This window comes from Roseiconus lacunae (genome assembly GCF_008312935.1).
GTDB classification, from domain to species: domain Bacteria; phylum Planctomycetota; class Planctomycetia; order Pirellulales; family Pirellulaceae; genus Stieleria; species Stieleria lacunae.
In genome coordinates this window covers 230,687-417,172 of sequence record NZ_VSZO01000007.1, presented here as the reverse complement: position 1 = coordinate 417,172, position 186,486 = coordinate 230,687, and the positions used below count along the sequence as shown (strand labels likewise).

Genomic DNA, 186,486 nt, shown 5'->3' with positions numbered 1-186,486 from the left:
CCCTCCCCGGCCGTTTGCTCGTCCGACCCTCCCGCAAGCGGGAAGGTGTTATCCAGATGTTTAAACCCAAAGACTCGTGTTTGCCTGCTTAGCAGGGGGGGGCACGGAGTCTCCCCGAGAAACGTCTCCGAATCTGAAGTTGACGTTTTGCTACACTGACGAAACATTGGCTCGCGACGTTGTCCTCGGAAGTTCCCGTTATGGGGGGCTTCAAATCATTTAACGTGGAAGGGGCGGTCGATCTGTGAGTCGGTTAAGTATGGGGCTGTTCAGAAACAAGGCATGTGAATTTCTTTGATGTTGCGACAACGTCGGCTCGTGCCTGAATTAATGGATGATCCGGGGCTTGACGTCGATCGTCATCACACGGCACTAGCGGGATTGCGAAGGATCAATTATTTCAGTCGCAGCGTTTCGGTCCTTTGGTCAGCAATATGTGCCGAGCGAACTCGGTTAAACAATCGTCCCCTACGGATCTTGGACGTTGCTTGCGGCGGAGGCGACACTGTCTTTTCGATCGCTCGCCGGGCAAAGCAGAGTGGTGTTGAGTTAACGATTGACGGTTGCGACATCAGCGAACAAGCATTGCGTTATGCCCACCAAAACCCTGCAAACGTGAACCCGCGGCAGCACAAGTTCATTCAAGCGGACGTGATTGCGGACGACGTTCCAGAGGGATACGACATTGTGATGAGTTCGCTATTCCTCCATCATCTTACCGAACAAGATGCGGTCATTTTGTTAAAGAACATGGCATCCAAGTGCGAGCACTGCGTCCTCGTCGACGATCTGAGACGTACATTGAGCGGGTATATGCTCGCTTGGGCTGGCTGCCGTCTACTTTCCCGCTCAAAGATCGTTCATTTTGATGGACCGCAATCGGTCCGCGCTGCGTTCACACCATCGGAAGTCTTGCGTTTAACTGAGCAAGCATGCATGCGGCCGATCGAACTAAAAAGACATTGGCCACAGCGTTTCCTTTTGCGTTGGGGAAAGACATGATCCATGATGTTCAGGCTAAACTCGATGGACTAGAGCGACATTGGGAATGTGTCGTCATCGGCGGAGGGCCAGCGGGAGCAATTGCGGCGATCTGTTCGGCCAAGGCTGGACTGAAAACGTTGCTGATCGAACGACACGCACTCGGCAAACACAAAGTTTGCGGGGCATGCTTGAACCATCGCGCATTGCGCGTTTTGACGTCACTCGGTCTACATGACGCCGTGCGTCGTCTTGAGGGGCAGTCCACGCATTCGTTTTGGCTGAAAGGTTTTGGGGGTGAATTGGAGCGACGTGTTCCAGAAGGTTTGGCCGTTTCACGTAGCCGGCTTGATCGATTGCTAGTTACTGCGGCAATCGAAGCAGGGGCGTCGGTGATCGATCGTGTGACGGCGACAGTTGAAGCACCAGCGAGCAGCGCGGCCGATGCGCAGCCAAACGGAACGCGTGGCGTTCGACTGAATTCGGTCAGGCAACAAAACGAAATTTGTATTCAGGCGAAAGCCATCGTTGTTGCGGACGGTTTGGGACATCCAAGTCTAAAGTCGACTGAGTTCGAAGAACGCATCGCAGAAAGTTCGCACGTTGGAATTGGCGCGGTTGTCATCGAAGGACGTGATTCGATGCCTTGGGTTCGCCCGCACACCATTCACATGGCGGCAGCGTCTGGGGGATACGCGGGGCTTGTATTGGTCGAGGGTGGCGATGTGAACTTGGCCGCCGCTGTCGATCCAACGTTTCTGCGTGCATGCGGATCACCCGAAAAGGCCTTTTCGGCGTTATTGGGTGAAGCGGGGTTTCCAAGCCTTCCGGCGTCAACAATGTCGCTTGGTGATAGGCGGCAATGGCGTGGAACGCCGTCACTTAGCAGGTCGATCAATCGGGTGGCAAGCGAACGTGTTTTTGTCGTCGGGGATGCTTCTGGTTATGTCGAACCATTCACCGGGGAGGGGATGGCATGGGCAATGCACGGCGGGGCCCTCGTCACACGATCGGTCAAAATTGCTGTCAGCGGGGACCTTGAGACTGCAGAAGCAGATTGGGCACAAGATTGGCGTCGTCAGATTTACCAAAGTCAGCGGACGTGCCGGCGTCTAGCTTGGTTGCTTCGCCACCCTACGGTCGCGAAATTTGGCGTTTCGATTGCGGCAAGATTTCCCAAGCTAACCGGGCGATTAATCGACCAATTCGATGTCGAGTTATCGGCGTAGCATCATCGAGTTTGCGACGTTGGCTCATAAATTGCCAGACGCTGTTTGAGGGGACTTTGATTTTGCCGATGTCATTCCTTGGATAGGCCCAGAGCGACATCGAGTCAAGACAGAATGGCGCGGTCGACTTCAAACGCGACGTACAAGTTCAAGCGTGACGTACAGAGCTAACATGCGACGTACAGAGCTAACATGTGCGTGGCTTACATTGGAAAGCAAGATGGGTTTTAAGATTGAAGGGTTGGGGACGGCGACGCCGAAGTATGGGGTCGCACAAGAGGACGCCGCTGCGATTGCGGAGACATTGACAGGAGACACCGAGTCCCGATCTCGAGTGATCAGCGGATTGTATCGACGGTCCGGAGTTCGTTTTCGGCATAGCGTTGCCGTCGAGTCCGGCAGACCTGGGAGAGATAACGTAAAGCAAAACGGTGAAAGCGAATCTCTTACGCGAGCCGACGCGTCGATACCGGCAGCAGAATCCGAAGAAGGGTTGGCGGTCGCAACCATGGATTCCATACAAACGGGATTGCTGCGGCATGTCGAACACCAACAGTCTGTCACTCAATCGTTCTATCCGCCTGCGAGTGGACCTGACGATCGCGGACCTTCGACCGCGACTCGGCTAAATGCTTATGAAAAGCATGCCGGTCCGTTGGCGATCGTGGCCGCACGACGGGCAATCGAGTCCGCCGGTTGGCAAGCCAATGAGGTGACTCACTTGATCACCGTATCTTGCACCGGATTCGCGGCCCCGGGAATTGACCTCGCCCTTATCACTGGCTGCGGACTAAACCTTGGTGTCCAACGAACTCACATCGGCTTCATGGGATGCCATGGCGCGATCAATGGTTTGCGCGTTGCGAAAGCGTTTGCGGAAGCCGATCCAAATGCACGGCTTTTAATTTGCGCGGTCGAATTATGTTCGTTGCATCAGCAGTACGGTTGGGATCCTGAACACATCGTTTCGAACGCGTTGTTTGCCGACGGCGCCGCGGCAGTCGTAGGGCAACGGACGTCAAACGCGTCAAGCGTATCGGAAAACCGCAGCGAGCGCGCACCGAGCGTAACGGCAACCGGCTCTACGCTGCTTGCCGAAACGGACGACCTGATGGGATGGCGAATCGGCGACCATGGCTTTGAAATGTCGTTGTCGGCGCAGGTCCCGGCTGTGATCGAACGGTCGCTTCGTGAATGGATGACACAGTGGTTGGCCGAACACGATTTGACGATCGATCGGGTTCGAAACTGGGCGATTCATCCGGGAGGCCCAAAGATCTTGCGATCATGCGCAAACGCGTTATCGCTTGAAGAATCCCAGTGGGCCGCGTCGACATCGGTACTGGCTGATTTTGGCAATATGTCTTCACCAACAGTCCTCTTTGTCCTCGAGCGTCTGCTAGACAGCGATCTGTCATTAGGTGGTGATGGTTCTTTTCCATGCGTGATGTTGGCATTCGGTCCTGGCCTTTCGATCGAAGCGGTCCTACTTCGTTAAAGGTGCGGTCCAATCAACACTTCGGGGCGCATGCAGGATCCGCATCGTAGAAAGGTTGAGCAGAGCGAGCAACAATCGAGTAAATTGCAACGATCGGTTGCTTCCGGATTGGTCCGACCCCGCTGCTTAGTCGATTTGAGATGAACTTGCATCGCCGCTGCGTCAGTCTGCTTATTCACATTTGGCTCTTCGTCATCATGCCCGCTTCGATCAATGCCCAGAATGCACAATCCGATCCCTCTCAACACGCGACCTGGGCGATCGCATTGCATGGTGGAGCGGGGTCGCTACCGAAGGATTTACCCGCCGAAGTCGTTGCTCGATATCGTGACGGGTTGCGAGCAGCACTCGATCGCGGGATTGCGATTCTGAAAAGCGGCGGCACATCGTTGGACGCAGTCAACGCAACCGTCAACGCGCTCGAAGACAACCCACTCTTCAATGCCGGTCGCGGTGCAGTGTTTAACTCGGCGGGCTATCACGAGCTGGATGCGTCGATTATGGACGGGGCAACACTGGAAGGTGGAGGGGTCGCAGGCGTCAAGCAAATCAAAAACCCAATCAATGCGGCGCGTTTGGTGATGGAAGATCGATATCACGTGCTGATGGCGGGGGATGATGCCGACACGTTTGCGGCCGACCGAGGCTGCGCGACCGTCGATCAGCCTTACTTTTATACCGAGCGTCGATGGAAACAACTCATTAAAACAATGTCATCGATGGACTTGGAACCACCGACTTCGCCGGCCTACGAGGTGCCTTCGGATCAAAATCTGAATGATTCGGGTGAAGCTGACACCGGAGAAACGGTTGGCTGTGTGGCGTTGGACAGCCACGGAAACTTGGCCGCCGCGACGTCAACTGGCGGTCGGACGGCAAAACGCTACGGCCGAGTAGGCGACTCACCGATTTTGGGGGCCGGAACTTACGCGAATAATAAGACGGCGGCGGTCAGCGGAACGGGGATCGGAGAAGAATTTATTCGCCACTCGATCGCCGCACGCGTCGGGATGCGAATGGAGTTAGCCGGCGAATCCGTCGAGGCTGCTTGTCGCAACTGCCTCGAGGAAGTGTTACGTCCCGGGGATGGTGGACTGATTGCGGTTGATCGCACTGGAAAAATATTTCTTGGCACGAATACACCGGCGATGTCGCGTGCTTGGGCACACAGCGACGGTCGATTGGAAATTGCGATCTGGGAATCGCCTTTGGACACGGCTTCGGGGACAGGCAACGAGGCAAATTCACGCTAGTTTCCGTTCGGATTTCATTTTGGATTGGCCGTGTCGTGCGCGTCATGACTCGGCCGTAACAAACGACCAATGTCCGATCGAATGATCAATCGCGCGTCAGATTTTTGCGGGAGCAAAGCATTCGCCCCGAGAGGGGGCCAAAGTCAATGTCCGCGCCGTGTGGCGATGAGCAGGTAGGGAAGGGGAAATAGGCGAGTCAAAAAATGGGCGTCGTATTCAGAACAAACGAGATCATCGAATTTAGGCGATACCCCAGATGGTTTTAGAGGGCTGTGGGACGGGTGACGCAACATCCCGCCTCGCGTAAACTGGCAGTTTGTGGAAGAATAAATTGCGACAAGCGTTTTTGTTGAAAGTCCGAACGATTGCAATAAGGCCCGTCCAATGACATGGGGCCTGCTGTGTGGTCTGCAACGCTGTCTGGTCTCCAGCGTTTAACGGTTCCCAAAGCCGCGTGGACGCCAACGTCGAATGAATTGAAGAGATGAATAGCAGATGATGACGCCGCGTTACTTGGTTTCGTTTGACACACGGCACGCCGTTCATCGATTCACCGACGTCTTGATCATTGGAGGCGGGTTGGCCGGGCTTCGTGCGGCGAACGCGGTCCAACCACACCAACGTGTGCTCGTCGTTACCAAAGACGTCTTGCGTGAATCGAACAGCACGTACGCACAAGGCGGAATCGCCAGCGTGCTCGACCCCGAAGATCGTTTCGAAAATCATATCCGTGATACTTTGGTCGCCGGCGCGAACATGTGCGACGTCGACGTGGTCAACATGGTCGTTCGCGAGGGACCGCGGCGAATCGAAGAATTGGTCAAGTGGGGCACCCAATTTGACTCCGAGCACGGAGAGTTGGAGCTCGGACGCGAAGGGGGCCACTCTCACGAGCGAATCGTTCACGCTCAAGGCGACGCGACGGGGGCGGAGATTATGCGGGCGGTGATCCAGCGGACTCGTTCGCTCGATCGCGTTCGCATTATCGAAAATGCATTCACGTTGGACCTCTTGACCCACGACGGTCGTTGCCGAGGCGCAATCATCACGCAGAACGGCCATGAGCCGATGATGGTTTGGGCCAAAGAAACCATCCTTTGCACCGGCGGTGCCGGACAGGTGTTCCGTGAGTCGACCAACCCGCCCGTTGCCACTGGCGATGGCCAAGCGATGGCATATCGAGCCGGTGCACAGCTCGCCGACATGGAATTCATGCAGTTCCATCCCACCGTGCTTTACATCGCAGGCTCATCACGATCACTGATCAGCGAAGCAGTTCGTGGTGAAGGTGCGCGTTTGGTCGACGCGAAAGGCCGCCGCTTCATGCCAGAGTATGACGAGCGGGCGGAGTTGGCGCCTCGGGATATCGTCAGCCAATCGATTGTCGCCCAGATGCAAAAGACCGAGCATCCTTGTGTTTATTTGGACCTCTCGCACCTCAACCGAGACCATGTGTTAGGTCGGTTCCCTGGAATCGCACGGGCGTGTTCAAAATTCGGACTTGATATCGCAAGCGATCGAATCCCCGTTCGTCCCGGTGCGCACTATATGGTCGGCGGTGTCACGGTTGATCGACAAGGCCGCACCAGCCTGCCCGGACTGTGGGCTGCCGGGGAAGCAACCAGCACGGGACTTCATGGCGGCAATCGTTTGGCGAGCAATAGTTTGTTGGAAGGCCTTGTTTATGGTGCCGCTGCCGGCGAGGCTGCTTCGCGATCGGCTAGCGAAGGTGGCCAAGAGATGCGGGCAATCCCAATTCGGCAATCCGTCTCTTCATCGCTCGAATCCTTCGATATCGACGATGTCCGCGTCTCTCTGAAAAGCTTGATGGGACGTTTGGTTGGTGTACAGCGTGACGGCGACGGACTTCAAAAAGCAGCCGATGCGATTCGGTCATACTCTGCCTATGTGATGAATCACCAGTTCGATGGCATCGCAGGGTGGGAGTTGCAAAATTTATTGACTTGTGCCGCGATGATGGTCAACTCAGCCTTGGTTCGCACCGAATCACGCGGGGTCCATTTCCGAAGTGACTATCCCGAGCGTGACGACGATTATTGGCGAAGGCGTCTGACGACTCAAATCAATGTCGACGGTGGCTACCCACAAAAGGGCGAAATGCTGCCCGCCGAGCCGGCTTCGGTTCGGTGAGCACACAAGTGCTCCAACTAACGTGATTGCCTTGATTTGACTCATCACCCGACTGGCATCAGGCCCGGTCGTCTTAGCTACAAGCCAGGGTCGTCGCGGCTTGCACTACGCGGGAACGCTTTCTGGAATTAAATGCGCTCTCAGACCGGATGCTTTTTCACAGCCCACTTGCTCCATCACCTGTTGCAACTGTTTCTTCAACATCTCAAAAGTGTGATGCCCGCCGTGCTTTCCGAGCGCACAAACACCGAGCATCGGTGTCCGCCCCATGAAGGCGAAGTCGGCTCCACAAGCCAAACAGGCTGCGATGTCAGCGCCGGAATACATTCCGCCGTCGATCATCACTTTCAGTTTGTCACCAAACTCTGGCACTAATCGATGCATTGGAACAACAGTCGATTGACCTCGGTCCAGTTGCCGGCCGCCATGATTGGAAACGATCATACCATCGAGTCCATGTTTGACGGCGATCTCCGCGTCTTCGGGATTGACGATTCCTTTGACGACTAAGTTGCCTTTCCATTTTTCACGAATCGGGGCAATTTTTGATTCGGTCAAGCGTCCCGAAAACGTTTTGTTCATGAACAGTCCCAGGTGCTTCATGTTCAAGCCTTTGGGGATATAAGGCTTCATCGTTTGAAACTCGGGCTTACCCGCCATCAGCTGGCCCCACGCCCAAGTCGGGCTGAGAAACATTTGCAGAATATTGCGTGGGGTCATTCGTGGGGGAATCGATAGGCCGTTGCGAATTTCTTTCGGACGATAGGCGAACGTCGGAGTGTCGGCCAGGATGACCAAAGTTCGGCAACCGGCATCCCAGGCGCGTTCGAGTAACTTGTCACGCAACTCTTCTTCTGCGGGGTGATAAAGCTGAAACCAGAACCGTCCGTCAGTAATCTTAGCAATCGTCTCGATGCTGGCGGTACTGACCGTCGAAAGCGTGAAAGGGAGATTGTGGTCGACCGCGGCTTGGGCCAAGTACTCGCAGGCTTTTGGCCACATCAGCCCCTGTAATCCGACAGGCGCGACACCGAACGGGGCATCGTAAGTTTCGCCAAATAATTCAGTCGTTTGGTCGGCGCCGGCAAAGTCACGGAGGTACCACGGTTTCAGTTGAATCTGGCGAATATCAGAATTGTTCCTCGCCAGATTGACCTCGCTGAAACAGCCCGCCGCCAAATAGTCGTACGCAAACGCAGGCATCCGCGATTTCGCTTTCGCGCGAAGATATTCGACGGATGGAAATTCAGAATTGAAATGGGATTCCATGAGGGCAATCAAGCGTAATTCGGCGGGTCGAGAAGCGATCGCCCCAATCATAAACCAAGAAGTCTGACGTCACCATTCGGTGTAGCAATGGTGAAAGGTGTGTTCTCCGATTCGGGTTGGTAACCGAAGACCAATTGAAATTTCATTTCCAAAGAGAAAGTTTCGCGTGTTTCTTCAGTCCCCCGCCGCGGGGTGAGCTATTCATTTCTCTCGCGAGGCCGAGAAGGAACGCGCCGAGCGTTTGGGAATTTTATGGGGACGACGGAAAAACAATCGAAGGCGATGATGGGATCGTTGATCCCCGGAGATTGATGATCAATCGATGCGTTGGAAAGGTCAGCTAGTCAGTTGGAAGGACGATCGTGGGTTCGGATTTATCGCGACAGAACGCAGTGATCGGCAGGTCTTTGTCCATATCAAAGCCTTTGCTAATCGGGGGCGACGTCCTCAAGGAAACGAGCGTGTCAGCTTCGAAGTCGTGACGGATGATCAAAATCGATTGCAGGCTCGCTCAGTGGCATTCTTGGACGAATCAGCGGCGCCGATGCAATTTGCCAAAGTTAATCCGTTGCCGATGTGTCTGGCGTGCTGGTTCATGTGTTCGTTGGCGGCAGTTACGTGTCTCGGCCGATTGCCGAACTATGTATTCGCGCATTACTTGATTTCCAGCGTGATCACATTTTTCGTGTATGCGTGGGATAAGTCAGCGGCGGTTGCGAAACGTTGGCGAACGGCAGAAAACAGCCTTCACCTATGCGATCTTCTCGGAGGTTGGCCCGGCGGAATACTTGCTCAGCAGCTTTACCGGCACAAAACGTCCAAGCGAAGTTTCCAAGTGGTGTTTTGGATCACGGTCGCAGCCAACTGCGGCGCGGTTGCTCTGCTATTACACCCTAACCGGAGGCAACTCCTCGAAGTCGCCTTGGAATCAGTCAGACAGTAGAGCATTGTTCCATTTGATCGCACGGGGGCAAGGTTTTAGAGGACCGGCTATAACGTCAGTGATGCCAGGAAAGCGTGGCGAACGCCAATCGGCAAATCCCGCGATAGAACCGGAACAAAGTGCTGGGCTGGTGATCTATCGCAGGTCGTCACGGAAGAGTAGCGAATGGGCGGGGCGATCGGTTCGCGTGGACGGCAACCAGACCGATTTACTCACGTGACCGCTTCGAATCTCACGCAATGTCAGGGCTCAGCTTTTCAGTCACCCAAATCCGTATTAACAACGGCTATCGCGAAACCAAAGGCTCGTCGAACTGGCAAGACGTTCGAGGCGATAGGATCGCAGACGCCGGCCGGCGCTAAAGGTCAGAGGGTGAATCCATTTTCGTACCGAATCACCGATGAGCATGGCTGCGCTTGTAAACCGGCATGGTTAGACCACGAAGAAACCCGCATAAAGTGGCTTTCACACGGGTTTTTACGTAGTAGCGGCAGAGGACTCGAACCCCCGACACGCGGAATATGATTCAATGAAAATCCGTGTGAAACGTGAGATTTTTCGATAGTCATCGTTTTCGGGAGCGCATTGGGAGCGCTGAATTTACCGGTTGGTTATTCGCTTGGAGGTGCATTTGGATCCGTCTTGCTCCCCGTCTACGTTGCAACGCGTGCGTAACCACGCTGCCCAAAGTGACTGTTCTCGTTGATATCGACAGTGGGTGGACCCCCTGGGAAGGACCCAACGCTCGCCCGTTCGGCGATATTTGCCGGATGCCTGTGTCAGTTGGGGGATATTACGGTAGGATGAGAGTTATCGCCGGGTCAGTTGTGCTTAACTATTGTCGTTCTGCTACGGAAAGTCCAATTCAGCGCCCGGACTCAACGGTTTGTGAGCCGAAATAGCCGAAGGTCTGAAGTCATTCCTTGTCGTTTCCAGCACCCTACGGAAATCAATCATGACACAATCCAAAAAACGTGTTCTGTTGACGTTCATTCTGTCCCTAGCTTGGATCGGCTGGGCCATTTGGGCCAATGCCCCACACTACTATGACGCACGGGCGATGGAGAAAGAGATTGCTGCCGTCCTTGGCCAAGCAAATGTGAATCTGCAACCGGCACAGGCCGGCTTTCCCTTCGCGTACATGCGATACGACTATTCCAATGCCGAACAGCTTACGATCTACGACACATCACTCTCGGCGATACTTCCAAACGTTCTATTTGCGATTGCGGGCGTTTTTGGCGTTTCACTTTTGGTGATGCGTATACGCCGCGTGTCGATCGGCGGCGTCGTGGCGTTTTGCTGCCTCATGGCTCCTGCGGCATTTATGTACATGCGACTCAATGGATTGCATCCTGATGTCATCAGTTATCTCTATCTGGTACCGTTGATCATGCTCATGTTGTCTATCGCGATGGATACGATCCAGGAGCGAAAGGGGCAGAACAATGGGTTGGACGCGGAGGCCTCGAAAGCGTCTTTTGCGAATGGTTGATCTTTCGCTCGGCCCCGGTCAAGCCTGACGTTCGTCTTATTAAATCTTTTGCAACAATTGAGACAGACCTATGACCCGATTCATGTTTTTGACGATACTGATCTTCCTTAATTCCGGTTGCTTGCGAGCGCAGCCGTCCGAACGCGACGGAATGGATCAGATCACTAAACAGCTCAGAGGAATATTAGAGCGACTTGATTCAATCGAAGCTCGCCTCGAACTTATCGAAGACAGTCTAGGCCTAGGAGACCCAAATGCTGCCGGCATTTTGATCCTTCGTGACGTCGATGCAGCCTCCGTTGTCCCATTTCTAAGCGAAATCCGAGCTTCGATCGGAGAACTCAAACTCACCTTCGCTGTCGACTCAACGAAAAACGCAATCGTCTTTCGGAACGCAATATCTTCAATTCCAGCAACATCTGCGAAGATCCAACGCTGGATACGGAATGCGGAGCCAGGAAAATTGAGAAAGCGGTAAACTACGACGAACCACGCGGTGGAAACGGAGCCGCGGAGTCGCGTTTTTTTAAGTGGATGATCGTTCGCCGCGGCCCGGTGATCGCCAGCGTTCCACCAATAAGTCATGACTGGATCGTACGACCGTCCGTGTCCTCGCTGCGGTGAGCGGTTCAGTGCGTCTACGGACCGCGGCATTTGCCCATCTTGTGGCCTGTTCAGTCGCGTTGACCGAAACGGAGTCGGAATTGGTGTGTTACGCACTTACCATGAAGTGTCACTGAACGACTGGCCCTACGAATCGGTTACCGAACCGTTTGCGTTGGTGCTGCAGGCGTTCGCTGATGGTGGCGGTCCGCTATTTCTTGCCGATAGATACGACGACTACCCTGTCGTCAACTTGGTCCACAGTCAGCTGAACACGCATTTCAGTGAGTTGCGAACAAACGTTGACGTACATGTGCCTGATACGACCTATCGGGATGACGTGACCGAACCCAATGACATGCCGGTCTTTCCGCTTGAATACTCCAATGCTGAACGTGTGTCTGTTCTAACATGGTATGATGGACAGGCACGATGCGACCTTGTTCGTTGTCTTACATCGGATGGTGGTTCGATTGATGCGATACTTGATGGTGACGTATTTTGGTATTGAAGATGGTGGAACCATGCCGTGCACCGAAGGACGGCTTGCGCGGTTTCACAAATCGAAAATCAATCGTCCGTCCTCGGTGACGGCGGTCGTTCGTCAGACTAACGCAAGAATTTACCTCAATGGCAACAAAAGTATTCATTAGCTGGTCCGGTGAACTCAGTCGGCAATTGGCAGAGGCCGTCAGGGAATGGCTGCCTGGCGCACTACAGTTCGTAAAGCCATATTTCACACCCGAAGACATTGAGAAGGGAGCTCGTTGGGGTTCTGACATTGTCAATGAACTTGAGTCTTCAGACATTGGGATCGTTTGCCTCACACATGCGAACACTGATAGCCCATGGATACTTTTCGAGGCGGGAGCACTATCGAAGAGCCTTGAGAAGTCTCGGGTATGTGGCGTACTCTTTGGTCTCGACACTACGGACCTGAAGGGACCGCTAACGATCTTTCAACACACGCGATTCCAGCGTTCGGACTTTAAGAAGCTCGTCAAAACGATCAATGCGGCCGGTGGCGATGCCAAACTTGACGATAACGTCTTCGATAGCGTTTTTGATATGTGGTGGCCACGTCTGGAAGAGAAGGTCAATCATATTCTTAACTCAGTGAACCCAGATGGCGAAGCCTCAAATCGATCCGAACGGGACATGCTCGAAGAGATCCTAGAACTTTCGCGTTTGAATACGCGAAATAGAAAATCTGAAAGAGAGCTACCCTTCGAAATCATTGTTGAACTAATCGAAGGAGTTGAAATGATGATCATGAAGGGCGGGGTCAGAAGTGTCCACGCGATGCGTTTTATTGAACGCCCACTGATGATGTTGGCGGACTATAGCGGGCACCCTGAAATGCACGAGATGATTTTCCGGCTTCGTAAACGCATGGAAATGGAGCGGAAGCCGGCCAAGGATGACGAATAGCGGCTGACGAACAATCGCGTGCACCCGAGTACGCGAGTCGGGCGGTTTTGAAGTTGGGAATCTTTCTCGCGTACCGGGTGACGCGTGACGTTATTTTGACAAAGGATACTACCTTCCGTGTCGTGGATTGAACGCATCGTAGAGTCACTCGCGCCGCTTAGCATCGAACAGCACGATGCTAAAGTGATGATTGCGGAATGGTTCTACACAGGCAACGCGTACGACCTGGAACAACCGATCGAACACTGCCAGTTATGCGGCCACCCCGACATTCGATACCAGTTCGAGATTGAGAACGAACACACATCGAACGATCTTCTCGTCGGTTCGGAATGCATTAAGAGATTCAGAATTTCGGCGATTGATGAATCCGGTTCGCGCCTCAGCGAACGTGCCTCACGCGAAAAGGTTGACCGAGACCGAAGCAAGCTGATTCAAGACGCAAAGCAACGTCGCGTTGTAAATGCGCTGGTCGCTCTCTCAATAGCAGACGAGGAGTTCGAGATTGAATCGTTTATCAAATACTATCGCGAACGTGGTGCTTTCACACCCAACCAATTAAAAACGATGATTTGGAGACTGAAGCAGCACTGCATTGACTTCCGGCCCTCAGACTTCAAAATGATTCTCAAACGTCAGCGAGAGCAAGACCAGCTCCGCCGAATGGAGGGCTGGCAGGTCGCGCAACTTTGGCCCTGCATGTCGGCGTCGCAACGTTCGTCCTATGCACGCCGTTACGGCGACCCAACGACGTAGGCAAAATAACCATCCGATGCAACCGAGCGGCGAAGTCGGGCGTTTTGAAGTGGATGATCAACCGGCGCGACTTGGTTATCGCGGGCATTTCACCATCTAGCCATCGACTACGTCCCCCGAGTAAGTGAGCCTACATGAATCCCTACAAGGCACCGTCTGAGACCGAATCGGCGTCGGTCGCGATACCGGAAGGCACCGGCAAAGCGGGTGGCGTCGGCGAAACGATATTCATGATCGGGTTCGTTTGCCTGTTCATCATCGCTATCTCTGGGCTGACTTGGATCTTGGCTCCAACCGCATGACATAGGTATGCCGTGGCCAAGCAAAGCGACTCGTTTCGTTTTCGCACCGGCAGCAGATTATCATCCCAGCTACACCAACGTCCCAACGCTCGTCTGCGTGTTCCATGACGGAAGGAGAGCGCTGTTAGGCAGACTTTCCTTCTTGGGCGTTGGCGATGATTTTTGCGAGAAGCTGGTGGCAATCTTGCATCGTTAGTTTGGCGATGTGATCGGGGCGGCCGGGGAGTTGGGTCGCTTTGAAAAGAAGTTTGGCGAGCGTGTCGATTTTCTTCGCGGCTCGTTCGATGCTGTAATTTGACAATAAACCGAGAACGTCTTGGCACGCGCACCCGCCTCGTCTGAATGCTTCGGGGATCGTCTTTTGCAGATCCCCAGCCATTGTGGTTCGCGGTTGTCGGCTTGGCCTTCGACGACGTTTCATGGGAAGCTACATCTAGAACAGCAGCCACCATTCGTTTTGCTTCCCAGTCGATCAACAAAGAACAAGAACCCCGCTCGTCAGTATGTCTCTAGGTCACTTGCGAAGCGGCTTTCAGCGTTCGCAATGACTCGTCCGGCCGGCGATCCGCTCTTTACAATGCCGCATGAAACGACCGTTGCAAAAATGATCCGGAAAGATCTCGCCGCAGCCCGGGATATGTGGCTTGATCAAGTGACTGGAAAAAAAGAGAACAACGTGAACGCTCCGACTTTTTGGCTGTAGCCAACCCTGAAGGCGAGCAATTCGACTTCCACGCACTTCGACACACTTGTGGCGCTTGGCTCGCACAAGCAGGCGAGAATCCAAAGACGATTAAAACGATCATGCGGCATAGTTCGATCACGCTGACAATGGACACTTACGGCCACCTGTTTCCTGCAGCCGAATCGGACGCGATTGCCAGGCTTTCCGACCGTCATTTCAATGCAGTAGATATGCAGTAACTTCAGCGCCCAACGGCGACCTTTGGCGATCCACAGTGCTTCGCCAACACCGCAACGGCCAATCGAAAATGCATGAAAAAACCCGCGTGAAATGGCTTTCACACGGGTTTTTGCGTAGTAGCGGCAGAGGGACTCGAACCCCCGACACGCGGATTATGATTCCGCTGCTCTAACCAGCTGAGCTATGCCGCCGAGACCGCGTTTTGCGGTGTTTTCTTATGGGCGATGGTTTTACACTCCAACCGTTTTTACAACAAGCCCTCTCCGAAAGTCTGCTCGGTGGGGCATTGCCATGGAGTATTGCCTATCCGTGTTCGTCCAGAAGATTCGTTACTTCGGCTATGGTGGCTTGTCGTCTTTAACAAACGTTGTGGCGTTTGATGGTTCCACAATTTGCAACGCGCGAAACTAACAATTCAATTGATCAGCCGGTCGCGTCGGCCACTGTTGCCGAGTACGAGCGACGTGCAAAGTTCCTGGTGATTGCCGTCGGTTCCCAGACGCGAGTCGCAGTGGAGTCAGTCAAAATCGCCGAAATCGCTGTCGAAGTCGCTGCCCCAGTCGCCGCTACTGCGGCCGCCTTCGAGACCTCCGAGCATGAAAATGGCCCCGACCAGCCCCAAGCCGGCGACCAAAGCTATGCCCACGAATATCTGGTTCTCTTGGATGAAAGTTTCCACGAAGATATCTCCTAAATTGATGGCCACGAGTCATCCTAAACCTAGGTCACTGATTCGCACTCGGTGGTTCGACCATCGCGCGGAATTCTTCTTCGCTCAACACTTCGACGCCGAGCTGATTGGCTTTGTCAAGCTTGCTACCGGCCTTTTCGCCGGCGACCAAAAAGTCCGTGTTTTTGCTTACGCTGCCGCTCGCTCGGCCACCCAGCGACGCGATAAGTTTTTTAATCTCGTCCCGCTTAAAATGAGCCAGCGTTCCGGTGACGACGACCGTTTTTCCTTCTAGTAATAGCGCCGACTCGTCAATTTCGGGGACCTCGTCTTCCAATTTGACACCGGCTTCGCCAAGTTCTCGCATCGTCTGCGATCCATAGTCGCTGTGTAGGAACTCATGCAAACTTGCGGCGATCCGATCACCGATTTCATGGATGCCAGCCAAGTCCTCGGTTGACGCTTCGTTGAGTTTGTCCAACGTCGGATACTTGGCGGTGATCAACGTCGCAACGCGTGGCCCGATATGGCGAATCGAAACGGACGAAAGGACCCGAGCCAGCCCTCGCTGCCTGCTTTCCTCGATTCCTCTGATCAAGTTGTCCGCATTGCGTTTCCCAAAGTTGACCTCGATCAATTTCCCATCTTTGCCCTTCCGCTGCTTTTGCCAATCAAGCTCGGCGAGCTGATCTGAAGTCAATCGGTACAGATCGGCAAAGGTCGCCACTAAACGGTGACTAAGTAGGAGATCGACGACTTCTTCCCCGAGTCCATCGATATCCATTCCCGGACGACTGCCGAAGTAAACGAGTCGTTGTTTGATCTGCGCCGGGCATCGTGGATTAGGGCAACGTATATATACCCCGCCCTCGTCTCGGACGAGCTTCGTTTCACACTGTGGGCAACGTTCGGGGAAACGAAATGGTGTCAGTTCCTTGGTTCGTTCGTGTTTCTCGACGCGGACAACTTTGGGGATTATTTTTCCAGCCTTTTCGACGACGACGACATCACCGATGCGAACGTCCAATCGTTCGATCTCGTCAGCGTTGTGAAGCGACGCGCGCGAGACGGTTGTGTCGGCGATATCGACGGGTTTGAGGTGGGCGACCGGAGTGATCGTGCCGGTCTTTCCGACTTGGACCGTGATGTTTTCCAGAGTTGTTGTCGCTTCATATCGCTCGAATTTGTACGCGATCAGCCAACGAGGACTCTTGCTACGCATTCCAAGGCGTTCACGCTGCCGAAAGTCATCGACTTTGAAAACAATCCCATCGATTTCGAAGGGGAGGTCGGGCATCGCTTCTTCGAGTTTCGCGACAGCTTCGATCGCGTCCTGCCACGAATTGAAAGGGCGAACGTTGGGTGTCATCGGGATCCCATATGATGCGACTTCACGCAAGAACTCCATGTGAGTCGTCGCCTTGAGGCCTTCGACTTGTCCGACCCCATGACAAAAGAATCTTAGCTGTCGCTCGGCCGCGATCGCCGGATCAAGCAAACGGATCGTCCCAGCGGTCACGTTTCGAGTGTTCTTGTACGGTTCGCCACCCGCGGCAACTTGCCGTTTGTTGAGTTCCGAAAGGTCCTCGTTGGTCATGTAAACCTCGCCCCGAACCTCCAAGATTTGGGGGGCGCTCTCGGCGGTTGTCTTCAGTGGCAGATCACGGATGGTTCGGACGTTATGCGTGATATCATCGCCGACCGTTCCGTTACCCCGGGTTAGTCCGAGCGTTAAAACCCCATCTTGGTAACGCACCGATGCCGCGACGCCATCGATCTTATATTCCATCACCCACTTGATCGGTTCACCCTCGAGCAGCTTCTCGGTTCGTTCAAAGTAGGCTCGGAGTTCATCGAGCGAGTATGTGTTGTCGATCGACAGCATCGGGACCGCATGTTCGACTTGACGAAGATGTTCGACCGGGGCGTCACCGATTCGGCGCGTCGGAGAGTCTTCGGTAAGAAGCTGCGGATGCAGGTCTTCAAGATCACGGAGTTCTCGGAGCAGTTGATCGTACTGCAAGTCAGAGATCGTTGGCTTGGCTTCCACATAATACGCATGATCATGCCGTCGTATTTCATCACGAAGTTGCTCGACGCGTGTCGCCGGATCGGTCATCGAAGATCACACCGGAGGTGAGAGAAGACGTGAATGGAGAAAGCCGAAACTGGAGAGCGTCTATGATACGCGATCGTACCAATTCGGGGACCGGTCGATCCTAGTCGCCAGATACTCGGCGGGCGACCGCTGCTGCGTCAAGATCCGAATTCAAGATTAGCCGATTGGCCTTCCGCAGCCGAGCGGAGCCGAAAGGGAAAAGTGATCGTGACGAAACACGAAGGCTCGTCGACGAAGTCGATCTGTCGCGAATTGCCAGCTCGCTTGCTAGGTTGCATTGCCGACGCTAATTTCATCGAGAAAGCGAAGCGTCGCACGCACCTTTGTCGCCACACTTCGCCGTGGGTCTGATTGAGAGCCCCACGCCCTGTTTTACCGCTTAACCCGGCATCGAATATTCATGGCCGAACTTAAACTCGCGATCCGCCTGGACTGCCTAAAACTACCACTAAAAAAATCTCTCGACGTGGCCGCTCGGATGGGCGTTCGTGCCGTGGAGCTAAACGGCCGCGGCGAGGTACATCCGGAAAATCTGACCGAAACGGGACTGCGGCATTTAAAGAAGCTTCTCGATGAACGCAACTTACGGGTCGCTAGTTTACGTTTTCAAACACGCCGTGGGTACGACAATCTTCACGAGCTTCAGCGGAGAGTCGAGGCGACCAAGTCGGCGATGCAGTTGGCCTACAAGTTAGGGGCTGGATCGGTTGTCAACCACATCGGTTACGTCCCTGATGATCAAGCTGATCCTCGTTTTGAGACGTTGGAATCGGTTCTCCAAGACCTTGGCCGCTACGGCGCAAAAGTCGGAGCGTTCTTAGCGGCAGAAACGGGCGCGGAGTCTGGCGAGACGTTGGCATCAATCCTCGACAAAGACGATGAGGGATTCGTCGCGGTTGCTTATAACCCAGGACAGCTGGTCGTCAATCGACATGATGCGGTGGAGGCGCTTCGAGTATTGCGAGGTCGAATCCAAGTTGTCTGTGCGACCGACGGAGTTCTTGATTTGGCGGCGGGACGTGGCATTCGTGTGCCAATCGGGGAAGGCACCGTGGACTACCCCCAAGTTCTGGCGACGCTTGACGACGCAGGCTTCACCGGACCACTCGTCGTCGGGCGTGAGGATTCAAGTTTTGAAGAGATTCAACAGGGTGTTTCGTATCTCCAGAACCTGGTCTTGTTTTAGAGGGCTGTGGGTGTGGTGAGGGTGGCGGTGTTTGGTGGTTGATCGTTGGAACCGCACGCTATCGCAAGGCGGCTGATTGGGATGGAGTAGAGACCGGATCGCGGCGCCATCGATCTTACAGCCGCGGAGTGTTACATCGCAGAGAGGTGTCCAATGAAGCAACCATCGCCGACAGCCAATCGGCTACATTCTGTAGGACCGTCGATTGCTAACGGGCAACCGGCCGTTGTTGACGCTGGTATTTCTTTGCGTTTTCGGCTTGGCCGGTGACTTCGTACAGAAATTGGCTGGGGATTGTCGGGCGTGGCTTGCCCCATTTTCGCCGAGTCAATGCGAGCGACATCGTTAGTTTTTCTTGGGCGCGAGTGATCCCAACGTAGCAGAGGCGTCGTTCTTCGGCGATATCCTCGTCGCGTCCCGATTTGACGCTTCGCGAATGGGGCAATAAGCCTTCTTCCAAGCCAACCATATAAACGACAGGGAACTCCAGGCCTTTCGCGGCGTGCAGCGTCAACAACCAAACGGCGTTTTGCATCGCCAGCTTGTCTTTTTCATTTCCCATCTCGCGACCAGAAAGCGCGATGTCGGCCAAGAAGCCGGTCAAGTCGGCGTTTTCACGGTTGTCTTCGAAAGCGGACAACGCGTTGGTGACTTCGCCAAGCGATGCCATGCGGTTTTGTCGGTCTTCGGGTTCGTCGTATAAACGGTTGATTTCGTCACTATAGGACGTTTGTGTCAGCAGTGTTTCCATCGCCGCCGAGAGCGATTCGCTTTTCGCGCGTGTGTTCACATCGTGGTGAATCGACTGAAGCTGCGCGACACCCCGCTGGGCGGCCGGTGAAAGTTCGGCAACGACGTCGGGCTTTTGCATGATTTGCCAAATCGGAACTCCCGCAGCGACGGCGTGCTCCATCAACGTCTTGACCGCCTTTGGGCTCAACCCACGCGCCGGCGTGTTGATGACTCGCAACAACGAGACTTCGTCGTCAGGCTGATCGATCCATTTCAAGTACGCCACCATGTCGCGTACTTCACGACGATCGAAGAACGATTGGCTTCCCAACATGACGTATGGAACGTCTGCCTTCCGGAGTTCGGTTTCGAACAACCGTGGTTGTTCGTTAGTGCGAAACAAGATCGCGATGTCACGTGGCTGAACGTGCTCATTTTCAATGAGGTGCTTGATTTCGCCCACGACGGACTGGGATTCCTTAATCTCGTCTTTGTGCTGAGCGATTCGTGGCCGGATGCCGTCCGGACGGGAAGGACGCAGGACTTTGTCGTGCCGATACTTGTTGAACTGGATCAAGCGATTCGCCATTTCAAGGATCGACCCGCAACTTCGGTAGTTCGCTTCCAAACAAACAACCTTGGCGTCAGGCCAATCGTTCTTGAAATTCAGGATGTGCGTGACATCGGCGCCCCGCCACGCATAGATGGATTGATCATCATCACCGACGACACAAAGGTTTCGATGTTTGCCGGCCAAATGTTTGGTGATCCGATACTGACTGCCGTTCGTATCTTGGTATTCATCGACCAAGACGTGATCAAATCGACCGGCCTCTTCGTCACGGATCGCCGGATGTTCGTCGAACAGAATCTCGGTTTGCAGGAGCAGGTCATCAAAGTCCATCGCGCCACGACTTTTCAAACCCTCTTGGTAGCGACGGTAGCCCGCCGCGGCGAGGTGTTCTTTGTCATTGGAGGCCTCCAACGGCGCCCGCTCGGGCATGATCGACGCATTTTTCCAATTGCTGATGATGTTCAGTAAGTCACCGGGTTTGAGTGCCGTGCCGGGCAAACGCAATTCTCGCAAAATGGAGCGCGCAAGTGACTCTTGATCGCTGCGGTCATAGATGGAAAACTTGGCGGGATAACCGAGTGCTTTGGCGTGCCGCCTTAAAACTCGGACGCAGTGGGCGTGGAAGGTACTGATCGTTGGCTCAGGCCGTTTCTCACCCTTCTTTTTTCTGCGTTTGGAATACCCCAGCAGCTCACCGATCCGCTCCTTCATTTCGCCGGCGGCCTTGTTGGTGAACGTTACCGCAAGGATACGATCGGGAGAGGTTCCGTTGCGGATCAAATTGGCGATCCGGAACGTGACCACACGGGTCTTACCGGTCCCCGCGCCGGCGAGCACCAAGAGTGGTCCAGAGAGCGTGTTGACCGCGTCTGATTGCGCGGGGTTCAATCCGTGAGCCAACGAGATTCCTGCACGAACGAGAGATTGAAGCCGCCGGTCGGCCAACCCAATGAACGCCGATCCGCAGGCTCAATGCTACTGCATCTGACCGAATCGGCAAGCGACGATTGACTTTCAGGCCCCTACGTAGCGAAAGCTGGCAAGACTTGCGGTGTGGTGCGATTGGGTGATGAGTCGGGGTTGACCGAGAGGCAACCGAAACGCTCGGCGCGTTCCGCTACGGTGACTTTGAGGCGTTAGCGCTGCGAGTCGCGGTCGATCACCGGATCGGCTGAACCGGTCGAGAGCAGCACGAGCGAACCCTGTTGTGGTTTTCCTGAATTGAGGAACGTGCGATTGAATGGAATGTAGTAGCACGCATACATCCCGGTGGATGTGTTCAGGACATAGATGACCGACGACGCCACGGGATTGTTGTTGCTGCTAGGCGCATCGACCAATCCGGTCGCCATCATGTAGCCGGTGCCTTTTCCACTGCCGAGAACGTCTTGGACATTCACGGTGAACAACCCAAGGAATTTCCCCAGTCGCGGATAAACAACCGAACATTGTAGAAGCCCGGAATTGTGATCGAGCACGAAGAGGCCTTCGGCGTCACTGCTGATCAAGCCGGTCGCCATCGAAAACTTTTCGCTCGTGACCGCTGCGGTCGCGTTAAGTGCCGGAAGATTCCACTTGGACGAATCTGCCGAGTTGACAGGTGGCTGCGATGCGTGATGGTCGTGCAGTGCTTGGCTCTGTCCGGCAAAGTATGCGGCCGCGAAACTTGACAACAACGTTGTGGTGGCGAAAAAGGCAATCCATTTTCTGCCCTTTCCGATTCCGTCTGTCGGGGCAGCGGGGTGATCTTGAGGAGGCGTTTGAAGTGGCGATTCGTTGGGATTGAACGTCATGAACGAAGCTCCAGGCGAGCGGTTTGAAGGTTGCTGACGAGCCGGACAAGCGGTTGACGGGGAATTGTAGCGCAGGCGGAGGAACTTTACGATTGCAACCCGCTGAGAATTTTTCCCCTCGAAGCGTTTATTGTCCCCCTTCGCACCACCGAGGTCAACAAAACCGCCATGGCTCTGAATGAACCCCTAAACCGAAAGCTCCGAATGGCACTGGTTGGCGGAGGACAAGGCTCGTTCATCGGCCGCGTCCATTCCATTGCCGCTTGCTTGGACAATCGTGCGACCTTGGTCGCCGGAGCACTCAGTAGCAACCCCGAACGCGCAAAGGCTTCCGCACCGGACTACGGGATCGCTGAAGACCGTGCCTACACCAGCTATCAAGAAATGCTGGAAGCGGAATTGAAACTTCCCGAGGGCGAGCGAATCGATTTCGTCAGCATCGCGACGCCAAACCACGTTCACTTTGAAGTCGCCGATGCGGCAATCAAAGCCGGCTTTAACGTGGTTTGTGACAAGCCGATGACGTTCGATCTTGCCCAGGCAGAACAGCTGCTCGAAACCGTTCAAGCCAACGACGCGGTGTTCGCGCTCTCGCACAACTACACCGGCTATCCGCTCGTTCGCCAAGCACGCGAGATGATCGCTAGCGGTGAATTAGGCGAAATCAATGCCGTCCGCGCCCAGTACATTCAAGGTTGGTTGCGGACGTCGTTGGAAGAAGAAGACCAAAAACAGGCGGCTTGGCGTACCGACCCGAGTAAAAGCGGTGCGGCGGGTGCCTTTGGTGACATCGCGACGCACGCTTACAACCTCGGTCGCTACATGACGGGACTCTTGCCCGATCAAGTGAGCTGCAGCTTGAAAACATTCGTCGAAGGTCGAAAGCTGGATGACTACGGGACCGCCGTGATCCGTTATGAGAACGGCGCCTTGGGAACGGTCACCGCATCCCAGATCAGCCACGGCCGTGAAAACGATTTGGAAATTGAAATCGATGGAACCAAAGGGTCGCTGCGTTGGCGGCAAGAGAATCCCAACGAGATGATCTATCGACAAAACGGCAAGGCGCATCAAATCTTGACTCGCGATCCAAATGCACCCTTCATGAATTCAATGGGGGCCGCCGCTTGCCGCCTGCCGTCGGGGCACCCAGAAGCATTCTTCGAAGCGTTTGCCAACGTGTACGCTTCGGCATTTGACGCGATGGCCGAACGCGCCGCCGGCAAGTCGGTCGAGAAGAAGGACACTGTTTACACGAACTGCTATGATGGCGTCGAAGGGATGTATTTTATCCAGCAGTGTGTCGCCAGCAGCGGTGAAAACGCCGCGTGGGTTCCATTGAAGCACGAAGCCGCACGGCGATAACCAGTCGGTGTACTCGCTCGCCGACGTGACTTTGCAACGCGTTTCGGCGACGGGGATTCACAAGTTGCCTCTCTTGCTCGCCTACTGTCGTACGGCGACTGACGAAAGCAGATGAATCAATTCATTTCTTCGGTCGCGGTGATCATGCCCGCGGCGGGTAGCGGACAACGATTTGGATCGGACCAAAATAAGTTGTTCACGTTGCTCGACGGAAAGCCGATCTGGGAACAAACCGCGACGGTCCTGCGCAGTCACCGAGCGGTCAAGCGGATCGTGATGCCGATATCCGATCGCGACCGGGACTACTTTGTGTCTGTCGGGGCGGCGGCCGTTGCGTCGTTAGGAATTGAACTGGTTTCGGGAGGTGCCCAGCGAACCGAAAGTGTCGGTGCGGGTCTTAATCTGGTAATCGATGATCCGGCGATCGAATTGGTCGCCGTACACGACGCCGCGCGGCCGCTCGTCAAGCCCGGTGAACTCGATCGTGTGTTCGAACGGGCGTCGCAAACCGGCGCTGCAATCCTGGCTAGCCCCGTGACTGCGACCGTCAAGCAAACACTTGACGAGGGGCAATCGTGTCGCACCATCGATCGCAGCACGCTGTGGTTGGCCCAGACACCCCAGGTGTTTCGGCCTTCCATTTTGCGTCAAGCTTATCAGCGACATCGGGGCAGACCCGCGACCGACGATGCCGAATTGGTCTCCCGGACGGGGACAGAGGTCGCACTGGTCGAGTGCTCCGCCGAAAATATTAAAATCACACACCGGGGCGATTTGGCAATTGCCGAAGCCTTGGTGAACAGCCGAAAGCAGAACAGTAAGACAACGAACCACGATGAGTGAACAAGACCTAATTTCCGAGTTGAAGTGGCGCGGGTTGATCCATCAATCAACCGACGAGGCCGGTCTCGATAAACTGCTCCAATCGGGGCCACAGACGGTTTACATTGGGTTCGATCCCACCGCGACATCACTGCATGTCGGTTCCCTGATGCAGTTAATGATGCTGCGCCGTTTTCAGAATGCCGGGCACCGACCGATCGCGCTCGTTGGTGGGGCGACTGGCATGATTGGTGATCCCAGCGGTAAAAGCGAAGAACGCAACTTGCTAACGGCGGATCAGCTGGACGCTAACGTAGCCGGCATCGAAAACCAGATGCGAAAGTATTTGTCCTTCGAAGGCGATCAGGCAGCGTTGTTGCTCAATAACTTCGATTGGATGAAGGAGTACAGCTACCTCGAATTTTTGCGTGATATCGGCAAAAACTTTCCCGTCGGTGCGATGATGGGAAAGGAATCGGTGCGTGCGCGATTGGGCAGCGAGGCAGGGTTGAGCTACACCGAATTTAGCTACATGCTGCTACAGGCCTATGACTTCGTGTACCTATGCAAGAATCATGACTGTCGGATTCAGGCAGGTGGCAGCGATCAATGGGGCAATGTGACCGCCGGAATCGATTTGGCGCGGCGAATGTTGTCAAAACAGGTTTTTGGTCTGACCGCGCCCCTGTTGACGACGTCCGACGGTCGCAAAATGGGCAAAACCGAGAAGGGAACGGTTTGGTTGGATCCAGAAAAGACCAGCCCCTACGAGTTTTTCCAATACTGGGTCAATGTGGACGATAGCGATGTGATGCGATGCATTGCCTACCTGACTGAAATTGACCAAGACGAGTACAACCGCCTGGCCGAAGCGACGAAATCTGATCCGGCCGCTCGCACGGCTCAAAAGCGACTCGCCGAATGGCTCGTGAATTTCGTTCATGGTGAAGACGGCATTCGGTCCGCCCAGGCTGCCAGCAAGGTGCTCTTCGGCGGTGAAATCGAAGCATTGGATGATCACCAACTCGGACAGATTTTCGCCGACGTTCCCAATAAGCAACTCAATCGCGACATGCTGTCCGGCGAAGGATTGTGGATCGTCGAAGCACTGCAATTGGCCGGGTTAGCAACCAGCAGTAGCGATGCCCGCCGAGGCATTAAAGAGGGGGGCGTTTACCTCAATAACCGGCGTACAACCGACATGAACCTCAAATTGACCGAGTCAGACTTGGCGAGTGAGTCGGTGATGATCTTACGGCGCGGTAAAAAGAAGTACGCTTTGTTAAAATTTGCTTGAGCGGTCGTTATCTCCGCCCCCCGTGTGATGACGATCGAAACCTTTTCATTTGGCGTTGGTTTCATCTTCTATGAACGCACAAAAACAACTCTTCGGCGGATTTTTGGTCGCACTCCTGGTCGTTTGTACCACGCCTGCGGTTGCGCAGCGAGGCGGAGATGACGACGGCGGACGTGGCGGTTTTCGCGGCGGACCTCCCGGAGGCTTTCGCGGAGGCCCTCCCGGTGGTGGATTCCCGGGTGGAGGCCCTCCCGGCGGTGGGTTTCGTGGAGGTTCACCCGGTGGCGACCGCGGCGGCGCTCCCGGCGGCGACCGAGGCGGTCGGGGGGGAGACCGAGGCGGACGAGGTGGCGATCGTGGCGGTTTTGATCCGAGCAGCTTTTTGAGCCGGCTGGATCGCAACGGTAACGGCACCATCGATCCGGATGAACAGCAGGGGCCGGCACAGTTTCTGATTCAACGATTGCAATCCGCCGACCCAAGCATCAAGCCGGGGCAACCGATTTCGATCAAGCGAGTCACCGACGCATTCCAAAAAATGCGTGAAGGCGGCGGGCGCGACTCTTCACGAGGCTCTTCGGGGTCTGACGATGATGGTTTGACGCCTGATTTGCTTGTCCCTGGCTTCGGAGCCGAAGTCGAAGAAGAAGCTCTTCCGACACTACTCGGTTTCGGCGCCGCGGCTGAGATGATGTCCGTTGCGGTGACCGACAAGGACCGCGAAGAAGCTCGGAACACGATTCGCCGCTACGACCGAAACCGCAACGGTGTGTTGGACAAGAACGAGATTACCAGTCGTTTCTCCGGCAATCCTCTCGATTTCGATCGCAATAAGGACGGCCGTTTGACTGAAAATGAATTGGCCGTTCGGTACGCTCGACGTCGAGAAACGACCGAAGATTCTCGGCGTGATGACCGTGACCGTCGTCGTGATCGCGACCGCGATTCGGGCGATTCAGAGTTAGTTGACGTGTATGGCGGGCGGAAATCGTACCGTGTGATGTCCGATGAAGACTTGCCCAAGGATCTTCCAGGCTACTTTGCCGAGAAAGATAAGAATCGAGATGGCCAAATCGAAATGGCTGAGTTCGCCGAGAAGTGGGACGACGATACGGTTGCCGATTTCTTTCGATCGGATCTCAACCGTGATGGGTTCATCACGATCCCGGAGGCGTATCAAGCGGTCGAAGAAAATGCGTCCGCCACGACGATGGCGTCAACGAGTGGTAGTTCAGATTCGTCATCAAATACATCCGCAGCTGCCGCACCGGCTGGGAAAGCAGATGACAAGATGATCGGTTACGCCGAGCGGATCATCGGTCGTTACGACAAGAATAACGACAAACAACTCGTCAAAAGCGAGTACGAAAAGATGTTGATGAGTCCGGTGGATGCCGACGCCAACAAAGACGGCATCATCACCGTAAACGAATACGCGTTGTGGATGCAATCACGACGGAGTCGCTGAGCCCCGTTGTCAGCGAGCCACATCATCGGCTGAGCGATCGCGGTTGGGCCGCTGTCGTGGTAACCGCACGCTATTGCGTAGCGGCTGATAAGTACGACTGCGCGATCACGTGGCGGTAGAAGAGTGCAATCGAGATTGAATCCGTGCTGTACGTTGGAGGCGACCCTCACACAAAGCTACATCGCTTATGGCTGCTCCACTTAAGTCCTGACCAGGTTCACGACTCACAGTCGCAAGGGTCGCCACCGACGTACAGCGTTAGATTTGTTGTCTAATTTGGATTCGTTATCAGATGTTAGTTGGTTCGTTTTCTGAAGGCCGTTCCCGGAGAAGGAGTCCGAGAAACCGCGAAACAGAGGAAAACACCAACCAGAAGCTCAACGCCCGCGATTGCTCACGGTGAAATCCGACCTTCATTCGAATCTGGTCGAACTCGCGTTGGTCGCCTGCGTTTGGCGACGGGAGCAGAAGCTTAACGTGACTGACACAGTTTGCAAAGGCACTCTGCCCTGGTTCTTTGGTGAACGTTCGGATTGATTGCTCCTCAATCTTTAGCCAATCGGAGTGACGGGAAATCGAATCCTCCTGTAAGCCCGATTAAGTCGTCTGCTTTCTCCTTGGCGTGAGCATGAATCTTGGCCATAATGCTGGCTTCCCGCCTGAATCCAGGCTTACGAACGAGAGGCTGGCGTTGCTCGAAACGAGTCGAGTGAACGTTCCGGTCGGGGAAAGTGAACTCAGTATGGCGTGACTTGGCAATCTCAGATTTGCCCCAACCCGTCAACGTTGGGACGAGTCTGGTTCCTTCTGGATGCACGAAAATTGAGTCTTCACTAACCCTCTCGGCCCCCCAGGTGAGAGAACCGTTGGGGACCGTAAGCTACCTTGCCCACTTGCCTAGCATCGGAGCGCTCCGCGATCGTGAAACATCTTCTCTTATCCCCGTTGCGACTGGTGGTCGGCTGGGGAATCTCGCCTCGGATACTGGGAATCCTCGCGATTGCCATGCTTGTCCTGCTTCGGTTGACGATTGGATTTCATTTTTTCACCGAAGGCCGCGATAAAGTCCGCCAAGGCGATTGGGACGCGGCACCGTTTTTCGCCAATGCCAAAGGCCCTTATGAAGAACACTTCCACCAAATGGTGTGGGACCGTCACGGCGAGTTCCGTTTGAACCCCGAGAATCACGAATGGTGGTTGGGTGAGTATGCCGACCGCGCGGCCGACTACTATCAGTTCACCGACAAAGAAAAGAAGGCCACCGACGATGCGTTGAAAACGTTGCTCAAGAACCTGGAATTGATCCTGGAGAGCAACGCCGACGAGATCCGTGAGTATAAACTTGGCCTCGCTCAGGTCGAAAAGCTGCGTCAAGACCCTGCCCGTCAGGGGGTCGAAAGTCTTGCCGACCAAGTCCAAACAGTCCGGCGGGAGAACGACGCCAAGATTAAACCAGTCCTGGCGGAAATCGACCAATTGTGGAGTGCTTACGAAGGCACCGTTAATTCTCTCGCCGCCCCGAATCAACGACAACAGTCGCCACCGATTCAAATCACCCGGCCCCGATTGGAACGCGTCGACACGTCACTGCTCAATCGAGTGGTGCCCTACTTTGATTTGGCGATCGGATGGTGTTTGCTTTTGGGGTTGTTTACACCCGTTGCCGCGTTAGCCGCCGCAGGTTTTCTCGGTTCAGTATTCCTGAGCCAATTGCCACCCGCGACGGGGCCCAGCAGCACGATGTATCAGTTGGTCGAGTGCATGGCCTGCTTGGTATTAGCCGCGACCGGGGCCGGACGATTCGCCGGCTTGGATTACTTCTTGCACCTGATCGTTCGAAAGTCGCTGGCGAAAGATCCGGTCGAAAAGAAGTAAGCTGAAAGTACAAAACCGGATAAACTCAAAGGACGCAGCTAGATCAGCCGTCCTTGTCGCGTTCCCACTCAATCAACAATACAAAACACCCGTTTCGAGGATATCAAGATGGTCGACAAGCTTTCTGCGGACGAGCGTACCGTCGGAGAAGAGAATTACTACAACGCCGTTTCAAGCTACTACGATGTTAACCGACGCGATTTTTTGCGCGGCATCGTTGGTGCCGGTGTGGTCAGTGGTGCGGGACTAGGAGCCGCTTATTTCGGTTACGGCGAAGTCAAGGATCCTGTCCGCGTTGCCGTCATCGGAACCGGTGACGAGGGCAACGTCTTGATCGGCGGTTGTAATCCAAACTACGTCGACGTCCGTGCGATCTGTGACATTCGACCCTTTAGTCAACACCGTGCTTTTCACGGTGACTGTAGTAGCGCATCGGCGTTGGTCCGCCGTCCCGGTTTGATCCGCGTTGCAGGATACAAAGACGAATCGGAGGCGCGGAAGCATGTCAAGGTTTACGATGGTCTCACGACCGGTGGCATCATGGAATGTTTGGATGATCCAGACATCGAAGCTGTCATTATCGCGTTGCCGCTTTGGTTGCATGCCCCCGTGGCCGCACTCGCGATGGAGCGTGGCTTGCATGTGTTGACTGAAAAGCTGATGGCCCACAATGTCGCCCAGTGCAAAGTGATGAGCCGGATGGCGGCTGAACTGAAGGACAAAAAGGGCAACCCCATTCACTTGGCCACCGGTCACCAACGGCACTACAACGTCAAGTACGAAAACGCCGTGAACTTGATCCGTTGGGGACTGCTCGGACAATTGCACCACATCCGCGCACAGTGGCACCGTGGAAACTTGCCGGGCCGGGATAGTTGGTCGATGCCAATTCCCGGTGGCGAAAAGGACGAAAACGGCAAGCTCTTTGATCGCATCGCCAAGGACTTGGACCATCGGCGCCGGGCACTCGAAAACGCGACCTCTGCGGCGGACATCGAACGTCTTCAAGCCGAAGTCGCTCAGTGGGAAGCTTGGGATGCCGACAAAATGCTGAACGATCAGCTATCGAAGTTTGGCTACAACGACTTCAGCGTCAAATTTCCCGGCGGCAAAGAAGAGATGTTCTCGGCAGCCGAAGAACTTCACCGCTGGCGTTTATTCCAACGAACCGGTGCAGGTTTGATGGCTGAACTCGGCAGTCACCAACTTGACGCAGTCAGTATTTTCCTGTCGTCACTGCGTGAAGACGGAAAGAAAGTTCATCCATTGTCGGTTCATGCCGTCGGCGGACGCCACATCATGCCGCGTGACCGTGAAGTCGGCGACCATATTTACTGCACGTTCGAGTTCCCCGGACCAGAGTATCCCGAAACGTTTGACGTCGGTTACCACGATCGCGTTGAAGGCTATCCCAATGGTGCCGTCCCCGGTTACGAACAAGACCCGAACAAGAAGGTCGTCGTAACTTACAGCACGATCAACGGGAACGGTTTCGGCGGTTGGGGCGAAGTCGTGATGGGGAGCAAGGGTACCTTGGTCTTGGATAAAGAACAGGACGTCTTGCTGTACCGCAATAGCGACACCAGCAGCAAGGTTGGTGTAAAGAAGGACGCCGCCGGATCCTACGCTCTGGACACCAGCGCCAGCGGTGACTTTGCCGCTCCGGTTGCCCAGGCAGCCGCGACCGGTCCGGTCAGCCGTGGCTACCGCGAGGAAATCGAGCACTGGGCATTCTGCATTCGCAACCCCGACCCAGAGAACAAGCCACGTTGTTATCCAGAAGTCGCAATGGGCGATGCGGTGATCGCACTCGGTGCCAACCAAGCACTCAAGAACGCGGCTGCCGGAAAAGGCGGCTACTTGCAGTTCAAAGAAGAATGGTTCGACGTGAACAGTGACGAAACCCCTGATGGAAGCGACATCGCTCGCGAACAGGAGGCCATGCTCAAGGACGTGTCCTAGGGCCGGGCGACAGTATTAGCCGGCTGGCGTTAGCCCCGGTTTTTGGGATGATCCGCGTGGCGGGAGCCATGGTTCAGCGGACTTCACCGGAATAACGCCAAGCGGCTAGTGGCTCACCATATCAACTTATCAAAGCGAAAGGGCATCGGCCTTCGCTTCCAAACATGCCGTGACGCGATCACGAGCGGCAATCATTTACCTCAACGTGAACCCGCGAAGCATGGCGACGTGGCACGCTTGAATTCATTTATCTTTCTCCGCCTCGGTACCTTTGGGCGAACGCTTTGATGACCTCCGTCCATCGGCTTTCAAGCCTAACTGTCGTTGACTTTGTCGGTGCAGACACCGTCAAAATCCTGAACAATCTGACGACCAACGACGTCCGATCGTTAGAAAATGGGTGTGGCTGTGAAACATTTGTCACCGATGTTAAGGGCAAACTGGTTGCTTTTGTCGACGCGTTTAGGACGGCCGATGGCTTTCGCCTGATCGGAGCCCCCGGGCAAGCCGATGCGGTCGGCAGCCATGCCGATCGCTACACCATTCGTGAAGACTCGGTCCCCGTGGATCGATCGGTGGACTTGACCGCGTTTGTGTTTGCTCCTGATGTCAGTTCCCCTTTACAAAGCGAAACCGATTGGGGGCAGTGCAATGCCGTGCGATACGAAGTCGATTGGTTGGGCGAGGGTAGCTTTGTCGTCTTAAGTGAAACTCCGGGCGCGGTCGAACAGGTCATACAAACAGTGGGCGAATCGATCGGTGATGATTCCTCATTTCATCACAGCCGTACACTGGCGAACTTCCCATGGTTTGGGATCGATTTAAGCGAAAAGAACCTGCCACAAGAAGCGAACCGAAACGAACAAACGATTTGCTTCACCAAGGGATGTTATCTTGGACAAGAGACGGTCGCGCGACTGGACGCGTTGGGGCAAGTCCAAAAACAGTTAGTGCAGTGGCAGGTTAGCGGAATCGTCCCCGAACCAGGGGCAGAAATGTCTGCCAATGGCAAGACGGTCGGAAGGTTAACCAGTGTCGCCCCACAATCGCAAAACTCAGCCATTGCGATTGGCGTCGCCCGGCGATCCCACTTTGAAGCCGGTTCGGAAGCGACCGGCGAAGGCTTCACCGCGACAGTCCTTGCGTGATCAGGCTCCGGAAAAAGCGGACACGGTAATGGCTGTGGTCAGTGCCCTTGCCCCCGTGCAGTGCAATATTCAGTAAACTGTCCGCATGAGCGCCCCGACTGAATCACTGCAACTGTTGTCTCCCGAGCTACTTGCCAAGCTCGAGCGTTTGGAATTGGTTTCGCGTAAAGTCTTCCGAGGACGGATGAAGGGCGAAAGGCGAAGCAAGCGGAAGGGGCAAAGCGTCGAGTTCGCCGACTTTCGGAACTATGTCCCCGGTGACGATCTCCGGCTGATCGACTGGAACCTTTACGCTCGTCTCGATCAATTATTCCTCAAGCTCTATCAAGAGGAGGAAGACCTTCATGTCTATGGATTGATCGATTGCAGCGAGTCGATGAACTTTGGAACTCCGACGAAGCTACATGTCGCCAAGCAGATGGCCGCGGCGCTCGGATACATCGGCCTCTGTCGAGCTGACCGAGTCAGCATTCAAGCGTTGGGCGGACAGGGGCGTCGTGCTCCGGTGCTTCGTGGACGAACAGGTTTATGGCAGATGTTGCAGTACCTTGAGTCACTTCAAAGTGGTGACAATGTTTCGCTGCTTGAAGGTGTCAAGGATTTTTCGATTCGTAATACGGGCACCGGTGTGGTCGTTCTCTTGACCGACTTAATGGATAAATCCGGATTCGAACAGGCACTCCGGCTATTGATCGGTCGGCGTATGGATGTCTACATCATGCATGTCCTGTCGCCAGAAGAGGTCGATCCACCGATTCGTGGTGACCGTCGATTGATCGATATCGAAGACGGCGATCAAACTGAAATCACCGTCAATGCCTATGTGCTCGACCGCTATAAACAAACGTTGCAGTCGTTTTTAACATCGGTCAAGACGTTTTGTTCCCGTCGAGGCATCGCGTACATACCGGTATTGACCGATCAGCCTGTCGATGACGTGATGACAAAGTATCTCCGACAGCGAGGCGTCGTTCGATGAGTTGGATCTCGACGTTGGCCCCATGGCAGTGGGCGATCTTTGCCGTAGTCCCGATCGGGATCATCCTGCTTTACTTCTTGAAGTTGCGTCGAGAACCGATCGAGATCCCAAGTACTTACTTGTGGTCGCGGACGGTGGAAGATCTGCACGTCAACAGCCTGTTTCAGCGGATCCGCAACAACCTTTTGTTGTTACTGCAACTGCTCGCGGTTTTGCTCGCGGCACTCGCCTTACTGCGGCCCGGGCAGCAAGGCGAAACCTCCGGTCTGGGGAGAAAGGTGTTTCTGCTTGACGCATCGGCGAGCATGATGACCGAAGACGTTGAGCAAGAGAATCGATTCGCAATGGCAAAGCTGATGATTCGTGATCAGATCGACCAGATGGAAGATCAGGACACCGCGATGTTGATTACGTTCAGCGACCGTGCCGAAGTCTTGCAATCGTTCACGAGTGATCGTGGCCGATTGCGGGCGGCACTCGATCGTGCACAGGTCACCAATCGTCCCACCGACATCATCGGCGCACTTGAAGCGGCAGATGGGTTGGCCAACCCGCGGCGAAGCAGCGAAGCCGGAGACGTCAATGACATTCAAGTCGCCGACCCGCTGCCGGCCGATTTACTGATTTTTAGCGATGGCGGGTTCCGCGACGTGGCGGATTTCAACGTCGGTAATCTCGTCCCGACCTATCTCAAGATCGGCAGTGATTCCCCTCGCAACGTTGGAATCACCGCATTTAGTGCCGACCGAAATGTCGAGCGACCTGGTGACGCTCAAGCCTTTGCGACGGTGGTGAATTTTGGCAAGGACGCGGAGACGTTTAACGTCTCGCTGTACGTCGATGGTCAGTGGAGAGACGCGGAGGCGGTGACTTTGGAGCCTGATGAAGAAGGCTCGTTGACGTTCGCACTTTCCGACCAAGGCGAAGCGGCAACGCTCGAAGCACGTCTTGAATCGGATGACGGAGATCAAGGATTCAGCGACGATTTTAGCATCGATAACTTTGCTTACGCAGGGCTTCGTCCGCTTCGTACGGTGTCGGTCTTGGTGATCACGCAGGGGAATCGTCCGCTCGAACTTGGCCTGACCACCGAAAGTGCGGCAAAGATTTGTGTCGCTGACTTTCAGCCGCCAAGCTATATGGAATCGCCGGAATACACCGCGCGAGCGACCGCCGGTTTGGATGATTTGATTATCTACGATCGCTGCCAACCCAAGACGTTGCCGCTGACAAATACCTTCTTCGTCGCCGCCCTTCCAAATGCCGATTGGTCTTGGGCGAGCGAACCAGGGCAGACGATCTTGGTCGATATCGATCGAACGCACCCGATGATGCAATACCTAGAACTGTTCTCGCTGCTGATTTTCGAAGGGCGTAGCGTAACCGGCCCGGTTGGTACTCGGGAATTGGTCGGAGCCGACAATGGGACCGTGCTGGCACTCGCCCCTCGAGATGGTTATCAAGATCTGGTGCTCGGCTTCGCGATCGTGACCAATTCCGACGATGGGATACCGCAAACCAATACGAATTGGTTTGCCGAACGCTCCTGGCCGGTATTTCTGCTCAACGTTCTTCGGCACCTTGCCGGTGCCGCCGACGCGACCAATGCAGCCTCGTTTCTTCCAGGTGATACGGTTCGGCTGCGTGTGGAAAGTCAAATCGGTGAAGTTCAGATTGCACGCGGCAGTGGGACGGCGGAAACCATTCCCACCGGTCAATCGGGAACCGTCGAGTTTGTCGACTCGGAAATGCCTGGCAACTATCGCGTCATGGCGGATGAAAAGTTAGTCGACCTATTCGCAATCAATTTATTTAGTCGGATGGAAAGCCAGATCAATCCGCGCAGCGAGTTCGAAATCGGATACGAGAAGATCGAAACGTCCGGTACCATGGAAACGCGTTATGAGTTTTGGCGTTGGCTGCTTCTGCTTTTGTTGGTCGTCTTGGCACTCGAGTGGTGGTTATATAACAAGCGGATCGCTTGACACGTTTTCGGCTGACAGGTTGATTGATCATCAAATCTGCAACGCGTTTCAATATTTGTAGAAATCACTTGGACTTGAAACCATCATTTACCCTTTCATCGCTACGGACTTGGAGCCTGATTGGTCTGCTATTTCTGCAGGCAGATTTGCCTGCGATCGAACGTGAAACTGATCGACTGAACGAGGACGTCGTCAACTCACTGGTAAAAGCAGGGAGGCTTGATGACGCGATCTGGTTTTGTGAACGGGTTGGAAAGCAATCCCCCGTGGCATCCGTTTCGCATGCTCGCTGGATCGGAAAACTTGCGATCGTTCGTTCAGAAAAAGAGGCCGCGTCACTCTATGAGGGGCGCAGCTCTGAACTGGCGGAGCGTTTAAAACAAAGTCTCGAGAATGCTACTGCGTCGATCGATGAATTTCTTAAGGCGAATCCTGATTTTAAAGCGGCAGAGTTTCTAACCGCGGACAAAATTACAGCGTCCTATCGGATCCTCCGCGTGGCGATGATCGTCGCCTCTGTCTCATCACAGTCTGAAACGAATACGGCTACGTTACTTCGCCAGGTTAGCCAATTACAGCGTGCCTGCGTGACACTTGAGAAATTGGCGAATGACAATTGGGCGATCGCAAACGATGCCACGAGACAAGAGGCACGGGGAATTTCCGCCGACCAATGGGAGCGACTGGGGCGAGAGTTATCAATTCGACAAGTTGCGCTCGCCATCTTACAGACAGAACTATTTCCGCCTGGCACACCAGACTATGCGAGTGCGGCGGCAAATGCCGTCACTGCCGCAGTGTCTGCCTTGGAAAGGTTGCCTGACGATGCACCAATCAAGGTCACGGCTCGAAAACTGCATGTCGATGCGTTGCTCCGTAGTGGCGACATTGAAGGGGCTCGCCGCAATTTCTTGCAACTCAAAGATCTTTCCGACGATCAAGCGTCCCCCGCGTTGCTGGCCTTGGATGCGAAAATCAAATTGGCAGGCAACGAGGTCAGTCAAGCAAAGCGGCTGATTGAATCGTTTTACTCTCGGCAATCCAATGTCACGTCATCGGAAATGGACTTTGTGAAATTGGACATGCTTCTCGAAGAAGATTCGTCGGGGCAATCCGCCGGTCATTGGTTGCGTCACATCGAAGAACGGGGCGGAGCCTTCGCACGACGTCGAGCAGAAACGATCATCGTCCGGCGTCTGAAAGGTCTTGATTCGGAACGCCCCACGGACTCTACCGAGCAGACGAAGTCAGCGTCGATCCTTGCCGCCCAAGGTGAGGATTGGCTACGCAAAGGTGACTTTGATAAAGCGGCACAGCTGTTACGGAACGCCGCGGAAGTGGCCAACGGGGCAGAAGCTATTCAGTTAGCTGCGAAGAGTGCAGCGGCGGCAATTAAGGACGGCGATTCTCGTCATGCTGCCGAAACGTTACGCGCAATCGCACTGGACAACTCTGAAGGATCAGGGGCTTTCGATCTTGCTGCTCAGGCGGCACTCTTGCTTTCCAAGCCTGTCTCAAACGTTGATGACGCGGTTCGAGTGTCTGAACTTGAAACGCTCTTGCAAGAGATTTCACAAACGTGGCCCGGTGCCGATCAAACTCCTGCAATCGCAAGCTGGCTTTGCAACATCTACAAGCAGTCAGGTCGCGATCGTGACGCAGCGGAATTTGCACTCCAGTGGTTCACGCTTCGTAAAGATGCGACGTCAAGCAATCTGGTGGAGTCGATGTGGTTTGAATTGGTAAAGGGGCTCCCAAACGATCAATCAAAGTCGGCATTGAAATCACTCAGTCAGGCGACCTGTGAAATCGCAGCGGAGAATCCGCAGCTAGTATCGACGGTGCTACCGCTTGCGGCACTTCTCTTCGACAATCCCGAACAACTAAACGTTGAAACCACGGATCACAGTGACTCAACGGATCCGTTGGTTGATGCGATCTGGAATCTTCGTACCCTTGGGCAAGGCCATCTAGAATTCACGGATGTAACCGAGTCGCGACTTCAGCGGGCCCGATGGCGTTTGGAGCGAGATCTATCAACTGGTTCGACGTTCGTTCGAGCAATTGCCAAACAGTTGCAGCGATGGCCCAACGCGACCCCATGGCAACGAGCGAAAGTAGAATTTTGGCTTTCCGAAGATCAAGCTTCAATCAATTCGATCGCAAAGATCGTTATGACAACGGGGGTGAATTCCGTGGCCGTCGAAGAGGCGATGCGGCTGTTGTCTCAGTCAGAAAACCCATTCGCCAAAAAAACAGCGGCCCAGCTCGCCGAACGCGTCGCTACCTCGTTACCCTTACGAAGCGAGCGATGGTATGAAGCAAAAATTAATGCGATCAAGTGGATTTACGAATCGGGTGATGTCCAGGAAGCGGGCAAGCGTGCCTCGTTTTTAATGCTAGTCCATCCGCCCGATGACGAACGGGTGGGAGAGCAAGTGCAACGGTACCGAGAACCGCAGTGAATCAGCAATGAATCGATCGACTGGTCTCGATCGTTTGAAACTGCTGGTTTGATGGTTCGTATTTGGCTAGATCGAGTGCGGAGGGTACACCGTCAAAACGCCTCGATCTGTTCGAGTGACGAGACGTCCGTCAGCTACATAATGGATCCTAAAACCAGACGTTCCGGTATCTCTGACCACATGATTTTGCTCAATTCGATAGAGCTCTTTCTGATTATGGAAATCGCGAATTTGAATCCAGCCATTGTCCCGAAGCGCGAGTAGCTTCCCTGAGGGAGAAAAGGAAAAATCAAAGCAGGAGGACGTTGGACGTGGGATGCCGTTTGAAAAGCGAAACTGTAGTTCCCTAAACCGGCTGTCTTCGCGGCCATCACTCAGCGACCACACGCGAAACCTCCAGTCGCCGTAGTGTTCAGTCAATCCGATCCATTCGCCGGAAGGGTGGAATTGAAGTTTGCTGACACAGGGGAAGTCGCCACGAATGATTGTGTTCGTTCCATCATCCAAGTTGTAGATCTCGATCTCGCCTTTCTGACGGCAGATTGCTACCAGCTTTCCAGATGGCGCGAGCGCGCCGACGTGCTGAATGTGATGATCTGTCACGCGTTCTTGTTCGCTTGCATCAATTTCAAGCAAGGTCTGACCAGTCAATAGCTCATCGACTGCGATGATCGGCCCCGACGTTCCTGACCGCGATGACAAAAGTCGCCCGGCTTGAAGGTCGAATTCGAAATGCGGGAAAACGCCTCCTTTTCCAAAGTTGTCGATCTTTTGGCTTTCGATATCCAACACTGAGACACGATCATCGGCTTGGAAGACAATTCGGTGGTCATGCCAACGCAGGCAGGAAACGTCGGATACGTCAAGAGAGACTAGCTTAGTCTCACTACCTGACTCAGGATCCAGAACGACGATCTCGCAAGACGCTGGATCTGCCTGCGTAGATCTACATGCGGCGAGTTCATTTCGTTCGCTCTGAAGATCAAAACTCATGAACCCCGTATAGTGTGCGGCGAAAAAAGTCTGCAGTGCAATTGGGCCAGGATTTTCGGCGTGTAAGTGCCGAAAACCTTCGCGAAGCTTCTTGAAATGCTTGCTCTCCAGATCGCTTGCCGCCTTTTCCTCGGAGGGATGTTTCTTTGTCGTCTTTCTCCCGTCGCGTCCAAGTTTTCCGGAGACTGTTGTCAATGACTTTCCATCAAGAGACCAATCCCAAAACGAATTCTTTTCGATGTTGGTCAGACGCCCGGATGCCGGAATCGGGAATGTTGACATTTAGCAATCCAATGAATGATCGTCTAAAGTTTTGTCGCGACGAAGAAACCACGGTCGGCAATTGTATCTTTGTAGGGATCGCACCGAAAACCAAACTCTTCGAAAATCGCAGTGTACTCAGCCGGACTGTAACAACGGCCTTGAGTGATGTTGACTAACAAGACCGAGTACTCGGCGACCGGCAAAGGCCCATCTTTGGCATCGTTTAGAAACGCTTCGTGCACGATGACTTTTCCGCCCGATCGTAGTGTCTCTGCCGACTTCTGGATCAACGCTCGTATCGCCGGAAAGTCCCAGTCGTGTAATACGTTCGAAAGCAAAATGCAATCCGTGGTCGGCCATGCGTCTTTAAACATGTCCCCGCTAACGATTTTGATTCGATCTCCCATCCCGTGCCGAACTATTTCTGCGTGGGCGATCTTATCGACGGGCGTTTGTTCGAAGATCGTTGCCGAAAGTTGATTGTTCTTGGCGAGCAACGTCGAGGTATAGATTCCAGATCCGGCGCCGATATCCAAAACTGTCGTGACATCTGACAGCCAAGGCTGTACCGCCGAAGCAAGCGTTTGGCCCATTGCGACGCCACGACAATTCATCAACGCCGTGAAGCCTTTTGCGAACGATTCATCTAGCATCGATTCATGCCAATCGTTGGAATCATCTTTAGCCTGCCAGTTCGCCGGACGATCACGGGATAGAACTTGGTAGCACCCCTGGGCGATCGGGGATTCGACAATCGGTTCGTAATAAGGGCCTAGATAGTAGGGTGACGAATCGACCAAATGTTCTTCAGCAAGCTCCGTCAACCGGTGTTGATCAGCTTCGGTTGTGACCCAGCCTCCGGCACGGCAGAGTGTAAGCAAGACATCCAAAGGACGTTCGGCCAACCCAAATTCAGAACCAATTTGCTTCGTCGAGACGACTTGTTGGGCATCGATCCACGAAAACAGATTCAATTTGAGGATCGCAACTGCCATCAAATCGGCTGCGTATTGCCGATCGCGATACCGGAGTAATAGGGCGGGGTCAGTTGCGGGGTTTTTTCCAAGATCGAAGTTTGTCATTTGCTACCGACGGTGTTTGGGTGGGCCGTAACAAACAGTGTTCCCTTTGCGGCAGTACAATGCAAGGAGTCCCTGCGGAGAACGCCTTTGACCGACTCGACCTTAGGAATTGACAATCGACATTGTCTACAAACTCTCAGACATCAATTGGTCATCTGCCCCGAACGGTTTACTCTGGACGATCCACGAGGCCTTTATCAACATCTGGATTGGTGATAAGCCGCATGGCGTTAGCCACGGTTTGGTTGCGATAACCGGGGCTAGGCAGTTGAACACGAGTGATTCGGCTTAAGTCATTGCAAAGTCGGGCTCTCAGGCCCGGAGAGGGCACCCTCTCCGGGCGTTTGTTCGTCCGACCCTTCCCCCAAGCGGGAATGTGTTATCCAGATACTTAAATCCAAAGACTCGCGTTTATCTGTTTAACGCCCGTCTGCTGATGACTTGGTCGAGCATGCTCCAATGAAGTTAGGCACTTGTGACATCTTTGAAACTTGGTTTCTAAATCGGCGAGCGATTTACAAGCTTGGCTTCAACATGTTTCCGTTGTCATCTACCGGATAGACTGCGTTGTGATTTTCAAGCTGGTCGGCCATCTCAGTAATCATTTTCGCTAGCACCTCGGGGTGTGATTCGGACAGATCGTTTTGCTCAAACGGATCGTCCGCCAGATTGAAAAGCTGGTAGTGACTTTCACTTTGAACTCGCTTCTCTTTGGCGAATTTCTCCGGTAGTGCATGATAGATTGCTTTCCAATCACCATCACGCCACACCGTGAAATAGTTACTGCGATGCACACCATGTGGATAGTGCATCAAAAACTGCTCCGGACGCGACGAGTCTTGTTTGCCAGTTAGCAGGGTCGATAAATCAAACCCATCGATGGTATGCCCTTCCGGCACCGAAACAGCGGTCAGCTTTGCCAACGTTGGGAATAGGTCGGTCACGTTAGCAACTTGCGTTTGAATTTTGCCCGAAGGGATGGGGAGTTGTTTTTGGAACGCATTCGCGTCATCGTTTTTCGCCCACGACGCGATGAACGGAACCCGCATTCCACCTTCGTAATGTGCTCCCTTTTTTCCACGCAACGGTGCCGCGCAGGCTACTTCGTGTTGATGTCCGAGCGGTGCGTCAGTACCGTTATCTCCCAGAAAGACGACGAGAGTATTTTCGGCGATTCCCAATGCCTCGAAGTGGTCGAGCATGTCACCAAGAGACTTGTCCATGCCTTCGATCAACGTAGCAAATGCTTGGGCTTGTTTGGATTTACCCGAATTCTGATAGTGCTCCAAGAATCGGGGGTCCGTTTCGAAGGGAGCGTGAACTGCGTAGTGTGAGAAATACAGATAGAACGGCTCGCCCTTACCGACCGTCTCACTCACGCGCTTTTTAGCTTCGATCGTCAACGCTTCGGTTAAGAACGTTTCTGTGCCGTGATACTGTTCCAAGTGTGGAACTGCGTGATGTGAGCGTTTGGTTAGGGCACCATAGTTTTTTTCACCGTAATAGCTGCCCGGTGCACCAAACGCGGCACCGGCCACATTGATGTCGAACCCTAGACGGCTCGGATCTTCGCCGACGTGACCGCTGGGGGCAAAGTGTCCTTTGCCAACGTGAATCGTTGTGTAGCCTTTACTTCGCAGTAACCCCGGCAGCGTGACGTCGTCTTCTTTGAGTCCCTTCCAATTCCAATTCGGCGGGCCATTTTCGCCGGCGTTATCGACTCGTGGGTTGATCCAGTTTGTCGTCCTATGCCTCGCCGCATTTTGCCCCGTCATGATGCTCGATCGAGTCGGTGAGCAGACGCTCATCGCATAGAATTGACTGAACCGAATCCCCGTTTTGGCCAAACGCTCCATCGATGGCGTCCGATAGAAATCATTTAACGGATAACGTTTGGGATTTCCCGACTCGTCGACTTGCATTGGAACGGAGGTGTCCATCATCCCCATGTCGTCGACCAGGAACACCATAATATTGGGCTGTGTCTCCGCCGCCGACGTCGTCAGTTGCGCGTGCATCATCCAAGCAAGTAACAGGACGAAAGCCGTTGTGGTGGTGCTAGACTGCATGGTAATTCCGAAAGAGTATTGGAGATCAGTTGCTTATCGTTTTTATCAAATCGCTTGTGCGAATGCTCCGTCAAGAACGGGACTTCGCGGGCGGGGCGTCAACCGACGCGCGTATGCTCGGGCAATGCTACTTGAACTTGGGCGATAACGTCGCGCTAATTCAATGATCGTCAACAAAAGCGGGGTGGTTGGCGTATACCGTATTCCGCCGGTTTTGCGTTGATCAACCGACACGGGTGTTTTTTTCAATAGCTGACGCTCAGATCAGCCGACGGGACGTTTCCAAACATCAAATGCAGACGCGGCACTAGCGCCCCGTCAACGTTTGAAATTCGGATGAACCGAGTGGCGTTAGCCAGGGTCTCGGTGTAGTAACCGGGGCGAACGCCCGTTGGCTGATGAGCCGAAATCGTATTTTGAGATGGAACGAAGCACTGGCCACCGGATGACGCCTATCGCATCCATTCAAACGCTTAGATCGTTAGTCTAGCGAAGCACCACGTGGCTGTGTCTGCGTGGCGGGCTCAAATTCCTTGACGACCTTTCGTGCGAGTCGCGAAGCCAGCGGACCCGGGGGCGTTTGACGAGTATCTTGCTTTCGGTAAGTCGCTGGCAATCCCCTCAAACACAATGATCACTGAGTCCCCCGGCTGCACGCTTTCTTGACACTGTCCTGCCTAACCTATACACTGGGGTGCACAATAGCGAGATTGGTTTTCGCCGTTGTTGATGCACGCTCGCGGTCAACCGTTCGCCCGCACGCTCACCGAAATCTCTTGGCAGTGTTTGATGTTGTTTCACCTGAATTGCCGATGGTTTAACGCCGTGATCCTGGCTTCGACCTACGTTTGGTTTGTCTGCCAGCCACACGCGATGGCACAACGCGTGACGTACGAACGGGAACCGATCGACTACCTGAATGCAAAGGTCAATGATCGGGTTGCACAGCTTGAATCACGTTTGCAAAGCGGTGACGTCAAGCTGGATTACGATCCGCAGTACGGCTATCTGAAATCACTGCTGAAAGAGCTCGAGGTGCCGCTGTCCTCACAATCGTTGGTGTTTTCAAAGACCAGCTTGCAGCTTTCGAGAATCTCGCCACGCCGACCGCGGGCTCTGTACTTCAACGACGATGTCTACGTAGGGTACTGCCAACGGGGGGACGTGATCGAGATCGCCGCTACAGACGCGAAGCAGGGGGCGACGTTTTACACGCTTGAACAAGACGCGGAGAAAAGACCACGTTTTGTACGCGATAAAGGTGGCTGCCTCTCTTGTCACGCGTCGAGTCGAACTCAGGGGATCCCCGGCTACTTGGTTCGAAGTGTTTTTCCTGATGCGGCAGGTCGCCCAAAGCTTGGCAGTGGGACATTCACGACCGATCACACCAGCCCTTTCAAAGAACGCTGGGGAGGTTGGTACGTCACGGGATCCCATGGTGAAATGCGTCACATGGGAAACACGATTTGCAAAGGAGACGAAACGACATTTGATCGCGACGCAGGTGCTGGTGTGCTCGATCTGTCGGATCACTTCCGGACCGATGTTTATCTGACACCGCACAGTGACATCGTGGCGCTGATGGTATTGGAGCATCAGACTCAGATGCACAATGCGATCGCGGCGGCAAACTACGAAACTCGTCTAGCACTCCATCAATCGTTTCAAATGAACGAATTGCTCGAGCGTCCGGAAGGGTTTGTCAGTGATAGCGCGAAGCGACGCATCGATGCGGTCACGGATGACTTGCTTTACTACTTGCTGTTCTGCGAGGAATTTCGATTGACTGATCCGGTGTCGGGCCCCACGAGTTTTTCGACAGAATTTCAATCGCGAGGCAAACGAGATTCTCAGGGGCGAACGCTTCGCGAACTGGATCTGAGCACTCGATTGTTAAAGTATCCGTGTAGCTACCTCATTCACTCGGATGCATTCGCTGGAATACCAGACGTGGCCCGGCACCAAGTTTTGACGAAATTAGCCGCGATCTTGAATGGAAGAAACCGTTCCGACGAATACGATCATCTGTCGAGTCATCTTCGACGAGAAATTGCCGAGATTCTGCGTGATACTCTTCCCGAATATGTTGACCGGGAGCGTGCCATGCTAAGTGACGATGTTACTCGTCGAAACTGAATCGTTGTTCCCAGAGAACGTAGACTGCTCCGTTCAAAACAGAGAATCACGGTGAATCGACTCCGAAGCCGATTGCTTGACATCGTCCGGCGGCGGTGTGGGCAGCGATAGGCGAAACATGTCCGCCGCGAATGCATTCGGGCTATGGATGGGGGAGCTACTAAAAAGGCGCGTCGGAATTATCGTCCGCCGAAGGAAGCTGGTAGACAATGTTGTTCTCGTTAACCCGGATATAGCCTTCCGTCTTCAATCGCCGGAGCAGTCGAGCAGTGTCGCTGACGCTTAACGTTCGGATGGTCGAGCGAACCCAGTTTGAGAGCGTCGCGATTGTCCTCGGTCTGGATTTGACACTACATTGAAGCCGTTCAACTAAAGCTTGCACCAACGCCTCATCGTCAATGTCTTCGGCCAACGGCGTTGGCTTGCCGATGTGTTTTAGGTCTACAACGCGTCGGACGTCTATCTTACGCTCTGCCAAGTGTTCGATCAGAGGATCGAAACCACCGTCTTTTGAAACGATGAAGAATCGCGCGTTGGGATGTGCAACCGAAAGTTCGCCGATGTAGAACGCGATGTGAAAGTCAAGTGCGTCTTTGCTACTGCCGGAAATCTTAACGTAGCGGCCGGCGTGTCCCATCCCTTGCAATGCGAACGCCAGCTCGAACGGTATTTTTGTCTGTTTGGCGCCGACAAAAACCAGAACCAATAGTGGTACTTCTTTCAGTCCGTCGAGACTTGTGGGAGTGACGTTCTCGAAATCGATCAGAACGATGTGTTTCGAAGTCATGACCGGGACGTTGACGGCCAACGATATGCACGGATGGATCAGAAGCGGTGATCTCACTTCGCGAGATCTCTCGACCAAAACCTAGGAGGTCGATCCTGCGTTTTTTTCTAATCGAAACTTTATTGATCGAGGATTGTGAAGATTAATCGAGCAAACATCCGGTTGTAGCGATCCTAGGTCCTTTAAAGAGATGACTTGAGGTTCCATCAACTTGTTGAAACTTGGATTAGCCGATCGGCGTTAACCACAGTTTCGCTGCAAAAACGGATGCTAGCGTCCGTTGAATCAAGCCTTGTTGTTATGTTTTCAAACGAAGCAAAGGACGTGCATCATGCGACGATGTCATGGACTACGTTTCCATGGACATCGGTCAGGCGAAAATCGCGTCCGGCGTAACGATACGTTAAACGTTCGTGATCGAATCCCAGCAAGTGCAAAACTGTCGCTTGCAGATCGTGCACGTGAACGCGATTTTCGATGGCCTGAAAACCGAATTCGTCGGTCGCACCGTGAACATGGCCTCCTTTGACTCCACCTCCGGCCAACCACATTGTAAATCCGTAGTGGTTATGATCTCGACCGCTGTTCGTCCCGGCATTCGCACCGGGTTTCGGTAATTCAACCGTTGGTGTGCGACCGAATTCGCCTCCCCAGATCACAAGGGTTTCGTCGAGCATCGAACGCTGCTTTAAATCTTTCAGTAACGCGCCGATCGCCTGTGAGCATTCGCCGGCCAGACGCCGGTGATTTTCCTCGATCTTGTCATGGCTATCCCAAGGTTGCCCCGCGCCGTGCCAAAGCTGGATATAACGCACTCCTCTTTCGACGAGTCTGCGAGCGATGAGAATTTGCCGGGCTTGTACAGAATCACCATACATTTCTCGCACATGTTTGGGTTCTTTGCTGATGTCGAATGCGTCGGTCGCTTCCATTTGCATTCGGTAGGCAAGTTCAAAGCTCTGGACTCGCGACTCAAGTTCCGCGTCATGCTGCCGCTGTTCTTGATGCTGTTCATTCATCTGCTGCAGCAAATCCAACTGACGCCGTTGTTGGTTTCGATCGAGCCCAGCCGCATTGCGAATGTTAGAAATCAAACGTTCAATGTCTTTGTGCTTACTGTTGATGTAGGTCCCTTGGTATGCCCCTGGTAAGAAACCGGCTTGCCAATTTTCGGCGCCTTTGATCGGATAACCATTGGGGCACATCGCGATAAAGCCCGGCAGGTTCTGGTTCTCGCTGCCTAGTCCATAGGTGACCCAGGATCCGACCGAAGGTCGTACGAATTGAGCATGGCCACAATTCATTAACATCAGCGAAGGTTCATGGTTAGGAACGTCCGCGTGCATCGAACGAATCACACAGACGTCATCAATGCTTTCGCCCACATGCGAGAATAGCTCGCTGACTTCGATGCCACTCTCACCGTAACGTTTGAATTGAAACGGTGATCGGTATGCCGCGCCTGTTTCGCGTTCTGTCCTTAGGTTAAGCGGGATCGACTTGCCGTGGAACTTTTCCAGGGCGGGTTTGGGGTCAAAGGTGTCGACTTGCGACGGTCCGCCGTTGAGAAAAAGGTGGATGACCGCCTTCGCTTTGCCCGGAAACTGTGGTTGTTTCGGGGCCATCGGGTTCAGGCCGCTCGACGCATATAGATTGCTCGACGTGTCATCCGACATGACGCCAGCGAGGCCGAGTGATCCGAGGCCGATTCCACTGCGTTTTAGAAATTCGCGACGAGTCGCCGGCGGCGAATTGAGATGTGCGAGTTGATTCAGCATGGTTCAGATCAAATTTGTGATAGTCAATATCGTTCGGTGAGTGGACCGAGAGCTGGCGCCCGCGGTCGGTCGATCAAATGTTCTAATCGACGAATGCGAATTCATTGGATAGCAACAAAACCTGTGCAAGCTGTTCCCAGGTATTGAGGGGCGTTGACGCCGGTTCTTGATGATCGTCAGCGACGGTGGGAGTTGATGTGACAAAGTCCGCCGCACGTTTCAGTTCGTTGTCGTTCGGATCACGAGCAAGTGCGTGACGGTACATTCGTCGAATTCGTTCGGTGGTTTCATCGCCGCTATTCTCTAAAATTGACTCGGCAGAGCGTTTCGCCAGAGCCTTGGCTTGACCGATCACGAACTGAGAATTCATCAAGTACAACGATTGTTGTGGGACCGTGGTCTTCGTTCGTTGGGCCCGACTTGCGTCCGGGCTTGGCACGTCAAAGTTGGCGAGTAATCCGGGGAGATCTTCGCGGTCGATGTAGGCATAGAGGCCACGTCGGGTTGCGTCTTCGTGGATCATTACCGAGCGTCCGCCAATGCGATCATCTAAGCGGCCCGCGGCAACTAACAGTCGATCTCGAAGCGCTTCGAATTCTAGTCGCTTACGCGGCATGTGCCAAAGGAGTCGATTCTCAGGATCGACCGTTGCCGCGTGCTCACGTAGGTCACTCGATTGTTGCCACGTTTCCGTCAGCATGATGCGTCGCTGCATCTGCTTTATCGACCATCCGCCATTCATAAAGTCCGCGGCTAAATAGTCGAGGAGTTGAGGGTGTGTCGGCGGATCACCTCGGGTCCCAAAGTCACTCGAAGTTCGAACGAGACCGTCGCCAAAGTGGTGTTGCCAGAGTCGGTTGACGATGACCCTAGCGGTCAAGGGATTATCGGGATTGGCGATCGCGTGCGCCAGTTCCAGACGTCCGCTGCCGTCGTTGAATGGCTTCCCCCCATCGACATCTTCTAGTACTTGAAGAAATCTCCGAGGCACACGGTCACCGCGATTTCCAGGTACTCCACGTCGAAAGATCACCGGTTCGATTGCCTTCGCTTTATCGACCATCACCATGCCACGCGACGGAGCGCCGGGATGAGTGACTTCGACTCCGTTAACCTGGTTTTTTAATTGGTTGTATCGGTTGCGTTCACTTTGATCCAAATGACTGATCATTTGATCGCGATTCAGTGTGGTCGGCGTGGTCGCCGACCAGAGGATTTGGCGAAGCGCTTCGTCTCCCGGTTCCTCAAGTTGCTGAAGATTTTCGTCGGCCTTCTTCGCGTCTTTCCACTGCTGGTAGACAGCTTCAAACTGATCACCGATCGATTGGGCCGCTTCGACCAATGTTTGGGGTTGAGAGGAACTTAGCTGACCGAGCAAACGCTTCAGCGCAGGCGATTGTTTCGCATCTGCGTCGACTTGAGAAAGTGATTGCAATTGCTCTGCAAATTGGTCAGCAGGAATCGCGGCCATCGCGCGAAGCAGATCCCAAACCGGTCCCGAGGATTCGTTGGGGGTTGTCAGAAACTTTTGCCATCGACGAACAGCCGCGCGTCGTAGTGGACCACGTTTGCCTTGGTACTTTTGCTTTGCGTTTTTTCCCTGGGTAGCTTCTTCGGCAAAGTACACCAAGTAGTCAGCGATACGACTGCGTAGCTCATCCTCGGTCGCGACACGTCGTTCCTCGACCCAGACATCGACTTCCTTTTGTTTTTCCGCTTGGGCTTTCAAAAACTCCTCGTACTGGGGCGTCGACTTTGGCTCTCCGAGAAGAGGCAGTTCTCCTGGCTCTTCGGAACTATTGAAGACACCGTAGAGCGAATAGTAGTCGGCCGTTGGAATCGGATCGTATTTGTGGTCATGACATCGGGCGCAAGACACACTGAGTCCGAGGAAGCCTCTTGTGACCACGTCGATTTGGTCATCGATGATGTCATGACGCCGGTTCATAAAACGCCTTCCAACGGTCAGAAAGCCCATCGCCGCGAGTGATTGACGATCATCGCCCTCGAGATTCAATCGATCCGCTGCGATTTGCTCAATGATGAATTGGTCGTACGGTTTGTCGCTATTAAAGGCGTCAATGACGTAGTCACGGAACGTAAACGCGAACGGATAACGCGTCTCCTGATTACCGGCAAGGTAGCCTTTCGTGTCACCATAGCGAGCGATGTCAAGCCAATGCCGAGCCCACCGCTCACCGTAATGCGGATTATCCAACAGTCGATCAACAAGCTTTTCGAACGCATCGGCGGCGTCATCATTTACAAATGCTTGGATTTCTTCGTAGGTCGGTGGTAATCCGATCAATGTAAAATAAGCACGGCGAATTAAGGTTTCGCGGTCCGCCTTAGGGTTTGGCGATAGGTCAGCATTGCGGAGACGGTCTCGCACAAAACGATCGATCGGTGTTAATCCTTCCGCTCCCTCGAATTCCGGTAGCTGAGGCATTGAGATCGGTTGAAACGCCCAATGCGATTCGCGTTGGGCGATGATCTGGTCGGCGAACGACATCGTCTCGGTTTCGTCCGCATCGCTTGCCTCTTCGTCCGGCCAATGGGCTCCTTCACGGACCCATTTCCGAAACAACTCGATTTCATCTTCGGCGAGTTTATAGTCTGGCGGCATTTGCAGACTGTTGTCTTGGTAACCAATCGCTTTGACCAGTCGACTGGCATCGGCATTGCCGGAGTTGATCAACGCCCCCGAGCCTCCGCCGCGTTGAAAGTGAACCTTACGGTCAAGACGCAACTCGCCTGACTGATCGTCGGGCCCATGACAATCGACACAATGTTCGACAAGAAGTGGGCGAATTTTTGATTCGAAGAAAGCTTCTTTTCGGTCTTCGGCAGCGTTTGCTTCCGTTGCCAATGTCTCGACGGATAGCAGCAGCGAAAAAATGCCTACCGCCAAAAATGCCGAGTGATAGGTTCGTCGTCGAATGGGGACGCGGTCGGTGTGCATAGTGAAGCTTAGAGGTTCCGGTGGAGAAAACACGGTCGCCGTATCTCCTTCAGAATCGTTTGAGGTGGGAGCAGTGCTGGTGAAGTTTCACCACCCACTAAGGCAGTCAAGCCATAGCAGGTGCCACTCCAATGAGTGGGCAGCATCGCTGTGGGGGGGCACGACGGCAAATCATTTCTTGACGCGACCACACCCGCAAGGGCAGCAGCCGGTGATCAGGAAATAAAGCCCGGAGCGCTCATCGGGCCAAATTTGCTTCCGGGCGCAGTCGTTGCTTTTCCCAGAAAGACAATCGTGTCTAACCTCATTCTATCTCAATCGGCAAACTCGCGGAAGGAAACCTTTTCAGGGACCCGGCAAAGTACGTTTCGCGGCTTGGAATGAGGATTCGCTGGTTGGTCGTGAGCCGCGGATTAAGGTGTCATCACCGGCGCAAATGACCGTCGACTGATGGGGTGATTCCAAGCGATTGGTCACGTGCTCCAATCGGAGAACTAGACAGACTTTAGCCATCTGTGGGTGGCAAAAATTCTCGGAAGGATTCCCAGTTCGCATCGCGCACGGCCATGCATTGGACGTCGTGCGTCTTTGAGCTGGCGCGCAGCCGTTCGTGCATCGACTGGATATCGGCAACTTCGGCAATATAAAAAACCAGCTCCTTTACGTTCGGTGCGGTCAACGTCAACACGTGAATTCCGGTCGCTTGTTCGAGAACCGTTTCGATAATTTCGTCTTCAAGCGGAGCGATCGCTTGGTTTTCGTCGGCGTTAGGAACTCCCCCTTGTGGTGGTCGATTAAAAGGGATTGCAAATCCAAGCTTGATTCCAAGTTCCGGCGTTCCTGCCAGTTGTTCGGCCGATCGATTAAGTCGAACGAACAAGTTTCCGTCTTCAAGTTTGATTTGACCGAGCATCCACTCGTGGCTATTCGGGTCAAGATCGTTTGCGTTTAACGGCATGACGTTTGGTCTTGAGCGATAGGTTGGTATGTAAAATCAATCATCAACGTTTTCCGGAACTAGATCGAACCGCGTTTGAGCTGGTTTGCGTTGGTGATCGCACTATTGGTACTGATCAAAATCTCCTAAATCCAAACTGTCATGCAACTCAGTTTGCAGGGCGACGAGCTTCGTAAACAATTCTCGCACTGTCGCGGCATGTTCGGATTGTTTGGCAAGGTCTCGCATTTCCAAAGGATCCGACTGAATGTCATACAATCGGATGACTTTTGCGGTCGGATAGACAATTAGTTTGTGCTGACCGGTACGAATGCTGCGCTGACGATCAAGGTACGCCCCATAGATCGATTCGTAGGGACTTTCACCACCGTCAAGAAGCGGTAGAAGACTATTGAATTGAACGTGTGACGGCTTATTGATGTTCGCGAGTTCCAGTGATGTCGGCATGATGTCTTGCAAGTACACCGGTTCGGAAATTTGCTCGCCGGCGGCAACGTCAGGGCCGATCACGATCAATGGAACACGAACGCTGTGATCGTACAGGTTCTGCTTGCCCATCAACCCGTGCTGACCGCACGCCAATCCGTGGTCGGCAGAGAAGAAGATCCAGGTATTGTCTTGTTTTCCCGTCTGCTCGAGAGAATCCAGGATGCGGCCGATCATTGCGTCCATATGCGTAATGATCGCGTAGTATTCTTGGCGATGTGTTTTCACGGACAGTGGCGTGCGTGGAAACGGGGCAAGTTTTTCGTCTCGCAATTTTCGTCCGGCAGCCATCTCTTCGGCATAAGGATATAGCGGTTGAAAATTCTCCGGCAGTTTTACGTTTTCGATGGGGTACTTCGCGACGTATTCAGCGGGCGATTGTCGCGGATCGTGAGGGGCGTTGAATGCAAGGTACATGAAGAACGGTTGATCGATCTGGCTTGCTTCGTTCATAAACGCCTCGGAGTGATTGGCCACGACTTCACTCCAGTGCGTGCCGCCTTGCCAGAATCCACCGAACTGCGGATCGCTGGGCGACCAAGGATCAACTGTTTCTCCGGTCGACTCATCGATCAACGGGCGGTTGTAGCCCTTGGGGGTTTGCTTTGGCATTCCGCCCCGAACATCCCTGACCACATCGAATGACTTTTCCGCGTTTGCTCGACAGTGCCATTTGCCAGTCATGTACGTCCGATAGCCAGCCTTCTTCATATGTTCGCCCCACCATCGCCCGGCTTGGCGTTCTTGCTCGGCATCTTGGTAGCAAGCCTCTGCTTCCCAGAGAAATCGCCCGGAATTCAACATCATCCGGCTGGCAACGCAGACGGCGCCACTCCAGGACCCCATGTTGTAAGCATGTGAAAAGACGGTACCGCGTTTGGCAAGTCGATCGAGATTGGGGGTTTCGATTTCTTGGTTACCGAGTGCCGCGATGGTGTCAAAACACTGGTCATCGGCAAAAATGAAGACGATATTGGGACGCTCTTGAGCGTGGATCGGACGCGCGGCCACGGCCGTGAGAAAGACTAGTAGGATCGCAGTCAGGGACTTTACAAACACGGGCACTAGGCTGCTGTGCCGGGGAAGAACTGTCATGGTCATCGAGGTGTCGCGGGAAGCTTTTGTCGGGAAGAGACCAAAGGTGGGAAAACGAGTTATCGCAGTTTATCAGATCACGATGATCAATACGATGAACGGCGCCTAAGTACAAAAAAAGGGACCCGAAGGTCCCTGAGCCACGTTGCGGAAAGCCATCACTGGTTTTCGCTACGGATATTGTTGCGTTTGGAGAATTAAGCAGTTGAACACGAAAGATTCGGCTTAAGTCATTTCACTCTCCCACTGGGAGAGTCGGGCCTTCAGGCCCGGAGAGGGCACCCTCCCCGGCCGTTTGCTCGTCCGACCCTCCCGCAAGCGGGAAGGTGTTATCCAGATGTTTAAACCCAAAGACTCGTGTTTGCCTGCTTAGGGCTCCGTCTAGACCCAACGTTCGGATTCGGGGCATCAGCCGACGGTGGGCTGCCCCGGTTATTGCACCGAAACCGTGGAGAACGCCATGCGGCTAGCCGTACATCTCGGAGGTTGACGAAGTTCTAGATCGAACGCGAAAACTGTGGTGTGTAGCGTATCTTCCATCCGGTATTAATCACGGTTGGATCGTTTTCGGATGGTTCCGAGTTGTCGGGACCGTTCAATTCAGAAGGCTCGGACGAATCGCGTTGATCGCTTGGCTTTGGCGCAGGCAAAACAGATTCGAAGGACTTCAATCGCGTTTCGGGCTCGCCACTGTACGTTTCGGCGGGGCGAAGTGAGAGCTGCGATTCGGATTCTGGTTGTTCGATGGCATTAGAATCTTGATCGGAGGGAGACTCGGTCGACTCTTCGTTCGTTTCGATGGCCGGTTTCAGGGTGCTGTAACCGCTAAGGATGGCGGGACTGTAGGCATCGTAATACGTCAAAGGTACTCGCTGCATGACTTGACGAGGCACCGTGATTGTTTCGGTGTAGGGCTCCATCACTTCACGAGTCACGGGTTTACGGACCGTTTGCGTCACCGCTTCGTATTCGGTGTAGCGAACCGTGTAAGGGACTTTCTTGGTCACATAACTCGTACGAGTTTCCTGCACCGGAACTTTGCGAACGCGTTCTTCTGTCACCCATTCTTGGGTGGTGACAGGAACTTTTCGTGTGTGCGTTTCGGTGACCGGACGCTGGACGATGTACGGCACTTTACGGACGACGGTTGTTGGCACCATCCGAGTCGTTTCAACTGGAATTTTCTTGGTGATCAATTCCGACTCATAACGAGTGCGTTGGACGGGAACGTTTTGAGTGACGACTTCAGTCTGTGTCCGCTGAACTTGCACGGGTACTTGCACCTGTTCGGTCACAGGCATGTACGACGTCCGAGCGACTTGTTGCTGAATGTAGTTTGGTCGGTAGACGTATTGGGTCTGTGATGTTGGTGGCTGGTAGTACGGTGCGACGACGTTCCCACCGCGGACGCGGGCAAACAGACCCAACGGACCTGGGGTCGCGTAAAGTGCTCGCTGATACTGCATTGCGTAGCCAACGCCACCGGGGGTGACAGTTGTTTGGGGGACGTAGCCACCGGCATCGATCGTTTGGTTTTCCATCGTGGTCTGCGGACGCAGCGTCGTGTATTGCTGGGTCTGCATCTGAGTTTCCACGACGGGACGCTGAACGGTGTATTGCTGCTGGACGTATGCCGTTTCTGTTACCGGTCGCTGCACGGTGTACTGCTGTTGGTAGTACGACGTCTCAGTCACGGGACGGAACGTCGTAACCTGTTCCTCTCGCTCCGCCGTTTCGGAGACGTACTTTGTCTCTTGATAAGTTTCGTCCCGGTACGAAGTTTTCGTAACCGGCTTCCATACGGTGTAACGCTCTTCGCGGAAGCTGGTCTCGACGGTGTTGACCGGCACGGTGACCTCGCGTGTCTCGGTACGTTCGCGAACGACGGGACGGTACGACGTGACTTCCTCTTCAACCATCTCCGTACGAACCACGGGACGCATCCGAGTCACCGTTTGTGGCTCGTAAATCGTGGTCGGCCGCATGCGATACGTTTGCGGAAAGCAATAATCCTGCGCCACGACGGGATTGAGAAGCGAACCGAGGGTGGCTTCAAATCCTAACGTGGTAGCGAAGGCAAGGAGGGTAATAGTTTTCATGCGAGGCATCGTCAGAATACCGTCGTGTTGCATTGGTCATGGAGTGCGTAAGAGATCCCGAATCGTTTTCTGACACGGTCACCTCTAAAGGGTACGCAGGACGTTAGCGAAAAGCGAAAAAAACGCCGAAAAAAGCGGCGTTTTAGACGTGTCCTGCCGCGCCAGCTTTACCAATTTGCCTGACCCTTTGCCCAGTTTCTCGACGAGTTCAGAAAGGATACAGGACAGTTTGCCGATTGTGCGGGTTGTAGCGATTTCTCGATTCGTCCTTTGCCTGCGACGGCAACGGCCCAACATTCTTCCACAAAATTCGTTCTACCGCGTCACACCTCCGGCTCGTCACCGGACGCCGAATCGAACGACTGTTCGATCTGCTCGTAGTTCTGTTGCATCGCGTCGAGCTGCTCCTTGAGCCTTTGAAGGTCGCGACCGTTATCGAGCGACTCCGAAAGAATCGGACGCAACCATTCCTGCATCAGATGAAACTGACCTTTGATTAGATCCGCCAAGACACGCGGTACCTTGTGCTGTACCAACACACGTTGCTCTGGTGGTTCGACTGTCGCTTGATGGCTGCTAATCTTTTCTAGCTGCTCGCCGGTAATCCGCAATGTCTGAGCGACTTGATCAGCTGACGCGTTGAGACTTTGTCGGAGTAGATCGAGTCTTGAGTCCATCCGCTCTTCGGCACCATTGCCCGACGCTGCGATCGCTTTCGAGATGACTTGACGAATCGATTCGAGTCCGTCGCGCATCGAAGCCAGCTGACGCATCAACTGTCCGGCTTGGTCTTCACTATCGAGTCCTTGCATACGAACACTTTCGACGAACGCATACTTGATGCTATCCCAACGTTCTTTCTCGTCGGGTTTTAGAATGCCCAGCAGTTCTTTGAACTTCAGTACGTTGGCCTCATTGTCCGTCGTCAATGTCTGGGCGTCTTGTTCATACGTCGCAACGATCAACGTTTGCAATTCCTGGTCGTTCATCACCGCGGCGACCTTCTCCGCGATCCGGTTCATGTTTCGGTAGCTACCTTGAAGCTTGAAAGGCGGCTCGGTGCGATAGGCGTCGGCTTGAGCCGCACTACGAATGTATGCACGGTTGACTCGCAAAACCACATCACGGACGCGCAACAGTTTACGCATCACTTCGTACATGTCGCGGACTTGGTCAGTCGACAAGTTGCTTTCAAGCTCGATGCCTTCCAGGCTATCACGCTCGGCGGCACGGACAATCGCGCGGGCGTCTTCCGGTGGTGCCGTCGACAATGGCGCCAATGTCGAATTGCTGGTCAGGCAATTTTCCAGATAGCTCATTTCGAACGCGTCCGCCGAATCGCCGATGATCTCGCCCAAGTTGTACACGTCGGCTCGGTTGGACAGCATATCGGGGACTTGGAAGCGTTCGCCACTTTCGGTGTAGGGATTGCCAGCCATGACGACCGAGACTCGTCGACCACGCAAATCATAAGTACGGGTTCGACCTTGACTGACGCCTTCGATCTTTCGTGTCGCGTCACAAAGCGAAATGAATTTTTGCAAGAACTCGGGGTGAGTGTGCTGGATGTCATCGACATAAAGCATCACGTTGTCACCCATCTCAAGTGCCAAGTTCAATCGTTCGACTTCTTCTTTTGCCGCAGCATTAGGGGCCTCCGCGGGATCAAGCGAGGTGACTTGGTGGCCGATCGCGGGACCATTGATTTTCATGAACACCAACCCCAGTCGGTTGGCGACGTATTCCATTAGGGTCGTCTTTCCGTAACCGGGCGGCGAAATCAGCAGCAACAAGCCCATCCTGTCGGTGCGTTTGTTCTCGCCCGCCGATCCCATTTGTTTGGCAAGGTTGTCACCGATCAAAGGGAGGTACACTTCGTCGAGCAGCCGATTGCGAACAAAGCTCGTCAAGACACGCGGTTTAAATTCGTCGAGTCGCATGTCTTCTCGAGCGGCATCGACCAGTTCACTCTTCGTGCGATTGAGCTGTCGGTATCGCGGGACAACATCGCCACGGTACTGGCGAACCCGCCGCAACATCTCGTGATAATGGACGATCAATGAACCGCCGGCCAAGTTGTCGTGGCTGCCGACCAATCCTTTCAGCGAGACCGATACTGGTGCTTCTGTAGGCCGAACCGATTCCAAATCAGCCTGCAAAATTAGCCACGCAAGCTCGTTGCGATAAAGTCTTGCGGGATCAATATGGTTGTCGCCTTCGTGCCCTGAAAGAAAAGCGTCTGCCCAATTGCGTGACAACACGAAAGATCGAATCGGATCCGATCGATTACTTTCCAAGGCGGTCACGAGCAGCTTATCGCGATCGACTTTGGGGACGGAGTCGCAGAACTGGTGATAAAGCTCTACCGCACGACCACTTACCGCCGGAACATTGGGGTCATCGATCAGTTGATCAAAAAGATAATTTGCGATCGATTGATCGGTGACATCGCGACTGAAAAGCGTTCCCCAAATTGCATGGTCCTGTTCGGCGAGTTCCGCTAATTTGGCTCGGAATTGTTCGGCCGGTTGGGCATGGGGGTAGGCTTTGGCTAGATTCGCGAAACCGACGATCCAACGTACCAGTCCGGTCCGAACTTCCGGATCGAGCAAACGGTTAAACCACAGCAATGAAGCCGATCGCACATCGGGTGAGTGCGCGAGCAGGCCGATTTCCTGATCAAGTTCAACGAGTGCTTTCAGGATGAGGGCCGCATCATGGTCGTGAACGCCCTTTGCGTAGCCCTCGTCAAAGCGACCGCCGATCTTCGATTGGATCCACGACGCATCAAGATTTTCGCTTGCCGGAAAGGCTTCGCCCTTTGCCGCGACTGAATCAAATAGCTCGACCGCTAAGTACTCTGAACGATACACCGACCGGTTTTCGCTGATCAGCTCTTGATTCCAGAGGTCACGAGCCGCTTCCAACTCGGGCGCGTCGAGCGGCTGAAAGTACTGGGTGCCTGTTAGATGCAAACACATCGCGTCGTTGCGCAACACCGTCGTCAAATCGAGCGGTTGCGTGTTGACGGCGAATCGTTGATTGCCCAATCGGATGATGTCGCCGCCGTCTTCGTACAGATCCTGGCGGTCTTTCAGTTGACGAACCGAGTCTTCGCGGATCGTTTTCAGCCGACTTTGCAGGTCTTCGACTCGGACGGCATCATCCAGTTCTTGTAGCTGCCCGATGATGTCGCGTATCTTTTCGACCATTAAGTCGCCGGCAAAGTACGCGGCGATATCGTCGGACGACTCCATCGATCGGACGCGGTTGTCGACGCCCTTCAAAATCCGGTCGGCGGCCGATGCCAGCGATTCGGCTCTTCGGTTTCTTTTTTCAACGAGTTGGACTTTGCGAGATTCAAACGCCGTATAGACCTCTTCGCGGCGGACGGCAAGTTGCTCGATAAAGTCGTCAAACTCGGCGAATTTTCCTTCCAGTTCTTCTAGCTGGACCATTACCTTGGTCAAGTATTCGTCGCAGCGTTCGGGGCTATCGCAAACGTCTAAGTAACCGGAGGTCGTCTGCTCTAGGAGCTTCAATTGCGACGCGAATTCGGCCCGCCCTTCGACACCGACAAGTTCTTTCGTTTTGGCCTTAAGTGCACTGCGAACTCGATTAACTGAAGCGAATACGTCGCCGATCGAATCGATAATTTCGGTACGTTTCGTTGCGTCGTCGATACGAAGATTGCTGACCGTTTCTGTCAGCAGTTCCAGTTGGCTTGCCGCCGCGTCGATCTCTTCATTGAGTTCTTTCGATTCGGTGACCGTTTGAACTTCTTCGACACGATCCTTCGCATGAGAGATTCGCTCGATATAGGGCTGAAGTGCACCGGGGGTCAGCAGAAAATCGACACAGCGGCGACTTAATCGCTCGCTCCATTCTGCCGTGGTCTGTTCCAAGGTTTCGACGAGCGATTCGTCGACGTACCGCAGCTCTTTGAGCCCTAACGCATGTCCGCGCTGAGAACGCAATTCCGCGAGCGCTTCGACGAAATGATCGATCGAATCGAATCGACTTCGTTCGATCTTTTTGATCAAGTCGGCGACGTCCGACTGGACGGTCTGTGTTCGCTCGTTGGTCTGCTTGCGTACTCGAACGACCTTTTCAAATTCTTCCACCGCGGCCGATGCGGCTTCTCGAATCTTTTGCAGCGGCTCGTTCAGTCGCTCCGTTTCGTCTTTGTCGATCCAGAAATAGCTATCGAGGATGTCGCTCGACTTTTTATTCAGGTCGACGTACAGGCCTTCGTAACTGTCGTCTTTATCGATTAGCTGCAACAGCTCGCTGCATTCCGCCATGCCGCGAACAATCTCTTTGTTCCCGATCTTAAATAGTAGCGAATCGGTTTGATTTTCGGGGACAAAGTTAGGGCCGGTAAACGGCGTTTGCCAAATCTGAATCGCGTGATGTTTTTGTGCTTCTTCATGGGTTCGAAAGCACACCATTTCACCGCGTTCAAAAAATGTTTGTCCGTGACAAACGAGCGGCGTGTCGACGGTTTGGCGAATCAAATTGTAACGCAGCTGAACGTAGGTGCCCGAATGGGACGCATAGAACAGGTACAAGAAATCTTCGCCGTTGGGCGAGGCAATGGTGCGTTGGAAACGCATGTCGCTCAGGCCGGTGTCGAAGCGTTTGTATTCGCCGGTTTGCAGGTAATATCCGCCGGGAAAGATCAAGCCCTGGTCGCCCGGCAGCATCACGCAGGACTCGGCAATTTCGTCGACGCGGACGACTTGCTGGATCTTGCTATTGAAAACTAAATACCGCGTCGTTTCCTCTTGGTAGGGTCGCATTTTGAGCAAGACCAAATGCCCGAGGATCGCGTAATGGATTTCCGCGTCGTCGAGTTTTTGATCGGGATTGTCGACCGGTTCGGCATAGATCCCTTCACCGCTGCCGGTATTGTTTTCGACTTTGATCGTTAAATCGCCGCCGACGGTTTCGACGAAGACAATGTCATCGATCGAAATATGAGGGTGTTCACCGTAACGATGTTGATCGCGCGTGGTTTTAGTCCAGCGAAATTCATGTTGCGGCGGGATTTTGACTTCGTGCTCGCTGCGGTTATCGATGTACTCCAACCGATCCGGCGAAACGCGCCATTTGAACGACTTGATGTCACGCTCGGTTTTGCCGACCTGGAAAACCATGTGCAACATCGGTCCGGCGCGAAAGAAACGCAGGAATGAAGTGCCTTTGTAGAACCGATATAACTCGGAAAAGTCATTTAAGAAGCGCGAGTCATTGAGGATCTTGAGTGGCTTTTCATGAAACTGTTGGTCGGAAAATTCGTAGGACGAAAAGACATCCGCCAATTCAATCTCGGTCTTCAGTCCGAATTGAACGTTGTATCCGAACAGGAACTGATCGCCGACGGAAACTAAATCGCGTGGAATGCAATTATGTTCGGTCGTGACACGTTCAGTCGAAAGCAACTTGGTTTCGATGTTACCAAAGACATCGGCACGCGCTTCGTTGAGTTTTCCCAGTCGCGTTCGCAGTTCGTTCGCTGCTTCGCGGAGTCGGTTTCGCAGGACTTCGTATGTGCCTGCTGCCAGTTGGGAGTCGGTCATGATCGGGCTCCCTTCACCTGTTCAATAGAGTGGAAGACTGGGGATTCGCGAGCGGGAGTGGGATCGACGGATCATGTGCGAGGACTGCGACGATGATCCGCCGATGCGGGGGGCAGGCAATCGCCTTGCCTTTTAACTAGGCCTTTTTGCCGTTGCTGCTCGACGCGTTTGCCGAGAGCACTCGACTGGCTTTTTGATCTGCGATGTTCGCGGTCCCGGCCATTCCGAGCAGACTGGTCAGTTGCGAACGCATCTCTTCGCTGTTGGCCATCCCCATCATTTTGGCGATCAACGCCGCGATGGAAAGGTCTTTGACGCCGTCGGTATCCAGATTGAACTGGCTGATCAATGACGTCAATTGGTCTTTAAAGTACTCCGCGTTGCCATCGAAGAACGTGTCTTTGATGTCGGTCGCGACACGGCTGTTGTAGACGAATCGATCGATCGCCTTGCCACCCTTGACCGCGGAGGTGATTTGATCGAAGAATTCTCCGTCGCCACCGACGATATCGATGCGTGCTGCCTTGAGAGCTTCGCCGACGACGCCGGCTTGGCTTTCGGCGATGCCACGCTGAGCATCGATCGCTGCGATCTCGACATCTTTTTCCTTGTTGAGTTTTAGCTTGAACTCTTCGTGATCCTTGCCGACGCTGTCGAGTACCTTCATCGCTTCGGCTTTTTCGGTGATACCGGTAGCTTCGGCACGATACTTTTCCAAATCGACGTTGGCTTCGGCCATGCCTTGCTTTTCGACGGCAGTCGCTTTGGCTTCGATGCCCTTCGCTTCGGCAATCGCTTTCCTTTCTAAGACCGTTGCTTCGGCGCTGCCTTCTTTTTCCAGGCTGGCCGCTTTCGCCTCTTGAACACGAGCTTCGGCGAGCCCTTTGGCGGCCGCCTGTGCGGCCTCGGCTTCGGCCAACATCTTTGCGGCGGCGGTTTCCTTTTCGGCCGCGTCGCGTTTTGCTTCGGCTTCGATGCGAACCTTTTCGGCCAACAGTGTGCTGGATTCCTTTTCGGCTTGGGCAAGTTTGGTTTGGCGGATCAATTCTTCTTCCGCCTTCATTTCTGCGGCGGTCACCTGGACCTTTTTCGTCCGCTCAGCTTGAGCGACTTCTTCGGTATCTTTGATCCGCTCTTGTTCTTCGACGACGGCGCGTTCGACCGCGACTCGTTCGCGAATCACTTCCTGAATGTTGCGACGTTCGGTTTCGATCGCCTTTTCTTTCTCGACCTCGGCGACCCCGACAACTCGCATCCGTTCGGTCGCTTCCAGGTCGCGATCGCGGTTGACGCGTTCGAGTTCGACGGCGTCCGTTTTCTCCTTGTTGCGCTGAGCGACCAAAACTTGCCGATCTTTGTTTTGCGTAGCAACGCCGAGTTCTTCCTCGGTTTGAATTCGTGCTCGTTCTGATTCGAGCCGTTGTTCTTCTTGGACCTTGCGAGCCGAGGCTTGTTCGCGGGCAGAGATCTCCGCGATTTCGCGTTTCTGCTTTTCAACCGCTTCGACGCGTTGACGTTCGAGTGCAAGAATTGTTTCTTCTGCTTCGACGTCTTGTTGCTTGAGTGTCTTCTCTTTGTCGCGAGTGAATTGGTTTTCTTTGACCTTCTCGATCGAAGTCAGTTCGGTGATCTTTTTAATGCCCTCGGCGTCCAGAATGTTGTTCGGGGACAACATGTCCAGCGGCGTTTGTTCCAAATAGTCGATCGCCGCGTCATCGAGGCAATACCCGTTCAGATCGGTTCCGATGACTTTTAAGATTTCCGCTTTGAATTTGTCACGCTCTTCGTAAAGCTCGACAAAATCAAATTGTTTTCCGACCGTCTTTAATGCCTCGGAGAACTTCGCATCAAAAAGTTCGCGAAGGGTGTCGATCTCTGAACACCGTTTGGCACCGATCGAGGCGGCGACTTCTTTGATCTGTTCGATCGAACTGTCGACCCTGATGAAAAAGGCGACTTTGATGTCGGCACGAATGTTGTCGCGACAAATCAAGCCTTCACTACCCTGTCGACTGATCTCGAAACTTTTTAGCGACAGGTCCATCATTTCGAAGCGATGGATTACCGGAAACACCAACATGCCTTCGCCGGTCGCGACACGCATCGGCCCACGCCCCGTTCGGACGATCGCCTTGTCGGGACCGACCACCATGAAACACTTCTTAAAGGTCGCGATCGTGGCGATCGCGAGGACCACGATCAACCCGATCGTGAACAGCGTCGGTTCTAACCAGCCTTCGGCTAGGATCATGATCCCAGGTTGCAGTGTGGTCACGTTTGGTTCTCCGGTTTGATTTCGGTGACGGTATAAATCCGCCGTGATGGATCAAAGTCTATAATCCGTACTTCCGTTCCTTTTGGAATCTCTGCTCCGGTAGTACGGACATTTAGCAGCAAAGGCGCAGCATTCGTCCGAAACTTAGCTTGCCCAAAAGCGGGGGATGCGCTCAGCGACGAAATTTCGCAAGTTCCCCCCAACACCCGATCGCGGTCGTATCCCGGTTGAGGATCGAACTTACCGACGATCGGTTGCGTGACAAGTTTGGTCGCAGCGATGGCGATCACTCCGTTGCGAATCGTGCACAACAACGTCGGGAGTAGCGTCGCGGCGTAGTGGCTGGAATCAAATCCGTGCCACAAACCATACGAAACCGCCCAAAACACGATTGTGAAGACGCCGAACCAGATGATCAGCGGGACACGACCGAAGTTAGTTAGCCGAATCGTCATGGCACCAAAGCCGGTCATCAAACCGGCCAGTCCTCCCTGCGAGACATCGAGATCGCCGAAGTCAACGTTGCCGCCGCCGGCATCGACCTCCACCCCTTCGATTCCGTCGAGGTCTAAACCATCGAGGTCCGGACCGACGTCCAGCGATCCGTCCATTTCAAGATCACCATCGAGTCCAAGGTCGATCAATCCAATGACGGCGACCAACGCGTACAGGACCATCAAGCAAACGAGCACCGAAGCCGGCCAAACCGGTCCGACGAACATACGATCGAGAAATTCTTTGACAGCCTCTTCCACAGCACCACGCCCAAACGAGTCAAATGAGTCATGTACCGACTCGTTAGCGTAGGGCATGAACGCCGACTTGTTGGGGCGCGAGAGAACTTCATCGCGCAAAAAACGCGACAGAATTCTCGTCGATCAAGCGAATAGGCCAAGCCGATCGCCAAGGGAATCCAGGTCGAGCAATCCGACCAATCGGCCGTGCGGGTCGGTGACAGGGAATTGGCGGAATTGCGGCGGCAAGCTGGTCACGATCGTCTCCAACGATGCCCCGGGCGAAAGGATCGGGATATCGTGACGCGCCCACTGTGTGCACGGAATCGTCGCGAGCAAATGACAGACGCCCGATTCCAAGACTTCCGAATCGAACGACGTCTCAATTGCCGCCTGTTTCCCGGTAGCGGCGTCGACTTCGTTTCGCCGCTTGATCACGTCGGAGAGCAACAGCATTCCAACCGTGTAATCGGCTTCGTCAACGATTGGGACCGCTTTGAGCGGGCAACTGCGGAAGAACTCAATCGCTTCGGCTGCCGTCGACGACATCGCTATCGACGGGGGATCCGTAATCATCGCCTCTTCGACCCTGTGACCACGCAGGGGTTCGACGACGTCAACATGCCGCGCTTCGGAGATCCCGGCATAGCAAATGAAGATCGCGACCAATCCCGCCGGTACGGCTTGAAAATAGATCGCGACCAACCCCATCAAGATCGCGCAAAAGATTCCGATGTTCGACGCGATCCGTGTCGCCAAGCGATACTCCAGAGCCATCGCCAATACGCTGCGAAGAACACGCCCACCGTCCATCGGGAATGCAGGGATCATGTTGAACAAAATCAGAATCGTGTTGACGCCCACCATGGAAACCATGTAGCCCTGCCAGGAGATTGAGTTGGCAATCTCCACAAATCTTGCCTCGGAAACCTCGTTGAAAAAGATCGACAGCGGAGAGGGCAGAAGGGCATCGGGAAGAAACAACCAGACGGTCATCAACACCGTCAGGATGACAACGTTGACCGCCGGTCCGGCAACGGCGACCAGAAACTCCTGCCACGGTACACGCGGAATCTTCATCAACCGCGCCACGCCACCGATCGGGAATAGCGTAATGTCCATTGTCTCGATGCCAAATTGCCGAGCCATCAACGCGTGGCCGTATTCGTGCAACGTCACGCAAAAGAACATCCCGATCAAAACCGAAATGCCGAACAGTGTCCCCGGCAGTCCATCTTGGTATCCTGCGTACCCGATGTAGGCAATGAGCAACGCAAATGACCAATGGACATGCACGCCGATGCGAAAGTAAGTTCCCAGGTTAAGTCGTTGCTGCCACACGGCCGCCGGCCTCGCATTCGTTTTCTGTTCTAGAACCGCATCCCATTATGTTACGCCACAAACTGATTCACCCCCAGATCTCTTCCATTTTGGCAGCTTCGGGGCACCACAGCACCATCCTGATCGCCGACGGTAACTATCCGGCGGCCAGCAAGCGGGGGCCACGAGCGGAATTGGTCAGCTTGAACCTCATGCCCGGGATCCCAACCTGCAATCAAGTCCTCGAGGCAGTGATTTCGGCGATCCCCGTCGAACGAATCGAAACGATGAAGACCGAAACAGAGGGCCCCTACGCGCTCGATGGTGATCCGCCGGTCTGGGATGACTATCGAGAGACAATCCGATCGGAAGGCTTGGACCTCGATCTTCAGCCGATCGAAAAATGGGACTTTTACAAATCCGTCAGCACCGAAGACCACGTTTTAACGATCCAGACCGCCGACCAACAACGCTACGCAAACATTTTGCTGACCGTCGGCGTGCGAATGTAGCTAACGCGTCCGGGCGTGCGGTGGTAGAAGTCGGTCGTATGGCGTCACCGCCACAGCCACTGGCGAAACCCTTCGACGACTTGCTGGCGTTCGCCGATCGCTCGGACGGCTACGTAAGTCGCCATGCCGAGTGCAATCAGCAGCATCGTGGCCCCACGCGTCGGCGTGGGGCGTGGCGTCAACGACGCTTTTTGACGCAAGTGACCGAGCAGTGCTTCCCAAAACGCATGGTTCACGATCGGTTCGAAGGATTCGATCGTCGACGAATCGACCGCCTTGTTTCCCGCCGCACGTAAGTGGACTTTTAATCGCGGTAAGAAGATCTGCATCACTTGTTGGTCACAACTGGCATCCGGATCCATTTCTCGGGCCGCGGCCAACAACGGGTCTAGCATTTGTTCGGGCGTTCGTCCGTAAACCACCAATCGGGGGCGTGTCGTCAAGGCGATCAGCGTCACAATCAACGCATAAAATGTTGCCAGGGCGATCCAGACCCAGGGGCCAAACGTACCCGCCGCGGCCTTTGGAAAAAACAGTTCGCCGGGGCCAATCGCGATCAAACCGCTCACTGCGAACCCGAGAGCGGCGATGTCTCGGCCGCCTGTCGTCACCAGCACCCGGCCACTCAAACGGATCAGAGAAAGCAGCAGCAGGTACGCGATCAGCGGTAGCAGTGCGATCAGCAGAAAAAAGGGTTCCAACGGCATAAGACCCGATCATGAAAATGGAAGGACGCGGCCCGCAATCATATGATACGCGTCTTGTTGCACCAAAATACCGTGATCTGTTGACCGAAGTGAATGCTTTGTTTGATTTGAACTTGGCATTCGCACATCGGTATCGGTACACGTTTTTTCCGAGCGTGTCGAACGGATCGCGGAACGTCTGTTTTCACGTCCGAACGGATCATCGTCAACGCTCCAACCCCTCCCATCCGGCCATTCGGTGAAATGAAACGCAATTCTCGCCAAGGAGAATGGTCTGGCGAGTCGTTGTGGCAGAACGAGTGAGCGTTCTGGCGAGCCCCCCAAGCGATCGCGTTCTCGGCATGACCGGTATGATCGAACTAGGCTACTGAGTGAGGGTTTGTCCCTGGGATCGAAGTGCCGCATCCGGGCGCGCCCTCACGCAAACAGACGCCAGTTTTGAAGGCGGACGCTATTTTCGAAGGCGAACGCTGTCGACGTCCACCCTCAATTCACTGCCCGCGTCAACTGCTTAGCGTTTTCAATGAACCACCCCAGCCCTGCGACGGCGAGCCAATCTAACGTGTCCTCTTCTGAATCGAATTCCGCCGACATCGCACCCGTCATCCAGCGAATTTCGGACACGCTCGGTGACGTCGATCAACGCCTGGATCAAATCGATCGATCTGACTATGCCTTTGACGTCAGCTTGATTATCCCGGTGTTCAACGAGCGACAGACTTTGCCGGATGTGTTGGCGCGAATCGACGAGGTCATGCCAGAGTCGACCGAAACCATTATCGTCGACGATGCAAGCACTGACGGAACGTCCGTCTGGCTGGCTTCCTTGCCCGAGCGCCCGAATCGCAAAATCGTCCGCCGTGTCCGCAACCATGGAAAAGGCTCTGCCGTCCGACTCGGAATCCGGCATAGTCGAGGTCGTGTCGTTGCCATTCAAGACGCAGACAGCGAATACGATCCCAAGGACTTGCTGACTGTGATCGAACCAGTACTGCGCGGAGATGCCGAAGTCGTCTACGGCTCGCGGTATCTCGAAGACATCGAAGACCCGTCGCTCTTGCATCGGCTCGGCAATTGGGCGCTGACGGTAACAAGCAACTGCATGACCGGTCAGTCGCTGACCGACATGGAGACTTGCCATAAAGCGTTCCGTGGCGACTTGGTCCGATCCATTGCGATCCGTGAATGTCGCTTCGGATTTGAACCCGAAATCACGAGCAAGGTCGCCGCCAGGGGCGTACAGATTTCGGAAGTCCCCACGGGGTATAACTATCGTAGCTACGACGAGGGAAAAAAGATCACATGGCGAGACGGCTTAGCCGCCTTCGCATGCATGTGGCGTTATCGAAACCCTGGCTGGTGTGGCCGGGCGATCGGATGCTTCACCGGTCGTTCCCAATCACGCGATTCGGACACGCCTCCGTCCACATTGAATCAATAACACGTTGTGTCACTGACCGGGCAACTGACGTCGATACGGAGGCGTCTCTGCCGCGGGAAGCGGCATTCCACGTTCTTCTTGATAGCGACGACGTTCGACGGCGCTGGCGTAGTAACGCAGCCATGTTTCGGTGTCTTCGACACACATCCACTCGATCGCTTTGCCGGGCACATCGACCATCTTTTCGCAGCACGGCAAGATGTCGCGATAGACGATCATGTACAGTTCGCGGTCACTCAAGTGATCGGTGCATCGCAGAACAATATTCTTGCTAAAGAGCCGCTCGATCGTTTTGTTCAGCAAGCTCGATAGCTGGGCATCGCTGAGTGAGTCCGGCGGCATCAAATCCAGCGGCGGGTTAAACCATTCGGCGATCGGCAGTGCGGGCGCCCGTTCCCAAGCCAGCATGGATGCCAAGTACTCGTTCTCGGCGTGGAGCGGCATGCGATTGATCGACGGGTCGATCGATTCGTCCCGGTAGGGCTCCAACTCGTCTCGTAACCTTGCATTGTCCAGCAACAAATCGACTTCGTCGAAGGTTTGTCGTCGGGTCTCTCGCATGTCCATAAAGGTCGGTTGGAAAAAGCGTATTCGGGTGGGGCCAGCATTGATTCCACCAGTTCCGTCGCTGAGGTGTGCCGGCATCAATCCCCGCGGGCGTTGATCGCCGCTGGTTCAATTGACGCCTTGATGTTATCTGTCCGGCAGGCGTACTCAACTTTGAACTGAAGCAAATCTGCCGTTTCAGCTACTTTTCGACGGCCCGACGTTCGCGTGATCGTTACGAACGGAATGCTTTATCAAGGGTTGCCGTCAAAATTGGAGAATGCGCTCAAGCTCGGTTCAAACCGGCGTCTATTGTGTCGCGAATGTTTGAGGTAGCGAAACCCGCCGAGGGGGCATCGATCTGGCATTCGTCGCCTTTGATTCTGAGAAAGCCGTGTACGTGATCGCCACTTTTGCCAAGCAAAACGCGTCTGCTTTTGCCGCAATTCTAAGTCAATCGACAAACCTGCAAGAGTTTTCGTTTGGCTACCCAAGGACTAGCTGCGATCGATCAACTCTCGATACAGCGCCGCATGCTTGCCGACCATTTTCTCGACCGAAAACTCTGTCGTGATTCGGTTTCGCGCCGAATCTGCAAGTTCGTTCGCCATCGCGGGATTGTCCAATAGTTCGATGCTATGTCGTGCAAATTCGGCGCGATCACCGAGTGGTGCCAGCCGCCCCGTGACACCGTCGATGACAAGGTCTCGGTTGCCCGGAATGTTTGATGCGATCACCGGCACCGAAGCCTGCATCGCTTCGATGATCGCATTGCTCTGTCCTTCGTACTCGCTGCCGTTCCAAAATAAGTCCGCATGTGGCAACAGGTCCGATACATCATCTCTTTCACCGACGAACGCAACATGACGCGGTGTGGTAACCGCATCGCGAAATCGCAAGAGCTCATCATGCTGCGGGCCATCACCGATGACGATCAGCGTCGTGTCCTGACGCGTCGCCCCGACGAGTTCGCCCGCCCAGATCAAATCTCGGTATCGCTTTTGTTCCCAGAGTCTTCCCACAGCCAGAATTAGTTTTCGGTTGGACGGGACACCCAATCGTTTAAACGCCGTGGTGCGATCGATCGACGAAGGGTGGATCGGTAAGACTCCATTTGCGATCACGCGAAATTTGTTGGCATCGATACCGTGGGAAACATAAAATGCTTCGATGGCAGAACTATTCGTCGTGATCGCCGTCGAGCGTTTCGAGAGGGCACGATCTATTTGGAAATGCCACCATGATTTCCAGGGATCGACGCAGCGTTCACTTCCGATCACCACCGGAACGCCGGCCATCAACGCTGCGGTCCGACCGAACGCGTTGGCCGCAAATATCCAGGTGTGGACAATGTCCGGTGCAAATTCTTTTAAGGCATCGCGAAGGCGAAAGAGTGCCGAAGGATCGGCTTTGAATCGCTTGCCGATCAACGTCGTGGCGATGCCCGCTCGTCGCAGCGATTCGCGGAGCGGACCGTCGCGCGTAAGTAGAAAGACATGGACATCGAAATGATCGCTTGGTAGGTTCGACGCCAGCAGACACAACTGCTTTTCGGCGCCCCCGCGATCCATCGTCGGGATGATCAGTGCCAGTTTGATTTTCATGGTAGGTCGTTCACATCGTTGCGTTTGGCATCGATCAATCGTCGAAACAAACGCGCGTACTGCTCCAGCGAAGCACTCGCATCACGGACCGTCTGCATCGTCCTGCGCAGTTCAGTTGCCTTCGCTTCTGCTCGGTCCAAATCCTGGGTTATCGTCTCGATCGCGATCCGGAGCGTTCTCGGTCGAGCCGGATCGAACCAGTAGATCCCCGTCTCAAATTGTCCGCTCGCGATTTGCTCTTGAACTTCCTGTTGTGAAACGGCAAAGAACTCTCGAGCCGTTTCGCCGTTCGCGATGACCAGTGGTAGCCGGTGCGTGATTGCCAGGGGCACCTGGTTTTGGAAACCATCATCGCCGGCGTGCACCATCAGATCAGCCGCTTGAAAAACGTCCGACAAAAGTCCGAACGAGCCCGGCATCGCCATCATCTGCCTCAAGCCTTCGCCTTTAAGATACGAATAGATCGAATCACGTTTAGGCCCATCCCCGATGAACCAATAGCATAAGTTCGGCAATCGTTCACTCAGTACTCTTGCCGATTCGACCAACGTCATCAGTCCAGATTGGTCCGACATCCGTTCGACGGACAATACAACCACACCAGTGTCGAACACATGCAGGTCGCCATTGATTTTTGCCATCGCACCCCGCAAGTCTGACTTAAGGTTGCTCGACGCTTCGGCGCCTCGTACTACCCCGATCGGGATCCGACACGTCGGCGCGCCGTCAAAGCCGTCGATAATCAATTGGCGTTGGACCGATCCTGAGTTGACCACGACCGCGTCGGCTCGTACCGCGGCCTGCAAACAACGCTTCACATTGCGTCGGCCTTTGGTTTCGAATAGATCGCTCGCCGATCCGTTGCCAGCGATTCGAACGACCGACGGAATGCCGAGTTGTTTCGCAGCTTCGACGACTGCGATCGACTCTTCCCTCGCTTGGTCGCAATAGATCAGATCGGGAGAACAGCGGTTTTCGCAGATCCATTCTTTCAGCGACTTGATGTATTTGCTGATCGATCGGTCACCGCGCGAGGACCATCCGGTGCGAAACATTCGAATTGGGCGATGAACATTAAACTCGCGAAACTGAAACCGCTCTGACCAGACATTTGCTTGGCGAGGTGTCACGACGTCGACTTGAAACCCGGCCGCGGAAAGCATCGTCGCAAGCTGCATCAAATGTCCGGCAGCATCGAACGCACCGAGCGGCCAAAAATGCCGCCCGATCATTAGGACTCTCGGGCGGCAATTGGCGTACCCCGGCGACGATTTAGTCCCAGCAAGTTCTGGTAAACGGCGATCCGACTGGCTCACTGCTTCGATTTATGTTCCGTAGCTTCGATTTCGGCTGGTTCTAAAACCGCCAAGTAAGGCAAGTTTCGGTACATGTCCAAATAATCCAGACCATATCCGACGACGAATTCGTCGGGAATTTCGAAGGCAACAAAGTCGGGACGCAGCGAAACTTCGTGCTGTCGATGTTTGTGCAGCAGCACGGCCGTCTTCACCGATTTGGCCCCCTTCTCTTTGATTAGCCCGGTCAGGCGATCGAGTGTCTTCCCCGTGTCGAAGATATCATCGACCAGTAGGACTTCGCGGTCGGCGACGTCGATCATCATGTCGCTTGACACGTCTAGTTGGCCCGACTCGGTCCCCCCACGATAGCTCGATGCCTGGATCACGCCGACTCGCTGTGGCATCGACAATCGGCGAATCAAATCGGCAAATAGCACCAAACTGCCAGTCATCACAGCGATCACGGTCACTGGGCGATCGCTGCCATAGAAACGGTCAATTTCCGTAGCCAGTCGCTCCACGCCGGCCTGTAATTGTTCTTCATCCAGCAAGATTCGCATGCGGTCTAAATTCCTATCGTGTCAATGCTGAGGGGCGATGGTGGTGACAAAGAGGACGCGCCTAGTTTGAAGCAACGTTTCTAATCGACTTTCGACTTCCAGGGACCAATCGATCGGGATTTTCCTACAAGTCGACGGGGTGCTGATCAAATTTGGGATTCGCCTTCGCCTTCCCACCTCGCTTGATCGCGTTGGGAGGCCCTGCCGAATTCGTAGAGATGCAGCGGCGGAGTTCGCCATTCCCACCCCAAGTTGGTGGAAGGATAGGTAAAATAGGCTTAGCTTGCGATCCGCCGGCCGCAAAACCGGAGTATCTGTCGAAATCGGCCGATGAACGATACACCGACATGCTAATGAGCACGAGTGCAGGAACCCCCGCTGCAAGACGCCCCGAATGACGAATTCTCAACGCCTGGCTACCGTTCGCGCCCACCTTTGCCAATGGATCCAGTCCACGTACGCAATCGGAATTGACACCGAGGATTCGGCATCCGGTATCGGCATTCTCTCGGAATCAATTCTGATCCGCGAAGGCTACTACGTCGGTCGGAATTTCAAAATCGGAACCGGTGATGGCGAGATTCGTGCGACTTGGTTCATGGAACCGGATGAAATCAAAGTCCGCCGACTCGACGGCGAAATTATCGTCGTTTTCAGCAGTGACGAAATTCTCGGTGAGCAGGCAACTCCGATCGAGGCGACGACGCAGGTCGGAGCGGCTGATGATGTCAGCGAAGAAGAGTCACGTGACGAATTTGACGTCGCTGCTCAAGAAGAGTCGGCGGACGACGTAGCGAAAGACGACGCAGAGCGAGAGATCGCGGTGACGGCAGATGTCGAGCAAGCTGAGTTGGCCGTTACGGAAGTCGAGGGCGAGGTCGCATCCGAATCGGAAGAAGCCCCAGCCACTATCCCGATCACAACACGGGATGCTGGTGTCGCCGAGGGCGAAGCAGCCGCGGAAGGCTCGCAATCCGAACGAGCCGACCAATCCGCTCAAGACGGCGATGCCGAACATGACAACGACGTCTCGAAAGCGGCTTAGTCAAACACCGGTTTTCGAAAAGCCGGGGCGATGCTAAGCTACGCGAGTTCGCTTTTTGGCGGCCGCAGGTGACGATCGTTGGATCCACCGCGGAACTAAAATGGATGGGTGGCCGAGTGGTCGAAGGCACTGGTCTTGAAAACCAGCGTAGGGCAACCTACCGTGGGTTCGAATCCCACCCCATCCGTTGCTTCTGGCATTGCTAGCCAACTGTTCCGAGACAAGTCACAAGGATCTGCTCCGGCGCTTCAGAGCCCCCGCGATTTACGCAGATGACTTGCGCGTGGGTGCGGTTTGAAAGCGCAAGGGCAGTCACGGTGAAGCCGCTCTCCGCCGATCGCGAACTTCAGCGATATTGGATCGAAGCCCTGTGTGATTAGGAACGATCGCTCAAACTTCTGCGAACGGGTATGCTGGCCGCAAGTAGCCGACCTGCTGTGGCCCCAATCCTGTATTCTCCGTAAACCGGGCAGCGTCGCTCCGGCGAGTCCGCCGACGCCGCTTCGGCATCGTTAAGAGACCGCCTTTTTTCACAAGGTAGAGCAATGCCTGAATCGATTGATACTTGGTTCAATACTTGGTCGCGAATTGAAAGTGTCGCGATCAGTGCAGTGTTCTTCTACGTTTTGGTGATCGTCGTAGTGCGGATTTCAGGGAAACGCCTGACGAGCCAAATGAACAACTTCGATTGGATCGTGACCATAGCAATCGGTAGCTTGGTGGGATCAGGTATCTTACTGAAAGACGTATCCGTTGCGGATTCAACAGCCGCAATCCTCATTCTCGCCGCGTTACAGTGGATAACAACGTTCGCTGTCCGTAGAAGCAATGCGTTTCGAAAAGTGATCAAACCGAGGCCAACGCTACTGACCCACAAAGGGGAATTCATCGAAGAGAATTTGTCCAAAGAGCGTATTTCAGAAGCAGAAATTCGAGCGAAGCTAAGACAGCAAGGATTCACGTCGGTTGAGGATGCCAATTGGGTGATCCTCGAGACTGACGGAAGTCTAACCGTAATTCCTAGAGAAGCGGTTTCGCTAAATGAAGCAGATCTCATGTCGGACGTCGCCGCTCCTGCTCGGCTGGGCCGTGGCCAGGAATAGTCGTAGGGCAAACGGCGATTGTGAAAGCGAACGTATTCGCTTCACAGTCCGGCAAGTTCGCTCAAGATGCTTCGGCTTTCCCGCCACCCGTTGGTGGAGTGTAAGGTAGCTTTGCCAAGAGATCTGCTGTTGGCGTTCAACGTTAAAGCCGGCGGCATTCAGCTACGAATTGGCTTTCCCAAATGCGCAACCGACCGACCTTTCTGATGATCGCGATGGCGATGGTCATCGGCGATCCTTCACGCGAAATAAGCGGCGCTAATATCCCGCCCATCAATCAAGCTGATACGGAATTGATGGCCGCGGATTCGGCAATCGCGAATGAAGCGATCTCCGAAGCTCATCTGCCGTTCCCGCAATCCGAAGACGAAGAGCGTGAAAAAATCGATGCGGCAAGCGTTTCGGAAGTCGACGAGATCATTGGTAACTATTTAGAAAGCATCAATCAGACAAACGGTAACTTTGCCGGTCCAGTTAGCCAAAAACTTGTGACGCGGTATATCCGCGCTTCCGCCGAACAAGGACATGCATGGGCACAGGTCATCATTGGCTATTTGTACGTCAAAGGTCAAGGATTCTCGCAGGATGACGCAAAGGCAGTGAGATGGTTCCTACTTGCGGCCGAGCAAGGTGAACCGGCGGCTCAAAACTGGCTAGGCTTCATGTATTTGAACGGATTTGGCGTCAATCCAGATAGTGTTGCGGCAGCGATGCTGTTTCAGAAGGCGGCCGATCAGGGGCTTGCTGACGCGCAGTACAATCTTGGGCGAGCCTACCGTCGTGGCGAGGGAGTCAGTCGTGACGACAGGCTTGCGGTTGACTACCTTCGGCGCGCCGCTGCGACTGAACATCCATGGGCGCAATTTGAGCTTGGTTGGATGTGCTCTCGGCAACGTGGTGGTGCAGGAGACGACGTTGATGCAGTCCACTGGTATCGGCTTTCCGCTGCCAGCGGGTTTGCGTCAGCTCAATACAATCTCGGATTCATGTATGAGCATGGGCGTGGCGTTGAAAGAAACCGCGATCAAGCGTTAGTGTTCTATCGAAAGGCAGCTGAACAGAATCATGCCCGAGCGCAGCGGGCGTTGGGGCTGATGTACCGTGACGGCGATGGGGTACCGCAAAGCGACACCATGGCCGTCGAATGGTTTCGCAAGTCGGCCGAACAGGGGTATTCGCTTGCCCAAGGTTCTTTGGGCAAAATGTATCTCGATGGTCGGGGTGTGCCCCAAAGCGACAAAGACGCGGCGAGATGGTTCCGCGCGGGCGCCTTCCAAGGAAATACGTGGTCTCAAAGTAACCTCGCCTGGATGTACCTAGTCGGACGTGGTGTTCCCAAGGACATTGATGCCGGTATCGCATTGCTAAAGCAAGCAGCATCGAAAGGGAGTGTTTGGGCTCAACGAGAATTAGGGCAGCTGTTCTTCTGGGGCAAAGTGGTGAAGCAAAACGACGTCGAGTCGTTGAAGTGGTTTCACAAGGCTGCCGACCAAGGCGATCCCGCAAGCTTATACATGATGGGATTGATGCATGCCGAGGGCCGTGGAGTTAAAGGCGATGATGACAAGGCTATTGAGTGGTATCGTCTAGCCGCAGACAAAAATTTCCCTGCGGCTCAAAACAATCTAGGAACGATGTACGCCACCGGACGAGGAGTCCCGAAAGATGAATCGACCGCCGTTCATTGGTACCAAGAAGCCGCGGAGCAGGAGTTCACGCTTGGCCAAACGAATCTCGGATTGATGTATCTTTACGGAAAAGGTGTTGATATCGATGAGTCTCTTGCCGTCGAACTCCTGAAAAAGGCAGCGGATGCCGACCAGTCGCAAGCTTTGCTGGCTTTGGAGCAACATGCCCAAGAGCAAGCATTGAAGCAAAATCGGCAACGTTCGATGATAGCGTTAGCAGCGTCGGTAGCCGCGTTGCTGTTATTGATCTGTCGTCTAGTGCTTCGTTCCAACTCGAATTTAGAATTAGCCGGATGGCGTTCGCCACGGTTTCGTTGCCATAGCCGGAGCTAACGCCCGTCGGCTGATGAGCCGAACCCGACCGAAGTGAAAACACTCTTCGATCGATCTAGCGTTCCGATGGCAGCTGACGGTTTTGTGAGCAAGCACGTCGTCCGATACCAAAAGCTCCTTATGCTCGCCGGACTGGAATACCAACTTATCGCGAAACTAATTTTCGCGCAGCAGTACCTCGTGTCGCGTTCAATCAACTTCAAGGCTATTGCCAATAACCATTGACGTCTTGGAAAAATTGGTATCGCGGACTTTGGTGACCGATCGCTCCCGGCCAGGTGTTTCCTTTCGACTTAGCTTGCGTCGGGTAGCGGTTCGAGTAAGTCGGCGTGAAGAACGCGTTGTGGCCTGATCGGACAGTCCGCACGCGTTGACCCGTCGTGATCGGCGTACTTCGGACATAGCCCCTAGGTTGAACGTGCGATCTGCGATGGTTTCGAAACTTCCAAAAATTGCCCGCTTCACAACTTTGGCTCAGCTCAAACGAACAAATGACTGCGACGACAATGAGCACTAATGTTTGCGTTCGAGATAGCATCGTTCGAATCCTACTTTTCTTGTACGGCGAATGGTCTGGCGGCCTGGCGTAACGACGCGGCGTCTGGCTACTAAGCGTTCGGTCGACGACAATGTTACCGAAGCAAACTCATCAAACGGAATTTCTTTCGAAGAGATACCGCACAGTCCACAATTTCTCCGTCCCCTATTTCTTGGGACCAGGGCACCGCTTTCTAGGCACGGGTGTCAACAAAACGTGCAGTATCCGATTGCGGGATGCGCTGACGCGAAGTTTGCTCCGCACAAGCGAATGGCTGCTAGGAGGGATCCAGCCACGTTAGGAGCGGGTGAGGGAATGCTAATGCACGTGGTATTGCGGGATAGCACGACGACATTCAATTGGCCTTTCGTTTGCAAACAGTGGTTGACTCAGAACAAGCACGGCACCTTGCCAACTAATCTTCCACATCGTGCTAATTCGCAGCCTGCATGCCCAAAACTGCTACCCGCACTCGAGTTTCATTTTCACGGAACCGACGACGAGGCGAACGGATCGATCGTTCCCACGTTACGAGATCGCGTCTTGTGATCGTCGGCGGGGGAATGTCAGGATTTGGATTGTGTGATCGATTAGTTCGTGCTGGGACACATCAGGACTATGACATCACGTTGATAGGTGAAGAGCCAACGCCCGCGTACGATCGGGTCAACCTAAGCCGGTACTTCAAAGGCTCGTCCACCGAGGATCTGTTGTTAGCACCACGATCGTGGTACGCGTCAAATGAAATCAAGCTTCGCACGGGGGCGAGGGTTGTTCGAATTGACCGATACGCCAAGCAAGTTCATGAGTCTTCAGGCGAAGTCCACTCTTATGATCAACTCGTGATCGCGACGGGGTCTCATCCGTTCATTCCCCCGATCGATGGTCATGACAGCGACGGCGTTTTCGTCTACCGCACGATCGATGATTTAAGGGCGATTAAATCTTATTGCCAGTCTAAGAATGCCGAACGAGGAGCAGTAATCGGAGGTGGACTGCTGGGCTTGGAAGCCGCAAAAATGATGCTGGATTTAGGAATCAGTGTCAGCGTTATCGAGATGGCTCCGGGATTGATGCCACGACAGCTAGATGCGAACGCGGCAAAGTTGCTGGAGCGGAAAATCGCGGCGATGGGGGTTGAGGTTCATTTGGTTCGTCGGACTGAATCGATCCAGCGGGAAAACGATCGATTACGACTATGCTTTGCCAACGCGGATGACATGACGGTCGACGTACTGATTGTTGCCGCGGGGGTACGCCCGAACGATCAACTCGCCGAAGAAGCCGGTTTGAAGATCGGTCCTCGGCGCGGCATTGAAATAGATGATTCATTGCAAACGAGCGATCCAAACATTTTCGCGATCGGGGAATGTGCCTCTTTTAACGAACATGTCTTTGGTTTGGTCGCGCCGTGCTATCGCATGTCGGATGTTTTGGCCAGCCGGTTCGCGGGGCATGATTTACGGTTCGCTGGTGCCGATGAATCAGCCGAACTCAAGTTGATGGGGATCCAAGTCGCGACATTGGGAAAGACGATAGGTGAGTCCGCCGGAGGATCAATCATTTCGCATGAAGATAGCGAGGGGCGTCGAGAATTGTTGATCGAACGAGGGCGCATCGTTGGCGCCTCATGTGTCGGTCCTTGGACGGAACTACCGCAGATCCGCCAAGCGATTACGAGACAGGCAAGATTATGGCCGTGGCAGCGATCCCGTTTCGAAAAAAGCGGGACTCCGTGGAATACTGGAGGTGCTTTACCGGTCATCCACTGGCCACCAGATTCGATCGTCTGCTCGTGTCTTTCTGTCACCAAAGAAACCATTAGCGATTTGGTCGCAAAAGGGCATCAGACGGCCGAGTCCATCGCAAATTCTTGTGGCGCTTCGACTGCTTGTGGAAGCTGCCGCTCCCTGGTCTGCGAACTTGCCGGAACATCAGGCCAGCAAGCCACGGTGCCCTGGGCGAGGACCATGCTCGCGACGAGTGCGCTCGCCAGCGTGGTCGTTTTAGCATGGCTGTTTGTCGGTCCGATCCCGACGGCAACGTCTGTCCAAGAGCCACGATATGCATTTGATTCGGTGATGAGGAGCGACCTCGGGCGACAAATAAGCGGGTTTGGATTGCTAGGTACGACACTGGTGGGTCTGACTTTCTCTTTACGAAAACGCCTCAGTCGTTTCACCTGGGGCAGCTATGGTTTCTGGCGAGCGATGCATGGGTTGCTGGGAACAGCGGTCCTCCTAGGGATGGTTGCACATACAGGATTAAGACTGGGATCCAATCTCAATTTTCTTTTGGGAACATTCTTTCTTTCGACCATCATGGTTGGCGGGATAGCAGGTGTCATCAGCAGCATCGAATCGCGATTGACCGGAACGCTCGCGATGACCTCCCGGATATGGCGACAGCGGCTAACAAGAGTGCATCTTTGGATCACTTGGCCACTACCGATCTTGATAAGTCTGCACGTGTTAAGTTTCTATTGGTTCAGGGACTGAGACGGGATACATGGTGCAGGCCTTGATCAATACGATTCGCTCTCTTCCACATGCCCGTATGTGGTTCGCGTGTCTAGGAATCAACCTTCTGATCGGAGTCTTTTACTCGGTGGCATTGATCGCACCAGCTTCATCAGTCAAGTCTGCTTGGCTTCCGGGGAAAACGACGCACGGTCACTATCAGATTGAACTCGATTGCAACGCCTGTCACGATCCATCGAAATCCGAAGACTCGATGAACGCATCCGACGTCATGCAGGATGCATGCATTCGATGTCATGGCGACCAATTGAAGGACGTTGATACACACCCGGCAAAGAAATTCAATGACCCGACCAACGCCGAACTGTTGGCAACGTTGGACGCACAAAATTGCCTGAGTTGCCACGCCGAGCACGTCCCTCACCAAACGTTGTCGATGGGACTGACAATGCCAGCGGATTACTGTTGGCACTGTCACAAAGAGATCAGTGACAGCCGTCCCAGCCATCGAGGGATGGCCTTCGATAGCTGTGCCACTGCGGGGTGCCACAACTATCACGACAACAGTGCACTGTACGAAAAATTTCTGGATGATCATTTTGGTCAGCCGGACCATCTCAGCTTAGCAACGGTTCCGGAGCGAGATACGACATCTGGATTATCAGGTTCGGAGATTTCGAACACGCTATGGCCGATGCCAGCGTCGAAAATCAATGACGCAGACCATCCGAAGTCAATGCAAGTCGACACAACGCTGCTTCGTGATTGGGCGGAGACGTCGCATGCTGCTGCGGGCGTTCAATGTAGCCATTGCCATTTACCTGATTCCAATGGTCAGGAATCCGTAACTTGGTCGGATCATGTTCCTATGGAGACATGCGGGCAATGCCATGAAAGGCAGGTAGATACATTCATTGAAGGGAAACACGGCATGCGTCTAGCCGTAGGCTTGTCTCCTATGACACCTGCTCGAGCTCGGCTTCCGATGAACCACGACGCCGCTCATCGCGAACTTAATTGCAATGCTTGCCACAACGATCATCGCTTCGATACTCAGTTTGCAGCTACAGACGCATGTTTGCAGTGCCACGCGGATGATCATTCCCTCGCCCATGTAAATTCCCCACACGGTGAACTCTGGCGCGACGAAGTCTTGCAGAAACGCGTTTCCGGGACTGGCGTCTCGTGTGCAACCTGTCATATGCCCCGACTCACGGACGACGGAGGCGTTTGGGTTAATCATGATCAGAGTGCTAATTTGCGTCCGAATGAAAAAATGGCTCGCGAGGTTTGCTTGAACTGCCACGGCTTGGAATATGCACTTAGCGCGTTGGCCGACGAAGATCTCGTTCGAAATGGGTTCGACGCGGAACCTAGCAAGCGAATCGAAAGTGTGCAGATGGCGCGCAAATGGTTCCTAGATCGCTCAACAAAGCGTCGCAAAAAACCATAGTGAGGGATCAAAATTGGATGTTTGTTCTCGGCCCAGCAGCCGACCGGCGATAGCCGCGATTCTTGAGTCGAAACCGTGGCTAACAACAGGCTGTCAATCCAAGTTGCGACTGTTTGCGAAGCACCAATGTTACGATCCAGTCTTGATTATATGTCTACCGAAATTACAAGCAATTCACTGGTTGCAGCCTGTTCTCAGTCGACTCGCGGCAGTCGCTCCATTTCTTGTTCCACGTTTGTTTCTTCTAGACCCGAGGCTTCCGAAATGAAGATGACCATATCAATACGTTTCCTGCTCGCCTGCGTCGCATTGATGACGTCCGGATTGTTGATAACACTTTCCGGCTGCTCTAACAGCGAAGCAAGTTCTTCTACGGCGGGCAGCATCACCCCCAGGCAATTCGCCGATGGCGTCCACGCCGTCATGATGGCTGACCGAACCGTTTACGCGACTCACGTCGTCACAAACTTGAAAAAGCAAGACGCTCCGGTCACCGCCGACGAATATTGGCAAGACACCGAGAATGCAATCCCACTGCCCGCCCAGATGTTTCGCATGGGAGCGGAACTTGTTGACGAAAACCCTGAAGCAGGATTCACGTATGCGTTGCGCAGTAAGTGGCCATTGAACGAACAGCATAAAGCAAAGACGGACTTCGAGAAGGAAGCCTTGGATTTTATCAGCGATAACCCAGGCGACAACTTTTATGGCGAAGAGGAACTTGGTGGCAAGAAGTTTTTCGTTGCTGTTTATCCTGATCGTGCCGTGGCAGAAGCGTGCTGGAGCTGCCACAACGATCACCCTAGCCGCGGAGAAGATTATCCGGATTTTGCCAAGGATGATGTGATGGGTGGCGTACTTGTGCGAGTTCCCATGTGAACGACATTCGATCCATATCCGAATCGAACACTGACCACGCCGCAGTCTAACTTTCTACTTACATTTGCTATTGAGAGATCCATGACTCCTGAAAAAATCGCTCTCGTTCAGTCTAGCTGGGAAAAGGTAAAACCAATTTCCGAGCAAGCTGCCGAACTGTTCTATGGCAGACTCTTTGAACTTGACCCTTCGCTCAAGGTCCTATTCAAAGGCGATATGAAGGAACAGGGCAAGAAACTGATGGCAACATTAAATCTTGCCGTCGTCTCATTGACCAAGCTTGAAGATATCCTTCCTGCGGTAAAAGATTTAGGACGGCGACATGTGCAATATGGCGTACCGGACGAAAGCTACCGAACAGTCGGTGAGGCACTTCTCTGGACATTGGGGAAAGGCTTGGGGGATGACTTTACGCCCGAAGTCGAAGCCGCATGGACTGAAACCTATGTGACACTAAGTACTGTCATGCTCGAAGCAGCTCATGAAGGCGATCAACCGGTATCTGTGGCTGGTTAATTCTAGATTATTCTGAAGACACGAAACGCACCTTCATCGGTCACATTTCTACGGGCGGAACCGAATTGTCTTCGGACGCCCGTTTTTTTCTGCGCTCCAGAACATCATTCCAGTACGACGATGCATTCCTTCGATCGTGTCGTGAGTGCTGAAATTAAAGTATCCCCCAGAATGCCCGGAGCACTTCCGTATGTCATTCAAACGAGTCCATCTTTCCTGCGGCGTTCTTCTTGTCGGCAGTGCATTTGCCGGTTGCAGCACATCGGATTCCCCGACGCAAGAGGTTTTGTCAACTAAAGAGAGACTGTTAACGTTATCATCTGATTCGACCGACTCTGCAAAGTTGCAGCAAACGACAGCGGAACCTGCACCCAATCCGCTCCCCGAGGGTGACTCGGAAGACGGCGGTTATACTATCTCGCAAGTCATGCAACTTGCGCACGAAAGCAAACTCTATCGTCGACTTTTTAATGAGCCGATCGATGAAGAAATCTTACAAATGCTAAGATTGCTTTATGCGGATCTGCCCAAACGGCAACCGCCGAAGGGTGATATCGAACAGTGGCGAAAGCGGTCGAGAGCATTGGTGGAAGCGATCGACGCGATTGAACGCGGAGATCCAAAAGGAGTGTCGATGCTGAAGCGATCGGTCAACTGCAGTTCATGCCATGATCGGCATCGGGAAAGCTAGCCGACAATGATCTTCCCCAAAGCGAAGCCTCGCTCGAAGGTGTCCAATCGTTTCAGGACGCGGCGCATGTCGAGTTCGCCTTGGTGTCGTCATCAACTCGCGATGATTAAATCGTGAATCAGTGTTGGATGAATTTGCTTGATTTCTATCGGTATGGTGCCATTGCCAGTGACGGAACGTCACCCGGAACGTCTTCAATCTGCGAGAATGTCACCTTAGACCGTTCCAATTTCATCTACCAAAAGTTCGTTTAATGAAAACTATTGTCGTACTTTCGTTGACGTTAGTCGCCTGCAATCTTGTTTCGAACCTTCGTGCGGAGGAGTTCGATACGCTGCTGTTTAGCGATGAATTCGAATCCGAGTCACTTGATCGACGATGGGGAAGTTGGAAAAGCGAGTCGATGATTCGCGATGGCGTCCTTGTTGGGATTACGCCCAAGGATGCCGATCATCCTTCGGTGAACTCCATCGACTTTGAGCCCCAGTCCGATCTTGAGATTTCAGTGTCTTTTCGTTTTCAAGGATCACCCAGTCTGTCGGTCATGATCCGTGACCTCGATTACAAAGGATCTCACGCGGGCCACATCTGCCATGTGGCCATCAAGCCCAACTCAGTGACGCTCTACGACGGGAAGACAGGGCTGTTTCGCAAAGACATTCGCGATAAACGCAAAGCAGGACAAAAGCTAGATGCGAAGACCAAGGCGTTGGTTAAACGCAAGACGTCACGCAATTCGGTCAAGCTGGATCAAGATGCTTGGCACGATCTTGTCATCCGGATCAGCGGTGATGTGATGGAAGTGTTTGTCGATGGCGAAAAAACGGGCCGCCTGCGGTCCGAAGGCATCGCCCATGCCACGAAATCGAATATGAATCTAACGACGGTCGAACGTGAGGTTCTTTACGACCACTTTGCTTTACGAGCGAGATAAGCGACCGACCGCAAGATCGCGGTGGATTCGTACTGGTTGACGATGCGGTCTGTGAAGCGAGCGGTCGGTTTCGGCCGACCACTCGCTTCAGTTGCGATTCATTCGCGAAACAATTAACCCTGTGGTTCTGTCATCTTCCAAGGGTCAAGTGCTTCGGTTAACTCGGCCTCTGGCAGGATGTTCTTTTCCAAACAGAGTTCGCGGATAGTTTGGCCACTCGCGAACGCCTCTTTGGCAAGTTTCGCCGCCATCTCGTATCCGATCAGCGGATTCAAGCTGGTGCACATCGACAAACTTTGTTCGACGGCCGCGTTGCATGCTTCTTCGTTCGCTTCCATTTCCGCGGCGCAGAATTCAACGAAGGCGTCGGTTCCCTGCGAAAGCAGGAGGATCGATTCAAGCACGGTGTGGGCCATGACCGGCATCATGATGTTGAGCTGAAAATTCCCACCGGCGGCGCCGCTGACCGTGATAACCGAGTCATTGCCGATCACACGGGCGGTCAATTGCATCATCGATTCACACATCACCGGGTTGACCTTGCCCGGCATAATCGAACTACCAGGCTGGCGCGACGGTAGCTTGACTTCATAGAACCCGCATCGAGGCCCGCTTCCCAGCCAACGAATGTTGTTGGATAGGTTGAACAAGGTTTGCGCGATAGTTTTCAATTCGCCATGCGATTGAACAAGTGCGTCTCGCTGTGCGTTAGCTTCAAAATGATTGACCGCTTCCAGAAACGCAATGCCGGTGCGAACAGCCAATGCCTTGGCAACTCGCGATCCAAATTCGGGATGCGTATTGATTCCGCTCCCAACTGCGGTCCCACCGACCGGGAGTTCTAGCACTGAGTCACGCGCGATTTCGGCACGTCTGATCGAGAGTTCGACTTGACGGGCAAATCCACCGAACTCTTGCCCCAGTCGAAGTGGCGTCGCGTCCATCAAGTGGGTGCGGCCGATCTTCATGACTTTGTCCCACGCCGCCGCTTTCTCACTCAGCACGGCGTGTAATTTCTTTAAGGACGGAAGCAGTGCGTTTTGAATCTGCACTGCGGTGGCGACGTGGATCGCCGTTGGAAATGTGTCGTTGGTACTTTGCCCCATGTTGACATGGTCATTGGGGTGAATCGACTTTTCGGTTTTTGTCCAGTCACCGCCGATGATCTCAATCGCTCGATTGCTGATCACCTCGTTGACGTTCATATTGCTGCTGGTACCACTACCGGTTTGAAAGACATCGATCGGAAAATGCTCGGTGAGCGTTCCATCGATCACTTCTTCGGCTGCGGCCAGCATGGCATCGACTTGCGAATCGGTCAGCGGGTTTTTCCCGCTGCCGGTCAGTTTCCCAAGGTCTCGATTGGCAACGCCGCAAGCGTGCTTGACCATGCCCATGGCACGAATCATGGCATCGGGCAGTCGCCATCCACTGATGGGAAAGTTGTCGACGGCACGCTGTGTTTGCGCACCATAGTAAGCACTCGATGGAACCTTTACGTCTCCCATCGAGTCGTGTTCTGTTCGATAGTCCGTCATGATCATTTCCAAGCAGAAAGAAGTCTCATTCTGCTCCCAAGTCTACCGATGACGGCCGTTTCGGGATAGCCGCGGAACCGTCGTGGCGACGTCGGTTTTCAAGCGTGTCGTCGCGTTGACGGTGCGATTGATGAAGTCCGCGTTAATCCTTTGCAATGCAGTACAAATGGTGTTTCCCACGAAGATAAATCTCGTTGCCCACGATTGCTGCCGACGCATCGATTTCAGAATCGAGTTCGTTGGTGGCCACGATTTCCATTGACTTTCCGTGTTTAATCACAACCGTGGTGCCATCCCGCCCAGTCAGATAGACCATCCCATTGGCCGCCACAGGACTGGCGTAGATGCTGCGGATCCCATTGATTCGGTTTTCATCAATGATCACTTCACCGGTCTCGGCATCACGCGAGACCAAAATCCCGTTGTTACTTTTGACGAAATACAATTGACCTTGGTAAAGGAGCGGCGATGGCACATACGGCGCGGCATCGTCGCCGATCCATGCAATTTGATCGGAGTCACTGATGTCTCCTTTGGATGACAACGGAATCGAATAAATGGCGTAGCCACGGTACCCGGTCATTACAATGACGTTGTCTTTGTATCGAACCGGCGAAGGGATCGGATTTTGAGCTTGTCCGGCGCACTCCCAGATCAAGTCACCGCTATCCAGATCGTAACTTCGCACACGGTTGGTACCGTTCGTGATGACTTGGTATCGCCCGTTGTATTCGGTGATCAAAGGCGTCGCCCAAGTGGTTGGTTCGTCACGCGATTGGCGCCAGCGTTCGTCGCCGGAGGACGCGTCAAGGGCAACGATGAACGATTCGCCTTCGTGGTCAAAGGGAACGACCAGGGTGTTATTCGCCAACGCGGGGGAACTCCCTTCGCCAAACTGAGCCCGCGTGCTCATCGTGCCCAAGTCCTTTTCCCATTGCTTGTTGCCCTGTAGGTCGAGTGCGTAAACGCCGCGTGATCCAAAGGAAACAAACAAGTGCTTGCCGTCGGTGATTGGCGAAGAAGATGCGAAAGTGTTGGTGTTGTGCCCCGATTCGTGCGGGACCTGTTCGGTCAAGACACTGCGCCAGACTTCGCTTCCCGTTTTGCGGTCGTAAGCGATCACCGCGAACTGGTAGTACTTATTCGGAGCCGGTCCACGACCGAATCCACGGCGACCGCCGCGCCCTCCAGATCGTCCACCGCGTCGCCCTCCCTCGGGGCGTGCCTCGGAGTCGGACGGCCGCGAATCCGCTTGCTCTGTCTCGTTCGTTATTTCCTGGGAGCCTTCCTTTACCCGATTCGTTTCGATCGCGGTAGCGACGTAAACACGGTCGTCCAACAGGATCGGGGTTGAGCTTCCCGCACCGGGGACCTCAATCTTCCAGCGTACGTTTTCTGTCTCGCTCCAAGAAACCGGCGGCGCGGAATTCTCGGCCGCACCGGAGGCATCCGGCCCCCGCCAACGTGGCCAAGACTCCCCTCTGTCGGCTGCGATCGCACTTGTCGCCAATCCCAAAAGAGCCACCAGCACGGGTAGTGATTTCATCATTCAGTCCTTGGATAGTTTGTCTACGGTTCGCAATCAATCGGCGTGACTAGATGCCTTCAGACATCGTGCCGTGTACCGTTGGTCTGTTCCATTCAATCATTTTCGCCGAACGGATTCGGCCTCGATTGTGCCGCAATAACCGGGACGAACGCGTATGGGCTGACGAATCAGACCCGAATTCTGATTTGGAACAGAGCACTCCAAGCAGTATTAAACCGTCGTCGCCCATCTGGGTTCCGCGGCAGTCTCAAGCTTAGCTCGGGGGACGTCACGGTCGACGCGGCTGGCGAGCCTGCACCTGACAAGGAGGCATCGATCCGCGTACGCCACCGAATCTCGGCAACCACGAAAACGTTGGCGCATCCGATGTGGGACGCTGGCTGAGAGGAGACGCTGACTTAGACGCCGACCTGCTTTGGACGCGGTGAAATCATTGCCCATACAACCACAGAAAAGACCGCCAAGAGCAGTAACAACGCCGCGGCTTGCCACCACCTGACGCTCGAACGACGGACAAATTCCAGGTCCAAGGTCAAGGGAGCGTTTTCGGCAACCTGGACGCTGCGTGTGAAGCGGTACACGGTGCCTTCTTCAGGCAAGCTGATCGTGATCGCCTGCGGGGCCGGCTCGGTGCCGTGTTGATGCTGTACCAAGCGGGCTGCGATTTTGTTCAACACCGCGTTGTCTTCGGACGTGTTCCCACGCAGCAAATCGCTCATTTGTTGCGGCCGAAAGTTGAGCTGATTTTGTTGTAAGATCGGATTGATCGCCGCGGCTTCGGTCAGCTGCTGGTTTTCGACCTGCGATTGGACGTGCCGATTGTCTAAATACAAACGCTGTCGCCGGGTGTTGAGCCCTACGATGGCCTGTTGCGTTTGCAAGTTTTCTAACTGAACTCGGGCGTCTTCGTTCGAAGCCGCATCGAGGGCATACTGGTTCGCGACGCTATTGAGCGCCCACGTGGCTTTGGTTTGTTCCCCGGCTTGCAACAACTCGTTGGCTCGGTCGAGTAAACGAGTGGCTTCCTTGGCTTGCGATTTGCGCCGACTACTCATCTTGGATAGGTACGAACCGCGATCGTAGTTGTCTTGCACTTGTTGGTCGACGAGTTCAAGATCCCCGTCGTGATTGGTCAGCTGAAACCCTTTCGGTGCGATCACGCTCCATTGAATATTTTCCAAGGGAACATTCAAGGTTGGTGTTTGAAGTGCAAGATTGCCGACATTTGGACCGGCCGCCGAATAGGTAAAACGCACGTTCGCGTTGCGATCATTGATCCCCGGGAGGACATAGAATTGCCACGTGTTGGTGTCTTCACCTAAGCGGATCGAATTGACACTCTCGCCGTTGACGAAGACGTTGAACAAGGTCCCATTGCCGGGGATTTCGACACTCAAACTGCTTCGTTGAATCACGTCCATAGTCAGGTCAACGGCGGTCAATTGTTGGCCGGTCGATGAAAGCACGGTTGTTAACGTACCCTCGGCAACTCGCAACCGAAGCGAATCAGCGAGCGCGTGACGTTTTACCGATACGGACGCGGACGTCGCCGAATTGGTCACGCGAAATGCGATGGTCGGCGCATTGCGATCGCCAGCAAGACGCAAGGTTTGCGGGACCGCGTTCCAGTCGACACGCTGCCAACTTGATGGCACCGTCTGTGGTTCAAGCTCTAAGCGACCGCCGGCACGAGTCGCGACATAGTAGGCGAGTTGTTTAACGCTGGGAAACTGAATCGGTACGAGTGTCTCGATGTCATCCGTTCGGTCGCCGCGGCGTTCATATTCGAGTCGAAAACTGACGTTACCTACGATTCGTCGTTTGAACTGAATTTCCCAGATATCTGGGTTGTCGGCCGAACGCACAAAATCGACCACTGATTCGCCGTTCGCTCGCAGAGTGCTCATTTCCTCGTCGCTCAGTCCCGGTAGGCGTACCGGCAATGCCCGGATGGAAGCGTTCTGGACGTCGATTTGACCGATCAGCGTGGTTCTTGTTTGACCTTCACGCAAGACGGACTCATGGAGCAGTCGCCCCGTCAACCAAGGATCCAGCTTTTCGATTCCCAGTTGCAAACTCCAATCCTGTTGCAACAAACGAAACGCCAGTGCCCCTCGACCGGCGCCGCCGATCGAACGAGGGTCGGTCTCGGATACGTTTTCTCGCGCGACCGTTCGCAAGCGAATTCCGGTGGTCGGGCGAACAACCAATTCACCGGTCTGACGCGTCGACTCCTTCAATACGATCCGCGGCACTTCCCAATTCCCATCGGTCGCCGGCGTCGCACCGGTCAGCGTCAACGCAAAACTTTGTGGGCCGATCGTTTTTCCGTTGAAGTGCATCACGATCACCCGCGTTCCGTCTTCGTCGATTTCCGACCAATGGTGTAGCGACGGACCGGTAAGTGATTCGATTTCGAACCCATCGGGTAGCGGAAAACTCAGTCGAAACAATCCGGCTCGAGCGATGAGCACGTTGAGCGACGCCCCCAGTGTGATTCGCTCGTCACCAAACGAGAGCACTTGCTTCGTTGTCACACGGACTTCCGCACGAACGGGGGCGACGTTGAGGGAAAGTGTTCCGCCGTCGGCGCCGTAGCGATAAACGCGATGCAAGGTCGGGTTCGCATCCGTCAACTTATTTACATCGAAGTCACCGAGGTTGACCGTGGACAGTTGGTCCGCCTGAATGGACTCCGGTTGAGCTTCGGCACCGAAACCGATCGCCATCAAGCCAACTTGGCCGTTGGCATCCTGAACGAGTAGCGGCGAAAGTTTCAGCTCCGTAGGTAAGGTATCGAGCCCCCGTTGTGTTTGAACATTGATCACAAAGGGACTCGATTGCGGAGGCTCGATAACGACGTTCAGGTTGCCTTGTTCGGCATCGTACCGCCACGAACGAATCGGACCGCTGACGTCACTGACGGTCAAACCCGAGGGCACTGAGATTGTCAATTCACCGATTTGGCCTTGCGCGGTACGAAACTGTAGCGCATGCCGGCCGTCAACGACGCCTGGCCCCGGCAGGTACAGATCATTGCTTTCGACGAAGAACGCACGTTCTTCAGCACTGACGTCTCGTGACTGCGGGCGGATGAAAACGATCGAAGGTTTCGTCCCCAACAATAAATTGGCTCGACTAGAATCTTCCGATTCGACCTTCGCATGTCGGACCGCTGCCGGGCAATCGATTTCCCAGTCATTTCGTTCGTAGTTGACGCTCAGTCGGTGCACCCCAGCAGGGCCTGTCAGGACGGGGATTCCCTCGATCGGTCGGATCGATTCGACCAAGTAACGAAAAGTGGCGGTATGCTCGGTTATCTCACTCTCCGGGGGCCCGTCCATGCCTGCCCCCCCGTCAGTCACCGCCTGCGAATCAGATTCGGTCGATACAGGGATCGTGACCACATAGGCAAGCCCGTCTTTGCCGGAATTCACCTTTGTCACTAGCAACGAATCGCTCGTAAAGTCACTTAGAATGGCGGGTTGCCGTAATAAGACAAACGAGTCGCCGGGTTCACCGGTGAGGGTTAACTTTGCCGAGCCGGCAAGTCGTGATGGCTGCTCACTTATCTGCCAAGTCTGTTCGAGTACATCGAAAGTTTGATGGGAACCGATGTCTTCCGCGGGCGGATCCTGGGCAATCGCAACCGAGGACAGCGAGCTTAGTGAGAACGCAAGCAAGAACAACGTGGCTGGCGATGAAGCGGTGCTGCCCGTTTCATCATCTGACTTTGGCTTAGATGATTTTTTAGAAAACGCCTGAGATCGTCGCTTGATCCAATCAACGGTGGTGCGTGATGCTTCCCAAGCGTGAGAAACAAAGCCAAGGAACAGGATCGCGAGTGTGAGCAACAGGAAAAACCAAGTCGCTCCGCCACCCTGCATCAAGATTCCGGTAGCGATCAAAAAGGGAGCAAGGATGACCATTGTCGCCTTAGCTACGTCGATCCGATCTGACGACGACGCCTGTTCCGGCGGTATCCCTTGTCGGATGCGCTTGCTGAATATCCCGGCGACGAGTGCGGTACCGAGTAAAATCAACAACAGGCCCAGCCATGAAACATCGACTTGCCATGCTGGGATATTGCTAACTTGCAAGACAACCGCGTCTCCGGCTGATAAAACGGGGACGCTCAGTTCAAGCGGCTGATTCGATCCTCCGTTGGCCCAGGCAATGCCGGTCATCAATAGAGAAACAAATATCGCAAGTGCAGTGATCGGTAATCCAAAATGGCGCCGAGTTCCAGGTTGGCGGGACAAAACGGCTCCGACGCCGGCGAGGATCACGACTGATAGTAGACCGATCAGACCATGTTTGGCGATCCAGGAAAAACCGCTGCGGCGGGTGGTCGGTGCGGCGGGGCGAACGGTGCCGTCCCCGGGAACCAAGACGCGTTTTTCATCACCCGTGATTTTCCATTGAGTTTTAAGCACAGGGGCATCGATGCTGGGCAACGCAAGCACCGGTGCGGAAGATTCCACGGTAGGTTTTCCAAGCCGAAGCCGGACTTCGACCGGGGCGTTTGGATCGACGCCGCCGGGGAGAGGAATCAGCGTTGCCGATTCGGTTTTCCGGGCGGTGACTACCTGCCCATCGACTGAAACTTGCCAAAGTCTTACGGGATCGGGGGGCAGTTGGACTTTTAAGCTTCGTTGGCCTCGTGTTTTGACGTAGTACAACACGTCGGTGACCAACTCACCATCTTGCGAGACTTGACTGGTCGCTTCGGAGAACTCAACAATTTGTGGCACCGTGGTTCCCGGTTGAAACCATTTGACGCTCAACTGAAGGTCGAAAGGACGGTCGGTGTATTGCCACGTCCCGAGCGCCGGTGCCGTGCTGAGCAAACGAAACTCGCCGGGCAGTTCTAATGGATCCAAACGCAGTAAATCTTCGCTCGCTTCGATCGTGTTTAGTTCAACTTGCATCGGACTGACCACTTGAACGAATCCGCGTTCACCTTCGACATCAAGCGGCGTAACTGGCGCGGCATCAAATGCACCTTTGTTGTCTGCCTTTTCATCGAAGGTAATCAGTAGGGTGTATGCACCCATCACGGGTTGATGCAATGAAACGATTAAGGTGTTCTCTTCACGTCGCCACGTGCGAACGTCTTGACCATCGACCACTAGATTCCCAAGCTCCGCCGGCACCGTGATTCGCCATTCTCCCACCGGGGCACCGGTGACAAAGTAATTGATCAATGCGCTTCCATAAATCGTTTCTTGGTTGAGCGAATACAAATGGAAGACGTCTGATTGCACGTTTCGCTGCAGCAGTTCGACGCCGGCGGTCGCCGACCAATCGGGCTGCCGGATGCGAAACGCTTGCTGCAGTCCTGGCACTGCTTTGGGGAAATACGATAGCGGTTTTTCGACCAAGTTCGCGGACTGGTCGATGGCAATGCGAATGCCCGCCGATGCGACCACACCGACATGGCCTCGGACCGATTTTGCATCTGGAAACTCGAAACGGGTCAATTCCCATGGTCCCTCGGCCGCCGGCTCGTTTTTCTCCAAAACCAACGAAATCAGTTGCCGCCCACCGACGTCTTGATTGAACAAGACTTTCAACGGTTGGCGTATTCCGTTCACTTCGCTTGATGCGATGTAGTCCACCACGTTGGCCCCGGTGACCGACACGATCGAGTAGTCGGCTGGGATCTCAAACTCCCAGTCACGGATCGGAGCTTCTCGGATGTCGAGTTCCAAGTCCGCCCGAATCACTCGATCCGACTCGGTGACTTCGTACGTGGTCAACGTCGAAAGGTTGATTTCCGGCTGAATTCGGTCGGCGGAAACATTCAGGTCGTATTCGGCAGAGGGAAATCGATAGACGAACGTTTGCCGAGCATCGATCGCTTCGCCGGGGTATTGTTCCGGCGAAAGCTGTGTCAGGCCAAGCAAATCGGTAGGCTCAAGACGTACCGACCCAAGGTTAGTCAGGCGAATGAATCCCGAGTGCCGGATCGCATCGTCGGGTCGCAAACGAAGTGTTTGGATCTCAACCGGAAATGCTTCGAGAGACGTCTGACTCCGGATGACCAAGCGATGGCTACCCTGCAATGGTCGGCTCAGGGTGATCGAAAGCGTGCGTTGGTCGGCTTCTGTGGTCACTTCCCAAGCGAGAAGATTGTTTCCCTGGACGTCCAAGATTTCGCCGGGCCCGTTCATCGCGAGACGCAGTGCCGGCAGTTCGCCCTGCAGGACTTGGTATTCGATTTCATGGCGTTGTCGTAAAAGTCCGGCGCCGATTTGCGATTCGATCTTTGCATTGGTCGCAAAGAATAGTTTGCCTTCGTCGGTCTTTCGTCGTGACTTCCAGCGGAGCTTGACCTGCCCGGATGCCGGCAAGTAGCCGCTCCACCGTTGCCCGTCGCGGGTCGGCATGACCGTCTGGCCGTCGCTGAGAAAATCTAAAGCCTCGCCAAGGCCCTCGATCGAAATGGGAACCACCGCACCGGTCGCGATTCGAAAATCGATCGATTGTTGATCGGTCTCTGGCCCAATGATCGCAGCGACAAAATCAATCTTGATGTCGAACGTTCCCGTCTGTGCGAATGACAAACGGTAGGCCGCGTCATCGTTCGATGAAACCAACCGTAGTCGAAAAGAGTCAGAGTCTGGCAGATCGCTGATCGCGGCTTCACCAGACAAAAATTCCAATTCGGCGCCGGCCTCACGAACGTTTGCCGTGGCTTCGAAGCGAAACGCCATCGAGTTGCCGGTCGGATCAAGGGTCCCGTGTAAGCTTGCCGCGGTCAATTCGACCGGCGGAAGATCAATACCTTTGCGTCGCACAACCAGGCGCAGTACTCCACCGGTGCTGGTATGGAAACCAAGCTGTTTGCGATCACCGCTCAGCGGAACGAAACCGCTAGCTTCGGAGACACTGGTGCGAACGTCCGGACTGCTCGTTAAGGTGACATTGGAATCAAAGCCGACGGAATCGCCCGGAGCAAAATGAGTGATGTCGATTTCCGTAGGTAATGACAAATCTATCTGTCGGATTGTGATGGCCGCCGATACGTTTCGTGGGGCATCAGACAGGTGTAGGTCCAGATAACGCTGGCCGTCGACAGTACGAACCGACCACGCTTTCAGCGTTTCAGATTGCACATCGGCGATCTTACCTGGGCCTTTGATTTCCAGGCTGATCAGTTCGGGGATGCCTTGAACGATGGTTAGGTCGACTTGAACGGTCTGTTCAATCCGGTCCGAAGAAATGCTGACCTGTGCGGCCGTCTTGGCGGAGAATAACGGGGCAACCTTGGGAGCTTTCGCCCCCGCTTCGACGATGATCGTTGTCTGGCCAGAGCGAATTCGTTCATCGCTCGCTTGCGGTTGTTCTGTTTCGCCTTGAGTTGTGACATCTTCGGTAGCATTGTCCTGTGCCGCCGAATGACCACCGGCAACGCAAAAGAAACCACAGACTAGAAAGAAGCTACAAAAAAGCGTTAGGATAAATCGGGGCAAGTATCGCGAACAAGCGTGAAACGAGAACATTGAGATGCTCCAAGCGAAATGACCACCGCGTGCTCGTGTCTTCAGACGGGCATCGGTGGGGGCACGTCGTCACTTTCGCTCGTGATTGAAGAGCGGTGATGACGTCTAAAACGAGTGGGAAAAAGTTCGCAGTCACCCGCTTATCGGGTGCCGCTGATTTGACTTGCTCGGCGAACCATGTCGATCAATTGTCGAACACGATTCCGCTCCATCAATTGCGTCGGCAGCTCGGACAACAGGCCGGTTAGCTGGTCGTAGTCGGTCGTATCGCCGATCGGATCGCCCTTCAATTTCGCCGCAAATAGTGCCGCCGTCGCGGCGACTTTCAAGCTCGGCGTAGCTGATTCAAGCCGAAGAGCATTGTTTTGATAGGGTATCGGCCAATGGTTTTCGATCATCCGGCCGCTATTAAGATCCAAGAACCTGACAGACACGACACCGATGTCACCTTCGCCATCGGGTTTTGCTTCGAATTGATAGATCGCAACGCCGGCTTCCGCGGCGGCCAGTTCCGCCGCATCGACCTGATCGTTACGAAAGTCTTCTTTGTTCAACCGGTGCTTTTCGAAGCCCAGCAGTTTGTACCGACCGACACGCGCGGGATTGAATTCAACCTGTACTTTGACATTCTTCGCCGAAGGCCGTAGTGCACCGGCAATTTGTCGCGCAAACGATTCATCCGCTGTCTCGGCTGAGTCCAGCAGGTAATACCGGCCGTCGCCCTTCAACGTCAGCGATTCTAGAATTTCATCGTTCAAGCCATCGGCACAGATTCCGGCGGCATCGAACGCGATGCCTTGAGCCCGCATCGACCCCACGAGATCTGACAGTCGCTGCGGATCGGCATCGCCCAAATTGACTGCTCCGTCGGTCAGTAGCACGATTCGATTTTGAGCTCGTTCGTCAAAATGTTCCTGAGCCTTTTCGAAAGCTAACCCGATTGCCGCTTCGAGATTAGTACCACCTTGGGCTGGCAATTGATCGAGCAGTGTTAGAAGCTCGTTCGTTTGTCCACCGGCGACTTTGTCGGCAATGAGTCGGGGTTGTCTTGCGAAACTGATTAACGTGATCTGATCTTGAGCGTTCATTTGATCGGCGAGCAGCTTGAACGCACGCCGCAGGGTCTCACTTCGATCGTGCCTTTCCATTGAACCGGAGTTATCCAATAGCAGCGTTAAACGTAGCGGCGTCGTGTCGGTTCGTCCGGTCGATGCCGTACGCAACGCGATCCGCATAAGGTTCCGTTGCTGTAATGCGGGGTGTGCGGCCTGTTCTATGCGGCAAGCGACCCGTTCCGATCGTCTGGGCAGCGGGTCGCCATAGTCGAAAGCGTTTACAAATTCCTCAATTCGGATCTTGGACGATTCCGGCCAAGTGTCTTTCGACAATGCCGCTCGCGCCAACTTGAAAGAGACATCACTAACGTGTAATGAAAAGGTGGAGAAAGGGGATTCATTGGCATCGGTTTCATTCAATCCCTCCGCGACCGGTTTGCGAGCTGGTATCCCTGCGACTCGATCATCCAGCTGAATCCCACGGGCAACATCGGCAGCTCCTTCAGGCAATTTCTTTACTTGCCGGCGCAACAGACGTTGCTGTTCGACGACGGTGGCACCGTTTAATGTCTCTGATAGTGCTTCGAGCTTGATACGACTTTCATCCACTTGATCTTTCTGATCCGTTCGGCCGCGACTACGACCTTCGGCGTCCAGATAAAAATAATAGCGATCGGTTGGCAGACGGTTCTGTGCCAACGCTTGGTTCGAGGATTGCGCGGGGACTTGGTCTGCGAGCTGATCGGGGATCAGACCGAGCGCCGCAGCGTTTGGTGAGTCTTCCGAAGACTCAGAAGCTTGACCGGCTTGACGACCGAACCTCCCTACCACCGCGGGTTCTTCTTCTGATTCGATCAAGATCTTCGGCTGAACCATCAGAAGCGAAGGTTCTTTGCCGAGCATCGGTTGCGTCGGCGATGCGTAACGCAGTTTGGTTCCTCCTGAAAACGACGAGGCGGTATCATCGAAGGCTGGGCCCGATTCTGGTTTCGGTGCCGATTGAGCGATGTCCTCTGTTGAGTCCGAGGGAACTTCCGGCACCGCAAGCTCCACCCAGGCTTGCCCGTTTGTAGCGATCGAATCGCGGTCGCTGATCTCGCCAAGTTGACGTTCCGAGAGTCGCTGCCGTGAAAGGGCTTCTGAACTTGCTTCACCAGCTTTATCAGCTTCCCTCTTACCGTTGGCACTAAGCGACAAGTCGGAGGTAGGACCGCTGACGTCGCCAAGCGTCGCGTTGTTTTGTTGAAAGCCACGATTCAGCCCCCACAGATTCGATTCGCGAACGTCCGACTCGTTGCGTGCGACGCCGCTTCGAAAATATTGTTCGGACGGCGCGGCGTTCGACTGGCCGCTTGGCGGGGAAATCGGATAACCGGCGCTGATTCCGCCATCCATCATCTCGTCAAATCGTGGTTGAGTCCGTTTTTCATACAGATTCATCGCATCGTTGGAGTCGTATCCCATCGACATATCCATGTCCGCGTCCATACCCATCCCCATCCCTCCGACACCTTGATTGCGGGACAGGGTGTCACGCGATGCCCTGCCCGCCGCCAGCGGTCGATTACTTAGATTCTCTGAAAAAGGCTGGTCTTCAGTGATCGTGTCTCCGGCTTGCATGGAGAACTCCAGACTCACTTCACCTTCCGGTTGGCGAGAACTCGAGGGTTCCGAAGACGCCATGAAATCTGATTCCGAATTGACGGCGCCGCCCAACATCACTCGCCCGGTTCTCTCGGGAGTCTTGAGTAACGGAGCAACGGAACGACCTACATCAGTTTTCATCTCGTGTTCGAACATCGGCGAGTCGGCGTCGACGCCAAAAGACTGTACGTTCGATGCAGAGGGAGCCTTGGACGCAAAGTCAGAGACTCGCAGCGATTCTTCGATCGCCTGTAGCGAAGAAACAGAGTTATCGGCGATTGATTCGGCGACCTCTCCGCGGCCGGCCGGAAATTCGACGATCGAATCGATTGCGGCTGCTTTTTCCGCGAGCTCATAACCTTCCGCCTCACCGGCGCTATCAATCCTCGCAGCCGACGAAACATCAGATCTGGCTCCGACGAGCTGCAGCAACGCAAACGAACCGCCGAATCCGATCAGCATGACCGATGCGGCGATGCCGACGGCGACCGCAAGCCATCGTTTCGAACTCGCCCGGTGCCCAGACGTCGCGTCAAATTCGATCGGTTCGAAAACAGGCGACTCGTCACCTTCAAAGATCGCGAGCAGACGTTCGCGACTACCGTTCGGCAGCCGCCATTCGGGACCAGGTATCTCTGATTCGCCTTCGCCAACAACTTCCATCAACGCATGCATCCGTCGGGTTTGTTCATAAAACGCAGCGACGTCTTCACGCTCATCAATTAGACGCAGCAATTCATCACGCTCGAAGTCTGACGCTTCTCCGAGCACCAGCGCAACGACACGCGCTTCGAGAGCTGAATCGAGAGGAGATAGATTGGGTTCGTCAGTCATTAGTTCTCGTCAATCCCGGCCGAACGCAGGCGTCGCGCCAGTTCTTTCAACAAATGATGCAATCGGTAGCCGACGTGGCCGATGCTCAACCCCGTCCGTTCGCTAATGTCGCGATACTTCATGCCCTCGAAGTACTTCAGTGTGACCAATTGGCGATCGACATCATTCAGTTCGTCGATCATCTCTCGCAGTTTGGCCGTCGTTTCCAAACGATCAATGACCGCTTCGGGAAGCTCGTCTGCCCGACCGGCTGGCTCGCCTGTTTCGTCTTCGCGACCGAGTTGTTCACGGCGATGATTTCGAACGTGGTTGTAAACGCGATTACGTACGCTGCGAAACAGCCACGGTTTAGGCGAATCGATTTCGTCCCACCGCTGATGAAGTTGCAAAAAGACTTCTTGCACAATTTCCTCAGCGACCGCTCGACGCCCAATCAAGGCAAATGCATAGCGCAGCAACCCCGCTTCCTCGGCTTCGAACAGGGTTCGTACCGAGGTTTTGTTCGTTTCCTGGTCACCGGACCGGCTAGCTGGCGGTGTCGGTTTCAACATTCACTCTGCTTCTGCTGCATTGGTCGTCCCAATCGCGATCGTCTCGCCTTCGCCCGATAGACCCACGAGCCAACCATTTCTTAGAAAAGATTTCCGAAAAGAACCGTTTGATTCTATCTCAGAGACGTTGCCGAAGTGGTTTGCCCCGCTTTTCGCGTGTTTGCGGGCATCCGCCATCCGCGCGACCGATTAGGCGAATTCACCTTGCGATCACACACCGATACGAAAACCAGTGTGTGATGGGCCTTCAGAGAGGGCATTGGGCGGTCTAGCCAGTAGAAAGCACAGGGTTTCCGTGGCAGTAGCGGAGAAAACTAATCGTGAATCTCGTCTACTTCACCACCGATATCGGATGACTGAGTTTCGACTGGCGAGCGTTTCGGAAAAGCGGGAATTGCCAAATTGTCTTTTGCACACGCGTTGCATTGAAATCGGGTAGACTCTCGGGGGTGTCTGATCCACCACATAACATTTCCGGTCGGACCTAAAGACACTCGTGACTGACGAAACACCTGCTTCTATGTATACGAACGTAAACGTTATTGGCTAACCAAATTTGTTTTCTCGCTCGTAGTGAAAACATATTATGTAGCAGCCGTCTCCGGGCGGCGAATCTGGGGCTACTTTGGGTTGAGTTTCAAGACGGCTGCGATCGTACTCACCGAAACAGACCATCATTGGACTGCTGCGTCCGAACATGAGTTTCGAATTCACACTCGCCTCCCATCTTCCCTTTCCATTTTGAGCATCGTTCTATGTCGCTCTCCCGTTCCCCTTGGTCTCTGCTTGCGCTCCTATTCATCGCTTCGGTCATTGGATGTGGTCATGAAGCCACTGTCGTCGCTCCTGACCCGACTGTCGAAGAAGATATCGTGCCGGGCGGTGCGATGAGCGAAGAGGAATACGCCAAAGCGATGGAAGCTTCGGCACGTCAATAGGCAGAGAGCAAAGCCCATCAATTGGTGTTAGGTCGATAGCGCGGGCGTCACGATCTGCGGCGTCGACTTCATCGTGCCTATTGGGTTTCACGTTCAGTTTGTAAGACGTTCAGTCGCATGCTGCGAAGCTGGACTAGCTGGGCGTGTGCGCAAGTATTACGTGTTCGGCGCGATCGCTTCGAATCGCCCTATTGAGTACGCACTAGAAATTTGAGCTGCTGGTGTTTCGTAACAGTGATTTTGGAAATGGCCGGATGGCTTCGGCCACAATTCCTGTACATCATCCGGTACTGATTCACGACTGCTTATCAATCGAGACACCAAGAATTTTCGTTGGATTAATCACTGGTGCTGAGTTCCGATTGAAACACGTGTTCGAGTCATCGCCCGACGGGCGTTAGCAATCCGATGGTTGCACCGAAACCATGGTTAAAGCCACGCGGCTAATCTTGAAATTAATTTGGAACGAAGCACTAGAGGAATATTCGCCACCTGTTTCGGTTTTTCGCGGTGCCTTTCGCAACATTATGGGTTTAACACGGGGGTTGTTCCATCGCCCCCTTTCATCTTTTTCTTTCTTCCCTCGGAGATTCATGCATGAACTCTTCTCGTAGGAGTGACGCCCGTTCGGCGTTCACGCTTGTGGAATTGCTTGTCGTGATTGCCATTATTGGTATTTTGGTTGGGTTGCTATTGCCTGCGGTGCAAGCCGCTCGCGAAGCCGCACGACGGATGAGTTGTAGTAACAACTTCAAGCAAATCGGTCTGGCCATCCACAATTATCACTCTGCTTTTAAGCAACTGCCTGCTCATGGTGGTGGTACCGGAAAAGGCCTTGAAGCAGACCCCGCATGGTGGAAACCAAGCGATACCGCTAATCGAAAATCTCTCAGTGTTCATGTGGGGCTGACCCCGTATTTTGAACAGCAAGGTTTGTGGGATCATATTTCTAATCCGAGTACGCAAACTGTAAACGGCGATCCCCCACCAGCACTCGGAGGTTTCTGGCCGGCAATGGGTCCGAGTGCGAAGCAGTATTCGACTAATCCTGGCTACATTCCTTGGCAAAGTGAGATCCCCACGCTTCGCTGTCCGAGTGATCCCGGACAAGGTTTACCCGGTCGCGGACGTGTCAATTATGGCCCATGTTTGGGTGACGCCCCCCGAACGAACATCGCGGGGCATTTTGATCGCGCTCAAATGATTCCGAGCACCAATGGCGGTGCGGTCGGGAACGCAAAGGTCCTTCATCGTGGTTTCTTCGCGCCCTACTCGGAGTTTAAGTTTCGCGACGTGAAAGATGGCTTGTCGAATACGATCGCCATGGGCGAAATCGTATCGAACCTCCAAGACAATGCGATCAATGGTTCAATCTCATGGAACTCCGGCGGGAATGGGTTGGACCACTTCCTCAACCCGATGCACTGTGTTGATTCCGATGAAATTGATCCAGAGCGACCTCGCTTCTGGTGCTCTTCATCGAGTACCGGTTGCACGCCTCCGGTTTCAATCGTCAACGGCGAAACCAATGGTCGTGGGATGAGCTGGGCATCGGCTTTTCGCTTGTCAATTTCAGCCGTGTTCACCGTTCGTCCACCGAACAGCGAACTTTGTATCGGACAGTGGGCTGACAACGAAGGAAACTTCTCCGCAAGTAGCCATCACCAAGGTGGGGCACACATCTTGATGGGGGACGGAGCGGTGATCTTTATGACTGATTCTGTCGAAGCCGGTGATCAACGTGCCCCTGGGATCGCTCATGACAACCGCCCTGGTGACAAGAGTCCCTATGGTTTGTGGGGAGCGCTTGGCACGAAAGCATCAGGCGAAGTCATCGAAGGCGCCTTCAACTGATCTTGGTCTAAGCCACGACCTCGTTTGAATTCGATCCGGCGGGAGAGGGAGCAATCCTTTTCCCGCCGTTTCTTTATGCGCTTACTGTGTTATCCAGATGCTTAAATCCCGTCGGTTGATGATTCGAGTCCGAACAATCGGTCTTCACAGAATACAAGAGACGACGTGTTTACTCGTTTGACGGCGATTCCATTTCAATTCGCAGTGTGGGTGGTGTTGCCGTGGGATGGGTGCGATCCGCGAATCCATGAACATAACTTGGGCCTCCTGCCCCAGAAGTCGCCCGTTTTAACACGATCGTGATCAATCCGTCACGATCGCTGCGCAAGGCATCTGCGAGACGTTGATCGTTCATAATAAAACGTCCTTCCGGCTGTGACTGTGGGATCACAATTTCGCCAATCAAATTCACATGATCTTGGTTGATGATGGGGGCGTTGCTGACGGTGCCTGGAAAACTGGCCCACTTACTCGATTCCGAGTCCCACGCGCGTTCAAATTGTTCGTCCAAGACGTAAAACTCAAGCGAGGCATCGGGGACGAGGGATGCGTATCCCATCTCTGTTGCGACTCCATCAAGTCTGAGATGCGCCGATTTAATTTGGTCTTTCGAGAGGGTGGATAGATCAAAGCGAAGGACGATCACGCGTTCCCAGTGCGGTTGGCTTTCGGAGTGTTTCACCAATAACGTGTGCAGCGGACGCGGGAACTCGTTGCCTTCGAGGCGATCGCCGTAGGTAAGAAACAGCTCTTCGCCTTCGCCATCGGAGGAAGAGATATATTCGAAACGACCTTTATCGGGCCGTTCCTCAGTCGCTTGGAGTTGCAGATAGTTTTGGTCGATCACCTGCAGTTGTTGACCGTCTGCTTTCACACTGCTGGCGCCTTTGGCACGAATTTTTTGACCGGTCGCATGATGTCGGATGTCGACCACCCCATCGATGACATCCAACTGTGCGTCGCCGTTACCTTTTACGGCGACGCCAAATTTGGTGCCACGGTCAACAACCGCAGCGTTCGGGGTTTCGACCACAAATCCTTCTCCGCCCGGATCGACCTGACCAATCACACGTCCTGAATAGACGCGACATGCCTTGGTGTTCAGAATCTCAAGATCGACAGGCCCTTCCAGGGTCACCGTTACATTGGGAAATCGGAGCTTGGCGACGCCTGAAATTAATCGCAGTCGTCCAGCCGGCAAATCGGTTTGCAGCGACGTCGGGATCGTGCAAACTCCCCACTGGCAATGCGCGGCCGATTCCAAATACGCAACGCTTTTGGCGGCATTCGCTTGGACACTGGAATAGATCCAACCGCTAACGACGGCAAATAACGTCGCGGCCACTCCGATCAGCAACCATTTGTCCGTCGCCGTACGACTTGGGGTAACCGGGCTCACCTGGTTCAACGGCGGAATGTCTTCGGATTGACCATACCACGCCAGCGTTGCATCGATCTGCGCGTGTTCTAAATAATCGTCAACAAAGTCATCCGACTTGGCCAACAATGCGCTAAATTTCTTCCGCTCGGTTTCGGAGGCGTTCCCGTTGAGACACGCGTCCCGCAATCGTTCGTACAGCTCTCGTTCAGACATCTTTGACTTCAGTCCTTTAACAGAAGCGTTTGATCGACACAGCTATGAAGCGTTGTCCGTATTCGACTTAGCATCTTATAGACGCCGGCAGCCCCGAGACCAACTTTTTCTGCAATCTCATCGACGCTCAGGCCTAGGCCGTAGCGTTGGTCAAGAAACAGACGTTTCCGGGGAGAAAGTTTGGAAATGCAGTTTGCGAGTGCGTCGGCACGACGATCTAGCTGATCGACCGTCTCGCCTTGACGCCGCGCAATTGCAACCATGGTCGCCTCATCGAACAGTGCGGGATGTCGATTCCGGCGTTTAATAAATGCCCTGACTTGATTGAGCGCGACGGTGCAAGCCCAGGCTCGAAAGTTCGTGCCGAGTTCGAAGTTGCTCGATTCTCGCCAGAGTACCAAGTTGGTTTCCTGCAATACCTCGTCAACGTCATGTTTGTTAACCAGCAGTGAATGGATAAACGAATAGAGATGACGCTGATGCTCGGTCAACAATCCAACGAATTCGAGTGATTCGTCATCAGCTTGAAGTGGGCTCATGGAAACGATTGGTGAATGACGTGAACGATCGCGATCGGCGTTAATGAATTAGTTCGTTAAGTGGCAAAGCCGCGATAGGAGATCGAGTTTGGAAAACGGAACTAATGATCCGTCTAGATCAGATGTTTGAGTTCGGCTGATCAGCCGACGGGCGTTCGTTCGCCCCACTGATCGCACCAAGATGGTGGCGAACATCAAGCGGCGAATAACATTTTCAGATGCTGACGAAGGGCTAGAGATTTGATCGAGAATGGCTTCGCACCGTTGAAAGTTTGACGAGAAACAGGTCGGCATAGGTTTTGGCCGTCGTAATCGTACCTAAGTCATACTGCAGGTTACCGTCCACTTCGGCGCCGCCACCATGGGCTGTCAACTCCAGCAGAGCATTCGAGTTTTCAGCATCGACTTCGACAATCGCCGTGTAAAGTAGCGAGGGCTGACCGAGGACCGGGTCCGGCCAGGCGTCGTTCGGATCACCGGCCACATTCAGTTCGACGCAAACAATGAATTCTTTGCCCTGGCCGGCTACCAGCGTGCCGTCGAGCGAATACTGGTGCCTCTCCGTCGCCCCGCTGACGACATCGATCTCGCCATTGGGATCCGTACCGGAGACCAACGAATATTTATGACGCCAGATCGGAAGGACGTCGCCCCGACGTTTTCGAATGCCGTGCACATCGACCGTCTCGCCGTACGACAACTCGTCTTCCAGAAACAATGTTTCAATCATCGTTCCGGTCATCGATTCTGCCCAGACCGCGATCGACGGTAAGCGATCGAGGTCCCGATCGAATCCCAACCAAACGCTTAATTCCACCGGATTGTCTTTGGTCGCGGTGGCCGGATTGGTCGTCCGAAAGATCAACCGGTTGTGCTCGGATGGTTCACCAAATCCTACCAGTGGTGACGCTCGCACGATCTCACGCCGATGTCGTGCTTCATAACTTTGCTTCATCAACCAAGTTGACGGCGCCGTTCCTGTCCCCGTGATGTATAGCCATACTGCCACTCCGCTGAGGACCGAGAAAGCGTGCCAGCCAGTGAATCCGCGAAGACGCAACGCGAACAACTTCTGCAAGTACGCGATTCGGTCGACGAGGTGGAACGTGATCAAGGCGACGAATACAAGTCCGCCACACACATGCAACCTCGCATTGAGCAACGAAAAAGGCAACCAGTATGCGGCCCCGCCGGTGATCAACATCACCGCCAAGGCGAAGCAGAGACTCAGGTTGATGACGTGCCGGCTCAAACCGTTTGAACCTCGATTCCGATTAGCCTCTGAAGTTCCGCGATATGGCGTTGCCCGACTTCACGAGGCGTTGCGCCATGTTGCTTACAGAGTGCGGCGGCGAATCCAGTTGCCACGCCCATTTGAGCACAGGTATTCATCACACGAGGTCCAGCCAGTCCGATGTGCGAACAACTAAAGCAACGGCCTGCCATCATCAGATTTTCAATGTCTTTCGAATACAAGCTTCGAAACGGTACGAAGTAATCACCGCCGGTTTTGTAGAACAATGCCGTCGACAAAAAATCTTCGTCGGCTCCCTTCAACTTGCGTTGGTAGTGAGTGTCGATGTCGCGTCGTTCGACCACCACGGCATCGGGAAATTGGCGGCGTTCGCTGGCATCTTTCATTGTGTAGAGATAATCTCCGATCAATCGACGTGACTCGCGTTTGCCCGCAACATGGGCGACAAACTTGAGTTTCCATGTCGCGTTTTTTGGGTGTTTCTTGGCGTTGGCGAACGCGCCATAGATCGCTCGAAACATGTGATCGCGAATCTGTTCTGCGTCGGCGACTTGATCAAGATCGTTGTCGGAGTATTCCCAGTACCACTCACCGGCGGTTGCCTCGTGTTGTTTGGCAACAGGGGCTGCCCATGGAACGTCCGGGAACGCAACTCGGCGTTGAACACGTTCGGCGTTCCACAGTACGGATGCTCCCATCACTCGCCGGTCGGCAACTTTCGGACTCCACAAATCGCCGTGCTTTTCCCAAGCTTCGTTAAATTCGTCGCACGATTCCCGTCCCTCACGGAAACTGGCGCCGGCCCAATATCCGAGCCAGCCGTCGCCGGTGGCGTCAATAAATACGGGAGCTCGGAATCGATGGATGATGCCGCTTTGCACGTCGCGAGCTTCAACGGAATCGATGCGTGAATCGTCTTTAGAAAGTCCACAGGCGATGTGTCCGGCGAATAGATCGACGCCCGACTCTGCCATCGTTCGTTCGCGTTTGGCTTGATCCTTGATCGCGAGCGAGCTTCCGTTTGGGTAGTGCTCGGTGTCGATCTGGCGAAGGATCTTGGTGCTCGGACCGTGGATGCCGAGGGTATGAACACGGACTTCCTCACTCGCGTTACCGCCGAATAACGGTCGGTCCTGAATCAAGGCGACACGCAACCCTTGTTGCCGAGCGGCAAGTGCCGCCCCGCAACCCGACATACCGCCTCCGACGATGACGACATCAAAATCAGATTCTTCGACTTTTTTATTCGATCGACCAGACAGCTCGTCCTTCCACTGGGCAAGATCGATCAAGTTGTCAGACGGAAGACTTGGTTGAGGTTCTTTCGATAGGAAAATCGCGTCACATCGACCAGCGAAGCCTGTCAAATCTTTTAAAGCGATCTCGATCGATCCGGCCGACTGAATTTCAATCGCCCCTCCGGCTTGCCAATTCCAGTCTTCGTTTTCGACACCGAATTCTGTATCGAGAGTCTCGTTGCCAATCCGCAAACGAAAGCGACCGGGCGACGTCCATTCTCCTGGGCACCAATCGCGGGTACGTACCCAAACATAGTATCGCCCTGATTCGTGAACGTTCACTGTAGTCGTCGCGTCTTTGACCGGTTCGCCAAGACCATGTGCGAGCAGATAACAGCCGCCCATCTGTTGGAAATGCTGCGTGTCAAGTTTCCAGCCGCCAAACGATGCGAACGAACTCGCCTCCACCAAGATTCCATCGCTGTATTGCTGTCCCAAGCCGAGTGCGTAGTCGGGGGCAAGGGCGGAAGTCAAACCAACGCCTCCGATGATTCTCAAAAACGTTCGGCGTTTGCAGTTCGACATTGATAAGGTCTTCGATTCGATCACAGATCGCGTCTCCAGTGCATCACTCCTAAGAACGCAACAATCGCATCACATCGGATGGTGCGTCTTAGCTTTGGGTGGGGATTGGCAGGTGATGACTTAAGAGACGAGTCGCGATGAAATTAGACGTCGAAACGTCAGTTTTTCCAAAGTTTCATTTTTTTGTCCAAATTGCGAAGCCTTTGTCTCTTGAAAAACCAACGACGGCTAACACGGGGACCGTCAGCCCCGTTACCGGAATTTTAGTGACTCATTGATTCATCGAGGTTGAAATGGAAAGAAAGCGAAATCGCAGGGGTTTCACACTAGTCGAGCTACTGGTGGTGATCGCGATTATCGGGATCCTGGTCGGTTTGTTGCTTCCAGCGGTTCAAGCGGCGCGAGAAGCCGCGCGACGAATGTCATGCAGCAATAATTTCAAGCAGGTCGGGATTGCGCTCCACAATTACCATGCTGCATTCAAGCAATTGGTGGCCAACGGCACCGGGCCACAGTGGAATTCGCAGTACCAATTGTCGGCCAACGTTGGAATCATTCCCTTCCTTGAACAGCAAGGATTGTGGGACATGATGTCGAACCCGTTAATGCCCGAAGCGGGCGAAACTCCCAGTGGCGGACGTACCATGCCGAACGGTGCGTGGCCTCCGTTCGGTCCGTATCCTTGGGTCGACTTAAACGAATACGATCCGTTTCAGATCGAAATGCCGACGCTCCGGTGCCCTTCTGATCCCGGTCAATCGCCACTCGGAACGGGGATGACCAACTACGCGTTCTGTCATGGTGACGCGGTCCTGCGAGTTGGTTATCCGCCATCGAATCAATATCATGATCCCGGTGTCTATCGTGGGCTTTTTATGCGAGAGCGACCTCGAAAGTTTCGCGATGTTTTGGATGGACTGTCGAATACGATTGCGATGGGAGAAATCTATACCAACCTTGGTGACCGACACATCGGTGGCTCAGTCGTTCACCGTGACTACTTTCCAAACGACGATTCGATGGGAAGCGATACATCGGTCTGCACGGACGTGATCGATCCGGAGCGACCACAGTTCGTTGCCCAGGGAGTACAGCTTTGGGATAGCGGCGGAACATCTCGTGGCGGTCGGTGGTGGAATTATCATTTGATGATCACAGGGATGAACACCGTCTTACCGCCAAACTCACCCACTTGTGCGATGCAATGGGGAACCGCTTGGCAGTCGGGAATCTTTAGCGCCGGTAGCCATCATCAAGGCGGCGCCCATTGCTTGTTCGCCGATGGGTCGGTGCACTTTATCACCGATTCGGTTGAAGCCGGTAACCGCCAAGCGAACAGTATCTCTAAAAACTTCTCAAACGTCGGTCAGGAAAGCCCCTATGGACTTTGGGGATCCCTCGGATCCATTTCGTCACGTGAGACGATTTCCGAAGCTCTCAACCAATAGCCATTCCAACGTCTCAGCCAATTCAAACCATTCCGGAAACTGATTTAAACCAACAGGTTTGCCAACGCCGCGAGCCGCGATTTTAGAGATGCCAAATACCATGAAAAGAATGATCTATCTTCTTTGTCTTTCCTCCGTCGTCTTTTGCCCGTTGCTGGGTTGTGACAGTGGCAACAACGAAGCCGTCAAACTGGATAGCCCAGAAGGAATCGATTGGGAAGCGATCGAAAACCAGGGTGCGGAAATGAACGAAAGCCAGAGCAAGGGCGAATAGCCGGACTCGTTTTGCCAGCTCGCGGCGCCCATCGTTGAATAGATGGGCGTCGCTTGGCAGCACCTAAAGCGACATGATGTATTTGAACAGCTCGATCCGTTCCCGTTCGTTCAATGTATTTAGTAAGCCTGATGGCATGAACGAATTCTTCGAGACCTTGATCTGTTCGACGTCGTCCTGGTCAATCGTGACAACGCTGGTAGCGGTTTTGACTGTGATCGCGGTATCCGTTTCCGATTGGATCAAGCCACTGACCACTTGCCCATCGGACGTCAGAATCACGCGAGCTTGAAAGTCTTCGCCAATTACGGCGTTGGGATCGATCACATTCTCAACCGCATATTCGATGCCTTTCGTTCGAGTTCCTTCCAACTTTGGCGCAATGCGAGCGGATTGTTCACCGGGTTGATGACAAGCGGCACATAGTTTCTTGAAATGTGCGGCGCCTTGCTGTTGACTGAACGCCCATTTGGGAGCTGCGTTGTAGGCGTTGATTGTTTTGCGGATCTCTTCACGAAGTTCGGCTGAAGATCCGCCCAATCGCCCCCATTCTTTCGACAAACGCTGTGTCAATTGATCGTCGCCCAAATTTGCCATCTGATTGGCAAAATAGGCTGTCAGTTGTGACTTCTCGATTGTCCCAGCGGCAACTTCATCGAGCAAACGATTGGCCCACTCGGGACGACTGGCCAGCAATTCCATCGCCGCGTTCTGAGCGTCCGGCGACCACTTCAAGTACAACTGCAATACCTTGGTCGCAATGTTGGGATCGTCATATCGTGCCAGTAACGGCAATGCCGTGGCCGCAAAGGCGGGCTCGTCTAACAGAGCGACCATCGCATCGAGGTTGTCTTTTCCAGGATCAGCTTCGAGCAATTGAATCGCACGTCGCCGAATATGCTCGTCAGCGGCGCGGTCGATCACGATCGAACGCAAACGTTTGAACAGAATCGGATCGGCAAAGGCCGCACCGACTTGTTCGGCGGCGCCGCGTACTTGATCGAGTGGTGATTGGTACAACAGCGAAGCGACTTGGTCCCAACCCTTGGGAGCTTCGACGCCTCTCATTCCGGACAGTGCATGTGCGAACAAAACAACTAAGTCGCGTTGGCGATCTTCGTCGGCAGTTGCTAGTTCCGCGACCAACACCTCTCGACCGACCGCTGAAGTGCGCGCGGCGTACCAGAGGGAGTTGTCGAAAATCGATCGCACCGCCGACTTTCTAGCGAGATCCAGTCCGCGCGAAACGTCTTGATCGAGCAAAGGAGCAAACATCTGCCAGATTAACACCGGCAAATCTCGGTCGGTGATGGTATCTTCTTGTTCCATCAAATAGGAAACGATCAACCATGCCGAAGCATCATCAACATCGGGGACCGCTGACGCGAGGTACCGCCTGACGAACAACGATTCATTTTTTGCACAATGCCGCGACAACAGTCCACCGATGACCTCCGGATTTAACGACTGACACCCTAGCTGAATTGCCCATGCGCGAACATATTCGCTTTTATCTTGGAGTAAGTAGTTGATCAATTGTTGATCGGTTTGACCGATCACATGGAGCGCCCAGCATGCCTGCAAACGGACCACTTCGTCGGCGCTGGTCAGCAATTTCCGAATCGACGCGATCGTCATGGAATCGATCGAATCCGTTGTCGCTCGTTCAGCCAAGGTCATGCGAGCGGCTCGCGCATGCCAGTGATTGCGATGGGTCAAGGCGGCGACCAATTCCGCGCCGTCGGCTTTGGCATAGTCCACATTCCGCGGCTGGTACGAAGCTTCATACTGCATGCGATACAACCTCCCGTTTCCTCGGTCCCATAATTCCGAATTAGGGTTGTGACAATGTCGTGGGTCATACCAATCGCTGACATAGACCGCACCATCGGGGCCGACTTTCAAATCAACACCGACAAATTGTGGATCATCACATAGCAGAACGTCAGTTCCGGCGTGAACGGTGTTGTATCCGCCAAATTCTCGCTCGTTAACCTGATGATTGATCTGATGGCCGTGGAGGTTCAATGTGAAAAGGTGATTTCGATAGCTCTCGGGCCAATTGTCGCCGAGGTATATCATGGTGCCAACATGAGAGTGCCCACCATAGACTTCGCGTGAACCACGCTTTCCAGCACCACCTTCGCCATGACCGTAGCGAGCCGAAGCGAGTAAGTAGTTTTTCAGGTGGGGCATGCCGGGAAGAGCAACAGAGGAGATATAGGGAGCGTAACCGCCGTTGATTTGATTCCAATAGTGGCCATTTCTCATCACATGCGTCGTCGCGCCCTGGCCCCAGTGACTTCGGCAGTGCGTCATGAACAGCTGCCCATGTTGGTCGTAGTCCAAACCCCACTGATTGCTTCCGCCGTGCGCGAAGACTTCGAATTCGTGTCTGGTCGGATGGAAACGCCAGACTCCGGCCGCGAGATGTTGTCGTTGCTCGTCATTGCTTCCCGGCTTGCCGATCATCGACGTATTGAATACGCCTTGATTGCCATACAACCAACCGTCAGGCCCCCACAAAAGACTGTTAAGCGTTTCATGAGTATCGCCGTAGCCGAACCCATCTAACATCACTTTTGGTGACGCATCCGGAGTGTCGTCGCCATCGTGATCGGCGATGAACAATAGCTCGGGCGCGGCACCAATCCAAACACCTCCGTGACCGACTTCGATTCCGCTGACAAGGTTCAGCCCTTCGATAAAGACCTTGCGGGTTTCGTAACGACCGTCCGCATCGGCGTCTTCTAAAATGACAATCTTGTCCAATCCCTCCCCTTCGGCGCGTTTCTGTGGATACGAATGTCCTTCAACCACCCACAAGCGACCTCGGTTGTCGAACGTGAACGCGATCGGTTGGTGGACCTCCGGTTCGGCCGCTACGACGTCGACTGAAAATCCTTCCGGGACGTGCATCTGGTTCACCGTCGAAATTACATGGGAGCGATCCTTGCCAGCGGATCGATCCGATGGTTGGTTCTCAACGAGATGATGCAGGAGCGGGTTAAGTTTTGAACGCCATGCGTGGGATGGCTCAACCGGGACAGGGGGCGTGTCATGAAAACGAAAATCGTCGAAGTTAAGGTGTCCCCAGCCACCGGCATGTTCATCGACAAGACGCAATTTCACGAGTACGTTTTGATGTTTTGATAAATCCGCCACGACACGCCGCATCTGTTCACGGTTATCGCCGGTCGCCTTAAATAAAACCTGACCGCTGTTATCGGCGGCAACGATTTCGACTCGAGTCGCGTCGGATTCTCCACCCCCGATTAAGAAACTCGCAAACGGCTTGCTGATTCGAAAGGAAGGCGAAGTAAGCGACCCCTTGGCACGATCGCCTTTTAATTCAAAGCCACCGATGAAGAATTCGCCGGATTTATTGCTTGATTGCTCACGCCAGCGATCCGAAATTCCATCACGATCGACCGGCTGTCCGACAAAAGCATCGCCGGTAGATTGCCAACCGTCCAGGTTGCCGGATTCAAAATCGAAATCGAGTGTCGCGCCGTCTTCTGACTTGGGCTGATCTCCGGTCCCTTCCGGTGTTTGTTTTGTCACCGGTTTCGGCAATGTGAATTTGGTTAGCCGATCGGTGGCGCCAGAGCCCAGCGTTTCAAGTTCGATCTGTTTGAATTCAATTTTCGTTTCGCCACCGCTGTGCAACTGGAATGCGAGCTTGCCTCGAAGATCGTGTTCACCGTCTTCGATATCACTCAACTGCGAAAACAACGTCCCGTTGACATAGACATCCATTCGGGGCCCAACGGCAACGATCCGATATTCGTTCCATGCGTTTTCACGAAACAGCACTTGGAACTGATGCTTCGGTGCGAAAGTGTGCGTTCGCCGTGTGCCATCGGCATCGATCATAACGCGAGTGCCTCGTTCGACCAGCAATGCGCGGCCGTGTTCGTCATAGATCCGTCCCAGCCAAGTTTGCCCCATGTCCAGATCGGCCTGATATCCTGAAACATGGTCCACGTTGTCGACTTGGCATCGAATCTGAACGCCACTGTTCGCCCCCGCCGCACCGGTCAGGCGGAAACGGAACTTCAATTCGAAGTCCTCCAATTCGCCACCCTGCCAGACCAACCAGGTGTTCTTTTTCAGACGCGTTCCTGGTGAGATCTCACCCACGAAGGCGCCGTCTTCGATTCGCCAATAGTTGCGGTCGCAATCCCAGTCAGTGAATGTGCGACCGTCAAAGATCTTGCGGGATTCGGCAGACACATCACGAGTCGTAACGCTAACCAATGCCGCGGCAGCCAGCAGATAGAACAGGATTGAACGTCGCAAGCAAGTCATTGTGGCGGCTTCAAGGGGTTGGTGGGGGGAGTGGGCAGTGGGGGTCTGTCTAGTTGAAATGCTCTGTTCGGTCTATCAGCCGACGGGTGTCGGTCTCTGTTAATGCACCGAAACCATGGCGAGCGCCAATCGGCTAATGCAAATTTCAAATGATGACGGAACCCTCGTGAAGCGATCACTTCTAGCCCGGCGAGAGGGTATAACATTGTCTCCCGAATGGATCGCAGCGTCAATTTGCCGGCGAGGGCGGTGACCAAATTGTGACAAACCAATCGCGATGGACTTCAGTTTCGCGAAGAAGTTTGTCAATTTGGTCTGTTTGGAGGTGGTTTTCAGGGATTGACGCAACTGTTGGAAAGGATTGGGGTTTTATCAGTTGACGAATGATCGGACGCGTTTCCCCAAAACAATTGATTGGTTTCCGATGCGGTGTTGCGTTTAGAGTCGCGGCACCGCCGGATGACGCTTTTGATTCGTTCGAGTTCGATTTCAGGTCTCGCCGAATGGCACAAGCCACGGTTACCGAGCGATCACCGGCGCTGACTTCCGTCGGCTGATTGATCATGCATCTGAATTGCAAGAATTGACACACTGCACTTGGACCCGCAAACCAAACGGAGATTGAAATGCAACGGATGTTACGCCGACAGGCCCTCGTGACCGGGTCGCTAGCCTTTTGGATCACCCCGGGGCTGTATGCCGAACAGCTTTTGCTGCCGACACCCCGCTTGACCGAAGGTCCGTTTTATCCTGACAAACTACCGCTCGATCAAGATAACGACTTGATCCTAATCAAAGACAGCACGACGCCGGCGGTCGGTCAGATCGCACACTTCACCGGACGGATATTATCACGGAGCGGGCAGCCGATCCGGAATGCGACAATTGAAATCTGGCAATGTGATGCCAACGCGGTTTACTTGCATTCGGCAGACAGCAATGGCAAGAAGGACCAGCAAGACAAACACTTTCAGGGTTACGGAAAATTCGAAACTGCCTCGGACGGAGGTTACCGTTTTCGAACCATCAAGCCTGTCCCATATCCTGGTCGACCGGCCCCGCACATCCACATCAAAGTTTCACGCGGAGACCGGGAGTTACTGACCACTCAGTGCATGATTCGTGGCCATGAAGGAAACGCCCGCGACGGTGTCTTTCGCAGCGCCGGTGACATTGTTGACCATGAATTGATCCAAGCCGATTTTACGAAGGTGCCCGATTCTAAAATGGACGAGTACCGCGCGGAATTTGACATCGTAATCGGGCGAACGCCCGACGATCGCCAACTTCAGCGTCCACGTAATTCGTAAACGAGCTCCTTCGCTATCGACGTCAAATCCATCTAATCGGGATCGATCATGAATAAGTTCATATGCTTCGTTGTCTTGGCCGTTGTTTTCCCCGCCCCTGCCATCGCTCAACCGCCGGGGGCAGCCAACGAGCGTGGTTTCGGACCACGTCGCGTAGGACAACGGAACTCAGCCGCCCAGCAAGAGCGAAAAGTCTCGAGTGCGCTGATTAAATTGCTTCAATACGATGCTGATGAGGACGGGAATCTAACACGTGAAGAATTGTCCGATTCGCGATTGCAAGCCTTATTCACTCGTGCTGACAAGGATTCCGATGACGTCCTGACAAAAGCGGAACTGGTTGCCGTCGTCGGCGGCAATCCAAGCTCCGCGCCAACGCGATCAGCGGGGGAACCAACGCAACGATCCGGATCTCCGGCTGTGACCGATTCGAAAACGTCAACGGTTCCGTTAGCCGTGGTGATTCCCGATCCGCTCCGGGATTCACTTGGGCTGTCGCAGCATCAGCGTGACGAACTCGCTCGCTTACAACTTGAAGTTGATCGCAAGCTAAAGCAAATTCTGAACGCGGAACAACACTCCAAGGCTAAGCAGTGGACTGAGGAGCGATCACGCCAAGCACCAGCTTCGATTCAAGCACGATAGCACTTCGTTGAAACTCGATTTTGAGAATAGTCCGATCACTTTAGCCACGGTTTCGGTGCAATGACCGGGATTAACCTCCGTCGACTGAAGGTAATCATTAGCGTCCCGCGAAACCAAAGTTGTTCAACTTGATTGCGCTCCCGCCTCGCTGTATCTGACGAGATACCAATCCGAACCGATGCGGCTGAAACGCTGTAATTGATGTCGATCCCGTAGGCCTCCGGTGAAGCTATCGGGGATACTATTGCCATCGTGCCACTCGATCCAATCACCACCGTCTTCGCCACCGAGTTGAAAACGCAGGCTCCCTTGCGGTGAACGCTCGATTGCGGCGATCACGGTGTTGGTCCCTTCCAATGGATAAGGGGTGAGTAGTAACAGTACGGAAGGCCGCACCCAGGGATAGGCATTAAAAGGCCCCAGACCCTCAATCTCGCCGTCCGACTGCGGCCAATCTTCGTGAAGCGAAACCGCCAACCGATCGAGTGCTTCCAAGCGACCAGCGGCACGCATGCGCTTTCCGCTCCATGTGATCTGTTGCCAGCCGATGGCTGAAGCACACCAGAGTGCGACCAACCCGGTCGTGACCATGAGTTGCTTCAACGCATAGCGACGTAGTCGGACATGCTGAACTAACATCCAAAAGTTGACCGCCAGAAAAGCGATCACTGCCACGATGAATGCGTTAAAACGCAACGAACCAGCGATGGCGATCATCAGATCTTTCGACTCGCTCCATTGGAACGAGCGAATGCCTCCGGCGGCGATGGTCATCATCGGTTCGGCGTAAGGATCGAGAAGCAGCCATCCGACGAAGATCACCAGCATGATGCACTGCAATCCCACCGGTGCGATGCTCGTCCGAATTCGACTGCTTTTCAATCGAGTGATAGATTGTTCAAGATCGCTTTGAAAAGTTTGCATCAAAACACTACGCCTATTCATTCATTGCCGGTTGGGCATTCGTCCCGGTCTTGTGATTCACCCCCGGCTAACGCCAATCGGCTCATTACCGAATAGCAAACTGACAGGGCGTTTCGGTTGGTCCGATCGTGTGGCCGAAAGTCTCGGCGGCTACCACTACGGCCACGATCGTCAGAGATAAAACGACACAATGCGTTTGAGAGTTCTTCGCTACGGCGTCTGCGATTCGGATGCGTGCGACAGTGCTAAGAGCGCAAACGCGGTGGCGAGATTCTTATCGTTTTCGAACCAGCGACGATTTTGATTACTCCAACTTCCATCCTCGTTTTGCCGTTTGGCAAGTTCTGCAACCAGATCGGCCCGCCAATCGTGGATCGTCCCATCGGCGGCTTTGACGGATTCCATCCCAGTCGCATCGAGGGCCGCCGCGAACGTGTGATAGTAGTAATACAAGCCGGCCGATCCCATTCCCGGATTGCTTGTCACGTCATAGTGGTCGGTGACCCACTGCACGGCCGCTTTGACGCGTGGGTCTTGCTTTGTCAGACCCGCATAGATCATGCTCTTCAAACCCGTGTAGCTCATCGATCCATAGCTGCGCAAACCGCCGTTGGGCGTGTAGCGTTCCTCTGAGGTACTAGGATCAATCTTTTCGAGTGGGATTTCGTAATAGAACCCACCGTCATCCACCTTGTCAGCAAACGGCGTATCGTTGTGCTTGGAATTTAGGTTTTGCGTCCGTGAAATGAATGCCAGCGCCGCTTGAATGGCGGGGTCGCTGCTGCTGGTCTCCATTCGGTGCAGCGCCTCAATCAAGTACCCAGTATTGGACAGGTCTGGGCGTCCGCTGCCTCCGTAACTTGCGCCACCATACCAAGGGTCCGAAGGGTCTCGCTCAGCTTTTCCGTATTGCACGCCAGTGACGAAGTCCTTGGCATTTTTTAGGACCGTGTTGTACTTGCCGTCCCCGTTCGCTTCCGAGAACGCTACCATCGCGACGCAGGTCTCGTAGTTCTTCAAACGCCCGTTGCCGTAGATACCTCCGTCGGGACGCACAAATCCTTCCAGCGCTTTAAGCCCCTTGGCGACCATCGGGTCACTGCGATCACGTCCGTTTTGCAAGGCCGCGGTGACCACCAGCGCGGTGACACCGGGACCGACTCGCGACGAGAACATCCCATTCTCGTCCTGCCCTTCTTTTGCAAGATACTGAAATCCTTTGTTGACGATTGCTTTGCGTTTCGATTCTGTCGGACTCGCCGTATCTCCGCTATTGTCCTGTGCCAATGCAATCCCTGGGAGCATGCTTACAACACCAAGGAGGACAATAATCCGCCGTGAGCGATGAAATTTCCGTCGTCGAATCATGAAGGGCATTCCTGCAAGTCTTGAAAACGCAATGAAACACTGCTTTTTATCGAAAGGTCCGTGCCACTTTGCACGTCTCTTTGGGACAGATGCAGACCTTGTTCCAAACCGACGGAATACATCGAAGTCGGCTCGGATTCGGTCAAATCGTAATCGACCAGAATGCCGGAAATCCGCGAAGAACACGGATCACTTCGGTGCAATGACTGCATTGCAACTCTGAAAGAACTTCCCCAACTCTAGATTTAGATGCTCGGTGGCGGCCCAACCATTTCGACCCTATGACTCGCGGGGGATAAGAACGCTACGCGAGGGCCACGTTTCCTTGAGGGTCGGCGTACCCCGAATTACGCACCCGCGGCGCTGGCCATTCCGTAGGCCAGCAAGGTTTCTTGCAAAGCCGCTTCACCTGCGGAATCAAGTGGCGTCATGGGCAGTCGCAGGTCACCACTATCACGGCCGACCATCCGCATCGCGGCTTTGACCGGGATCGGGTTGGTTGCCAAGCCCAGCATTTTCGAACAGAGCGCGAACAACTGGTGGTGCATGCGCTGTGCTTCTGCGAAGTCACCTTCGGTAGCAGCCGTCACCAATTTGATCATATCGGACGGCACCAAGTTTCCGGCAACAGAAATGACACCTTCGGCGCCGACGCTCATCATCGGAAGGGTCAAGGAATCATCGCCGCTGAGGACCGTCAAATCCGTTGTCCCCACGATTGCCGAGCATTGGTCTAGCTTTCCAGTGGCCTCTTTGACCATCGTGATTCCAGGAAGATCGCTCAAACGCTGGATGGTCGAAACATCGATCTCTTTTCCCGTTCGGCCGGGGATGTTGTAGACACAAACGGGGATATCGACCGCTTCGGCGACGGCTTTGAAGTGTTGAAAGAAGCCTTCTTGAGTCGGCTTGTTGTAATAGGGCGCCACTTGAAGCGTCGCATCGGCACCTTCCTTGGCCGCTCGCTGCGTCAATCGCAATGCTTCGGCGGTGCTGTTGCTACCCGTTCCCGCCATCACTTTGGCCCGCCCGGCGACACACTGAATCGTCTCGCTGATCACACGCTCGTGTTCGTCGTGCGTCAAGGTCGGCGATTCGCCGGTGGTTCCGACCGGCACCAAGCAACGGGTGCCGGCTTCGATCTGGAACTCGATTTGTTCTTTCAAACGACCGTAGTCAACTTCACCGTCTTTGAACGGTGTCACTATGGCGACGGACAGGCCGGCAAAATCAGATCCACGCCGAGCGGTCATTTAGAAACCTTTGAGTTGATTGAAAGTTTGTGTGCGTTTTCGATTGCCGTAGGTTAACGGGCATCGTCCAGATCAACAATCACCGAGCCGCCGCATTCGCAAAACAGTGGCTATCAGCGGCAATGTGACCACGATCACGATCCCTGCGACGGCAGCGTAAATTGCGGGGAGTTTCCACCATGGTCGGTATTCAAACGTGACTTCCCAGTCGCCGGCAGGAACAAAAACCGCCTGGTTGAGAAAACTTGACGGCAGGACTGGGGTCAAGCGGGGCGACCCTTCCCCGGCGGGTTTCAGTTCCGCCTGCCAGTTTCCGTCTTGGAAGACACTTCGGACCAATAAGCACCCCAATTCGCTGTGGACGGCGAAGCGATCACGCGCTCGTTGGCTAAGGCGACACTTCATAGAGCGTTCAGGTTCACGAGAGACCACGTCTTCTTCGGTGTCACGTTTAGAATCACCGATGGCGACAAACGGTATGTCAGGAACAACCGATTGGGAAAGCGATTCGATGATCGCTCGCATGTTTGTCGCAGGTTTCCATTGGGTCGTCACGCGGGCGAAGGCTGCGTCGTTGATTTTGCGTCGCTCCACATGCGCGAACGCCATCCCATCCGAGGCAACGGCCTTCGTGCCATCGACGTGAGAAACCATGTCGACCCCCAGCCACCGCCGGATTGACTTCCAAAGTTCGGCTCGTTGCGTTGGGGGCATCGTCGCTTCCGCGCGAGTGACTTCGTTCCAAAAGTCAGCCCAAGCTCGACTTCGAATCGAAACCATGCTGTTGAGCACCGCTTGTTGCTCGGCAAGATGCCAGCGACCAAACCAAGCGACACGTTCGCTCGCGGCGACTTGAAGCGGTCGATCGGGAGAATCCGATCGTCGCCACCGCTCCGGCCAGGCACCGTTCTGCGTTCGCAGGGTACGCGTTGCCCGGAAGGTTTCGGGGGCAATGCGATTCGCTATCGATCGCTCTTGCCGAATCGACACGGTCGGCAGTAGACCGTGGCCGCTGACAAAACAATCAATCGCCAACACAGCCACCAGCAATGCACCTGCCCGCTTCGACCACCTAGAATCAGATGGTGTCTTGGCATCATTTCGTTGCTGCCACCGGCGGATGGCAAACACCGTGATCAACATCAACATCGACCAAAGAAACGATGCCCGCATCAGCGAAAACGCTTGCGGCAAATTAAGTGGCCCCCAATATTCATCCCGTGGTACGGGGGTTCGGTGTGAAAGCAGATTGTGATCCCAGTACGTGCGGACGACATGGACGATCGCGGCAAGGATTAGGAATAGACCCGCCAGCGCCAACAATCGCGTCTGTTCACGTGCGTTTGGCTTGGTCGTCAGCCAACGCCCGGCAATCATAGCCGCACCGATCGAGAACATCGGTAGCCATTTCGCAGGATACCGAAAGCTGTCGTAGCCCGGAACGGTTTGATTGAGAACCCAGTACAAGCCACCGATACTGCTGTCCGCGTCGGGAAAGACTCCGGGAACTTGTTGGACTAACCAAATCAATCCGAAATGCCCCATGCACAACAGGAACGAGCAGACGACCAACCAACCGAAAAAATCAGCGCGGCGAGCGCATTCCCGGCGTCGATAGAATAGCAACGAAACGCCAACCAGCACTCCGGCATAGATCGTCGGGGTCCACATGCGGCCATCACCGGGAATTAACTTCGAAATGCGTCGGTTGATCGGAAATGGATGCCCAAAGGGTCGGGGGGAAAGCGTTTCGACGATGTGCCAGGGCGCGATGGAAAAATCATAGATGTCGTTTCGTTGATGTGATTGGCTGGTTCGGTCGCTTTGACGGCTCCAATCAATCGAAGCGGCAACTTGCGGAGCCGCCAGCAGGATTGCGATCACGCTCGACGAAGTGATTACGAGGGAGCGATGCCACAAATGACTTCGCCACTGAACGTGGAAAGAATCGACCTCCGGCTGACGCCATCGTTGGTAGGTCGATGCGACCGTTGCCGCAATCACAACCAACACACAATGAAGCGCCGATTGTGGATCGCCCCCCAGCACCATCATCGCCATCGAAACGCCGCCAAGGCTTACGTCGAACAACCCGGCGATAAAGGGAGAAGATGGCCGATGTGTGCTTTCATGGTTTCTGCCCAGCAACGCCGAGAGCGCGAACGGCAGGTACGCCGCACCAACCAAAAACGGCGGATTGCAGCACAATGACAAGACACTTCCGGAAAGCGGATAGGCGATCGCTGCGGTGACGATACCAAGCCCCGATAGTCCGTATCGGCGACCCAGCCACGCGGCCCCCGCGCCGGCTAGGAGTAGGTGGAACACCAGATACAGGTTAAGCGATAACTCTGCCGAGAACGGCAACGCGTAAATCGCATAACGGACCGGATAAAGCACCGCCGTGGATGATTCACCGATTAGCGGCAAGCCGGTTTGATCGAGCGGATTCCATAGTGGCATCCATTCCGATTGAGTTCGCCGGGCGACGTAGTCATAAAGCGGAAGATAGAAGTGGCTCGCATCACGAAACGCGATCCGACGTCCGCTAAGCAGCGGGAACACGGTCGCCAGAATGACAATACCGACGAAGCCGAATCCCACGATTCGGGACTTCACGTGACAAGACCCTTTGTGACCGTCATAAACACATCCTCCAACGTCGGTGCGCGATCATTGAAGCTGCGTAACCGAACGCCTTCGGCGATCATCGTCTCCATGATCTCCGCCAATCCCTCATCGTCCGTTTCCAATTCGGCAAGAACAAACGTCGGTGCTTCTTCGATTGCCCGAAGGTGGGGGCTACTGCGGAGAATTGACAACCCGGCTTCTTTGCCTTTGATGAATTGAATTTCGACGTGTCGGTTGCGACGAATCTGCCGATACACTTGATCGATCGGTCCGCTCATCAACAATTGACCACGTTCGATGATGCCGATCGAAGTACAGCAATCAGCAAGCTCGGTCAGGATGTGGCTACTGATGAGGATTGTCTTGCCCATCCGTCGGAGTTCTTTCAGTAGTTCTTTGACTTCGACGCGAGCACGAGGATCCAAACCGCTGGCTGGCTCGTCCAAGATCAGCACGGGCGGGTCGTGTACCAACGTTTTGGCAAGACAAAGCCGCTGCTTCATACCTCGCGACAGGCCGTTGACGAAGTCGTCGCGTTTGTGCGTCAAGTCGAGTAGTTCGAGGACGTTATCGATGATCTGCTTCCGGTCTTTCCTGCCGATTCGATAGGCCACCGCGAAGAAGTCCAAAAATTCCCACACGCGCATGCCGTCGTAAACACCGAAGTTGTCGGGCATGTATCCGACCGCTTGTCGCACACCAACCGGGTCCGCCATGACATCGCAACCGGCGACTTCGCCCTGCCCACGTGACGCCCGCAGCAACGTCGCGAGGAATCGAATCGTCGTGCTCTTCCCGGCACCGTTGGGACCGATAAAGCCAAACGTCTCTCCGGCATCGATATGCAAGTCCAACGATTGTACCGCCGTGAAGTCGCCGTAGTCTTTGCCAAATCCAGTGAGTGTGATCATCGAAGTCGGGCGTCGTTAGTTGGAAGAGCTTGATGAGGGATCGTTATCGGAAGTCGTCGATGCCGGGGCTTCAGCGGCGTCATCGGGTTTGATCGATCGAGTGAATGCGGAAACCAAGTTCGCATCCGGCTCGCTGCGAGGAAATGGCGGTTGTTCGAGATGGACCAGCATCACCGTTTGGGCGGAGTGTTGACTCGCATTCGGCGTGATCTCCAGTCCGTCGATGCGACCGTCGATCCGACAGATCAATCGAGTCGAATCTTGAGGGATCGCGGTTGCCGCTGTCAATTGTGACATCAATTGCTGAAGGCCCATCGGTAAATCTTCCGAAATAGATGTCCGCCGCGCGTCGCGAAATTCAGGAGGCTGGGCTTCACCCGGGCCGAGTGTGCCGACGACGGCTAGTTCAATCTCGTCATCCGGGCCTCGCCGGGCCACGATTACATCAAGCAATTCCCAGTCGGTTTGGTTAGTGACCAAGCCGTCCGACTCTAGCCGGATCTCGCCTCCCATATCAACCATTTCTTCGGAGTGCACGAAACGCATCCGATTACTCGCGACAGCGAAATCGACGAGTGCGGGCCCTTCTTCGAATGAGACGTGGAATTCCGGCTGTACGGTGGTGTCGGGGTTTGCCTCATCGATCAACGGCATCGCGACCCCATCGGCCGTACGAAACTGAAGTTTGTAACGGCTACTCAGCGAGTTGTAGACTCCCATCAAACGCGTCAGGTGGGCGCGCGGGTATCCCGCATGCGCTTCGACGAATGCCAATTCGGTGTTGCTACGTGCGAAGCCGATATCAAGTCTTGCTTGTCGTGCCGCCCAGACGGCGCCGATCACCGCGATCAATGGTACCGCAAACCATGCGTATTCCAGTCGATTCATCAAACGAAAGACGATGTAGTTAACCGGAACAAGAATGACGAGGTAAATCAATAATGATCGGACCACAAGAGATGAATCTGGAATCTCGATTCCAGCTTGGCTGGTCAATGTCTCCCGTAACACCTGCATCAAGTCGCTATCGTCATTCCAAGATGCGATGCCACCGAGGGGGTGGATTCGATGCTGTTGGTCAAAGACACTGCCCGGCGTTTTGGTTTCGCCATCGACTTGAACTCGCGGCAAAATTGCGTCACGACTGGCTAGACGAAACTGCGTGTTGGCGGCCGCATCGGCTGTGATGCTCGTGTCGACAAACGCGAGCTGCAGGTCTTCGGGAAAAATTTCTTCTGGTTGTGTGGGCGCATCGCCCAGACCGGGAATCGCCTGTGAAAAGTCAGAGACGACGAAGGCTCTGGCAGGCCGATTTAGAATCACGCTGTTGACGAAGCTGTCGTAAGATTCCCAGTCCTGCAACCAACTTTCGGTCAAGTCGAACCTCGGTTGAACAACGGCGCCGCGTCCGAAGCGTTTTCGAAGCACCAGTGATTCGGTTCCGTCGATTGATTCGGAACCGCTATTAAGTCGACCATCGATTGCGACGCGGCTTGACTCTTGCAGCAGCAGGTTTCGTTGTTTGGCGAGACTCAAATCATCTTTGACAGAATGATTCGACAACATTGTCGCGGCGGCGTTCCCGTCAAGCTCGATATTGCTCGTCGGTTCGAGCGGTAACAGTTCCAGCAAAGCGGTGTTGGCAACGGCATCACTGGCCGCTGGACCGTTGACAATCAATCGGCCGCCGAAACGCACCCAGTCCGCCAGCGCTGATTGTTGTAGCGGGGTCAGCGAGTCTTCGGAGACATCGTCCCAGAAAACGGCCGCAATGCTGGTCATATCGAGCATCGTCTCGGGCAGTGGCAGGATTCCCCCGTCGACCTTCGGGACGACGACCCGATAATTGTTCGCTTGGACCTCCATGTCCAGAGTTCCCGACTTAAAGCTCGCCCAATTCGAGGTCTGAAATCGTGTGAAACGGGCGGGACGCGATGTAAGCACGACAAAGAAATACTCGCTACCGGACATCGCCACAAATGGTTGCCCGCCCGCATCGAGCACACCGCCACTGCGAGGCACCATACGACTGGACAGGCTGATGCGACGTGTTTCATTCTGGCTTGGCAAGGGGACGTGAAACCTAAAGTCGAATCCACGCATTTGACCACGAGGCAGCACGACCGGACGAACGGTCTTGATCGATTCCAGCGTACCGACCTGATTCATGTTCCGATCGCGCAGCACCGTCGTGGCCTGGGAAAACAATTCGCCACGACTATCATTCTGATTGCTGCGAATCGATTGTTCGGCACTCATCCAATGCCCCGGTTTCATCGCCCCAAAGGTTGAGTTCTGGTCGTCCGGGTAGCCGATCAATTTCCCAACGGTGTACGCTTCCTTGGCGGCCTGTTCCCCGTTGGCGCCCGGATCGCTTGGCCCACGACGGCAGCCTTCGCAACCGACGATCAAGGGGATGGTTAATAGCAGGTAGAGAAAGAACGCGTGTCGCGGCATTCGAAACGTCGGTCGCGAGTGAGAAAGGACAATAGTAGCGGTCGCAGTGAAAACGATCACGCCAAACGGTCAACCAGGATTCATCACCAAGAGTTGTTGCGGTTCACTTTGGCGCTGAGCCAACTGGGGGCTCCCAGAATGAACTTTCTGTGTGACCGCCCAGTGTGGAGAGAAGCCTTGTCTGAGTGATCGCCCAGCGCGAGTGAAAGCCTTCGAGTGTCATGGTCGAACAATACAAAGCTTCCAATCAGCGAGAACGGCGTTTGCAGCGTCATCGTGCGATGTCAGGCTATTGTATGCCAGCGCGGCACGTCGGGGGGAGCAGTCGAAATCAATTTCCTAGGATTCGACTTTTCAACCGGCCTGTGTGTGACGGTGATCAATCAGACGAGTCGCCAGAATTGAGATTGCGAACGAGGACTCGTTGCATTTGCCGCGATCGTTTCTCGATCAGGGACCGACTCGTATCGGCCGATGAGTCGCCGCGGAATACCGATACCAAACACGGCGCGGAATCAGCGTTCGAGCGGGGACCGAGCGAAAGTTATCGCCGTCCAGCTGCCGAGCCACCACGGAGGCTGATACAATGGCGACGCGCCGTGTAACGACGACTGTGACTTAACCAACGAAGGATGATCATTTCGGCTGATGTACATCTTTGAGAATCCTGTTTTGCAGCGTGAGCTACTCGTCAACTTGCGCACCAAGCGAGCATTCGTTCTGTTGGCTCTCTACCAGTTGTTGCTCGCTGCGGTCGTGATCGCCGCGTGGCCGAGCGACGAACGCTTGGATTTGACGTCTAGCCCACCGTCGGCGACAAAGTTGGTGAATCTATTTTTTCTTGGGCAATACGTCATCGCTTCGCTGATGGCACCTAGCTTTGCAGCCGGAACGATCGCCGGCGAGAAAGAACGCAAGACCTACGAAATGCTACTGGCCAGTCCGATGCGACCGGGGGCGATCGTCCTCGGCAAGATGGTCGCCTCGTTGACTCATTTGGGAATGCTGATCATCGGGTCGCTCCCCATCATCGTGTTGTGTCTCCCACTCGGTGGTGTGCACGTTTACGAGGTCCTGGCCGCTTACCTAGGCTTGATTATTTCGGTGATTCTCTTTGGTGCCATCGGGGTGATGTGCAGCAGCTACTTCCCGCGGACCAGTAGCGCGCTTGTGGTCAGTTACCTCGTGATTTTGCCATTGGTGATCGGAGCATGTGTGTTTTGGGCGACGCTGGGCACGGAAGGTTATCTGCGTCTAAAGCTAGCCACCGTGGTCGTTCCCGCGTTTGGCTTGACTGCCGTTATCCTGATGGGTGCCGCCGCGGCAGGGCGGATGCTCTATCCTCCGGATGTCGGGAGCGAAGGCAAGGAGGTCATCGACCTTGAAAAGGAGGCCGAGGAGGCCGTCGGACTGGTTATCCAACCCGATCAATTTCCGGACCGGTTGTTCGCGCCGCCCAAAAAGAACGAGATGATGGCCGATGGGGCCAATCCGGTTTACGACAAAGAACTGCACAGCGAAATCTTCAGCCAAGGCACGCTGATGTTACGGCTGGTCATTCAGATCAGCATTTTGCTGGCGATCCCGATGATGGGATACTTCTTGTTCTTTCAACAACATCAAGCTCCCTGGTTCTGCGTCTATGTGATTGTCTTTAACATGCTTGTCGGCCCTTCGTTTCTTGCTGGCAGCATCACCAGTGAACGTGAGCGTCAAACACTTGACCTGTTGTTGACGACGCCACTTTCGCCACTGCAGATCCTCTGGGGAAAATTTGTCGTACGGTTCCGAATCTCCATCGTGCTGACGGGATTCCTACTCTGGCCGTTAATTTTGGGAGCGTCCCTGAATACGGCGTTCTGGTCAAACTTGATCACCGTCGCATTGATGTTCTTGATCGTTGCCACAGTTTGCTTGGTCAACTGCGTGGTGGCACTGACCTGTTCCATGTTCGCCCGTAAGACATCAATCGCACTGTTGACAACGTACGCCTTGCTATTGTTGCTATACGTTGTTCCGCCGGCGCTTTCGATCGTCGCGAGAATGCTGGACATGCCACCGAGCACGGTTGCCAATGTCGACTGGACCGGGATTGCGAGTCCGTTCTCGGCGCTTTTCTGGCTGCCGTTAAACGAAGACCTCGTGCCGAACAATCAACAGATCAATGACGGATTCATGATCGGCGTGATCGGCTACTTCGCGTTCAGTATCATCTTCGTGATCGTCGCCACCGCCGCGATGCTCTTACGACTGCGGGGGCGTAAGGGGCTTTCCGACGGTTGAAACAAAGGCTCATCGCCGGTGATCCGCGAAGGACCAATCAATGGCGATAAAAACGGTATCCGCCACGCGGGTGATGATAATAGTGTGGTCGAGGGTAATGTCGCAGCACGCGTTCCTCGATGATCACCGGTGCAGGTCGGGTGTAGTGTCGCTCGATGACAACGGGCGTTTGCGGGGCTGGCTGCGCCAGTTGGACTGGCGCAGGATTTGAGCCTGCCGCTTGAAGCTGTGTGATCACATTTTCGCTGACGCCTTGCTGGTGCAGGGCAATAATGTCGTTGACCGCAACCTTCCCGACAAAGCCACGCTGTCGAACTTGGTTAATGATGACCTGATCACTCAGCCCCGAACGGCTCATGCTGATCACGTCCTGTAAGGTGACCGCCGACTGCATCACGATCGCTTGTTGTTGTGCCGCGGCTTGCTGCTGATGAGCGTGGTAGTACGCCGCACGTTGGCGAGCCAAATCGGCTTCTTTATCCGAAGCGTTGCCAAGAATGCCACCGGCGACTGCGCCAACCACACCACCGATCGCGGCGCCCGCTCCGGCTTCGTCGTTGTGGTCCCCAATAATGCCTCCGGCGATCGCACCGGCGATTCCGCCCAAAGCGACCCCACGTTGTTGGTTGGCCTGCCCAAACGCCGACGGCAAAGAAGCGAGGCAGATCCCCGCAGCTAGAACAACTCGTTGGAAGGCATTCATCGGACTGGTTCTCTTGTCAAAAACGGAAAGTTTCGCTCAAGTCGTCTGGTACCAAATCCGCATCACAGACGTCAATTGACATCGATGCGGAATTGCCGCGGCGACCATGTCTCACTGGCGGTTCGTTCGAAGGGCAATCGGCGTCTTGGAAACAGCAAAAAAAAACGCTGGCGGGAGCCCATTTGATATCGGGTTTGGCGGCAGTATCAGCCACGGGCATGGGAATCACCTGCAGCAAAGCCCATCGACCGATCAATCGCAGCCGTTCTGACCGCCGGCGTCTTGCACTAGCCACAACGGCGGAGGCGAATCTACCTCGCGGGGGTCAGCGACGACCGCTGATAGACCCGCGTCATGTTTTCGCCATTTAGTAAATCGGCCTTTCGCCGGCCCGATCGTGAGGGAATCGATGGTGGAGTTCCATCAATGGTGTGGTGCCTACGGACAACGACGGCGTTGCGTTTTTTCACCGGCTGGCACTGTCTGATCGCATAAAGGGCGGGTTTGCCACGATATCGCCCGATGGCATGCGGGGTGCTTTGGTGGCAGTCCGAACCTTCGCGGCTGAACTTCGCACCCCGGAAACGCCAATGAACCGACTCGCCCTTGCCGATCTTGCAGCCAGCCTGGCTAGCCACGGTGATTCTCTCGCCATCAGCCAGCATGAGGTTTCCGCAGAAACCATCATGAATTATTGGAGCGCGTTTCGGACTCGGCACGAACAGTGGCATCGCGTGATGGCAGGATATCGTGACGCGAAAAACAGTGGTAGCTTTCCATCACTTCATCGCTGGTGGGATGAATACGAAGGCGTGCTGGACGACATCTTAGTGTCAGAACTGCTCACGCGTGTTGTCGCTACTCTTGGGAGTGTATGTGAGCGCACGATGATCGACGAAGGCAATGACCGAGTCGCGGCGGTGACGCACGGTGTATTCCATTCACAGCTTGATGCGAGTTACCGTGTCGGACAGATTTTATTGGAAGCCACGGCGGCACCGGTGGCGATGATCGTCCGGCTGAATCGCTTGCGGCATGGTGTTCAGAGATGGTCGGATTGGCTCGTTGCTCGTGTCACTACGTCCCCCGACGCTCACATCGATTACTGTGTCGACCAACACCGTGCCCAAGCGTTCCGGGCCGAGCTACGCGATTCAGGCGACAGTCGATTCAGAACAATGACGAGCTGGCTAATGAATGCGTCCATGCGTGAAATGATCCAGCGACGCTCATCGGCAACCCCCGGTCTAGAAGATCACAACAAAGCCGTCATTGCGGCCGCTCTCGGCCTGTTTCGTTCGGATCTGTTCGATGACTATGGCGTTCCAAAGTCACATTGGTTGATGAGCCTAGGTGTCGATTGGCCGAACAATTCGACGCCGGCTCATCCAGTATTCGAATCGTAGCCGCGATCGGCAACTTCAGCCGCAGCAAAGTTCAACACGACCGCCGTAGAGACGCAGATCTGACTTCCGCATTAGCGGACTGGCGTTAGCCACGGTTGCAATTCAAACATCCGGAAGAATGCCCGTCGGCTAATTCGCCGAACCAAATCAGTTCGTCTAGCCACAGCACGAGCGTTGGGCTTGCGAGCAGCCGGACCAAACGAATACCCGGTGTCTTTCGTTGGCGTCTGGCCCCGGTTTGCGGCGGATGTTACCAACTCGGCTTTTGCATCGTCGCGTTCGAATTAGGAAGCCAAGACACCGGGCAGTACGCCGGTGCTATCGGCAAACGATTCCTTGCCCGTGCCCAGCGCCGAAAGCATTGTCGCATAGAGGTTTGCCAACGGAGTGTCTTTACTGAAGCTCAAATGTTGGCCCGCGTTCAATTTTCCGCCGGCCGAACCTCCGATGACGATTGGCAGGTTATGTGGACTGTGGCTGTTGCCATCGCGTAGCCCGGAACCGTACATGATCATCGAGTTGTCCAGCACCGTGCTCTCGCCTTCTTGCATCGAGTCCAGCTTAGTGAGCAAGTATCCGTACTGCTCGACGTGCCAACGATTGATCAGCTGGTATTGTTTTAGCTTGTCTTCATTATTTTGATGGTGCGAGATGTCATGATGCCCGCCGGAAACCCCGTCAAGAAATGAAAAGTTGCGACCGCTGACCGCGTTACCGAACATGAACGTACAAACTCGCGTCGTGTCGGTCTGAAAGGCCAACGCGATCATATCCATCATCAACCGGACGTGTTCTGCGTGATCGTCGCGAAACTCGCCTTCGGGACGCTGCTTGGGATCAAGAGGCTTCAACGGAGACCAAGCCGACTGTCGTTGAGACGTTTGCTTATCGAGACGTTTCTCGATCGACCGTAAGGACTGCATGTATTCATCCATCCGGTGCCGGTCAGACGCGCCGAGCTGGTGATTGAGTTGCTTCACATCAGCCAGGGCGCGATCGAGCAACAGTTTGTCGCGCCAAGCAGTTTGTGCCGACGGTTTGGTCGCTCGCAGCAAGCGATCAAAAACGGAGCGTGGATTGAGCTCTTTCGCAAGTGGACTGGTCGGCCCGTTCCAGGCAATGTGCGATCCATAAACACGGGTGTAACCGACGTTGGTATCGACGCCGGTCGTGACCGGATCAATGCCCAGCTCAAGTGAACGAAGCGGCGTGAACTGTTCGCCAAAATCCGCCGCAACCTGATCGACTGACCGGCCGTTACAGTTGAGGTCGATGCCGAGAGACTTGTTGATCGTCGTGCATGTCAAGTAACCGGAGCACTTGACATAATGTCCGTCCCCGACATTACTGGCTTGGTTCCAAAGGTTTGACAAGACTGTGATCTTGTCCTTTAACGAAGCGAGCGGTTGAAGAGTCGGTGACAATTTAAAGTCTGCACCCTCACCCTCCGGCGTCCATTGATCCTGCCGCACGCCGTTTGGGACAAATAACGCTGCCATCCGTTTCGGCGAGTCCCCGGGTTGCTCCTCCGAAGCCTTCGCCTCGGCGCGAGCACTCGGCATCATTGCCTCCAGCCACGGTAGGGCGAGCGCCATGCCGGTTCCGCGCAGCAAGGTGCGTCGTGAAAGCGGGCTGCCCCCCTTCGTTTGCTCCGAAAGGTAAACGGGGCGTTTCGTAGCAGAAGGTTCGCGATTGGCTGACGTCATAGCGTGAACTCAGGGCGGGTGATAGCGGAGGGTGGTTGTAGGCGGGCGGCGCAGCAAGGCTCTCGGCCCATTGGGCGAGGCAAGCCATTCTGGCATCGATCGGAACGACAATAGGACAGCCGTCTCGACAGCGACATTCTAGGCAACTTGCGCCGGACTGTCGAAGTCGATTCGAAGCGATTCCGTTGCTATATGGAATGTACTTATTCGGATAACGCCGGGTCGGACGCTTGTTTGTATCGAAACGGAACACTCATCACGATTTCCTTGATCAGTGTATGGGAGCGGTAATCATCCGCGACAAGTTTTTCGGTAACCTCTTCGACCACGCAGTTGTCCTCTTCGGTCAAGCCACGAGACAAGGCGTAACCGAGCACTTTGGAAACAAAGTGTCGTGTGAACTGGTCTTTCCGTTCCATCAAGATCATTTTGAGTTCTTCGTGTCCTTCGAACGTACGACCACCCGGCAATTCCCCCCGAGTATCGATTGGCTGACCACCAGCGTCGGTTCTCCAGCGGCCGAGCAGATCGTATTTTTCCAGACCGAATCCCAGCGGATCGATCATATCGTGGCATGTAGCACACGCCGCGTTTTCCCGATGCAGCTCCAGTTTCTCACGCAAGCTGCTCGGTACGTTCGCCGATTCGTCTTCTTCAAGCTCAGGAACATCCGGCGGTGGAGGTGGTGGGGGAGTTCCCAGGATTGTTTCCAAGATCCATTTGCCGCGTAGTACCGGACTGGTGCGATAGGGGTGCGATGAAACCGCCAGGACAGCGGCCATCCCCAGCAAACCACCACGGTGGTGCTCCTTTTCGAGTTTCGTCAACTTGGGTTGTTCGCGAAACGATCCGCGAATTTTGTAGTGAGATGCCAGAGACCGGTTGACGTAAGTGAAGTCCGAATCGATGAAGTTCAAAATGGATTTGTTTTCGGCGAGGATGTCTTCAAAGAAAAACACCGGCTCGTACTTCATCCCGCCTTCCAGTTCCGAGTCGTAGCGCGGTGCCACTTCCGGATCCGGGATGAACTCCCGTCCGAGTGCCCGCGTGCCAAGCCATTGCTCCATAAAGCTTGCCGCAAATTCACGGACCTTGGCACTTCGTCGCAATCCGTCGCGACTGAGTCGACTTTCCAGCATTCGCTCGACTTGCTTTTCCAAAACCTTGGGTTCATGCAAACGCCCTTCACCGGCGAGCTTCATTAGCTGGTCATCCGGCATCGAAGCCCAGAGGAAGTACGACAGTCGTGACGCCATTTCGTATTGGCTAACCAAGACCGATTCAGAACCGGTGTTTGGCGTCTCGTAAATCATCAGAAACTTTGGCGAAACCATCGCGGCCTGAAGAGTCATCTCGATCGCTGAGTCGAACGTCCCGTCGCTTTGGTATGCCGTCTCAAAAACGGTCATGTACTCCGCCACTTCACTCGGATCGACGGCACGGCGAAACGCGCGTGGCAGAAATTTTTCCAAAATCGACTTGGCTGCTTGCTCGGGTGACCGATCTTCGTTTGGTTCCACAACGAGGAGGCGTTTTCGAGACTGCGGATCGTTGAACGCATGGCTCAACGCTTCGGCTGCCGCTTCGATGTATTTTTCAGCATAGATCGGTGAGATAAACAATGTTTCCGACGCGTTGTCAAAACCTTCACCACCGGCCCCATCAGCGGGCAACGCATGTGCCGCATTGACATGTATCCCAAGTAGGTCGCGTATCGTATTGCCATATTCAGTGCGATTAAGACGACGCAGTTGCGGTGGGCCTGGCTGTGCGCCGTTTTCGCAGATGGTCAACAAGATTCGCGAACGGATCGCTTCCAAGAACGCTTGTCGCTCTTCTTCACTCGGTACGTCGGCCTCGCGTGGTGGCATCGAGAAGTTCTCGGTACGCGCGATTACCTGTTTCCAAGTCGACAGATTGTCCGCGACTTGGAGCGAGGTTTCGAACGGGTCCAGACGCATCCCCCCCTCGCCGTCATCTCCGTAATGGCAATCAACACAGTAAGTTCCGATAAACTTCATTACCGATTGTTCTGTGCCATCGTCGGCTTGAATCGGTTCGGGTGTGGCTACGCAAACGACCAGGCCGAGAACACCGAAAACGACGTGTATCAGCGGAAAAGCCGGCGCAAGCAAGCGCGTGGGAATCTGGTTCCCAGATTTGGGAAAGGGTCGCATAACGGTATCTGTCAAGGGCGGGCGACACCCGAATGCGGCGAGGATTCCGCTGCGTACGAGTGATCGTGTTGATGGGTTGGGTTGCCCATTGTACGTGCCAATCCTAAAAGAGCGACAGGGATGTTCGGTAAGAGGGTAGGATGGACGCTTCGTCGGCGAAGTCGGCATTCTGCTTTGTCGCAAATGGCTCCTTGTTAGTCCTCGATGTTTCAATCCCCACCGAACCCTGCCTTCATCCCCTTCCTTTAGTCCCCCGTTTGGCCTCACCGCCGCTCCACACGACACATCATGCACCGCTCTATCGAACTGATCAGCCAAGACGTTCAGGACGTCATCAACCGACGAGGCTTCGTCGCTTTCTCTGGATTGTTTGCTTCCCTTGCGATCGCATCGCGACAAGCAAACGCGGACACGAAACAGTCTTTTTCGAAAAATCCTTTTTCCGTCGGAATCGCATCCGGCGATCCGGATCATCGCGGGTTTGTCATTTGGACCCGACTCGCCCCGGAACCCCTTGAGCCGCACGGCGGAATGCCGCTTCAGAACTTGCCAGTCGATTGGCAAGTCGCCACCGATGATCAGATGAAAAACGTAGTGGCGGAAGGCACCCACATTGCTACCCCAGCTCTGGGGCATTCCGTCCACGTCGAACTAAACACGCTCAAACCCGACCGCTGGTATTGGTACCGTTTTCGGTGTGGCGACGCAGAAAGCGTGATCGGTCGTGCTCGCACGATGCCGCATCCGGAAAGCAATCCGGAAAAACTTCGGTTCGCCGTAACATCCTGCCAGAACTTCGAACAAGGATTATTCACCGCCTATGAACAAATGGCCCAAGACGAAATGGACCTTGTTTTCCATCTCGGTGACTACATCTACGAGTACGCTGCCGGACGCAACGGAAAGGTTCGTACCCATCACGGACCGGAAATCGAGACGCTCGATGACTACCGCAGTCGGTATGCCCAGTATCGGTCTGACGAGTTGTTGCAAAATATGCACGCACAATGTCCTTGGGTTGTGACCTGGGACGATCATGAATTTGACAACAACTGTGCCGGTGAGATCTCCGAACAGAAAGGCGTCGATGCGGTCGATTTCATGCGGCGAAGGGTGAACGCCTACCAAGCTTATTACGAAATGATGCCGCTACGTCTAAGTCAGATGCCGCAGGGCAGTGATTTACGGCTGTATCGGACGTCGCAGTTTGGACAACTTGCCAACTTCATGGTACTTGATACCCGCCAGTATCGCAGTGATCAGCCTAATAATGACCGCAAGTCACCGCTCAATGAAGCGGCGTGGGACAAAAACCAATCCATGCTTGGTCGTAAGCAGCGTGGTTGGTTGACGCAAAAGTTGGTTCAGTCAAAGGCAAATTGGAATGTGCTTGCCCAGCAAGTGATGATGGGAATGGTCAATCGCAGCGGCAACCCGGACGATCCATCCTATTCGATGGATCAATGGCCCGGCTATCTGCATGAACGTAAGCAGATGATGGAGTTTTTGCGCGATCGTGCGATTGCCAACCCTGTCGTGTTGACCGGTGACATTCATTCAAATTGGGTGAACGACCTGCGCTGTGATGACCGCAACGAAGAAGAGTCCACGATCGCAACGGAATTCGTCGCAACGTCGCTCTCGAGCGGCGGAAACGGTTCGGAAAAGCCACGTGGGCTCGATGCTCTGTTGGCCAATAACCCCTGCGTGAAGTACCACAACACCGAACGCGGTTACATCCGCTGTGAAGTGACTCCGCAACAGTGGAAATCAGATTACATGGCGGTTGATGATGTCCTTAAGCCCGGCGGCAAAACGTTCCAACGGGTCTCTTACGTTGTCGAATCTGGGACCGCAAAAGCCGAGCGGGCTTAACCATCATCACGCATCACCGCCGCGTTGAGTATCGCGGCGGTGATTGGCCGACGGTTCAGACATCGGCAGAGGGTAGCGAGGGCGGAATGGCTGCGGAGACCACATCGCGCGATGATAGTGCGCCCGCGCGAATACGTGATTTCGGGATGCTAATGCCCAGACGATCAAGGTGGAACACGAATGATTCGGCTGAAGTCATTTCACTTTCCCACCAGAAGAGTCGGGCTCTCAGGACCGGAAGGAGCAACCTCCCCGGTTGTTTGCCCGTCCGCCCCGCCTGCAAGCGGGAGCGTGTTATTCGGGTGGTTAAGCCTAAAGACTCGTGTGTACCTGCTTAGTCGTCATGCATCTCTCGTTCACGCGGTTGCTCTGCTCTGGTGGTCTGACGTTGCTTTACAATGACTCGCTTCTTCACAGCTGCCGGCGAACTCACAGGCTCAAATGGGTAAGCGGGTTGTTGCTGAAGTTCTCGTTGCATCACGCCTCTTTGATGCCACCTTTCGGGGATTTGAAACTCAGGGCCTTTCATCGCGTCCCATTGCTCGACCTGTTCCTCATTAAGGACCCCTAAAACACTCGCCCCCATCTGCTCGCGTAAGGAGTGCATTCCCTTTTCATCAGCGGCACGTAAGTCTACGTTTTCCAATCGTCTCAGGAACGCAATTTGACGATCCACCATTTCATGGCGTTGCTTCGAGCTGATTTTCAGTCGGCGCATCACCTCACGATCCTGCAATGCACCGATTCCGCGAAGTTGAAGCGAGATTTGGTAAAGCCGTTCGAATTGTTCGGGGTGAAGGATTTCTTCCAGGTGTTCGCGAGATGTCTTCGCCCACTCTTTTCGCAGTACCGCGATCGACTCCTTCTGTGTTTGTAGACCGTCTGAGTCAGAAGAGTCTTGTTGTACAACCGCTGATGTGGCTTTGGGTTCCAGATTCCGCTCCTGCGACCGGCGCAACGCTCGCTCCTGATCCTCACTAAGATTGATTGCCTCCTTGATCTCCTTCAGTCTTAGGAGCGGAATCGCTCGATTGACTCCGCTGAGTACGAAACGCTCTGCGGTTTGCCCGGTTCCTGTTTCCGATCGATGCTCTACCTGCTCATTCTCAGTGCGATTGCGGTCGTCGGGGCCCGACGGTCGGGCGAACGCGACGTGACTGAGAGAAAAAAAGATGATCAATGTGGCAATCGCTTCTACCGGTGCCGACATCTGTCTTGGTAGGTTTTTCATTAGTTTCGCTTAGGGTATGGAATCGCAGTTTCAGAAAGTTAATCGACGGTTGGTATTTGCACTCGAACACGTTGCCTACTGGCAAGAGTTCTGGCTAGTTTGAATTCGTTTTCTGCTTGCTTCTTTTCCCCGGCCGCACGAAATACCTTGCCCAAGGCAATGTGGTACTCGATTTCACTCGCGAGTCCTTCCCGACTTTCTTCCAATAATGTTCTGGCTTCAGGAATCCTACCTAGCCCACCAAGGCACTCGGCTCGTTCGATCATTGCTGGCGCGACCATGTCGGGGGGCAATTGTCCGGCAAGTGCCTCGGCATACAGAGGCTCGGCCGAGCGATAGTCTTGCTCGGAAAGTAGTTTTGAAGCTTGGTCGTATGCTGTTTGCGAATTACGTCGCTCGCTAGCAAGCTGATTTGACCTTCGAGATCCACATCCAGAAAAACACACTGAGGCTGACAATGCGAAAGCCAACAGATAGCGACGGATTAACAGCCTAGATTGATATGGTGGTTTCATGGAGCTAATAGGGCGTTCGCGAATCCATTGATATCTAAATTGTCCATCATGCCATTGTTATTGAAGTCGCCAATGATGTCTGGGTCGATCATCGGGAAGCTTGCGGCATAAGCGACTGGGTCTAGGAGTGCCAAGCTAAACGGTGATACATCAAAGTTGTCGACGTTGAAATCTCCGTTCATATCCCCTAGAACCGTAACGAAAAATTCGACATTTTGAACCTGAAAGGCATTCGCAGCCTGCTGACTGAACGTCATCACGGTGATCGTCCCCGCGTGTGCGCCGAGCGAGGAGGTATCGAGGATCGCGAGTTCATTCCCGACCGCATCTAGTGCCGCCACTGTTCCGGTACCGTTACCGTTCAAGTCCCCCGAAGTGTTGAACTCGTAATCGAGTTCATCGGCGCCGATTGACACACTCACGGGAGCCGAGTTTTCGATATGAAATCCAAGTTCGACGGTCGATCCGAGTACTGCAGATATCGGTGCCGGATCGAAGTCAACGTCCATGCGTGACGGGACTTGGTAGTCGGCTATGACAGGAAGATGATCGGAGAAGTCATGCAGGGCATCAAGCACCGAGGCCGGTTGTTCGCGTCCGGTGTAAAACGCGTTGATCGCACCGTTGTAGACTTGCCCATCATTGCCCAACGCATGATACGAATGATCGCCAATGAATCCGCTAGACGTTGGACCAACGTAGCTAATCCCCTCCCCATCTAACATCGCCCCGGACACCAGCTGTAAATCAAAGCGATCATCGATGCCGCCGAATGCACCGCCGTCAGGCAAGGATGAAGAACGGGTTGATTGCGTAAGGTACTGTCGCGATGTCAGATTTGGCCAACTTGGAAGTGCGACAGGATCGAATGCCTGACCATTTCCCGAAGCTTTCATCGTCAACACAGAAGCCTCATTATGTCCCGCGAAGTTAAAGTCACCCATGTAAATAAGGTGTGATCCGGGACCGAGTGAATCCGCGTTGTTTCGCAGGTTTAACGCCTCTGTATTTCGGAGGCTGAGGTCTCCCGCATTGTCGCCTGCTTTGAAGTGAACACAGTAGGTGTAAAACACCGATGAGTGATCGTATCCGACAAGCTTCCACTGTGTTCGTAGAGCGACACGAATTCCTATAAAGAACTCCGAGGCATCTATGGGAGTGACTGTTGCCGAATCGTAGACATAAGATTGCCGGAAGGATCCTGACGATAGAAGGATGGATTCGTAGCTGCTGACGCCAAACTCGTTGTTTAGATTTGCCGCTGTTGAATCGCTCGTCCCTAAGAACGAGTTTTGTTCCTGCAGAGCAAGGATGTCGGGACGTTTGGCAATGCCATTGACCGCTCGGGTACTGATCGCCGACATGATCACTCTCTGTAGTCCATCGTCGATAGCGGTAGCCGGTTTTGAAAGAGTGTTAAACGAGCAAATACGTAACTGTCCATACGCTGGTTGCGACATCCCGTGGCATACCAGGAACAGAATCAGCATCTTGCAGGTAATGATCAGTATCTTCGGAGGGTACATGTCCTGATATCCTTTAAGAGTTCTAGTAGCATCGCTCGTCGGGGGGCATGTGAACATGAGTTTTTGGGTTTAAACCTCTGGATAACACTCTCCCACGTGCGGGAGAGTCGGACGAGTAAGCGACCGGGGAGGGTGCCCCCTCCGGTCCTGAAGGCCCGGCTCTCTCAGTGGGAGAGTGAAATGACTTAAGCCGAATCGTTCATGTTCAACTGCTTTTTCAGATGCTCAACCTCGACGATTCATGTTTATCCGCTTAGCGGATTTTTCGACGACGAATCAGCATTCCGCCGACGATCGCAGAAAGTGCCAATGCACTTCCCGGCTCTGGGATCGCGGTGACCACATTGACTGTTGCAGTGCCAAAAGAGAGTGACGATGGGACCTGACCGCCGACGGCGATTCCGCTCCCGCCGGTTGCGGCTGTCACTTGGGTACTACCAATTCCAATTGCGTCGAGAACAATTTCACTGTGTAGTTGCGGTCCTCCACTATTTGGGAATCCTCCAAAGAAATTGAAGGCATTTGAGTCGTCCACTAAGAAGGGGCCACTTCCAAGGGCACCGGGAGTGGATCCAAACCATCGCCCTGCCGGTTCAGATATGAGGTGGGACGTTGCGAGGGCAATTCCCGGAGTGTCACTGAGAATGTCTAGTGATAGCCCTTCAATTGTGGTCGCTTCGGTATTCTCAACATAAACAAAAAGACTCGCACTCGTCTGACCTTCGTTAAGGGTGAGTACGGTCCCTGCGTTCGGATCAGAAGCGGAGGTACTGAAGCTGACAACAACATCTGCGTAAGAGATGGACGTAAGGCAAAACGATGCCAAGATCGCAAAGAATCGAATATTCATAAAGTGTGCCTGAGTGTTAATCCAAATGCTAATTTGCTTTGAAGGTCTTGGATGGGATCGTAAGTTGCTCGTCAATGTTCTTGATGGCTATTTGATGAGCGTTTGACTGAACCGTTGAGAACGGAAAAGATGGGCGGGGCGTAGAAACGCCCCGCCCTTTGTTTTCCATCTTTACTTCAGATGGTGTTACTGAATTCGCGCAAAGAGCATGTTCGTTGCACGCTTTCTTGGCCAAGAGGTTCGGCTATCGACGACGACGACGCCCGACAAGTCCACAACCGAACATTCCGATCGAAGCCAAGCCAGCGATCGTTCCCGGTTCGGGGACTGCGGTCACATTGATCGAGCCGCTACCGAAACTGATCGATTGGGGAGGTTGTCCGCCTACCGCGATGCCATTGTTTCCAATGTCGAATCCGATGTTGGTTACCCCGGCAGCCAAAGGATCGATCAGGATTTCGCTGTGCAAGGCCAAGCCCTGAGGGAATCCACCGAAGAAATTGAACGCGTTGGAGTCATTGACCAAAGGGCTGTCACCCAAAACGCCTGGTGTGCTTCCGAACCAACGGCCACCTGGGTTTTCGATCAAGTGATCGGTTGCCAATGCAACACCTGCGGTGTCGCTGGTAACATCCAACGAAAGGCCTTCAATCGTGGTTGCTTCGTCGTTATTCACCCAGACGAACAACGAACCGCCAGCACCGCCTTCGGTCAGGTTCAGGCTACTTCCAGCGTTTGGGTCGATGCCCGAAGTGCTGAAGAAAATTTCCACCGCCTGCGCCGAGCCAGTGAAGCAAACCAATGCGGCTAATGCCGCGAAAAACATCTTTTTCATCCTAGTCTCCAAAAGGTTTCAAACAGTCAACAGAGAAATTTGGGCTAGTTACCCAAAAGCTTGTTAGCGAATGGATTGATGTCCAAATTGTTCAGCGATCCATCGCAATCGAAATCCAAAACGAAGTTCGCATCCACATTGGGGAAGCTTGCCGCAAAGCCGGCCGGATCAAGCAGGGCCAAGCCGAACGGGTTAATGTCAAAGTTATTCAGAACGCCGTCGCCGTTGGCGTCGCCGAGTACCGCAGATTCGACGAGCAGATTGTCAAATGCGATGACTTCCTTCGTGCTGTTTTGCGTGGCAAGCATCTCTAGGGTCAAAACGTCGCCAGCTTCTTTAACGACGAAAGTGAAGGTTTGCTTTTCGTTGTCTAACTGAGCGAAACTGCCTTGCAGTTGTTCGATCAAAGGATCCTTGTACGCCTCGCGTTCGAGTTCCGTGAACGTACCGTTCGCGTTTGTGACCTCATACGCTCGTTCAACGTTGTTTGGATCACTCGCAATTGGTTCCAGAATAAAGCCGTTGAATGCAACGCCGTCATCTCCGGGACCACCGTTGTCGAGCGGGTGGAAAAAGACCGTCCCACCGGTGGCAGGGCAAACTGATCCGGCTCCGTTAGCCAACAAGCAGTTCCACTCATCAACTTCGAAGAATGGCGTAAATGATCGCTCGTATGTCGATCCGCCATCCATCGTCACGCCGTAAAGAATGTTTGCGGCGTCTTGGGCGGCCGTCAGTCCAAATTCCAGGTAAGGGACCAGGGCTGGGGCGGAGGGAGGTGTTGCGACACCTGCACTCCAAACCAGATTGTCATCCGCCTCAAAATCGCCGTATGCGATCATGTCAACCGAAATACGATGAACGTCATAAGGTTGAGAAGGATCGACCGGAGCAGAAGTGTCGAATTGCCAAGTCACCTGCCCGAGTCCACTTGGGTTCGCTGGATTCGTCAAATCTGACAAGACGAAGAAATTAAGGAAATCGTCTGCCGAACCGGAGGCACCGGCAAAGCCGAAATCATCCGGCGGGAAAGACGATGCGGAATCATCCGCGACATCGAAATTGATACGACGATCGCTGATTCCGAAGTAGTCAAAGAAGCTAGTCGGGAACACACCCGGGGCCCCGCTGAAGCCAAAGTTGCTTTGGTTATCCGGGGAAATCGTTCTGCTGGTAAACGTTTGATTTCCACCGGTCGGCGTGCCACCGCTGAAGCTGGTTCCGAAATCATCTTCACCGGTGACATCTTGCGCGCTGACCGTTTGGCCAGACATCGCCGCAATCGCAGCAAGAAGCGCAAGTGATCTGAATTTGACCTTCACCATGGATCAACATCCTTTCTTGTAGGGAGTATTCAAAAGACGGTGATCCGAGTCGATCCCATCCGTATCGAAGACCACCGACCGCGATACGACTGAACAGATCGTAGACGCGGCCATTGGGACATGGTGATCGAGCCTTCGACACACGACATCGCCTCGGACATGCGGGTGTTATAGGACTCGAAAAATCCAACTCAATCCAAAAGTTCTGATCTTTACCGTGCTTTAACGACGCGAATGAACCTCTCATGAATGGATTCAATTCCAATCATGTTGCCGGGATATATCTGGTTACTTGCGAGAAATCACACACGTCGTTAGCAAAAACTAAATATATGAAGACGCACTATTTGCACTGACGTGTGTCCGGAAACGGCTAGCGGAAGCTGTTTGCATGGCTATACGTCAAAACTCGCTAAAGTAGACTTGTACCGCGGCAGGTATGATCGACTGATAAGTCACCTTTGTAGATTGGTTGAGACTCATCGAAACATCTTGCATCAAGAGCGTCGTCCAGCGACTTGGCAGACATCGGACGCTTCGTTCACATGAATTCTGCTATGGGGATCGAAACAATGAAGGGCATGTAAACTTCGGCAGAAATTCGATTGACGAATAGCCACCAATCCCTACAAAACTCGGACTTTTGCCCGTTGTGACCGTGTTGGTTACCGACGGAGCTTTGTTGCAAAATTCCAAGGAAGATGGAAATGGTTATCCGATATTCGCGCCGACGTCCGGAAAAATCTAGATTCAGTAAGAACCATCATGGGTTCACTTTGATCGAACTTTTGGCAGTTGTAGCAATCATTGGAATCTTGGTTGCCCTGCTGCTGCCGGCGGTGCAGAGCGCACGGGAGGCGGCAAGACGAATGCAATGTTCAAACAAGTTGAAACAAATTGGGTTGGCGCTCCACAACTACCATGCAGCATTCAACACGTTTCCTTACGGTCGATTGCATCCTGATCGATTGACGAATGGCGAAGTGTTTCAATGGCGTTACACGAACTATATGTCTGTCTGGGGAGCAATGTGGTATGGAAATCGGTCCGTGCATTTGGCTGTCCTTCCCTACATTGAACAGGCCGGTATCTACGATCTTGTCGATTTCAGTGCCCTAAATTCACCACGAATGCTAGAGAATGGGCGCCCCGCCCACCCAAACTTTGAAGCATTCAGTAAGAATGTTGGTCTCTACGTCTGTCCGTCGGATGCAAATAGTTTTGATCAACCTACCGAAAACAACTATCGTTACAACTTCGGTGGATCCACGCCCTACCAAGGTGCGGATAGCTGGGATGACAATAACTGCGTTCAAGGGTGTACGTCACCACTTGTCGAGGGAAACGGTGCCTTTACCATTGGCAGGGCACTCAGTTCGTCCGCATTCTTGGACGGCTTAAGCCATACGGTTGGTTTTGCCGAACGAACGAAAGGAAGCGGGTTGGCTGGTGTGCCAACGAAGGCGGACACGATTACGAAACCAAATCGCATCATTGGCTTCGTTAGTGATACTGAGGAGATGTTTCAAGATTGCTTGTCGTATACTCCAGTTGCAAGCACGTACAACTTCTTTTCGATGGGGCTTTGGCTACCCGGAAGTGACTATTCAAACGGCTGGGCTACCGCGGCGTATTCCTCAACGATGTACAACCACGTCGCGCCACCGAATTGGCGCGGGCAAGATTGTGGTGCGGCAAGTGCGATCGCAGATGTTCCTGGAGAAGCGGCCATTATCTCGGCGCGTAGCATGCACAATGGTGGGGTCAACGTCATGCTGATGGACGGGGCTGTTCGGTATGTCACCGATCAAATTGACTTACAGCTGTGGCGGGCGATCGGAACTCGCGATGGAAGCGACAACGCCGAAGCTCAGGACTTCTAGCCAAGTAGCGGAACGTAGATGAATTAACACAGCGTCGAGCTCTTTGAATTCGACGCTGTGCTTTGAAAGTGCGTTGAATTTTAGTCCTACGGACTGCAGGACATTAGCGAACGCGCCGACGAACAGCGAGTCCCATCAGGGAGAGACTGATTAGACCGGCCATCGTTCCCGGTTCTGGCACCGCGTTTACTTCAATATTCCGAAGTGCGAATGCTTCGCTTCCGCCGTCTGCCGAGGCCGCGATTTCGATCGTCAATACTGATCCGGTCTGACCAGCAACATCTAACGAAGTCAATGTCTGAAAGACATTGTTCAGTGTGACACCGTTCATTAGTAACGGATCCGAAAGAGTCGTACTGAACCCTCCGGGTTGGAGGCTGTTGTATGTTAGGGAACCGCTTTCATCAACACTGGAGCTGAACAATGAATTCGCGCCATTGCCATCGATTTCCCATGTCAGATTGAACAGGTCGTTCGAACTTTCGAAATCACCCATCGCGGCGAAATCAATGCTTATTCCTTCCAGGGTTTGCCCGGCAATGTCAAACATCCAACGCGCCACGTTGGTTCCGTTTCCGCTTCCGTTGACTGTATCAACGACGCCAAAGAAAGGGTCCGTATCAACGATTCCGCCATCGTTATTTGAGTCATTCAAAATGATTCCCGCACTGTCGCCAAAATCTGGCGATGTGTCTTCGATCGCAAATGGAAGACCGGCTGATCCCGGCGAAGCGGTGCTACGAATTCCGAACATGTCACCAGGAATGGTGTAGTCGGGATCGTCTTGCGTATACGTTGAATTGAAGTCAGCCGAGCTAACAGCACGCCCTATGACCACGGCGTGGGCCGGCATCTGAGGAATCCCAGCCACGGCTGCTATTACAAAACCCGCCAAAATGTTCTTCCGCATCAGAATGTGTCTCCGAGCTAATTAGTTGAGAATTCAACCTACCAGTCAAGGCACACGCTCATGACCAGTGATTGATCATGTGCGAATGTATCTGAAGTCAAAATAAGTCAAGACAAATTGTCCGATCGACATTCAAGGCTTCATCTTTTGACAAGTGCTTTGTCATCAACCTAAACAAGATTGAATCACTCTATAGCTCACGTAGGGCAGATCTAAGAAAGTATCCCCAAACTCATCGACTGATTCTCTTGGAAGGACGTGAGCTGTTGGGTACAGAATAGACAGTGAATTCTCATTTGCGAAAGGCTTTACAAACGCACAATTGTCGGTCCAATTCTGCTACGTATTTTGCAAAGAGACAACGAGACGCGGCCGAGCGTCGATAGGGCTGAACGAAAAAGAAGACTCATCGGTTTCATGTCGTTGGCGATTCCCGATTGTTTCCCAGAAGCTAGGCGTACGGGCCAGACCGGGAAATCAACTTGACAACAACGAAGCCTGCAAGATGTAAATCTGATGAAGAAAATGCGTCCGATTGATGTACTCACATGTTTCTTTTGCAATCGTAAGACAACGCTTACGGAAAACATGTTTTTGGCGTCAACATCGAGTCTAGTTATCACCGCATATTAATCATTTTTGGGTTTCTAGGAACGACGGAATTGATCAGTCTTTGGAGAGCCTCGTGCGATTTAGCTTCCGAGCTACTGAATCTTTTTGTTGCCAACGTCGTACCCATGAATCTCGAATCTACACGTCAAAAGTCAACGGAAGTGGAAGCGTTTCAACGCCTTCACGGGATGGAACTTCAGGATGCATGTGAGTTAGTTTGTCTTGCTCCCGAACTCTATCGCGGGGCAGACACTCCACTCGATTGGCTGCCGTCGCCTTCGGAAATTGAATTGATGACGGCACCACTTCGTAAGGAGAAAAAGAAACAGCTTGCGATGGAGAGAGAGGATCTTACGCCCCCTCTGCTACGTGGGCTAAAAGCTTGAAAGATGCTCGACCTTCAGTTTGACCTTCGGTCGTGGATCATGATGGCACGAACGGCGGTCGATCAAGGTTAGCGAATCATTCTTCGGCAAGGGGATATCCAGCAGCTAATTGCGTAAGTAATTCATCTGCCAATTCCTGCTGATCTTCCTTATTCTCGCAGCCCTGCTGAGCAGACATTACGCTGTAAAGATCTGCGATGCGTGTGATCAACGTTAGCTCATCCAAATCAAGCTTCGTTTGAGACCAAACAGTTGCGAAAACACCAGAGCGGTCCCCACGAGCTGTTCCAGTCCAGGTGCCACAAATGACACCGGATTTATAGTCGCAATAGTGAAAGCGGGTAAGAAACTCCTTCATCCGGCTTTTGCCGCGCCGAATTGGTTTGACACGGGCCGCAAAAAAGGTGTCGCGGAACTCCGCGGACGTAATTTCGAATTTTGATCGAAATTCGTTTACAATATAGCCACGGATTGATTTCGATCGCTGATCTTGGTCGAAGACAAGGCGGATGCTTTCCCAACACCACTGCAATGGGGCGTCGGGGATTCGAGCATCGGCTCCAATGTAATAGCCGTAACGAAGTTTTTGATAGAACTCGGTAGACCTTGGAAAGCGGTCTGTCGCTGTCTTGCGGTGTTTCCACATCGCGAGTGCATTGTTGCGTCGCAAGTCAATGGACAAGTCTTCTAAGACCGTGTCGACGAAAGGCGTTAAATGCATCGCCTTCCGCGACATGACAATCAATGGAATGCTTGCGATTGGTTCCGAAAATACCAGTGTTCCAAGTTGTTGCTCACGTCCGAGTTTGTCATAAAACGCAGCCACTACCGCATAATCTGCTACTCGACTACGGACGAGTGCAAGAGCCCCTTCAATTGTGTCAACCTCCAAGTGACCCCCAGGATCTTGACGGGCTTTCCTAGGTATCAATTCGTTTGCGGGTTGATTGTCGGGACTCAAGAACGCCCCCCGAAAATGATTCAGTTTCTGCAACGCTGTTTCAACGACAGCTTTCTGTCCTTCACTATTCAGTTCTTCATTCGGATTGAACCAATGAGCGGCCGGATTGACGAGGTCGATGACCGCCTGGTCGTGTGACACAATCACGATGTCTAGCTTCGCGACAATCTTTTCGGAAATTTCTGATCCAGCGCTGTGTCGTTGTCTTCGGTCGCTTCCCCAGAGGATGGCCAAGTCAATCGAACCTTTGTCGAGGCCTTCGAGGATGCTCTCGAATTGAACTTGGGTGCGAAGACAAATGGGAACTGATTTTCCGACCCGATGTAGCGAATCAAGCATACCGTCGAGAAGCCCTGAAGAGACCATCGCTGACGATACGACCAGGCTAAATGGCTTCGAATTGGCGTCCGCAGCGATTGGACGCGTGCAGTCGAGTAGACGGTCGTAAAGAATGCGTCCGGCAGAGGTAACCGCCAACGTCGCGATGCTTCCGCTATTGTCGTGATCTACGACCGCTGTGTTTAGTTCAGCCGAAAGACGCGAAATTGCTGCTCGAAGTGTCGATTCACTTATCTCAAGTTTGTTGGCAATTCCGGAGTAGGTGAAGACTTCTTTTTCGCTGAGAAGTTCCACCATTTCACAGAAGCGTTCTGCGTCACGTGACAGAAGTGGCATAGAGTCGCCCGGTTACAGCCTAGCCTTTTAACGTTGCACAAAATTAGTCGTTGCTCCCTTTGTGTCCTCAGTAAAGACTTCTTGGCGTCTTCATGCAACTCTCGCATCAGCCAATTTCCGATAAGCTTTGGCAGATTTGAAAAACTTCATCGGATCAATGCGCTCATCTCGTTGATTCTAAATCTGCTAACGCACGCGTCGGTCAAATGCTTGTGTATTTAGCGACGATCCGCTGCGATAGATCGGCTTGACGAGTTAGCGGCGTCGGTCTACTTCAGTTTCGAAAAATGCGTTGGTGAAGCCGTGTTAGGAAACCGGTGAGCTACGAATGCCGAGACGCTACTTCGACGTGTCAGCGAAACGTTGTTTAAGTTTCGAACGCAATTCCTTAACCATGAGAGGTTGCTGATGGGCAACGTTTTGCGTTTCGCCGTTTTCGGTTCGGTGATCATAAAGTTCGACGTAGCCGTCGGTGTGCTCGATCATTCGGTGAGTCTTGGTACGAATCGTGCGCCCGTATCCACGACCGAAATAGCTGTATGCCGGATGACCTGTTGATGTCGGTCGATCCAGGAGTGATTGCAACGATACCCCATCGGTAAAATCGGCTTTCGGCAGACCGGCTAATTCGATCAAGGTCGGGAAGATATCGATCGTCTCGACTATCGAATGACTCATCATGCCCGGTTCAGATATGCCGGGGTAGCTGATAATCAAAGGTGATCGAAGCGACTCCTCGAACAACGAGTGTTTGCCCCAGATCGCATGTTCTCCCAAGTGCCAGCCATGATCGCCCCAGAGGACGACGATTGTTTCCTTGCGAACGTCCAGTTCATCAAGACGGTCAAGAATTCGACCAACTTGCGCATCAGCGAAACTGACACAGGCGGCGTAGTGCTTGCGAACCTGGTCGGCATAGTCGGTGCTCTTGTTCGGATCGAGCCCGTTGCGGTTGTACTTGTAGAATTCACCTGATGAATGCCATGTGGTCCGCCCCTCAGGTTTTTTCGCATGCGGAATTGCCGGAAGGTCAACATCCTCGTAAAGATCGAGGTACTTCTTCGGTGCGCCGAACGGCAAGTGGGGACGCAAGATACCAACGGCAAGAAAGAATGGTTTGTCAGACTCCCGCTTGACCAAAGAGTCGAGTTGCTCCAAGGCCAATTCCGTATTGATCCCATCTGGATAAAGCGTGTCCGGGCCTTCGACCGCTTGGATCAAATCCATTTCCTTGGCGTTTCCCCGAATCTCACCGCGGGCTAAACCGTGCATCCATCCGCGTGGATGTTGCCAAGGTCCTGCGTCAAGGAGATGTCGATCCCACGAATTGGGCATCTCAGGAATCGATTCATCATCCCAGTCCGGTCCACCACGACCTCCGGGGTGATGGGAGACTTTGCCGACTGAAACTGACCGATAGCCGTGCTCTCGAAAATATGCCGGTAGGCTTGGCGAAACTGTCTCGGGGCTTTGCCCGATCGCTTTGGCACGTTGAAAAAGTGCGTTGTTGTTGGATCCGCCGTAGGTTCCCGTGAGCAACGCAAACCTGGACGCCCCACACGTCGGTGCCTGGACGTAATGTCGGGCAAATGCCCTCCCTCGCGACGCAAGTTTGTCGATATTGGGTGATTGGATGTAATCAACGCCAAAGCAATGGAGCTCCGGACGTAGATCGTCAACACAGATGAGTAGCACGTTGGGGCTGTTCGGTTCAGCGTGCAGTGACCCTAAAAAACTGATTCCGAACAGGGAGAGATAAATCAAACGTTGCAGGATCATCGTTGCGCTTCGTTAAGTTGAAAAACTAAAGTTGTCACCGCGAATTTCAACGGAACGCCTAGCGATGGGCTGATGCTTCGTCAACATTTGAAACGAGGATTAGCCGATTGGCGTTAGTCGCGATTTCGGGGCATAGCCGGGGGCGGATGCCCGTCGGTTGAAGAGTCGGACACGATCATTAGGTTTAGACGGGGCACTGGCGTTACCAAGTTCGGTAAGCCAGGTTCGTTAAGTCGCAAGCTCGTGGCTGACTTATTGGCATCCGTCAAAGTGCAGGTCGGTCATGATAGCTTCAGCGGACCATCGTGGCAAAATTCCGGAGACCCAAACGTGGTGAGATTTTGGTGACCGAGTCCATGTGCGATCGACATCCACAATCGATTGTGTGGCACCCCACCGCAGTCAATCGCGCGTCCGGTTTTGAATCCCGCTCCACCACCGACGAGCAAGAATGGAATGTCATCTAAGGTGTGCGAATTACCTTTGCCAAGTTCGTTGAGCCAAACGATCTGCGTGTTATCCAGCAGAGTCTCGCCCGGACGTCCCGGTTCGGGGATTTCCGACAGACGCTTGGCGAGGTACGCAAGTTCTCCGGCAAACCAGGCATTGATCCGACGGAGTTTTTGATGAGCCTGTTCGTCGCCATCGGGTTCATGAGATAACGAATGGTGACCTTCGTCGATGCCAAGCCAACGCATCCGGGCCTGGCCAACCGATCGCATGAACTGTAGCGTCGCGACACGTGAAAGGTCGTTGGCTAGGCCGTTAACCAGCAGGTCAATTTGCATTCGGCTGATATCAGGCGTGTTGTCGTTGACAAGCTCGATGTTTGGATCAATGTCCGGTTCGGGGTGAACCAGTTCTGACTCGGACACAGCCGCTGCAATTTGGGTTTCTAACTGACGGACGTTTTGCAAGTGCTGATCCAGTAGATGTCGATCTGACGCGCTTAACTGTTGCGATAGCTTGCTCAAGTCATCGCGAACGTGGTCGAGCACACTCGCAACAGTTTTTCGGTCCTGGGCACCGCCGTACATCTTCTGAAACATTTGCTCGGGATCATCGATCGGAGCGACCGGACGATCACTTCCGGCGTAGCACATCCGGGTCCACGGGTCGGCTCGGTCGGGAACGGCGACCCCGAATTCCAGCGATCCGAACCGTGTTCGCGTGCCTTCCCGGGCCTGGAAAAAATTGCGGACTTCTTGATCGATTGAAATGCCACTGGCCCAACCGGCCGGCGTATGACCACCGCCCTGAATGTTACCCGGATTCAGTTGTCGCGCGGTCAGTAGACATGACATCCCTCGCATGTGATTGTCACCGTCACCGCCGACTTGGTTATGGACGCCTTTAAGCAGCAAGGTTTGATCACGAAAGGGCTCAAGTGCCTTCAACATTGGTTTTAGCTGCAATCGGCGATTCACATCGTCGCCCCTCTGATCTCCGCGCTTCGCTTCATAGGAATCTGGCCAAAACTCGTCTGGTAGGGTCCCGTTCGGCGAGAACATGATGACCAAACGTTTTGGCGATGTCTCGTGTTGCGGGACCGTTCCTGTGGCTCCTAAGCTGCGCAGCCCCGTTAAAAAAGGGAGCGCTGCGGTTCCAATTCCCAGGTCGCGCAAAAAACGACGTCGGCATTCGACATTGCGATTCATCGGGCATTCTCGGTTAAAAGGGCGGCAGAGGGCGTCGTTGAGGTAACGGCGAGGACGGCCAGTCGGGCACAGAGTTTTTGGATATTAAAATTGTCTTTGGCGAAGCCGCTGCGAAGTTCCTGCAATCGTTCCTCGCCCGCTTGATGAGCACTACGCTGAAGAAGATGTTCGTACAGATGTGTGATGAACGCTAAATGAGCAGCGGGATGATCGACAGCGAACTTGGCGACATCGCGGGCATTCGTCAGGCGAAGCGTTTGCCCGTCGGTCGTGGTGTAGATACTTTCGCTATCGATCGGTTTCGCGTTATCGACTTCACGCCAGCGGCCAACGGCATCAAAGTGTTCAAGAGTGAATCCAAGTGGATTGATCACACGATGACACGCCATACAAGCGTTATCGCGAGTCAGCAACGTGACCTTTTCACGCATTGTCAGGTCTTTGGGAAAATCATCATTGTCGAATGCGATCGCGTTGGGAGGCGGGCTTAGGGCGCGACCCACAATGTTACGTGTCAAAAATACGCCGCGATGAATGGGTGAAGTATTGTTATGATACGCAAAAGCGCTCAGCAAATAGGGGTGCGTTAGAATGCCGGATCGTTCATTCGGATCAAAGTCAACCGGCTGAAACGCTGACGCGAATTCTCGTCGTCTTGCTTGACGCTTGATTTCTTGCCCATCGGCTGGCGGAGATAGATCGGCACTATCTGCGGCATAGATTCGTTTCAGTCGATCGTTAAGCATCAGGTGGGGTGCGAGTAACAGCTGGCGATAATCCGAGTCGCGGCTCCACACGACGCTATCGATGAACAGTTCAAGGGAACGACGCAAGTCGGCGATCACGTGATCGTCGAACTGCGGATACAACGCCGTGTCTTTCGACAGGTCACGTTCCTCGATTTCGAGCCAGCTCGCAAAGAAACGCTGCAGTTTCGCCTTCGCCCGCGGATCGCGGAGCATCCGGCTGGCGTAATCTTCGATCTGCTTCCGCGAATTAAGTTGGCCCGCTTTCGCGGCGGCGACAAGCTCCTGATCGGGAACACTATCCCACAAGGCAAATGACAACTTCGAAGCAATTTGCCAGGGCCTTCGTTGTGATCGCTGTTCGGCCGTCAATCCCTGCTCGGTCAACTCGATCAGATCCGGGTAGAGAAAATGTGGTGACATCAGCACCAACACGATGGCCTGACGGACTCCCGATTCGATATCTTCTGGATGATTGACCACCAAAGAGTTTAACTGATCCTTTTCAGAATCGATCAGAGGTCGTCGATAAGCGGTTTCGGCAAAAGTATGGACGAATGCGACAATGGCATCGCTTTGATCCGAATCGGTCGGCAAATTAGCCAGCAGCGGTAATCGTGAAACGATCTCGCTTGCCGCCTGGACGGCGCCCCGCATGACGGCGGATTGCCATTGTGGTGAAACCGAACTTCCACGCTCGAACCCCAAACTTCGATCGTCGGCTGGAAACGGAACGTCACAAACGAACGTTCGTGCTGACTCGGCAGTCGTCAGGTGGTTGTAATCGAGAACGGCCCACGTTCCGTGTGGCGGCTTCCATTCCAGTTTGACCGAGGCGCTATCTTCAAGGTACTTGAAAAACTCCAGCCGGATCGGATAGGTACGCCCTCCCAACAAAAACATCGTTGCTGACTTCTCTCGCAACTTTCCAGACCCGACCCAATCGTCAATGAAGGCTTGGTTGTCACCCGATGAGCGGTCGTCACGCAGTGATCCGGTATTCGGCCGGGGATCAAAATTCAGGTACAGGCGGGCACCGTTTTCGGTCGTCAATCGGAATCGGTACTCACCGGTGTAGGGGGCGATTAAGCTTCCTTGCCAAATGATCGCGAATTGGTCCGGGGTAAGACTGGGAACAGGCGGGTGATCTTCGAAATCGAATTCCAATCGGTTATCGCTTCGGTAATGAGCCAACCGCTGTGCCTTGTTCATTCCTTCGGACTGGAAGTACTCACCGCGTAGTCCGGGAACCGAACGATTGCGTGAGCGGCCACGTCCACGAGCGAACCGATCGTCAGATTCTGGTCGCGGCGTGAAATGGGCGATCACGTCTGCAACCGAATTTCGATATTGAGCAACCGTCAACCGTGCGAGCGTTGATTCGGTGTAGTTGTCATCAACGTCGGCGAACGAATTTTGAATGTAGTGTGCTAGTTGCAGTGCTTCGGCGCCGACGCAGGATTCGGGATCCTCTTCCGGCATCGTCTCCTCGATGACTTTAGCAAGATCCGCAATAGATTGATCGGTGCGTAGCGGTTTCGAATATCCGTCGCTGGTTCCTTGCCCCTGATCACCGTGACAACGCAAGCACTTCTGTCGGTAGATTTCAGAAACGTCGGAGCGTGTTTCCGCTGGGGTTGGGAAAGGTTCTGGTGGCGGAGGTTCATCCGGAGTAGGAACCGCGACACAAATGCTACCGAGCCCAGCGACAAGAATGACGACTGCCGGGATTTGTCGCGCAAAATCCATGATCGGTTTCCGGTGGGGGAGGAACGGGGGCGGGACGTTCATTGTATCCCATTCGTCACGCTCGCATCAACGAAGTTCCCGCTAGGCCAGCACAAAAGAGTGGTAGCGTTTTATCGGTTTTTGGATGCCATCAGCGAGGGTGAACCCTCGGGCCGGAGCGTCACAATCGCTGTGTTCGATTTGACAAAGAAATGGTCGAGTCGAAACGGTAATAACGTTCTAGGGTTCGACGATGCCGGGGTTCTGGATAGCACTGTAGATGTGTGCTCCGGCTGAATCGACAAAGCCAGCCCCTTGGGTTTTTCATAAGATGATCAACACTGACCAAACCTATCGTTTACTGACGCGAAGTGATTTCGACGGACTCGTTTGCGCTCTCCTGCTCAAAGAATTGGAGATCCTCGGCGAGATCAAATTTGTCCATCCCAAGGACATGCAAGACGGAGCGATCGAGGTGACTTCGAATGATATCCTGACGAATCTCCCTTATGTACCGGGTTGTCATCTCTGCTTCGACCACCATTCCAGCGAAGAGACACGCAACGAAGGCGTCTCGCCAGATAACTACGTGCTTTCGACGTCAGCCGATTCGGCCGCACGTGTCGTTTACGATTACTACGGTGGGGCCGAACGATTCCCGGCAATCAGTGAAGCGATGATGACGGCCGTCGACAAAGCCGATGCAGCGAAATTCACCGCAGATGAAATTAAAAATCCACAAGGATGGGCATTGTTGTCCTTCCTGATGGATGCCCGAACGGGGCTCGGCAGATTTCATGACTTTCGAGTTTCGAATTATCAGTTGATGATGAATTTGATCGACTGCTGCCGTGACATGGACATCGACGAGATCTTGTGTCTCCCCGACGTCCGCGAACGTGTCGAGCTATATCGCAAGCATCAGCAACACGCGGTCAATCAAATCAAACGCTGTTCTACGGTTCACGAAAACCTGGTCGTGCTTGATCTTCGTGACGAAGAGACGATTTACGCGACCAATCGCTTCACCGTTTACGCCCTCTATCCACAGTGCGATATCTCGATCCACGTGTTGTGGGGGAAGCAAAAACAAAACACCGTCTTTACGATCGGTAAATCAATTCTCGACCGATCCTGTTCAACTGATGTCGGCGAGCTTTGCTTGAAGTACGGCGGCGGCGGGCATGAAGCTGCGGGTACCTGCCAAGTCGAACACGAGGATGCCATCCGCGTGCAGCAAGAACTGATCGACCAGGTCAACGCGGACCATCACGCGATCAAGGGAACCCCTGCGGCCGTCTAGTGAATTGAGGCCACATCGACGAAACGCTGTTCGCCGGAATGCAGGGACGAAACAGTCTCCTCATTCCGGCGGCGCTTGATCCGTTGTAGATGATGCAAGTGATACGTTATTCGATGCGAATGATATGTCGCACCGGACGCACCGAGTCTCGCACAGCTTTTGCCAGCGGGGCCCGTTCTCTTTCAGTCTGCTCGACGGCGAGGTCCATATTCTCGCGACCGGGACGGCCATGAAAGATCTTTTTGATTTGTTTCGTCTCGAATTCCTGTTTGGCGGCGACGGCTTCGCTGACTTCGGCAAACGGCTCGCAAAACGGATTCAGAGTGAACTCCGCGGCCAGATTGATCCCGTCACGCAATTGGGCCGATGAATACGTTTTCGAGACATTTCCCCAGGTCACGGTCGCGATTCCTTTGACACCCAACACCTTCAGGGTCAATCGATTCAGCTGTTGATCGAAGGGGACAAAAGTCATTCCGGATCGCACCGAGTCATCTCGATCGACCGGACCGGGGGCACAAAAGCAATAGCGTTCACTGGTGACAGTGACCTTTCCGGCATTGAATGATTCGACTTGGTGACCGCCTTGCGCCGACGCTTGGTTACTTTCCAAATCAATCGTGATCGTTCCAAGGTTACCGTCCAACCCCAGTGCGCTGAGGTACGCGTAGGCCATGATCGCATGGCCGGCCCAGTCAGGGTGAATTCCGTCGCGTCCGACCAACTCATACGGCTTGGAACCATCGCCAGGATACAGTCCCGGAGCTTTGACTCGGGCTTGATACATCGGCCAGAACACATCGGCAAAGGCAACCCCTTCACGCTGGGCAACCTCAATCGCTATGTCTCGTAGGGCACAGAGGTGTTGATTGTGTTCTTCCAGCGTCCCCGAACGTGATCGTACCCACGTCGCAAGTTTCCCGCTGCAGCCAGGAGAGCCGACGACGACTTTGGCACCGGCATTTTTGAATTTGCGCACGATCGCGGTGTAATGATCGTCGTACCACTGCCCGTTGGTCACATCGAAAGGACGATAGCGGGCATCGTTCATGCCGTAGGACAGCGTCGCGATTGTCGGGGCAAAACGTAAACAATCATTGTCCATTCGGCGAAGGAAGCCATCGGTTTTTTCGCCACTCCAACCGTACTGCCTCACAGCAATTTCTAGTTCAGGTGTGCATGCTGTTAGATAAGTTTCGATCAGTCGCGAATACATCCGTTGCTCGGTGATCGAATCACCAACAATTGCCAACCGATCTCCCTTTCGCAGCATCAACTCGCCTGCCTCAGGAGCTTTGCGGGGATTCAGTTTTTCAAACGCTTTGCCTTCCGGTTTTGTTTCGTAATCATACGGTCCTAAAACCGGCAACGGCAACGTCGTGGAATCTTGTGCTGCCGATGCACCGGCGGAGGCGATTGCCAATAGGATCAAAATACAGACACGCATGATTAGATCGAATTCAATGAAGTAAGAAACGGTGCCGGTCGGCGGTGAACCTATTACGCTGTGACCTCACAGAGTCGTCCAAATAGAGCCGGCATTTGATCGGCCAGGACCGACGATTGGGATACGGACCGTCGGTAAAACTGCAGTTGCCCTCTGTTTTGACACGGACGGCGTGGCCCACGCCGTTCGGCTCGATTCGTATCCAGAAGTTGATTAAACAGAAGGAACGAAGAGCGAAGTTTAATCCAATGCAATGACCGAGATGAGTCGATCGGGGCAATGTCGATATAAAAAGGTCACCAAGGAATCCGGCAGACACCCCATTGCCCGTGGTTTTCATCCACCGCGACTTCGATCCAGTGTAAGGCATTGCCAAACTTGTCTTTGGTTTTATCTCGGACACGTTCGGCAATCACACGGGCGATTTCTTCAGCCGTCGTGTTGATCACCGGCAACATCACACAATCTTCGTTCGGGAACACCCAACGCCGGTCGCGAAAGGTCGCCGTGGTTTCTTTCTCGTCGCTCGTGATTTTGATCTCAGCGTGGTCGGTCGGCAAAATGACGTGGTGATCGAGCGATGTTGTTTGCTCAAGCACCGCATCACGGAGCGCAATGAAGTCGACGACGTAACGGTTTTCATCGAGTGGACCTTCCACGCTGGCCCGCACGCCGTAGTTATGTCCGTGTAATCGCTCGCAAATATCGCCGGCGAAGGTGATGAAGTGTGCGGCGGAAAATACAAATTGTTCTTTCGTAACATCAACGCGAAATGTCGGTTGATTCATGATTCACCCTCCACGGGTTGGAATTGCCACGTCGAAGCAAACAATACAACCCGGCGGCGATCATATCGGCGGTCGTACCGGGGTTCAGTGGCTTTGCGTAACTGGTTCGAAGGTAAGCATCAAAACGCATTCGAGCGTGTAGGTCATCGTGATCAAAGTCAGCCTTTCGACGAACTTCGATCGCAACCGAGCGACCAAATTTGCGTTCGATCAACGAGTCTTCGCGATCGGCGAGTAATCGCAGATGGGCGATTGAAATGCCGGTCAGGATGTCCTGTGATTGCTGAACTGCTTGATCGAGCATCGGCAGAACACAGGAAATCAAATCCTCGAAGCCGTTGGCGTAGTTGGCCGCAATCTGATCGCGATCAGCCGCCGCGGTCATCGCGTCGAGAAAGCTTGGGGGTGCCGAATCGGCAAGGTCCATTTCGTCGACTTTTCCCATTCCGCCGGGATGGGCCATGTTGATCGCCTCGTAGAGTTGATTCGCGTCGGCAGCATCAAGCGAGTGTAGCGTCTCGGTCACCCGTCCGATCAATTCGGCATCGTCATTCGAAAGCCCGCTTGTCTGGTCGACTTGAACCAGCGGTCCAAGCAGGAGCAGAATTCCCAGATTGACGTTGGTGCCAATCTGGTCAGCGACCTGGCGAGTTCCTTCGAGAACACTCGTGCTGAATCGATCCGGGTTGGCGCCGAAAACCTGTGAAGCGATCTCGGCCGCATCGACGAAATCCCGATAACGTAAGTCGGCGAACGATTGCCCGGGAAAGACGTTGCCGGCTTTCGGCGCCGTAGCTTCAAGCAGGCACGCCCAGCGAACCCCATCGTGAGGCGTTTGGCTAAGCTGGCGATATGTCTGAAGAACTTGGTTCACGACTGCGTCGACGCTTCAACATCGGCGACAAAACTTTCGATTGCCGCCAAAACCGCTTCCGGGGCGTCTTCGATGACATAGTGCCCGGCATCGTCAATTTCTAACGAACGCGCGTTCGGCCAAGCTTGTTGAAAACGACGCAAGCAATCCGGCCGAAAGCACCAGTCCTTCATTCCCCAAACTAACAAGGACGGAAGGTTGGCGAGCGATGGCAAACGCTGCTCCAGATCAAGGAGCGTCTGATACGTCGGCGCCGATTTCGACATCGGGATATCGCGGACGAAGGCGTCGATCGCCACCCGGTTGGCCCAAGAGTCATAGGGACGCAGCAACCCCGCGGCAACCTCGGGATCCAACCGGTTCCGATTCATCGCCATCGTCACCGCTGCCTTGGCAAAAAGATTCAGGCCTCGAACTCCCAACGTCCCCAGCACTGGTAAGCGACAGGCTGCGATTCGCCACGGCACGTATGGAGGGGGAAACGCACCGGTGTTGAGAAGCGTGATCGCCGAGAAACGCTCGCGTGTTTTTAGCAACGCCCCTAGGCCGATCGCGCCTCCCCAGTCGTGCGCCAGCAGCATCACATTGCGTAGGTCGAGGTGCTCGACCAAGTCGGCGAGGTTCTGCTGGTGATTTTCCAGGCGATATGGGAACTGCGATCTTGGTGGTTTATCGCTATCGCCACAACCGAGATGGTCGATCGCGACGACTCGATGCGTAGAAGCGAAATGTTGAAAAACTCGGCGGTAGTAGTAACCCCAAGTCGGATTGCCGTGCACACACAAGATCGTCGGTCGACTAGACACTTCTGCGTCGGAATCGGTGCTTTCGGGATGCTGATCGCGATACGCAAGCGTGTAGCTTCCGACCTGAAACCGGGAAACGGGGACGTCGAATTGATGGGGCGATGGTTGCATAGGCCGTAGTGTTGCCGGTTTCTGTCCAATCGGGAAGTCGACAACACCTGACCATTTCGTACATTAGTCTTGTTGACGGAGAAAAAAGCCTTTCAAAGCCCACTTCAAACCCTTGAAACTCCCGCTTGCCAGCGTCCGAAAGCTGTTTCGCGAAGATTTTGCCGAAGACCAGCCGATTGTCGTCGATCGGGCCAATCTGCCGGCTGAGGCAAAACGGTGGCAAATGGTGATCGCTGCGATCGACGGTTGTCACGTGACCAAACACCCCGGTGATCGGGACTCCCGCTCACGGACGCTGTGTCGATTTACGATCCCCAATCCGGATAGCGACGACCAATACCTTCGTCGAGACGAGTTGAGGTTGGAATATGACTCTGAAAAGCGGTTGACATTGCACGCATACCGCTACCGCGAAAGCCAGCAAATCACCATGGTCAGCAGTGTCGACGAACTGAAAAACTTCGTTCGCCACGTGTTGGAACGGTACGCGCGAAGGTCGGCGGCCGAAAACAAACGTGAAAAAATCCGCGGGTTTAAATCGCGAGCGATCGTCGCTCAAGTCAAGAAACTCGCTAAAGAGGAACAATTTGACTTTGCCGCCACGACAGACACTCGCAAAGTCAAACTGTTCGTCAAGCTTGCCAATCATGAAATGATCGAGATCCAGGTGCCATTCAAACAGTTCGAACAAGTGCTGCCGAAACTTAAATCGACGATCCTGCATCTGCGAGAACTCTATGCCGAAGGGCTACGATTCAAAATGCAACCCGTCGGACGACTTCCCTGGACGTTGGACTGGATCGAGCACGAGTCGCTCTGACCGCTGATCAATTTGTCTGACACGCTTCTTTCCCGCTAACCGACCGCCGCCGTACAGATTCAAAGGAGACGACTTTGGCCGTCCGCGTAGATGCTCGTGAATTGATTGAACTGCTGGAACTGACGCCACCCGACCAGAACGTGATGCTGGTCGGACGCCACGGGATTGGGAAAAGCCAAATCATCGGTGCCCATTATGCCGCGCGTGGCATGCCTGTCGTCTCTTTTTTCCTTGGCCAAATGAGCGACCCCGGCGACTTGATCGGCTTACTTCACAAGGACGAACGGACCGGGCGCAGCGAGTTTCTGCCGCCCTACTGGTGGCCTTCGGACGATCAGCCGATCGCATTGTTTCTTGACGAGTTGAACCGAGCGCGGCCCGAAATTCTGCAAGCGGTAATGGAATTGGCGTTGAACAAGACCTTGGCCGGAAAACGATTGCCTATGGGAAGCGTGATTGTCTCGGCGGTGAACGAAGGCGACGAGTACCAACTTACCGACCTCGACCCGGCACTGGTGTCGCGGTTCAATCTATATGAATTCACGCCCACGATCGAGGATTGGCTGCTGTGGGCCGAACGTAACGATCTGGATCAACGTGTCATCCGTTTTGTTCAACAGCAACCTCACTTCCTCGACCGAGACGGAACGTCCGCCCCCGGTGATCCCAACGAGGTGTTATCCGGGCTTGTCAAAACCCCAGACCGACGCGCGTGGCATCGCGTCAGTGACCTGATTCAATCTCACGAACAAATCACCGACACGCTTTTGAAGCTGATTGCGGGGATTGTCGGATCCAATGCCGCGTCGGCCTTCCGCCGCAGCCTAGCGATCAGGTTGCCAGTCACGGCGGCCGACACACTTCTTGATCTCGCAAAGCATCGAAAGAAACTTAACGCACTGTCACTAGCGGAACTCCTGATGCTCAACGAGCAGATCTTACTTTGGATCAGTGGTGGTAAATGCCCAGCCGATCGTGAAGATCAGGCGCGCAACGGCCTGCTTGGTTACGTCAAGCTGGTTCGAAAACGAAAACTAGATGAGGTCGTCGCGCACCTCGTCGCAACGATTCAAAAACCTAAATTTGACGCCGTCATGGAGTTTGTATCGGAGTCGATTGAATTGACCGAAGTGCTGACCAGCTATATGGAAGGCATTCGAATTGAATAGCGAACGAGGGCGCGAACGATGTCTACGTCACCACGAAAAAAGCATACGTCACGCGAGCGAATCACCCACGTTGTCGAGGGGTGGTTTATATCTGAACCGTTGCTATTTGCCGCCTGGACACTGCACGACGTCGTGATCGAACCCAGGATAGAAACGATTCGCGTCCAACACGGGCGGATCGAATACAACCCTGCGTTCATTGATTCGTTGCGAAAACACGAGTTGCGGTCTGTGCTTACGTTCGAAGCCATGCGAATCCTGCTCGGGCACCCTTATGATCGCCGGCAACCGCGCACCGAACTGTCATACATGGCGAGCAACTTGTCGGTGCAGGAATGCCTGCGAAGTGATCTTCCCATCGACCGCGCCCGCCAAGTTTTCGGAGATGAACAATTCGACGATCAGTACTTTGAGTTTTACTACCAAGAACTTCTTCAGAGACAGCAATCTGACGAAGACAGTGACCCGGGCCAATCGGACGACGACGAATCGCAATCACAGTCCAAGTCCCCATCAACAAATTCGCAAGACGAACAGCAACACGAAACACCAGACGACGATTCGGTTGCCGATGATGCGTCCGCTGCGGCGGATGAGGACCATCGATCCGGCGAAACAGGCTCATCGGCACCCGAATCGTCCGAATCGGCGTCACAACGTACAAGTTCGGATAGCTTGCTGCAGGCCTACGCCGATCCGACGCGAGTTGGTCAGGAGAACGCCGACGGTTGGGAAAGCGACGATCTATTTCAAAATGAAGTGCAAACAACGATCCGTGAAGCCGCCGAGACGGATGGCTGGGGCACGATTGCTGGATCCGCGAAGGAAAAGATTCTTTCGACGTTAGAACCGATCGTTGACTATCGCGCTATCTTGAGAAGCTTTCGTCAGAGCGTGCTCTCGGTCAATCGACGTCTCACACGAATGAAACCAAGTCGTCGCTACGGTTTCACGCAGATGGGAAGTCGCTATGACTTCACGACCAAGTTGCTTTTCGCAGTCGATGTCTCCGGTTCGATGGGGGCCAAAGATCTGCGATTAGGCTTTTCAATCGTCGGGCGTTTTTTTCAGTATGGTGTCGAGTCGATCGACGTGCTCTGGTTCGACGAACAGATCCGGTCCGAACCGATGACCTTGCGTCGGGCAAGGAATCAATTCGAAGTAATTGGACGTGGTGGCACGAACTTTCAACCGTTGATGGACTACATCGACGACCACCGTGGCTATGATGGGCTGCTCGTTTTTACCGATGGGTATGCACCGGTTCCGACGAAACCAAAGAATTCGAAAACTCGCATTCTTTGGCTTTTCAAAGACGAATCGACCTACCAAGCGATGGATCCTTCGCTTCGGTCAATTGGCAAAGCCGCCTACGTTCGGCCGACGAAGTCGAAGCCGGCGGCGTCACGAAGCTGAGTTCGGTGTGGGACGGGATTCGCCAATCAAATGTCTTTCACGGACGCGTCGGTTGTAAAACGACAAATCGATCGCGAACTGGAAAAGTTTGCTTTTTTTGCGTCACACTCGTCGAGTTGGTGACAAGGTACGACCATGCAACGCGCTTCCGATACCGACGATTTGGCCGAACTGGTCACGAATCAGCATCAGCAGCTCCGTTCGTTTGTTCGAACGCTCGGAGTGGATGCGGATTGGGTCGATGACGTCGCCCAAGAGGTATTTTTGGTCGCGTGGCGTGAACGTAAGTCCTTTGACGCCGATCGTGACATCGGTAAATGGCTTCGTGGGATCGCAAGAAATTTGGTACGGAACGAATTACGGAAGCAGAGCCGTCAGAAGCGTCTACTGCATGAAGGTCTCTCCGAATTGTTGCTGAAGCATTCGGATGCCGAAGTGGCATCGGAGGAACATTTTTGCGCCCACGGGCCTGAACTCCGCGATTGTGTGGAACGCCTTGCCCCCAAAAGTCGTCGGTTGGTCGCCGGACGCTACGAAGATGGCTGGAACGCGAGTGATCTGGCCGATCATTTGGGGATGACATCCGCCGCTGTTCGTCAGGCATTGATGAGGATTCGTCAACAGTTGAAACATTGCATCGAACTTCGAATCGCGGAGGCATCGCAGATTGATGGCCGATTCACAACTTGACGAACTGATCGAGCGATTGCTCGATGATGAACTTTCGCCCGCCGAAGTAGACGAGCTGGTTGGGCTTTTGCGCGACCACCCGCACAAGATCGGAGATCTGCGATCGCATTTGGAAATCGCAGATCTGCTTTCCCAGTACGAAGACCCCTATCGTGATCTGGATCGGTTCAAAGCAGCACTGCAGACCCGGCAGGATGCTGCGGCTGATCGAGATGGTTTCGTCAATCGAGTCGTCGCATCGGCGAAGAATGCTTCTGCTTCCGATGACCGTTTACTTTGCGACACAAACGAAGCTCAAATTGGAATGCCACAAGCTTCGGGCGCGCGTAATTCCGTAGCTCGAGTACCGGCACTCGTCGCTTGGACCGGTTGGTTTGCAGCTGCCACAGCGATCCTATTGCTTGCCGGCGTTTTGTTGCACGAAGAAACCACAACCGTTGAAATCAGTGAGCGTCCAAACTTCGTCTCACCAACTGAGGCTGACGATCCCGATGATTTGGGCGTTGCGGTGTTGACGCAGGCCTCTCAACTGGTAGGCAAAGAAGTTGCCGACTTGATCCCCGGCCAAACGATCCCGCCGGGTACGATCGCATGGGAATCCGGGCTCATCCAACTAGAGTTTTACGGTGGTGCCACCGTGGTTGCGCAAGGTCCGGCAAAGCTCGAGATCCTCGATGCGTCTCGAGTCGTCTGTCATTCAGGTCGATTGCGCGCTAACGTTCCCGAACCGGCGCGCGGTTTTGCGGTGCTTGCCCCGACGTTGGAACTGGTCGACTTAGGAACCGAATTTGGTGTCGACGTATCCGCGAATGGCCAAACAGAAGTTCATGTTTTTGACGGAACCGTGGAAATCTATGAACCGCAATCAAATCGCAATCTTTCGACGCGGCGCGAATTAAACGCCGGTGATGCGGTAGCGGTCGGACAAGGCGGCGAACGTTTGCCGATCGATGTTCGAAACCAAGACTTTGTGACACCGGGACGATTGCATGAATTGACGAATGCTCGAAATCGCGAGCAGCAACGTGACTGGCAAGAATTTCGGGATTCGTTGCGAAGCGACCCACGAGTCGTCGCATATTTTCCTTTCGATCGCTCGCCGACCGAGGATCGAACGTTGGACGGTTATGGTTCCGATGGCAGCCGATTGGTTGGAGCGATCGTCGGTTGCGAGTGGTCAGAAGGCAGATGGCCTGACAAAGCCGCATTGCAGTTTAAACGTCCTGGGGACCGTGTCCGGATACAACTTCCGGGCGAGTACGATTCGCTGACTTATTCGACATGGCTACGTGTCGACGGATTGGATCGCCGATTCAATTCGCTGTTGTTGACCGATGGATTTCCCGTCAACGCTCCACACTGGCAGATCCGCCAAGACGGGCGGCTGATTCTCGGAGTGTCACATTCGCCCAAAGCGTCACGCGATTATATGACCGAGCCCGTGTTTGACGTTTTTCGCTTGGGCCAATGGGTCCATCTCGCGACTGTCTACGATGCGAGCGAACGCCGAATTGATCACTACGTCAATGGCGAACTTCACGCCCGGACGTCACTCCACGAGAAAGCCGAAGGAAAACTTCGCATCGGGGACGCAACGATTGGTAACTGGTATCGGGGTTCGAATCGCTTTCATCCGACCAAGGTTCGAAACTTGAACGGTTGCATGGACGAGCTCATTGTTTTCGGTGACGTTCTTGGTGAAGCGGAAATACAAAAAATCTACGATGTCGGCAAACCTTGAACGCTGCAGATTGGTAGGTCCCGGACAGTCGTGTATGCTGCAAAATGGAACGTCATCGTGAGAGACTATTACAACTACGAGTTATGCCAATAGATCAGTTGGCGTTAACCTGGAATCCGCGCTAAGCAGGTACACACGAGTCTTTGGGTTTGAACATCTAGATAACCCCCTCCCGCTTGCGGGAGAGTGAAATGACTTAAAGCCGAATCATTCGTGCTCAACTGCTTACAAACTCGAAACCGGCGTTTCCGGATCATAGTTTTAGATCATTTCTTAGACGTAACAGAATCTATTCGAATTCAATGGACCATATCGAACTTTTCGTTTGACTGATTCGAGTCGAACGACTTTTCCTACCCACCGTTTTTCTCCCACCTCTGATTGAGATTGCCAATGCGTTTATTGATCCCTCCGTCCTTGAAACGATTCGTCCGTAGGCGGGTGGCCGCTGGGACCATTTTGATGGCGATTCTGATGGCCATCGCACCAAGTAAGTCATACTCCGATGTCCCGTTTGAATTCCAGCAAGACGATGTTGTCGCAATCTTCGGCAATGGCTTAGCTGACCGAATGCAGCATGACCCTTGGGTCGAAACGATTCTGCAATCCAAGCTGAAGGACAAAAACGTTCGATTCCGGAACATGAGTTTTTCCGGTGACATGGTCAATCAGCGGCCAAGAAACAAAGGCTTTACGAACGACACCGAATATCTGCAGCATGTCGCACCCGACGTTGTCTGGTTGATGTACGGCTACAACGAATCACACGCCGGCCCCGGGGGCGCGGATGCCTATGAAGGTGAGTTGGTCAAGCTAGTCGAGAAGTATCGTGAGCTGCGAAAACAAGCCGGCGTTGAAGCTCGGTTTGTTCTCTTCAGCCCGATTGCTTACGAATACACCGGCAATCCGCATCTACCTGATGGTCGCGAATTGAACTCCAACTTGCGGGCGTTCACCGCTGCCACCGAAGCGGCGGCAGAGACTGTCGATGCGACATTTGTGAATCTCTTCACGCCGACGCTTCAGTTGTACGAAACCACCGAAGATCCTCTGACGCTCAACGGCATTCACCTCAATGCGAAAGGCTACCGAAAACTTGCCGACGTAATCGCGAATCGACTGATCGGAGAATCCGTTGGTGATGATGCCAAACTCACGCAGATTTACGAAGCCGTCGAGGATAAGAACTGGCATTGGCACAATCGCTATCGCGCCACCGATGGCAACGACATCTGGGGATCGCGGTCGACACTGAGCTTTGTCGATGGCCAAACGAACGCGGATGTGTTGGTGCATGAGTTAAAAATGCTAGACCAAATGACCGCCAACCGGGATCCGGTAATTTGGGCGGCAGCGAACGGCAGATCCATCAAAGCGGATGACAGTAACGTTCCCAAACCGGTCACGGTGAAGACGAATGTCGGTGGCGGAAGCCGAAGTTCAAGTAAAGAGAAGGAAGGAAGCACGGATTACCTAAGCCCCGAAGAGAGTCTGGCAAAAATCAATGTGCCCGATGGCTTCGAGCTAAACGTCTTTGCTTCTGAGAAGATGTTTCCCGATTTGGCAAACCCCGTTCAATTACAAGTTGATACGAAAGGGCGTTTATGGGCCGCCAGTTGGAATTCTTATCCCAAGTGGGAACCCGGCGATGAATTGAAAGACAGCTTGATGATCTTTGAAGATACCGATCGTGATGGCGTCGCCGACAAGCGAAAGATCTTCGCCCATGTCCACAATCCACTCGGATTCGAATTTTGGGGCGGAGGCGTCTTGGTCACCTCGGGACCCGATCTACTGTTCCTGAAGGACACCGACGGGGATGACAAGGCCGACGTGCGTTACCCGATCTTGCAAGGTCTGGGAACGTCTGACACACACCATGCGGCGAACAATCTGATTTACGGTCCCGACGGTGGGATCTATTGGCAAAGCGGCGTGTTTTTGGTGCACAACCATGAGACTCCCTGGAAGTCGAATCTGAATACCGGTGTATCGGGAATGTATCGATTCGACCCTCGTACGTTTGCGATCAGCCCGATTGCCGCAAACAGTCCGAACCCTCACGGCAGTAGCTTCGATCGCTGGGGATATCTGTATGCGAACGACGGTACCGGAGGAAAGTCCTATCAAGTCCGTCCGAAAGACGACGGCTTTCAAATGCACTCGCTAGTTGTCAAGGAATTTCGCCCCGTTCCCGCGAACGAAATCCTATCGTCAGCCCACTTTCCGGAGGACATGCAACAGGACTTTTTGATCTTGAATGTGATTGGGTTCCTAGGCATCAAACAGTATGATTTGGATCGCGGTGACGGTGGCAATCGTCCCTACGGTCACGTCTGGGGGACGCCGGTCCGCGAGTTACTTAACGGCGAGGATCGGAATTTTCGTCCTAGCGATGCGATCGTCGGCGAAGACGGCGCGCTTTATGTGGCCGACTGGCACAACATGATTATCGGTCACATGCAACACAACATCCGTGACCCAAGTCGCGACCACAAGCATGGGCGAATTCTGCGTTTGACGGTCAAAGGGAGACCTTTGCAAGAACCTGTCGCGATCGACGGTCAACCCATTGAAGCGTTACTGGAAAACCTCAAGCACCCGGTCGACGGCGTACGGCATCGGACGCGTGTCGAACTGAGCGAGCGTGATTCGGCCGAAGTCCTTGCCAAGGCGCAAGCGTGGGCAAAAGATTTCAATCCTGACATCGAAGATGAAGCTCATCATCTATTGGAGGCACTTTGGCTGCACCAGCAACACGACGCAGTCAACGAAGAATTGTTGGCAAAACTGCTTTCCTCCGATGTCCCCCATGCGGTCGTCGCTGCGAAAACAGTGCAACACTTTTGGAATAACTTTGATGCGAAACGAGCCGTGAAATTCGCGGGCTCACCTGAATTGCATATCGTCAACTATCGCCCGCCTCGTCACCTGGATCGAAAGTACCATGATTCCTATAAACGTGGTGGTTTGATCTTCCAGCGTGAATCACATTGTGCGACGTGCCACCTGACCAATGGTCAGGGCAACGGCTCGGTTTACCCGACGCTGGTCGGCAGTCCATGGGTCACGGGAAGCGAAGAACGGCTGATCAAGCTTGCGTTGCACGGCATGTGGGGCAAGATGCAGGTCGGTGGAAAAATTTACGATCCTTCGCGAGGCGTTCCGCCGATGACGGCATTTCGTGATTTGTTGAAAGACAATGAAATGGCGGACGTGCTGACGTTCGTTCGAAACACCTGGGGCAACCAAGCGTCGCCGATCGATGCCGAACTGGTCACTAAGGTTCGGGCCGAAACGTCTGATCGCACGACCTTCTGGAAGCCAGAGGAGTTGGAAGCGATCCATCCCCTGGAAAAGGCTCTGATGATGAAAGAGGACCTGGAAACTCCTGAAGTCATCAATAACTTGGCACTCGAAAAAGACCTGCTGGGCCAGCCCGCAGACGCTTTGGTTGCCGCGGCGATGGAACGCGGTAAGGTCAATCGAGGCAAACGAGTGTTCTACCAGTCAGCCGCCGCATGTTTCGCTTGTCACGACCCACCTGGCAATGCGCCGCGAATGGGGCCCGACTTGACAAAGCTCACCAAGGCGATGAAGCCTGTCGACTGGGTCGACGCGGTGCTGCACCCATCCAAGCAGATCGACAAGGAATTCGCTCAGATCAACGTGTTGACTGACGAAGGCAAAGTGATATCGGGAATTCGTATTTCCGAAGATGACACCGGAATTGTTTTGCGAAACGTTGCTCAGCCAAAGCCAATTACCATCGCTGATGAATCGATCGAAGAGGTCAAAGAATCAAAGAATTCGATGATGCCAGATGGATTGGTACGAATGCTGAAAGATCGGCAAGAGTTTGACGATTTGCTTCGTTACCTGATTAGTTTGAAGTGATCGCCAGGTCCGCTACGAATGCGTTTTCCAAAACGTGATTCTATCGGGAGACGCGAACTGCGATTTCGCCGAGACGGATTCACTGATTTAAGAGCCTGATGATTTTCTATTGTTGCCCTTCACTCCGTGACGGTAGCGTTCTTTTCTGCGGGTATTGCGAAGTGGAAGGCGACTTTGTGAGAGATCAAATCTGAAAATCAACAGGTCATTAACGCATTCTCGGAAGCGGTAGACGCTGTCGACGATCAATTGTCGACAACTGAAGACGTTGACCTCGCCTGTTCCAGCGGTAGCGGAACGGGCGAGGTTTTTTAATGCGCGACCAGAATCGCCTGCCCAGAAGTCGAAGACGTAGACGGTCGACGAAACGCCATGATGGGATGTCGATCGGGTATGGTAACGCAAATAGTTAACCGATCACACTTCCTATGACGCCCCCCATGCTACCTGAAGAGATTGCTCGACGACTTCATGCCGGGAAACCGGTTTTCGGAACACTTGTCGTATCAACCTCGCCGCGATGGCCGGAAATGATTCGACAATGTGGTCTGGATTTCGTCTTCATTGACACCGAACACGTTGCAATTGATCGACACCAACTCAGTTGGATGTGTCAAACCTATGCCGCCATGGGGCTTTCGCCGATCGTTCGCATCCCGTCGGCGGATTCGACTTGGGCGACAATGGTGCTCGACGGTGGTGCATCAGGCGTGATCGCTCCATACGTAGAGACATCGCAGCAAGTGCGTCAACTCCGTGGTGCGGTGAAAATGAGACCGATCAAAGGTGCAACGTTATCGCGAATGCTGGACGGCCAATCAGAATCCGATAGCCTGGACCAGTATCTAGCCAACGTGTCACGTCAAAAGCTATTAATCGTCAATATCGAAAGTGTTCCGGCGATCGAAGCGCTGAACGAGATTTTGGCGGAACCCGGTCTGGATGCCGTGCTGATCGGCCCTCACGACTTAAGTTGTTCGCTGGGCATTCCCGAACAGTACGATCATCCGGAGTTTTTGACCGCTTGTGAGACGATATTCAGAAAAGCGCGCGCCCACAACGTCGGCGCGGGGATCCACTACTGGGGGAACGCTGAGGAACAAGCAGCGATGCTTGAACGTGGAGCGAATCTGCTAATTCATAGTGCAGACATCAAGTTGGTGCAAAAGCACTTGTCGGCCGAACTGCGGCAAATTCGTCACGCGATCGGCTTATCCGATTCATCGCCAGACCAATCGGATCTGGCGATCTGAATCGTTAAGAGGTGAGCGTGATGCTTCGGCCGATGCTTTAGTCGAGCAAGTGGACGAGCAAACCACTTCGCAGCTTGGGCTCGAACCAGGTGCTCTTGGGCGGCATCACTTCACCAGCGTCTGATACGGCCATTAGCTGGGCAATCGACGTCGGGAACATGGAGACTGCGAAGGCCCATTCGCCCGACTGAACTTTCTTCTCCAGCTCACCGGTACCGCGGATGCCGCCGACGAAATCAATCCGTGGATCGGTGCGGACATCTTCGATACCGAAGATCGGTCGGATCACACGCTTTTCAAGCAACGCCACGTCAAGAGAATTGATCGCATCGTTGTGATCGATCGAACCAGCGGGCACAGTCAACTTGGACCAACTTCCATCCAGATAAATGCAAAAGCTTCCGGCCTGATCTGGGACAGGATCGTCGGTCGGTTCGAGCGTACCGACTTCGGCCAAGCGTTCACGAATCTGATCGGGCGTTTGGCCATTGAGATCTTTGATCACACGGTTGTATGCCAAAACATTTAGCTGCGATGCCGGGAAGAGAACGGTCAAGAACCAGTTGTATTCTTCCTCGCCGGTATGATCGGCATTTGCTTCCCGGCGGGCCTTCCCGGCACGCCAGGCGCTAGCGGCGCGGTGGTGACCGTCGGCGACATAAAATGCGGGAACTTCGCCAAGTGCTTTGCAATAAGACTCCGCGTCTTCGATTTTCCAGACGGTGTGCTGGACGCCGTCTTCGGCGGTAAAGTCGTACAGCGGTGCCTGTTTAATTGCATCTTCGACCGACTGATTGAGTTGCTCGTGGTCGCGATAAGTCAAAAACACTGGACCGGCGTGAGCAGCCAACGTCGTGACGTGCCGGGTTCGATCGTCTTCTTTTGCCGGACGAGTGAATTCGTGTTTGAGGATGCGATTATTTTCGTAGTCATCGATGTGGGCGCAGGCAACAACACCGATCTGACTATTCCCGTCCATGATTTGCCGATACAGGAAAATCGATTCGTCAGCGTCCTGCTGAAGTGTTCCGGCGTCCATGAACGCGCGGAAGTTCTTCGCCGCGGTTTCGTAGATCTCGTCGGCATACGGGTCGGTTTCCGGCGGCAAATCAATGTCGGGACGGACGACATGAAGAAACGAATCAGGGTTGCCTTCCGCCAACTGGGCGGCTTCGGCTCGATTCACCACGTCATAAGGGACGCTGGCAACCGCGGCGGCTTTGTCGGCGGGAGGACGAACGGCGCGGAAAGGTTTGACGCGAGGCATGACAAAATTTTTTTGGTTGGGAATGCACGTAGTCTTCGCTCTTCGGGGCACCGATGCGGCCGTTTCTGGGACACCGCATGGGGCTCGTCCGAGCGGAGAGTTTTATAAACGCCGGAACACTGTTTTGACAGCCCACGAATGATCAACGCGCGGCGACTGAACCGGCTAAACTGGTGGTTCGGATGCCGGTCCTCCGTTCCTGCCATCGATGCAATATTCCATCCTTAGTTTTGAATTCCCCATGAAGAAAACTCTTTCCACCGTTGCAATTTTGCTGACCACCGCCGTCCCAACGCTGGCCGGAGAAAAACTGCTCGAAGATCACTTCGAGCGGAACGAACAAGACGAATCCCGCGAGCAACTTGGCAACGATTGGTCCACGAACAGCAAAGCACGGGCGGCGGGGAACAAGCAAGTCGATTTGGCCGATGGAGCCATGCACATCTATCGGCACAAGGTCGCCGATCACGGTGTCTCTGTCGTCCATGACCTGTCTTTCAAAGACGTGACGATCACGATGCGTTTCAAAATCGGTTCCGGCGACGAGTTGGGGATTAACATCGCGGACATGAACGAGAAGTCAGTTCACGCTGGTCATCTGTGCGTCGCAAAAATTCGGCCAAACAAAGTCATGTTGGCCGACCTAAAGACGGGACGAATGAAGAAGGAAATTCGTGAGCGATCGAAGGCGAAACAGCTGAGCGCTGACGATCGCAAGCTGATTAAATCCAAAGAGAAGTCAATCGATGTCAATTTGTCAAAAAACACCTGGCACGATCTGAAAGTTCAGATCAAAGGTGAGACGCTGACGGTTTCAATCGATGGCCAGACGATCGGCGACTTTCAGTCGCCTGGGATCGGACATCCTACGAAATCACGATTGCGTTTGGCCGTCGCCAAGGAAGCTTGGGTGGACGATGTGATCGTGATCCGCGAAGACTGAGCGTTCCATTTCCTGATGGCCGGGTTTGCACTTTGTTTTGATCTCGTTGTTCTAGATTTACCATGATCCGATTTGTTCTAACATTCGTGTTCACTGTCGCTTCCACCGTAGGCGTAAGCTCGCAGGCAAATGATCGTCCCAACATCGTCGTCATCGTTTGCGATGACCTGGGGTTTTCGGATCTTGGGTGTTACGGCGGCGAGATCGAAACGCCCAACCTTGACCGATTGGCAAGTAACGGACTGCGTTTCACGGATTTTCACAACAATGCCAAGTGCAGCGAAACGCGTGCATCATTGCTGACCGGATTGTGGCATCAACAGTCAAAGAATTTAAAACTCCCCGGCAATGTAACGCTCGCAGAGGTTCTGCGAGATTCAGGTTACTCGACCATGATGAGCGGGAAGTGGCATCTTGCCGGGCATCCACTCGATCGTGGCTTTGATCGCTACTTTGGTTTTTTGAGCGGTGCCGCGAATTTTTTCACCGGCCAAGATTGGGAGAGCGGACGAAACCTGATGCGGCTCGATCGGGAAGTTTTCGAAGTCCCCGGTGATTTCTATACCACGGATGCGTTCACGGACTACGCGATCAAGTTTATCGATCAGGCTCGTACGAAAAACCGGCCATACTTTCTATATCTTGCCCACAACGCACCACACTTTCCGCTGCATGCGTTGCCGGACGACATTGCCAAATACAGAGGACGTTACGACGTGGGGTGGGACGAGATTCGCGAGCGGCGGTTCAGACGACAACAAAAATTGGGCATCGTTGACCAGACATGGAGTCTTTCCGAACGGGACCCCAAGTTGGAGCCGTTCTCGACGCTGACGCAATCACAGAAGGAGTTCCTCACCCCAATGATGGAAGTCTATGCGGCAATGGTCGATCGACTCGATCAGAACGTCGGTCGCCTTGTCAGCGATCTTCAGGAACACGGCGATCTAGACAACACGGTCATCTTGTTCTTCTCCGACAACGGTGCTTGTCCGTACAATCGAATGAAGACGCCGAACATTGGTCCCGGTCCCGCCGAAAGTAACTATGCCTACGATGCTCGCTGGGCAAATATGTGCAACACACCGATGCGGTTGTACAAGCAGTACGCCCATGAAGGTGGTTCGCTGACACCGCTGATTGCGCATTGGCCTGCGGCAATCAAACAACCTGGCGGCTTGACGAATTCGACACACCACATCGTGGACTTGATGCCAACGGTGATCGAGCTGGCAAAGGGTCAATATCCGAGCGAACGTGAGGGTCAGCCGATCAATCCCAGCGAAGGCATTTCATTGGTTCCAACGATTCGGGGCCAAGCGAGCGAATCAAGACCGCCAATCTTTTGGGAGTTCGCATCCAACCACGCAATTCGGGAAGGAAACTGGAAACTGGTTGCCGAGCGATCCCGCGATTGGGAGTTATACGACCTGTCACTAGATCGGACGGAAACCAACGACGTTAGCGACCGATATCCCGATGTCGTTCGTCGCCTTAGCCAGTCGTATAACGCGTGGGCGAAACGTGTGAACGCCAAAACGCATCCGGCGGCAAAGAAAACCAAACCCAGCAAGCAATCGCAGCTATTCGATTTATCGAAGCACTAAAAGTAGAGCTCTGAGAAAGGACTGGCAGGGCGGGGTCTGCGAAGCCGTTCGGTCGGTAATTGACGCCGCTTCGTTTTTCGTTTTACCGCACGAATCCACAAAACATGAAAAACCGCTACAGGCGGAAAATTCTGATGCCGATGTTTGACTACCAAGGGGGAGTCTGCGTCGCTTGGTCGCGTCACTGCGCGCCTCCGTGAAACCGCGAGTGAAACGTCGTTCGCTCGCAAAAATTGGATGGATGAGGTGATGAGGACTTCAGGGATGAAAACCTTCGCGCGATCAATGGTCTTGGCGTCGATCGGCCTGCTTTCAGCGGCAACAGCCGCTCGGGAATCGGCCGCCCAACGGCCCGTCGTTCCCGGAACGGGGAGCGAAATTGTTGGCGTCGCAGATGACTTCGAAGATCCGTCGTGGAGCTATATTCCGCGCGATCCGAAGAGCACCGAAGACATCGACGAAAATCAACGCGGGCCGATGGGACGCAGTACCAACGGGCGTTGGTATGAGGGTGTCAAGCGAGGCCATCCCGATGTCGTGCAGCGCGTCGAGACGCCAAAGGGTGGGATCCCCGGCAGCAAAGGCGCCTTGCTGATGCGAAGCAAGTTCACCGGAATTCCCGGTCGCCCTAGCGGGACGATGCACCAAGATGACTTTGTCGCCAACGTGCAGTACCGCCTTAAGCGACGACTGGATATCTCAGAAGTTCCCTCGGTGACCACACGAGTTTTCCTGCCGCCTGTCGAATCATGGGAAAACCGCAGCGGGCCGCACTTTGGATTCCGGTTGGCGTTGGAAACCACGGCGATGGTCGACAAAGAAGTCGGTGTCGGTATCTTCAAGCGAACCGTCGAAGAGATGGGCAACGAAGTCTATTGGCCCGGAATGTTTGTTGAATTCGAAAGCAAGCACCAGTCACGGAAAGATCATGACTACGCGTATTGGCGAGTACGAGGGAACAGTCGAGGTGGTGACTTCCGTGGGCCACAGATCACGACGACTGGATGGTGGACGCTGGGGATGAGTGTGACGCCCGACGGGATGGTGCACTACTACGCATCGCCCGGTGTGGACGATTTGACCGAAGACGACTACATCACCAGTCAGTTCCCCTACAGCTACCGGGCCGAGCGATTCCGCACGTTTTTCTACAACGTTTGCAGTGCCGACGATGGACAGCGTTGGAGTACGACGTTCGTCGTCGACGATCCCAAGGTCTTCGTCCTACGTCCGAAAGGCCAACAACGTCGCGTCGCAACCCGGCCATAACGCCGGTCCGATGAGTTGCGACTGTCAAAATCGGAATGATTGACCGACCAAGGTCTGCTGACGGGTCGGATCCCCGTTCGTGAATGGGGGCGAATGGACTATCCTTAAGGGCGTTGTTGAGAGGTCCTTCGCGGCGATAAGCTATGACTACGTCGGCCGCCGCAGAAGTCTGACGCCCTTCTATATCGCTACTCCCGTGTCACTGTCGGCTACCAAAACTCCTGTCTTTGATCACTCTTGGCCAGCCGCGCCGAGCGAGTCTGGCAAGGCGACTACGGCGGCGTTGAAGCCGTTTGATTTGGTTGGAAGCGACGAAAAGCGAGTTTGGGAGTCACTGCGAGCGCGTTACGATCGATTTAGAAGCCCATTCTTTTCCGTTGCCTTCTCGGAAGCGGTTCACGCCGTTCGTCAGGATGTCGAGGTCGCGGTCGTCTACCAAAATGAACGTCCGATCGCGTTTTTGCCGCTGCACCGGCAGGGCCAGTCGTGCTTTCCTGTTGGCCGCTTCTTCAACGACGCACACAATATCGTTTGTGATCCCGGGCTCAACATTCCGTGGCACTGGTTGCTGCGTCAGATCGGCTGCAATGCCTATCACTTTCATGCTCTCGTTGGCCAACCACTCGATGAGATGCCTCCGCATTGCTGCCATCGCAAAGTCCGCTCGTTTCGCTGCGAAATCGGTGACAACCCAGTGCAGTATCTCCGTGACCTAGGTCGGGCGCATAAAACCATCGGGCGTCAGGGACAAAAAACTCGAAAGATGGCTCGTGAGGTCGGTACGGTACAATTTGAGTTTGATTGTCGAGATGTCGAGCGACTTCGGCAAGCGATTCGCTGGAAACGGAATCAGTACCAGCGGACTCATATCCTAGATCTATTCTCAACACCTTGGACCATGGAGTTGGTGGAACGGCTATTTGGGAACATCGATCGCGATCAAACCCCTCGCGGCATTCTCTCAACGCTCAACGCCGGAGGACGCACCGTTGCGGCACACTTTGGGATGCTCGACGGCGATCTGCTTCACTACTGGTTTCCGGCCTACGATCCCGCGTTCGCAAGATATTCTCCGGGAACCGGGTTGTTTGTCTCGATCCTCGAAGCTGCCGAAGCACAGGGCTTGCGCTGCATCGACATGGGTTACGGCGAGCAACCGTATAAGCGAAAGCAAACTGACGAAACCGATGAAGTCGGCCAGGGTTGTATCTCACCGTCATTCACGTATCGTTTGCTCCGATGTGGCCAAGCGCACTTAATCGATGGCGTGAAAGCGCTTCCGCTCAAGTCTTCGCTTAAACGTGTCGGGCGATCGATCTGGCCCAGTGCCGGTCGTTCGAAGCTAACTTAACAAACCTAATGAACGGTATTTCTTCGGTGAAGCAATCGATGGACAATCAACATCCCAGGCATCGCTTGTTGAGCCGCCGATTGATGCTGGGATCGATCGCGACATCGGCGATGGGAATCAGTGGTTGTCCGTTATCGATGCCGCAAACCTTGCCCGGTGATGCGAGCGATGACGAGCAAACGGTATCGGTCGGCTCAGACGATCGCGAACTCGCGACCTTGGTTCGCGACACGTTGGATTACGAGAAAAATTCACGCGGGCTGTCGGTCTCAATTAACGGCGCCTGGCAAATCTTTCATGGTATTTTGGCATACGGAAGCGAGTTCCTAATCGACACTCCAAGCGGTCTTCAAAGTGCCGTCGAGTACTTTAAAGCCGGTGGGGTTTGTGATGGGTTTCGGCCGCGCCTCGGCGATCGCTTTGACGATGGCGAGTATGGCTTCAAAGTTGACATGCAGGCGAGTACTAAAGTTGGTCAAGGTCACCGGGACCAATGGCTGGCAGTCGTTGCGCAAGCGGGGCAACAGCGGAACGATCAATGGAAAATCGACGAGACAACGCTAACGATCGAAAATTGGCTGCGGCAAGCCGAGTTCGATGTTCCGTTGAATTACGAAGCTGAATTTAGTTGGACCTTGATTCCACTTTCGTTCTATCGGCCATCAGATTACCGCTGGACCGCCCGTGATGGCGAGACCTACAGCACCGAATTGTTGGTCGAATCGGAAGTCCTCCGTGACTTGGCGGCAAGCGTATGCGGTGGGACGCACCGGTTGATCGGCATCGCCTATGCGCTTCGCAATCGTGTCACTGAGGGTAGCGCGGTGACCGGGATCTGGTCACAGGCGAAAGATCATTTGGCCGCCGCGATCGAAATGGCGCGTGTCAATCAGAATCCCGATGGAACTTATTCGACCGCCTATTTACATCGTACCGGATGGTGCAGTGACCTTGGCGAATCTCTGGGGACCACCGGGCACGTCTTAGAAACGATTGCGGTTGCCGGGGACGACGAGACGCTGCGTGCCGACTGGGTGCGACGCAGTGTTGTCAAGCTTTGTGAAATCCTAGAGCTTTGTCGCGGGGTCGACTTGGAGTGTGGCGTGCTTTACCACGCCCTACATGGTCTACTTGAGTATCAGCGCAGGATCGCATCCGCTTAATGAACAGGATCGCATCCGTTGAGTGAAACCGACGGGTAAGACGTCTATTCATAGATCGGGTAAAACGTGTTGAAGGCTTTTTCGCCAAATGATCCGGGGTCGTTGAAACGATGATTCTGATTCAGCCCCGAAATTGTCTTCATCTGCTCCTCGCTGAGTTCGAAATCAAACAAGCTAAGGTTTTCGATCAGACGCTGCTTCTTTGTCGTTTTGGGGACGATCGAGGTGCCCCGTTGGACGGCCCAACGCATGACCACTTGAGCCGGGGTTCGGCCGACAGCTTCCGCGATAGATTTGGTCTCGGCGCGGTCGATGACGCTTTCGCTTTCTTCCGCCATCCCAATGGAAAAATATGACTGGGCTCCGAGCGATGAGAAACCGGTGACATGAATGTCCTGCTCGGCACAGAATCGAAGGAGCTTTTCTTGAGTGAGGTAAGGATGCAGTTCGACCTGCAGCACAGACGGTTTCTCTGGTGATGACGCAATCAGATCACGAATCAGCGAGACGCCAAAGTTGCAGACCCCGAGGTTACGAACCAAACCAGCTTTCTTCAGTTCAACCATCGCCTGCCATGTCTCGATGATCGGAACCAAATCTTCCTTCATCGCAGGTTCATCGGCATCGGGATCGAAGAACCAACCGGGCGGGTAGCGTTTCTCTGGGGCCACGTAGGCCAAAGAGATTGGGAAGTGAATGTGATAAAGATCAAGGTAGTCCAGGCCAAGGTCTTGAAGCGACTTTTCCAATGCGGGACGAACGTGTTCGGGGCGATGGAAGGTGTTCCAAAGCTTACTGGTCACCCACAAGTCTTCGCGTGTGACGAGTCCCGCGCTGATTGCGTTACTGATGCCTTCGCCAGCTTGTATCTCATTTCCGTAGTCGCACGCCGAATCGATATGTCGATAGCCAACGTCGATAGCGTCGCGGACGACGCTGGCCGTCTGATCGACATCAATTTTCCAAATTCCCAAACCGACCGCCGGGATCTTGTCCCCACTGCAAAGCTGAAAAACGTCGCTCATTAATTGCTTCCTCATGACGAATGGACTGTTCGGCGGCTATCTTCCCAAACCTAAGACGCTGTGACCAGCCGTTGATGATCGATGGGCCAAGTTGACCGCAGTCGATCGAAAACATCAAAACGCAGAAGCGGGAGATAGGCGACGCCCCGTGGGGTTTGCAGATCTAAACGGGAAGTCATACGTATTCGCTGAAATTTTGCCCCACCGTCAGAGCTGGACGAAGTCACGAAGGTTAAAAAAGACAACTGCCACCGAGCATGGAATTTCGCTAGGCTGGAGGTTCGTTCCGAAAAGCGAACCAAATTTTTCAGCCAACCCCGCCGCCGTCGGGCCTGCGTCGCCAAGCCCCGCGCGAACCGGGGCTCGTAGCTAATATCGTTGGCTCGTCGGCATACTTCGGTTTTCGGATCGGTTCTGAATGCGTTTTCGATGTTTTGGCGAGCACTTTTCTGATGGATCGAAATGAATCGATAGCACGCTCGTTGCTGATGGGATTGAGCAACGACGGTTTGGAGAATGTGCTTTCCGCGTTTCAACCACGCACTTTTGAAGCCGGCACGACGATCGTGCAAGCTGGTGACAGCGGTGACGAGCTATTTCTGATCACCGCCGGCCGCGTGCGAGTTTGGTCGGGCGACGGCCCCGCCGTTGCCGAACGCACGCTCAGTATGATGGGGCCCGGAGAGCACTTCGGCGAAGCGTCGGTGATCTCTGGATCCCCTCGAAGCGCCACCGTGTCGGCGATCACTTATGTAGAAGCGATGGTGCTTTCTGGAGATGACTATCGCAGGTTGGTGAAATCCTATCCAGAGTTGCTGGAAAACGTCACGCGGTCGTTGACCAGTCGATTGTCGCAAATGAATGCCGCTCGCCAAAGCGACGTTCGCCCGAAACGTGGCCTGCATTCACTTGGCGTGATCATTCAGGACACCGAAGGTTGGCGTTTGGCCGAAGCTTTGGTCGCGACATTACGGGCGAGCCAACAAGTGGTTCAGCCGATCTTGCTCTGTGATCATCCCGATCAACGGCCAACCGATCTGGATCGTGACGCGATCAGCGTCCAACCAGACGACTTAGGTTACACGATCGCCGAACGGATCGACCAATCACTCTCAGTCACAATGGCGATGGGCAGCAACGCCGCCAAAGCAGTCGTGCAGGAATGCAACCGAGTGGTATTTGCTGTTTCTGCGTCGACTGGCTTGTCGCCTAACTTGAAAGCACTTCATGAAGCGATTCCGCCACATCGACGTCCGATCGTCGCGTTGATGTTCGACGGCAATGCATCTGAGCGACCAAAAATGAATCAACCGGCAACGGCGGTGCGGTGTCGTTACTCTGGTCAAGGGCTGGCGTCGCGTTTTGATCCATCCGGTGCCGTCCGATTACATCGCTCGTTGATGGGACGCCGAATCGGTCTAGCACTCGGTGGCGGCGGTGCAAGAGGGATCGCACACATTGGCGTCCTGGAGGTCCTGCGACGCGAAGGGATCGTCTTTGACTCGATCGCCGGAACCAGCGCCGGTGCGATCGTCACCGCGGCAGTCGGCGTTGGGTTTCAGCCGAGCGAAGTCGGGGATTTCTTTCGGAAAGAGATGGTGCCCCCCGGGTTCCTCGCGAAACGTTCTTCCACCAGACGTATGTTTTTACTGCATAGCTTTCGGGGCGGCCGGTTCGAAGTCAAACTGCGGCGGTACATGCACCAACTTACTTTCGAGCATTCTGATCTGCCACTTTCGATCACCACACTCGATTTGATCAGTGGCGAGCAACAAATTCGACGGGAAGGAGACTTGGTCAACGCGGTTCTGCAAAGCATCAACCATCCCGTGTTCGGAAGTCCAATTATCCGAGAGGGGCAGATGCTCGTTGACGGCGGCGTCTTAATGAATGTCCCCGCCTCTGTTTTGCGCAGCGAGGGCTGTGACCAAGTCATCTCGATCGATGTCGGGTCAACGATCACGACCGACTATGGAAAGGATAAACGCGGAAATCTCCGGAAACCAAGCTACTTTTCAACGCTATTGCGGGCAATGGACATCAGTCGGCGTCATTGTAGCGCCCTGCATCGCGAGGAAAGTGACCTGATCATTATTCCCCAGACCAGTGACTTCCGGATCGAAGACTTTCACGCGGTCGATCAACTGATCGATGCCGGACGCGAAGCGGGGGAAAAGGCCGTTGAAAACGTTAAGCGAGCAATCAGCTGAAGCGTCGAATCACTTGATCGCCACCGTATAACCGAGAAAGCTATGAATCTAGCAAGCCAACCAGGCCCACCTTCAGCCGACGCGATTTTGGTCGACCAGATTCGCGCCGGTGATTCGACGGCATGGCAATCACTGATCGATCGGTACGAAGGACGTCTGCTCGCGTATACTCGAAGCCGGATTCGTGATGCCGCAGCTGCCGAAGATATCGTCCAAGAAGCCTTCGTGGGTTTCCTGGTCAGCTTGCCGAATTATGACGGTGATCGTCCACTGGAAAGCTATCTGTTCTCAATCTGTGCGTACAAGCTAACGGATCATTTACGTCGCGAAGGTCGTCGGCCGACGATTCAGTTGCAAGGTCAGAAAAGCACCAGTGGCCCTATTGATCTGCCCGGTGGCGGCAGAGTTGCCAGTAGCATCGCCCGTAGCGTCGAAAGAAAGCATTTGGAATCCAATGCGATTGCCGATGCGATCGAGGAACAGATTCAACGTTGGAAAGAATCCGGCAATTGGGTGAAACTCCAAGCGATGGAACTGATCGTCGTTCTTGGCTGGGGCAACAAACGTGTTGCCGAACATTTAGAACTGACTGAGCAGCAGATCGCCAACTACAAAAGCGACTTTTTGATTCGCTTAAAAGCAATCATCAAGCGAAAAGATCTCGACGATAGCGTCTTCCCAGAGTTGGCCGATGAGGGCATGGCATCCTAAGCGTTTGAACATGAATGTTTCCGCTTAAGTCGTTTCACTCTAGCACTGGGAGGGTGTTATCCAGATTATTAAACACCAAGTCTCGCGTTTACCTGCTTAGTGCGGCGTTCCAATCGAACCAACGTGTTGGATGGCAACCAACTTTGGCCGAACTCCGGCAAATCAAACGGGCGGAATTGAATTCGTCATTACCGAAGTGGGGGTTCGAAGCGATGGCATCACCGTTGGATTACGACACCAATTTATCCAAACCCTGCGATACGCTTTCTCTATTTCATTGACGAAGCGGGCTTCGTTGCCGATCGTCGATTTGACTTTCTCCCGCAGTGTATGCCGCGTTTCGGCGAGCTGTTCAATATCCGCCGCTAAAGCAATCGTTTTGTCGCGATACTCTTGTTTAGATTTCGCGATCCACTCCGGATGTCCGAGATGATGGACGATCCCCGCCGTCCCCCGCGACGGCCGACTGCTTCCGTAAATCGCGATCATTGGAATGCCCATCCACAACGCTTCCATGGTTGTCGTCCCGCCGGCCCACGGCGTCACATCGAGGGCCAGGTCGATTTCCCTGTAGATCTCGAGATAGGAGTCGCCTTTGAATTGATTTCTGATTTCAATCCGAGCCGGATCGATCCCTTGTTGCTCAAGAGCCGATCGTAACTCGGAGGCCGAACGCTCGGTAAATCGGGTATGGAAAGCGAGCAAACGCGCCTCCGGACATGCCTGAAGGGCGGTCGCCCAGTAGTCATGCGTGGACGCCGAAATTTTAAACGGACGGTGTAGCGAGCCGAACGTCACCTGTCGCCGTGTCTTCGCCGGAAGTTCCGAAACCTTTGGTGCCGTAGGCGGGGCCTGAAATGAGAACGAGCCGCCTGGGATTCGGATCAGTGTTTCGCTATGTCGATCGGATTCATCGATCGGATTCTGAACCTCGCATGTAAACGAATAGTCGATGGTGTCGAGACCTGTCGTGTTGGGATAGCCCAGCCAAGAGATTTGGACGGGCGCTGGCTTCTGTGACCAAGCGGTCAAACGATTTCCAACGGTATGACCAGATAAGTCGACAAGGATATCGATTTTGTCTTCGATCACTTGGGCAACGATTTGATCATCGGAGTAGCCAAATGTGACTCGCCAATGATCCGACTGATTCTTTAGTCGGCGCGTCCAATCGTCTTCGATCGCACCCTCGTAGTAGCAGAACGTTTCAAACCATTCGGCGTCACGTAATCGCAGTAGCGGTTCAAAGAAACCCGCGACCGCGTGCTCTCGAAAATCCGCCGACGCGTAGCCAATTCGAAGGGGGCGGATCGCTGTGCGCTGATTGCGGTGCGTTGAAATCACACGCTTACTTCCATGCAGATTCCCCCACTGTAAATGCGCCTGATAGACTTCCTCCGGCGAAACATCCGGTGTACCTGTAAGTAGGTAGAGCAGGCATCCATGGGCGCCACTAAGCGTCGGATCAAGTTCGATCGCACGGCGAAAACATTCGAGTGCCTCTCCGCGTTGTTCCAGGTCAAGCAGCACCGCCCCAAGTGATGCGTGGATACGGGCGTCATTGGGAGCACGCTGAAGTGCCCTACGCAGGATCACGTTCGCTTCGACAAAGTCTCCTAAATCGTGGAGCGTTGAACCGAGATAATGCAGCGCAAGCTCACTGGAGGGGAATTCACCGCATAGGTTCGTCAACAATTCTTTTGCTCGCTCTAGTCTTCCGAGACTTGCGATCGTTCGCGCGTGTGTGAGCCGAGAGTTGAGATCCTGTGGACGTGAATCGATAACTGGCTGCAGATATTCCAAAGCGTCTTCGTACCGGCGCTGTCGCCGTAAACACTCGCCGAGGTTTCCCATCACATCCAGGTGGTTTCCGTCCTGCTGGAGTAAGCTGCGATAAAGTCGCTCGGCGTCGTGCAACTGGTTTAGTTTGACCAAACAGTTCCCCAAGTTCATGGAGGCCTGTGCGAAATCGGGCTGCAATTTTAAGGTGATGTCAAACTCTGTTCTTGCGTCCGGATACTGCTCCGTTTCCAAATAGAACACGCCCAGGTTGTTGTGTAATTCGGCATTGTTCGGATCCTTGGATATAGCAATCCGAAGCACATCGATCGCCTCACTCGTTTTTCCCGTCCCGTGATAAACAATCGCAAGGTGGGGCAAGAGTTCGTCGGGCTTGGCAGAGAAGGACCGTGCTTTTTCAAGACACGCGACTGCGTCATCATGTGCGCCGCCACTGTAGAGCGTCATCCCAAGCCAATGCCAAGCTTCACTGTGAGTCGGATCTTGACTGATGATCTGACAGTAGATTTGTTTTGCGCCGTCAAGTTTTCCTTTTCGTTGTAGATCGAGCGCGAGCGTCATTTGTCGATCGGTGGCATCGCTACCAGATTCATTGCCAGTACTGGAAAGCGATTTTCCTGCCGTTGGACGCGTCCGACGTTTTCGTTTGTGCAGGGGCTTACGTGAAGTCATCGCTGTGTGTTTTCCTGTCGAATCAAAGGTTCTGCAGCTTGAACAGGCCAGCCGTTTGTCAACCTTGGGGGCATCGCGCCAATCGAAAACTCGGACGGGTCCGAGTAGCCCGGTGGGCGATTGCCCCGGTGACTTCAATACAATTCTAGGCAACATTATGCGGGAAATTTCGAAGCCAAACCGGAACGCTGCACTAGTTTCATCGGCTGAGTTGGCGAAGATTGCCACGTTGAACACGCAACGTGAGCGTTGTCTTGCATCCACGGCGGATTGACTCACTTACTTGGTGTGACGTTTTAGACCGTCTTTTCCCGTGTGGGTCGCCACGATAGCTAGCAACGGGACCCGGCAGAGGGTTTTCCGCCCTGTCGTTGCGACGGTGATACCAGTACACCAGTCAAATTCGAGGACCGGGTAACCTGACTGATCGTCGACGGCATTTTCGCCCACCGCAAAGTGCCAGATCGATAGATCATTTAGACTATTGCCGCGTTCATTGCACCGATTCAAAGCCCTTGCCTTTGAACCGATTTGTCGACAACGGCAGACGTCTAAAAGGTAGGCTTGTCCATTTCCTTGCGGAACCTAAGAGAGTTTCACCATGAGATCGATTGCGTTATTCAGTTTCACCGTGGCGGTACTGTGCGGTTCCGCGATTGCGGCGGACGACTCAACACAGACTGCCGAGCGTCTTGACGTGATGGTGCCGGTGCAACTGCACTACCTCATTTCACTTCCGGAGGGATACAGCGACTCCGGGGATCCAATGCCACTACTGTTATTCTTGCACGGTGCTGGTGAACGGGGCAGTAAGCTAGAGCAAGTGAAGAAGCATGGTCCGCCAAAGCTGATCGAAGCCGGTCAGAAACTCCCATTCATCGTCGTATCTCCGCAGTGCGGCAGCGGGAAGATCTGGCAACCGCATCAACTCACGGCACTCCTCGACGATGTGGTCAAAAAATACAACGTGGACGAGAACCGAATTTACGTGACGGGACTGAGTATGGGCGGCTTTGGGACGTGGGCTTTGGCGGCCTACACACCTGAGCGTTTTGCCGCTGTCGCCCCCATCTGTGGCGGCAGCGAGGCGTTTCGCGCAAAAGCACTAAAGGGTCTACCGATTTGGGTTTTCCACGGAGCAAAGGACAGCGTGGTTCCTTTGTCGCGATCGGAAACCATGGTCGAGGCCCTCAGGAAGGTCGGAAACGAACCGAAGTTCACCGTCTATCCGGAGGCCCCCCATGACTCGTGGACAAAAACGTACAACAATCCGGAATTGTACGAGTGGTTTCTGTCACATAAAAAACGCTAGTCTTAGGCCGTGAACGGCCTGTCTTTAGGCAACCGAGACGATCGTTAAATCGCGCCGACGTTCCAGATGTCGTCGGCGTATTGCTGGATCGTGCGATCGCTGGAGAACCAACCACTGTTAGCTGTATTGAGGATGCTCATACGATCCCACTGTTCGGGGTTCATGTAGATCCCAGCTACTTGGGCTTGGGAATCGATGAAGCTTCGCAAGTCCGCGATGCTCAGCCACTGATCTCCCGGGTTCCGCAACCCGCCGATCAATTCACCGAAGATACCGGGTTCGTTTTCATTGAACCGCCCGCCTTCGAGCAACTCCATGATTCGGCGGATATCGTCATCTGAATTGATGATTGCGTTTGGATCGTAGTGCTTTCGAGTTTCGGCGACCTCTTTCGCATCGAGTCCAAAGAGGAAGAAGTTTTCTTCACCGGCTTTTTCCCGGATTTCGATATTGGCCCCGTCGAGCGTTCCGATTGTGAGCGCGCCGTTCATCATGAATTTCATGTTCCCCGTTCCGGACGCTTCTTTACCGGCGGTACTGATTTGTTCGCTCAGTTCCGTACCCGGGCAAATCACTTCCATGGCAGAGACGCGGTAGTTCGGGAAGAACACCATTCGCAACAGATCAGCCGCCTTAGGTTCGGCGTTGACACGTGCGGCAACGTTATTGGCCAGCTTGATGATCAGCTTCGCGATGTGGTATCCCGGTGCGGCTTTACCGCCAATCAAAACACAACGCGGTACCATGCCTTCGGTATCGCCACGCATGATTCGGTCATACAAGTGAATGACGTGCAAGATATTGAGCAGTTGGCGTTTGTACTCGTGAATCCGTTTGACTTGGACATCGAACATCATCGACGCATCGAATTGCACGCCCGTGTTTTGAGCGATGTATTTGGTCAATCGTTCTTTGTTGGCTTGTTTGACTGCTCGCCATTTCTTACGAAACGCAGCGTCTTCGGAATACGGTGCCAGATCTTTGATTTTCTCAAGATCTGATTCCCACGAAGAACCGATTGTCTCGGTCAGTAGATCACGCAATCCAGGATTACAATGGGAAAGCCAACGTCGCTGGGTTACACCATTGGTCTTGTTGTTAAGTTTCCCGGGCCAAATACGATCGAAGTCGGAGAACAAACCGCTTTTCAGCAGATCGGTGTGCAACTGGGCCACCCCGTTTACCGAAAAGCTGCCTACGATCGACAGGTAGGCCATTCGAATGTGCGGGTTGTTGCCACCTTCGATGATAGAAACCCGGTTCAGGAGTTCTTTGTCGCCAGGGTACTTCGCTTCGACAAAGGCCAAGAACCGTTCGTTGATCTCGTAAATGATTTCCAAAATCCGCGGTAACAAATTCCCAAACAGTCCAACCGACCAACGCTCCAAGGCCTCCGGTAGCAACGTGTGGTTGGTGTACGCCATACATTCCGTCGTGATTGCCCAGGCGTCGTCCCACTCCAGCCCATGCTCGTCCATCAGCAACCGCATCAATTCCGGAACGGCGCAAGCGGGGTGCGTATCGTTGAGCTGGAAGCAGTTCTTTTTGCCGAAGTCGGTGAAGTCCTCGCCATTTCGCTTCACCCAGTCAGCGATAACGTCTTGCAAGCTGGCCGAAACAAGAAAGTACTGCTGTTTCAGTCGCAGTTCCTTTCCGTTTTCGCTCGCATCGTTGGGATACAACACCATCGAAATTTGCTCGGCGTTGTTTTTCTCGGCAACTGACTCGGTGTAGCTGCCCGCGTTAAACTCGCTTAGGTTGAACTCGTCAGTTGCCGTCGCCTTCCACAAACGCAGCGTATTTACGGTCCCGTTGCGATAACCTGGGATTGGCATGTCATAAGGCACCGCCAAAACGCATTGTGATTCGACCCACTCGTGATGAAGCTTGCCATCGGCATCGCTGGTGCGTTCGGTCCGCCCGTAGAGGTGAATTTTTCGAGTGTCCTCGTGACGTTCAATTTCCCAAGGATTGCCGTTGCGCAGCCAGTGATCGGGGCCTTCAATTTGTCGGCCATTATCGACCGTTTGATTGAACATCCCATATTCGTACCGAATCCCGTACCCGGAGACCGGCAATTTCAAATTGGCACAACTATCCAGAAAGCATGCCGCAAGACGTCCCAAGCCGCCATTGCCAAGTCCGGCGTCGGGCTCCTGATCGATGACTTCTTCAAGCTCAACGCCGAACCGATGAAGCGCCTTTCGCATCGGTTCTTCCAGATCCAGATTCAACAGCGCGTTGTTTAGTGAACGCCCGAGCAAGAACTCAAGCGAAAGATAATGGACCCGACGTGTATCGGATTGATCGATCCGTTCACGGGTGCTGATCCAGTCCTCCGTGATTCGATCTCGCGCCGCAAGTGCCGCAGCTCGGTAACAGTAGTCGCTGTCCGATTCAGCTTCGTTTTTTCCAAGCGAAAACAGCAGGTGACGACGGAACTCACGAGAGAGCGTGTCCAAAATCACCACGCCGTTGCCATTGCTATGATCGGACATAGGACTTTCTTCGAGGGTCTTTTGCATCGTCTTTCTTAACTCGATCGATATTCAATTTGGAATGGAACCGCAATCAGTGATAGAGTGCTCGCGACGTGGAAACAACCGTCCAAGTTTTGACATGATGTAGCGGAAGAATGACCGCCCACAAATTGCACAAACGGCCAATCATCCTGAACAAAAGTACGGCTGCTGCGGTCGGTTTTACCGTGAGTCGCATCGACGCGACTGTCCACCTCAATTCGAGATCTCTGTCTGAGTGATCGGACGTGAAACCGGCTGAAGCAAGAAAAATCGACCGGATTAAGATTTCCCCATCACTCAAAAGCCATCCAACACGACCACAACAACGTAATCGGCACACCCGTCAAAACTGACAAGTATTTTCAGGCATCAAAAGTGGTTCGTCTAGGCTAGGATCGCCCCCCGGCAGCCAATCATCGGCTATTAGCGCGGCGTCCGCAAAGTTAAGACGCGTTAACCGATCTCGTAGCGATCGTCGTCCGACGGAGGAAAAATCTTGACCGCATGGGTTTCGTCCCCATGATTTTTGCTCGCTCCGGACGTGGACGTCGGCGTCCCAGTCGTTGTTTCGGCTTCGACTGCCTCTTCGACCCGCAGTTTAGCCAGCCCGATTTGTACAACCATTCCGGACTTCAACGTCGCCTTGTCGACTTGCTGGCCGTCGACAAAGATTCCATTCTTCGACCCGAGATCGCGGATGACGAGCTCGCCGCCGGCACCAATCACGAATTCGCAGTGGCGACGGCTGATCGAGCCATCTTCCAAGTGAATGTTGGTCAACATTCCCCGCCCCACTGTCACAGGCGTTTGCAGTACCCAGCTACGTTTATCTTTTCCGCTCTCGCGGTCAACGAGCGTAAACTTAAACTTCATCGCAGACTCCGAGGTCAAGCATGGTAAGAGGTAATAGCGATGAGAGGGCAACCAGCCAAGAAAGCGGCTGCACAGACGAGGATTTCACTTTAGCCATTGTCTATCCGCGCGTCCACTGGTGACCCTCTTGCTGACGCCGACCGACTGAAGTCACCACCGTCACGGTCACACCTTGGTTTGTTGATGTGAAAGGTTTGTTGATGTGAAACGCTTTGCATGACGTCACCAAGGCCGGCGACCGAGTCAAGTCCTGTGATTCGTGACCACGTTCGGTACTTCCGCAAGCGAGAGCTGAACTCCGCAATTTCAAAACGCTTTGATAAGCTGCCGCCGTCTACGCTACCGCCATAGACCTGGATTTGAATCAGGCCGAGATGTTAGGCCCAGAGCAAGGCGGCAGTATCGCGACCGAAAAGAACTCCTTCAGGAACCTGACGAATTTGTTCACCTTTTCTTTGGACGAATAGCCCGATACGCCCAGCGAGTACGCTTTGACAACGTCACTGCGATGCTCCGACGAAGTCAGTACAAATACAACTAGGTGACGCAACATCGAATCACGTCGCATCTCGGCAAGGAATTCCAAGCCGTTCATACCGGGCATGTTCAAATCAAGCACCACGACCAGGTTCGTCGCCGGATCTTGTTTAAGAATCGAACGTAGCGTGTGAAGTGCTTCGCGGCCTTCGCTTGCCCGAACGACTTCGGTTTCGGCGAGCGATTCCTTGCGGATACCGCGTTGGAAACATTCCACATCGAGGTCGTCATCTTCAACTAGGACGATGATTTTTTTCATGTTTGCGAACACTCCAGTGATTGTCGATCGATCACGGGAAGCTGTAACAACGAAGCGGTTCTCGGACCGGATACGGAGCTAATTCGTTTGGGCCAGTCGACCAGAAATGTTGAACCTGTTCCAACGGAGGATTCCAGTTTGATCGTCCCACCTAGACGTTCGACCTGTTTTTTGACAATCGCAAGCCCCATCCCACTGCCTTCAATGTTCCCCGGTGATACCCGTTGGTACATCTTGAAGATCCGATCAAAGTGCGTTTGTTCGATTCCTTTACCGTTATCGATAACATTGACTCGTGCGAAGTCTCCTGATTCTTCGAGGCGAATTTCGACGCGTCCCTCGGTCCCCTTATCATTATACTTGATCGCGTTGACGACAAGGTTCAGTAACACCTGCCGCAACGGAGGAACGGGCGTCTCGATCTCAAAATCGCCACCTGAAA

127 protein-coding genes, 2 tRNA genes and 1 other RNA gene (1 of these 130 running past the window's edge) are annotated in these 186,486 nt (G+C 53.9%); 64 read left to right on the top strand and 66 right to left on the bottom strand.

All coding sequences use genetic code 11. The features are described 5' to 3' along the window. Positions 1–297 precede the first annotated feature (297 nt). The 5 genes from FYC48_RS11615 to nadB all read left to right on the top strand — a co-directional run bounded on the left by FYC48_RS11615 (position 298) and on the right by nadB (position 7,112). Positions 298–1,002 carry a methyltransferase domain-containing protein gene (locus FYC48_RS11615; protein WP_149496863.1) on the top strand — a complete coding sequence of 235 codons (705 nt, stop codon included), beginning with the start codon at positions 298–300 and terminating at the stop codon, positions 1,000–1,002. Next, a complete protein-coding gene (locus FYC48_RS11610; RefSeq protein ID WP_160149465.1) occupies positions 999–2,210 on the top strand; it encodes an NAD(P)/FAD-dependent oxidoreductase in 1,212 nt (403 codons plus the stop codon). The genes FYC48_RS11615 and FYC48_RS11610 overlap by 4 nt, the downstream gene beginning before the upstream one ends. 220 nt (positions 2,211–2,430) lie before the next feature. Further along, complete coding sequence (locus tag FYC48_RS11605) at positions 2,431–3,708, top strand: type III polyketide synthase (protein ID WP_160149464.1); 1,278 nt, start codon at positions 2,431–2,433, stop codon at positions 3,706–3,708. Between the two features lie 140 nt (positions 3,709–3,848). Next, the gene (locus FYC48_RS11600; RefSeq protein ID WP_149496860.1) at positions 3,849–4,961 is read left to right on the top strand and encodes an isoaspartyl peptidase/L-asparaginase family protein; all 1,113 of its coding nucleotides are present in this window, start codon (positions 3,849–3,851) and stop codon (positions 4,959–4,961) included. A 495-nt stretch (positions 4,962–5,456) separates the two neighbouring features. Continuing rightward, a complete protein-coding gene (gene nadB / locus FYC48_RS11595; protein WP_149496859.1) occupies positions 5,457–7,112 on the top strand; it encodes an L-aspartate oxidase in 1,656 nt (551 codons plus the stop codon). A 105-nt stretch (positions 7,113–7,217) separates the two neighbouring features. Here nadB and FYC48_RS11590 read toward each other — a convergent pair whose 3' ends face one another. After that, positions 7,218–8,381 (bottom strand): alpha-hydroxy acid oxidase, encoded by a 1,164-nt coding sequence (locus tag FYC48_RS11590; RefSeq protein ID WP_149496858.1) that lies wholly within the window; start codon positions 8,379–8,381, stop codon positions 7,218–7,220. Positions 8,382–8,703: 322 nt separating this feature from the next. Here FYC48_RS11590 and FYC48_RS11585 point away from each other — a divergent pair, with 322 nt between their 5' ends. The 6 genes from FYC48_RS11585 to FYC48_RS27750 all read left to right on the top strand — a co-directional run bounded on the left by FYC48_RS11585 (position 8,704) and on the right by FYC48_RS27750 (position 13,911). Then, positions 8,704–9,324, top strand: coding sequence for a DUF1294 domain-containing protein (locus FYC48_RS11585; protein ID WP_149496857.1), 621 nt, complete (start codon positions 8,704–8,706; stop codon positions 9,322–9,324). Positions 9,325–10,279: 955 nt separating this feature from the next. Then, on the top strand, positions 10,280–10,819 hold the full coding sequence (locus FYC48_RS11580; RefSeq protein WP_149496856.1) for a hypothetical protein: 540 nt from the start codon (positions 10,280–10,282) through the stop codon (positions 10,817–10,819). Between the two features lie 709 nt (positions 10,820–11,528). Beyond that, complete coding sequence (locus FYC48_RS11575; RefSeq protein WP_149496855.1) at positions 11,529–11,933, top strand: hypothetical protein; 405 nt, start codon at positions 11,529–11,531, stop codon at positions 11,931–11,933. A gap of 119 nt (positions 11,934–12,052) precedes the next feature. Next, complete coding sequence (locus FYC48_RS11570) at positions 12,053–12,853, top strand: TIR domain-containing protein (RefSeq protein ID WP_149496854.1); 801 nt, start codon at positions 12,053–12,055, stop codon at positions 12,851–12,853. 117 nt (positions 12,854–12,970) lie between these two features. Further along, entirely contained in the window at positions 12,971–13,609 is a 639-nt protein-coding gene (locus FYC48_RS11565; RefSeq protein ID WP_149496853.1) for a hypothetical protein, read from the top strand. A gap of 134 nt (positions 13,610–13,743) precedes the next feature. Next, positions 13,744–13,911, top strand: coding sequence for a hypothetical protein (locus FYC48_RS27750; protein ID WP_160149463.1), 168 nt, complete (start codon positions 13,744–13,746; stop codon positions 13,909–13,911). A 124-nt stretch (positions 13,912–14,035) separates the two neighbouring features. On the opposite strand, the gene FYC48_RS11560 is transcribed toward FYC48_RS27750, so the two are convergent. Then, positions 14,036–14,332, bottom strand: a complete 297-nt coding sequence (locus FYC48_RS11560; RefSeq protein WP_160149462.1) for a hypothetical protein — start codon at positions 14,330–14,332, stop codon at positions 14,036–14,038. 272 nt (positions 14,333–14,604) lie between these two features. On the opposite strand from FYC48_RS11560, the gene FYC48_RS28810 reads away from it, so the two are divergent. After that, positions 14,605–14,835 (top strand): tyrosine-type recombinase/integrase, encoded by a 231-nt coding sequence (locus tag FYC48_RS28810; protein WP_149496851.1) that lies wholly within the window; start codon positions 14,605–14,607, stop codon positions 14,833–14,835. Between the two features lie 118 nt (positions 14,836–14,953). Here FYC48_RS28810 and FYC48_RS11550 read toward each other — a convergent pair. Beyond that, positions 14,954–15,027 (bottom strand) — tRNA-Met (locus FYC48_RS11550). 188 nt (positions 15,028–15,215) lie between these two features. On the opposite strand from FYC48_RS11550, the gene FYC48_RS11545 reads away from it, so the two are divergent. Beyond that, complete coding sequence (locus tag FYC48_RS11545; RefSeq protein ID WP_149496850.1) at positions 15,216–15,530, top strand: hypothetical protein; 315 nt, start codon at positions 15,216–15,218, stop codon at positions 15,528–15,530. A gap of 31 nt (positions 15,531–15,561) precedes the next feature. Here the strand turns inward: FYC48_RS11545 and ligA are convergent, their stop codons facing one another. Further along, entirely contained in the window at positions 15,562–17,625 is a 2,064-nt protein-coding gene (gene ligA, locus FYC48_RS11540) for an NAD-dependent DNA ligase LigA (protein ID WP_149496849.1), read from the bottom strand. 400 nt (positions 17,626–18,025) lie between these two features. Between ligA and FYC48_RS11535 the strand changes: the two genes are divergently transcribed. After that, entirely contained in the window at positions 18,026–18,811 is a 786-nt protein-coding gene (locus FYC48_RS11535; protein WP_149496848.1) for a sugar phosphate isomerase/epimerase family protein, read from the top strand. 208 nt (positions 18,812–19,019) lie between these two features. Here FYC48_RS11535 and FYC48_RS11530 read toward each other — a convergent pair whose 3' ends face one another. Next, positions 19,020–21,023, bottom strand: coding sequence for an ATP-dependent helicase (locus FYC48_RS11530; protein ID WP_149496883.1), 2,004 nt, complete (start codon positions 21,021–21,023; stop codon positions 19,020–19,022). 230 nt (positions 21,024–21,253) lie between these two features. Then, positions 21,254–21,910 carry a hypothetical protein gene (locus tag FYC48_RS11525; RefSeq protein WP_149496847.1) on the bottom strand — a complete coding sequence of 219 codons (657 nt, stop codon included), beginning with the start codon at positions 21,908–21,910 and terminating at the stop codon, positions 21,254–21,256. A gap of 204 nt (positions 21,911–22,114) precedes the next feature. On the opposite strand from FYC48_RS11525, the gene FYC48_RS11520 reads away from it, so the two are divergent. The 4 genes from FYC48_RS11520 to FYC48_RS11505 all read left to right on the top strand — a co-directional run bounded on the left by FYC48_RS11520 (position 22,115) and on the right by FYC48_RS11505 (position 26,862). Further along, on the top strand, positions 22,115–23,275 hold the full coding sequence (locus tag FYC48_RS11520; RefSeq protein ID WP_149496846.1) for a Gfo/Idh/MocA family protein: 1,161 nt from the start codon (positions 22,115–22,117) through the stop codon (positions 23,273–23,275). Positions 23,276–23,386: 111 nt separating this feature from the next. Beyond that, entirely contained in the window at positions 23,387–24,118 is a 732-nt protein-coding gene (gene ispD, locus FYC48_RS11515) for a 2-C-methyl-D-erythritol 4-phosphate cytidylyltransferase (protein ID WP_200836587.1), read from the top strand. Beyond that, on the top strand, positions 24,111–25,394 hold the full coding sequence (tyrS, locus tag FYC48_RS11510) for a tyrosine--tRNA ligase (RefSeq protein ID WP_149496845.1): 1,284 nt from the start codon (positions 24,111–24,113) through the stop codon (positions 25,392–25,394). The genes ispD and tyrS overlap by 8 nt, the downstream gene beginning before the upstream one ends. Positions 25,395–25,464: 70 nt before the next feature. Continuing rightward, entirely contained in the window at positions 25,465–26,862 is a 1,398-nt protein-coding gene (locus FYC48_RS11505) for an EF-hand domain-containing protein (protein ID WP_149496844.1), read from the top strand. Positions 26,863–27,014: 152 nt separating this feature from the next. On the opposite strand, the gene ffs is transcribed toward FYC48_RS11505, so the two are convergent. Beyond that, positions 27,015–27,109, bottom strand: an RNA gene (gene ffs, locus FYC48_RS11500) — signal recognition particle sRNA small type. 674 nt (positions 27,110–27,783) lie between these two features. On the opposite strand from ffs, the gene FYC48_RS11495 reads away from it, so the two are divergent. The 6 genes from FYC48_RS11495 (at position 27,784) to FYC48_RS11470 (ending at position 37,276) form a co-directional block, all read left to right on the top strand. Beyond that, entirely contained in the window at positions 27,784–28,737 is a 954-nt protein-coding gene (locus tag FYC48_RS11495) for a DoxX family protein (protein ID WP_149496843.1), read from the top strand. Between the two features lie 108 nt (positions 28,738–28,845). After that, positions 28,846–30,699, top strand: coding sequence for a Gfo/Idh/MocA family protein (locus FYC48_RS11490; protein WP_149496842.1), 1,854 nt, complete (start codon positions 28,846–28,848; stop codon positions 30,697–30,699). Between the two features lie 287 nt (positions 30,700–30,986). Continuing rightward, complete coding sequence (gene ygfZ / locus FYC48_RS11485) at positions 30,987–31,847, top strand: CAF17-like 4Fe-4S cluster assembly/insertion protein YgfZ (protein ID WP_149496841.1); 861 nt, start codon at positions 30,987–30,989, stop codon at positions 31,845–31,847. A gap of 85 nt (positions 31,848–31,932) precedes the next feature. Further along, on the top strand, positions 31,933–32,826 hold the full coding sequence (locus FYC48_RS11480; protein WP_149496840.1) for a DUF58 domain-containing protein: 894 nt from the start codon (positions 31,933–31,935) through the stop codon (positions 32,824–32,826). After that, positions 32,823–34,811, top strand: coding sequence for a vWA domain-containing protein (locus FYC48_RS11475; protein WP_149496839.1), 1,989 nt, complete (start codon positions 32,823–32,825; stop codon positions 34,809–34,811). The genes FYC48_RS11480 and FYC48_RS11475 overlap by 4 nt, the downstream gene beginning before the upstream one ends. A 74-nt stretch (positions 34,812–34,885) precedes the next feature. After that, positions 34,886–37,276 (top strand): hypothetical protein, encoded by a 2,391-nt coding sequence (locus tag FYC48_RS11470; protein ID WP_149496838.1) that lies wholly within the window; start codon positions 34,886–34,888, stop codon positions 37,274–37,276. Between the two features lie 66 nt (positions 37,277–37,342). On the opposite strand, the gene FYC48_RS11465 is transcribed toward FYC48_RS11470, so the two are convergent. The 3 genes from FYC48_RS11465 to FYC48_RS11455 form a co-directional block, all read right to left on the bottom strand. Continuing rightward, positions 37,343–38,551: a WGR domain-containing protein gene (locus FYC48_RS11465; protein ID WP_149496837.1), complete on the bottom strand. Its 1,209-nt coding sequence runs from the start codon at positions 38,549–38,551 to the stop codon at positions 37,343–37,345. A 23-nt stretch (positions 38,552–38,574) separates the two neighbouring features. Further along, positions 38,575–39,615 (bottom strand): methyltransferase, encoded by a 1,041-nt coding sequence (locus FYC48_RS11460; RefSeq protein WP_149496836.1) that lies wholly within the window; start codon positions 39,613–39,615, stop codon positions 38,575–38,577. Between the two features lie 515 nt (positions 39,616–40,130). Then, positions 40,131–41,684, bottom strand: a complete 1,554-nt coding sequence (locus FYC48_RS11455) for a sulfatase (protein WP_235034209.1) — start codon at positions 41,682–41,684, stop codon at positions 40,131–40,133. 789 nt (positions 41,685–42,473) lie between these two features. Between FYC48_RS11455 and FYC48_RS11450 the strand changes: the two genes are divergently transcribed. Continuing rightward, entirely contained in the window at positions 42,474–43,820 is a 1,347-nt protein-coding gene (locus FYC48_RS11450; protein ID WP_149496880.1) for a hypothetical protein, read from the top strand. A gap of 160 nt (positions 43,821–43,980) precedes the next feature. Here FYC48_RS11450 and FYC48_RS11445 read toward each other — a convergent pair whose 3' ends face one another. From FYC48_RS11445 to FYC48_RS11400, 10 genes are all read right to left on the bottom strand, one after another. Beyond that, positions 43,981–44,607 carry a PIN domain-containing protein gene (locus FYC48_RS11445; protein ID WP_149496835.1) on the bottom strand — a complete coding sequence of 209 codons (627 nt, stop codon included), beginning with the start codon at positions 44,605–44,607 and terminating at the stop codon, positions 43,981–43,983. Positions 44,608–44,936: 329 nt separating this feature from the next. Beyond that, positions 44,937–46,385: a DUF1501 domain-containing protein gene (locus FYC48_RS11440; protein ID WP_149496834.1), complete on the bottom strand. Its 1,449-nt coding sequence runs from the start codon at positions 46,383–46,385 to the stop codon at positions 44,937–44,939. An 82-nt stretch (positions 46,386–46,467) separates the two neighbouring features. Next, positions 46,468–49,347 (bottom strand): PSD1 and planctomycete cytochrome C domain-containing protein, encoded by a 2,880-nt coding sequence (locus tag FYC48_RS11435; RefSeq protein WP_149496833.1) that lies wholly within the window; start codon positions 49,345–49,347, stop codon positions 46,468–46,470. A gap of 505 nt (positions 49,348–49,852) precedes the next feature. Then, positions 49,853–50,305, bottom strand: a complete 453-nt coding sequence (locus tag FYC48_RS11430; RefSeq protein WP_235034208.1) for a DUF695 domain-containing protein — start codon at positions 50,303–50,305, stop codon at positions 49,853–49,855. Between the two features lie 102 nt (positions 50,306–50,407). Next, entirely contained in the window at positions 50,408–51,892 is a 1,485-nt protein-coding gene (locus FYC48_RS11425) for a sulfatase-like hydrolase/transferase (RefSeq protein WP_235034207.1), read from the bottom strand. Between the two features lie 491 nt (positions 51,893–52,383). Continuing rightward, complete coding sequence (locus FYC48_RS11420; protein WP_149496831.1) at positions 52,384–53,985, bottom strand: hypothetical protein; 1,602 nt, start codon at positions 53,983–53,985, stop codon at positions 52,384–52,386. 323 nt (positions 53,986–54,308) lie between these two features. Next, positions 54,309–59,567, bottom strand: a complete 5,259-nt coding sequence (locus FYC48_RS11415) for a DNA repair ATPase (RefSeq protein ID WP_149496830.1) — start codon at positions 59,565–59,567, stop codon at positions 54,309–54,311. A gap of 136 nt (positions 59,568–59,703) precedes the next feature. Continuing rightward, entirely contained in the window at positions 59,704–61,818 is a 2,115-nt protein-coding gene (locus tag FYC48_RS11410; protein WP_149496878.1) for a flotillin family protein, read from the bottom strand. Between the two features lie 20 nt (positions 61,819–61,838). Continuing rightward, positions 61,839–62,654: an OB-fold-containig protein gene (locus tag FYC48_RS11405; RefSeq protein ID WP_149496829.1), complete on the bottom strand. Its 816-nt coding sequence runs from the start codon at positions 62,652–62,654 to the stop codon at positions 61,839–61,841. A 66-nt stretch (positions 62,655–62,720) separates the two neighbouring features. Continuing rightward, entirely contained in the window at positions 62,721–63,917 is a 1,197-nt protein-coding gene (locus tag FYC48_RS11400; RefSeq protein ID WP_149496828.1) for a site-2 protease family protein, read from the bottom strand. Between the two features lie 47 nt (positions 63,918–63,964). Here FYC48_RS11400 and FYC48_RS11395 point away from each other — a divergent pair, with 47 nt between their 5' ends. Beyond that, entirely contained in the window at positions 63,965–64,408 is a 444-nt protein-coding gene (locus FYC48_RS11395) for an RbsD/FucU family protein (RefSeq protein ID WP_149496827.1), read from the top strand. A gap of 44 nt (positions 64,409–64,452) precedes the next feature. Here the strand turns inward: FYC48_RS11395 and FYC48_RS11390 are convergent, their stop codons facing one another. After that, on the bottom strand, positions 64,453–65,115 hold the full coding sequence (locus FYC48_RS11390; protein ID WP_149496826.1) for a hypothetical protein: 663 nt from the start codon (positions 65,113–65,115) through the stop codon (positions 64,453–64,455). Between the two features lie 523 nt (positions 65,116–65,638). Between FYC48_RS11390 and FYC48_RS11385 the strand changes: the two genes are divergently transcribed. Further along, positions 65,639–66,556, top strand: coding sequence for a glycosyltransferase family 2 protein (locus FYC48_RS11385; RefSeq protein WP_149496825.1), 918 nt, complete (start codon positions 65,639–65,641; stop codon positions 66,554–66,556). Positions 66,557–66,565: 9 nt separating this feature from the next. Here the strand turns inward: FYC48_RS11385 and FYC48_RS11380 are convergent, their stop codons facing one another. From FYC48_RS11380 to hpt, 4 genes are all read right to left on the bottom strand, one after another. Continuing rightward, on the bottom strand, positions 66,566–67,117 hold the full coding sequence (locus tag FYC48_RS11380; protein ID WP_149496824.1) for a hypothetical protein: 552 nt from the start codon (positions 67,115–67,117) through the stop codon (positions 66,566–66,568). A 482-nt stretch (positions 67,118–67,599) separates the two neighbouring features. After that, complete coding sequence (locus FYC48_RS11375) at positions 67,600–68,706, bottom strand: glycosyltransferase (RefSeq protein WP_315853772.1); 1,107 nt, start codon at positions 68,704–68,706, stop codon at positions 67,600–67,602. Then, positions 68,703–69,938, bottom strand: a complete 1,236-nt coding sequence (locus FYC48_RS11370; RefSeq protein ID WP_149496823.1) for a glycosyltransferase — start codon at positions 69,936–69,938, stop codon at positions 68,703–68,705. The genes FYC48_RS11375 and FYC48_RS11370 overlap by 4 nt, the downstream gene beginning before the upstream one ends. An 80-nt stretch (positions 69,939–70,018) precedes the next feature. Beyond that, positions 70,019–70,564, bottom strand: a complete 546-nt coding sequence (gene hpt, locus FYC48_RS11365) for a hypoxanthine phosphoribosyltransferase (RefSeq protein WP_149496822.1) — start codon at positions 70,562–70,564, stop codon at positions 70,019–70,021. 394 nt (positions 70,565–70,958) lie between these two features. Here hpt and FYC48_RS11360 point away from each other — a divergent pair, with 394 nt between their 5' ends. The 10 genes from FYC48_RS11360 to FYC48_RS11315 all read left to right on the top strand — a co-directional run bounded on the left by FYC48_RS11360 (position 70,959) and on the right by FYC48_RS11315 (position 82,224). Further along, positions 70,959–71,609: a hypothetical protein gene (locus FYC48_RS11360; protein WP_149496821.1), complete on the top strand. Its 651-nt coding sequence runs from the start codon at positions 70,959–70,961 to the stop codon at positions 71,607–71,609. 102 nt (positions 71,610–71,711) lie between these two features. After that, positions 71,712–71,796, top strand: a tRNA-Ser gene (locus FYC48_RS11355). Between the two features lie 358 nt (positions 71,797–72,154). Further along, entirely contained in the window at positions 72,155–72,712 is a 558-nt protein-coding gene (locus tag FYC48_RS11350) for a DUF421 domain-containing protein (protein ID WP_149496820.1), read from the top strand. A gap of 182 nt (positions 72,713–72,894) precedes the next feature. Continuing rightward, on the top strand, positions 72,895–74,733 hold the full coding sequence (locus FYC48_RS11345; RefSeq protein WP_149496819.1) for an SEL1-like repeat protein: 1,839 nt from the start codon (positions 72,895–72,897) through the stop codon (positions 74,731–74,733). A 1,083-nt stretch (positions 74,734–75,816) separates the two neighbouring features. Continuing rightward, positions 75,817–77,769 (top strand): FAD-dependent oxidoreductase, encoded by a 1,953-nt coding sequence (locus FYC48_RS11340; RefSeq protein WP_261345066.1) that lies wholly within the window; start codon positions 75,817–75,819, stop codon positions 77,767–77,769. 58 nt (positions 77,770–77,827) lie between these two features. Next, positions 77,828–79,204, top strand: a complete 1,377-nt coding sequence (locus FYC48_RS11335) for a cytochrome c3 family protein (protein WP_235034204.1) — start codon at positions 77,828–77,830, stop codon at positions 79,202–79,204. A gap of 270 nt (positions 79,205–79,474) precedes the next feature. Continuing rightward, positions 79,475–80,083 carry a Tll0287-like domain-containing protein gene (locus FYC48_RS11330; protein WP_235034203.1) on the top strand — a complete coding sequence of 203 codons (609 nt, stop codon included), beginning with the start codon at positions 79,475–79,477 and terminating at the stop codon, positions 80,081–80,083. Positions 80,084–80,164: 81 nt separating this feature from the next. Further along, positions 80,165–80,599 carry a globin family protein gene (locus FYC48_RS11325; RefSeq protein ID WP_149496816.1) on the top strand — a complete coding sequence of 145 codons (435 nt, stop codon included), beginning with the start codon at positions 80,165–80,167 and terminating at the stop codon, positions 80,597–80,599. Between the two features lie 190 nt (positions 80,600–80,789). Next, positions 80,790–81,290: a hypothetical protein gene (locus tag FYC48_RS11320; protein ID WP_160149461.1), complete on the top strand. Its 501-nt coding sequence runs from the start codon at positions 80,790–80,792 to the stop codon at positions 81,288–81,290. Positions 81,291–81,543: 253 nt separating this feature from the next. Next, positions 81,544–82,224: a family 16 glycoside hydrolase gene (locus FYC48_RS11315; protein WP_149496814.1), complete on the top strand. Its 681-nt coding sequence runs from the start codon at positions 81,544–81,546 to the stop codon at positions 82,222–82,224. A 113-nt stretch (positions 82,225–82,337) separates the two neighbouring features. Here FYC48_RS11315 and FYC48_RS11310 read toward each other — a convergent pair whose 3' ends face one another. The 5 genes from FYC48_RS11310 to FYC48_RS11290 form a co-directional block, all read right to left on the bottom strand. Continuing rightward, entirely contained in the window at positions 82,338–83,762 is a 1,425-nt protein-coding gene (locus FYC48_RS11310) for a class II fumarate hydratase (protein WP_149496813.1), read from the bottom strand. A gap of 142 nt (positions 83,763–83,904) precedes the next feature. Next, the gene (locus tag FYC48_RS11305; RefSeq protein ID WP_390622118.1) at positions 83,905–85,308 is read right to left on the bottom strand and encodes a PQQ-binding-like beta-propeller repeat protein; all 1,404 of its coding nucleotides are present in this window, start codon (positions 85,306–85,308) and stop codon (positions 83,905–83,907) included. 401 nt (positions 85,309–85,709) lie between these two features. Then, positions 85,710–92,819: a hypothetical protein gene (locus FYC48_RS11300; protein WP_235034202.1), complete on the bottom strand. Its 7,110-nt coding sequence runs from the start codon at positions 92,817–92,819 to the stop codon at positions 85,710–85,712. Positions 92,820–92,959: 140 nt separating this feature from the next. Further along, entirely contained in the window at positions 92,960–96,352 is a 3,393-nt protein-coding gene (locus FYC48_RS11295) for a vWA domain-containing protein (RefSeq protein WP_149496811.1), read from the bottom strand. Further along, entirely contained in the window at positions 96,352–96,903 is a 552-nt protein-coding gene (locus tag FYC48_RS11290; protein WP_230778757.1) for an RNA polymerase sigma factor, read from the bottom strand. The genes FYC48_RS11295 and FYC48_RS11290 overlap by 1 nt, the downstream gene beginning before the upstream one ends. Before the next feature lie 755 nt (positions 96,904–97,658). Here FYC48_RS11290 and FYC48_RS11285 point away from each other — a divergent pair. Further along, positions 97,659–97,841 carry a hypothetical protein gene (locus FYC48_RS11285; RefSeq protein WP_149496810.1) on the top strand — a complete coding sequence of 61 codons (183 nt, stop codon included), beginning with the start codon at positions 97,659–97,661 and terminating at the stop codon, positions 97,839–97,841. 597 nt (positions 97,842–98,438) lie between these two features. Continuing rightward, complete coding sequence (locus FYC48_RS11280) at positions 98,439–99,695, top strand: DUF1559 domain-containing protein (RefSeq protein WP_149496809.1); 1,257 nt, start codon at positions 98,439–98,441, stop codon at positions 99,693–99,695. 169 nt (positions 99,696–99,864) lie between these two features. On the opposite strand, the gene FYC48_RS11275 is transcribed toward FYC48_RS11280, so the two are convergent. From FYC48_RS11275 to FYC48_RS11260, 4 genes are all read right to left on the bottom strand, one after another. Further along, positions 99,865–101,289 (bottom strand): iron dicitrate transport regulator FecR, encoded by a 1,425-nt coding sequence (locus tag FYC48_RS11275; protein ID WP_149496808.1) that lies wholly within the window; start codon positions 101,287–101,289, stop codon positions 99,865–99,867. Between the two features lie 8 nt (positions 101,290–101,297). Continuing rightward, positions 101,298–101,828, bottom strand: coding sequence for a sigma-70 family RNA polymerase sigma factor (locus FYC48_RS11270; RefSeq protein ID WP_149496807.1), 531 nt, complete (start codon positions 101,826–101,828; stop codon positions 101,298–101,300). Between the two features lie 232 nt (positions 101,829–102,060). After that, positions 102,061–103,080: a hypothetical protein gene (locus FYC48_RS11265; RefSeq protein WP_235034201.1), complete on the bottom strand. Its 1,020-nt coding sequence runs from the start codon at positions 103,078–103,080 to the stop codon at positions 102,061–102,063. Continuing rightward, on the bottom strand, positions 103,077–104,906 hold the full coding sequence (locus FYC48_RS11260) for an FAD-dependent oxidoreductase (protein ID WP_149496806.1): 1,830 nt from the start codon (positions 104,904–104,906) through the stop codon (positions 103,077–103,079). The genes FYC48_RS11265 and FYC48_RS11260 overlap by 4 nt, the downstream gene beginning before the upstream one ends. Before the next feature lie 293 nt (positions 104,907–105,199). On the opposite strand from FYC48_RS11260, the gene FYC48_RS11255 reads away from it, so the two are divergent. Next, a complete protein-coding gene (locus tag FYC48_RS11255) occupies positions 105,200–106,354 on the top strand; it encodes a DUF1559 domain-containing protein (protein WP_149496805.1) in 1,155 nt (384 codons plus the stop codon). Between the two features lie 100 nt (positions 106,355–106,454). Continuing rightward, entirely contained in the window at positions 106,455–106,628 is a 174-nt protein-coding gene (locus tag FYC48_RS28130; protein ID WP_200836585.1) for a hypothetical protein, read from the top strand. Positions 106,629–106,691: 63 nt separating this feature from the next. On the opposite strand, the gene FYC48_RS11250 is transcribed toward FYC48_RS28130, so the two are convergent. Beyond that, positions 106,692–110,939: a PVC-type heme-binding CxxCH protein gene (locus FYC48_RS11250; protein WP_149496804.1), complete on the bottom strand. Its 4,248-nt coding sequence runs from the start codon at positions 110,937–110,939 to the stop codon at positions 106,692–106,694. Between the two features lie 626 nt (positions 110,940–111,565). Between FYC48_RS11250 and FYC48_RS11245 the strand changes: the two genes are divergently transcribed. After that, positions 111,566–112,249, top strand: a complete 684-nt coding sequence (locus FYC48_RS11245; protein ID WP_149496803.1) for a dioxygenase family protein — start codon at positions 111,566–111,568, stop codon at positions 112,247–112,249. 48 nt (positions 112,250–112,297) lie between these two features. After that, positions 112,298–112,894 carry an EF-hand domain-containing protein gene (locus FYC48_RS11240; protein WP_149496802.1) on the top strand — a complete coding sequence of 199 codons (597 nt, stop codon included), beginning with the start codon at positions 112,298–112,300 and terminating at the stop codon, positions 112,892–112,894. A 123-nt stretch (positions 112,895–113,017) separates the two neighbouring features. Here the strand turns inward: FYC48_RS11240 and FYC48_RS11235 are convergent, their stop codons facing one another. The 6 genes from FYC48_RS11235 to FYC48_RS11210 form a co-directional block, all read right to left on the bottom strand. Next, complete coding sequence (locus FYC48_RS11235) at positions 113,018–113,818, bottom strand: hypothetical protein (RefSeq protein WP_149496801.1); 801 nt, start codon at positions 113,816–113,818, stop codon at positions 113,018–113,020. A gap of 210 nt (positions 113,819–114,028) precedes the next feature. After that, positions 114,029–115,123: a prenyltransferase/squalene oxidase repeat-containing protein gene (locus FYC48_RS11230; RefSeq protein ID WP_235034200.1), complete on the bottom strand. Its 1,095-nt coding sequence runs from the start codon at positions 115,121–115,123 to the stop codon at positions 114,029–114,031. A gap of 410 nt (positions 115,124–115,533) precedes the next feature. Continuing rightward, positions 115,534–116,439, bottom strand: coding sequence for a 4-hydroxy-tetrahydrodipicolinate synthase (gene dapA, locus FYC48_RS11225; RefSeq protein ID WP_149496799.1), 906 nt, complete (start codon positions 116,437–116,439; stop codon positions 115,534–115,536). Between the two features lie 72 nt (positions 116,440–116,511). Further along, positions 116,512–119,058, bottom strand: a complete 2,547-nt coding sequence (locus FYC48_RS11220; protein WP_149496798.1) for a YfhO family protein — start codon at positions 119,056–119,058, stop codon at positions 116,512–116,514. After that, positions 119,055–119,981: an ABC transporter ATP-binding protein gene (locus tag FYC48_RS11215; protein WP_149496797.1), complete on the bottom strand. Its 927-nt coding sequence runs from the start codon at positions 119,979–119,981 to the stop codon at positions 119,055–119,057. The genes FYC48_RS11220 and FYC48_RS11215 overlap by 4 nt, the downstream gene beginning before the upstream one ends. Before the next feature lie 15 nt (positions 119,982–119,996). Beyond that, complete coding sequence (locus FYC48_RS11210; RefSeq protein WP_149496796.1) at positions 119,997–122,438, bottom strand: hypothetical protein; 2,442 nt, start codon at positions 122,436–122,438, stop codon at positions 119,997–119,999. 648 nt (positions 122,439–123,086) lie between these two features. Between FYC48_RS11210 and FYC48_RS11205 the strand changes: the two genes are divergently transcribed. Beyond that, positions 123,087–124,721, top strand: a complete 1,635-nt coding sequence (locus FYC48_RS11205) for an ABC transporter permease (RefSeq protein WP_149496795.1) — start codon at positions 123,087–123,089, stop codon at positions 124,719–124,721. Between the two features lie 37 nt (positions 124,722–124,758). Here FYC48_RS11205 and FYC48_RS11200 read toward each other — a convergent pair whose 3' ends face one another. Continuing rightward, a complete protein-coding gene (locus FYC48_RS11200; protein WP_149496794.1) occupies positions 124,759–125,424 on the bottom strand; it encodes a glycine zipper domain-containing protein in 666 nt (221 codons plus the stop codon). A 590-nt stretch (positions 125,425–126,014) separates the two neighbouring features. Between FYC48_RS11200 and FYC48_RS11195 the strand changes: the two genes are divergently transcribed. Further along, the gene (locus FYC48_RS11195; RefSeq protein WP_149496793.1) at positions 126,015–126,830 is read left to right on the top strand and encodes a hypothetical protein; all 816 of its coding nucleotides are present in this window, start codon (positions 126,015–126,017) and stop codon (positions 126,828–126,830) included. A 284-nt stretch (positions 126,831–127,114) separates the two neighbouring features. Here FYC48_RS11195 and FYC48_RS11190 read toward each other — a convergent pair whose 3' ends face one another. Beyond that, positions 127,115–128,536, bottom strand: a complete 1,422-nt coding sequence (locus tag FYC48_RS11190; protein WP_149496792.1) for a DUF1552 domain-containing protein — start codon at positions 128,534–128,536, stop codon at positions 127,115–127,117. Between the two features lie 203 nt (positions 128,537–128,739). Continuing rightward, complete coding sequence (locus FYC48_RS11185; RefSeq protein WP_160149460.1) at positions 128,740–130,557, bottom strand: DUF1592 domain-containing protein; 1,818 nt, start codon at positions 130,555–130,557, stop codon at positions 128,740–128,742. A 444-nt stretch (positions 130,558–131,001) separates the two neighbouring features. On the opposite strand from FYC48_RS11185, the gene FYC48_RS11180 reads away from it, so the two are divergent. Continuing rightward, positions 131,002–132,588 carry an alkaline phosphatase D family protein gene (locus FYC48_RS11180; protein WP_149496790.1) on the top strand — a complete coding sequence of 529 codons (1,587 nt, stop codon included), beginning with the start codon at positions 131,002–131,004 and terminating at the stop codon, positions 132,586–132,588. A gap of 334 nt (positions 132,589–132,922) precedes the next feature. Here the strand turns inward: FYC48_RS11180 and FYC48_RS11175 are convergent, their stop codons facing one another. The 6 genes from FYC48_RS11175 to FYC48_RS11150 all read right to left on the bottom strand — a co-directional run bounded on the left by FYC48_RS11175 (position 132,923) and on the right by FYC48_RS11150 (position 138,819). After that, a complete protein-coding gene (locus tag FYC48_RS11175; RefSeq protein WP_149496789.1) occupies positions 132,923–133,819 on the bottom strand; it encodes a hypothetical protein in 897 nt (298 codons plus the stop codon). 38 nt (positions 133,820–133,857) lie between these two features. Further along, complete coding sequence (locus FYC48_RS11170; protein WP_149496788.1) at positions 133,858–134,334, bottom strand: tetratricopeptide repeat protein; 477 nt, start codon at positions 134,332–134,334, stop codon at positions 133,858–133,860. After that, complete coding sequence (locus FYC48_RS11165) at positions 134,331–135,860, bottom strand: exonuclease/endonuclease/phosphatase family protein (protein WP_149496787.1); 1,530 nt, start codon at positions 135,858–135,860, stop codon at positions 134,331–134,333. Before FYC48_RS11165 ends, FYC48_RS11170 begins: the two co-directional genes overlap by 4 nt. Positions 135,861–136,113: 253 nt before the next feature. After that, positions 136,114–136,710, bottom strand: a complete 597-nt coding sequence (locus FYC48_RS11160) for a PEP-CTERM sorting domain-containing protein (RefSeq protein ID WP_149496786.1) — start codon at positions 136,708–136,710, stop codon at positions 136,114–136,116. A gap of 244 nt (positions 136,711–136,954) precedes the next feature. After that, positions 136,955–137,545, bottom strand: coding sequence for a PEP-CTERM sorting domain-containing protein (locus tag FYC48_RS11155; RefSeq protein ID WP_149496785.1), 591 nt, complete (start codon positions 137,543–137,545; stop codon positions 136,955–136,957). A gap of 44 nt (positions 137,546–137,589) precedes the next feature. Beyond that, positions 137,590–138,819, bottom strand: a complete 1,230-nt coding sequence (locus FYC48_RS11150; RefSeq protein ID WP_149496784.1) for a hypothetical protein — start codon at positions 138,817–138,819, stop codon at positions 137,590–137,592. 752 nt (positions 138,820–139,571) lie between these two features. Between FYC48_RS11150 and FYC48_RS11145 the strand changes: the two genes are divergently transcribed. Then, the gene (locus FYC48_RS11145) at positions 139,572–140,753 is read left to right on the top strand and encodes a DUF1559 domain-containing protein (protein ID WP_315853771.1); all 1,182 of its coding nucleotides are present in this window, start codon (positions 139,572–139,574) and stop codon (positions 140,751–140,753) included. A gap of 103 nt (positions 140,754–140,856) precedes the next feature. On the opposite strand, the gene FYC48_RS11140 is transcribed toward FYC48_RS11145, so the two are convergent. Then, complete coding sequence (locus tag FYC48_RS11140; RefSeq protein ID WP_160149459.1) at positions 140,857–141,606, bottom strand: PEP-CTERM sorting domain-containing protein; 750 nt, start codon at positions 141,604–141,606, stop codon at positions 140,857–140,859. A 794-nt stretch (positions 141,607–142,400) separates the two neighbouring features. On the opposite strand from FYC48_RS11140, the gene FYC48_RS11135 reads away from it, so the two are divergent. Continuing rightward, on the top strand, positions 142,401–142,661 hold the full coding sequence (locus tag FYC48_RS11135; RefSeq protein ID WP_149496781.1) for a hypothetical protein: 261 nt from the start codon (positions 142,401–142,403) through the stop codon (positions 142,659–142,661). A 76-nt stretch (positions 142,662–142,737) separates the two neighbouring features. On the opposite strand, the gene FYC48_RS11130 is transcribed toward FYC48_RS11135, so the two are convergent. The 4 genes from FYC48_RS11130 to FYC48_RS11115 form a co-directional block, all read right to left on the bottom strand. Then, a complete protein-coding gene (locus FYC48_RS11130; RefSeq protein ID WP_149496780.1) occupies positions 142,738–144,297 on the bottom strand; it encodes a LysR family transcriptional regulator in 1,560 nt (519 codons plus the stop codon). Between the two features lie 339 nt (positions 144,298–144,636). Continuing rightward, positions 144,637–146,076: a sulfatase gene (locus FYC48_RS11125; protein ID WP_149496779.1), complete on the bottom strand. Its 1,440-nt coding sequence runs from the start codon at positions 146,074–146,076 to the stop codon at positions 144,637–144,639. Between the two features lie 281 nt (positions 146,077–146,357). Beyond that, positions 146,358–147,734 (bottom strand): DUF1552 domain-containing protein, encoded by a 1,377-nt coding sequence (locus tag FYC48_RS11120; RefSeq protein WP_149496778.1) that lies wholly within the window; start codon positions 147,732–147,734, stop codon positions 146,358–146,360. Then, entirely contained in the window at positions 147,731–150,229 is a 2,499-nt protein-coding gene (locus tag FYC48_RS11115) for a DUF1592 domain-containing protein (protein ID WP_160149458.1), read from the bottom strand. Before FYC48_RS11115 ends, FYC48_RS11120 begins: the two co-directional genes overlap by 4 nt. A 310-nt stretch (positions 150,230–150,539) precedes the next feature. Between FYC48_RS11115 and FYC48_RS11110 the strand changes: the two genes are divergently transcribed. Further along, positions 150,540–151,511 (top strand): exopolyphosphatase, encoded by a 972-nt coding sequence (locus FYC48_RS11110; protein ID WP_149496776.1) that lies wholly within the window; start codon positions 150,540–150,542, stop codon positions 151,509–151,511. 106 nt (positions 151,512–151,617) lie between these two features. Here the strand turns inward: FYC48_RS11110 and FYC48_RS11105 are convergent, their stop codons facing one another. The 4 genes from FYC48_RS11105 to FYC48_RS11090 all read right to left on the bottom strand — a co-directional run bounded on the left by FYC48_RS11105 (position 151,618) and on the right by FYC48_RS11090 (position 155,537). Beyond that, on the bottom strand, positions 151,618–152,958 hold the full coding sequence (locus FYC48_RS11105; RefSeq protein WP_149496775.1) for an SGNH/GDSL hydrolase family protein: 1,341 nt from the start codon (positions 152,956–152,958) through the stop codon (positions 151,618–151,620). A 296-nt stretch (positions 152,959–153,254) separates the two neighbouring features. Then, positions 153,255–153,746: a 6-pyruvoyl trahydropterin synthase family protein gene (locus FYC48_RS11100; RefSeq protein ID WP_149496774.1), complete on the bottom strand. Its 492-nt coding sequence runs from the start codon at positions 153,744–153,746 to the stop codon at positions 153,255–153,257. Then, positions 153,721–154,620, bottom strand: a complete 900-nt coding sequence (locus FYC48_RS11095; RefSeq protein WP_149496773.1) for a triphosphoribosyl-dephospho-CoA synthase — start codon at positions 154,618–154,620, stop codon at positions 153,721–153,723. Before FYC48_RS11095 ends, FYC48_RS11100 begins: the two co-directional genes overlap by 26 nt. Further along, positions 154,617–155,537: an alpha/beta fold hydrolase gene (locus FYC48_RS11090; protein ID WP_149496772.1), complete on the bottom strand. Its 921-nt coding sequence runs from the start codon at positions 155,535–155,537 to the stop codon at positions 154,617–154,619. The genes FYC48_RS11095 and FYC48_RS11090 overlap by 4 nt, the downstream gene beginning before the upstream one ends. A 112-nt stretch (positions 155,538–155,649) precedes the next feature. Here FYC48_RS11090 and FYC48_RS11085 point away from each other — a divergent pair, with 112 nt between their 5' ends. From FYC48_RS11085 to FYC48_RS11055, 7 genes are all read left to right on the top strand, one after another. Further along, positions 155,650–156,357: a hypothetical protein gene (locus FYC48_RS11085; protein WP_149496771.1), complete on the top strand. Its 708-nt coding sequence runs from the start codon at positions 155,650–155,652 to the stop codon at positions 156,355–156,357. Positions 156,358–156,431: 74 nt separating this feature from the next. After that, on the top strand, positions 156,432–157,526 hold the full coding sequence (locus FYC48_RS11080; RefSeq protein WP_149496770.1) for an AAA family ATPase: 1,095 nt from the start codon (positions 156,432–156,434) through the stop codon (positions 157,524–157,526). Positions 157,527–157,544: 18 nt separating this feature from the next. Then, on the top strand, positions 157,545–158,942 hold the full coding sequence (locus tag FYC48_RS11075) for a DUF2201 family putative metallopeptidase (protein ID WP_149496769.1): 1,398 nt from the start codon (positions 157,545–157,547) through the stop codon (positions 158,940–158,942). A gap of 135 nt (positions 158,943–159,077) precedes the next feature. Next, positions 159,078–159,632, top strand: a complete 555-nt coding sequence (locus FYC48_RS11070; protein WP_149496768.1) for a sigma-70 family RNA polymerase sigma factor — start codon at positions 159,078–159,080, stop codon at positions 159,630–159,632. Next, positions 159,613–161,373, top strand: a complete 1,761-nt coding sequence (locus FYC48_RS11065) for a LamG-like jellyroll fold domain-containing protein (RefSeq protein ID WP_149496767.1) — start codon at positions 159,613–159,615, stop codon at positions 161,371–161,373. The genes FYC48_RS11070 and FYC48_RS11065 overlap by 20 nt, the downstream gene beginning before the upstream one ends. Before the next feature lie 474 nt (positions 161,374–161,847). Next, on the top strand, positions 161,848–165,270 hold the full coding sequence (locus FYC48_RS11060; RefSeq protein ID WP_235034210.1) for a PVC-type heme-binding CxxCH protein: 3,423 nt from the start codon (positions 161,848–161,850) through the stop codon (positions 165,268–165,270). A 440-nt stretch (positions 165,271–165,710) separates the two neighbouring features. Then, the gene (locus FYC48_RS11055; RefSeq protein WP_149496872.1) at positions 165,711–166,523 is read left to right on the top strand and encodes an HpcH/HpaI aldolase family protein; all 813 of its coding nucleotides are present in this window, start codon (positions 165,711–165,713) and stop codon (positions 166,521–166,523) included. 37 nt (positions 166,524–166,560) lie between these two features. Here the strand turns inward: FYC48_RS11055 and FYC48_RS11050 are convergent, their stop codons facing one another. Further along, positions 166,561–167,790 (bottom strand): DUF1015 domain-containing protein, encoded by a 1,230-nt coding sequence (locus FYC48_RS11050; protein WP_149496765.1) that lies wholly within the window; start codon positions 167,788–167,790, stop codon positions 166,561–166,563. A 241-nt stretch (positions 167,791–168,031) separates the two neighbouring features. Here FYC48_RS11050 and FYC48_RS11045 point away from each other — a divergent pair, with 241 nt between their 5' ends. From FYC48_RS11045 to FYC48_RS11025, 5 genes are all read left to right on the top strand, one after another. Continuing rightward, positions 168,032–168,733, top strand: a complete 702-nt coding sequence (locus FYC48_RS11045) for a family 16 glycoside hydrolase (protein WP_149496764.1) — start codon at positions 168,032–168,034, stop codon at positions 168,731–168,733. 62 nt (positions 168,734–168,795) lie between these two features. Further along, the gene (locus FYC48_RS11040) at positions 168,796–170,340 is read left to right on the top strand and encodes an arylsulfatase (protein ID WP_149496763.1); all 1,545 of its coding nucleotides are present in this window, start codon (positions 168,796–168,798) and stop codon (positions 170,338–170,340) included. A gap of 264 nt (positions 170,341–170,604) precedes the next feature. Then, positions 170,605–171,609: a hypothetical protein gene (locus tag FYC48_RS11035; protein WP_230780420.1), complete on the top strand. Its 1,005-nt coding sequence runs from the start codon at positions 170,605–170,607 to the stop codon at positions 171,607–171,609. Positions 171,610–171,805: 196 nt separating this feature from the next. Next, positions 171,806–172,960 carry a GNAT family N-acetyltransferase gene (locus FYC48_RS11030; RefSeq protein WP_149496762.1) on the top strand — a complete coding sequence of 385 codons (1,155 nt, stop codon included), beginning with the start codon at positions 171,806–171,808 and terminating at the stop codon, positions 172,958–172,960. Between the two features lie 8 nt (positions 172,961–172,968). After that, a complete protein-coding gene (locus FYC48_RS11025) occupies positions 172,969–174,123 on the top strand; it encodes a hypothetical protein (protein WP_149496761.1) in 1,155 nt (384 codons plus the stop codon). A 44-nt stretch (positions 174,124–174,167) separates the two neighbouring features. On the opposite strand, the gene FYC48_RS11020 is transcribed toward FYC48_RS11025, so the two are convergent. After that, positions 174,168–175,148, bottom strand: a complete 981-nt coding sequence (locus tag FYC48_RS11020; RefSeq protein ID WP_149496760.1) for an aldo/keto reductase — start codon at positions 175,146–175,148, stop codon at positions 174,168–174,170. Between the two features lie 452 nt (positions 175,149–175,600). Here FYC48_RS11020 and FYC48_RS11015 point away from each other — a divergent pair, with 452 nt between their 5' ends. Then, positions 175,601–177,358 (top strand): cyclic nucleotide-binding and patatin-like phospholipase domain-containing protein, encoded by a 1,758-nt coding sequence (locus FYC48_RS11015; protein WP_149496759.1) that lies wholly within the window; start codon positions 175,601–175,603, stop codon positions 177,356–177,358. 42 nt (positions 177,359–177,400) lie between these two features. Continuing rightward, on the top strand, positions 177,401–178,069 hold the full coding sequence (locus tag FYC48_RS11010; RefSeq protein WP_149496758.1) for an RNA polymerase sigma factor: 669 nt from the start codon (positions 177,401–177,403) through the stop codon (positions 178,067–178,069). 162 nt (positions 178,070–178,231) lie between these two features. On the opposite strand, the gene FYC48_RS11005 is transcribed toward FYC48_RS11010, so the two are convergent. Beyond that, the gene (locus tag FYC48_RS11005; protein ID WP_160149457.1) at positions 178,232–180,541 is read right to left on the bottom strand and encodes a tetratricopeptide repeat protein; all 2,310 of its coding nucleotides are present in this window, start codon (positions 180,539–180,541) and stop codon (positions 178,232–178,234) included. 601 nt (positions 180,542–181,142) lie between these two features. Between FYC48_RS11005 and FYC48_RS11000 the strand changes: the two genes are divergently transcribed. Then, positions 181,143–181,853, top strand: a complete 711-nt coding sequence (locus FYC48_RS11000; protein WP_149496756.1) for a carboxylesterase family protein — start codon at positions 181,143–181,145, stop codon at positions 181,851–181,853. Between the two features lie 44 nt (positions 181,854–181,897). Here FYC48_RS11000 and FYC48_RS10995 read toward each other — a convergent pair whose 3' ends face one another. From FYC48_RS10995 to FYC48_RS10980, 4 genes are all read right to left on the bottom strand, one after another. Further along, a complete protein-coding gene (locus FYC48_RS10995; protein ID WP_200836584.1) occupies positions 181,898–184,351 on the bottom strand; it encodes a glycogen/starch/alpha-glucan phosphorylase in 2,454 nt (817 codons plus the stop codon). A 477-nt stretch (positions 184,352–184,828) separates the two neighbouring features. Then, positions 184,829–185,248 carry an FHA domain-containing protein gene (locus FYC48_RS10990; protein WP_149496754.1) on the bottom strand — a complete coding sequence of 140 codons (420 nt, stop codon included), beginning with the start codon at positions 185,246–185,248 and terminating at the stop codon, positions 184,829–184,831. Positions 185,249–185,612: 364 nt separating this feature from the next. Further along, positions 185,613–186,044 carry a response regulator gene (locus tag FYC48_RS10985; RefSeq protein ID WP_149496753.1) on the bottom strand — a complete coding sequence of 144 codons (432 nt, stop codon included), beginning with the start codon at positions 186,042–186,044 and terminating at the stop codon, positions 185,613–185,615. Beyond that, on the bottom strand, positions 186,041–186,486 hold the 3' portion of the coding sequence (locus FYC48_RS10980; RefSeq protein WP_149496752.1) for a sensor histidine kinase. It continues 1,531 nt past the right edge of the window; 446 of the gene's 1,977 nt are visible here — the last part of the coding sequence; its start codon lies off the right edge, out of view; the stop codon is at positions 186,041–186,043. Before FYC48_RS10980 ends, FYC48_RS10985 begins: the two co-directional genes overlap by 4 nt.

Excerpts from the sequence above, each read along its gene's own strand:
- FYC48_RS11615 (WP_149496863.1), top strand. The coding sequence starts at position 298 with ATGTTGCGACAACGTCGGCTCGTGCCTGAATTAATGGATGATCCGGGG.
- FYC48_RS11610 (WP_160149465.1), top strand. The coding sequence starts at position 999 with ATGATCCATGATGTTCAGGCTAAACTCGATGGACTAGAGCGACATTGG.
- FYC48_RS11605 (WP_160149464.1), top strand. The coding sequence starts at position 2,431 with ATGGGTTTTAAGATTGAAGGGTTGGGGACGGCGACGCCGAAGTATGGG.
- FYC48_RS11600 (WP_149496860.1), top strand. The coding sequence starts at position 3,849 with ATGAACTTGCATCGCCGCTGCGTCAGTCTGCTTATTCACATTTGGCTC.
- nadB (WP_149496859.1), top strand. The coding sequence starts at position 5,457 with ATGATGACGCCGCGTTACTTGGTTTCGTTTGACACACGGCACGCCGTT.
- FYC48_RS11590 (WP_149496858.1), bottom strand. The coding sequence starts at position 8,381 with ATGGAATCCCATTTCAATTCTGAATTTCCATCCGTCGAATATCTTCGC.
- FYC48_RS11585 (WP_149496857.1), top strand. The coding sequence starts at position 8,704 with ATGCGTTGGAAAGGTCAGCTAGTCAGTTGGAAGGACGATCGTGGGTTC.
- FYC48_RS11580 (WP_149496856.1), top strand. The coding sequence starts at position 10,280 with ATGACACAATCCAAAAAACGTGTTCTGTTGACGTTCATTCTGTCCCTA.
- FYC48_RS11570 (WP_149496854.1), top strand. The coding sequence starts at position 12,053 with ATGGCAACAAAAGTATTCATTAGCTGGTCCGGTGAACTCAGTCGGCAA.
- FYC48_RS27750 (WP_160149463.1), top strand. The coding sequence starts at position 13,744 with ATGAATCCCTACAAGGCACCGTCTGAGACCGAATCGGCGTCGGTCGCG.
- FYC48_RS11560 (WP_160149462.1), bottom strand. The coding sequence starts at position 14,332 with ATGAAACGTCGTCGAAGGCCAAGCCGACAACCGCGAACCACAATGGCT.
- FYC48_RS11545 (WP_149496850.1), top strand. The coding sequence starts at position 15,216 with ATGGTTCCACAATTTGCAACGCGCGAAACTAACAATTCAATTGATCAG.
- ligA (WP_149496849.1), bottom strand. The coding sequence starts at position 17,625 with ATGACCGATCCGGCGACACGCGTCGAGCAACTTCGTGATGAAATACGA.
- FYC48_RS11535 (WP_149496848.1), top strand. The coding sequence starts at position 18,026 with ATGGCCGAACTTAAACTCGCGATCCGCCTGGACTGCCTAAAACTACCA.
- FYC48_RS11525 (WP_149496847.1), bottom strand. The coding sequence starts at position 21,910 with ATGACGTTCAATCCCAACGAATCGCCACTTCAAACGCCTCCTCAAGAT.
- FYC48_RS11520 (WP_149496846.1), top strand. The coding sequence starts at position 22,115 with ATGGCACTGGTTGGCGGAGGACAAGGCTCGTTCATCGGCCGCGTCCAT.
- ispD (WP_200836587.1), top strand. The coding sequence starts at position 23,387 with ATGAATCAATTCATTTCTTCGGTCGCGGTGATCATGCCCGCGGCGGGT.
- tyrS (WP_149496845.1), top strand. The coding sequence starts at position 24,111 with ATGAGTGAACAAGACCTAATTTCCGAGTTGAAGTGGCGCGGGTTGATC.
- FYC48_RS11505 (WP_149496844.1), top strand. The coding sequence starts at position 25,465 with ATGAACGCACAAAAACAACTCTTCGGCGGATTTTTGGTCGCACTCCTG.
- FYC48_RS11490 (WP_149496842.1), top strand. The coding sequence starts at position 28,846 with ATGGTCGACAAGCTTTCTGCGGACGAGCGTACCGTCGGAGAAGAGAAT.
- ygfZ (WP_149496841.1), top strand. The coding sequence starts at position 30,987 with ATGACCTCCGTCCATCGGCTTTCAAGCCTAACTGTCGTTGACTTTGTC.
- FYC48_RS11480 (WP_149496840.1), top strand. The coding sequence starts at position 31,933 with ATGAGCGCCCCGACTGAATCACTGCAACTGTTGTCTCCCGAGCTACTT.
- FYC48_RS11475 (WP_149496839.1), top strand. The coding sequence starts at position 32,823 with ATGAGTTGGATCTCGACGTTGGCCCCATGGCAGTGGGCGATCTTTGCC.
- FYC48_RS11465 (WP_149496837.1), bottom strand. The coding sequence starts at position 38,551 with ATGTCAACATTCCCGATTCCGGCATCCGGGCGTCTGACCAACATCGAA.
- FYC48_RS11460 (WP_149496836.1), bottom strand. The coding sequence starts at position 39,615 with ATGACAAACTTCGATCTTGGAAAAAACCCCGCAACTGACCCCGCCCTA.
- FYC48_RS11455 (WP_235034209.1), bottom strand. The coding sequence starts at position 41,684 with ATGCAGTCTAGCACCACCACAACGGCTTTCGTCCTGTTACTTGCTTGG.
- FYC48_RS11450 (WP_149496880.1), top strand. The coding sequence starts at position 42,474 with ATGTTGTTTCACCTGAATTGCCGATGGTTTAACGCCGTGATCCTGGCT.
- FYC48_RS11445 (WP_149496835.1), bottom strand. The coding sequence starts at position 44,607 with ATGACTTCGAAACACATCGTTCTGATCGATTTCGAGAACGTCACTCCC.
- FYC48_RS11440 (WP_149496834.1), bottom strand. The coding sequence starts at position 46,385 with ATGCTGAATCAACTCGCACATCTCAATTCGCCGCCGGCGACTCGTCGC.
- FYC48_RS11435 (WP_149496833.1), bottom strand. The coding sequence starts at position 49,347 with ATGCACACCGACCGCGTCCCCATTCGACGACGAACCTATCACTCGGCA.
- FYC48_RS11430 (WP_235034208.1), bottom strand. The coding sequence starts at position 50,305 with ATGCCGTTAAACGCAAACGATCTTGACCCGAATAGCCACGAGTGGATG.
- FYC48_RS11425 (WP_235034207.1), bottom strand. The coding sequence starts at position 51,892 with ATGACCATGACAGTTCTTCCCCGGCACAGCAGCCTAGTGCCCGTGTTT.
- FYC48_RS11420 (WP_149496831.1), bottom strand. The coding sequence starts at position 53,985 with ATGAAAACTATTACCCTCCTTGCCTTCGCTACCACGTTAGGATTTGAA.
- FYC48_RS11415 (WP_149496830.1), bottom strand. The coding sequence starts at position 59,567 with ATGACCGACTCCCAACTGGCAGCAGGCACATACGAAGTCCTGCGAAAC.
- FYC48_RS11410 (WP_149496878.1), bottom strand. The coding sequence starts at position 61,818 with ATGATCCTAGCCGAAGGCTGGTTAGAACCGACGCTGTTCACGATCGGG.
- FYC48_RS11405 (WP_149496829.1), bottom strand. The coding sequence starts at position 62,654 with ATGCCCTACGCTAACGAGTCGGTACATGACTCATTTGACTCGTTTGGG.
- FYC48_RS11395 (WP_149496827.1), top strand. The coding sequence starts at position 63,965 with ATGTTACGCCACAAACTGATTCACCCCCAGATCTCTTCCATTTTGGCA.
- FYC48_RS11390 (WP_149496826.1), bottom strand. The coding sequence starts at position 65,115 with ATGCCGTTGGAACCCTTTTTTCTGCTGATCGCACTGCTACCGCTGATC.
- FYC48_RS11385 (WP_149496825.1), top strand. The coding sequence starts at position 65,639 with ATGAACCACCCCAGCCCTGCGACGGCGAGCCAATCTAACGTGTCCTCT.
- FYC48_RS11380 (WP_149496824.1), bottom strand. The coding sequence starts at position 67,117 with ATGCGAGAGACCCGACGACAAACCTTCGACGAAGTCGATTTGTTGCTG.
- FYC48_RS11375 (WP_315853772.1), bottom strand. The coding sequence starts at position 68,706 with ATGAAAATCAAACTGGCACTGATCATCCCGACGATGGATCGCGGGGGC.
- FYC48_RS11370 (WP_149496823.1), bottom strand. The coding sequence starts at position 69,938 with ATGATCGGGCGGCATTTTTGGCCGCTCGGTGCGTTCGATGCTGCCGGA.
- hpt (WP_149496822.1), bottom strand. The coding sequence starts at position 70,564 with ATGCGAATCTTGCTGGATGAAGAACAATTACAGGCCGGCGTGGAGCGA.
- FYC48_RS11360 (WP_149496821.1), top strand. The coding sequence starts at position 70,959 with ATGACGAATTCTCAACGCCTGGCTACCGTTCGCGCCCACCTTTGCCAA.
- FYC48_RS11350 (WP_149496820.1), top strand. The coding sequence starts at position 72,155 with ATGCCTGAATCGATTGATACTTGGTTCAATACTTGGTCGCGAATTGAA.
- FYC48_RS11345 (WP_149496819.1), top strand. The coding sequence starts at position 72,895 with ATGCGCAACCGACCGACCTTTCTGATGATCGCGATGGCGATGGTCATC.
- FYC48_RS11335 (WP_235034204.1), top strand. The coding sequence starts at position 77,828 with ATGTGGTTCGCGTGTCTAGGAATCAACCTTCTGATCGGAGTCTTTTAC.
- FYC48_RS11330 (WP_235034203.1), top strand. The coding sequence starts at position 79,475 with ATGACCATATCAATACGTTTCCTGCTCGCCTGCGTCGCATTGATGACG.
- FYC48_RS11325 (WP_149496816.1), top strand. The coding sequence starts at position 80,165 with ATGACTCCTGAAAAAATCGCTCTCGTTCAGTCTAGCTGGGAAAAGGTA.
- FYC48_RS11320 (WP_160149461.1), top strand. The coding sequence starts at position 80,790 with ATGTCATTCAAACGAGTCCATCTTTCCTGCGGCGTTCTTCTTGTCGGC.
- FYC48_RS11315 (WP_149496814.1), top strand. The coding sequence starts at position 81,544 with ATGAAAACTATTGTCGTACTTTCGTTGACGTTAGTCGCCTGCAATCTT.
- FYC48_RS11310 (WP_149496813.1), bottom strand. The coding sequence starts at position 83,762 with ATGACGGACTATCGAACAGAACACGACTCGATGGGAGACGTAAAGGTT.
- FYC48_RS11305 (WP_390622118.1), bottom strand. The coding sequence starts at position 85,308 with ATGAAATCACTACCCGTGCTGGTGGCTCTTTTGGGATTGGCGACAAGT.
- FYC48_RS11300 (WP_235034202.1), bottom strand. The coding sequence starts at position 92,819 with ATGTTCTCGTTTCACGCTTGTTCGCGATACTTGCCCCGATTTATCCTA.
- FYC48_RS11295 (WP_149496811.1), bottom strand. The coding sequence starts at position 96,352 with ATGACTGACGAACCCAATCTATCTCCTCTCGATTCAGCTCTCGAAGCG.
- FYC48_RS11290 (WP_230778757.1), bottom strand. The coding sequence starts at position 96,903 with ATGTTGAAACCGACACCGCCAGCTAGCCGGTCCGGTGACCAGGAAACG.
- FYC48_RS11285 (WP_149496810.1), top strand. The coding sequence starts at position 97,659 with ATGTCGCTCTCCCGTTCCCCTTGGTCTCTGCTTGCGCTCCTATTCATC.
- FYC48_RS11280 (WP_149496809.1), top strand. The coding sequence starts at position 98,439 with ATGAACTCTTCTCGTAGGAGTGACGCCCGTTCGGCGTTCACGCTTGTG.
- FYC48_RS11275 (WP_149496808.1), bottom strand. The coding sequence starts at position 101,289 with ATGTCTGAACGAGAGCTGTACGAACGATTGCGGGACGCGTGTCTCAAC.
- FYC48_RS11270 (WP_149496807.1), bottom strand. The coding sequence starts at position 101,828 with ATGAGCCCACTTCAAGCTGATGACGAATCACTCGAATTCGTTGGATTG.
- FYC48_RS11260 (WP_149496806.1), bottom strand. The coding sequence starts at position 104,906 with ATGTCGAACTGCAAACGCCGAACGTTTTTGAGAATCATCGGAGGCGTT.
- FYC48_RS11255 (WP_149496805.1), top strand. The coding sequence starts at position 105,200 with ATGGAAAGAAAGCGAAATCGCAGGGGTTTCACACTAGTCGAGCTACTG.
- FYC48_RS28130 (WP_200836585.1), top strand. The coding sequence starts at position 106,455 with ATGAAAAGAATGATCTATCTTCTTTGTCTTTCCTCCGTCGTCTTTTGC.
- FYC48_RS11250 (WP_149496804.1), bottom strand. The coding sequence starts at position 110,939 with ATGACTTGCTTGCGACGTTCAATCCTGTTCTATCTGCTGGCTGCCGCG.
- FYC48_RS11245 (WP_149496803.1), top strand. The coding sequence starts at position 111,566 with ATGCAACGGATGTTACGCCGACAGGCCCTCGTGACCGGGTCGCTAGCC.
- FYC48_RS11240 (WP_149496802.1), top strand. The coding sequence starts at position 112,298 with ATGAATAAGTTCATATGCTTCGTTGTCTTGGCCGTTGTTTTCCCCGCC.
- FYC48_RS11235 (WP_149496801.1), bottom strand. The coding sequence starts at position 113,818 with ATGCAAACTTTTCAAAGCGATCTTGAACAATCTATCACTCGATTGAAA.
- FYC48_RS11230 (WP_235034200.1), bottom strand. The coding sequence starts at position 115,123 with ATGCTCCCAGGGATTGCATTGGCACAGGACAATAGCGGAGATACGGCG.
- dapA (WP_149496799.1), bottom strand. The coding sequence starts at position 116,439 with ATGACCGCTCGGCGTGGATCTGATTTTGCCGGCCTGTCCGTCGCCATA.
- FYC48_RS11215 (WP_149496797.1), bottom strand. The coding sequence starts at position 119,981 with ATGATCACACTCACTGGATTTGGCAAAGACTACGGCGACTTCACGGCG.
- FYC48_RS11210 (WP_149496796.1), bottom strand. The coding sequence starts at position 122,438 with ATGCCGCGACACGCGTTCTTTCTCTACCTGCTATTAACCATCCCCTTG.
- FYC48_RS11205 (WP_149496795.1), top strand. The coding sequence starts at position 123,087 with ATGTACATCTTTGAGAATCCTGTTTTGCAGCGTGAGCTACTCGTCAAC.
- FYC48_RS11200 (WP_149496794.1), bottom strand. The coding sequence starts at position 125,424 with ATGAATGCCTTCCAACGAGTTGTTCTAGCTGCGGGGATCTGCCTCGCT.
- FYC48_RS11195 (WP_149496793.1), top strand. The coding sequence starts at position 126,015 with ATGAACCGACTCGCCCTTGCCGATCTTGCAGCCAGCCTGGCTAGCCAC.
- FYC48_RS11190 (WP_149496792.1), bottom strand. The coding sequence starts at position 128,536 with ATGACGTCAGCCAATCGCGAACCTTCTGCTACGAAACGCCCCGTTTAC.
- FYC48_RS11185 (WP_160149460.1), bottom strand. The coding sequence starts at position 130,557 with ATGAAGTTTATCGGAACTTACTGTGTTGATTGCCATTACGGAGATGAC.
- FYC48_RS11180 (WP_149496790.1), top strand. The coding sequence starts at position 131,002 with ATGCACCGCTCTATCGAACTGATCAGCCAAGACGTTCAGGACGTCATC.
- FYC48_RS11175 (WP_149496789.1), bottom strand. The coding sequence starts at position 133,819 with ATGAAAAACCTACCAAGACAGATGTCGGCACCGGTAGAAGCGATTGCC.
- FYC48_RS11170 (WP_149496788.1), bottom strand. The coding sequence starts at position 134,334 with ATGAAACCACCATATCAATCTAGGCTGTTAATCCGTCGCTATCTGTTG.
- FYC48_RS11165 (WP_149496787.1), bottom strand. The coding sequence starts at position 135,860 with ATGTACCCTCCGAAGATACTGATCATTACCTGCAAGATGCTGATTCTG.
- FYC48_RS11160 (WP_149496786.1), bottom strand. The coding sequence starts at position 136,710 with ATGAATATTCGATTCTTTGCGATCTTGGCATCGTTTTGCCTTACGTCC.
- FYC48_RS11155 (WP_149496785.1), bottom strand. The coding sequence starts at position 137,545 with ATGAAAAAGATGTTTTTCGCGGCATTAGCCGCATTGGTTTGCTTCACT.
- FYC48_RS11150 (WP_149496784.1), bottom strand. The coding sequence starts at position 138,819 with ATGTCTGGCCAAACGGTCAGCGCGCAAGATGTCACCGGTGAAGATGAT.
- FYC48_RS11145 (WP_315853771.1), top strand. The coding sequence starts at position 139,572 with ATGGAAATGGTTATCCGATATTCGCGCCGACGTCCGGAAAAATCTAGA.
- FYC48_RS11140 (WP_160149459.1), bottom strand. The coding sequence starts at position 141,606 with ATGCCGGCCCACGCCGTGGTCATAGGGCGTGCTGTTAGCTCGGCTGAC.
- FYC48_RS11135 (WP_149496781.1), top strand. The coding sequence starts at position 142,401 with ATGAATCTCGAATCTACACGTCAAAAGTCAACGGAAGTGGAAGCGTTT.
- FYC48_RS11130 (WP_149496780.1), bottom strand. The coding sequence starts at position 144,297 with ATGCCACTTCTGTCACGTGACGCAGAACGCTTCTGTGAAATGGTGGAA.
- FYC48_RS11125 (WP_149496779.1), bottom strand. The coding sequence starts at position 146,076 with ATGATCCTGCAACGTTTGATTTATCTCTCCCTGTTCGGAATCAGTTTT.
- FYC48_RS11120 (WP_149496778.1), bottom strand. The coding sequence starts at position 147,734 with ATGAATCGCAATGTCGAATGCCGACGTCGTTTTTTGCGCGACCTGGGA.
- FYC48_RS11115 (WP_160149458.1), bottom strand. The coding sequence starts at position 150,229 with ATGGATTTTGCGCGACAAATCCCGGCAGTCGTCATTCTTGTCGCTGGG.
- FYC48_RS11110 (WP_149496776.1), top strand. The coding sequence starts at position 150,540 with ATGATCAACACTGACCAAACCTATCGTTTACTGACGCGAAGTGATTTC.
- FYC48_RS11105 (WP_149496775.1), bottom strand. The coding sequence starts at position 152,958 with ATGCGTGTCTGTATTTTGATCCTATTGGCAATCGCCTCCGCCGGTGCA.
- FYC48_RS11100 (WP_149496774.1), bottom strand. The coding sequence starts at position 153,746 with ATGAATCAACCGACATTTCGCGTTGATGTTACGAAAGAACAATTTGTA.
- FYC48_RS11090 (WP_149496772.1), bottom strand. The coding sequence starts at position 155,537 with ATGCAACCATCGCCCCATCAATTCGACGTCCCCGTTTCCCGGTTTCAG.
- FYC48_RS11075 (WP_149496769.1), top strand. The coding sequence starts at position 157,545 with ATGTCTACGTCACCACGAAAAAAGCATACGTCACGCGAGCGAATCACC.
- FYC48_RS11070 (WP_149496768.1), top strand. The coding sequence starts at position 159,078 with ATGCAACGCGCTTCCGATACCGACGATTTGGCCGAACTGGTCACGAAT.
- FYC48_RS11065 (WP_149496767.1), top strand. The coding sequence starts at position 159,613 with ATGGCCGATTCACAACTTGACGAACTGATCGAGCGATTGCTCGATGAT.
- FYC48_RS11060 (WP_235034210.1), top strand. The coding sequence starts at position 161,848 with ATGGCCATCGCACCAAGTAAGTCATACTCCGATGTCCCGTTTGAATTC.
- FYC48_RS11055 (WP_149496872.1), top strand. The coding sequence starts at position 165,711 with ATGCTACCTGAAGAGATTGCTCGACGACTTCATGCCGGGAAACCGGTT.
- FYC48_RS11050 (WP_149496765.1), bottom strand. The coding sequence starts at position 167,790 with ATGCCTCGCGTCAAACCTTTCCGCGCCGTTCGTCCTCCCGCCGACAAA.
- FYC48_RS11045 (WP_149496764.1), top strand. The coding sequence starts at position 168,032 with ATGAAGAAAACTCTTTCCACCGTTGCAATTTTGCTGACCACCGCCGTC.
- FYC48_RS11040 (WP_149496763.1), top strand. The coding sequence starts at position 168,796 with ATGATCCGATTTGTTCTAACATTCGTGTTCACTGTCGCTTCCACCGTA.
- FYC48_RS11035 (WP_230780420.1), top strand. The coding sequence starts at position 170,605 with ATGAAAACCTTCGCGCGATCAATGGTCTTGGCGTCGATCGGCCTGCTT.
- FYC48_RS11025 (WP_149496761.1), top strand. The coding sequence starts at position 172,969 with ATGAACGGTATTTCTTCGGTGAAGCAATCGATGGACAATCAACATCCC.
- FYC48_RS11020 (WP_149496760.1), bottom strand. The coding sequence starts at position 175,148 with ATGAGCGACGTTTTTCAGCTTTGCAGTGGGGACAAGATCCCGGCGGTC.
- FYC48_RS11015 (WP_149496759.1), top strand. The coding sequence starts at position 175,601 with ATGGATCGAAATGAATCGATAGCACGCTCGTTGCTGATGGGATTGAGC.
- FYC48_RS11010 (WP_149496758.1), top strand. The coding sequence starts at position 177,401 with ATGAATCTAGCAAGCCAACCAGGCCCACCTTCAGCCGACGCGATTTTG.
- FYC48_RS11005 (WP_160149457.1), bottom strand. The coding sequence starts at position 180,541 with ATGACTTCACGTAAGCCCCTGCACAAACGAAAACGTCGGACGCGTCCA.
- FYC48_RS11000 (WP_149496756.1), top strand. The coding sequence starts at position 181,143 with ATGAGATCGATTGCGTTATTCAGTTTCACCGTGGCGGTACTGTGCGGT.
- FYC48_RS10995 (WP_200836584.1), bottom strand. The coding sequence starts at position 184,351 with ATGTCCGATCATAGCAATGGCAACGGCGTGGTGATTTTGGACACGCTC.
- FYC48_RS10990 (WP_149496754.1), bottom strand. The coding sequence starts at position 185,248 with ATGAAGTTTAAGTTTACGCTCGTTGACCGCGAGAGCGGAAAAGATAAA.
- FYC48_RS10985 (WP_149496753.1), bottom strand. The coding sequence starts at position 186,044 with ATGAAAAAAATCATCGTCCTAGTTGAAGATGACGACCTCGATGTGGAA.